This window comes from Chitinophaga caseinilytica (assembly GCF_038396765.1).
Taxonomy (GTDB): domain Bacteria; phylum Bacteroidota; class Bacteroidia; order Chitinophagales; family Chitinophagaceae; genus Chitinophaga; species Chitinophaga caseinilytica.
On sequence record NZ_CP150096.1, the window covers coordinates 4,144,091 to 4,374,776 of the forward strand.

A 230,686-nucleotide genomic window follows, 5' to 3' on the forward strand; every position below is an offset into this window, starting at 1 on the left:
CCCTTTCCGCAACTTGTATTGCATCATCACGAGCGTGTTGCGGATGCCGGTATGAATATCGATAAACTGTTTATCGGCGCCTCCGTCCATATGCGTGAAAATCTTCACCGACTTCACCAGCCCGGAAATGCGCTGCGAGGCCTCGCGGATGTCGGAGAGCATGCGTTCCGTAGTGAAATGGCTGCTCATCCAGGAAAGCACGGTGCCGAGGTATTCCGCCGGCAGTTTTTTCGCAAAAGCGTCCAGAGATGCGGGATGCAGGCCGTAATGCCGGAAATTCTCCGCCATGTCGGGCACATCGGGGATGTGGTGATCGTAGAGCCAGTCGCTGATGGCATCTTCCTGGCTGCTGCGTTCCAGCATACCGGGTACGGGCCGGTCGGCGACCGACAGCGATTCCCGGATCTGATCGCACACGAAATCCGCCTCTTCCGGCGAAAGCCGTGTCAGCATCATTTTCCGGAAGGTTTCCGGCGCGCCGCGCAAATGTTCGCCCAGGGTATCCGACCCGCGCACGATCGCCGCGGCAGGATTGTTCAGTTCGTGCGCCAGCCCGGCCGCCAGTTTCCCCAGCGCCATCATTTTTTCATTCTGCTGCGTGATGATGGTGAAATCCCGCACGCGGTTGGTCATGACGAATACCAAGGCCTGCGTCAGCTCGTATTGCTGCGCCATCATTTCCCGGAGCTTCGCTTTCGGGTAGGTCATCATTTCCACCGGCGTTTTACAGCAGGAATACCCGATGGAGCCGCGCGCGCGGGAATAGGGCAGGATGCCGGTCACCTGGTGCGCGGAAGTCTCGGTTATTGGCACTTTGTTGCCGGCCTGGATGCGGTAGAATTCGATGGTCCCGGAAAGGATGAAATGGACGCCGCGGATATCGTCGCCGGGCTTGTACAGGTAATCGCCTTCGGCGAAACGCTCGGTCTCGCTGTTGTCGATCAGCCATTGCAATTGCGCTACGGGCACGTCTTTGAGGGCATCGAACAGTTGTAGTTCCTGGATGGTCACGGTAAAATCGCTGTTTGTTTAAAGATACTTATTATCAGCGAATTGCGGACGTTCCTGCAATGAAGCCGGCATCGGAATGCGTTTTCTGCACATCATCGCGCGAACCGGATGGTAAACCGCGTGTCTCCCGGCAGGGGCGTTTCGAGGGAAAATTGCCAGCCATGCGCCATGAGGATGTCGCGGACGAGCATGAGCCCGATGCCCTGTCCGTCGGGTTTGGTGGAAAAGAACGGTGTGAACACGTCTGCCGGCGCCTCCACGCCATGGCCGGTATCGCTGATCCGGACGGCGTCCTGCAGTTGGGCGATCCGGATGTCGCCATCCGTTCCGATGGCTTCCATGGCGTTTTTGATGACGTTAATGAGGACTTGTTCCAGTTGCAGGCGGTCGCCGGAAACGGTGGTGTCGTTGGGGAGGAAATCGAGGTGGATGCGGATGTTTTTCTCCGCGGCGCGGGCTTCATGGAGTTGCGCGGCGTGGCGGAGAAGGGATTGGATGGACAGGGGTTTACGGTCCGGCGGCGGCAATTTGACGAGGTCGGCGAAATTGCGCATGAACCCGTTCAGGTGCTGGTTGCGCTCCACGGCCACTTCCAGGGCGCCCTGGTGCGCGGGGTCGAGCGTATGGGCCTTGAGCGTGGAACCGATGATGCTGTTGACGGGGCCGATCGTGTTGTTGACTTCATGCGCCATCATGCGGATCACTTTGCCGTAGACTTTCTTTTCCGCCGAGAGGATTTCCGTCGTCAGTTCTTCTATCATAACGAAATGCCGCGCAAATCCCCGGTCGATGAAATGCGATTTCTGCAGCTTGAAGGTATTAACACCGTTGATGGTCAATGTCCGCGCCTCGCCGCTCCCCAGTTCCTGCACATCTTCCAGCAGCCGGGGCAGCTGCCGGAGCAGGATTTCCGCCTTGGGATTGGTTTGCTGCACCTGTCCGTCGTAATCGAGGATGATGATGCCGGTGGGAGAGGTGAAAATGAGTTTTTCGAGGAAGAAATGCTGCTGCTCCTGCAAGGTGCGCTCATGCCGCAACTGGTCGAGCATCTGGTTATAAACTTCTATCAGCTCGTCCATTTCCGATTGCCCGGTTTTGATCAACCGCACGCTGAAATCCTTGTCCTTCAACGCTTCCGCACCCTGCGTCAACATTTTCAGCGGGCGCAGCAATTGCAGGTAGAGGCTCCGGGAAAACCATAGCGACAAAAATATGAACAGCTCGCTGGCGAGGAAAAGCCATTTGTTTTCCCTGAACACGAACCACGACAGCGTGAGCGCCACGCCATGCAGTACGATTACGAACAGGAGGAATTTAGTCCGCAGCTTCATCGTAAGGTATATTGTATTTTTCGAGCCTGCGGTAGAGCGCGCTCCGCGTGAGCCCCAGCGCTGCCGCCGCCCGCGCGATCTTGTTTTGATGGAAAGCCATCGCCTTGCGGATCATTTCCACTTCCAGATCTTCCAGCGTAATGGTGCCCACGCCGGGAAGCTGCAATTGCCCCTTCGCGGCCGGCGAAAGCTCCAGCTGCCCGCTGAAATGCCCGATTTCCAGCACATCGGCGTTATGCACGAGCATCGTACGTTCGGTGAGGTTCTTCAGTTGCCGGATATTCCCCGGCAAGGACAGCGATTGCAGCCATTTCAGCGCTTCTTTCGAAACGGTGAGCGCGGGCCGGTTATAGATTTCGCGGAGGTTGCGGATGAAGTGGTTGACCAGCAGGGGAATATCGCCCGGCCGCTCGCGGAGGGCGGGGAGGTGAATGGTGATGAGGTTGATGCGGTAGAGGAGGTCTTCCCGGAAAGAGCCGTCGGCCACCATCTGGTGAAGGTTCTTGTTGGTGGCGCATACCACACGCACGTCCACCGTTTTGGTGCGGCTGCTGCCGAGTACTTCATACGTCCGGTCTTGCAGCACGCGCAGCAGTTTCACCTGGCTGGAGGGCTCGAGGTCGCCGGTTTCGTCGAGGAAGATGGTGCCTTTGTTCGCCAGTTCGAAACGACCGGTGCGGTCGAACCGGGCGTCGGTGAAGGCGCCGCGGACGTGCCCGAACATCTCGCTTTCGAACAGGGAGGCGGAGATGCCGCCGAGGTTCACTTTCACGAAGGGGCGCTGTTTGCGGCGCGAGTTCTGGTGAATGGCTTCGGCAACGAGTTCCTTGCCTGTCCCGCTTTCGCCGGTGATGAGCACGGAAGCGTCGGTAGCGGCAACGCGCCCGATCGTTTCGAGGACCTGCAGCATGGCGGGGTCTTCTCCGATGATCTGGCGGAAGTCGTAGTCTTTGTCGAGCTGCTTGCGGGTGAGGCCGCGGACGGGCTTTTTGTCCTGCAGCGCCAGCACGGTGCGTACGGATTGCAGGAGGGCGTCGTTGCTCCAGGGCTTGGTGATGAAATCGGCCGCGCCGAGCTTCATGCCCTGAACGGCCAGTTCTATGCTGCCCCAGCCGGTGATGAGGATCACGGGGATGGTGTGGTCGAAGGTTTTGATGCGATCGAGCAGGGCCATGCCTTCTTCGCCGGTGGTGCGGTTGGAAAAATTCAGGTCGAGGAGGATGAGGCCTGGCCTCGTTTGGGAAATGGCTTCCATGGCCTGTTCCGGCGTGCCGGCGGCGGAAGCTTCAAATCCCTCCTGTCGTAAAAGCAGCAGGAGGGAGGTGCGGACTGCGATATCGTCGTCAATGATCAGGATCATACGCCTTCACTAAAAATTATCGGGTTGTGCCATTAAAAACAGCGCATGGTCAAAAAAACCTTCGGTTACGCTTCTGCGGTAACCCGGGCATATTTGTTCCTGTATTCCAAAGGCGTGAGCCCGGTAACTTTTTTGAAAGTATCCCGGAAAGCCTTGGTGTCGGTATATCCCACGTCGAACATCACTTCGCTGACATTTTTCCTGGAAGCTTCGAAATGGCGTTTGGCGGCTTCTATACGCACCCGTTGGATATATTCGAGGGGGGTATTGTTGGTAGCCTGGCGGAACCTCCGCTCGAAGGTCCGGCGCCCGGAATTGACGATAGCCGCCAGTTCGTCTATCGTCATTTTTTCGGTGTAATTCTTCTCAATGTAGTCCTGTACCTGGATGATCTCATCGTCGGCATGTCTTTTTTGTCCTTTAAATACCGTAAAAACCGCCTGGCTGCTACGCCCGATATCCAGCGCGAAGTTTTTAGAGATGAGAACGGCCGTTTCCCGGTCGGAAAACTTCTCGATCAGGTATAGCACCAGGTTCCAGAGGCTGCTGGCACCGCCGCTGCTGTAGATGTTCCCGACTTCGGTGATAATGGCGCCGTCTACCACCGCAATCCCGGGGTAGCGCACACGGAACTCGTCGAGGTAAGCCCAGTGCGTGGAGCATTTCTTGCCGTTCAGCAGCCCTGTTTCCGCCAGCAGGAAAGCCCCCAGGCAGAGGCTGGCCACGCTGCAGCCCTTTTCATACAATTGCCGGAAGTAGGGAATGGCTTCGGCATTGATCCTGATACCATCATCCAGATCGCCGTACACGGGCGGGATGATCAGCAGATCGGTTGCGCCCACATCCTGCAACAGCCGGTCGGCCTTAATGGTATATTCACCGTCGTTCGCAGATACGAAAGGGGTAAGACCGGCATATTCCACTTCGAATATGGGCTCCTTTCCCAAAGCCATCAGAAAGTCGTTCGCTGCCTTGAAGGCACGGTAGGGAGGCGTTACCGCTTCTATGACACCTTTTTCGGGTGCGAAAACTGTTACTCGCATAGACTTGAAAATGTTATAAGTAAAGATACGGCATGCCTGTCATTTTCACCCCCTTAATTTGACGCATTCATGCAGTATCGGTTTCGGGGATTTGGGCCACCTTTGTTTCAACGAACGAAAAACTAAAAACACACACAACATGGCAAAGAAAATCTTTATCAATTTACCCGTAGCCGATCTTGGAAAGTCGATGGACTTCTATACGAAAACCGGCTTTACCAATAACCCGGTGTTTACGGACGAAACGGCGGCCTGCATGGTGCTGAGCGACGAAATATATGTAATGCTGCTGACCCACGACAAGTTTACCCAGTTTACGGACAAAAAGATCATCGATGCCAAAACGGGCATTGGCGTGATCAACTCCGTATCGCTGGACAGCCGCGCAGAAATGGACATCATGGCGGATGCCGCGCTGAATGCCGGCGGTACCGAGCCCAGCACGCCGAAAGATTACGGGTTTATGCAACAACGTAGCTTCAGTGATCCGGATGGCAACCATTGGGAAGTATGTTACATGGATATGAGCCAGTTCCCCGGCTAATGATGAAGCATGCAGGATCTCCTTTCGCCGTGCACCTTTCCTTCAACGGCAATTGCAGCCAGGCTTTCCATTATTACAGGACATGCTTCGGCGGAGAATTGACGGTGCAAACCCTGGCAGACACGCCGATCGGCAAGGGGCTGGACAGTGACATGCAGAACGCCGTGGTCTGGGCCACCCTGGAAAACAAGTATTTCAAGCTGGTGGGGACAGACCTCACGGATGAAAACCGCATCGTTTCCGGCAATAACGTCAGCATCCTCATCGAATGCCCGTCTTTTACCGAGCGGACCCGGCTGATCAACAAGCTCATTAACCGGAATTTCTGCTCGATCGAAAACACCAATCCCCTGGTCAATATCATCGACATATACCGCATCTGTTGGATATTAAGTGTTCATTCATAAACTTTACTACAATGAAAACGACTAAAATTATTTTCTGGATAACCACCATCGCTATTTTCCTTTTCGAAGGTGTTATGCCCATCAGCTCCCTGATTTTCACGCCGGAGTATACTTACATCGGCACGCGGCCCCTCGGGTATCCCGACTACTTCGCCGTTGCGTTGATTTTCTTCAAGCTTGCAGGCGTGCTGGCTATATTGCTGCCCCAGGTACCGGCCAGGCTGAAGGAATGGGCTTATGCCGGGCTCACGTTCAACCTGGTGTTTGCCGTGATCAGCCACGTGGTGGTAGATGGCAACATCGCTTACATCCTGATGCCCATCGTCGTAATGGCGGTACTGGCGGGCTCGTATTTCAGCTGGCATAAGATCCATGCCGCCAGGAACCGGCAAAAGGAAGACGGGCTTTACGTACGGAGCATGGCCTGAAGTGCCCGTTGATCCATATTCAAACGTGTTGCGCCTTTGCAGGCACAACACGTTTTTTTATTAATCTTCATGCAAGGCCACCGCCGGGTAGATTTTCGCGGCCTGTCTGCCGGGGTACAGCGCACAGAGGGTGACGAGCGCGTACAGGAACAGGGTCGCCAGGAGGATGGCGGCGATGTAGGTAGCCGCGGGAAGGTCGAACAGGTGGAGCAGTGGGAACTGCACCGCGAGTATAATCCCCAGCAGGAGCGGGAGGCTCGTCAGCACAAGGGCTTCGCCCACGATCTGCCGGGTGATGCCGCCAGAGGTGGCGCCCACGGCCATGCGCAGGCCGATCTCACCCCGGCGTTTGTTCACGCTGTACCATACAACCCCGTAGATACCCAGGGCTACGTTCAATACCAGGAAACCGCTGATCACCAGCATAAGGATGACGGGAATGAGCGACATCCGGTTTTTTACCACGCGCTTGTCTTCCAGTTTTTCGATCTCTGTACTGGAAGCGGGGAACTGGTGCATGATGGTTTTGTAGATCCGGCTTTCGGTAGACAGGGCCGCGCTGTTGGTCAGTTTGATAAGGAATTTATCCTGGAAGCCGCTGTCGATCCGCTGATAGATGGCCGATCTGACTTCGGCGTAATCACCCCCGATCTTCATGTTCCGTACCACGCCCACGATGCGCCGCTCGCCGTCGTCGTTGATGATCTTGCCCACAGGGTCTTCCTTCCCGAAGAACCTTTCCGCCAGCGTTTCATTGATGACTACCGGGCGGCGGGTGCCGGTAACGTCTGCCCTGGAGAACCATTTCCCCCGTACCATATGCACCTGCAGGAGCCTGGCGTAATCATCGTCTGCCCAGTATTGGTCGGCTTGTTCATGAATATTGTTATAAGAGATATTGTTGCTGGAGGTGCTCATCGTGTAGGGACTATTGCTGCTCACAAATGATACGGCCGATATACCGGGTATCGCCTGCAGGGAGCGTTTCAGCTGCTCGGAAAGCTGGGTGAGCGAATCGCGGGGAGGCTCGTTGGGAAACCGTGTAAACGAGGCAACGGTGAGCACGCGCTCGTATTCGAAGCCGCGCGGCTGGCGGTAATTGCCGTAGTTGTAGACCAGCATGGTAAATACGGCGAACAGAACAAGGAAAGAGATGAACAGCTCAAGGAACAGCAGGAAATGCTGTCGTTTTTTATTCCAGATGAGGGTAAGCAGATGTTGTAGCATACTAATGATTTAAACGGTTTTCAATGCTTTGGCGATCTGCATACGGCTCATCCGCCAGGCAGGGTACGCTCCGGAAAGACAGCCGAAAAACACGCAGATGACGAGGCTCACGGCCAGTACGGTCAGGTTCAGGCTCAGGCGTACATGTGCGAAGAGTTCGGCCTGGTTGAGCAGGGCGATCACGATCAGCGACAATGCGATCCCGATCACACCGCCGATCAGCGTGAGAATAATGTTTTCCACGATGAACTGCACCACCAGCGTGCCGGAAGATGCTCCGAACGCCTTGCGCACGCCGATCTCGGACGCTCTTTCCAGGATCCGGCTGAGGTTGAGGTTCACCAGGTTCAGCGTGGGCAGCAGCAGGAAGAAAAGCAGGAAAATCCCCAGATAGGTAAAGAGTTTGGCGCTGCCATCCGTTCCATCCCGGCCGAGCAGCAGCCTTGTAAATGTGGTGAGATAGGGTTGCGCATATACTTTCAGTTCCGTGAAATCGCGGTAAGGCATCGGCACACGCTTCATAACGTTGTCGAATTCCGCTTTTACCGCAGGTATTTCGGCCTTGCTTTTGGCCATCATGATAGCCAGGTAGGTACCGTTATAGTTTTTGTTGGCCAGCTCCTGCTGGGAAAGCGTCCACGGCAGGTACATATTTCCATATGCGAAGAGCTGTGTGATGGGGACGCTTTTTACGACGCCGATCACCTTATATTGCTGGTTGTCGGTTTCCAGCATTTTTCCTACAGCGGAAACGCCTTCGCCGAAATACTTATCGCGCGTGCCTTCCGTGATCACGGCCACGCGCTCGCCGGCGTCGATCTGGGCTTGGTTGTAGGCTTTCCCTTCGAGGAAATTGAATTGCATCACCTGCCAGAACCCTGCGTTGGTATACTTGATGTCGATCACCAGTTTCCGGTTGTTGACGTAGGTATTAGTGGGGTTGAAGAAGGACGAGATGGCTACGGCTTCGGGCGTTTTCATGGGCGCCACGTAAGTCTGGAGAAAGTGATAGCTAAAGGGGCTCGTATTCATACCCTGTTTTTCGGGATTGCTCATTGCCATCTGCAGGGAATACAGGTTCCTGTCGCGGTGCACGTCGGGGTAGGAGCTGCTCACCAGGTGGTCAGACACGGCCGTGAGCACCATCAGGATGGTAAGGGAAAAGCTGATGCCGAAAAGCGAGATGAACGTGAAGAACTTCCTGCGCTTCAGTACGGCTATGGCGATTTTGAAATAGTTTATAAGCATGGGTAGCGGATTAAGGGATTTACTGTACCTGGGCGCCGTCGAACAGGCGAACGAGCCGGTGGGTTTTACGGGCCATTTGTTCGTCGTGCGTCACCATCACGATGGTGGTGCCGTCTTCCTTGTTGAGGCGCAGGAGGATGTCCATCACTTCGTTGCCCATGGCGCTGTCGAGGTTGCCGGTGGGCTCATCGGCCAGGATGATCGATGGACGGCCTACGATGGCCCGGGCGATGGCCACGCGTTGTTTTTGCCCGCCGGAAAGCTGTGTGGGGAAGTGTTTCATGCGGTTGCCGAGGCCCACTTTGCCGAGGGCTTCCGCCGCCAGCTCCCGCCTTTCTTTGGCCGTGGATTTGCGGTACAGCAACGGCAGCTCCACGTTATCGAGCACGCGCAGGTCGTTGATGAGATGGTAGCTCTGGAAAATGAACCCGATGCTCTGGTTCCGGAAATGCGCCAGCTGCTTGTCGCGCAGGTGAACGGTATCCGACCCGGCGATGGTGACCTGTCCGCCGCTCGGCGCGTCCAGCAGGCCCATGATATTGAGCAGGGTGCTTTTGCCGCAGCCGGAAGGGCCCATGATGCTGAGGAATTCCCCTTTGGCTATGTTGAGGTCGATGCCGTTGAGGGCTTGTGTTTCCACCGTATCGGTGCGGTACACTTTTTCAATCTTTTTCAATTGTATCATAACTGATCTTTTTATTTTTTTCGAAATCGTATAGGGATAAATAACGTAATTCATAATAGGCGCCCCAGAAATCCCGCAGCGCCAGGATGTAATCGCGCTTGGCCTGGTCTTTCTCCGAAAAGGCGATGCTCAGGTCGGTGATGCTCAGGTTGCCCAGCACGTACCGCTGCCGCGCGATCTCGTATTTCTCTGACGCGATGCTGTCTGCCGACGCGCTCAGTTGCACCTGTTCCTGCATCATGGTGTAGAGCGTAACCTGGGTGGTGACCGACTGCGCGAAATTCTGTTTGTCCTGTTCCACTGCGTATTGCGTAAATTCCAGGTTGGCTTCCGCCGTTTTGGTGCGGGAGCGCTGGCGACCCCAGTCCAGCACCGGGATGGTGAATTTCAGTTCCACCAGCTGCTGGTTGCGCGGGTCGCGGTACACTTTTCCCAGATCGGCCGCGCTGTTGGAATAGCCGAGGTTCGCGTTCAGGGCGGCGTTCAATCCGTTTTCACCTTTCGCTTTCGCCACGTCCCTTTTCGCTTCGCGGATGCGGCGCTCGTATGCGATGGATTGGGCGTTGTTGGCATACGCTTCTTCGAGCACGCGCTCCGCGTTCACCTGCATGGCTATTATGGCCGGCGGCAGCGTGAGCCTGATTTTCCCGGCGTGCTGCATGCCAGCGTAGGCGCGGAGGTTCATGGCTGCGATCTCCATGTCGCGGCGCGCCCTGCCGGCCGATTTCTCGGCTTTCAGGTATTCCAGCTGCAATTGTAAGATTTCGTTGCGGGAAATTTTGCCCAGCGCGAATTTTTCGTCGGCGATGCGCTGGATCTGGCGGGTATTTTCGAGGTTGGTAACGGCGATTTGGAAATTGACCTGCGCCAGCAGCAGGTCGAAAAAGTAATCGGTCGCCTGCACGCCGATGAATTCCATGTCGGCGATGAACTGCTGTTTGCTTTCGGCGAATTTAATGGGCGCGATACGGGTGTCCCACTTCATCTGGTTGAACTGGAACAGCGGCTGCGTATACCCGATGGTGTAAGGGATAGCGTTGTACAGCTTGGTGCCGGCATTGAAATCATCGAACCGTTGCAGTTGCGTGGCGCCGTAGATACGGCCGCCCGTTGCGGTAATCCCTTGGCTGAAGGAGAGGTTGAGCGCGGAGTTGTTATAATGCACCGGTTCGAATTTTATGGTGCCATTCGGCTGCGTAACGGGGTTGAACGTTTTCTGGAACCCTGGCAAATTGCCTTCCAGCGCCAGCTGTGGCTGATAATTGGAGCGATGGGTGCGCCATTCCCAATATTTCGTTTTGCGGACGGTGATGGCCTGCTTTGCGGCGATGGAGCCCTTGCGCGCCATGTCCACCACCTCGTCCAGCGAAAGCTGCAGGGTGTCCTGGGCGGGGAGGAGCCCCGGCAAACAGCATAATATGAGAATCGGGATCAATTTCATTGGATGTCGATTTCTTTGGCGTTCTTAAACCCGCTCATGTCGGAAATAATAATAGTTTCGCCGGCTTTCAGCCCGGATTTGATTTCCACGAAATCGAAATTCGCCATGCCCGTCTGCACCATTCTTCTTACCGCCTTATTCCCTTCCACCACGTACACCGCCATGGGCGATACGCCGTTGAAAGCCGCGCCGTTAGGCGCCCGCAGTACGCCGCGCCCCGAAGCGGTCACGGGGTACACGTCTACTTTCAGGTTCGGGCGGAGGGAAGGATGATGGCCCTGGTCCAGCCGGATGTCGAATGTGACCGTACTGTTCTGCACCGCAGGGTGAACGGTTTGTACCCGGCCACGGATGCTCTGGTCCTGGATGCGGATGATGACGGGCATTCCGGCCGAGAGCTTATCGGAATAGTTATCGGCGATCGTGCCCGTCACCTTGAAGCTTTGAAGGTCCGCGATGCGCACCAAAGGCTCTCCCTCTCGCACGGTAGTGCCGATGTTGCGGTTCACCCAGGTAACCACCCCGTTGCGGTGTGCCACGATGCCGGCGCCGTCGAGTTTACGTTTGAGTTCGGCGAGCGCCTGCGCCTGGATGGCGGATTCGATCTCGGATTCCCGCATTTCTACCTGCATGGCTTCCTGTTTGTTTTTTATCTCGTATTCCAGTTGTGCTTTTTCGTGCTGCGCCACGCGGAGATTGGTTTCTGCCTGCTCCACGCTTTCCCGGGTACCGCCACCGGCCTTGAAGAGCCTTTTGGCATTCTCCACGTCGGCCTGCAACGCCTGGATGCGCAGTTGCTTGATGTTGTTGCCGGTCTGGAGGTCGAAGTAACTTTTATCGAGCTGGAGGCGCAGTTTTTTGATATTGTTGCGGCTGGATTCGAGCTGGAATTTGCCTTTCTCATATTCCGTTTCCGCCGTGGCCTTGTCGAGTTTCAGCAACGGTTGGCCGGCTTTCACGGTGGCCCCCGCGGCGATGTTTACTTCCAGCAGAGCGGCGTTTACCGGGCTGGTGATCACTTCTTCGAATTCCGGCAATACTTCGCCAGATGCTGTCAGCGTATTCTCGATATCGCCGGTGCCTACCTGCGCGGTTTGGATGGATGCGCGCGGCACGGTGGCGTTGAAGAAAAACCGGATGCACAATACGGCCACCGCCACGATGACGATAATGCCGGCGGCTACTGCCCAGCGTTTGCGCCGGCGGTTTTGTGTGAATGTGGGTGGAAGCGATCTGTCCATAGGTGAATCTGAAAAATTTGTCTTTCCCTTTCCAATCCAAATGCCAAACGTAATTATCAGGCGTTCAATGAGATGCGAAATTTCGATTTCGAAAAAGCGTTCGATATCGGACAGAATTTCCGGAATCGGAACAAACGGACGGCGGCGTAAAAAAGGGAATGGAGGAAGGGGTGGACTGTTGCATCCCAGAAAACGTTTGCCTAATTTGACGGGATCAAACATTCCATGTTATTACTTATGAAAACGTTTGTCTTATCGTTAGGGCTATTGCTGGCGGGTATCTGCGCCCATGCACAAGGCTTCCTCAAAAGATCGGGAACGCAGATCGTGAACGGGAACGGCGAACCCATGGTCCTGCGGGGGATCGGCCTCGGCGGATGGATGCTCCAGGAAGGATACATGCTCAAAATCTACCGCGATGGCCAGCAATACCGCATCCGCGAGCGGATCGAAGCGCTGGTTGGGCCTGCCCGGGCTGCGGAGTTCTATGACCGCTGGCTGGCCAATCATACCACGGCGGAAGACATCATGGTGCTGAAGAAATGGGGCTTCAATTCCGTCCGCCTGCCCATGCATTTCAACCTCTATACCTTGCCGGCCGAAAAGGAGCCTGTGAAAGGACAGGACACCTGGCTCGACAAAGGCTTCGCGATGACCGACGCGCTCCTCGCCTGGTGTAAAGCCAACGAGATGTACCTTATCCTCGACCTGCACGCCGCGCCCGGCGGCCAGGGCAACGATCTCAACATTTCCGACCGCGATCCCGCCAAACCCTCGCTCTGGGAATCCCCCGAAAACCAGCGGAAAACCGTAGCACTGTGGCGCAAACTGGCCGAACGCTATAAAAACGAGCCCTGGATCGGCGCGTACGATATTATTAATGAGCCCAACTGGGGCTTTTCCGACCCGGCGGGCGACCGCAACGGCACAAAGGAAAAGGACAACGCCCCACTCCGCAAACTCATGATGGAGATCACAGCGGCCATCAGGGAAGTAGATAACAAACACATCGTCATCATCGAAGGGAACGGCTGGGGCAATAATTACAATGGCGTCTTTCCGCCGTGGGACAGCAACATGGTACTCAGCTACCACAAATACTGGAACTTCAACGACCCGTCCAGCATCAGACATATGCTCGAAGCGCGGGAGAAATACAACATCCCGGTGTGGGTGGGCGAAACGGGGGAGAACTCCAACGTTTGGTTCACGGAAGCGGTCCGATTGCTGGAAAATCACGGGATCGGGTGGGCCTGGTGGCCGCTGAAAAAAATCGGGATCAATAATCCGCTGGAGATCGTGGCGCCGGAGGGCTACGCGAAAATCCTGCAATACTGGGCAGACAGTTCCGCGCCGCGCCCTGATGCTGAACAGGCCTGGGCGGCGCTGAAAAACCTCGCCGAAGCCACGAACATCCGCCGGAACATTCCGCATCGGGATGTGGTGGACGCCTTGCTGCGACAGCCCGCTGATCCCTCGGCGAAACCGCTGAAAGCCATCAGACTGTTGCCGTCCATGGAGATCGCTGCTGATTTATACGACCTGGGCGCAAACGGATTTGCCTATTATGATACCGATACCGCCAATTACCGGGTTTCCGATCCGAAGCGTACCGGGGGAAACCGGGGCGGGGCGTCGAGGAATGACGGGGTAGACATTGCCCGGGATTCGGCCGGGGCCTACATCACCCAGGTGGAATCCGGGGAGTGGACGCAGTACACGATGGTTTTCCCGCAGAACAAGCCGGTACGCCTCTGGCTGACGGTCCGCAGTGGCACAAAGGGCGGGAAAGTGTCGCTGTGGGTGGATGGGAAGCCTTTGCTGGCAAGCGTTTCCGTTCCTGCAGGGCCTGGCTGGACGGACGTGCCACTGGGTACCGTCAAGCTGCCCGGAGGCCCGCATTCCCTCCGGGTACACGCAGACGAAGGCGGATTCGAATGGCGTTGGCTGAAAATGAAACAGCAGGGAGTAAAATAATAATTATCTTTCCGTTACGAAATAACAAAAATAATATATATATTCGGCCCGGAATCATATGCCTCAACAGTCCACCAAGAAGCGGTTCGAATCGTGCTGTGTAGCCTGCGACACCTGGATCGTTAGCTATCAGTCGGCTACGCTCCCTCATCCGGTATACCTCGTATGGTATACGGACAGGGCGAGTGGCGACCGGTTGCTCATGCACCGGAATGGCCCGGTTTTCACGGCGGGAACGCCGGAAAGCGTGGCGCCTGCTGCGGATGCGCAGTTGCCCGGGCTGGTGTACCACCCGCGGTTCCCGCAGTGGCTGGAAAGGGTAGTGGAGCTGACCCCGACGGTCTGTAATGCATATGATGCCGATTATATCGAACAGGCGCTTTGCAGCAAGCGGAAGCTCAGCCTCAAGGCGATGGACGCCCTGTCTAACTTCATCGATCTTTTCGGCGATTATGCCAATAGCCTGGAGAACGTTTCGCACCTGCAGGCGTTCCGTGAAAACCCCGTGATCGAATCGTACATATCCCATTATTACCGCTTCATTTTCTGGCCGCGCCTGCAGCATGGCGCGCAGTTCAGGGATGCGCAAAGGCCCGCGCTGGAAACCGACCACAGCGCATTGTTAACCGTGTTCAGGGAAATGAGGGCGCAATTCGAAGCCGGTCTCAAAAGCTTATCCGGAAACTGATCTATCTAAAACCTACAAAAAATGGAAAATCAAAACCTGTTCGACCTCCACATCGACGAAACAAGCGCCCGCTTTCTGAAAGAAACCGCCAAATGGGGCCGGTTCCTGTCCATCCTCGCTTTTATCGTGCTCGGCTTTTACGCGCTGTGCGTCCTGATCATGATACTGGTGGGCCAAAGGGCCAGCGGTCCGGTGATGGAAAGCGCATACGGCGCCAACCCCATGAGTATGATGATGGCTACCGGCACGGGCCTGTTCTTTATCCTGCTCGTCGTAGCACTGATGGTGATCCCTGTGATTTATATGTACCGCTTTTCCACCCGGCTGAAAGTGGCGCTGGAGAATAACGACCAGCACACGTTGACCGAATCTTTCAGCAACCTGAAATCGCTGTTCAAATTCTACGGTATTTATACGATCGTAGTCCTGGCGATCATGGTGCTCGCGTTCATCGGCGGAATTATCGCCGGTGCTTCCATGATGGGTTAAAAATTATACAGATGAATTTGAAAAGGAGCCCCCGCCCGGGGGCTCTTTCCTATTTAATAAAATCTTCCCGTACTTATGTTCATTTCCGTTCAATCCAGATTCAAATGGGGCGCTTACACGCCGCTTCTGGCCGGCGTTTTGCTTCCGGCGATCATTTCGGTTGTGATATGGTCCCAGTTTATTGCCAAGGGGCTTATGACGAACAATGGTAAAGTATCCTGGCCGCTGGTGCTGTTTGTTGTGGCGATGTCGTCCCAGGTAGGTATGACAGTTTTTCTGCTGCTGACGCGTTTGGTGCGCATGGAGATTTCCGACTATAGCATCAAGACGAAAAATTTTTATGGCTATGGACAGGAAAAGGAATGGTTGTTCGCCGATCTTGAGGGGTATTCGATTAAAGTGCGTGACCTGAAAAACAAGGGTGTCGTGGAATTTTTGATACTTTGGAAAGATGGGAAAAAAGTGTTGCGGATCAATGATTCCTATTTCGATAATTACTTCGAGATCAAGGAGGCGGTGACCGGTAAACTGAAAAATTTAGGTGAACGATAACGCAAAGGAGGCATGAGGACCATAACATCGAAAATCCGCCCGACTGTTTATATATCGGCGGTACTGGGATTGTTGATCCCTTTTATTTTCCTCTTATTTGGAGCTGCGTTGCTGTCGGATACCGGTGCATTCGACGGTATTTCGCTGTTGCTCTGCATGGGAACATTAGCGGCAGGCGCCGGGGCGCTGGTTTTCTGGGGTACCGTCACTTACCGGCAGTTCGTTTGGCTGGAGATAGATGAAGACAGCATTAAGCAGAAAAGACTAGGTGGATATGGCGCCGAATCCACATGGCGGCTCGATGAACTGGATGGTTATACGATCGGAACACGATGGATAAGGAGTAGCGGAACGGTGGAGGAAATCGTGATCTGGAGGAATGGTCAGAAAGTAATCACAGTTTTGCAGCCGGCCTTTACCAACTACCTCTTGCTGAAAGACGCTATCGAGCGTGGTTTGAAACCAATTCGCTGAATCATAAATCCATTACGAAAAAAGGCCGCCCCTCACAACAGGACGGCCTTTTTCTATTTTTCATTTTTCAATCATGCGGATGTTACGAAGATTGCGCCAGGCTCAGGTTGTAGGCGTGAATGCCGCTGAGCTCCTGCATGAATTCATCTGCCCAGAATTCGATATTGTAATGATTCACGTTCTCGAACAGGCGCTGCATGCGGATCTGGCGCTCCTGCCTGTTCATGGCGATGGCGCGGAGCAGGGAATCGGTCATGGATACATTGTCGTACGGGTTGGTCATGATCGCATCCCCCAGTTCTACCGATGCGCCGGCGAATTCTGAAAGCACCAGCACGCCGTCCGAATTCGGGAGTTGCCCCTGTGCGGCCACGTACTCCTTGGCAACGAGGTTCAGTCCATCGCGCAGCGGTGTTATCCATGCGATGTCGGCGATAGCGTAATACGCCACCACTTCCTCGAACGAGAACGAGCGGAAGAAGAAATGGATTGGCACCCAGTCGATCGTGGAATATTTCCCGTTGATCATACCGATGAGCTGTTCCAGTTCCTGCTGCACCTGTTCGTAGATCTTCATTCCTTTCGCCGGCGGCGTACAGATATTGATCAGTTCCACTTTTCCGTGCAGGTTCGGATGTTCTTCGAGGAACTGCGCAAAGGCCTTGATCTTCTCCAGCGGCCCTTTCACATAATCCAGCCTTTCGATGCTGAGGATGGTTTTCTTGCCGACGGTGTTTTTCTTTAATTGCGCGATCATTTCCTTCGTGCTGTCTTGCTGCAGCAATTCGCCGATGTAGTCTACATGTACGCCTACGGGATTGGCGCCGAGCCGTACTTTGCGGCGGCCGGTGTCGATCTCACGGGTCATGGTGCCGGTGCCCATGGCGGAGCTGTAGGTGAGGAAGCGTGGGGCGCAGCTTTCGGTTTCGGTGATCTTCACGGGCATGAGGCTTTTCACGACGTCCACGAAATTCTCCACGTAGCGGGGAATGTGGAAGCTCACGTAATCGCACTGCAGCAGGCTGTGGATGATCTCCGAGCGCCAGGGAATGATGTTGAAGGTATTGGCCGCCGGGAAGGCGGTGTGATGGAAGAAACCGATTTTAAGGTCGGGCCGCAGTTGGCGCAGGAATCCGGGCACCATCCACAGGTTGTAGTCGTGGATCCAGATCATGGCGTTGGGCGCGGCTTCCTTCGCGGCTTTTTCGGCGAACACGCGATTCACTTTCAGGTAATGTTCCCAATGTTCGTGGTTGAACTGGGCTTTTTCCACGAAAGAGAAGATCGCGGGCCAGAAGGCTTCTTTCGAAAATACTTTATAGAAGATGTTGATGTCGTCTTTTTGCAGGATCACCGGGCTTGCTTCCAGGTTGGGATATTCTTCGCGGTCGATGAAGAAGTTTTCTTCCGGAGCTGGATTTTCTTCGTCCACTTCCTGCCACGCGATCCACAGTCCGGGCCTGCCGGATTTGAAGAAATTGGTGAGGGTAGGGAGGATGCCGTTGGGTGATTTGGGTTTGCGGCGCACGAGCTCACCGTCTTCCACTGCCGTTTCGAACGGGAAGCGATGGTAGAGCATGACGAGCTGGGTGGATTCCGCGGATTCGGCGGCTTTTTCCGCTTTGGTATAAAAGGGCCGGAAATCTTTCCAGTGCCGGATGGCTTCGATGATGCCGCCGGCGCCGGGCGCGTTTGCGATGAAAGTGTCTTCGCGGCCGGATACGGCGCGCACGAGCGCGGGCTCTGCCGCGCCAACCACTACGCCCCGGAACCCGCGGGCGTAGAGCGAAAGATCGTTGAGGGTGTCTCCGGCTACGAGGATCTCACTGTCGGGGACCTGCAGGAGGTCTGCCAGTTGCCGCAATGTGGCGCCCTTGTTGACGGACGGGGGCAGCACGTCGAGGAATTTATTGGCCGACAGGATGATGTCGCAACCGAGGGATTCTTCCAGGCGGGAAATTTCCGACTGGATGGACGGGTCGTCAAAGAAGAAGGAACAACGACGTTGCTGTGGCACGGGCTGGAGGCGCAGGCCTTTTACTTCGTTCATCTGTTCCATAACGGCCTGTTTACCGGGCCATTTCAGTTCGATGTTGTTCTGAATGGGTTGAACGGGCAACAACGTATGGCCGTCGAGAATGGTGGCGCCCACATCGCAGATGATGTAGTCGGGCGTGGGGATGACGGGGTCAGCAAGCAGCGGGAGAACCGTTTCTACGCCGCGGCCTGTTACGAAAATGAGTCGGAAGTCAGCGTTTTGCCGGATCAGGGCATACAGTTGTTCTTTGTGGGCCTGACTTCCTCCCAGGAATGTTCCATCTAAATCGGTGGCAAGGATCATTATCAGTGTTTTTGGTGATAGAATATGTGTCAAAAGCCATAGAGGGCTTGAATATCAGTGGGGTTAAGGGTTGGATAGCGTTCACAAAGGTACGGAAAATGCCGGGAGGGGCGGGGTGACAACTTGGCGAAACCGGTGACGATTAGTCACCCCGCTGACTTGTTTCATCCAGTGAAATTTATTATATTGGCCATGATGATACAGCCAAAACGATTATTTGACGCGGTAGCTTACCAGCAGGAAAAATTCCCTAAACCGGATATGGTCGCCTCCAAGGTGGATGGCAACTGGAAGCCGTATTCCACGGCGGCCGTCCAGGAAAATGCACAACGCCTTGCCGCGGGGCTCCTGGCGCTGGGCGTGGGCGGGAACGACTTTACGGCCGAAGGGGCAGACAAGATCGCCATCATTGCCAACAACCGTCCGGAATGGATTTTTACCGACCTGGCGGTGCAACAGGTAGGCGCCGTTCTGGTACCGCTTTATCCCACTACCAATCCGCTCGAAGTAAAATTCATTTTAAACGATTCCGCGGTGAAATACATTTTCGTGAGCAACCAGGAGATGTATGAGAAGATCAGGGACCTGATGCCCGAAGTGCCCTCGCTCAAAGGCATCTTTTCGTTCGACCAGCTGCCCGGTGTTCCGCACTGGTCGGAAGTGACGGCCAAAGCCACGCCCGAACTGGAAGTCAAAGTGAAAGAGATCGCCGCAGGCATTCCTGAAGAACATCTCGCCACCATTATTTATACCAGCGGTACCACGGGCACGCCCAAAGGCGTGATGCTTACGCATAAGAACATCGTTTCCAACGTCATGTTCTCCAAAGCGAGCTTCCCCTTCCCGGACGCGCCGGAAACCCGCGTCCTGAGCTTCCTCCCGCTCAATCACATCTTCGAGAAAACCGTTACCTACATCTATCTTTTCAGCGGCATCAGCATTTATTACGCGGAAAGTATGGACAAGATCGCCGATAACCTCCGCGAAGTGAAGCCCGATGGATTTACCACCGTGCCCCGCCTCCTGGAAAAGGTTTACGAGAAGATCATGAGCAAAGGCAACGAGCTCACCGGCATCAAGCGCGGGCTCTTTTTCTGGGCCGTGGGCCTTGGTAAAAAATACGACAACGTGGTCAGCAACGGCATGTGGTACAACATCCAGCTGGCGATCGCCAATAAACTCATCTTCAATAAATGGCGCGATGCCCTCGGTGGCAAGATCTCGTTCATCGTTACCGGTGGCGCCGCCGCTTCCGAAGGCCTGTTGCGCATTTTCAACGCCGCCGGGATCCCGGTGTACGAAGGGTATGGGCCAACTGAGAACAGTCCCGTTATCAGCGTGAACCGCCGTTTCCCGGCAGGGCTTACGCGATTTGGTACCACAGGCCCCGTGCTCGAAGGCGTTGAGCTGAAGTTCACGGAAGAAGGTGAAATCTGCGTACGCGGCGCATCCGTCATGAAAGGCTACTACAAGCGCCCCGATCTTACCGCAGAAACGGTGATCGACGGCTGGCTTCATACCGGCGATATCGGTACTTTGGTGGAAGGGAAATTCCTCAAGATCACCGACCGCAAGAAAGAATTGTTCAAGACCAGCGGCGGCAAATACGTGGCGCCACAGCCCATCGAGAACAAAATGAAGGAAAGCCCCTTCATCGAACAGATCATGGTGGTGGGCAACGAGCGCAAATTCGTGAGCGCGCTCATCGTTCCCTCGTTCTCCCTCCTCAAACAATGGATGAACCAGAACAATGTGCCCTTCACCACCAACGAAGAAGCCGTGAAAAATCCGCAGGTGCTGGAGATGTTCCAGAAAACGGTGGACCGATACAATGCCAATTTCAACCACGTGGAGCAGGTGAAGAAATTTGCCCTGATGTCTGCCGAATGGGGCGTGGATACCGGGGAAATGACGCCGAAGCTCAGTCTCCGCCGCAAAGTGATCCTCGATAAATACAAAGACATGATAGAGAATATCTACAACGTCTGACCAGTATATTCCGGGGCCGGCAGCCCATGCCGGCCCTTTTTCCTGTTGCTTCCCTGCCTGTAAACCCGTTAACTTTGTGACATGATACGTCCTGCAACCCCCAACGACGCGCCCGCGGCCATCCAGCTGCTCTTCCTCGCCATGGAAGACATTGCCCGCAAGATTTCCGGTACCAACGATATGCAGGTGGTGACCCACATCTTCGAGCACCTGTTCCGCGAGCCGGGCAACCAGTACAGTTTCGAGAATACATTGCTGTATGACGCCGGCAACGGTGTTGCCGGCATGATCGTGGGGTACGATGGCGGCAAGTTGCACCAGCTCCGCAAGCCCGTGCTCGACTACATCCGCTGGCAAACGGGCGCCGGCGTTTGTCCGGAAGATGAAACGCAGGCGGGTGAATTTTATCTCGACAGCATCGCCGTGGCGCCGGGGAACCAGGGCAAAGGGATCGGCGGCCAGCTCATCGACGCGGCGGTGGCGCGCGCGGCGGGTGAAGGCATGCGGAAGGCGGGGCTGCTCGTGAGCACAGATAACCCCGCCGCACAGCGGCTCTATGAAAGAATGGGGTTCAAGGTAGAATACACGATGCCCTTTGCCGGCGGCCGCTACCACCATCTCATAAAAAAGATCGACAACGCATAGTACCGAAGCGGCAGTAACGCGTCTTCCTCACTCACCTGACTATTTTCCATGCTGAAACCCATCTTTACGCTCCTCGTCGCCGCTTTCGCCTTCCCGGCGTTTGCCGCTCATCAGGAATCGATTGCATCCGAAGATTCCCTCCGCATTAAAGCGCTTCCCCGCGCGCTTACTTTTGACGCCTCCAAAGGAAGCCTGAAAGCCACGGGGAACGATGCTTTCATCCTTCACGCCAACAAGAATACCGACCTGTATTCCTTCGTAGACAGCAGTTTTTACGTGCACCAGGTGCCCATGGCCACCTTCGCGGCGGATGAAAAATTCATCTTTTCCGCTAAAGTCCGGCCGGAACCCAAGGCATTGTTCGATGGGGGCGCCCTGCTGCTCTACACCGATTCCTCCAACTGGGCCAAACTGCTCGTGGAACGGATGGACGACGGCCGCATCATGCTGGGCTCCTCGCTCATTACCGACCGCGTTACCGACGACAGCTACCACCGCGCCGTACATGCGGCGGAAGTGTATGTGAAGGTGGTGCGCTCGGGCAATATCTACGGTTTTTACTTCTCCGAAGACGGTAAAAAGTGGCAAATCCTGCGCACTTTCCGCTACCGACGGCCACAGGGGCTGCGGATCGGGTTCTATGCCCAGTCGCCCAAAGGCGAGGGAATGGACTTCCACGTGTCCGAAGTGCGATACCGGCCGGAAGCTTTCAAGGATTTCTACGCCGGGGAATAACATCCCGTTGCCATTCATCCAAATAATCGATGTCTGACTGACAATTATCCTATTTTGTCACGATAACTTTGAAAATCGGGACTTAATAGTGATGAGGAAATTAGGCTTATTGATATGGAGCATGGGCATGCTCGCGGGAACGGCGGCATTTGCACAGCAGCAACAAGGCAACCAGCAGCAGCAGGCGGAAATACTCGGCAAACTGATCGACGACCAAACTGGCAAGCCGGTTGAATATGCATCGGTGGCGCTCCTGAAATCTACGGACTCGTCTGTGGTAACGGGCATGCTGTCGAAAGGCAACGGCGATTTCGACTTCCGGAATATTGCGCCGGGTAAATACATCCTGAAAATTTACTTTATCGGGTACGAGACTTTCTTCAAGCCCGTAACCGTCCGCCAGAGCAGCGACGTCGGCAATGTGCGCCTCAAAACCACGGCCACGGCGCTGAAAGGTGTGGAAGTAGTGGGCGAGAAGCCGGCTTTCACGATGGAGATCGATAAACGCGTGTTCAATGTCGAAAAGAACCTCGCCAGCGTGGGCGGCACTGCCACCGACGTGCTCCGGCAGGTACCTTCCGTGAACGTGGATATCGACGGGAATGTGAGCGTGCGGAACGGTAGCCCGACCATTTTCATCGACGGCCGCCCGAGTACGCTTACCCTCGACCAGATCCCTGCGGATGCGATCCAGAGCGTGGAAGTGGTAACCAACCCTTCAGCGAAATACGACGCCGAAGGGATGAGCGGCATCCTCAACATCGTCCTGAAAAAGAACCGGAAAGCCGGCATCAACGGCCTCATCCAGGGCGGATATTCCTCTACGAAAAGTTCCAATGCCGGCGTCGATCTCAACGCACGCCAGGGGAAAATTAACCTGTTCCTGAACTATAGCCTGCGCGACCGCCGCTCGCCCATGAAGCAGCACATGTTCCGCAAGAACATCGACGGCAACGACGTGAGCTATATGGACCAGTACCAGGACGGTGAGTTCGGCCGCCGCTTCCAGAACGGGCGGCTCGGGTTCGACTGGTTTATCGACAACCGCAATACGTTGACGGTTTCCCAGGGCATTACGGCCGGGGATTTCAATAACCTCAACACCCAGGAGATATTCGACCTGAACGGTAATAAAGAGCGCATCCAGCGAGGGTTGGGGCGGAACGACAGCAAGCATAATTTCCGGAACTACGCCACACAGGTGGGTTACAAGCGGACGTTCTCCAAAGAAGGCCGCGAACTGACGGCCGACGTGACGTACAACCGTGCCAATAACCGGAACAACAACGATTATAGTCTCCAGTATTTCGATATGGCCGGTGAGCCGAGCAATTCGCCGAACCGGCCCGAAACGCGGTATGGCACCGGGAGCGGGAATACCACGTACCTCACCGCACAGGTCGATTTCGTGACGCCGCTGACCGAGAAATCGAAGGTGGAAGCGGGCTTGCGGTCGAACAACCGCCGGTTCAACAATATGCTGAGCACTTTCGGGAAGGATTTTACGAGCGGGGAATTCGCGTATGATTCCAGTCTTTCCAATGACTACCGCTATACCGAGCAGATCAATGCGGCGTATGTAAGTTATACGGGAGGATACGGGAACTTCGGGTTCCAGACGGGTTTGCGCGCGGAGCAGTCGTTTTATACCGGCGAATTGCGGAACGTGAAGGGTGCATCCTACGAGATCGATTATCCCATCAGCCTGTTTCCCAGCGTTTTCCTGTCGCAGAAACTAAAGGGCGATCATGAATTACAGCTGAATTACAGCCGCCGCATCCAGCGGCCCTGGTTCCGCGACCTGCTGCCCAATATCGAGTACAACGCCAATTCGGCGCGAAGGGGCAATCCTTCGCTGGCGCCGGAGTTCACGAATTCCTTCGAGTTGTCTTATTTGAAGGATTTCAACCGGAAAGTCAATGTGCTGGCGTCTTTATACTTCCGCAACACCAATAACGCGATCACGAATTTTTACCTCGATACCACGCTGGTGCTGGACGGACAGGAGCGCAAGGTGCTGCTGAACTATCCCATCAATGCGGACCATCGCAATTCCTATGGCGCGGAGCTGACCGTTCGCACGCAGGTGACGAAGGGTTGGGACATTACGACCAATGTGAACATGGCACAAACGAGCGTGAGTGCGCAGAACCTGGACAACAGCGGATTTATCTGGTTTGGTAAAGTCAATAGTAATACGAAGCTGCCCTGGAACCTCACGTTGCAGGTGACCGGCGAGTACGAATCGAAGCAGATCCTGCCGCAGGGGGAAGAGGCGCCGGAGTATCAGATCGATTTGGGTCTGAAGAAGGATTTTTTAAAGAAGAAGAACCTTTCCGTGATGGTGGGGCTCAACGATATTTTCAATACCGACCGGGATTTGAGCTGGACGAAGACCTCGTTTTCCGAATCCGAGCGTTACCGCAAGCGGGTTTCCCGGGAGTTGCGCGTGAATGTGAGCTGGCGCTTCGGGAAGATGGACGCGAAGATTTTCAATAAAAAGAAACGTGGTGGTGAAGAAGGTGGTGGCGATATGGGAGGCGACGGCTTCTGATCTTCCGGATTTCGGAGAAATCCTCTTCTCACACTGAGATATTCCCGGTCATTTTTCGATGGCCGGGATTTTTTTGTCCGACATTCGGTTAGCCGCTTGATACGGCTGTTTTAGCACGATAAGGGCCCATTTTTACATTAAAGGGCTGGAATCCGCCGATTTATCAGAAAAAATGGTTATCTTTTTCATTCATCCACAACGATTTCTATGCTGTCTCTCCAGGCCATCACAGATCCGGTGTACACGAAGCCGGCCAAATCGAGTTTCTTCGAGCGTTTTATCCGCGACCCGAGAGACTTGCCATTCGTATACCTGTCTATCCGTATCACTTTGGTGCTGGGTATTACGGCATTGCTGTTGTATATGCCTTTTGTCGACGGCTGGCTGTGGGGTGTTATCGCCGCGGTGTACCTGGTGTTCAATAACGCGGTGTTCAAGGGGCCGTTCGGGTTGATGTTGCATTGCACGTCGCACCGTGCGTTTTTCAGAAAGGAGTACGGTTTCATGAACCATTATCTGCCCTGGGTGCTGGGCCCGTTGTTCGGGCAAACGCCGGAAACGTATTACAGCCATCATATCGGGATGCACCATGCGGAGAACAATATGCCGGAAGACGAGAGCAGTACCATGAAGTTCCAGCGCGATTCTTTCCGCGGGTTTTCGATGTACCTGGGTTCCTTTTTCTTTGCGGGGGTGTACCATTTGTGCACTTACTTTTACCGGAAGAACCGGAAACGGCTCCTGTACCGCTCTGTGCGCGGGGAGTTGTTGTTCATCGCTATGTGCGTGGGGCTGAGTTTCGTGAACTGGCCGGCTACTTTGGTGGTGTTCATCATCCCGTTCGTCATTTCCCGTATTATCATGATGATGGGCAATTGGGCGCAACATGCCTTTATCGACGCCAGCGATCCGGGGAACCATTACAAAAACTCCATCACCTGTATCAATACGAAATACAACCATAAATGCTGGAACGATGGCTATCATATCAGCCACCATGTGAAACCCAATATGCACTGGACGGAGCACCCGGTTTACTTCCGGCAGACGTTGCAGGAGTATATCGATAACGAAGGCATCGTGTTCGACGGTATCCATTTCCTGCATGTGTTCCTTTGGCTGGTGACGCGGCGGTACGACAAGCTCGCGCGGCATTACGTGAACATCGGCGACCGGTTCGCTACGGATGAAGAAGTGATCGCGTTCCTGAAGGTGCGTACGAAGAAGATCCCGGAAGCGGAACTGGAATTGGGCGTGATCAGGGCCTGAGCCAGGTGATTGTTTTTCAATTACATAAAAGCAAGAAATCGTATATTGGGGGAGGGTATGGATCATTCCCATCCCGTTAAAAATTTATTCCTAAACCGAAGTATTACCTATGAAAACGCAGTTGCTGCTGTTGTTAATGATTTGTTCTGTTTGCCCGCTTTTCGCCCAAAATGTTTACCAGATCCGCGCCGACAGTGTCCGGATTTACAATGTCTGCGACACGGCGGAGCTCATTCTTGAAAACCGTACGAGCCAGGTAAATGGTTACCTGTTCAACAAAGGGAACGGCCGTACGGAATTCCGTAAACTTAAGCTGCTGAATGTTGGAGGATCGCGGCTGGCCATCGCCGGTCAGGACACGATCGATCTCCGTACGTTGAATATCGTTGGGATGGATACCGCTTACCGTTCGGGCGATAGCCTCCGTTTTGAAAAAGGCGGCAGAATAACCAGCCTGTACGCGCCCTTGCCGGCGCCGGAAGGTTACATCCTGAACAGGATGAGCATTCCGCAGCAGGCTTCGTTCAATATCAGCGGCGAGGGGCGGACGTCTGTCCGTTTTTCGGTCATCCGCAACGGTTCCAACGGGTTCATGAACAGCTTTATTCTGCTGGACACTACCGGCACCCGGGGCGCGAACATTCAGTTGACCGGCGGAGATACTGCCGGGGTGGCGATGTACGTCAATAATGGCGCGACGTGGGTGAAGCGGATGGAGATCGGGCCTACGGGTAATTCCGGCTTTTACAGTAATCTGTCGGCAACTGGGAGCTTTACGATGGGCCACGGCGTGGAGTTTGCGACGCTGAACCTGTTGGGGAATACGGGCAGTTTTATGGTGTACCCGAACCGGGGCATCGCGCCGCCCACATACACCACCCGGAGCAACGGTACGAAAATCGTGTTTTACAGTGCTTTGAGCGCAACCAATACAGAATTTGCATATGGCCTGGAAACCCAGCATTTATGGCAAAGTGTGCCTACGCCTGCTGCCAATACGGGTTTCAAGTGGTACGGCGGTACCCGGGAAGCCATGAAACTTACAGGTGAAGGAGTGCTGACCGTTCAGGATAGAATCCGGACAGATCTCATTTGGGGCGATTCGTCGGGGCTGGTCATCAGCGGGAACAATTCCGAAGATACATTGATATTGATCGGCGGAGGAACAGGGCCCGTGTCTGCCAGGGGCGGCCAGATCAACCTGCATAGTGGTGGAGATACGGCCAGTACCGCCCGCGGCGGGATTACTTTCCATACCGGCATCGTCGTCAATGGTGCGCAGCAACCGGAAAGGATGCGCATCACGGGCACCGGGCGCGTAGGTATCGCCACCAATGTGCCGCATTCCACCTTGCAGCTGATGGGCTCCTTCGCGCCAAGGTCCACCACGGTTACCAGCAGCCTCAGTCTTACCGAGGAACATTGCAACGTGGCGGTAGACAATACTGCGGCGGCAACGATCACCCTGCCCCTGGCAATCAGTTGCGGCGGAAGGGAATATTCGATCGTGAAAACTTCAGCGTCTGCCGCAGCGGTAACGGTAATCGCCAGCGGAACCGATAAGATCAACGGCGGTACTTCCGTGTCGCTGGCCACTCAGTTCAAAACCGTGAGCCTCTGGAGTAACGGGGTATTTTGGCTGATCAAATACGCGAATTAGGGTTTTTTGAAATCGAGCCCTTTTTCCTGCAGCGCCGCCTTCATTTTGGGCAAAGAAGCCGGGCCCATACCATGCAGCGACATAATTTCCTTTTGCGTATATTTCGAAAGCTTTCCGGGCGTATCGATGCCAAGAGATTGCAAAGCCCGGCGTGCCGGGGCGGAAAAGGCCGCCAGGAACCCGTCGGGCGGGCGCGCTTCGGCCTCGCATTGCGGGCAGGTGGGGCAGTCGGACGATTTGTAGTATTGGTGCCCATTCGGGCAGGTGCGGAGTGATTTGGCTGGGGGCATGGGCTGGAGGTTTGCTGTAACGTAAATTACCATTTTAACTGGATATCATCATGTTGACAGGTGCTAAACTCGTTGGATTGATACTGTTGCTCGCCGGACTGGGCCTATGGTTCATTACGTTCCGGAAAGTGCGCAAAGACCCGAAAAACACGAAAGTCCGCTGGCTGTTCACCGCATCGTTCGCGCTGGAGATTGCCGGCATCGTTTTGCTGACTGAAGGCTGCGGCAGCCGCGTTTTTTCCGAATAGCATGTTGAAGGCCATTTTGACGATTTCATGCGGGCTCGCGATTATCGGGAGCAAGTTTAGTTGCTGGTGGTTCAGGTATGAGATCGGGAAGCTGTATCACCGGTACATAGAACGGGACATTCCGTTCAGCCCGTGGGATGCGTTTTCCACTTACGGGTTCCTATGGCTGTTCAAACGGATAGATTACCAGGGAATACTGACCGATTACCCCCGGGATACATGGCTGCCGAAGCAGATACAGCTCGTGAAGCGGTTGAAATGGTTGACTTTCCTGCTGTTTATGATAACCTTGTCTTTAATAATTCTTGTAAGTGTGATGCAATAACATGGCCCACTACTACATGGAGCACCACTCCGATGAAAGCTTCCTGGTGTACCGGGAAGATGTGCTGCTGCTGACGGTCCACCGCCGGCGCGGGTGGGACACTGTGCTGCGTTCTGAATATTTCCTGGGCGAAAAGCGCATCATGGCGGCGAGCCTGTCGGAGTTCCTGTGGTCGTGGCGGTTGAAGATCACTTTTCTCGACCCGGCCTATTCCATTGCCCGCGAAGGCAACGGGGTAGGGAAGTTCCGGGTGCCGGAGGGAGTGATCGAAGTGAAGCATGCGGTGCTCAGGAACCCGGTCCGGACTTTCTGGCTTAATGGCGAAAAGATGGGGTTCGCGGACATGAACATGCGAAAGTCTTTCGCGCCGTTTGAGTATCAGTTGGAGCTGAGCGGCTCGCCGGAACTGGAAATGTATTTCCTGCTGGCGATGATTTTGTCGGAGCCGGATATGACAACTTAAGATAATAATCCTATGGAACCATCAAACCTGGTTACGAGATATGCTAATATAGGTTTTGGCCAGCCCGTTATTGTTGGCCGGCGGTTAACCGTCCACACGGTGATCTCCATGGCGCAAAACATGCCCATCGAAGAATTGCTGGAAGATTTCGAATTGTCGCTGGAAGAAGTGAAGGCTGCCGTATGGTACTGCAAAACCAGGGCTTGCGGCATGATGACGCAAACTACCGATAAATATTGCGACGGCTGTATGCTGCGGAGTATCCATGATGGATGGAAGTTTTGCGCAGAAGATTATGACGAAATAGACGGTTTTGCCGTTGCAAAAGACGGGAAATCCGCGGCGCTGATGACGTTGGCCGAGCTCGAGGAATCCGAGTTTGGCAATATGGGCTGGGTGATCGCGGAAATGGTGGAAAGGAAGTTGAATGAAATGGGGGAATCGTAGGATTTAACAGGATTATTTCAGTTTCAAACTATATGAATATTCAAATTACAGCTATCGCCGACGGATACATCGCTTTCAATTCGCCCCTGGGGAATGGCGTAGCCAGGTGCCAGGACGTAGGGATCGAAGTAGGTGGTACATATAGCGTCGAGTTTGATGTTGATGTGGTATTGAGCCTTGCCGAACATTTTATCAGCAAAGGCCATCCTGATCCTTCCATCAACTGGAACGGGCAGCACAACATCATCTGCGGCAGGGTGGAGTCGATCGATCAGGATGAAGATGTATGCCTGCGGCTTTCGCCGGATTGTATCATTATTTTTTCGCAGCAGGTTGGGATGCTGGAAGTGGGGGATATCGTGACTTTGAAAATTCCGCGGGAATTGTTCAGGGTTTCGATTATCGGGAGGTAGGTCGGTCTGCAAAATTGACAATCAATAAATTGCTGCCTTGCTGATCAGGATTTAAAACAAGATTGCAACTTCATTTGCAGCGCTGAATTTTAACGGTTTTCTTTTGTATCAGAATGCATCAACCCATTCACCCTCAAATCACTTCTTGCGAAAAAAGTTAGCAAAAACAGTTTTTGTTATTTAAAATTTACTTTTATATTTGACCCGAATTGAACTGTTTCCACCTATGAAATGCGAAATGTTCGATCGACATGAGTAAAAGAGGAATCCCTGCCCAGTTGACCCGGTGAGAGTAGATTTTTAAATTGACAGTTATTCCCGCATCATTCAAGACTTTTTAAGGAGTCCATATGCCTGTGTACCGATTGTTTGCAGCCGTTTGCTGCCTCGGTCTGGTCACCTTTGCGCGCGCGCAACAGGTACCCGCCCGTTTACCCATTGCCGTAGATTCACTCAAGAATGGTCTAGGTAATAGCAGCCCCCTCATCCGGCAAGCCCTTGTGGAATCATTGAACCGCCTTCCTGCGAACGCAAGGCAACTGCCAGCTATTCCCGGCAGCCAACTGCCATCGCCCGCATTCAAGGATATCAAAGACCCACTCCGCGGGCAATTCCTGTCTTACATCCAGGCCTCTTCCGGCACCGCGAAGTTCAACCAGCTCCAACAGGGATTCGGCGTCCTGAAAGACTCCGCCCGGATGGAACAGTTCCTCGATAACAAACTCCGCGGCTTCTATGCCCTCTTCAAAGACCATCCCGCCGCCAGTCAACTCAAGCTCCCCGGCAAACCCGAAAACACCCTCCGAAAAGCCAGCGCGCAAACCGCCTTTGGCGACACCACCGGCAACGCCTCGGGATGGTGGTCCAACGTGGAGATCCAGGACCGTTTCGCACTCGGCTCCATTCCCGTCAATCTCCAATACGCCAATGTTTCAGGATACAGCCGGTTCGGGCACGATTTGTCGGGCGAAAACCTGGGCAACTTTAAATTCGACCGGGAGGCGTATCTGCAGAAAGTCTCGGCCCACGTCCGCAAAAACTACGACCTGAAGAAATATTTCCTCGACGATATCGATTTCAAATCCCAGCTCAAGCAATTCGCAGATACCCGCATGAAATCCCTCGCAGGAGCGGGCGACAGCCTCGCCAGGCTCGTCCGGCCGGAGGATCTCATCTACTTCGACAGCGCCCAGCTGCGCAACCAGCTCCTGGCAAACGCGGCGGCCGACAGCCTCCATCGTTTCGCTGAAAAAGACCTGGACGCACATCTTTCCAAATTATTACAGCTGCAAAAAGAGCTCGGCGGTAGCCTGGACGTGAATTCCATGCTGAACCGCCAGCACGCGGTGCGCGGCCAGATCGATCAGATTATCGACAATCCCGCTTCTGTAGCCAATATGGCCGGCGATCTCATCCCCATGAGCGGCCTGCAGCGCCTTTTTCTCAAAATTCGCGAGTTGAACGTGGGCAATATCGCCGCCAACGCCAGCAAAGGCTCCGTATCCGACCTGTTCATGACCGGTGCCGCTGGCTCGATGCTCAACAAGAATAAATTCCTCATGCTGGGCGCCGGCAAAACCCGGCAGGCGCTGCCATACGATATGGGGCTGGAAGGCGGATTGAACGCTCCGTCCAGCAGCCTGCAATTTCTCCGGATGGGCAGGGGAGAACTGGGTGCTGCGCACCAACACGTGTCGATGGTGAACGCGAACACCCGCCGAGATCCTCGTATGCCGGACGTGCGCGTCCTCAAGCAGAATATTTTCGCTGGCGCACTTTCGAACCAGTTTTCCTTCGGCGATTACGGCAAGCTCGATTTCGAAATTTCCAAATCGAACAGTTCCACCGGCGGCGCCGGGCCCACGGGCGACCATGCCGCCGTATCCAAAGCCGCGATCGCGCATTTCTTCGACGATTTCTTCGTGACGCTTTCCACGGGCCTACGCTATAGCGGCGAGGTGCAGGACTGGGGCACCACGCACAGCGTATATTTCAACTACTCCGGCCTCGGCTACAACAACCCCGGCAACCCGTATGCCCGCAGAGGCATGATCGCCTACGGCCTGCAACTGAAACGCTCCTGGCTGAAAAACAAAGCCAGCGTGCAGTTGCGTACCGATTTCCGGGACATGGCCCGTTCCGCCGTGTCGGGCAGCCAGTGGAAGAACCGGACATTGGCGCTGGACGGGCGTTACCGCCTGTCGAAGAAGCTCACGCTGGGCGCCCGCATCCATGAGAGCAGTATGCGGTCCACGGGCGAACATGGCCGCGACGAAGTATTCGTGAACCGGAAGGTGTCCTTCAATTCCCAATGGAACGCGAAAATGGGCGGGCTACGCTTTTTCAACCAATCCGCCCTCGGGATGCAGCAATTGCATTACCTCACCTCCGCCGGCCCCCTGAAGAGCCTGTTCCTCAATACGCAGGTCAGTCACACCATACCCATCGGCGAACGGATGATCTCCACCAATATATTTTACAACCGCGATGTGCGCAATGCGGCCATTTATGGCAATCTGCTCACGATAGACGCGGGGTATCATTACCGCCTGCTGAAAGTGCTGCAATGCGGCAGTAGCCTCACATTCCTCGATAACAGGAACGTCGTGAGCCAGGCAGGCATCCGGCAGCAGGTGGCCGCCACGCTGCTCCGCCGCTGCCAGGTAAACCTGAGCCTGGACGCGCGCAAAAGCTTCATGGATTCTCCGCAGAATTATCTCTACGGGAACTTCCGGAGCGAGGTGTCATTCTTTTACATGTTGAACTAAAGCCTTATGAAGAGATATTTTTCGTTGCTGTTGATGCTTGTGTTTCCCGCGTTGGTACATGCCCAGTTGACGGTCAATTTTATGCCGGAAGTGCAAGGCCGGACGCTGGAAGGCGTTATGTCGGCCAAACTGATGAACAGCCAGCAGCGCCGCAGTTGCTACATGGTGGTCCGCATCACCGTTGCCGGCGGCGGACTGATAGCTGAAGCCAAAACACCCGCGTTCGACGTACAGCCCGGCATGAACCTCATCCCGCAACACGCGGCCTATAACGCCGCGTGGAAATTCGGGAGCGGGAAAGTGGCAATAGTGGTGAAGCAAAGCCATCAGTTCCCCGAAGGTGAATATGAATACTGTTTCGAGCTGTACGAGAACGTGAAAGGCGCGCCGGGAGAACTGGTAGCCGATCAGTGCTTCAATTACGACCTGCAGCCGCTGAGCCCCCTCATGCTCACGGAGCCCTACGAAGGCGACCAGATCTGCGATAAACGGCCGCCGCTCTTCTGGCAACCGCTGCTGCCGGCCATTCCGGGAATGGAATACCGGTTGCTGCTCGTGGAAGTGAAAGAAGGCCAGGCGCGCGCCGAAGCCCTTCACTACAATATGCCTGTCATTCGCCAGGCGGGCATCCAGGCGCCTATGCTCCTGTATCCGCCGCTGAGCCGGGAGCTTACCGAAGGAAAGAAATACGCCTGGCAGGTGACGGCCGTTCGCAACGAAATGGTGCTGGCCAGGAGCGAGGTGTGGGATTTTACGGTGAAATGTGAAGACACCTTGGCCAAGCGCCCGGTAGACAGCTACCGCAGCATCGACGATCTCGCGAAAGGGAACTTCTACATCGCCGAAGGCAGGATATTATTCTCCGTAGACAACTATCACGCCGCGAAACCGCTGGACTATACCGTCACCAGTATCAGCAAGCCGAATGAAAAGCTGCGCAAGCTGCCGAAGGTGGACCTGCAGACCGGCCGCAACCAGATACTCATCGATCTGGACGGGGTGAAGGGCATGGTTGACGGGGATTATTACCTGCTGTCTGTCCGCCTTCCGAATGGCGAAACCAAACAACTCCGTTTCCTCTATAAATCTGAAAACGAATGACCATGCGTGTGCTATTGACGCTCCTGACAGGGGCCGTGTTAATGCTGGCCTGCCAATCGAAACGGCAGCGGGCGGAAAAAATGAGGGAGCTTTCCCTGCTCGACGAGAAGGAGGCTTCCGGCTGGAAGATGCGCCTGCGTTACCTTCCGGAGAACGGTAAAGATACCAGCGCATGGAACCTCGTGTTGCGGGTGGAGCATGCAAGCGGACTGCCGCAGAAAATGCTGAACGATCCTAAATTCAGCTTCGGTATCGATTCGCTTTTTGAAGTAATTACCCCTGCAGATACGGTGTCGCCTTTCATGGCGATCCGCGTGGCGAACGGACAAACGAACGGCGCGGAATATATGATCACGTTCGACCGGAGCGCGCTCCGGCATTCAACCGGCGTACAGCTCCGGTTCAGGGACTGGCTGTTTTCGCAGCGCGACCTGTACTTTCCCCTCAACGTAACATCCATTCATCAATTAGATTCAATCTATACCCGGATATGATAAGAAGTGCCTCAACGAAGAAGAAGATCGCCATTTTTTTCCTTGGGCTCATGACCCTGGAAACGCTTGTGCCGCTGAAGGGGCTGGCTTTGACCAGCGGGCCCATTCAGCCGGAAATGACCCAGTTCCAGCCGGCCGGCATGAGCGATATGGTGGATTTGTTCACGGGAGATTTTAAGTATAATATTCCGTTGATGGACGTGGATGGGTACCCGGTGAACCTGACGTATTCGCAGGGAGTGGGGATGGAGGATGAAGCCTCCTGGGTAGGCCTGGGGTGGAATCTGAATGTGGGCTCCATTACACGGCAATTGAAGGGGATACCGGACGATCATATGGCAGAACGGGTAAATTCCATTCAGCATATGAAACGGAAGGTGACCACAGGTGGCCAGTTCCGCGCGAGAATGGAAGTGACGGGCTTCAATGTGGCCAAACTGGGAGGCTCTGTTTCCATGGGTGTTTTTTATGATAACTATACCGGCTACGGCGCGGAAGTTGGCGTAGGCGCGAATGCAGGGCTCATGTTAACGGGGAGGAATGCCAGTGGGTTGACGCTGGGCCTGAATGGAGATATGACCTCTAATACTTCCAGCGGGGTTTCCTCCAAGCTGGGGGCTTCATTGGGGATATCAATGACAGACGATAATCAGATGACCTCGAGTATAAACGGGAACCTTAGCCTGGGCTACAATACGCGGGAAGGCCTTAAGAGCCTCACTATGGGCGGTTCCTTCAATCCGGGAGGGCTAAAGGTGATGGAGGGTTACTGGACAAGGGACCTCAATACGCCGGTGTTTTATCCTGCCCCTGAAATCGCTTTCCGCAGCTCGAGCCGCACCTATTCGCTGGACCTCGGCGTGGCCGCCACGGTTGTTAATGTCGGCTTTGGTGGTACAGGTTATAAAACAATCCGCGAAGTGAAAAGCGAATTCAACACACATTTTGCGTATGGTACGATGTATTCTGCGGAAGGGAAAGACAATGATAATGCGCTGATGGATTTCATGCGTGAGAAGGATAATATTGTCATCAAGGACATGAATCACATCGCGCTGCCGATTTCCATGCCGGACGTATTTAACTATACGAGCCAGGCCGGTAGCGGACAATTTGCTTTGTATAAAGGTGGTTCGGGGATGTATTTTAACAACAAGAAAATAGATGAAACCGAGAACTTTACGCTCGGGGGCGATTTTGGTTGGGGATGGAATTTCCATGGCGGTATTTCGCTTTTTGAACAGAATATCCAGGACATAACCGGCAAATGGACAAGCGGAAATAACATACAGAAAAGCATTGATTTTCCTGGAGACGGCAGCGATATCCGCGAAGAAAAAACTTATTTTAAAACAATAGGGGAGCAAACAATAGAAGATGCAAATTTCGTATCGGCCATCAGAGACGAAATGCCCGTGTCGATTTCAATAAAAGGCCCGGATGCCCAAAATAGCCTGCAGGCTCCTAACGTAGCCACCGCGAATGCTCCTTCGGCAGGCTATAAGAAAAACGGACGCCAGTTAAGAAATACCACGATACAATATCTGACTGCTGCAGAAGCAAACACCGCAGCGGTGGAACGAAAGATTTACAATTACCCGGCCAACAAATATGTCAACGGCCAATTTACCCCGCAAGCCTGCCACCAGGTGGCAGGAGTGGTGCCGATAGACAGGGTTAGTTATCGCCGGAAGAAACACCATTTGTCGGAAATGACGGTTGTGGGTGGCGATGGCAAACGGATGGTGTACGGTCTGCCAGTTTACAATCATTCGCAGAAAGAAATATCCTTCGCTACCGATACGATGAAAAGCCGTACGGGGCGGGCTACCAATCTGGTTAAATACAGGTTGGATGGATCGAGGATATTCCATAAACCTGCCGGTTCGAACGAATATTATTCCGAACAGGACCAGCCGGGGTATGCCTCTTCGTTTATGTTGACAGCCATCCTCTCACCCGATTATGTGGATGTAACCGGAAATGGGTTGACGGAAGACGATCGGGGGACTTACGTCAAATTTAACTACACCCGGCATTCCGAAGGTTACCGATGGCGTTCGCCTACCGGTGTTCAGGAGGCAACTGTCAATCATGGCATGCTGGCCGATCCGGACGATGATAAAGCCAGCTTCGTTTATGGTGAAAAGGAGCTTTGGTATCTCCATTCCATCGAAACCAAAACGAAAGTCGCGTATTTCATAACGGAGGCAGACAGGTTAGATGGAGCTGGTGTAAAAGGCTTGCACGGCGGGCTTTACACGGCTGCAACGGTCCCTGCCGATCAGCGGCAGTTAAGGCTTCGGGAAATTCGGCTTTATAGCAAAACGGACCATGTTACCCCCATCAAATCGGTAATACTGAAGCAGAGCTTCTCGTTGTGTAAAGGTTCTACGCTGGACCCGAACATCGGCAAGATGGCGCTCGATTCGTTATACTTTACCTATGGTAAATCCACGCGTGGAATGCACCACCCGTATGTTTTTTCCTATAAGAAAACGGCCGGTGCAAGCAACGAGTATGGCGGGTATGGCGTATTGCAAACCGACCGCTGGGGCACGTTCAAGCCAAAAAATGCTTCTCCCGGCGGGTTACTGAATGATGAATACCCGTATTCCGTTGGCACGGTCCCGGACCTTTGGTTGCTGAACAAGATCGAATTGCCGACCGGAGGAACGATCGATGTTAAATACGAGGCAGACACTTATAGCTATGTGCAGAACCGGCAGGCGATGAAAATGGTGAGTATGAATGACGTGAAGATGCTGAATGCAAGTGGTGCCCATACGGATGTATTTACGGACATGCGGAAGTTGAAATTGGCGAAGGTGCCCGGCGTTACGAATTTGCAGGAGTTCAGGGATAAATACCTCAGCGGCAGCAAATATCTCTATGGAAAGATGTATGTTAACCTGACCGATAAGCCGCGGGACCAGAACGGGAATAACTATGATTGGGTTCCCTGTTATGCGGAAGTTACCGGCGTAACACCAGAGTCCGATAGCATCATAGTAGACCTGGAAGCCACCGGCGTCGGAAATAGGTCTGTAAATGCCTTCCTGGCTGCGGCTTATCAGCGGATGCGGCTGGATTATCCACGTTATGCCTGGCCGGGTTACAAAAATAAAATCGCCGACGATATGCCGCTGGATGCGGCGATGAACGCCCTCAGCAATGCGTTGGGCAATTTCAGGGAAATCCGGGAAGACTTCAACGAGCGCGCATTGCGCAAGGGTTTTGCATCCGGCTTCAATAAAGCCAAAAGCTTCATAAGGCTCAGCGCATTCGATAAGGAAGGCGGCGGGGCCCGTGTAAAAAGCCTGGAAACGCGGGAGATTTGGGACGGTGGCCCGGAAGAAGTCTCGATCCAGCGATATAGCTATACGACCGAAGGGCCGAACGGTGCCGTTATCAGCTCTGGCGTAGCGGCGTACGAGCCATCGATCGGTGGTGATGAAAACCCTTTCCGGCAGCCGGACCCTTACACGCAGGTAAACAGAAAGGCGCTGGATAATGAATATTACCTGGAAGAGCCATTCGGGGAAGCCCTGTTCCCGGCACCAACAGTGGGATACCGGAAAGTGAGGGTCGAAAACCGGTCTGCAATAGATGAGTCGCGGAATACCCCTGTGAGCCAGACGGGATACCTTCAGTACGAGTTCTATACAGCAAAAGAGTTCCCTACGGAAGTGGAATGGACGAATTTACAGAAATACGAAAAACGACCGCCGGCCTTCAGCTCTTTCTTCGGTGGCAAAGCTATCCATGAGCTGGCACTGTCTCAGGGCTACCTCGTGCGGATGAATGATATGCACGGAAAACCCAGGGCCGAGCGCGTGTTTAACCAGTTGAAGGAAGAGATCTCCGCTACGGAATACTTTTATAATGCCGAGGAGCGGGGAGGTGCCATGCGGCTAGTAAACAAGGTAGATGTGGTAGGAAGCGACGGCGCCATAACGAAAGACCAGATTTTGGGCCGCGAAATGGATATGATCGCAGATATGCGCGAAGGAGAAACATCCAACTTCGGTACTACGATCCAGGTCGGGATGGATGTTTTCCAGCTAGGGTTGTTTACGATCCCCATCCCACACTGGCCGAAGGCATCCAATATCGACTACCGCCTGTTCAGATCGGCTTCTGTCGTGAAAACCGCGAGCTATTACGGGGTTGTGCAAAAGATCGTCAAAAAAGTAGACGGCTCTTCGGTTACCACCTATAATCTGTTATTCGATAAACTGACCGGCCAGCCGGTAGTGACGGCTGTAGAGAATGAATTCAATGATCCAGTGTATTCCCTGAATATCCCTGCATATTGGATTAATTCTAGAATGGGGCATGCCTATCAAACGGCTAATATGATCTACCGGCAGCTAAAGGTGGACGCCAATGGCGATGTATCGGCCTTGTATAGACAATATCTCTTGCCGGGAGATGAGCTAGTAGACATCGAACGGCCAGGGCAGCGCTTCTGGGCCATTCAAACCGCCAAAACGCCAGGGGGCCGCTGGAAATGAGATTGATAGACAGGATGGGCACATTGGCCAAAGACGTATTGGGCGATTTTAAAGTGGTCCGTTCCGGCAACCGCAACCAGATGGGCGCTTCGGCTTCTTCAATTGTTAGTCTGGAAAAACCATACGATAACCTCAGGTTAAAAATGGACGTTACGGCCAACCTGGCGTCTTTACAAACCATAGAGGCCAAAGCGGTATTGTTCTCGGAAGATTGGGGGCAACCGTTGCCATGCAAGCTGTTGTCGTGCCCGGAAGGGTACATTGCCAGTCCGGACGGGCTCAGATGCCTGCAGCCGGCAGCAACCCCTCCGGGAACAGATCCACTGAATTTGCAGGTATACACCAACCAGTTTACCATGGCCGATTTTTGTACCCAAACATGGATATACGCCGCCTCCAATAGCAATACTCCCTTACATACGATTTCGTCCACTAATTTCTGGAGCGGAGGCTCACAGGGCGGCAGATTGGGACGGAACACAATCTGGCCAAGAAATACCTCGCTTAACACCTGGTATCGCATCGTTTACCATATTCCCGTTACAGAAGCCAAGACTTATTACATCGGTTACGCAGCGGATGATTCGGTGAAAGTGAGATTGAATGACACTTTGGTGGGCGTATCCGATTTCACCAGTTGGAAAGTAAAACCGATCCATCTGAAGAACGGGTACAACCGTTTCGAATTCGATTTCCTGGATAGCATGGGGGCCGGGGCTACCTATAACAGGCAAGGCCTGGGCTGGGAAATCTATGACAACAGCTGGAACGAGGTACTGGCGGCAAAAGATAATAATGCGCAAGACCTTACGGTATTCAGATCGTCCCGCACAATGGTAGATCCCGCGCGCGGCGAAAAGTACCAGGTATATAAACTGGGACCGGACCGTAAAACACCCGTTCAGGCGCTATATACCTGCAGCGGAGGCACCGGGATGGCTTCGATAGACGAGCCGTTCCCATATTGTGATGCCGTGCCGATGGGGGAATGCCCGACCGGGTATGTAAAAACCGCAGACGGACTGGGTTGTGTGCCTGCAGGAGGCGCGATGGTATATAGGCCGAAGATGAGTTTGGTGCGGGGAGACAAGGATCTGTCATACAGCGCAGCTGGAGCATTGATAAAAGACAGTAACAATAATGTGATCGGCAATTTCAAAGACTGCGAATTTGGCGGGTCCGGCAACGTGGCGGAAGGACATATTGGTTGCGGGAAATTGAATTTTATGACTAAACTGGACACCACAATAAGCGGTGCCACCAAAATGGGAATAAGGGCTTGTGTCGAAATTAGTGACTCCGCAGCATATTGCATTGGATATGGTGGCGCGAATGGCGTGGAAATCTGGATTGATGGCAGGCAGGTGGTCAATCTTCCCGCAGGCGGGACCGGATATAACGACCCGGCCGGGTACTGGCATATCAAACGGGTTACGCTGAAGCCAGGCAAGCACGTGTTCGATGTTAGAGGCGGGCTCGGTACCAAGAACTCCCTGGGCTTCGAAATCTACCGGAATACGGAAACCCAGTTATATCAAACATCCGGCCAGGCAAGGAACTACATATTTCAAGCAGGCAATCTGCCATATGGCAGCACCTTTTACGATACATACCTCATGAACGGAACTGGTACTGTTTTGGCCAGGAGGTATTCCTGCTCGGGCGCTGCGATAGATATTTGCGAAGGCAGTTGCGGCATGATCAGAATGTCTCGCGTGATCAATCCGTATGTAACCGGCCACCTCGGCAACTGGTTGCCTGAAAAGGAATACGCCTACCTGACCGACAGGCGGAAGACCCCAGCCAATACTACCGATGTTGTACGAAAAGGGGGATACTACACGGCATTTACCCCCTTCTGGCAATATAACGCCACGTCCGGCAAATGGCAGCAATCGGCAGATATCAATTGGGTAAACGCACGATGGATTACCCTCTACGATAACTATTCGCAAGAGCTCGAGAACAAAAACGCGCTGGGCCAGTATTCCGGAACGCGATTCGGCTATAAAGGCGCACTGCCGCTTATTGTAGGCGCAAATGCGAAATCGCGGGAGTTACATTACGACGGGTTTGAAGACTACAAATTCACGCTGTTGTGTACACCATTCGTCAATTGCCCGGGCGACGAGTTCGATATCCGAATGATCGTAGGAACGGATACTACCGGCTGGATTTCGAGTACCGAATCCCACACGGGAATGTACAGCCTCAAGTTAAAGGGGAATGTCACCCTGAACATGCAGCCCTTCGATGAGGAACATCGCACACTGCCTTATATCCTTACAAACGGGAATGGAGAATTTGAAAGGTCCATGCACAAATGGATGGGCATCAGCGGATTCAGTCCGATGCGCAGTCGCAAGTACATTTTGTCGATGTGGGTGAAAGACGGCAATCCAACGTTGGATAACATCCTTGTCTCGGTTTCGATCAACGGCCAGAACGTTACGGATAAGAAAAGACTGGCAACGGTGGAAGGCTGGAAATTGCTGGAATACCAGTTCGATATGAGCAATTATCCCCCCGATATCGCTGGCAACGTGCCTTTACTCATCTCGGGACCGGCGACTTGCTTTGTCGACGATATCCGGATTTTCCCATACGATGGCCAGGCGGTGACCTATGCCTACGACGACAGAACGCTCCGGCTGATGGCGGAGCTCGATGCCAACAACTTCGCTACGTTCTACGAATACGACGAACAAGGTGGCCTGATCCGCATCAAGAAAGAAACGGAGAAAGGAATTATTACGATCAAGGAAAGCAGATCCACATACCTGAAAAAGCTTTGAGCATGCAGTTGAAAAGTAAAACTATCGTTTGGATGACAATTGCCGCACTGGTAACGGCGGCAGGTGTGCTGGCGATGCCAGCCGTGATGAAATCGGGTACCGCGCAGAAAGAAGAGGTGGCGGAGGATAATTTACAGGATGCCGGGGTCACGGTCACTGCCCAGGATATGGCCGTCCTGGAGGAATTGGGCGGGCTGGGGCACCGGATCGACAGCCTCGACGCTTTCGATGTAACAGGTAGTATTCAGACCACTGATCCTGCCGACCCCTCCGGACCGCAAAAAGTGGATTTCCGGTATTGCAGGCAGGGTACCCGCCTGTATTACAAACTCGGAAAACAAGAGACGATCGTTTCGGAAGACGGTATGCTGCTCGTAGATCACCATGCGGAGAAAATGTTCCTCATGCCGTCGAAAGACGCTGAAACGCCCGGGATTCTCCCGTCCGGAAAACAAATCGCCGGTTTCTTCGCGGAAGAAGGGTACAAAATAGCCCGTCGGAAACGTGCAGGCCTTCAGTGGATTGAGCTGGAAAGGCCGAACCACGCTACCATGAAAGTATACCGGGTCGGGTACGACAATGCCCGTTTCGTCAGGGAAGTGTATATGCGGCTAACAGACCTTTCGGACCCTTTCAATACGGAAAAGGACCAGGTCATCCACGCTACTGTTGACAAATGGAGCATTTCCGATCCTGCGGCGGAGCTCTTTGATGCACGCCGCTACATCTCCCGGAAAGGCACACGATTTGTGCCCGTGGAGCCCTACAAACATTTTGCTTTCATCCAGCCCTAATGAGAATGACTATGCCTCCGATATTCCGCATATTTAAATTTCTGATAGCCATTGTGCTGTTTGCCCAGCCGGTAAAGGCAAACTTTTTGTCGTCGGTGGAACCATACCAGCAGCAGCTCACCGGGCGGTTCCGCAGCGGGGATACGCTGCTTTTGCGGGACGAGAAGTTTCAAAACCCGTCGATAGACTGGTCGTTGATCCAGAACCGGAAAGTATCCAACGTGATCGTCTTCGCGCTGAATCAGGATTCCTTGTACCTGGCAGGAAAATCATTTACCTGCAAGATCGATCTGAAGATTGAATACTGGAGCCAGCCAGGCCAGGCCGATCCTTTTGTGGAAGACAACGTATCGCTGGAAGTTAACTACGACACTACACGGGGTGCCGTATTCAAATCGGAAGAAAATTACCGGTTTCTTAACGGGCATCGTGTGAAAATCACCGTCAAGCAAATTTCCAGCGCGGAGCTGGGAGACGAGCTGCCCGGTTTATTCCGGCTCACCAGCCAGGTTTTTGTAGACCGTTCCTATCTTCCGGACCCTGCTGCACCGCCGGGTGAAATTTTTATTGCGGAAACAGGGATACAGGCCCCTGAAGCGCCCTCGGGCATGATGTCGGCCTTCAATATGCCGATTACCCAAACGCCCAACCGGGTTACCCTGCAATGGAATAAAATCGGGAGTTCCACGGAATACGACCTGGAATGGTCTTTTGTGGATGAGGAATCTCCTGAAGGGGCAGCGCTGGCCAACACGGCGAACCATGTGGAGGCATATCTCTCGAAGCTGTTCCGGCATAATGCCACAAGGGTAACTTTGGAGGGACAGTCGTACAATATCAACCTCGTTCATTTTACCAAATACATGGTGGTGAGGCTGCGCGGTGTTACGGTAGACCAAAACACGTTGATCCGCACGGAGCTGCCATGGGTATATAATATCACCTTTACCCAGGCGGGTGGCGCAGTCATCACTACACCTGGTGTTGTTACGCTGACCAATACCTGGCACAATTCGAATATGAGCTGGCAGTACAATGCCACATATGCGGAAAATGGCAAAAGGAAGGAAGTGGTGAGTTATTTCGACAAGTCGTTGAAAAACCGGCAAACGGTCACTTTGGCGAATAATTCCAACCTGGTGGCAGATGAAGCGCAGTTGACGGCAGTTGCGCAAACTACGATATACGACAGCTACGGCCGGCCCACGATCAACGTTTTGCCTGCGCCGCTCGACAGCCCGAAGATTTTAACCTATACCTCCGGATTGAACATATTGGAAGGTACCAATACGCAATATTCTTTCAACCAGGTTACGCCGCCGGCCAACGAGTGTAATTTCACGTTCCCTGCAATGTCTACCGGAGCGGGTGCCGGCAAGTACTATTCCCCAGCCAGCAAATTTATCAACGATCGTTTCCATGGCTTCGTGCCTAATGCGAACGGGTATCCTTTCAGCGGGCAGTTCTACACGAACGACAATACCGGCCGGATCAGCGTGCAGGGAGGCGTAGGGAAGGTGTTTCAGCCCAATCCGGACGTTTCCAATACCGCCAGCCGGGCCACCCGGTATTTTTACGGAAAACCGACCCAGCGCGAAATAATGCGCCTGTTCGGGAACGATGTCGGAGACGCTTCCCATTACATGAAGAATACCGTTATCGATCCTAATGGGCAGCTCAGCGTCGCCTACCTGAACATGTCGGGGAAAACGATCGCGACGGCATTGGCCAGCAGTACGCCTTCCAACCTGGACGACGTGGGCAACAAACCCGCCGCCGCCCTAAAAACATTCAATCTGTTCACGGCGCCCAATTTCATGTTTGATCCTGTATCACTAAAACTGGTAGCCTATCAGACATATATTGCCCAGGATACGGGAACCGTAACTTTTAAAACGGATGTGGAGCGCCTGTACGCCATTGCCAGCGATGGCGGCGTTACGGCCTGCGCGGAATGCGCCTTCGATATCGTAGTTACGATCAATGGCGACTGCCTGCCGCAAGCATTCAGTCCCACGGTGCCGGCAATTAACGGCAGCGCGCCTTCCACGGGATGTACGACTTTGACGCCGGCTAACAGCCAATATCAGTTTCCCTTCAATATCCCGAAAAAAGGAGCTTATTATATCCGGATGGAGCTGCGCTTGCGCGAAAACACGATCAAGCAGGCGGCAGACCAGTATGTGGCGGTGAATAACAAGCTCCTGAAGCAGTTCTCATTCGTGATGGATGAGCTCAAGGCAACTGATTTCGGCGGGTGCTTCGATGATTGCAAAACTTGCTATGCCGCCCTTGGCGATCGGGATACCTTTATGCTGCGTATCTGCCAAAGGCTGATAGCGTTGGGTGTTAACGTTAACGATAGCCTCACCGTCATCAACAATTGGGCAGGCGCCAAATGGGATGCGTTGAGTGCAGCCTGCACGGCAGCGAGGGCTAATTGTGGCGACAACCCCTGCTATGATCTGGAAAAACAGTTGTTGCGAGACGTAAGTCCGGGCGGGCAATATGCCCGTTTCGATACGAGCGGGGCTGCCATTGATACGGCTACCAATATGATTTACCGCCACTGGCGCAAATTCTGGCCGATAAAAATGGCAGGGGCCGATGGGTATGATGATAATATCGTGAAGATAGAGGATGGACGGGTATTGTCGATGAACGATACCGCTTTTACCGTAACTCATCTGGCTTCGATCTGGAAAGCGGAATGGGCGAAGAAATTTTTGCCCTATCACCCCGAATATTGCGGCCTGGAGCAATGCCGGAAAGACTCTGCCAGCCTGAAGTGGGACGATAAGGTAAAAGGAATGGTGCTGCAGGTTTCAGATATCGCTCCTATCCTCGGGGGCACGCAAACGTTCAATAAATCGAACGTGGGCTGGCTGGCCGCCATCGACCCGTATTTTACATCCGGCCGGGGCGCCGCGAAACTGGCCGCATTTACGGCCGATCTTACGAATTACTCAAAGAACGTGAAGGGACTGGTTGGCTTTACCACCAAAAACCTTTACGCTTTCAATGATTACATGCTGTATTGCGTGGAGAAAGGCGCGAAATCCAATACCTCCGACGAAAGCTGGGATGTTTGCGCTCCGGATGCGGGTTGCCGGGCTTTAGACAGGGAATGGCAAATGTACCTCCAGGCGTACATGGAGCTGAAGCAGAAATATTATCAGCAAATGCGGCTGGAGACCGACTGTGCGGGCAAATGCCTGCCGGGGACCACGGTTACGATGAACGTAAATTGCGCCCGGCCGGGTGAGTTTACTTTCATTGACGGTGGCGTGTCCGGGAATAACCGCACGGTGGTTGTCCGCTATGAGGCTGGGAAAATGGGGCGTACAACCACTGTTGACCTTTATTATCCTGCAGAATTCGGCATTTTGAACCCGCCTTCGTCCGTAACGTTCGCCATCGGTGAGTCGCAAAAAGCGATAACGGTACACAAGGATATTCCGGTGGGCCTGATAAAGGTAAGTGAAGTTACCTGCAGCGGAGGCAATCCGGAGCCTCCCTGTAACGGAACGGCGCGCATCCTGGAATTCGGTACCGGCGGACGTAAAGTGAGCGATAAAGTTTGGGAAGCTGTTGTTGGTACATCAGTGCGTACCTATTACATCAAGGAAGGGTATTTGAACGCTCCGCCGCCGGCTGCGCAATATTGCAGCGGCGCTACTTTCGAGTATTATAATTGCCTTACCATCAAAAATGGCACCGGAAGAGGCGAAAGGTATACGAATGTTTGGCTGGTGACCTGTCCGCCCGTTGCCTGTACGGCTTCCGGCAGCTTTGCCGCTACCATCCGCACCAATAATACGGAATATGAAAACAGCGTACAAACCATCAAGATATTCCCCTATACGGCGCAGAACAATGCGTTGACCTGGAACGGCTGCCAGTACCCGGTTAAGAACTGGTACAGTTGCTTTACGGTGACGGTGGGAGGAATTACCTACAATTATCGGAATGCAACGGTGTTTACTTGCCCCGTCAATTGCACAGCAACGATCAATTATACGATGTTTGTGGACTCTACCCGTTTTACCAGGGAAGTGCCTTCGCCGAGGTATTATCACAACTACTCCGTCATTCGTTCGGCCACGCAGCCTTCCGCCAATTGCGGCCCTTACGGCGGTACTGTGGCGTGGTATGATTGCGTGAAATTTACCGGCGGGGATGCGGGTACGTTTTATTTCTACGATGTTTGGGTAAGGACATGTAACGTTTTGCCGCCGGAGGAGCCCGAGAATCTCGTTGGTGGTAACTTTGCAACAGAATCGCTGATGGCGGGCGCTGCAGATACCTGCGCCGCCTACAAATCGATGCAGCCCCGGATCCCGTCTATCGACTATGGGACGTTGATCGACACTTTGGGGCTCCAGGTGCAGGGGGCTGCCGCACTGCAATCGCAGCTGGCCAATGCCTGCGCGAGCCAGGCCGATCTTTGGATGAGCAAGCTGGACTCCTGCCTGCTTACCCTGACTGCCACGCAGCAAACTAATCTGCGCAACAAGCTCATCGAGCTGTGCAATAAAGGGGTTGATATTCATCATCCATATGGCGCCAGCACGACGCCGCCCGGTACGAGGCTCCCGAGCGGGGATTCCACATTCGCCCAGGTCATCCGTTCCATAACCGGTGGCATTACGATGAAATGCAACCCCTGGTTGCTGGATGGGCCGTATCCTTATCAGTCGCCGGCACAGTTGAATAAATTGACGATATCGGCTACCGATTCGCTTATTTGCAACCGGATCGACAGTCTGAAGGCCAGGCATCTGCGAGAACAGCCCGGTGTTACTTTTATTCAGTACCTCACCAATAAGTTCGGCGCGAGCAATACGCTTTCAGCCGCTGAGGTTACGTCGCTACTGAGCGGTTGCAGTACTTGTAAATTCGTACTCAACAAGGATATCGAGCTGCCGGTCTTTATTTCGCGGGCCGATACGCCCTGCATAACAGGAAGTCAGATGTACAGGGCCTGGAATGAGATGGTTGCGGCCCATACCGTTGCCATGGATGCATTCCATGTCAACTACGAGACCATCGTTATGAACTACTTCAATCAGAAGTGGGGATACACCTTGGGATTCGCGGATTATAAAGCATTGTATGATGCATACGTAGCCAATAACAATACGCAACAGGTGCTTTGCAACAATCCGCTTTTCACCCCAACGGCCGTTGATCCTTATTCCTGTTTGCTGGCACAGGTGTCGCACGCTGCGCGGAATGGTATCCAGTCGTATGACAGGTATATTACCGAAGTGAAGCGCCGTTTCCGGCAGCAGTATATCGCTAACTGTAGCGCGGCAAAGGCGGGGCTGATCATGACGCAAACGGAATGGGAATATCACTATACGCTGTATTATTACGATCAATCGGGCCAACTGGTGAAAACCATTCCGCCGGAGGGCGTAGTGCCGCTGACCGACCAGGAGGCGAGTGCCGCCGAGGAAGCTGAAAAGGGACCGGAAAGCTGTACGTATTCCGGCCCGGCAGCCGCCACGAATATTTCGTTGACCAATGCATACGTGGAAACGGCGATGCAGGCGGGTGCCCATGCCCTGGAAATGTGGTTGTACCGCGCCAGCCTGCCTCACGGGCAGTTGCTGCTGACCACCAGTATCAACGGGTACCTGGTGAGCGCTTGTATTGGAACGGATAATATGGACCTGGACCTGTATAAGCTGAAAGCCGTAGATGCAAGCAATACAGCTGTAGAAATTGAATATTCCAGGCATTTCAAAGTTTCGCTCAATGCCAATAATCTCCGGCCTTTTATGCACCTGGTGTTGCAGGGTACGGCGATCGGCAGTTTAACAGGAACGCCGGTTATTTACATCAACGGAGAGCTTTGCAGCGCCGTGACCAGCGGTACAACGCCCGGCAGCTGCGGTTGGGAGATCGGGTATGTGAACGGGGTATTGACGCTGCCGCAGAATACTTCGCTGGTCAAGCACCTGCGCGGCTATAACCGGGTGTTGACACCTGCGGAGATCAAGACTTTGTACGGCGATCCGTGCATGAACGTTGGTACGGGGCTTGCCGCCGTTCGTGAACATTGGGGCCGATTTAACGTTCCAGCGGCCGGCACTGCTACCACGGTAGGCAACTCTACGGTTGAGACGCGTTACGCGAAAGTGTACCCGCATCACACCATGAACAGTACTTACTCTTTCCATTCGCTGAACGGTGTAACCAATCAACAGTCGCCAGACGGTGGTGCCACCCAGTTCTGGTACGATTGGCTCGGGCGCCTGGTGGCGTCGCGCAATGCGATCCAGCCGGCGAAGACCAGCTACACGAAATATGACGGACAAAGCCGGATCGTGGAAGTCGGCGAGCGTGAGGGCGGGGGATGGGCCACTACCTTCCTTCGGAAAGATACGACCGATGCCTATCTTGGAAGGGAATTGGCTACCCGGCGTTCCTATACTGTTACGCAATACGATGTTGCTGACGCTGCGGCGGCAGGTAAGGATTTCAATAATAGCTTCGCGCAGCGGAACCTCCGCAAGCGGGTGTCGGCGAGCTATTTGTATGCATCCCCTTCCAATCTGACTTCCGCAGCTTATTATAGTTATGATATGATGGGGAACGTCAATTCCCTGCTGCATCAGCTGGCTGCCAACACCTACAAGCGCATCGATTACGATTTTGACCTGGCCAGCGGAAAGGTGAATAAGGTCCGCTACCAGTTGGGCGCTCCAGACCAGTTCCTGTACGTTTACGACTACGATGCAGAGAACCGCCTGGTGGAGGCGAAGTCGGCCATCAAAACGACCAGTGCGGATAAATGGGATCCGGAAAACGCGATCGTGAATGCGCATTATTATTACTACAAGCACGGTCCGCTGGCACGTATGGAACTGGGTGGAAAAGTGCAGGGGGTAGACTATGCCTATACCCTGCAGGGTTGGCTCAAAGCAGTGAACGGAGACCGGCTGGATCCGGCCAGCGACATGGGAGGCGATAGCCAGACAGGCAACAATATTACCTTCAACAAAGACGTGCTGGCCTATACCCTGAATTATTACAAGTATGGGCAGGGGAGCGCCGCAGTGGACGACTATAGCCCGATCAAGCCCGGGGCGGTGATCGGATATGACTGGAAGCCCGCTTCGGGCCGCGGGGCATCGCTTTTCAATGGCAATATCAGCCGGACGACCGTGGCGATGGATATGGCGTCTTTCGGCGGAAGCTCCAATCCTGTAGGCTACGCATACCGGTACGATCAGCTGAACCGCTTGAAGGAAATGACCCAACATCCTTCATTGCTTGGCGGCGATACTGCGTCGGTGCTGGCTTACAAGGAATTTGTTACCTATGACGGCAATGGCAATATCCTGGGCTACCACAGAAACGGCGACAAGACCGCAGCGGGCCAGGAAGCGATGGACAGGCTTGCCTATGCCTACAATTTTGCGCCGGACGTAGACGGGGTGAGCCGCCTGGCTAACAACCGGCTGCGCCATGTTACGGATGGCGTGGCCGCCGGCACCTATGATGGGGATCTGGACCCCGGTCAGGCCGTGGACAATTATGGTTATGATGCCATCGGTAACCTGGTCCGCGATACGAAAGAGGGGATCAGCCTTATCAAATGGACGGTATATGGAAAGATCAGCGAGATCATTAAAACGAATGGCGATACGATCCGTTACCTGTACGACCCCACCGGCAATCGTATCCGAAAAGAAGTGTATACGGCCGGAGCATGGACGAAAACCTGGTATGCGCGGGACGCGCAGGGCAACTTGCTGGGCTCTTATGTAGGGGAGCCTGCGGCGCTTCAGTGGAAGGAGCAGCACTTGTATGGCAGTAGCCGCCTGGGATATTGGGAGCCCAATCCCGCCAACCCGGCCACTACCTGGGGGGCAAATAACGGCGCTACGTTATATGAGCTGTCGAACCATCTGGGCAACGTAATGGCTGTGATTTCAGATAGTTACAATGCGTCTACGAAGGTAGCCACGGTAAAATCGATACAGGATTATTATCCGTTTGGGATGGTAATGCCGGGAAGAAGCTTTAAATTGGGGGGAGTTCTTATCGGTATGGGTTTAACGGGAAGGAGAATGATAATGAGGTGAAGGGGGAGGGGATGCAGGTAGACTTCGGCGCCCGTGTGCATGACCCGAGGGTTGGTAGATTCTTATCTCGTGATCCGCTTGCGAAAAAGTATCCAGGGCAAAGCGATTATGCATACGCAGCGAACAATCCAGTGCGCTTTATTGATGTATATGGGATGGGGCCAGATGATCCGCCACCTTTTTTGCAAAAGCTAGCTATATATTCCCAGTTTTATATTCGCTTGATGACTCCGCGTCCTAAGGAATGGGGTGAGAATCTGCGAGCGAATGGGCGTATACTTGGTGATGCTTCTGGTGCGGTGGCGGCATCGACCTTTGGGATTTTGCAAGGTATGTCACCCTTTCCAAGGAAATCAGCAGAGGAAGTTGGATTATATGGATATGAAGGATGGTACAATGGCGGTGTTACGGTTGGAGAGAGTGCAGGGCCTGCTACCAGCTTGTTAACGGGTGGTAATAGTGGGCTTTCTCCGAAATTGGCAACGGCCTCAGGTAGTGCGCAGATCGCGGTGACTAATTCTGCGGCAGTTGCTGCTACGACAACGGCTATTGCATATTCAACAGCGACTAGTAACAGCCAGCCTGAAGAGCAAGCTGGGTCTGGGGCTTCAGAAAGGAGTGGTACTAATGGAGGTAGTTCAAATGAAGGGGCTAATGGCGGCGGCGGTCCTTATGTGTGGAGAGGGCTTTCTCGAGAGGACGTAGTGTCAGTTGCGCAGGGAAGAGGGATATCTGCTCGAAGTCCAAACGCAACCAATTCTCCGATCAGCCACGTGGCTGGTAAAAAAGAAACACAATGGATTTCTACTTCGTTGGATGAAAGCACAGCTAAAGGTAAGTATGGTGAGAATGGATATGTTAAAATTGATCTTTCTAAGGTGGAGTCTGTGATAGAGTGGATTAATAACGGATTTAATCCTCCAAGAGGGCGTCCTCATAATTATGCAAAGAAAGACCAAGAGGTTTTAATACAGAAACACATTCCTCAGGAAGCAATAGTAAAATAAAATATATGGATCAAGCATTAATTGAAGAACTTGATAGATGTTGGGACTACGAAGAGGGGTTCTTTGGTAGGTTGCGACAAGGCTTCTTTGAAGAGGAGTTGTATCAAAATTTTATAGGGATTTTAAAAAGAATAACGATCAGGACGGAAGAGACAATGATCCCTTATGACTTAGTTCATTTGTTGTGGTATGTGCCATTATTTATGGAGTGGCAGCGGGAGAGGGTAGTGCGGGTGATGTCCAATGAGGAATACGAAATTAAGAAGACTAATGTTGAAAATGAATTAGAGCGCATTTTTGGAGTTCCGATATGATTTTTTGGCTTTCAACAATAAAAACGCCGCCTAATTGGGCGGCGTTTTTATTGTTGCGCTTTTCTGATTTTGGCGTCGCGGATGTAAGTGTCGATGAGGTCGAACAATACGGTCTTTTTAGGTTCCTCGATCAGTTCGATGTCCTGGAGTCTTTTCAATGTCTTTTTATCGAACTTGCTGTTAATCCCTTCTCCCACGAGGTAATCGAGTGAAACCCCGAGCGCATCTGCAATCCTCTTGGCAGCGTCGAGGGAGGGCACGGCTTCTGCGCGCTCGTACTTGCCGATCATGACGCGGGACACGCCGCTGGCGTCCGCGAGGTCTGTTTGTGACCATCCTTTTGCATCTCTAGCATCTGCGATAATCTTGCCTGTATTCATGTCTTAAAGGATACCGATTTGTTTGTCAGGAGCGGTATTTTACAAATTTATGTAACTAAAGGATAGAAAAAGTGCCGATAGGATTTGGTTGTTTTGAAGCTATTGGATAGATTTGTATCTGATAGTTACAGGAAAAATATTTTTCCACATCCAAAACCGCCAGCATGGATATATCGGAGATCAAGCAATCACTCACGCTCGCCCAGGTGCTTACGCACTACGGGCTTAAACCGGACAAGCATGCCCGGCTGCACTGCCCGTTCCATGATGACAAGACGCCGAGCCTGCAGGTGTACTACAAAACGCAGTCGTGCTATTGCTTCTCATCGAACTGCAAAACCCACGGCAAGGCGCTGGATGTGATCGACTTTGTGATGCACAAGGAAGGTTTTTCTAAAAGCGAAGCTATCCGTTACTGCCGGGAGCTGATCGGCGGCGCAGTGGCGGCCGCCCCGCTGACCGCCCAGCCGCGCGCGTCCATCCTGGAAAGAATGTTCACCTACTTTAAGAATGCGGTGCATAACAGTAAACCTGCGCAGGATTACATCCGCAGCCGCGGGCTGGACGTGACGCAGATAGAGGTGGGTTACAACAGCGGCCAGTTCCACCACGGCCGCCGTAAGGATGACGAGCTGCTGGCGGCTTGCGAGTCCGCCGGGCTGCTGATGGCGTGGGGGACGAACACGCGGGAAGGAGGGCAGGCCTATAAAGTGTTCGGCCGTGGCTGCGTGGTGTTCGCGCTGCGCGGCAAGGCCGGAGACATCAAAGGGCTGTACTTCCGATCGATCACCAACGACAGCGACCAGCGACATTTTTATTTAAAAGACCGCGCCGGCCTTTATCCATGCTACCCGCAGCCGGACACCCGTCGGCTGATCCTGACGGAATCCATCATCGACGCGGCCGTATTACTCCAACAGGAAACCATCCGCAAGGAATACACGGTGCTGGCTTGTTACGGTACCAACGGGTTTACGGCAGAGCACCGGGAGGCGGTAGTCAGCTTGAGCAACCTGTCTGAAATCATCTTTGCCTTCGACGGCGATGCGGCGGGCAAAGCGGCTACCGAAAAGTACGCGCTACAACTGCGCGACCAGTTGCCGGGTGTTGCGCTATCGGTGGTGGCGCTGCCCGACGGTGAAGACCTGGCGAGCCTTGCGGCCGGCCATGATCCGGCGGTGCTGGAGCACCTGGTTGCCGAGCGACAATCCTTTTTTCTTCAACTGGAAATCCTCCTGAGCCTGCTACTGTAAAAGAAGCCAACCCCGTATACGCTCCTCCCATCCCTTTACCTGTCCCGTCGCATCCGGCTGCCGGCGTACTGGACAGCCGCGATGATATGCGGCTGCGGTACACGGCGGCCACGGCGGTGTACACGGTGCAGGGCGGCATCCCCAAAACCGGAGATAGCTTAAAAGTGACGCTGGCCATCGAGCATAAGGGCAGCGGGCAAAAGCGGCGGCACAAGGTGGACCTGTACGAGGACAAGCAGGTAGAGCGGCTGGCGCGGGAAGTGAGCGCGCCGCTGGGGCTGGAAGCCGGCACCATCGCCGACGAGCTGCGCAGCCTGGCCGATGCGCTGGACGCTTACCGCGACGAGCAGGTAAAAGCAGCGGCGCCACAGGTGGCCAGCTACCCACTGACGGCCGCGGAACGCAGTGCAGCCTTATCGTTCCTGCAGGCGCCGGATCTACTGCCTCGGTTAAACAATCTTTTGGGCAACACCGGCATCATCGGTGAAGAAAACCCCCGTTTATTCCTGCTGCTGATTGCGCTGAGCCACAAGATGGCGCACCCCTTGCATGCGCTGATACAGGGCTCGAGCGGCAGCGGCAAGACGCGGCTGCTGCGGCAGATCAGCGACTGCATGCCGCCGGAATCCGTCACGCGCCTCACGCGGGTCAGTGATAAAGTTTTATACAACTACCCGGAAACCTACTTTGTCAACCGGCTGCTGTGCCTGGAAGATATCGACGGGCTCAGTGAAGAAGCGGAGTTCGCGCTGCGCGAGCTGCAAAGCAACGGGGAGTTGAACAGTGCGACGAGCATCAAGCTCGACGATGGCCGCATCACCAGCGGCCAGAAAACGGTGCGCGGCCCCATCGGTAGCCTTGCCTGCACGACGCGCGGGGAGATCTATGAAGACAACATGAGTCGGGTGTTTTTGGTAGCGGTGGATGAGAGCGCGGAGCAGACGGCAAAGATCCTGGCCTACCAGAACCGGGTAGCGGCGGGCATTGCGAGCCAGGGGGAGGAGGAGCGGGCGAAGGCACAGGTGCGCAACCTGGTGCGGGCGCTGGAGCCGCTGGGGGTGGTTAACCCCTTTGCCGGCAAACTGCGTCTACCCCAGCAGGCGCACAAGCTGCGGCGGCTCAACGACCTGTTTTTGAGCTTTGTGAAAATGGTGGCGCTGGTGCATCAGTACCAGCGGGAGCGCGACCGGGAAGGGCGCGTGGTGGCGGTGGTAAGCGACCTTGCAGCGGCGGTGGATATCATGTTCGATAGCATTGTGCTAAAGGTGGACGAGCTGGACGGGAGCCTGCGGCAGTTTTACGAGCAGCTGAAATCCTACCTGCAAAAGCAGCATGGCAAAGACAGTGAGCGTGCGGTCTTTACGTTACGTGAAATCCGCCATGCGCTGGGCGTGAGCAAAACACAACTGTTCCGGTACGTGAACGACCTTGTGCGGCTGGAATACGTTCGGATCACCGGCGGTCATGTGAACCGTGGTTTTACCTACCAGGTGTGCTGGTGGGATCATTACACGGGGATGCGCGAGCGGGTGCGCGCGGAGTTGCTTGCGCAGCTGGATGTACTTGGTGATGAGGGTGCTGGCGTTCCAGGGCTGGAACACCAATGGAACGCCAGTGGAACGCTGGAATCCGCCACAGTACTGTGAAATATGGCTGGCGTTCCAGCGTTCCGGGAAATGCTCAAGGCCCTGTTTTAAAACGCCATAGCTATAGAAAAACGCCATAGCGCTATCTAATAAGTTTGTTACCCGGAGGTAAAAAACCTCTTTTCTTCTTCAACTGATTTTAAACTAAAAAATTTATGGAACAGCTACAAACCGGAACCCTCGCGGGTTTTAGGGACTACCTGTGCGCGGTGGGCTATAGCGGCGGGAGTGTGCAAACGCTGTGGAGCTGTACGCGCGCATTTTTTGACTACCGGGGTAAAGCACCTGCAAGCACTACGCCGGCGGACATCCTGGCTTTTTACGAGCACCTGCAGGTATGCCCGCTGCGGCGTGGAGAAGGGGTGTTGAGCGGCAAGATGGTGGACCATTACCTGTACAGCCTGCGGGTGTTTTTTGACTGGCAGCAGGCGGTGGGCCTGGTGCTGGCGCATCCCATGAGTGGGTTGCAACTGCGGCGGCTGGGTGGTGGCCAGCGGCTCCCGCTATCGGTGGCGGAGATTACCGCGCTGTTCGATGTTGCCCACCATGAGCGGGAGCAGGCAGCGCTGCACCTGCTCTATAGCTGCGGCCTGCGGCGCAGCGAGGCGGTGCTACTGGGGCCCGGTGACGTGTGGCCGGAGCGTGGTGTGCTGTATGTGCGCCGTGGCAAGGGCGCCCGCCGGCGGGTGGTGCCGCTGGCGAGCCGCGCGGCGGCAAGCCTGGGAACTTACCTGCGCTGGCTGGCGGTGCTGTTGCCGGGTGGTTCACCGCGGCTGCTGGTCGGTAGCCGTGCCCAGGCAATGACGGGCGACCGCCTTTGCGAGCTGGTAAAGGAGTTGGGTGAGCGCGCGGAACTGGAAACGGTGGTAACGCCGCACCGGCTGCGCCACTCCATCGCCACGCACCTGCTGGCGCGGGGCATGTCGCTGGAACAGGTGCGGGATTTTTTAGGTCACCGCCATGCGGATACCACGCAGCTCTACGCACACCCGCAAAACCCTGGCTTATGACGCTGGACGCCTACCTGCAATCGCGTTACGCCGCCTCCACGGCCGAGGCCTACGGGCGTGAGATCGCCGCTTACCTGTTTGGGTATCGCGGTGCTGACGGTGCTGGTTATGGGGATGTGGTGCAATGGCTGGGCGTAGTGCGCAGCCGCTACGGCAACGCGTCTACGCTCAACGGGATGTTATGCGCGGTGAAGGCGTATTACGGCTGGCTGGTGGCCACTGGCGTGCGTGCGGACAATCCTGCCAAAAGGATCCGTTTGCGGGACGTGCGCAGCCGGGACATCCAGTTGCAGGACCTGCTGGCGCCTGCGGAGCTGGAAGCGTTGCTGCCGGCAAATGGTAAAAAGGGGCGTTATACGGCGCTGGCTTACCGCGACCGGGTGTTGGTGAGTCTTTTGATCTATCAGGCCTTAAAACCGGCAGAAATCGCCACACTCCGCATAACGGATATCGACCTGGAGAGCGGGACGGTGTTTACTGCCGGCACGGTATCAACTCACGCGCGGCGGCTTCCCTTGCAGGCGGCACAGGTGCTTTTGCTTTACGCCTACCTCCGGGAAATCCGCCCGCGGTTGGGCAAAGGCGCTGCCAGCGACCGGTTGCTGCTGGGGCTGCGGGGCAAGCCGATGGCGGCGGCAGATATCGTCAAGCACGTGTTGCGGCACTACCCGGTGAGCGCGCAGCGGATCCGCCAGAGCGTCATTGCCAACAAGCTGAAAGCCGGTGAGGGACTGGCTGCGGTGCAGGTGTTTGCGGGACACAAGTACCCGTCGAGCACGGAGCGTTACCGGCAGAGCTGTGATGGTGAGCTGGCCGCGGCTGTAGCAGCCTATCATCCGATGGGATAGAGAATGAACAGAATGAACGGGGGCGTTGCCCTATTGTATTGTTAACTTCAAATCGAACCCTAAAATGGAAATCAAGTTGAGTAAGCTGAAAAAGACAAAAATCGAGGCACGGCAGGACGTGCACGAGATTATGCAGCTGTTGCTGCGGCGGGAACAGAAGGTTGACCGCAACCGGGAGCACCTGTGGGTGCTGGGACTGTCGGCAGACAATACGATCCTTTTGATCGAGCTGGTGAGCATGGGCTCGGTGACGCGCACGATTGCCGAGCCGATGGAGATCTACAGCCTGGCGCTGCAAAAGCGCAGCGTGAAAATTATCCTGGTACACAATCATCCGAGCGGCTTGCTGAAGCCTTCCGCTGCTGATAAGGACATGACGGACCGGATGATCCAGTGCGGCCGGCTGCTGCATGTTCCGGTGGAGGACCATTACATTATCAGCGAAAAGGGATATTACAGCTTTGCGCAGGACGGCCTGCTGGCGGAGCTGGAACGGAGCGAAAAATACCTGCTGGATTATGAGCTGGAAGCCCGGGCGCGGGATCAGGGCAAGGAGATCGGCGTCAAGGCTGGTGCGCGAGAACAGGCAAAGCAGATAGCCCGGCAGATGAAGGCAAAAGGCTATACGGTTAATGAGATCATGGAACTTACGGGATTAGGCAAGGCAGCTGTCCAGCGGTTGAAAGTGAAGTAAAGGCCCCGTGGAGCTGGCGGGAATCGAACCCGCGTCCAAAAATTAGGATTCGAACCTGCGACCGCCTTAAAACCTGATTTTTTTATAGGAAAGCCAAGCCAGTGCAAGGCTTGCGGTCGCCCATATGGCGTCAGAGAGTAGGTTAATGAAGATGTCGTTGATCGCCTCCATGATCGTGAAATTACTGAAATCTCCTGTCCGGGCAAAATGCGGGCGTCACATCACCAGGCGGTAAACAGGCGCGCATGGTGCTCCCGGCAACGGAGTGGCCAGCCTGTTTACCGCCTGGTGGTGCGCCAAGACGATCCTGCTGCCGGGCTTTGTACTGCCGTCGCCGTTCGCGGCAGGTCATGCACTGCAGTTTGTCCAGGTTCCACCGCTATCCGCTTCCATCCACTCGCTCCCGCCACCTTCACCGCCATGCCTTGGCGGCCACGGGGGCGGGAGCGCGGCACGCGCGTAGCCACCGTAGGGCGGCAAGGCGGGCAGGTGGCGGACAAAGTGGGCGGCGTAGGGCTGCGACCGAAGGAAGCAGACCGGGAGCAGCCCGAGCGCAGGCAAAAGGGAAGGGCGGTTCGGGGATTACTGGCAGGGAGGGGCTGGCCCTTGCCTTTTGCCGGAGTGAGACAGCTTTACCTGCGTAAGTGCTGAGGGGCGTTATGCGTCAGCGGGGAATGTTGAACGTACTTCTGACAAGTTAGCACCCCAAGCATATGCTGCAATCCAATGCATGGAAAACGAGTTGTAACAGATGTGACAGGATTACAGTGCTTCCTGCATTGGCATGGAATATGCAAACATTGCGTGTTGCAAAAAAAGCAACACATGAAATATGTATAAAGATTATAAAGTCTACCAGGACTATAACTTGGAGATTCTGATAAGCAATGTCAATACCGCGCTGGATGAGGGTTGGGTTCCTGTAGGGGGCATATCGACAACACAAGCACTACTGAATGAGAATTACGAATCTGATGCGAAGGGAAAACCGATGATGTTGTATACTCAAGCCGTTGCAAGGCCTCTGTAGTAGAAGAGAGTAGTTTGGTATGATAATACTTTTTAGTTTTGAATAAGTGAAGTTGAAACTGTGAAAATACTGATATCCAGAGATTAGATTTAATTCAAACGATAGCGCCTTTAAGAGCACCCGCTTTTAAAGGCGCTTTTTATGTTCATCATCATTGGATGGATGCCAACTCCTCGTCTACTGATTAAGAGTCAGCTGCGCCTTTGCCCTGGGAAATCCCCCCCCCCCCCCACACCCCGTTTACTTACACTGTTCCCTACTTACTAAAAAGGAAACGCGGTCTCACTGCGGGTAAAAGGCAGGGCTTGCCCTTTAGCAGCGAGCCCTTGTGCAGCCCTTCCTTTTACCCTTCGTTCGGGCAGCTCCCGGTCTTTGCGCGAAGCGCGCAAATCCCTCCTCTGCCCATTTAGTCCGCCACCTGCCGGCGGCGGCGCCCGGCCGGTAGCTCCGTGCTCGCTAAAGCTCACACTCCCGCTCCCGTGTTCGCCGCCGCATGGCGGTGGGTGGCGGTAAGCGGTCAGGCATCAACTCACTCTTTTTTTACTACTTAAAATTTTACTGAAGATGGAACTGTTATGGTTTATGAATCCCTCCCTGGGAGCGGATTACGGTACGTTTTATTGTGTGGTGTGCGGGGATGCGTTCTATTACTCGCCGCGCCTGACGTGTCATTGCAACCGTTGTGCTATGCGGGAGCTGGCGGCGCTGGAGCGTTCGGAGGCGGATGCGGGGCAGCGGGCAACGTATAGGCGGGCATACGCGATGCTGGAGGAACTGTAGTCAGCGGTAGTGCATGGCCTGCCGCGAACGGCGGCATCAGTTCATCGCCCGGCGGTGGGATGGTCTTGGCGCATCATGGGTAAAGCAGGCGGCCGGCGCTGCCGGTGCCAGGCGCTCCGTAACCGGCCACCTGCTTTACCCATGATGATGTAGTTTTTTTTCAATTGACTAAAGAACAATATTGTGATTGCTGCAATAGTCTTCAATCGTAGAGAATGGAAGAACGCTATCGTCGTGCGTTGGGGTAACGACATATATCCTTAAAGGTGTGCCTGCAGGCAGTGCTTTTAAAGCAGCAAGAGTGGCTTGTTTATTAGATAATACATCGTGAATGGAGTGGTCGAAGGGGTTAGATGGTGCGATGTCGTTAGCTCTTCTCATAAATGTCTCGAAGAGGCGCTGGTCTTGAGGTCCGATAAAGCTGTAATCTCCTTTTTTGAGGTGGTGTTGCAAGTTGTCGGCTTGATCTTGTAATTGTTGTAGCATATGATTGTTTTAGTTCAACGAATTTACACACTTGAAAGGAAATCAAATATGACGATGAATCATTATCTTTAACGGTAGTTCTTTGAGGTAAATATATCTCCTTGGTGCCGCGGTGCTGATGGGAAAAAGTTGTGAGCCATTGAAGGTATGGGTTTAACGGGAAGGAGAATGATAATGAGGTGAAGGGGGAGGGGATGCAGGTAGACTTCGGCGCCCGTGTGCATGACCCGAGGGTTGGTAGATTCTTATCTCGTGATCCGCTTGCGAAAAAGTATCCAGGGCAAAGCGATTATGCATACGCAGCGAACAATCCAGTGCGCTTTATTGATGTATATGGGATGGGGCCAGATGATCCGCCACCTTTTTTGCAAAAGCTAGCTATATATTCCCAGTTTTATATTCGCTTGATGACTCCGCGTCCTAAGGAATGGGGTGAGAATCTGCGAGCGAATGGGCGTATACTTGGTGATGCTTCTGGTGCGGTGGCGGCATCGACCTTTGGGATTTTGCAAGGTATGTCACCCTTTCCAAGGAAATCAGCAGAGGAAGTTGGATTATATGGATATGAAGGATGGTACAATGGCGGTGTTACGGTTGGAGAGAGTGCAGGGCCTGCTACCAGCTTGTTAACGGGTGGTAATAGTGGGCTTTCTCCGAAATTGGCAACGGCCTCAGGTAGTGCGCAGATCGCGGTGACTAATTCTGCGGCAGTTGCTGCTACGACAACGGCTATTGCATATTCAACAGCGACTAGTAACAGCCAGCCTGAAGAGCAAGCTGGGTCTGGGGCTTCAGAAAGGAGTGGTACTAATGGAGGTAGTTCAAATGAAGGGGCTAATGGCGGCGGCGGTCCTTATGTGTGGAGAGGGCTTTCTCGAGAGGACGTAGTGTCAGTTGCGCAGGGAAGAGGGATATCTGCTCGAAGTCCAAACGCAACCAATTCTCCGATCAGCCACGTGGCTGGTAAAAAAGAAACACAATGGATTTCTACTTCGTTGGATGAAAGCACAGCTAAAGGTAAGTATGGTGAGAATGGATATGTTAAAATTGATCTTTCTAAGGTGGAGTCTGTGATAGAGTGGATTAATAACGGATTTAATCCTCCAAGAGGGCGTCCTCATAATTATGCAAAGAAAGACCAAGAGGTTTTAATACAGAAACACATTCCTCAGGAAGCAATAGTAAAATAAAATATATGGATCAAGCATTAATTGAAGAACTTGATAGATGTTGGGACTACGAAGAGGGGTTCTTTGGTAGGTTGCGACAAGGCTTCTTTGAAGAGGAGTTGTATCAAAATTTTATAGGGATTTTAAAAAGAATAACGATCAGGACGGAAGAGACAATGATCCCTTATGACTTAGTTCATTTGTTGTGGTATGTGCCATTATTTATGGAGTGGCAGCGGGAGAGGGTAGTGCGGGTGATGTCCAATGAGGAATACGAAATTAAGAAGACTAATGTTGAAAATGAATTAGAGCGCATTTTTGGAGTTCCGATATGATTTTTTGGCTTTCAACAATAAAAACGCCGCCTAATTGGGCGGCGTTTTTATTGTTGCGCTTTTCTGATTTTGGCGTCGCGGATGTAAGTGTCGATGAGGTCGAACAATACGGTCTTTTTAGGTTCCTCGATCAGTTCGATGTCCTGGAGTCTTTTCAATGTCTTTTTATCGAACTTGCTGTTAATCCCTTCTCCCACGAGGTAATCGAGTGAAACCCCGAGCGCATCTGCAATCCTCTTGGCAGCGTCGAGGGAGGGCACGGCTTCTGCGCGCTCGTACTTGCCGATCATGACGCGGGACACGCCGCTGGCGTCCGCGAGGTCTGTTTGTGACCATCCTTTTGCATCTCTAGCATCTGCGATAATCTTGCCTGTATTCATGTCTTAAAGGATACCGATTTGTTTGTCAGGAGCGGTATTTTACAAATTTATGTAACTAAAGGATAGAAAAAGTGCCGATAGGATTTGGTTGTTTTGAAGCTATTGGATAGATTTGTATCTGATAGTTACAGGAAAAATATTTTTCCACATCCAAAACCGCCAGCATGGATATATCGGAGATCAAGCAATCACTCACGCTCGCCCAGGTGCTTACGCACTACGGGCTTAAACCGGACAAGCATGCCCGGCTGCACTGCCCGTTCCATGATGACAAGACGCCGAGCCTGCAGGTGTACTACAAAACGCAGTCGTGCTATTGCTTCTCATCGAACTGCAAAACCCACGGCAAGGCGCTGGATGTGATCGACTTTGTGATGCACAAGGAAGGTTTTTCTAAAAGCGAAGCTATCCGTTACTGCCGGGAGCTGATCGGCGGCGCAGTGGCGGCCGCCCCGCTGACCGCCCAGCCGCGCGCGTCCATCCTGGAAAGAATGTTCACCTACTTTAAGAATGCGGTGCATAACAGTAAACCTGCGCAGGATTACATCCGCAGCCGCGGGCTGGACGTGACGCAGATAGAGGTGGGTTACAACAGCGGCCAGTTCCACCACGGCCGCCGTAAGGATGACGAGCTGCTGGCGGCTTGCGAGTCCGCCGGGCTGCTGATGGCGTGGGGGACGAACACGCGGGAAGGAGGGCAGGCCTATAAAGTGTTCGGCCGTGGCTGCGTGGTGTTCGCGCTGCGCGGCAAGGCCGGAGACATCAAAGGGCTGTACTTCCGATCGATCACCAACGACAGCGACCAGCGACATTTTTATTTAAAAGACCGCGCCGGCCTTTATCCATGCTACCCGCAGCCGGACACCCGTCGGCTGATCCTGACGGAATCCATCATCGACGCGGCCGTATTACTCCAACAGGAAACCATCCGCAAGGAATACACGGTGCTGGCTTGTTACGGTACCAACGGGTTTACGGCAGAGCACCGGGAGGCGGTAGTCAGCTTGAGCAACCTGTCTGAAATCATCTTTGCCTTCGACGGCGATGCGGCGGGCAAAGCGGCTACCGAAAAGTACGCGCTACAACTGCGCGACCAGTTGCCGGGTGTTGCGCTATCGGTGGTGGCGCTGCCCGACGGTGAAGACCTGGCGAGCCTTGCGGCCGGCCATGATCCGGCGGTGCTGGAGCACCTGGTTGCCGAGCGACAATCCTTTTTTCTTCAACTGGAAATCCTCCTGAGCCTGCTACTGTAAAAGAAGCCAACCCCGTATACGCTCCTCCCATCCCTTTACCTGTCCCGTCGCATCCGGCTGCCGGCGTACTGGACAGCCGCGATGATATGCGGCTGCGGTACACGGCGGCCACGGCGGTGTACACGGTGCAGGGCGGCATCCCCAAAACCGGAGATAGCTTAAAAGTGACGCTGGCCATCGAGCATAAGGGCAGCGGGCAAAAGCGGCGGCACAAGGTGGACCTGTACGAGGACAAGCAGGTAGAGCGGCTGGCGCGGGAAGTGAGCGCGCCGCTGGGGCTGGAAGCCGGCACCATCGCCGACGAGCTGCGCAGCCTGGCCGATGCGCTGGACGCTTACCGCGACGAGCAGGTAAAAGCAGCGGCGCCACAGGTGGCCAGCTACCCACTGACGGCCGCGGAACGCAGTGCAGCCTTATCGTTCCTGCAGGCGCCGGATCTACTGCCTCGGTTAAACAATCTTTTGGGCAACACCGGCATCATCGGTGAAGAAAACCCCCGTTTATTCCTGCTGCTGATTGCGCTGAGCCACAAGATGGCGCACCCCTTGCATGCGCTGATACAGGGCTCGAGCGGCAGCGGCAAGACGCGGCTGCTGCGGCAGATCAGCGACTGCATGCCGCCGGAATCCGTCACGCGCCTCACGCGGGTCAGTGATAAAGTTTTATACAACTACCCGGAAACCTACTTTGTCAACCGGCTGCTGTGCCTGGAAGATATCGACGGGCTCAGTGAAGAAGCGGAGTTCGCGCTGCGCGAGCTGCAAAGCAACGGGGAGTTGAACAGTGCGACGAGCATCAAGCTCGACGATGGCCGCATCACCAGCGGCCAGAAAACGGTGCGCGGCCCCATCGGTAGCCTTGCCTGCACGACGCGCGGGGAGATCTATGAAGACAACATGAGTCGGGTGTTTTTGGTAGCGGTGGATGAGAGCGCGGAGCAGACGGCAAAGATCCTGGCCTACCAGAACCGGGTAGCGGCGGGCATTGCGAGCCAGGGGGAGGAGGAGCGGGCGAAGGCACAGGTGCGCAACCTGGTGCGGGCGCTGGAGCCGCTGGGGGTGGTTAACCCCTTTGCCGGCAAACTGCGTCTACCCCAGCAGGCGCACAAGCTGCGGCGGCTCAACGACCTGTTTTTGAGCTTTGTGAAAATGGTGGCGCTGGTGCATCAGTACCAGCGGGAGCGCGACCGGGAAGGGCGCGTGGTGGCGGTGGTAAGCGACCTTGCAGCGGCGGTGGATATCATGTTCGATAGCATTGTGCTAAAGGTGGACGAGCTGGACGGGAGCCTGCGGCAGTTTTACGAGCAGCTGAAATCCTACCTGCAAAAGCAGCATGGCAAAGACAGTGAGCGTGCGGTCTTTACGTTACGTGAAATCCGCCATGCGCTGGGCGTGAGCAAAACACAACTGTTCCGGTACGTGAACGACCTTGTGCGGCTGGAATACGTTCGGATCACCGGCGGTCATGTGAACCGTGGTTTTACCTACCAGGTGTGCTGGTGGGATCATTACACGGGGATGCGCGAGCGGGTGCGCGCGGAGTTGCTTGCGCAGCTGGATGTACTTGGTGATGAGGGTGCTGGCGTTCCAGGGCTGGAACACCAATGGAACGCCAGTGGAACGCTGGAATCCGCCACAGTACTGTGAAATATGGCTGGCGTTCCAGCGTTCCGGGAAATGCTCAAGGCCCTGTTTTAAAACGCCATAGCTATAGAAAAACGCCATAGCGCTATCTAATAAGTTTGTTACCCGGAGGTAAAAAACCTCTTTTCTTCTTCAACTGATTTTAAACTAAAAAATTTATGGAACAGCTACAAACCGGAACCCTCGCGGGTTTTAGGGACTACCTGTGCGCGGTGGGCTATAGCGGCGGGAGTGTGCAAACGCTGTGGAGCTGTACGCGCGCATTTTTTGACTACCGGGGTAAAGCACCTGCAAGCACTACGCCGGCGGACATCCTGGCTTTTTACGAGCACCTGCAGGTATGCCCGCTGCGGCGTGGAGAAGGGGTGTTGAGCGGCAAGATGGTGGACCATTACCTGTACAGCCTGCGGGTGTTTTTTGACTGGCAGCAGGCGGTGGGCCTGGTGCTGGCGCATCCCATGAGTGGGTTGCAACTGCGGCGGCTGGGTGGTGGCCAGCGGCTCCCGCTATCGGTGGCGGAGATTACCGCGCTGTTCGATGTTGCCCACCATGAGCGGGAGCAGGCAGCGCTGCACCTGCTCTATAGCTGCGGCCTGCGGCGCAGCGAGGCGGTGCTACTGGGGCCCGGTGACGTGTGGCCGGAGCGTGGTGTGCTGTATGTGCGCCGTGGCAAGGGCGCCCGCCGGCGGGTGGTGCCGCTGGCGAGCCGCGCGGCGGCAAGCCTGGGAACTTACCTGCGCTGGCTGGCGGTGCTGTTGCCGGGTGGTTCACCGCGGCTGCTGGTCGGTAGCCGTGCCCAGGCAATGACGGGCGACCGCCTTTGCGAGCTGGTAAAGGAGTTGGGTGAGCGCGCGGAACTGGAAACGGTGGTAACGCCGCACCGGCTGCGCCACTCCATCGCCACGCACCTGCTGGCGCGGGGCATGTCGCTGGAACAGGTGCGGGATTTTTTAGGTCACCGCCATGCGGATACCACGCAGCTCTACGCACACCCGCAAAACCCTGGCTTATGACGCTGGACGCCTACCTGCAATCGCGTTACGCCGCCTCCACGGCCGAGGCCTACGGGCGTGAGATCGCCGCTTACCTGTTTGGGTATCGCGGTGCTGACGGTGCTGGTTATGGGGATGTGGTGCAATGGCTGGGCGTAGTGCGCAGCCGCTACGGCAACGCGTCTACGCTCAACGGGATGTTATGCGCGGTGAAGGCGTATTACGGCTGGCTGGTGGCCACTGGCGTGCGTGCGGACAATCCTGCCAAAAGGATCCGTTTGCGGGACGTGCGCAGCCGGGACATCCAGTTGCAGGACCTGCTGGCGCCTGCGGAGCTGGAAGCGTTGCTGCCGGCAAATGGTAAAAAGGGGCGTTATACGGCGCTGGCTTACCGCGACCGGGTGTTGGTGAGTCTTTTGATCTATCAGGCCTTAAAACCGGCAGAAATCGCCACACTCCGCATAACGGATATCGACCTGGAGAGCGGGACGGTGTTTACTGCCGGCACGGTATCAACTCACGCGCGGCGGCTTCCCTTGCAGGCGGCACAGGTGCTTTTGCTTTACGCCTACCTCCGGGAAATCCGCCCGCGGTTGGGCAAAGGCGCTGCCAGCGACCGGTTGCTGCTGGGGCTGCGGGGCAAGCCGATGGCGGCGGCAGATATCGTCAAGCACGTGTTGCGGCACTACCCGGTGAGCGCGCAGCGGATCCGCCAGAGCGTCATTGCCAACAAGCTGAAAGCCGGTGAGGGACTGGCTGCGGTGCAGGTGTTTGCGGGACACAAGTACCCGTCGAGCACGGAGCGTTACCGGCAGAGCTGTGATGGTGAGCTGGCCGCGGCTGTAGCAGCCTATCATCCGATGGGATAGAGAATGAACAGAATGAACGGGGGCGTTGCCCTATTGTATTGTTAACTTCAAATCGAACCCTAAAATGGAAATCAAGTTGAGTAAGCTGAAAAAGACAAAAATCGAGGCACGGCAGGACGTGCACGAGATTATGCAGCTGTTGCTGCGGCGGGAACAGAAGGTTGACCGCAACCGGGAGCACCTGTGGGTGCTGGGACTGTCGGCAGACAATACGATCCTTTTGATCGAGCTGGTGAGCATGGGCTCGGTGACGCGCACGATTGCCGAGCCGATGGAGATCTACAGCCTGGCGCTGCAAAAGCGCAGCGTGAAAATTATCCTGGTACACAATCATCCGAGCGGCTTGCTGAAGCCTTCCGCTGCTGATAAGGACATGACGGACCGGATGATCCAGTGCGGCCGGCTGCTGCATGTTCCGGTGGAGGACCATTACATTATCAGCGAAAAGGGATATTACAGCTTTGCGCAGGACGGCCTGCTGGCGGAGCTGGAACGGAGCGAAAAATACCTGCTGGATTATGAGCTGGAAGCCCGGGCGCGGGATCAGGGCAAGGAGATCGGCGTCAAGGCTGGTGCGCGAGAACAGGCAAAGCAGATAGCCCGGCAGATGAAGGCAAAAGGCTATACGGTTAATGAGATCATGGAACTTACGGGATTAGGCAAGGCAGCTGTCCAGCGGTTGAAAGTGAAGTAAAGGCCCCGTGGAGCTGGCGGGAATCGAACCCGCGTCCAAAAATTAGGATTCGAACCTGCGACCGCCTTAAAACCTGATTTTTTTATAGGAAAGCCAAGCCAGTGCAAGGCTTGCGGTCGCCCATATGGCGTCAGAGAGTAGGTTAATGAAGATGTCGTTGATCGCCTCCATGATCGTGAAATTACTGAAATCTCCTGTCCGGGCAAAATGCGGGCGTCACATCACCAGGCGGTAAACAGGCGCGCATGGTGCTCCCGGCAACGGAGTGGCCAGCCTGTTTACCGCCTGGTGGTGCGCCAAGACGATCCTGCTGCCGGGCTTTGTACTGCCGTCGCCGTTCGCGGCAGGTCATGCACTGCAGTTTGTCCAGGTTCCACCGCTATCCGCTTCCATCCACTCGCTCCCGCCACCTTCACCGCCATGCCTTGGCGGCCACGGGGGCGGGAGCGCGGCACGCGCGTAGCCACCGTAGGGCGGCAAGGCGGGCAGGTGGCGGACAAAGTGGGCGGCGTAGGGCTGCGACCGAAGGAAGCAGACCGGGAGCAGCCCGAGCGCAGGCAAAAGGGAAGGGCGGTTCGGGGATTACTGGCAGGGAGGGGCTGGCCCTTGCCTTTTGCCGGAGTGAGACAGCTTTACCTGCGTAAGTGCTGAGGGGCGTTATGCGTCAGCGGGGAATGTTGAACGTACTTCTGACAAGTTAGCACCCCAAGCATATGCTGCAATCCAATGCATGGAAAACGAGTTGTAACAGATGTGACAGGATTACAGTGCTTCCTGCATTGGCATGGAATATGCAAACATTGCGTGTTGCAAAAAAAGCAACACATGAAATATGTATAAAGATTATAAAGTCTACCAGGACTATAACTTGGAGATTCTGATAAGCAATGTCAATACCGCGCTGGATGAGGGTTGGGTTCCTGTAGGGGGCATATCGACAACACAAGCACTACTGAATGAGAATTACGAATCTGATGCGAAGGGAAAACCGATGATGTTGTATACTCAAGCCGTTGCAAGGCCTCTGTAGTAGAAGAGAGTAGTTTGGTATGATAATACTTTTTAGTTTTGAATAAGTGAAGTTGAAACTGTGAAAATACTGATATCCAGAGATTAGATTTAATTCAAACGATAGCGCCTTTAAGAGCACCCGCTTTTAAAGGCGCTTTTTATGTTCATCATCATTGGATGGATGCCAACTCCTCGTCTACTGATTAAGAGTCAGCTGCGCCTTTGCCCTGGGAAATCCCCCCCCCCCCACACCCCGTTTACTTACACTGTTCCCTACTTACTAAAAAGGAAACGCGGTCTCACTGCGGGTAAAAGGCAGGGCTTGCCCTTTAGCAGCGAGCCCTTGTGCAGCCCTTCCTTTTACCCTTCGTTCGGGCAGCTCCCGGTCTTTGCGCGAAGCGCGCAAATCCCTCCTCTGCCCATTTAGTCCGCCACCTGCCGGCGGCGGCGCCCGGCCGGTAGCTCCGTGCTCGCTAAAGCTCACACTCCCGCTCCCGTGTTCGCCGCCGCATGGCGGTGGGTGGCGGTAAGCGGTCAGGCATCAACTCACTCTTTTTTTACTACTTAAAATTTTACTGAAGATGGAACTGTTATGGTTTATGAATCCCTCCCTGGGAGCGGATTACGGTACGTTTTATTGTGTGGTGTGCGGGGATGCGTTCTATTACTCGCCGCGCCTGACGTGTCATTGCAACCGTTGTGCTATGCGGGAGCTGGCGGCGCTGGAGCGTTCGGAGGCGGATGCGGGGCAGCGGGCAACGTATAGGCGGGCATACGCGATGCTGGAGGAACTGTAGTCAGCGGTAGTGCATGGCCTGCCGCGAACGGCGGCATCAGTTCATCGCCCGGCGGTGGGATGGTCTTGGCGCATCATGGGTAAAGCAGGCGGCCGGCGCTGCCGGTGCCAGGCGCTCCGTAACCGGCCACCTGCTTTACCCATGATGATGTAGTTTTTTTTCAATTGACTAAAGAACAATATTGTGATTGCTGCAATAGTCTTCAATCGTAGAGAATGGAAGAACGCTATCGTCGTGCGTTGGGGTAACGACATATATCCTTAAAGGTGTGCCTGCAGGCAGTGCTTTTAAAGCAGCAAGAGTGGCTTGTTTATTAGATAATACATCGTGAATGGAGTGGTCGAAGGGGTTAGATGGTGCGATGTCGTTAGCTCTTCTCATAAATGTCTCGAAGAGGCGCTGGTCTTGAGGTCCGATAAAGCTGTAATCTCCTTTTTTGAGGTGGTGTTGCAAGTTGTCGGCTTGATCTTGTAATTGTTGTAGCATATGATTGTTTTAGTTCAACGAATTTACACACTTGAAAGGAAATCAAATATGACGATGAATCATTATCTTTAACGGTAGTTCTTTGAGGTAAATATATCTCCTTGGTGCCGCGGTGCTGATGGGAAAAAGTTGTGAGCCATTGAAGGTATGGGTTTAATGGGAAGGAGAATGATAATGAGGTAAAGGGTGTTGAAGGAAGCCAGCAGGATTATGGGATGAGGATTTATGATCCGAGGATTGCGAAGTTCTTGAGTGTGGATCCTTATACTAAAAGTTTTGCTTGGTTTTCGCCTTACCAATTTGCAGGAAATACCCCAGTTGCGGCAATAGACTTAGATGGAGGGGAGCAAAAAATTATGATTCATTGGACAAATGTGAACGGAGAGATCACTAAAACAAAAATTATAAAATCTGATTTTAGCAGAGTTAATGAATTGTATAATTCGTTAAAAAACGGATTGAATACAAGTACAACATATGATCTAGAGGGAACTAAATTTAATGCTAATAATGCTGCTTTTTCATTGGGGTTTGAGGCATATAAAAAAGGTTCTCCGCATCCTCGTGGCTGGTTTGGAGGAGTTACAAGGCCTAATGGTGGAGAATTAGTCTTCACAATAAAGACAGACCTTGCTAATAAACAGAGTGTGGATATAAAGTTTTATGATATTCCTCTTAATAAGACGGAAGTAATAGCGGATGCCTTACGTGGAGTATCCTCAATTGCAACTTTTACTGGAGATCGAATTGAAGAGTTTGGGTACGTAGTTTCATTATTTCCAGGTGCCCAAGAAATCGGGTTGCCTTTAATTGGAATAGGGAAAACAATATCAGCTGCAGGAGATGGTGTGGATATTGGGGCTGATTTATTGGAAGGGAAGACCAAAAATGCAATGATAAAGGCTGGCGCTGCCGGCCTTGGAGCGGCTGCAGGACCTTTAGCTAACAAAATACCTTTTAAGAATCAATTGTCGAATGAAGTTATAGATACTTATTTGGGAAGAGGTTTAGGAGCTATTAAAGATGGTGTAATTGATAATAATCACCCGGATGTAGAGGAGTCTAATACATTGAATATAAAAATAGAAACGAAGGAGAACAAAAAGGAGTAAAATTATGAATAATATTATTATTGGTATACTTATCGTAATAGTTGGAGGTTATTTTATTTATTGGGGGATAACCTATCAAGCCAAGGTGAATTCTATTAATAGTATAAAACCTCGACTGATTATTGCTGGATTAATTGGGCTCATGGTTGGTTTGTATTTAATATTTAAATAACATTTTATGAAAAAATGCGATAAAACTAAGTATTGTAAAACACCCAATTTAAGGTGCTTTTTATTTGTTGTGTCTTACTTATTTTGGCATCACGAATGTAGGTCTCGATAGGTCAAAGACGTTTGTATTTTGGGGATCCTCATTCAGTTCGGTGTCCTGGAATTTTCTGATGGTCTTTTTGTCGAACTTATCCTCGACGGGAGAATCTAGCGATATTCCTAAAACATTTGCAATCTTCTTGGCGGCATCGAGAAATTGCACGGCTTCAGATCACTTGTACTTACCGATCAGAACGCGGGATACGCCGCTAGCATTCGCGAAGTCAGTCTGTGACCATCCTTTTGCATCTCTAGCATCTGCGATAATCTTGCCTGTTATACCTGTCGCAATTGCGCCAGGAATTAATGGCTCATAAAAAGAAGAATCAATTTACGAGATCCTCTACCAAAGGAGGTGTAAACGCGACTAAACATTTTAAAGGATTGAATAATGTCAATTTAAATAGTGAAAAAAGGAGATAAGCCTAATCCAATCCAGCGAAAAGATGCTCAAAGTAGAAACGGTAGCGCCGAAAGGAAGAAAGGAGCTAGTATTTTACATCTGAAAGAATAAGAAAGCTCAGAAACATAAAAGCATAGTTTCTATTTGTATAAACAAAATAATTTGGGATAAAAGAATCGTGGATTATATAATTTCTTGTACAGAATTCGAATTTGAATTTATGGAGGTTGATGTCTACGGCTTTGGAATTAAGAACAAAACAATCAAGATTTCATCTCGTGTTGCGATAGAACTCGGTGATCAATATAATAAAAGCTTAGAATTGTTGTTTTCAGGATCAGAATAAATTAGAAAGGCAAAGGGAAGATACACACAAGATTCAACGGACCATTTGTACAAGAAGTAGAGTATTGAAATGATATAATGTATCGAATGAATACAATTAACTTAGATAACAGAAGATTGTTTTGAATCTTGAAACAATTCGGTTAAGGCATATTTAATCTTGTATATTAAATCCAAAAGTTTCACTTAAGTAGTTTTGAAGTGATTCTAGGTTGGAAATTCGCACTATTATTCCCTTGTTCCTGTCTATTAAAGCAAGTTTGTATCCTAAGTCAAGTAATTGTTTTGCATTCAAAAGGCCGCCGCATGTTTTGCTTGGCCGGAATAGCGGAGACATTTCAATCCATACGTTTGAAACAAAAGCATCACGCTGATCAATAAAGATTCCGAGTTGTTCAAACCCAAAAGCAACCGTATTTAATTTGGCGTAATGACTTGTGCCGTAGCCTAGTGATACATGGCTGTGGTAGTTAAATGCAATGGGATGTAATCTTTTAGTAACATTATTGTTTTCTATACGAGCTTCACGTAATGGTATAATGCTTTCCTGTCGGATAGTATTGACTTGAAACCCATAGGGAAAGTGATCTGTTTTGGGCGTTTTTTCTACGTCTGCCAGTACTTTAAAGTAGTTTTGCTCAGTAACTGGTTCAATCTGGCTGTAAAAATCTTCATGAACGCAAATAGATACTGGTATGGTCGAATTAATTTAATTTATCGCGTAGTTGTTTGGGCATCCATCTAGACTTTTAGTGTGATCACTCTGCAGTGGCCTGTTTATTTGATAAATTGAATGTCAGCTTCAAGAAAGTATAAATTCGGATTGTAAAATTGATTGTGGTAGCCACGATGAAGTTATGTGTAGACTGTTTTTTTAGAACACAAAAATAGCTATTATGCTTCAGATAATGTTGGTTTAATTCAATAATATGAAAAGCGCATGAATACGAAAAGGAATTTTTTGTTGCATTAGGTGAGTTGCGGGAGGATAAGTTAAGTGCTTCAAGTTTTGAGTGGCAGTAATGTGGTTAGGCGATGAAATAGATAGTATTCGATATTGCTACCATTCATTAAAAATGAATAAAATGAACTACTGCCGTTTATCCTTGTTGTTCTAACTTCAAGGGAAACGCTAAAATGGAAATCCGATTGAGTAAACTGAAGAAAGTAAAGATCGAAGCCCGGCAAGACGTTCACGAGATCATGCGGATGCTGCTTCGGCGCGAACAGAAGATTGACCGGAACCGGGAGCACCTGTGGGTGCTGGGCCTCGCGGCGGATAATGCGATCCTGCTGATCGAGTTGGTGAGCATGGGCTCCGTGACGAGCACCATCGCCGAGCCGATGGAAATCTACAGCCTGGCATTGCAGAAGCGTAGTGTGAAGATCATCATTGTTCACAATCATCCCAGCGGGCTGCTGAAGCCCTCCGCCGCCGACCGTGAAATGACGGACCGGATGATCCAGTGCGGCCGGTTATTGAAGGTGCCGGTGCTGGATCATTTCATCATCAGCGACAAAGGCTATTACAGCTTTGCGGAAGATGGGCTGTTGGCGGAGCTGGAAAAGAGTACCAAGTACATGCTGGAGTACGAGCTAAAGGCGCTTGGAGTTAAAGAAGGCAAGGAAGCCGGCCACAAAGCAGGCTTGAATGATAAAGCCCGAGAAATGGCGCGCATCATGAAAGCGAAAGGCTACGCAGTAAAGGAAATTATGGAATTGACCGGCCTCAGCAAACCAGTCATCCAGCGGCTTAAATCAAAAGACACTTAGCGTTATTTGCCTGGTGAATGAATCATGTCAGATTGAATTGAATTTGGTGATTTTGAGAGTCATTCATCCGCAAGGGCAGGCCAGGGTCTTCGAAGTTTGTTGCCGATGCCATATGCCTGTAAGACAGGGTTCAAACATGTAGTAAAAAAGCGTCTAGTAACCTCGCGCAGTCGCCATATCAGTTTCCTCACTTCTCCCGATTTATCATGCATTCTAAACAACTCCAACATCTTTGTATCCCGGGCGGAATATGTTGCCCCCAATTCTCCTGATTCATAAGGTTCAAAATACCTCATGTATTATGGCCCCCTCAGTTCCCCAAAATTCACCCAGCTTTCAAAACACCTCCAACACCTTCGCCCCACCCGCATATTTCCGTCCCTTCAGCTCGCCCGACCCATCCGGCATTCCCATCTCAATCCCCACCGCCACTATCAAGGAAGCATCGGCCAGAACAGGCACATCCAGCGATAGCTGCAAATCAAATCCCTCCGCCCGCGCATCCCGATGCTGCCATGCCGATACCTTCCGATCCCAGGCAGGCGCAACCGCCGGCTCAAACAGTTCTTTACGATATACAATATCTCCCATCATCGCCAGATAGACAACAAACCGGTAAAACGGCAACTTCCAGGGCAGGCTCAGATTGATGTCGGGCATAATAGCAGGGAAGGAGAGCGTAACCGTACCTGCTGCCCGGTTTGCCGACGCGGTAACCGGATGTTGTAACAAGTTGTCAAAAGGATGCTCCTTATTGAAATTGAACCCTCGCAGCAACGCCTTATTGGCCGACAAACAGACACCTCTTTCCCCACGAGGGCGCTCGGCATCCCGCAGCTGGATTTCCTTCGCCAGTTTCACGAGCCGCCCGGTATAGTTCGGGTCGGCGATTTGCCGGAAAGCTATCATCGGCCGGCGTACCGACGCCGCAAACAGGTTGCAGGCCTTGAATTCCGCATTGTTCTCCCGGGTCCGTGCAAATTTGCCATCTGTTTTGATGCGTTCTTTGGAAGGCCCGTTGCACCGGCGCATGATAATCTTGTCAGTTCCTTTCCTGCGGTAATAGACGAATTCGCCCAATCTTCCGGTGACTTCCATGGTCGATTCTACAATAGCCATAGATTATGCTTATTTGGGGTTACGGTTATGATATGCTGACTATAACAGGCTATTGCATAGAATGTTTAACGGGTTTAAGCCGGCTTTTTAAAGAGGCGACTTAAACCCGTCTTAAATTCGGGATATACCCGGCTTAAACCCGGCTCATATATGCCGGAGAACTTCTCCAGGCATACCCTGATCCGGCAATTGGAAACCTATTCCTCCTGGATCACCAACGCATTCAGGTACCCGAACGCGCCATTGGCCGTCAAAGAAGGTGCGTGCACCGAAAGATTGATCTTCCCGTTCGCGTCCGGCGAAATGCCTGTCCGCACTTCCTCGAGAGTAGTGTTGTTGAAGGCGTTCATCAAAATCTCGGCACCGCCGTTGATCCGCCATGCGCCATATCGCGGCGCCGCAGCGGAGTTGTTGCGCGATGCGTAGAACTTCAGCTTGTAGGTCTTGGCGGGGTTCAGTCCGGTAAGGATGAGGTTGTCCATCCCTGTCGCCCATTTCAGGCTGTAGTTGAACCAGTAACCCTTCAGCGCGATATCCGGGATCACGCCGGTATTGTTGCCGGTGGTGGTACCGTCTATGTCGGAGGCGCTGTTGCTGGCGAAGGGGGCCCAGAATTCAGGCGTGGGACTGAGGTTGTCGATCGTCCAGCTGGTAGCGGGGTCGGTGATCGTGATACGCTGGGAGTGCGGCGAGCCGTAGACGTTCAGCCATCCGGGAATGGGCTGCACCGCCGTTTTGCTGAAGTGGATGCGCAGCGTTTTCAGTCCACCGTTGTTTGGGAACACATTCACGGTGGAAGTGCCTTTGTAGGTTTTGCCGCCGCCCGTGCCGGTTACGCGGAATACATACGTGCCGTTCGTCAGCGCCGAAATGTTGGCGGTGGCCGACGTGGCGTTGGCGATAGTGGCGGTTCCCGGGCCAGACACCTGCTCCCAGCTATACGTGGTTACCACGGCACCATTGATGGGCGTACCCGTCAGCTGCAGGGTACTGAGCGTGGTGGTGGTATCGCGGAGGCGGATCTGCGGTACCGCAGGCAAGGGGCCTACCACACCGATATCGACGAGACTGACATGCGCGAACGTACCGGTGCCGCCTACACGCATGGTAATATCCACCGAATCCACACCGGTTACACCGTTGAATTTGATGGCCTGCTGATAGTTGGGCGTGCCTGCGGTGGGGTATTTCGTTTCCACCGACTGTGCCGTTTCCCAGCCTTCGTTGCCGATCCGGGCCTGCAGCGTACGTTGGGCCGTGTTATCGTCCAGCCGCGCGCCCCAGATCTTGATGTAATATTTATTGGTAGGCACCATTCCTTTGATGCGGAGTACGATGCCGTTGGGGTTCAGTGACGAGTGGATGAACACGTTGTCATACAGGGCCTGCTGCGGATAATCGCCAACGGGAACGGTAAAGCCGTTGTAGTTGATGGCCTTCGTCTGGGAAGTCCCGAACGAGCCGGTGGGTGAGCCGATGAACTGGAGGCTCATGTCGGTGATCTCGTTGGTGGTGGTGCGCATGTCCGGGAACGACGCGTTGGCCGCAAAGCCTTCCACGCCGCCTACGCCAAACCAGTTATTCCAGAACTTGCCCCATCCGTCGGGCGAAGGCGAAGGCCGGCCGTCGGGCTGGTTGGAGCCGTTGAGCGTGGTGGTGCCGTCGCCGCCGAGGTCGGTCAGCAGGCGGTAGGTGTAATCGTTCACACCCGGCAATGGATCGGGCTCGCTGAGCGTGGCAACGGGCGACCAGGGCGTGAACGTCCCGTTTTTCATCTCGGCCCTTACCCGGAAATAAACTTTAGCGGTGTTGTAGCGGTTGTACACGGATTTCACCACGTTGGCATCCGCCTGCTGCGCGAAGGGCGCCCAGGTGGTCTGGTTCACCGATGAATCGATGTGGTACTTCTTCACGCCGGTAATGGATTGGAAATAACCCAGCCAGCGGTCGAACAGGCGGTCGGCGATAAACTGGTTGCCGGCGGCGGTGAGGTGGATGCCATCTCCGTTATTGTAAGCAGGCAGGATGGAGGCGATAGTCGAAGGGTCTACGAGATCGCTGAACCCTTCCACATACCGGTCGGGCCATGCGCTGCGGATACTGTCGGCCAACTGCTTCAGCATTTGTTGCTGGGCGCTGTTGTAGTTGGTACGCGGTTGCGTGGTCTCGAAAAACGCGGTGATGCCGTTGCGCTGCGCAATGCTGTCTACCTTTCGGAGGTTTTGCATGCTTTGCGCTACCGTCATGCCAGACGATGGGTCGTTGGAGGGAAGGGAAACGAACAGCATGTCGGGCCGCAACTGTACGGCGGTCTCGATGTTCTGTCCGGATACGCCGCCGTCTTCCAGCGGCAGGATGTCTTTGGTGCTGTATCCCGGCACGGCGAGGTTGGTCCAGGCATGCGCGGAAGTATTGTTGGTGAGCCAGGTGGAGATCTTATCGCCCAGGCGGTTCGGGGCGGAAAGCCCGGTACCCGCGAGGGTGGAGGAGCCGAGCCCTACCACCTTCGGACTGAGGAACAGCGTTTTGGCATTCGTTGCCCAGCGCAGCGTAAAGGTATTGTTGCCGTTGTCGGTGGCGCCGGGCAGTAGCCGCAGGGTAGACGCGGAGGGTGTGCTGCCGCCGCCGTCTGTGGCGCCGTTTACGGACAGGTCGAGGCCGTAAATGGCTTCGATAAAAATAATATCGTTCGCCTGCAGGGCAGGGCGGAAGGTGATCCTCCCGGCCGATGCGTCCACGATTACGCCGTTGGTGCCGTCTCGATATTGGAGCAGGCCGTTGCGCATGACTTTGATAGTGTGGTTGACGAGGCTGGCGTTTTGGTAGACGGAGTCACCCGCGGCCGGGTAACCCGCCGCGCCTGTTTTGAACTGGATGCTTTTGCCCAGCTGCTGGAATACGGTGGCGCCGTTGCCGGTATTGTACAGGTAACCGTTTACGTCTTTCGACTTGTTGCGGAGCACGAGCTCGGCGTTCATGATCTTCACGGAGTCGGGGTCCAGCTTCAGCGGGGCGCCTTGCGCCAGGAGGGACGAACAGGGAAAGAGGAGCGGGATAAACAATAGAGGTTTCAATCGTCTCATGTCGGGGAATTATTGGCGGTGAAGTGTTTGGTGAATGAATTTTCTTTCGAGGGCGTATGCGTCTTGCTGGAAGAAAACAGGCAGGAAGCTGAAATCCCTGGCGTGGAAGGCTTCCAGGTAAATCTTCTCTGCAGGGGCGAGCGCCGGCCTGAAGAGGATCTTGCCCAGCGAAGTGTCTACCAAAGTGCTGTCCGGGCAAGTGGTGCAAACGAGCAGTCCGTTCCGCCAAATCTTGACGTACCGGCCTTTCCAGGCCGCGTTGGTGTACACGGAATCGCCGGCCTGGGGGAACCCGGCGGTGCCCACAGTGAATTGCAGGGCGTTGCCGATGGATTTAAAACTGGTTTTCCCGTTGCCGGTGTTGACGAGGTAGCCGTTTACGTTCCGCGTGGCGTTGCGGACAACGAGCTCCATGCCGGTCGCCTTCACGCTGTCGCGGTTAACGCCGAAGGATTGCTGGGCTTTGAGGGATGGGAGGGTTACACAGCAAGCGGCTGTGAAAACAATTTGCTTCAACATAGAATTGCATTTTCGAAAGTGTCTAATGTAGATCAGGGTGCATATCCGGAAGAGGTATTACAAAGTGCTAGGCACAGGTCCGGTTAACGCGGAGTTATTGGGTTCGGTTCATGGCTAAGGTTTGCGCAAGCGCGGTTTTTCGGAAGGGGATAACCGGGCCTGCAGGTACGGGATAATAATGTTATGAAGCCGAAAATAAGAAAAATTGATTGATTTTCAAGGGTTCTTTTTTGTAAAATTTAAGCAGGAATCTCCTTTCAGGGAGCCATGTTTTGACGGGGCGTAAATACTAATTATATTGAAGGATGGCAATTCGGTTGAAGCTGAACGGACGGGTGGATGTGAAAATCTATCAAAAGGAATTAATGGCCTGCGACTGGTTTCATATCCCTCCTGATGAAATAGTCATCAAGAATTTAATGTAGATATTGTTTGGTATCGCAGGCCCCTCCTCAAAAACTACTTAGCAAATGGACAAAGTTTCAATCGCGCTGAAGTATTCAAAATTTTCTGATTCTATAGAAGATATATCTAATGAATTGGTATTGGTACCGACTGATTCAAATGTAAAAGGGGAAAGATATTCGCTCAAATCCCATGATGGGAGGATTGAAAAACAGTATCAGTATAACTATTGGGAATATCGATTCGTGATTGAAACAGATGTATGGATACAAACAATTGCCAATTCATTCGTTGATGAAGTTGTTGAGCCCAGGAAGGAGCAGCTGAAGCGCATTGCTTCGAATGGGCAATTAGAGTTCTTTATTAGCGCGGAATTATATGGCATGGCCAACCCCGGTTTTCACTTTGAAAAGGAAACAATTGCATTGCTGGCTTATATTGGGGCGGAAATTGATATAGATCTTTACAATTTCACAGCGAAGGGTTAGCAAGCACGCCACCTTACACCCAAACTACCGTAATGAAAAAGAAGAGCCCCTGGATAGATGTTATCATCAAAGTACTAAACGGCGAAAAGAATATCGCGTCCCCGTTCGATGCACAGGGGACAATCGAAAGTTTCTTTGTGGTCGTTATAAAGGAAGAACGCCTCGGCTGGGGCCGAATATGGTGTTCAGCCACACGCAGAGGCATCCATTTATGCAGAATGGTGGTGCCGGACAACGTCCATTATTTTTATGATGAAGAAGCAAACGCAGCCTGCAATAATTTGCCGGAAATTACACTGGAGGATTTTACCTGACTACTATATTATTTTTGTTCGTCGAAACAACTGAAAGACGAAAACAATTGAATACGCTGATTATGAATGATGTAATCAATATGAATACGGGGCTGGATGTAGCCGGCCTGGAAGAGGAAGACGCCCTCGCTCTGGAGGGCTCCTTCAAAGCCATACTTAAATACGGCCCGGAGATTGTAACCGATACATCCATCTCCAGTACAATTTTAGCAAAGCTTATAGAAAACCGCCTGTTCAACAGCCGGGCTACGGTCCGCATCGTAAATTCTTTCCGGTTGCAAAAGGAGGCGTTCGATTATTTCATCCTCCAGGTGGAGATCGATCACGGTTTCAGGGATTCGAAGAAGAACGGAAATACAAACCGGGATAGGGAATACCAAATCTGGGGCTACGGGAAATCGCGGATCGCATTCGGGGATGTACTGCTGCGGAGACTGGCATTCGTGGATAAACTGCTCAACCGGTTTACCTCCGGGCGGATCAAATTCGATTACTCTCCAGCATTTAACGCGAAATATTACCTTATTTCTGCTGGAAAGGATTTGATTTTGAAGCATTTTGAACCACCATTCGTGGCGGCAGTCGCCCAATCAGATGAGCTCATCATGTTGGTGAATGGGGAGGATGTCATCATTGGTTTTCCCGTAATTATTAACGATCAGAATACAGTAACGCTTCAAAAGATTATGTCCTCGGCCAGTTTTCTGGCAAAATCAATGATGTAGATTTTGATCTTATCCTGCTAAGCCAAAAGGCGTCCGCGCGCTTGCAATTGCACGTAGGGTCATGGCTGAAAAAATCCCGGCGCTGCACCCACACCGCCACAAAAATCTTTTAAATTTTTTTCGGGAAGGAGAGCGGCAAACATTTTAATCCGTCTACCCTCAACCCATCGTTCCACACTGCATTTGACTCACTTAAACATATATATATAATTATATATTAAGCTTATAATCAATGCGTTCGTAGGTCATGACGTTTTGAAATATAAGAATTAACCATATATTTACACCGCGGTTTACCTATACCGACTACCTATGCAAACTGAACGTCCGACGAAGCCCTTGACGCCGCCTGAATTTTGGCGCCCATTGCCAGCGGATGGCCTTTTGCCCCGGCAGACAGCAACGAACACTTAACAGACAATCGTATGGATATTATTGCGTACCAGGACTTTCACGCCATTCGCCTGAGCGATTTTTACGATGGTCCTGATTACCAGGAAGTGGAAGATTATGATTTCATGGGGGAAATTTGGGTAGGAGAGCTGTGCGGCTTCAACACCTTCCTGCGACCGGTTTCCATCCCCGATGAAACCCGCGCCATTTCACTCGACTTTACAAAAGATCACGACGGCATGGCCATGCGCGTCCTCGAAGCACTGCAACTCCCGCTGCCGGCCAATTGCTCGCAGGCGCAAATGACCTCCATCCTCGGAGATCCCAAAAAAGTCGTGAAACTGGCGAAAGACACCGTCACCATGGACTTCATCATCGGCGACCGCTTCCGCTATTCACTGTCCTGCACGATCCACCAGCAAAACGGGCTCATGTACCTCGACGTGGTGAACGAAACCGGCGTTCTTCAAAAAACTCCCAAAAAGAAAAAAACCAAAGAAGAAAAGATATAACTTTCGTATAAATCTATTTTCGTGCGAAGCTATACCTTATTCCTTGTTTGTTTACTGTCCCTGCCTGCCAGCGTTGCAGCGCAGGACAGTCTGCTGGCCAAAGCACAGGCAATGCCCGAAAAATATCTGCAACAGGTCACCGGTAAATCGAAAAAATACGAACGTCAGGTAGAAAAACGTACCCGGCAAGCGCTCGACCGGATGATGCGGCAGGAGAAAAAGCTTCAGGCCAAACTGATGAAGGCGGACTCCCTGGCCGCTAAAAACCTCTTCACCGGTTCGCTGGACTCTATGCGTAACCTGCAAGCCCGGCTCAGCAGTAAAACGCAGGCAGCAACCCGTTTACTCAATGGGCAAACCGGCGGCTACCTGGACACGCTCACAAATACCCTCGGGTTCCTCAAAGACGCAAAAGGCCTGCTCGGCAAAGCCGGCGATGTGAAAGGAAAACTCGGTAAATCGATCGAACAGGTGAAGTCGCTGCAAGACAAGCTGAAACAGGCCGAACAAGTCCGCAACTACATCCGCGAGCGCCGGAACCTCCTCAAATCCCAACTGGGCCAGTATGCCAACATGACCAAAGACCTCCAGAAAATCAACAAGGAGGCTTACTATTACGCCCAGCAACTCAAGGAATATCAGTCCGTTTTCAGTGACCGTAAAAAAGCGGAAGCCAAAGCCATGGAACTACTCCAGAAACTACCGGCGTATAAAGATTTCATGGCCCGCAATACGCAGATCGCGCGGTTGTTCAACCTCGCTGCTGCAGGTGGCGGCAACGTGGAGCAGCAGCTCGAAGGGTTGCAGACCCGGTCGCAGGTGGAGCGCCTGATCCAGGAGCGCCTGGGCGGCGGCGGGCCCAATGCCTCGCAAGCCATCCGCCAGCAAATGAATGCCGCACGGTCGCAGATGGACGAACTGAAAAAGAACTTCCCCGATCTCGATAACGCCGCCGAAATGCCAGACTTCAAGCCCAATGAAATGAAAACCCAAAGCTTCATTTCCCGGCTGGAGTTCGGCGCCAACGTTCAGTTCCAACGCTCCAACCAGTTCTTCCCCTCCACGGGTGATTTTGCCGGGCAAGTCGGTTACCGCTTCAGTAAAAACGGGATCGTGGGGATGGGAGCGTCTTATAAACTGGGCATGGGAACGGGTTTCAATAATATCCGGTTTTCGCACCAGGGCATGGGCGTTCGCTCGTTCGCGGATTATAAACTAAAAGGGACATTTTTCGTCAACGGCGGTTTCGAATACAATTACAACGCCGCCTTTGTCAACCCCAACCAACTGGCCAACGCCAAAGTCTGGACACGCAGCGCCTTGCTGGGTATCGCCAAAAAATACAAGATCAATAATAAGCTGAAGGGAAATATGACCCTCCTGTACGATTTCCTCCACAATAGCCAGGTTCCCCGCACCGATCCGGTGAAATTCAGGGTGGGATATAATTTTTAGCCGGTTTACACAAAAGTATTTACCGCCAGTTGGAGCTTCCAATCGGCGGTATTTTCATTTTAATTCAATTAAATAATATAAATACATATATGAAGTATTTGAAGTGATATTATAGTAAAATTCAATCAATACTTAATAAAAATTGAAAAATGATGGATATGCAGTTAAAAATTAAGATTTAGACCAGGAAAAAGTTATTTTTATAGCGACAGACGTGAAAACGAGTAAGTGATGATTAAAAATCCCTTACCTGGATGGCCGGGGGCGGGGAGACCGGCGGCGACCCAACTTGCATGTATGTGAAAGCAGCCGGCGCTTCCTGCCTCAGGCCACTACAATCAAAGCCGTGCCATGATCAGTGTGACTGCCGCCATACAACAGATTGCCGCCTGCCGGACCACCTGGGGCAAAACTTCCGTCCCCATCACGGAAGCCTCCGGCAAAGTGATCACCGAATTTACACCGCCCGAAGGCCCATCTGCTACATTGCCCGCTCCGGGAACTATGCTGACCAGCCGCCACCTCGCCACCATGTCCCAATCGGGTATCACGCAGGTTTCGGTGTATATGCCGCCGTCGGTAGTCTTTATCGGAGTTGGGGAAAGTGAGGGCGGCATCAATAAGCTCACGGTGGAAGGGACATTGACGGATTACGGGATCGCCCTGCGCGAAAGCGCCACCATTCCCGCCGCATCGCCTGGCATGCAAAAACTGGTGGAAGCTTCGCTGGATGCGGATTTGCTGGTACTTTGCGGCGACATTTCCCCCAAAACGTTCTTCGAAGCCGGGGTGGAACAGGTGTTCAGTAAGGTAAAAGCACATCCCTGCCAGGCGTTCTGGTTCGGGTACAGTCCTACGAAAACACGCATCATGCTCATGCCTTCGAACCCCTTCGCCGTACAGGTATCGGCCAAACTTTTCCTGGAATCCTACATCCGCGCCTGCTGGAACATGAAGCCCATCCGGCCCCTGCTGCTCCCGTACGCCGAACATCGCTCGCCGGCCGTGGGGCAGGACGAATACGTTCCGGCGGCCATGGTACACCGGAATGGACTGAAGGTGCGCGCCATTTCGTTTTCCGGCAAAACCGATATCCGGGAGGCAGCGCAGGCGGAAGGCTTCCTGTGCCACAGCGCTGAGCATGGCAGCCTGGAACCCTCGTCGCTGGTGCCTTTCTATCCCTGGAACCACCTGGCCTGAATTCACTTTCCCATCACAAATCCCCTAAAAGCCGCAACCCGTCACACATCGCGGATCGCTGATGCATAACGGGTTGCGGGGTATTTCCTGTAATTGTTGCTTAACTGAAAAGGCGCACTTTGATACCCAATCCAAAGTTGCCGCCGTATGCGTCCAGTCCCGAGCGCTGGTTCGTGTAGCTCGCCTGCACCTGGATGGAATTCTTGAACTGGAAGCCCACACCGCCGGTCACGGCTTTGTTGGAATGGTACAACCCGAACACGTTTACCATATTCCGGGCAAAGCTCACACGGGCGCCGGCATCCACCACGCTGTTGGAATTCAGCATGGGCCGGAAGCTGATGAGCGGCTCGATGGAGGAAATCTTGTAGCTGCGGGTGCCGAATTTGTAAGACGCGGTCACCGCGAAAGTCGACTGGCCGCGGGGCTCCTTTTCGTCGATGTTCTTCAAGGTACGCGTCACATTCGGCATGGCGGCCTGCAGGGTGAGGGCGCCGTTCGTATAGGCGATGCCGAGATCGAGGCCCATGGCGTTTTTGTAGCCTTCATAGCCCTCGAGGGCTTTGGCTTCGGGCGTTCCGGGCTTCACGTGTTCCGCACGCTTGTTGTCGAGCGATACGCTGGCGCCGATATGGAGGAATTCGGTATTGTCTTCGTTGAGGGAAGTGTGGTACGCATAAGACATGGCCACACGGGTTTGCTTCAGCGGGCCGGCCTGGTCGTTGAACACGGTAAGACCAACGCCGAGGGTGCGACAAACCTGGTAATCGCCGGTCAAAGCGAACGAAACGGGCGCGCCATCGGTTTCTTTCCAGGCTTTGCGGTAGCCCATGCTCAGGCTGAGGCCGGTATCCGCACCCGCGAGGGCCGGGTTGCCGAGGTACCTGTTTTCAAAATATTGCTGGGGGAGCGGATCTTGCTGATCGAAAATGCGCTGCGCCTGCACGGCCACCGGCAGTACAAGGGTCAGCAATAAAAGGCAGAATTGGGTAGAGATGTGCTTCATCTGCGTTCGTTTGGGTACAGGAATAATGTTCTCAGTATCATCCGGGACAATTTACCCCGGACGACAAATATAGTATTAATGCTTAATTGAACAAAAACATGAATATGAAAAAGGGGTAATGAAACCCGCTATGGGGGCTATTTTGGGGCGGTTTGACAATCTACGTGAATTGAAAGCAAATTGGCATTACATATTGAAATTCAATACTATAACATTTTCTCAATAGGATACACAATTAAAAATAAAAAATATGTAAAAAAATTTCCGAGTGAAAGGGGAGAAACGGTCGTGGAACAGATAATCGATTGGAGTAAAATGTGAAGCTGGGGAAGGAAAGGGCGCATCAAGCCCTTCACGAAATCGAATCCCGGCAGGGCCGGCCATCATAAACCAGCCCTGTCGGGATCATATATTTTAGAAAGGATAACCGATCGCGATGTTGAGGATCAGGTTTTCTTTCCGCCATTTGCTGTCACCGATATCGATGGCATCCGGCAGCCAGAGGAACCCTTTCTGGAAAACGGGCTTCCGTAACGGGAACGCCACATCGAACCGGACAAGGAGGATAGACGCGTCGATGCGCAGGCCCAGCCCCGAGCCCACCGCAATTTCCTTGTAAAACCGGTTCATCGCAAACACCTGCTCCTGGTTTTCCGGCTTGGCCCTGCCCAGCCAGATGTTGCCCGCATCCACGAAAGCCGCCAGCTCTATCAACTGCTGCACCTTATACCGTAACTCGGAGTTGAATTCCAGCTTCACGTCGCCCGCGGCATTGGCCAACAGCAGGTTCGTGCTTTTGGGATCAGGTGGACTCTTGGCGCCGGGGCCCAGCGTCCTCGCCCTGAAAGCCCGGATACTGTTACTACCACCCGTGAAGAATTGCTTGATGAAGGGCAGCGTTGCCGGCTGGGTGGGATCAGACACGTATTTCCCATAAGCATAGCCATACCCCAGGAAAAGCCGGTTCACCCAGCGGAGGTTGTTCGCCAATCGCCAGTAATGCCGCCCGTCTGCGCTCAACCGGACGTACTGCGCAAAATCCTGCCTGAACACCTGCTTCGTGCCGTCTTCCTGTTTGGTAGCGATCAGTCCCGCAAGGTTACCTGCCACGTCTATATTGAACTGACCGAAAAAGGAATGATACCTGAACGGGTCCTGGTTATTGTAAGTCAGCGTGTAATTGCTGCCGAGAATGAACTGTTTGGCGATGGATTGCTTGAGCGCGGGGTCCAGTTCCTGCTGTACCTTGAACGTGTCAGACAGGTTGCTGGGCAATGTATACGTGATCGCAATAGGATAGAGGGTATGGTCGAGGAATTTGGTCTGTTTCCAGATATACCCGTATTGCGCCGTCATGGCGTTCAGCGTGTACATATTGGGCCGCCGCAGCAGTTCGTACCCCAGGCTCACCCGCGTGCGTGGCACATACGGCGTGCGGGGATTGAAGCGGATGAACGGTGTATAGAACCTCGGCATCGTGAGCGCCACTTCCGCGTTCAGGCTATATGCGTTGGTGGAATAGGTTTGCGTCTTGCCGCCTACCTGCGTTTCAAAACCGCCGCCCAGGTTGATTTCCAGGATATTCGCCTTCTTCTGCAGGTTCCTGTTGCGCGCGGAGATCTTCACCTGGCTGCCCACGAACCCGTTCGATTTGGACGTGCCGCTTACTTCGAACTGCAACGACCGCTTCGGATACGGCGTCAGGTAAAAACGCGCGGCCAGGAGGGAACTGTCGCGCAGCGGCCGGAAATTCCCGCGGACGAACTTGAACGCGCCCAGGTTCACGAGGCGCTGCAATGTAATATTATGCGAACTGATGCGGTACAAGCTGTCTTCCTGCAAAAACACGGAACGGTCGAATACGATGGGTTTGAACAATGAATCGGGGTCCACGACTTTATACCCGCCGTAATCCCGCGCCTGAACGGATTTCAGGGTGCTGTCGCGCGTGAGGTCGTAGTTCGGGAACACTTCCACCGACCGCATCCAGTATTGCCGCAACGCGGTAGAAGGCGTGCCGGGCTTCACTTTCACGTATAAATCCACCTGTCCCTTCAACGTACTGTCTACCTGCACGATCATATAATCCGGCGTGAAGTAATAAAACCCTTCTTCCTTCAGGTTATTATGTATCCGCTCGCGCTCGCCCTTGATCCGGTCAAGACTATAGAAATCATTGGGTTTCAGGAGCGTTTCCTTCGCCATTTGGATAATCAGTTTACTGATCACGCCCGTATCGGTATCGAACCGCACGCGGTGGATGGTATACCGGTGATTGGGCTCCACCGTCAACCGGAGACTGGCTTTTTTCCTGCCCTGGTTGCGAATGGAATCGTCGACCATCACCTGGAAATACCCGTTGTCTTCCAGATAACTTTCCACGATGTTCGTGATCCTTTTCGGCCGTACCTGGCTCAGCAGCACGGGCGCCTCGCCCCATTTGTTCCGCAGGAGGTGATTGAGCCCCTTGCCCTTGGGCTCGTTGCCAAGATTGTACAGCCACAGCTTGAAGGGCATGCCGAGGAATTTGCGGTTGGGGGACGGGCGCACCCGTTCGTTGATGCCCGACTGGATTGTAGAGATATCTTTCGGACGGTCTTTCTTCGGCTGCTTCCAGGTAACGTCATGCCCGGTATACAGCCGGTCGCCTTCCGGCACCGTTCGGGTAGTGGAGCAGGCCTGCAGCAAAACGAGCCCTATGGCGAGGATGCGGATCTGTCTGATGGTCATTGGTCTCTCAGTTTTTTCGTCTTGGTCTTTTTGGCCTGTTTACCGAGTATTTCGCGGAATTCGTTGTAATCCATGATCAGCATGAAAGTGAGCCCCGTTTCCACGACCTGCCCCTGGATAACGGTTTCCGTAAGGTTCCGCTGATAGGCGCGGACGCGGTACCGCCCGTCTTCGGTGAGCTTGTATTCGGCAGACATGTCGCCGATGATGGAACTGGCATTCTGTCCCTGCGTCTGCGCACCGGAAATGCCGATGTTGGAGCCCACGCTAACGGTCAGCCGGTCGTTGAACAGGCGTTTGGACACATCTACCTTCAGGTTCGTGGCTTCTTCCCTGGAACCTGCATCGTTGTAGGCCCTTTCGCTTTCGAGGTCGAAGTTGATGTCTACCCCTTTAATGAGGCTGCCCGCCAGGTTATTGAGCTGTTGGGAAAGGATCTTGCTCACGGAGCTCCGCGCGATGTCTTCCGCCGGGTTGCCGCCACTGCTGAGGCTTTCGAAAGGATTGTCGGAAATGAACCGGTTGAGGACGAGCAGGCCCATCACCTGTTTGTTCAGCTCCGATTGTACCTGGTTGATCTGTTTGATACGGGTGTACACGACGCCGTTCAGCACGCCCTGTTCCTTTTCGGGCATGTCCAGCTCAAACGCGATGTCGGGCTTGAGCAGCTCGCCGGTAATCTTGAGGTATACATACACGGGCACCTTCTGCCGGTAGCGATTGGTGTTGGTTTTATCGTTTTCCATGGCGTCTTGCACAAGGTCGCCGGCCACGGGGTTCGTTTCGTACCGCGCAGTGATATTGACGTCCGCGCTCATGGGGTCGCCGGTCCAGATGATGGTGCTTCCCTTCACGATCTGGAATTCGCGCTTGATGAGCTGGTTGAGCGACATGGCATATTTCCCTTCATTGATCTCGTACCGGCCGGTGAGGCTCATTTTGCTGGAGGGGTCCATCGTGAGGTTGAGCGAGGCGGTACCTTTTACTTCGAGGTAGTCGCCGTTAGACTGGTCGATGATGAGTTTCATGGTGGATTCCGGCGTCACTTCCACGTCGGCGCTCACCACGAAGCCCTTCAGGCCCGTTACGCGGGCGAGGGTGTCGGGTTTGGGCCGCAGCGTCGTGTCCAGCCACATGGCCGGGTCGATGAACTGGACTACGCCCGCCCGGTCGGCAATGCCCGGTTCTTCCTCGGGGATCATCACCGTTACCATGGATTTTTCGCGGAGCTTCAGTTTCATCTGTACCCTCGGCAGATCGAGCGTACCGCGGATCTGGGCCGTCACGTCCACGAAGGCCGGCCCATAATAGAACTGATCTTTATTTTTCGGGTCTTGCGGCCCCAGCGCCTGGAAGTTTTCGGCGGTAAGGTCGAGGTTGAGGTTGAAGGATTCGTAATCTTTCGTTCGGATATCCCCGGTAATGACGGCCTCGTTGCCGGAACTGTCGGCCACCACGAATTTGTTGAACTTGACGCCGGTCTCATCGAGCGTCAGGTCTTCAGACGGCAGCCGCATGATGCTGTTGATCATCGAAATGCGGCCAGACACCTTTTCGAAATGCATGGCGCCCCGGATCTCGGGCTTGTCCATCGTGCCGCGCAACGTTGCATTGCCGGTCAGGTAGCCGTTCATCTCCGTGACGTTGCCGAACGTCAACGGCTGTATGCTTTTCATATTGAGCTTGGTGATATCCAGCTTCAGGTCCATGGCATCGGCATAAGTGCCGCTCACGCGCAGGTCGTTGTCGTTCCCCTGGCCCTTCAGCGTAGCATCGAGCACCACGGCTTTCTCCGCGTTGGTATTGGCCGTCAGCGCCAGCCTGCCGAGGGAGGAGCCCATCACGGCAAGACTGTCGATCGTCAATTTACCGTCGATCAGCGGCGTTTTCTCGATGTCGCTGACGGTAATGCTGCCGTTGCTGATCCCTTCCGCCAGGGCGGTATCGGTTTCCACCAGCGAGGTCACCGTGCTCAGCCTGAAATCTTTCAGCAAAACGGTCAGATCGGGCAGCAGCGCGCCCTGCGCCAGGGGAGCGGAAGTGATCTTCAGTTCCTGCGCCCCCCGCTGCAGGCCGATGTCGGCAAAAGCCACGCCGCCATGGAGGACCAGCACTTTATTGTCGCCGCTCACGTTCCAGGCCTGCCGGTTCAGCAGCAGGTCTTTTTTGAGGGATATCAGCAAACTGTCTTTCAATCCATACTGTACCAGGCCGCCGAGTTTATACCTGGGCGTACTCCGCCGGCCCATGACGAGGTCCCAGTCCAGGAGGCCGTTGGCGGCAGACACGTCCAGCCGCGTGCGGCCCAATGGAATCTGCGGGTGCCGCAGTCGTCCGAGCAGCACATCGGCGGCCATTTTGCTGGTATCCACGCTCACATTGGCCAGGAGGGTATCCACGCGGAAGGAGTCGTACCGCATGCCGGGTATGGAAATATTGGCGAAAAGCAGGCTGCTGTCGGTATCCATCCGGCCGGTCAGCGTCACGGGCTTGCGCAGTTCGATATCGGGGAGGAGCTTCGCCAGGGATTTCGGGACCACGATGCTGCCGTTGAAGCTCAGCCACTGGCTTTCGGCTTTTTTCAAAGTTTTGGTGGCCGCTGCGGCTTCGAGGTGCCGCGTTACCATGTCGGTGGCGGCCGTGGCGAAGGTTTGGTAATTGAAGTCGCCCCGCGCGGTGAGGAACCCGAATGGCCCGGTGAGGTCTATTTTCTGTAAACCTTCTTCCACACTGGCTTTGAGCAGGATGGAGTCGAGCATGTACAGGTCGTTTCCGTCTGCGATCTGGATTTTGGAGATGGCCGCGTAGCCGTCCAGTTTCCGGGGGCTCAGGTTGGCGACTTCAGCTTCCAGGCAGGTTTTGATGGTCATGGGGCTGCTGGTCCAATTGGTGGCGAGGAGGTCGAGCTTGTCGAGGTCCGCGCGCAGCGCGATGTCCGGGTGCAGGGTATCGAGCCGTCCGCGCAGGTCGAAGCGGGCCTGGGCATTGGGGTCGCGGATGCTGCCCTTGGCGCCGTAGGCTCCGCCGATAAGGGTGGCGTCGAGCAGTATGTTTTGGTAGGTATAACGGTTATAGGTAAACGACGTGATGTTGACGCCCGCCTTGATATTGGCTTTGTTCGGGTCGGTCCCTTTACCGTTGGCGGTTACCTTGCCGGAGAGGTTCCCCATCGCCGTATCTCCCAAAATCCGTCCCGCCTGGAGGTTGCGCGTGTCGAGCGAAAGCTGGTAGCGGATCTTGTCCATATCCATGAAATCGGCCACTTCACCGCGAACGTTGGCGTTGCCCATGTCCGTTTTGATGGCGAGGTCGGGCTTCAGCAGCTGCATGCCGCCGCGGATGCTTCCGTCCACATCCAGCCGGGCCGGCAATTGCATCCCTGCGGGCAAAGTTCCCGGCGGCAGCCAGGAAAGCAGTCCTGCGCGGGAGGAACGGAGCGTAAGGGTCGTGATGTCTGCGCCCATTTTGTCGGGATCGGCAACCTGGTAGGCGTCTCCTTTAATATAGAGGTAATTTTTGTCGTTGTCCTTCACCTCGATGCCGGGAATCTCCAGCTTGGCGAGGCTCCCGCCCAGCTTGCCTTTCAGGTCGATCCGTTTTTTCCATAGCGGGGCCAGGGACGGGTTGCTGCGCATATCGGGCACAAAGAAAAGGGCTTCTTTCAGGGCCAGTTGCGAGGGCTTGACGTCGGCCGTTACCCGTATGAGCTCGGGGTGGGCCGACAGCGCGTCCCACGAAGGGGTAAAGAGCTGGAGGTCCGCGTTCACCTGGCTTTCGCCGGTTTGGAGGATGAAATCCTTCAGCTGTGCTTCCTGCGGTGTATAACGCACCTGGCCGCGGAGGCGCTTCAGTTCCAGGCCGCTCTGCTCTTTGAGGGATGCGTCGCGCACCGTGAGGAGGGTGCTGTCCGCACTATAATATATATTACCGGCATCGAGATGGAGGTCTTTGAGGGCGAGGTAGTTATAATCCACCGCCTGCTGGAAGCCCAGTCGCTTGGCGGTATGATTGTTCATCGAGAAATCGGTCTGGCGGACGGTCACCTGTCCGGCGATGACGCGCCAGGTATTGGGGGAGCTGCTGTCTGGCGGAGCCGTGGTCGTATCCATCGCCTGGCGCATGTCCAGGCTGGCCGTTGTTTTTTCCAGGGTCAGTTCTTCGGCGTTGATGAGCGTTTCGAGGAGGTTGAACCGCATCTTGCGGAGTTCCAGCTTGCCGAGGGTGCCGGTCGTCTCCAGTCCGCTGCTTTCATCCGAATACAGCCAGCGGGTATTTTTGATGAGCAATTGGCGGACGGCCATATTGAACGCGGTGGACGAGGTGTCTGCCACCGGCGGGCCGGGAACGTGGGCAACGGGCCGGAACAGCTGGCGGATGTCGGCGTCCAGACCGTCGACCTCGAAATTTTTCAGGGTGTACAAACCATTTTCGGGCTGGAGCGTGTCTGGCGAAGCGGCGAGCTTTCCCAGTTGAACGTTGGCGAGCATGCCGCCGAGGCTGTCGAGGAAGCGGACGTGTATCCGCTCCAGTTGCACCGAGCCGATGTTGTACCGCAGCGTGGTGCCGGTTTCTTCGATGAGGGTGTCTTCTTTCGCGCCGGGCGAGCTGAACGCATCGATGACGAACTGGTAGTTGAACGCAGAATCGTGCAGTGGACGGTACACGTTCACCACGGCGTCTTCCCAGCGCAGGGTATGTACGCTGAGGTTGTTGCGCAGGAGGGAGAGGAGGTTGTATTTGACGGACAATTCACCGCTGGAGAGCAATGTATCTTTCCGTTCGTCTTCGACATACACGTCGGTGAGCTTGATGGCATTCCACCAGGAGAAGCGAAGGCCGCCGATGCGGACGTTCGTTTTTAGCTGCTCCTGCAGGTACGATTCGGCTTTTCCGCGCATAAAATTCTGTACCGGCGGTAATTGCAACAGCAGCAGCAACACCACGGGCAACAAAATGATCGTCAGCACAATTCCTATAATCCAGCGAAATATCTTCTTCCGGCGGGGGGTAGTCACGTATTAATTACAGTTTTATATGGTGAAAGGTTAAACAATGCTGCTTCAAATTCCATACCTGCGGCAAAAATAAGGGAATAAACCCTTCGCCAAGGCGGGAAGGATTGTAAATCATATATATATAATTGTAATGAAAGAGAAAAAATGTATAATTTCGTGCCCGGTTGTGTATGAATCCGGATACTTTTTTGCCGGTTTGTGTCGTTGTTATAGATCAGTCACCCGTAAAAACCTTATCACATTGAAAAGAATCACCGGCATTGTATTATTGCTTGCTGCCCCTTTTGTTTCCAAATCACAGGACTGGCATATCGGAGGAACCGCCGGGATCAGCAACTACAACGGCGATCTCACGGAGAAGCGCGTTGATTTTACGACCACAGGGCCTATGATCGGGCTATTGGTGAAGCGGGACGTGAACCGTTGGCTCACTTTGCGCGGGGGCTTTACTTTCGGCCTGATCAAGGCGGATGATAAGAACAATTCGGAGGCGTCGCTCAAGGCGCGTAACCTCAGCTTCCGTTCGCCCATTTGGGAAGGTCATCTCGGGGCGGAACTGAATATCCTGGATATAGACGACAGAGGGTTTACGCCCTATGTTTTCGGCGGCGTGGCGTTGTTCAGTTTTTATCCGACGGCGAAAGATTCTTCCGGCGCCCGCGTGCCTTTGCGCCGCCTGAGCACGGAAGGGCAGGGCTTGCCGCAATATCCCGAGCGCGGTGGCCAATATGCTTTGCACCAGATTTCCATCCCATTCGGGGTGGGTTTCAAGTATTTACTGACCGACCGCTTTACCATCGGCTTCGAGCTGGGATTGCGGCCCACTTTCACCGATTACCTCGACGATGTGAGTACCACTTATGTCGATTATAATACCCTGCTGGCCGAAAGGGGGCAGACGGCGGTGGACTGGGCCTGGCGGGGCGATGAAGTGCATGGCGGCTCCTATCCGCTGGACGGCGCCAAGCGGGGCTCGGCGAAGTATAAGGACTGGTATACCTTTACCGGTATCACTTTCCTCTATCGCCTTGGCGGTAGTTCCGGCGGGCACCGCAGCACAAATTTTTCGAAATGTTTCCGCATGTAAGATATTTTGGCACGATGGTTGCATAATGTTACGCACATAACATAGCCCCCAATCAAGTCCAAATAGAATAAAGTAAAAGACCGTCTTTCGTGACGGTCTTTTTTTTGTGCTTTTTTTTGGGAAGGATGGAAGAAAGAAAAATGGATGTTGTTGTGAAACTTAGCTGTGTAGCGGGTTTGGGGAGAAAATTCTACATTGGCATGCTTTTGGTTTTACAGGTATCAAGTTCGGCAACCGCCCAGATCAAAAGGGGATGAACGGACCCATATCAATCTAAAACCAGCGAGCTATGAAAAAGCTAATCCTCTTGACGCTCCTCCTTGGAGCAGCTTATGCCACACAAGCACAGCATGGAAGGCACGACAGAGATTCCCGTTACGAAAGAGATTATCGCCGGCATGACGACGATTGTGACGATGACGATCGCCGCGGCAGAGGCCGTGGGCATTACAAGAAAAACAAACACGTTCATTACGACAGGCACCATCACCATGATTATTATCGATATGAGCGATACGAGCGCCGCCCGGAAAGGGTTGTAGTGGTACGGCCACGCTACCCGTTCCCTCCGCCGCCCCCGCCCATTCCGCTTCCTCCGAGGCCCAGGGTATCTGGCGTGATCGTGTTCGGACATTAATTTTGTAATCTTTTGTTGTCACAATAATGTACCGCAAAAAGGCTCCGGTTCTCCGGAGCTTTTTTTATGCCCCTTCCCGCGAAAATCATTATGTTGCCCTTTCATTCAATACCCGGAATTATGCGAAGAAGGGATTTTCTCAGAAGCTCGGTCATCACCGCCACAGGCCTCCTCGTCTGGCCATCGTTGAGCCGTGCGGGTGAAGGGAACGACGCGCCCGACGAGCGCGGGTTCCTGCATCCGCCAGCCGGCTTTCGGCCGCAGGTTTTCTGGATGTGGCTCAACGGGAATATTTCAGCAGAAGGCATCACCAAAGACCTCGAATCCATGGCCGCCATGGGCATCGGCGGCGCCATCCTGTTCAATGTGGAAGCGGCGGCGCCGCGCGGGCCGGTAGATATGGGGAGCCAGACATGGCGCAACATGGTGCTGCACACCCTGCGCGAAGCGGAGCGCCTCGGCCTGGAAATCACCCTGCATCATTCCGCGGGGTTTTCGGGAACGGGAGGGATGTTCGTGGAGCCGCACCAGGCCATGCAGCAAATCGTTTGGCGCTCCGTGCCGGCAACGCCCCGTCAGCAACAATATCAACTCCCGCAACCTTTCACCAAACTCGGTTATTATCGCGATATCGCCGTGCTCGCGTTTCCGGAAGCGCCCGCTCCGCCGGTAACTTCCTTTTCGCGTAACGGGCAACGGGAGAACGGGGAGATCCTGCAAAACCAAAACCCCGAATCTGCCATCCGCTTCGAAAGCACCGATGTGCTGGAATTCGGGTTCGCGGAAGAAAGCGAATTCCGGTCGGTCACCTGCTGGCGCCGGCCGGAACCTCCGGCAGACGTCTACAATGGCCCGCCCGACAACCCGCCCACCTTCCGGCTGGAAAGCTCTACAGACGGCGAGCACTTTTCCCCCGTATGTTCCATCACCATGCCGCAACTCCGGAAAATGAACGCGCCCGGCGCCGCGGTGTTTCCTTCGGTGAAAGCGAAATTTTTCAGGCTGCGCACCAATACAAGCACCTGGTTGTCGGGCCTTGAATGGCATACTCATGCCGGCGTACAGAACTGGCCCGGGAAAGCGAATTTCTATCAGCACGTACCTGCCAACACGAAAAATCCAGAAACGGCAGCCGGTATCGATCCCGATACGATCATCGACCTTTCGCAACACCTGCAACCCGATAGCTCCCTCCGCTGGTCGCCGCCTTCGGGTAACTGGACGGTCTTGCGGATAGGGTTCACGCCCACCGGGCAGTTAGGCGCTTCCCAACCCGATGCCGCAACGGGCCTCGTGCTTGATACTTTCAGCCGCGCGGCGCTCCGCGATTGGCTGACGAAAATGGACGATTATCTTTTTTCATCATTACAAAATATGCCTGCTTTCCGCGGCATCGAAATCGACAGCTGGGAAGTGGGCGTGCAAAACTGGACGGCGCGCATGCCGGACGATTTCCTTGCGCAGCGCCGTTACCCGCTCCTAAAATGGCTGCCGGCGCTGACGGGCCGCATTGTGAAGGATGCAGACGCCACGAACGCGTTCCTGTCAGATTTCCGCCGCACGCAGGCCACGCTGGTAGCCACGGAATATTACGGCGGTTTTAAGGATTTCTGTGTGTCGAAAGGATGGCATTTGTGGGGAGAACCTTATGGCGACGGAATGTTCGACAGCCTGCAGATCGCCGCGCCGCTCGATGTGCCGATGGGGGAATTCTGGACACGGTATGCGCCGGGCTCCATGAACACCATCGCCGTGGCACTTTCAGCGGGGCATGTGATGGGAAAGCGCGTCATCGGCGCGGAAGCCTTTACGGGTTTGCCCGAAACTTCGCGGTGGACTGACTATCCCTATTCCCTCAAAATCCAGGGCGATCATTTCATGGCGATGGGCATCAACCGGCTGGTATTCCATACGATGGTGCATCAGCCTTTCGCGCACGGGGCGCCCGGGTTTTCGATGGCGCATTTTGGTAGCCATTTCGACAGGACCAATACCTGGTCGCCCTTTGCCTATGGCTGGACGAAGTACCTGTCCCGCACCCAATACATGCTTCAGCAGGGACATTACGCCGCCGATTTCGTGTTTTTCAAAGGCGAAGAGCCTTCCGCCACCATTCCCGACATCGATCACGTTTCGCCCAACCGGCCAACGGGTTACGGTGCGGACGTCATGGGTCCGGACGCGCTTTTCTCCGATATCCGCATCGAAAACAACCGGATTATTTTCCCCGGCGGCATGACGTATAAAGTGATGGTGATGATACAGCTGAACAGGGTTTCGCTGCCGGTGCTGGAACGCCTGAAAATTTTAGTGGAAGCGGGGATGTGGCTGGCCGTCAATGAAAAACCCGAAGCGCCGCCGGGCCTCGGTGGTGATGTGGCTGCCCTGCGCACGGCGGCAGATGACCTTTGGGGCGATCTTGACGGGAAAACGGTGACCGAACGAAAGCTGGGCAAGGGGATGGTGTTCCGCGGAAAGCTGCTTGCCGACATCATCGGGTTGCCGGCGGATTTCAGTTACACGGCTGTCCGTAGCGATGCGGCCATCCGGTTTACGCACCGGCAAACGGACGAGATGGATATTTACTTCGTCAGCAACCGGTTGCGGCGTCACGAACGGATCAAGGCGGAATTCAGGGTGAAAGGAAGGCAACCGGAATTGTGGAACGCGGAAGACGGCAGCGTGGCAGATGCGGTGATGTTTGAAGAAACGGAGCACGGTATTCGGTTGCCGATGGGATTTACGCCCGGGGGATCGTGGCTGGTCGTTTTCAGGAAGCCGATTCGCGTGAAAGGCGCAACGGTGTTGAAGATGGACGGAATGGTGCTGACCAATACTTCGGCAGACACCGCACCTGGTCTTCGCCAGTTTGCATCGGTCAGGAATACATTTTCCATCGAGATCTGGATCAGGCCGGATACGATCGCCATGCCGGGGAAAGGGTATGTGGTGTTCCCGGCGGAAGGCGGGGATATCGGTGGAAGCAAATGCGCTTGTGTCGGCATCGCAGCAGGCCAGCAGATGGTACGCGTTTGCGAACGTATAAAAGGCGCGGCGTACTTCGCGAAAGACGTGCTGACCGTTCAGCAACCGATTTCCGGCTGGACGCATGTGGTAGTCGTCTATCAAAACGGCGCCCCTTCCATCTACCTCAACGGAAAGCTCGCCGGACAAGCGCCTGCGAGCGGAAACTCCGTGATCCCGGGTCTGGGAACGAAACCTACGGGTGAGCTCTATTCCAGTGTATTTGAAGGGAACGCAACTGATCCGAAATTGTACCGCGAAGCCCTTGGCGCAAAAAAAATAGCGGCGCTTTTTGCCGCGAAGCTCCCGCCCCCGGCGCTTCCGGAAATAATCCGTCTTAACCGGCAGCAAAACCGACTGACAGCATTGGTGTGGCGGAATGGCCTTTATGCGCTGGATGGAAGGGAAATCGTCGTAAAGGATAAATGTTCGGTGTTGCCTGTGAAGGGTGCCTGGCGGGTGCAGTTTGAACGGGGAAGGGGCGCGCCGGCGGAGATACAGCTTCCCGAATTAACATCGTTGCACCGGCATAAGGATTTTAACGTCCGTCATTTTTCAGGGGTGGCAACTTATGAAAAGCGTATCGGAATTCCGGCGTCGATTTTACAAAAAGGGAAGCGGGTTTTCCTCGATTTGGGACGGGTGGAAGTGGTGGCGCAGGTGGAGGTGAACGGGAAGGATGCGGGCCTGTGCTGGAAAGAGCCTTTCCGGCTCGATGTGACGCCGTTGCTGATAGTGGGAGAAAACCGGCTGCGCATCCGTGTGGCAACGCTTTGGCCGAACCGCCAGGTGGGCGATGCGCATCTGCCGAAAGAAAATACATTCAACTCCGCCAATTACATGACGGTGCTTCCTGCATGGTGGACGGGCAACGCGGAGAATCCCGGGCGCCGGGTTACCATTTCCACCTGGGATAATTACCTGCCCGGGGATCCGCTGCTGGAATCCGGTCTGGTAGGCCCGGTGCGGATGTTGGTGGCCTGGGAATGGGAGGGTTGATCGCGTGTTTGATAGCGGAAGACGGGCGGTTGTATATATCAGGTGCCGTTCAAAACACACAAACATGACAGCTATAAATATGTCAGCCCTTTCGTTTTTTGAATGTATTTTCTCACTACTTTTGATTCGTTGATGCTTCTATCACGGGCATCGGCAAAAGGGGGCCAGGCAAGTGGCTGCCGACAATTCCAGATCCAGAAAGATATTTTTTTTAACCCAATTGTTGTATAAACCCAAAGAAGTGATTTCGAGTTAATAGTTTAATAGTGTTTGCCTTTGTGCAACATATTTCTGAACTGCTTTCCACTTACATCGCACAAGAACTAAACCGCCGGCTGTTTATCCGGCAGGCGGTTTGGTTTCCCATAATCAAAGCATTTTTGTGGGCGGGGTAACATTTTTGCCGGGCGTATGCCGGGCATATGTTGGGCATCCAGTGTGCCGGAGTGCGGCGAACTGGGAAAAGTATTTTTGGAAAATCATGGACGGGGTAACATGATTGCCGGGCGAGTTCTGCGCTTGCAGTGTGCTGGAGTGCGACATAAGCAGGAGGTTGTGGGAAAAGAAAAGGCGCCGTTGTAGCGGCGCCTAGTTATGTAGTTTGTTGAAACTTCGCGTACGTGTTGGAGTGATGCTTTAGCTACCTTTTGCTTTGAAGCTTCTTCGGCAACCAGTTATTGATTTAGGTCAGCGAAGGTTTGTTTCGGCTTTGGTGCTTAGGCAGCTTTTTACTTTGCAGATGCTTCGATAGTTCGTTCGTGCAAAGTTGAAAGCGCAATTACTTTTTACGGAATTGCGGCTGCGATTACTTATGTATCTCCGAAGTGAAATGGAACTCGATATCGGGATTGTTGGCCCGTTCGGTATTGAGGTACCATTCTGATTGCGCAAGGTACACGAGGTGACCGTCTTTATCCTGCACTACGTTGGCGCCTTTGAAGCGGGTGAATTCTTCCAGCTTCTTTTTATCGCCGGTGATCCAGCAGGCTTTGTAGAAGGGCAGTGTATTGAACTGGCAGGAAGCGCCGTATTCCTGGAGCAGGCGGTATTGGATTACTTCGAACTGGAGGTCGCCCACGCAGCCAATGATCTTGCGGTTGCCGTTGTGTTGGGTGAAAAGCTGGGCCACGCCTTCGTCGGTCAGCTGGGAAATTCCTTTCTCCAGTTGCTTGGTTTTCATGGGGTCTTTGTTCACCAGTTCCTTAAACAGTTCAGGCGAGAAGCTGGGGATACCGGTGAAGAAGAAGTTTTCTCCTTCGGTGAGCGTATCGCCGATCTTGAAGTTGCCGGTATCGAAAAGGCCCACCACATCGCCGGGGAACGCGTCGTCCACGATGTTCTTTTCCCGCGCCAGGAAGCTGTAGGGGTTGGCGAAGCGCACGTCTTTGTCGAGCCGTACGTGGTGGAAATATTTATTCCGCTCGAACCGTCCGGAGCATACGCGCAAGAACGCGATACGGTCTCTGTGCCGGGGATCGAGGTTGGCGTGTATCTTGAAAATGAAGCCGGAGAACTTGTCTTCCGTGGCTTTCACTTCACGGGTGCTGGCTTCACGGTCGCGCGGGATAGGGGCGATGTCTACGAAAGTATCCAGGAGGTCTTTGACCCCGAAGTTGTTCACGGCAGAGCCGAAGAACACGGGGGCCAGTTTGCCTTCCAGGTAGGGTTGCGCGTCGAAGGTATCGTAAACGCCTTCGATCAGTTCCACGTCGTTGCGCAGCTGCGCGGCGTCCGTGGCGCTGAAAAGCTCGTCGATCCGCGGGCTGGTCAGATCGGCCAGCGGCACGATATCTTCGTCGGTAGCCTTGCGGTTGGCCGCGAAGGAAACGAAGCTTTTGTCGTACAGGTTGTATACGCCCTTGAAATCCTTGCCGCCGTTGATGGGCCAGCTGAGGGGGCGTACGCGGATGTTGAGCAGTTCTTCCAGCTCATCGAGCAGGTCGAAAGGGTTTTTACCGTCGCGGTCGAGCTTGTTGACGAAGATGATCACGGGCGTGTCGCGCATGCGGCAGACTTCCATGAGCTTCTTGGTCTGTTCTTCCACGCCTTTCACGCAGTCGATCACCAGTACAACGCTGTCGACCGCCGTGAGGGTACGGTAAGTATCTTCGGCGAAGTCTTTGTGACCGGGGGTATCGAGGAGGTTAATGAGAATGTCCCGGTATTCGAACGTCATTACGGAGGTGGCAACGGAGATACCGCGCTGCCGTTCGATCTCCATGAAGTCGGAAGTGGTGTGTTTTTTTATCTTGTTGGATTTCACCGCGCCTGCCGTCTGGATGGCCCCGCCGAAGAGCAGGAACTTCTCCGTGAGGGTGGTTTTACCGGCGTCAGGGTGGGCGATGATCGCGAATGTTTTCCTTTTATTGATCTCGTTGATGTACTTCATCGTTTAATAAATGGCTGCAAAGGTACATTTTTCCGGGAAAAAGGAGCGCCTTCGAGGCGGATGGCATTGGTTTATATGTTATTTTTGGTTTATGCTATCATCGCTCAAGATATTTTGGAACAGTCTGAAAATGGCCCTGCAGGAGCTGCGGGTCAATAAGCTGCGGACTTTCCTGTCGCTGCTGGGCATTACCATCGGCATTTTCTGCATCATCGCGGTACTGACGGTGACGGAGAGTATGGAGACTTCCATCCGGAAAGACCTTAACTCGCTGGGCACCAACGTGATCTATGTCGAAAAGTGGCCTTGGGACGGCGGGGGTGAATGGTGGCAGTATGTGAACCGCCCGCAGCCCAAATTCCAGGAAGTCCGCCAGGTCAAAGACAAAGTAGGCTCCGCAGATGCCGTCACTTTCACTTTTTCCACCAGCGGCCGGAAAGTGGAGTTCGGGTCGGACTATATGGACCAGGTAGCCCTCATCGCCACATCGGCCGATCTTGACAAGATGCAGACCATCGAACTGGCGGCCGGGCGGTATTTTAGTCCCTCCGAATTCAACAGCAGTTCCAACGCCGTAGTGCTGGGCTGGAACATCGCCGACGGGCTTTTCGGCAACGTGGACGCTGCCGTGGGCAAGGAGATCCGCGTATCCAGCCGGAAGTGCCGGGTGATCGGGGTACTGAAACGGAAAGGGGACAGCATGATCGGCGGGGTGCTGAACGACGATTGTGTGCTCATGAACTACCTCTACGCCCGTACGATCGTGGACGAGCGGAACTGGAATACGAATACGACCATATTGGTCCGTTCTGCTGACGGTATCCCCACCGCGCAGCTGAAAGACGACCTCACGGGGGCCATGCGGGCCATCCGGCGGTTGAAACCGGCAGACGGGAACGATTTTGCCCTGAACGAGATCACCACGGTGCAGGGGGAACTCACCACGCTCTTTACCTACATCAACGCCGGCGGCTGGATGATCGCAGCATTCGCGTTGCTGGTGGGCGGTTTCGGGATCGCGAACATCATGTTCGTGACAGTAAAGGAAAGAACGAATATCATCGGCCTGAAAAAGGCCATAGGCGCCCGCCCGGGCGTCATATTGACGGAATTCCTCATCGAGTCCATGATCCTTTGCATGGTAGGCGGTGGCCTGGGGCTGCTATTCGTCTACGGGGGCGCCCTGATCGCCAGGAACATGTTCAGCTCCTTCCAGATCGGGCTTTCGATCGGCAATATCATCCTCGGGTTTTCCATTTCCGGGATCGTGGGGATCATTGCCGGGTTCATTCCCGCTTACACCGCCAGCAAGCTCGACCCAGTTGTGGCGATCAGGAGCAATTGACGATTTCCGGAAATCTCCAATGTGCCGCGTTATTGAACCGACGGCAAAAATCAGCATTTCAGTCATGAATCAGTTGAATCCCATTGCGATGAAATTAGCGGAGTTAAAAAAACTTGAAAAGAAGGACTGCATCTTCCTGGAAGATGTTGATCCCATTTTCCGGGACGACCTGCAAACATTCATCATCGGAGAAACGATGACTTTGAAGGACGGGAAACTGATCATTCATCGTAGCCTGTTTCGAAGATGGCTTCAAAAAATCCAAACCGAAGGGTTAGATCACAAGAAAGACGCTACAACATGACTACTGAAAAATTCGAAAAGATCAATTCGCTGAAAAACCGCATTGATAGTCTTAACGATATGAAGGAATGGGATGATTCGTTTATCGAAATGGTAAAAACGGACTTCACCTATAACTCCAACAAGCTTGAAGGAAATGCGCTCACTTTCGGACAGACGATTGCGGCATTGAAGGATCTTGTTACACCAGGGAGCCACGCTTCGAGCGACATACTGGACGTGATAAATCATCAGGAAATTTTGGACGTCGTATTCGATAATCACCGCACGGAAAAGATATCCGTTGAAAACATCCTGCAACTCCATAAAGTCTTGATGAAATACATCGTTCAATGGGAAGACGACGGTCATTACAGTCCCGGACGTTTTAAAATGTTCGAGAACGCGACCATGCTGAGCGGTGGTAAAATTTATCGATATTTACCTCCTGCCGAAGTGCCGGATGCGATGGAAGCCCTCGTGACTGCCATCAATCACCAACTTACCGGGGTAGATTATGCTGATATCAACCGGCATCCGCTTACGATAGCCACCCGATTTCATCAACAGTTTCTCGATATTCATCCGTTTAGCGACGGCAATGGCAGGATAGCCCGGATTTTCGTAAACCTGATACTGCTGAAAACCGGTTTTCCGCCAATTTTCATTAAGGAAGTTGACCGGAAAACATATCTCCACCTGTTCGAGCTATCCCAAAAGGATATCCTTCCCATGCAGGAATTTTTTGCCGACAAACTCCTTGAAAGCCTGGACGTTAAGTTGGATTTCGTGCTCCAGGCGATCCAGTCCGGCGAAACGGCTGCATAGCCATCCCGGGTTGCAGCTTCCTTCTTTGGCACACCAATTGCCTTCCCCTCCATATCTTTGCACGCAATTCAAATCAACCGATGAAACACATATTCCTTGCCGGCGCCCTTTGCATGACGCTCTTTTCGGGATGCGAGACCACTCAACAGATCCTCAGTACGCTGCCCACTACCACAACCACCGGTCAGCCCAACAGTTTCCAGATCGCCGCAGGCCTCAAAGAAGCCCTCAGCATAGGTGCCCAGAATTCCGCCAGCCGCCTTTCCGCGCCCAACGGGTTCTTCGCCAACGCCATGCTCAAAATCCTCATGCCCCCCGAAGCGCAGAAAGTGGAATCCACCCTCCGCAACCTCGGCATGGGCAACGTTGTCGATAAAGCCATCCTCGCCATGAACCGCGGTGCCGAAGAAGCCGCCAAATCAGCTGCGCCCATCTTCGTGAACGCCATCAAACAAATGTCCATCACCGACGCTATCGGTATCCTCCGCGGGGGCGACTTCGCCGCTACCAACTATTTCAAGCAAAAAACCACTTCAGCCCTCACCACCGCCTTCAGCCCCGTGATCAACAACGCCCTGAAGAAAGTAGACGCCACCAAATATTGGGCAGACGTATTCACCGTCTATAACAAATTCTCCAAAACACCCGTCAATACCGACCTTACCGCCTACGTCACCGAACGCGCCATCAACGGCATCTTCCATGAAGTAGGAGCGGAGGAACAAAAAATCCGTAAAGACCCCGCCGCCCGCGTCACCGAGCTCCTCAAAACAGTCTTCGGCAGCTCGCTGGCCCAGAACAAATAATCACTTGCCCGTCGAAAATAGCCATGGCCCGCCCGAACGGCCGTTCCCGCAGGCCATGGCCTTTTTATATAATGGTTTAGGTGCATGTGTGCCGGCAGGGCATGCATTTCCGGTGGTTTTCGCGTAACTTTGCGGACTTATGCCGGTTAACATACTTGCCATAGAATCTTCCTGCGACGATACCAGCGCAGCCGTCATCTCCGACGGGACCATCCTGTCCAACGTCATCGCCGGACAGGCCGTTCACCAACAATACGGCGGGGTAGTGCCCGAACTGGCTTCCCGCGCCCACCAGGAAAACATCGTTCCGGTGGTAGACCTGGCACTGAAGAAAGCCGGCATGCAGCCGGAAGACCTCAGCGCCATCGCATTCACGCAAAGCCCCGGCCTCATCGGCTCGCTGCTGGTCGGCAGTTGCTTTGCCAAGTCGATGGCCCTGGCGCTCGATCTCCCGCTGATCGGCGTTCACCATATGCAGGCGCACGTGCTCGCCAATTTCATCGACGATCCCAAACCGGCCTTTCCCTGCCTTTGCCTCACCGTTTCAGGCGGCCATACGCAGATCGTGCTGGTAGACGGGCCGCTGCAAATGAAAGTCATCGGCGAAACGCTCGACGACGCCGCCGGCGAAGCGTTCGATAAATCCGCCAAACTCCTCGGCCTGCCGTACCCCGGCGGCCCGCTGGTCGACAGATACGCCAAAGAAGGCAATCCCAAAGCCTACCGGTTCCCCGAGCCGCAGATCCCCGGCCTGGATTTCAGCTTTTCCGGCCTTAAAACGTCGATCCTGTATTTCCTGCAGGAAAACACGGCGAAAGACCCGGCATTCGTGGAAACCCACCTGGCCGATATCTGCGCGTCCATCCAGCACCGCATCGTCACGATTCTCACGAACAAGCTCGCGAAAGCAGCGCAGGAAACGGGGATCACGGAGATTTGCATCGCCGGCGGCGTAAGCGCCAATTCCGGGCTGCGCAATGCCCTGGAGGCGCTCGGCAAGCAAAATGGCTGGAATGTCTACATCCCGCAGTTCCAGTATTGTACGGACAATGCCGCCATGATCGCCATGACGGCGCATTACAAATACCTCGCCGGGGCTTTCAGTCCTGCGGATACCGTTCCCACGGCCCGCGCGGCATTCGAATAAGCGAAACATGGGGAATTCCTGGTTCCAGTTCAAGCAGTTCAGGGTAGAGCAGGCCGGCAGCGCCATGAAAGTCTGTACCGACGCGTGCATTCAAGGCGCGTGGACGGCCGCCAGCCTCCAATCGCGCCCGCCCTCCCGCGTGCTGGACATCGGCACCGGAACAGGCCTCCTCAGCCTGATGCTCGCCCAGGTAACACCGGCAATCATCGACGCCGTGGAACTGGACACCGCCGCAGCCGCACAAGCCATCGCCAATTTCGCCGGATCGCCCTGGAACACCCGGCTCCACGGCCTGCAATCCGACATCCGGACATTTTCCAGCCCAGAAACCTACGATTTCATCATCACCAATCCGCCGTTTTTCCAGAACGACCTTCGCGGCCCCGATGCCCGGCGCACCGCTGCGATGCATACCGCTACGCTGGGATACGCTGACCTGCTCGATGCCATCGCAAGATTGCTGTCGCCCGGAGGCAGCTTTTCGATTTTGCTGCCGTACGCGGAGTTCCGGATTTTCCAGGAACTTGCCAAGGCGCAAGGCCATTCCCTCCGCGCACTCCTCGACATACAACAGTCGCCCGCACATGCGCCCTTTCGTTCGGTCGGCATCTTCGGAAAAGGCGACGCACAACCCGCCGAAACGCTTGTCATCCACGACGAACACCGGCAATATACCCCCGCGTTTTCCGCACTGCTGCAGCCTTTCTATCTCTATCTCTGACTGCTGCCGGCTTCCTGAAACAAATTGACGAGATTTAGAAACGGATCGACGAACGCCGCGCCGGCTTCATGCTGTATTTTGAATGATGAAATTCCACGTCATGAAACTAGCATTGTCTTTGATCGCCCTGCTGAACCTATATTTTGCCAAAGCGCAAACGGTTGACCCGACTATTAACAGTAAGATGAAAGTAACCTGGCCCGCCGGAAATTCCCGGACCGGCAAAGTCGTTTTCAACCTGGCGCCCGGCCATCCGCTTTTCCAGGAAATTTCCCTCGACGGCAAACGTATCGCTGCACAGGCTGACCCGGTTTTTGTCGTAAGCGTGGGAAGGAGAGACCTGCTATCCCAAAACCGCTGGAACATCTTTTTCGATAAAGTACCCGAAAGGCCCTTCCAGAGCCATGTTCTGACGATCAGGAAAACCAACGCGGCAGTAAGAACGGAAGGCAGCAGGACGATCGTCACCATCGGGCCCATATCCGCAGAAACCTTCGAAGGCAACCTGGAAATCACGTTCTATCACGGCAGCCCGCTCTTCAACGTGGCGGCCGTTGTTTCCACCCAAACAGACGCCAAGGCGATCGTGTTCGATGCCGGTTTTACAAGCGCATCGAAAGACTGGCAAACTTTTTCATGGATCAATACCGGTGATTCGCTCATACGCGCAAATGCTGCAAAAGCGGACACCGCCCGCAACGTTGCCGTGAAATATCGTGCCATCGCGGCTTCCGGGAAACAGGGCACGTTGGCCGTATTTCCTCCGCCGCACCAGTATTTCTATCCGCTGGACGAAGCCTTCAACCTCCGGTTCACCTGGTTTGGCAAAGGTTACCGCGGATTGGTGCCGGGAAACGGGATCGGCATCCGGCAGGAATTGCAGGGCGACAAGCGCTTCGTTCCCTGGTTCAACGCGCCGCCAGGCACGCAGCAACGCATGAACTTTTTCTGTCTGCTCGATACAGAAAGCGAAACGGCGGCCTTTGCCGCGGTAAAACGGTATACGCATAACGACCGGTACGTTCCGCTGCCGGGATTCAAAACGATGTCGAGCCATTTCCATAACGAATTCGTCATGAAAGTGATGCTGGCGGGGAAACCGGTGCCGGAACGGCCGGAGTTCGTGGACGTGTTCAAACGGCTGGGCGTAGACATTGTGCACCTGGCGGAATTCCATTATACCGCCGATCCCAAAGGGCCGGACGAAAAGCGGCTCCCGCAGCTGAAAGCGCTGTTCGAACTTTGTGAAAAGCAGTCGGATAAGGATTTCCTGCTGTTGCCGGGAGAAGAGCCCAACGAGTTTTTCGGAGGGCATTGGCTGAATATTTTTCCGCGGCCGGTATATTGGGTGATGTCGCGCCGGGAACAGACGCCCTATGTCGAAGACCGGCCAGGCTTCGGCAAAGTGTACCACATCGGCAATACATCCGAAATGCTGCAACTGCTCAAAGATGAAAGCGGTCTGGCCTGGACGGCGCATCCGCGTACGAAAGGCTCCGTCAACACACCGGACATCTACAACCATGAAGCTTTTTTTCAGTCAGACAGGTTCATGGGCGCAGCGTGGAAAGCCATGCCCGCCGACCTTTCCGAGCCGCGTCTCGGCAGGCGGGTGCTCGATCTGCTCGACGATATGAATAACTGGGGAACGCGGAAAACGGTCATCGCCGAAGCCGACCTTTTTACCATTACGCCCGACAATGAAATGTACGCCCACATGAACGTCAATTACCTCATGCTCGACAAACTGCCGGCGTACCAGGACAGCTGGTTGCCCATCCTGGACGCCATGCAATACGGGCGGTTTTTCAGTACCACGGGCGAGGTGCTCATGCCGTCTCTGCGGATCAACGGTCGCATTTCCGGCGACAGCCTGCAACTGCCCGCAAACGGGCTTGCGGAGATCGCGTTGCGCCTGCGCTGGACGTTCCCCATGCAGTTCATTGAAATTATTTCTGGCGACGGGAAAGCGGTGTTCCGGGAGCGGATCGAACTTTCTTATACGGAGGCTTTCGGCGACAGGGAATTCCGGCTGGAAGCGAAACTCGCCGGCCGCAAATGGGTGCGCGTAGAAGCCTGGGACGTGGCGGTGAACGGTGCTTTCAGCCAAACGTTTTACATCCGCTGACAGCAGTTCAGGACTGTTCTGCCTGCGCCCGGTGATAATTGGCGACTGCCCAGGCCTGGAGCGCCTGCATCACCGGTTTGAGCGCGAGCCCTTTTTCCGTGAGCGAGTATTCGACGGTGGGAGGCACGGTGGGATGGGGTTTCCGCGAAATGATCTTCCGCTCTTCCAGCTCCTTCACCGTTCTGGCCAGCATGCGCGTGTTGATGCCTGGCACCGCGCGCTCCAGTTCCCCGAATCGCAACACTCCGCTCATCAATGCGTTGATGACAGACATCGTCCATTTACCGGAAAGGAGGTCCATGGACTCCTGGAACGGACAAGGCTCCGGATTTTTTTCTGCGTGAGCGGTGCTGCCATGCTGAATGCTTTACTTGTTGTCAGTAGCTGACAAGTTTGCCAGTACTTTTCAAATGTACGGCATCGCATTAACTTAGCGGTCAAACGCCGTTATATGACCGTGGATCTTATCGAACAATTCATTATACAAAACCTGCCCGACACCACCCGCCTCGAGCATGGCGGTTATATTTTTTATTTCTATTCGACGGATCAGATGCTTCCCTTCGTAAGCATCGCCATTGCTGACAATGAATACGATCATGTGTCGGAATTGAGCAGGGAAGGGGTGTTCAGGGTGAATATCGGTGTGTTGAAGGAAACGTTCGCCGGGATGTTCCCCGAGCCTTCCGCCGAATGGGACTACGCCGTGCTCGACCGGTTCCTGCCGCATCCGCATTACGCCGCGCAGCATTATATCTGTATTCTCAACCCGGAAGGAGAAAACGCGGAGACAACCTGCAGGTTGATGGAAGAGGCCTGGATCATCGCGAAGCGGCGGTTTGAGAAGAAACACCCGCAGGGATAGGCGGGAAACGCGACCGTCCTGCCACGGGCAATGCGGGCAGGACGGCCGGAATATTGTTGTTATGCCGATCAAACGAAATGGATCGGGATGTCTTTCTTTTGCGGATTGTTGGGAAAGTCGAGCTGCGGAACGGGATAGGATTCGTCTTCATGAACGATATCCGACTCCTGGAGCACGGTTTTCCTGACCAGCGTGAGCTCCAGCACATCGGGGATGAGCACGTCGTTGGTGCCGCTACCGGAAAACTCGTAGGAATAGAACGTATCGCCATAGTTGTTGCCATGCACGTGGATGAGCGTGAACTCCCGTTCCAGGAGCCGCAGGATGCTTTCCACTTCGCGCAGCCTGTTTTTCAGGTCGTGAAACTCGAAGATCAGCTGGTTGACGCGGCCGAGGCAGGCCAGGAACTTCGGATGATCGAGCAGCCCGTATTCCCCGCCTTCGATATCGATTTTCAGCAGCACGTTTTCGTCGAAGAGGCGGTATTGTTTCATGTGCTGTTCCAGCGAATTGTATTTACCGTTCTTTTCCGGCGCTATGCCTTCGTCTACGAACACGATGTTCCTTTCATTGAGCTCCGTCAGTTTCTTTTTCCATTTTTTGGCGGTGGACAGGTATCTTTTAGCCTTCCGGAAGCGGAAGGAGATCATCAGTTTCGCGAAATGCCGCATGTTCACGTATTCGCCGTTGAACATGGTGGGGTCGAACATGAGGACGGGTTTGCCGGTGCGGGAGTTGAAATCTTCTTCGAACGAGGTTTCCCAACCAACGCCGTAAGTCAGGAGCCGGTCGGTGTGCTGGATCGCTTTCTCGTACACAACGTAACCTCCATCGTGATTTCTACCCAATCGGATCTTGTTTTTGACGTGGACGGGCGATAGGAATTTAATTTTGCTCATATGCGGCTGTTTCAGGTCTTTCACTTGTTTTGGTTGCCAGTTTGCGCCTCCGTTCCCCACGGCTGCTCTCGGTTCAAATCCAGGTCGGGCGTTAGATAAGCAGAGCCGGGATCGTGCCGGCGGATAACAATATCTGAAATAAATGCCGGATTACCCAGTAATTTGACGGGTTATTGTAGTCAGGCCGTATTCCTGATCAGCTAAGGCCATCGTTCTTGACCGAATTGCTTAACTTGAGTGGCAACAAACAAATGCCATCCCATGAGAAAACTCATTTTCGCCATCAATATGACCCTGGACGGTTGTTGTTCCCATACCAAAGGAACTCCGGGCGTGGAGGTACATGAATACTTTACGGCGCTTTTAGGGGAAGTCGATCTGATGGTATACGGTCGGATCACTTATGAATTGATGGTGCCTTTCTGGCCGGATATCGCAAAAAGCAATGTGGCGCCCACGAAGTTTATGCTCGATTTCGCAAAAGCGTTCGACGCAATCCCGAAAGTCGTTTTCTCCCGGACGCTGGAGCGTGTAGACGACCATAATTCCCGCCTCGCCAAAACCGACCTGGCCACGGAAATAACCCGGTTGAAGAACGAGCCCGGCAAAGGCATCCTGGCCGGCGGTGTTGCGTTGTCTGCTGAATTGCTGGAGCTGGGACTGGTGGATGAGTTTATCGTGGTGATACACCCGGTGGTGGCAGGAGCGGGGAGACGCCTGTTCGATACCGCGCAACTGCCGGATCAAATGGCTTTGAAGCTGGAGGAAACGAGGACCCTGGAATCGGGGCACGTGGTGTTGCGGTACAGCAAACTTTAGCAGGGAACAGATATTGTAAAAGGCCCCGGGGATAAACGCCCGGGGCTTTTTTAGTATCTGGAATGGCCGTTACTCGTTCCCCTCCGCATACGCCTTCATGTAGACATAACGGTCGGTGAGGTGGCCGTTGGCCACGATGGTCGCTTTTTGGATCATTTCGCTGCCGCCGTTCACCAGGTCGTCGAACACATATTTCATCAGGTGGTCGCCGAAGAACTGGGATGCATCGCGTGGGAGCTCGTTGGGAAGGTTGCCGACACACATCATGGTGACGCCTTCCTTATCGTAAGGTGCGATCCTGTCGCGGTTGGTGCGGTGAACGCCGTACACGGGGTCTTCTATGGTAGCGTCTCCCAGGTTGCAGGGTACGGAACCGCCCTGGTCGTCGGTAATATCGGCGATCACCTGGATGCGGAAATTCTCCTTCGCCAGGTCGTCCCAGGTAAACAGCGGCGCAATATCCTGGTCCCAGTAAATCCCGTTCATGAGCACGTCCGAACAGGTGACGTAGGGCAGGAATTTGCAGTCGTACTGTTCAGGATGGGCGTGGAAATCGTCCCGGCTGTACGTTTTGTCTGAGCGGCGGAGGTATAGTTCGCCCGCTTTCAGCTGGGTGTAGACCGGGTAGGCGTATTCGTTGATGAGGAATTCGTCGGGCGGGATGTATTTGATGCCCAGGAGCCCCATCACTTCCAGGATGCCCGCTGTCACGCGGCCGGAACCGGTGGTCACGATCTTGACGGGCGGGAGCTTCACGCCGAAATAATGGGTGATCAGCTCCTGGAAGTCGTGGCATTCGTATACCCGCTTGAAATCGAACAGGCCCGTCCGCCGTCCGTATTCCAGCAGGCCGTTATGCGCGCCTACGACGCCGGCGAAGAACCCGAACCCGAGGATGCGCTGCCCGTCGGGATGCACGAGGCATTCGTAATCGATGAGCGAGATGTTGCGTTCCAGGATGGTTTGCAGCATTTCGCGGTTCTGGGGCTGGAGTTTTTTGGTATGCGAAAAGAAAAGGTACGTTTTTCCGGGGATGAGCCTGTCTTTCGGTACTTCCTTGATGCCGAGCAGGATGTCGCAGTGCGACAGGTCTTCAGCAACATCGATACCGGCGGCGCGGTATTCATCGTCTTTGAAGGCACGGTGCGGCGAGGGCTGCACGGTGATCTGCACGGTGGGGTAACGGGAAAGGATCCACTGGCATTGCTGCGGGGTGAACGCGACGCGGTTATCTTGCGGAATTTTCTCTTCACGGATCAGTCCGATTTGAATGGAAGCCATGATTGTTTATTGGTGTTTGGATCGAATGCTGCAACATTACTGTAAATTTGCTTTTTTGCAAAATCAGATGGAGGTACTGAAACGATTCGAGGGGCTGATGGGCCCCGGAGAGAAATACCCGTTGCCGGAAATATTCATGTCGGAGATGCTGGAACTGAACAGCCAGTTGTTCGAACTGGAAAATTGCGGGGACGAAGCGGCGGTGCTGCAATTGGGCAGCAGGATTTCCGGGTGGATGCAGCACCTGGCGGAAGACGTGGAGCCCGCGCTGGCAGCCTTTGAGAACAGCCGCGCCAGCCAGGGGCAAATCACCCTGCTGAAAGAATGTTTCATCAAGCTAAAATATTTATTGCGGATTCAACAAAGAATTTCTACATTTGCAACCCGCGATAAGGCTTCATAACCCGGTCGCATGCCCAGATGGCGGAATTGGTAGACGCGCTAGACTCAAAATCTTGTTTCGGCAACGGAGTGCAGGTTCGATTCCTGTTCTGGGCACCAAAAAAAGCCTGATATCCTTCGAGATGTCAGGCTTTTTTCATGGCATGTGATCCAATCCATTTTCGCCACATCATCCCTTCTCATTTTACCCGACTATCATCGTTCGAAAGAAATTTTCAATTCGGATCACCGATCAGTTTGTATGCCTTAATTTTATACCATGCACAAGCGGGAAGACATTTCAGGCTTTTATGAACGGATCCACTACCTGGCTCCGGATAAGATCGCGGCAGACAAGCCGCATATCAATGTTTTTGAACGCGCCTCCTGCATCAACGCCACGCCGTTCCGCCGGCGGGATTATTATAAAGTGACGCTGATCCTGGGAACGGGAAGGCTCGATTACGCCCATCAATCCATCTACATCGACCGCCCCGCGCTCGTGTTCTCCAACCCCATGATCCCTTACAACTGGATACCCGACCCAACGGAACAGGGCGGCTGGTTTTGTATTTTCAACCAGGCCTTCATCCGGCAGCGGGAAAGCCTGCTGACCCACCTGCCCATGTTCCAGACCGAAACGGATAAGGTATTTTTCCCCGATGCAGGCAGCGTAGCCGAGATCGCGGCTTTCTTTACCGCCATGATGCGCGAAAATGCGGAGCATTATATCCACAAAGATGATATTCTGCGCAACTATCTCCACCTCATCGTGCACCACGCGCTAAAATTGAAACCCGCCGGGAATTACGACCGCGACCTGAACGCCGCCGCCAGGATAACCGGATTGTTCCTGGAGCTCCTGGACCGGCAATTCCCCATCGGATCACGCCGGCATGAACTGCAGCTCCGGTCCGCAAAAGACTTCGCCCGGCAACTGTCCCTGCATACCAACCACCTCAACAGGATGGTCAAGGATTTTACCGGGAAAACAACGACGGAACACATTGCCGCCAGGATTCTCCTGGAAGCCAACGACCTGCTACTCAACACGGATTGGCCGGTTTCCGAGATCGGCTACTGCCTTGGGTTCCAGTATCCCGGGTATTTCAATAGCTTTTATAAAAAGCACACCGGCGCCACGCCAAATGCCCTCCGGAAACATGCTGTTTGAATTGTAGAAGTATCCGATTGAAAAGTCGCATCGTATCATCGCCCGCCTGCCTAATTTCGCTGCATCAACGCAAAAGCCTGACATATGGAAACTACAGCAAACAAGTCTGCGATCGAAGCGGAAATACAGTCCATCCTCCTTCCCATAAACGATTACCTGGAAGGCCGCCCGGCCAAAGACACCGAACGGCTCCGGCGCGCCTTTCATCCGGATGCTTTCATTAGAATGGTGGTAGACGGAAAATTGGCCGCGTGGACCGTCCCCCAGTACCTCGATGCGGTCGCCAATGCCCCTGTTCAGGAATGCCTGCCGGAAATGCTCAGCTATTCATGGGATGGGGATACCGCATCCGCGCTGGTACAATTGATTTTCCCCACGTTCCGGTTTATAGACCGGTTCAACCTCGTGAAGTTAGACGGGAAATGGCTGCTGATGGACAAACTTTCCTATCGCCAGCCGATTTAGCAGCGATTCCGGATAATATTATATGATGGGTTTTGGCCCATCGGCAACGAAACGGGAACGGTTTACCTTCGGGCCTTAATTTGGCACAAAAAACGTTTCCAAAAACTGATGGAGCCGGGCAGTCCTGCCCGGCTTTTTTATGCCCCGACTCGAGCGCCGGAGGATGCCCCGGCGGGAGGGGCGCCCCATTCACCGGGTTAAAAATCACCCCCTTTTAAACAATCCCGCCACCTAATGCGTTGATTCCTATGATTTGAGATACGACCGGAACCTACGAATACACCCGTGTTACCCGAAAGATTGCCCCGTTTAGGCCGGTTCCGGTCAGGTTAAAGCAAACGAATCCAATCCTGTTAGTCGTATGGCGAGAATGTTACGTATCCTGAAACTTAGTGTTCCCTCCCGCGCCAAGTTGCCGGGTTTCTTGTCCGCCGCCCTCCGGACCTTGCTGCCTGCCGCGGTATTGCTGGCTTTGTCCGGCATGGTGCGGGGACAGTCGTGTACCGGCTCCCTGGGCGACCCGGTTTTCCTGGAAACCTTCGGTACGGCGCCTTCCACCGCCCGGCCTTCGCTGGGGCCCGCGCTTCCGGCGGGGATGACCACCTACATCCAGTATTATCCCGGTTTGGGGGGCAGGCCCATGGGGCCGTACCCCGGGCAGTACGTGATCAGTAACACCACAAGGGGGTACAACAACACCTATTTCGTTGACCGGCCAGACCATACCACGGGCGATTTTACCGGCCGCTGTATGGTGGTAGACGCGGAAGCTACGCCGGGCAGATTCTACGAGCGCACGATCACAGGGCTTTGCGCAGGTACCACTTTCGAGTTTTCTGCCTGGATCATGAACATCAACCCCAGCAGGGGCGTAGCTAACCCGAGCCTCCGCTTCGATATCATGGATGCGAACAACCCCAACGGCACCCCGCTCACGCAGGTGTCTACCGGGCAGGTAGCGTACCAGGCGCCCGGGACCTGGGTGCGGCTGGCGGGCCTTTTCCAGATGCCGTCTACCACCAGCTCCATCATCCTCCGTATTTACAGCAACACGCCGAACAGCAATGGGAACGATCTTGCGCTGGACGATATCGCCTTCGCCGCCTGCGGCCCCCCGATCACCTTCAGCCAGGGCGCGGGAACGGTTTGCGCCGGCGGAAATACCAGTGTGAACGTTTCGCTGCCCGCGGGCAGCTATTCGTCGTATTACTTCCAGCTGCAACGCAGACAGTTAGGCACCAGCAACTGGGAAAACATAGGCACCGTCATAAACAACGGCGCCAGCAATCAGCGTTCATTCCCCATTGCCAATGCGCAGGCAGGCTTTGAATACAGGGTGGAAGCCGCTGGCGGACAGGCGGAGATCAATAATGCCAATTGCCGCGTAGTGTCCGACCCGCTGGAAGTGAAAGTGATCGATTACACCGTCGCCATTTCGGGGAATTCCCCGGTTTGTTATAATACCGCCGCTACGCTTACGGCCACCGTTACGCCGAAAGCAGGAACGGGAACCCCAACCACCGGGTTCACCTATGTCTGGGAATCGAGCCCCGCAGGCGCCAATAACTGGTCTGTAATGACCGGCCAAACCGGGCCTACGCTCAATACCGGCGCACTTACCGAGCCCCGCGACTACCGCGTGACCGCTTCGGTTGCCGGGTGCCAGGGCGACGGGGTTTCCAATATTTATACCGTAAATGTGGAGCGGGAGCTCGCAATGACGGTAGGTACCCTCGCAGATATTTGCCAGGGCGTTACTTCCGTTAACCTTCCTTATACGATACTTTCCGGCAACCCGGACCGATATTCCATCACAACTACCAACCTGCCCGGGTTTCAGGCCGTAACGCTGGCCAATCTGCCGGCGTCGCCCATCCCCGTGGCCATTCCCGCCGGAACGGCACCAGGCACTTATAACTTTACGATCCTATTCAATAAATCGGGCGTCAATTGCAATTCGCCCGTTTATCCCTTCTCGCTCACCGTTTCCGCACCCCCTTCGCCGGCTTTGGCCGGGCCTGATCAGGAGCTATGCGCGGTAACGTCTACCCCGATGGCGGCCACTCCGCCCGCGGTAGGACAAGGCACCTGGACGATGGTGAGCGGCCCTACCAACGTTACTTTCAGCGATCCGAACAGCGCCACGGCAACGGTTTCCGGACTGGTGCCGGGGGCTTACGTTTTACGCTGGACGGTCGCCAATGGGGGATGCCCGCCGGTATCCGACGATGTCACGATCGGGATCGAAGCGCAGCCAACGCCTGCGAACGCAGGCCCCGACCAGACGCAGTACAATTCGGGAACATTCGTCAACCAGGCCAATAACCCCACGAACGGAGCAGGAACCTGGACCGTCATCAGCGGCAACGCCAGCCTGGGAGATATCCATGATCCCTTCACCACGGCCCTTCTTACGCCAAACACGAGCGCCACGCTGGTGTGGACGGTCGCCAACAACAATTGCCCGCCGTCTACAGACACGGTGGTCCTGCGGTTTGTGTCGCAGGCAGATATCCAGATCGAAAAAACGGTGGTGGAAAGCGGGCCGTATATCGCCGGGCAGGATTTCTCCTACAGGATCGTGGTGCGCAACGCCGGACCGAGCAACGACCCGGCGGTGTTCATCCGCGACGATCTTCCCGCGGCTTTCATTCCCGCAAACATACATGTGACGGCTACCGGATCGGCCGCGATACTCAATAACCAGTCTACGGGCCGGTCGATCGTCGTGAATGCGGATATTCCCGTAGGTGCGTCTACGATCGAGATTTTGGTGGAAGGGAAGATCGACCCCGGATTTGAAGGAGACCTTACCAATACGGCTACGGCTACTTCGCCCGACATTCCGGACCCGGACGGTGCTTCCAGCACGGTGACGGTGCCGGTGGTGCGGCGGCCATTCTTCGAGGTGCTGAAACGTGCGCCTTCATCGACGGTTGCGGGCGAGGAGATCTCGTTCGGGGTGCGGGTTGGCAATACCGGTTTGGGCAATGCGGAAAATACGGTCTTCACCGATGTGATCTCCACGAAAATGAGTAACGTGCGCTGGTCGGCGGTGGCCACCGGAAAGGTGAGCATCGTTTCGGGCGCCACGGGAACGGGGAGCACGGTGAGCGTTACAGCGAATTATCCTGCCGGCGATACCGGGCATTTATATGTGACGGTTACCGGTACGGTGAATTCGGATGCAACGGGAACGATCGAAAACACGGGAACGGCTACACCTTCCGAGCCAACGGTGGGGCCCTCGCAATCCAATACCACATCCACGCTTATTATCAGCAGCCCGGGATTGCTGATCGACAAGTCTGGCCCCGCAAGCCATACGGCCATAGCGGGCGGCCCCATCAGCTACACGATCGTGGTGGTGAATAATGGCCCGAGCGATGCGGTGAACACCGTCATTACGGATAACGTGCCTCCCGAGATTTCGCAGGTGCAGTGGACGGCCACCGCAGAAGGGGCCGCATCCATTACAGGCAGCAATTCAGGTACGGGCAATGCGGTTAGGTTGACGGGGAATTTCCCGGCCGGCAGCTCCAACCGTATCGTGATCCGTATAAACGGCACCGTGAGTCCCGATTTTGCGGAGACGCTCTCCAACACGGCTACGGCCACACCTTCGGAAGCGGGCGCAGACCCGGTTTCGGACGTCGAATCCACCGTGGTTTCCAAAGATGTGGACCTGACGATCGTGAAAGCCGGGCCGGCATTCGCGGTGGCGGGTGAACAGATCGCTTATACCATCACCGTATCCAATACCGGCATTTCCAATTCTTCCAACTCAGTCATCCACGACCTGCTGCCCGCCGGCCTATCCAATGGCAGCTGGACGGCCACCGTTACACAAGGCACGGCGGTGATCGTTAGCGGCGCCTCCGGATCGGGAAATACCATCGACGTGACGGCCAACATGAACGCAGGCTCCACGATCACGATCATTGTGCATGCCACCATCGTTCCCGGCGCCACCGGCGTTATCCGCAACACATCCACGGTAACGCCTTCCGAGCCGGGCACTTCGCCGGTTACGTCTAACGAAGTGGTGACGGAATTGACTTCCCGCGCAACGCTGACGATCGATAAATCCGGGCCAGACAATGCTTCTGCCGGCGATCAGATCACCTATGTCATTACGGTCGGCAATGCCGGACCGAGCAATGCACGGAATATTACGGTAACAGACGTGGTACCGGCTTCGATTACGCGCGCCACCTGGTTTGCCGTAACGTCGGGCAATGCGATCATCACCAGTTCGCCCACCGGAACGGGTAATAATATTTCATTGACGGCCAACATCGATGCAGGGCAGAGCAACCTGATCCGGATCACCGTCAACGGTACGATCAGTCCCGATTTCGACGGTACCATCATCAACACGGCCATCGTGACGCCGTCGGGCACCTCCAGCACAGGCGATACTTCCACCAAAGTCACGACCGTTCAGCGGACACCCGTGCTCGGGATTATCAAATCCGCGGTAGACACGGTTTTGGCGGGAGACAGCATCATTTACAATATCGAAGTCTTTAATACCAGCAACGCTTCGGCGCAGAATGTAGTGATTACGGACGTAGTGCCCGCATCGATCAGTGGTGTGAGCTGGACGGCCACCCGCAGCGGACTGGCAACGGTTACCAGCGGCGCCACAGGAACAGGGAATAATGTTTCGGTGACGGCCAACATCCCGGCGGGCCGGGTACACCGCATCCTCATCACGGTGAAAGGGAAAACGAATCCCGCAATATCCGGGCAGATCCAGAACATCGCCACGGCAACGCCTTCAGAGCCGGGCGCTTCCGCCGTTTCCGATACGGCAACGGTAGTGGTGCAGCGCATCCCGGAACTGATCATCCAGAAAACCGGGCCGGCTAAATTATCGGCCGGAGAGCAGATCGTTTATACCGTAAGCGTCCGCAACAATTCACCGTCTGACGCACAAAACGTTTCGATCACTGACCTCATTCCCGCACCGGTGACCAATGTTAGCTGGACGGCAGTGGGACAGGGTTCGGCCACGATACTCGGCGGTGCTTCCGGTACGGGGAATACTTTGGCTGTGCAGGCCAACATCCCGGGCGGCAATTCGGCCGGCAACGTGGTGCTGATCACGGTTACCGGCATCGTGGACCCGCTGTTCAGCGGCAGCTTCACCAACACCGCAACGGCAACACCAACAGAGCCGGATGCAAAGCCGGTCACCTCGCAGCAGGTAACCACCACCGTCACCCGCGAAACATCGGTAAGAGTACGGAAGAACGGCCCTGCGACTGCGGCGGCCGGGGAAACGATCAGTTACACATTGATCGTGACCAATGGCGGCCCATCGGCCGTGAAAGAGGTGCAGATCACCGACGCGCTGAATGCCGTTCTGACGAACACGGCCTGGTTCGCCACCGCAACGGGCGGCGCAACCATCACAGCTGGCGCTACGGGAACGGGGAACAGTCTGCTGGTGAAAGGCAGCATCCCCGCGGTACAGGGAATGATCACCATCAACATCACGGGCTCCATTCGCCCGGATGCAACGATCGATACGATCCGCAATTTCGCGGTAGCGGTTTCTGACGAAGCCCCCGGCAAACCGGTGAACTCGGATACCGTAGTGACCGTGCTGAACAAGGTACCGGGCGTGCTCATCAGCAAAACCGGACCTGCCAATATTTTCGCCGGCGGTACCATCGTGTACAGGGTGCGCATCGCCAATACCGGGCCTTCCAATGCACGGGGCACCGTTATCCGGGATACGATCCCGGCAAATATCATCAACCCGACGTGGACCAGCTCCGCCACCGGCAACGCGGCCGTACTGACCGGCGCCACCGGTTCGGGCAATATCCTGGCGGCTACGGGCGACATTGCGGCCGGCTCCGGGAACGAAATCACTTTCACCATCACCGGCCAGGTGGCCGACAATTTCGCGGGCTCCTTTACCAATAGGGCCGTGGCAGACCCGGCTGAGCCCAATACGCCGCCGGTTACATCTTCCGTAACTACCAACGCTACAAAACAGGCGAGGATAAGAATTGAAAAATCGGGCCCGGCGGTGACGGAAGCCGGTACGCCGGGAGAATATATCATCCGCGTTACTAACGACGGCCCCAGCCGCGCAGAAAATGTGACGATCAAAGATGTGCTGCCGCCTCAAATCCTGCAAGCAGTATGGGCTGCAACCGGCAGTGGCGGCGCAACGCTTACCGGGCCGGCATCCGGCAGCGGCGATGTATTGACAACGGCCAACATCCCGCACGATCCTGCCGCCATCATCACCATTGTGGTGAGCGGAGTGCTCGATCCCGCGTTTACCGGGACAACATTTACCAATACCGCCATCGCGCTGAACGATCCGTCTACCACGCCCGTGGGCGGCGATACGGCAACGGTCACAACGCTCGTGAACAGGGTCGCCAATCTCAGGGTGGTGAAGGCCGGACCGGCGAATGCAGCTGCAGGCGAGCCGATAGAATACATCATCCGTGCGTATAACGACGGGCCTACCGAGATTTTCGGCGCCGTGTTCCAGGACATTATCCCGGCCAGCATCCTGAACGTTACCTGGACCGCCACGGCACAGGGCAGCGTAGCCAACCTGACACCAACTTCCGGAAACGCCAATAATATCTCGCTGACGGCCGATATGCCTTCGGACGGGGCCAGCTTTATTGAAGTGATCGTTCGGGGCGTAGTATCTCCGGCCATGGTGAATGGCAGCACGATCTCCAATACCGCTAGCATCAACCTGCCGGCCGGCAGCAATGCCACAGACCCGAATCCGGCAGACAATTCGTCGACCGTGATCACCGTGATCGACAACGATCCCGTGGTGCGCATCGGTAAAACGGGCCCGGCGATCACGAACGTGGGGGATACGATCCGTTACCGCGTGGTGATCTCCAACGGCGGTTCGGGCAATATCACCGGCGCCGTTATCACTGATAATGTTCCCGCTTCCATCCGCGTGTACGATTGGACGGCCGCCGCTACCGGCACCGCAACAGTGACGGGCGCCACATCGGGCGCCACCAATGCAGTTTCCACAACAGGGGATATACCCGTGGGCACGGGCAACACGATCGTGCTGAACATCGCGGGCGTTGTACTGGAAAGCGCGGGGAGCACCATCGTGAACACGGCCAGCGTAACCGCAGGCTCGCACAAGGAAAGCTCCGTAACCACGTCCGTCAACCGTTCCACCGATATTTCCATCCAGAAATCCGGGCCGCAGGCTGTGAACGCAGGTGAGGTGATCAACTATGTGATGGTGATCCGCAATCATGGTAAAGTGGGCAGCAACGATATGCTCATCGAAGACCAGATCCCCGCTGCCATCACTAATGTAACCTGGACGGCCGAAGCCTTCGGCGATGCATCCATCCTGGATTCCGCCAGGATAGACAGCAGCGGCAACCTGATCCGGCTGCCGGCGAAAATCGGCCCGGGCAAGGCGAACAATTTTATCGCCATCGCAGTGCGGGGTATCGTAAACCCCACGGCAGGCGGTACCGCCATCACCAATGTGGCTTCCGTGACACCGAACGACGTTACCGATTACAACCTGCCCAATAACCAGAGCATCGTCCTTACCGGTGTCGGCAAGCTGACGGGCCTGATCGTCCGCAAGACCGGCGCGGCCACCGCGCAGGCAGGCAGTGACATTTCGTACGACATCGTGGTGATCAATAATGGCCCGTCAGACGCTACGGATGTAGACATCAACGACGTCGTTCCGCCGGAAATCACCAATGTGAAATGGGATGTAACCGTTGCAGGAGCCGCCATCATCACCGGGCCGTTCTCCGGCACGGGCAATAACGTGGCAACCTCCGCCAATATACCCGGCGGCACGGGCAACCTCGTGATCATCGGCATCAAAGGCACCATCGATCCCGACTTCGCCGGTACCATCAAGAATGTTGCGGTAGTGTCTGCACCGGGCATTCCGTCCATTTCCGATTCGGCCGTCACTGTTGTCGATAAGCAGGTAGCGCTGAAGGTGCGGAAAGACGGGCCGGCAAGGGTAACCGCCGGAGATGTCATGCAATACGTTATCACCGCCAGCAATGCCGGGCCGGCGAATGCCCGCGGCGCGGTGATCACCGATACGATAGACAGCAGGCTGAACAATGTGGTATGGGTGGCCATGGCGGTGAATGGCGCAACAGTGACTACGGGCGCTACCGGCAGCGGTCCGCAGGTGCGTGTAACGGGCGATATTCCGCCCACGCCCGGCGCAGCCATTACCATCATCGTGAGTGGCGAAGTGGCCGAAGACGCGACGGGTACGCTGGTGAATACCGCAACGCTCGCGGGCAGTGAGCCGGGCGATATTCCGGTGGTTTCCCCGCCGGTGAACACCATCATCGACCGGAAAGCGAATTTATCCATCGTGAAATCCGGGCCGGCTACGCTGCATGCAGGCCAGCTCATCAGTTATACGCTCAACGTTTCGAACGCAGGGCCGAGCAGCAATAAGGGCATCAGCATTACAGACGTAGTGCCGGCCAACATACACGGGACACAGTGGATCGTGGCGCGAGCGGATGCAGGCGTAGTGGTAAATTCCGGACAATCGGGAACAGGCAACAACGTGAATATTTCGGTGGACATGCCGCCGAGAACGTCTTTGCTGGTGTTTGTGGAAGGGAGGGTAGACTCCTCGTTCGCAGGCACGCTCCTGAACACGGCGTACGTCATCCCGTCTGAGCCAGGCAGCAACCCCGACACCTCATCGGCACAAACCCTCATCACGCTGCAGCCCGAAGTGCAAATCACCAAATCCGGGCCTGCCAGCATTGTGGCGGGATCCGATATCACATGGGTGGTGACAGCCACCAATGACGGCCCGAGCCTCGCTAAAGACGCGCATATCATAGACGCCGTACCTGCCGCCGTGACCAATGTAACGTATACGGCCACGGTTACGGGTAATGCGCAGATTACGGGCCCGTCGTCCGGCACCGGCAACCCGATCGATATGACGGTTACCATCCCGCCGGGCGCCGGCCATAGCGTAACGCTTACCATCAACGGCACGCTGCTGCCCGATTACCGCGATTCGCTGTTCAATACGGCCATCATCCGGCCGGTAGAGCCTGGGGCTGTTGCAGACACGGCAACGGTAGGCACCAGGGTGGAAGTGCAGCCGAGGATCGTTGTCGAAAAGAGCGGTCCGGCGAGCATCGTGGCGGGCCAGCCCATCCGGTACATCATCCGCGTCAGCAACCAGGGCCTGAGCAATGCGCTCGGTACTGTAATTACGGACGTGGTGCCGGCGGTTATCACCAATACTTTCTGGACGGCCGTGCCTTATGGCCAGGCCACCGTAGTGAGCGGAAACGGCGCGATTTCGAACAACGTAGCCGTGACCGCCAATATTCCTGCAGGTGTAGCAAACGGCATCATCATCACCGTAGACGGCATCGTTGCACCGAATGCGGTCGCCACGATCGTTAACACCGCTACGGTAACACCGGCAGAACCGGGCGTACCGCCAGCCAATGCAACGGCGTCAACACTGGTAACGTCCGAATCGCATTTGTCGATCACGAAAACCGGCCCGGCGGAAATGAGCCGCGGCGCGCAGGCGACTTATACCATCAGCTTCTCCAACGCCGGCCCCAGCGATGCGAACGGCGTAACGATGATAGACACGATCCCCGATGTGCTCGAAAACGTGCAATGGACGGTGCTTACGAGAAAAGGCGGTGTTGTGACCAGCGGCCAAAGCGGCACCGGGAACGTTGTTTCGGTGACGGCAAATCTCCCGGCCGCGGATACCGCTTCGCTGACCGTGCTCGTAACGGGCACCGTGCGGACCAATGCGCCAGACGGCACCGTACTGAATACGGCGCATCTCACAACACCCGGACAAGGGGAGATTTCTTCGAACACGGTATCGAGCATTATCAAAGCACTCGCCGATGTATCGATCCGCAAAACAAGCCAGCACGAAGCGTATGAAGGCTCAACGATGTGGTTCGACCTCGAAATCGAAAACCACGGCCCATCGCCGGCCAACGGCGCCATCGTTCGCGATACCATCCCGAACAGCCTGGTGAACCCCGTGGTAACGGTGGTTTCCAGCAACGGCGGCGTAGCAGGGATTTCGACGAGCGTGAACGGCAATGCGGTGATGGCAACCATCGGCACGCTGCCGCCTGGCGGCAAAGCCACGCTGCGGATCGTGGCCACGGCCGTAACGCCGGGGACCGTCGTGAATGCCGGGCTCATATTTACACCTGCCGGTGTTCCGGACAGCGACAGTTCCAACAACATCAGTACGGCTACTTCCAACATCGTGGCAAAGAGCAAGCTCGACATCGATAAAACGATCAGTCCGGCTACCGGGCCTTATTACCCGGGAGAAACGCTGACATATACGCTTACGGCGCGAAACGAAAGCAGCCGCGGCGTGAATCCCGTACAGATAACGGATACCCTGCCTGCCGCATCGCTCGTAACCGATCCTGTTTACAGCGCGCCGCCGCAGGGAACTGTTACGTTCAACCCCGCAACCCGCGTGCTGACGTGGGATGCAGGACTGGTGAACCCGTTCTCGGCCGTCAGCTGGAGCTACCAGGTGACGCTGAAAGATACCGGCATGGTACGGAACGCGGCTTCGGTGACGGGCCCGCCTGACGTTTCCACCCCGGATACATCCACCGTTATCATCGATGTGGACCCGCTGGCCGATCTCAGGATCGTGAAAACGGGCCCGGCACAGGTGTACGTGGGCGGCGCGGTCACTTATCAGCTGGAAATCTTCAACGACGGCCCCGCGGCAGCCAACGGCGCCACGGTGAAAGACACGCTGCCGGCGAACCTGAGCCAATTGGCGGTGCGCGTGGTGTCTAGCGCGGGAGGAGCGGGGAATGTGCAGACATCCCTCAATGGACAAATAGCCGGAGCGGTGATCGGGACATTCCCGAATGGAGGTTCCGTTGTCCTGGAAATCACGGCCATCGGGCCGGATCAGCCTGGCACCGCGGTGAACACGGGCTGGGTGGATACGCCGGCCGGCTTGAAGGACAGCGATAGTTCCAACAACCGGAGCACTTCGGTGAACACCTCCATCGTTGAGAAAAACAGACTGGAAATCGCTAAATCGGTGGCGCCACCCAACGGCCCGTATAACCCCGGTCAAACACTGACGTACACCCTGCGCGCCACGAACCACGGTGCGGCAGCGGTGAGCCCGGTGACGGTGGTGGATACGATCCCCGTGACCAGGCTCGTTACCGATCCCGCGTTTGGAACACCGCCACAAGGTACCGCGTCCTTCGACCCGGCCACCCGCTTGCTGACCTGGAATATCGGCACGCTGAACGCCGGACAGACGCTGGACTGGACATATCAACTCACCCTGAAAGATACCGGCACGGTGCGCAATGCTGCGTCCATCACCGGCCCGCCGGATATTTCAACGCCTGATACATCGGTCGTTATCATCGATACTGATCCGATCGCCGATCTGCGGATCGTGAAAACCGGGCTGGCACAGGTATACGTGGGCGGAACGATCACCTATCAACTGGAAATCTTCAACGACGGGCCGTCCGCCGCTGATGGTGCAACCGTGAAAGATACGCTGGCAGCGAACCTCGGCCAATTGGCGATGCGCGTGGTTTCTGCATCCGGTGGCGCGGCGAACGTGCAGACTTCCCTGAATGGACAAATAGCCGGAGCGGTGATCGGGACATTCCCGAACGGAGGTTCCGTTGTCCTGGAAATCACGGCCATCGCGCCGGATCAGCCGGCTACCGCTGCGAACGTGGCCTGGATCAATACGCCGACGGGCATGGAAGACAGCGATAGTTCCAATAACCGGAGCGCAACGGTGAGCACCTCCATCGTTGAAAAGAACAGGCTCGAAGTCGCCAAGTCCGTGAACCCGCCAAGAGGGCCGTATTCCCCCGGTCAAACGCTGACGTACACCCTGCGCGTCACGAACCACGGCGCGGCTGCGGTGAGCCCGGTAATTGTGGTAGACACGATCCCGGCAGCGCGACTGGTTTCCGATCCTGTATTCAGCGCACCGCCGCAAGGCACCGCGTCCTTCGACCCGGTTACCCGCTTGCTGACCTGGAATGCAGGGCAGCTGAACGGCGGACAAACCGTAACATGGACTTATCAACTGACGCTCAAAGACACGGGCACCGTGCGGAATGCGGTATCGATAACCGGCCCGCCGGATATCTCCACACCCGACACGTCCGTAGTGATCGTGGAAACGAAGCAGTATGCGAACCTGAAAGTGCTGAAGAGCGCCGTGGCGCCGCAACCATTGAGCGTGGGAGGCATCATCCAGTTTACCATCACCGCTTCTAACCAGGGCCCGGATGGCGGCACGCAGATCGAGGTGAGGGATACGCTGGCGTCGATGCTCAGCAATCCCATTACACTGACCGCCAGCAAGGGCCAGATCACGTTCCGCGAAAACGGGCGCATCATCGTCTGGACGATCCCCGCCATGGCGAACGGTTCCACCGAAACGGCGACCTTCACCGCGAAGCTCCTGAACGGCGAAGCAGTGGTCAACAGTGTGAGCATCAAAGGGAAGGAAATCGATATCGATCTGAGCGACAACCGCTTTACCATTGCGCCGATCCCTGTTACGGGAGACGATATCTTCATCCCCAACACCATCACGCCGAATGGCGACGGGCGGAACGATCAGTTCAAGATACCGGGCATCCAGCGGTACCCGGGTTCTGTGCTGACGATCTACAACCGTTGGGGCAACCTCATCTATCAGAACAAGAACTACGACAACACCTGGGACGGCGGCGGCCTCAGCCAAGGGGTGTACTATTACATCCTGGAACTGAAGACCCCAACGGGCACACGCCTCCTGAAAGGGTGGATCGAACTGCTGAGATAGTGCTATACTTTTCAACTTCCGGAAAACCCGCGCTTTGCCGCGGGTTTTCCTTATTTTACGGAAAATCCCCTTTTTCAGATGAAACGCCTGTACCTCGTTAGCTGCATGTTCCTGCTCCGCGCGTAATCCTATGCGCAAAAAATGGAGTTCCTCCGCAAATCGGAGACGTTCCAGAAAAGCGGAAAATCCAATGAATTTCATTATTGGTCAGTTGCGGAAGATACGCTGGGCCTCACTTACGTAGGCACGCTGCAAGCGCGCGGCACCGCCATGAACGGCGGGAAAAATCTGTACGAGCTCTGGAGCCGTATTGCGGTGATGGATAACGTCGCTGCCGGTTCCCGGTAGTGGTTTCACGATATGAAGAATTGGGCTCCTTGTGCCAGGGGGCCTTTTTTTACGCCCGTACTTTCCAATGATGGGCGGATGCCCAGCGGATTTCAGGAGGAGCGGGGATAGCTTTGCGGGACGATGGGATTATTTACCGTCGTCGTGCCGGAGCATGATGTCTGCAGGGATTTTGGCGTGGGGGTGATAATGTTGCACCACATACATTTTATCGCCGGCAGGGATCACCTGGCGGGAATGATCGGGTTGGAAAAGATGTACAGGGCCACTTATGCTGATAGACGCATGTGTGATGCCATCTTCTGCAAGACTGTCGATAAATTCTTCAAGGATGATTTTCAATTGCGTGGCCGGGTTATTTTCCATGTGCATGATTTAGGTGAAAGGGGAACGCCAAAAAAATGGCGTGGCATTCAACTGCCGACAAAGCCTGATGGCTTCCTATTTATAGCAATATAAGTGAAAAAATGCACGCAGCCTCACATACGAGGTCAATATATTTTCTGCTTTTCTTCAATTTGGCCGGATGGATGAAATCCGGGACGATAAATTGCTGAAAGCCCTCGGCGCGCGCTTTAAACGGCTGCGCGAAGAAACGGGCATGAGCAACCGCGAGTTCGCGGATCGCGCCGGCATTGGCCATGCACAAATCAACCGGATAGATACAGGGCAAGTCAATGTGTCTATCAGCACCCTCAGCGCCATCGTCAAACAACTTGGCATTTCACTCAGCGAATTGTTCCAGGGCTTGTAGGGTTATCCCCCAACTGTTCTCTCCACTCATTTCTTCCATGCATTAAACCAACAAGTTTGAATTGTTCCCGGAACGGAAATCGTTCTGCTTAAGCAAGTTGATTGTTGGTACAAAAACAAAACCAGTCGCATCTCAAGATGCGGCCGGCTATAGAATTTGACATATTTACCAACAAGTTTGAATTTTTCCGGGAACGGAAATCGTTCTGCATAACCACGTTCATTGTTGGTGCCAAAACAAAACCGGCCGCATCTCAAGACACGGCCGGATATTGAACTTGACAGAACATCAGTTTTACGAAGCACCCAGCGATCGCAGCGCCAGCCAGGCCATCAGCCCGGCGCCGATCTCCAGCGATCGTTCGTCGGCATCGAAAGTAGCGGTGTGCAGCCCGGAAGTAATACGGCGTTCCTCATTGCCCACGCCCAACCGGTAAAAGCAGGCGTCAGCGACCTGGGAATAAGACGCGAAATCTTCCGCGGCCATCCAGATGGGAAGGTCCACCACATTGTCGGCACCCATATATTCTTCCGTAAGCGCCCGCACTTCGGCCGTCAATGCTTCATGGTTGATCAGAACGGGATAGCCTACACGAATATCCACCTCGCAGCTTCCGCCCATTCCCTCCGCAATGGCATGCGCCAGTTTACGGATCCGGTCGTGCGCATCGAAGCGCCAGGTTTCGTCCAGCGTGCGGAAGGTACCGTCGATGATCACTTTGTCGGGTATGACATTGTGCGCGCCATCGGCGATAACTTTACCGATCGATAAAACCGACGGCATGGTTGGATTGGCATTGCGGCTCACGATTTGCTGAAACGCGATGATCATGTGGCTGGCGATGATCACGGGGTCTACGGTAGTGTGGGGCATGGCGCCATGGCCGCCCTTTCCGTACACTTCGATATAGATCTCATCGGCACTGGCCATATATCGCCCCGCCCGCATCCCGATCTTGCCCACCGGCAGTTCGGGCATAACGTGCTGCCCCAAAATGCGTGCAGGCGCGGGGTTCTGCAACACGCCTTCCTTAATCATCAGGCTCGCCCCGCCGGGAATGCATTCCTCGCCAGGTTGGAAAATGAACTTCACCCGGCCGGAAAATTCATGCCGCAATTGCAGCAGGATTTCCGCAACGCCCAGGAGCGAAGTAGTATGCACATCGTGCCCGCAGGCATGCATGACACCGGGGGATTGCGATTTATAAGGCACGTCGTTCAACTCCGTGATCGGTAACGCATCGATGTCGGCGCGCAGCGCGATCACTGCGTCTGACGGGCCTTTCGTTCCCTCCATGATCGCCACGAGCCCCGTGCCCGCCATCCTTTCGTAGGGGATGCCCAGTGCATCGAGCTTTGCGGCCAGGAATGCGGCGGTTTTCTCTTCCATGAACGATAGTTCCGGGTTGGCATGCAGATGCCGGCGCGTGGCTACGGCGTTGTCCTGCAAACTGCGGGCGATGTCCCGGATCTTTTCCTTCAGCATATATGCATTAAATTTTGTCCTTTTCGAGGAAAGCGCGCACGAATTCGTCGTCGGTATGTTCCGGGTATTCGCGCATCACCCTTTCGATTTCTTCGGCCTGGCCGGGCGACAGCACTTCATGATCGCTCAGGCACCAGGTCCCTTCCATCAGCCCCTGTTTCCGCAACACTTCATGCAGCCCGGCGATGGAGCCTTTGAAGGAATGGGAAGGGTCGAACAGCGCCGCGTTCATGTCCGTCACCGCGATATTGGTGCTCATGAGGCCCATATCTGCAGGGTTCTGCCGGATCTGGTTGAACAACTCCACCACTTTGCTGGTCCAAACCGACCAGTGGCCCAGCAATCCGCCGGCGAAGCGCTTTTCCACGATCTTCCCGTTTACGGGAATGCGGTAGGTGGTCAGCAGGTCGGCCACGATGTTATCGTCGTTCCCCGTATACATCGCGATTTCGTCGCAACGTTCGGAGTGGCACACGGCGCGGAATACGTCGAGCGTCTGGTAGCGGTTGAACGGCGCCGTCTTGATGGCGAGCAGGTTGGGAATGTCGGCCATCCTGCGCCAGCAATCGTAACTCAATATACGACCTCCTACAGAAGGTTGGAGATAAAATCCGAAAACGGGGATCACTTCCGCCACGGCCGCCACATGTTCAACGAGCTGGGCTTCGGAATAGTCTTTCAGTCCACCCAGGCTTACAAGCCCGATATGATACCCAAGCTCCCTGGCGATGCCGGCTTCCTTCACGGCCTGCTCGGTAGGCCCGGCGATCCCGGCTACGCGGATGAACGGACGGTTGAGCTGTGCTTTGTCGATCTCTTCCGCGGCGAGCCGGAGCACGCGTTCGTAGAGGTTGTATTGTGGCCAGCGGATCTCGAATTGGGTGGTGTGCACGCCCACGGCCACGCCACCTGCGCCGGAGGCGATGTAGTAGCGGGTGAGCCGGCGCTGGCGGGCTTCGTCGAGCTGCCGGTCTTCCGTGAGTGCCAGCGGATGGGCAGGGATGACCGTGCCGCTGTAAAGCAGTGATTTGATGGATGCGTCCATATGTATGCGAATCGTAGTTGTGTTTTTTAGAATTTGCCCGTCCGGGTCTGGAAATGGGTGGGTTTTTTGATGGTGGCGCCACCGCTCTGGTACCATTCGAGCGTCATGCGGACCATATCGCGCAGGGTCACTTTCGGGTAGCCGAACAGGCGGAAGCTTTCGGCGGCGTTGTTGAGCAGTGCCGTATCCTGTTCCGCGTTCACGAACTGCGGCGTTTTGCCGGCCAGTTTGCCGAATTCCTCTGCGATCCAGCGAACGGAAGCCGTTTCAGGGCCTGTGATGTTGAGGTATTTGGCGGGAGCGGAAGTATGCAGGAAGGAGCGGAGCGCATATTCGTTGGCATCGCCCTGCCAGATTACGTTTACATGGCCCATGCGCAGATCGATGGGGGTTTCGTTTACGACGGATTTGCAGATTTCCAGGAGCACGCCGTACCGGAGATCGTTAGCGTAATTGAGGCGGTAAATCAGCAGTTCCGTGCCGTATTGCTGGGAGAAATGTTCGAAGATGCGCTCGCGGCCGAGGCAGGATTGCGCGTATTCGCCGACCGGGCCAACGGGCGTGCTTTCGTCTGCTCCGCCGGAGTACACGGGCACGAGGGGATATACATTCCCGGTGGAATATACCACGATCCGTGAGTTGCGGTATTTTTCCGCCACGCGGCCGGGGAGATAGGCGTTCATGGCCCACGTAAAGGCTTCCTTGCCGGTGGTGCCGAATTTGGTGCCGGCGAGGTAGAGCACGTTTTTAACGTCGGGCAGCGCGGCGAGGTCGGCTTCGTTCAGCAGGTCGGCGGAGATGGCTTCCACACCGGCGGCTTCCAGTTCTTCGCGGAGGCCGGGCTCGGAAAGCCGGCTCACGCCGATCACGCGGCGGGGAACGCCGGATGCGTCTACGGCCTGTTTGGCCAGTTTGGCGAGGCTGGGGCCGATCTTGCCGCCAACGCCGAGAATGAGGATGTCGCCTTCGAGGCGCGCGATGTCTGCTACCAATGCTTCGGAAGGCTTCAGCAGCTCTTCAACGGTCGAGAATATTGCGTCCATGTCGTATAGTTTGCGAGTTGATTATGAAAAGAATAATGTTTTGACGTTGCTGGCGGCGAGGATGAACATGAAAATGAGGCCCAGTGCGCCGAAGAATTTCACGTACGGCGGGTTTTTCATGGGGCCCATGATCTTTTCGTCGTTGGCGACGAGGTACAGCGCCACACCGATGAAGGGAACGATGAAAATGGTGACCGCCTGCGCCAGCACGATGAGCTCCAGCGGCAGTTTCCCGAAGGAAAGGGCGACCGTGGCCCCGAGCGCCATGATGACGCCGATGAGTATCCTTACCTTACCCGATTGCAGTGAGCCGCCAAACCCGAGCGCGTCGCCCAGCAAAGTGCCGCCCAGTGCGGCGTTGCCGATCATCGCGGAGAAGGAGGCGCCAAAAAGGCCGGAAAGGAACAGCGCCGAAGCGAAGTTGCCGAAGATCGGCTCGAGGGCGATGGCCATGTCCGTCGCTTTGGTGACGTTGATGTTGCGGCTATGCAACACCGCCGCGCTGCACGACATCACGATGGCCGCGAGGATGCCGAGGATCACCATGCCCGGGATGGCTTCCCGGCCCGTTTGTTTTGCCTGCGGATTGATCCGTTTGCGCTCCTGGACGAGGTAGGCCTGGTACAATGCGCCCACGATGGAGAAGCACGAGGCGATGAAAGCGATGGTGAGTGGCAGGGAACCTTCCGGCAGGGAAGGCACTGCAAAACCTTTGGCCACATCCGGCAGTGAAGGTTGGGTAAAGAAGAAAGTAGTGCAGAAGGCGAGGAGCATGAGCCCGATGAGCGCGATCATGACCTTTTCCAGCGATTTGTAAAAACTGCGGAAGAAAAGCATGACCATCGCGGCGAGGTTGAACACGATCACCCAAATGCCCGGCGCCGTATGCGTGGCTTCGCCCACAGCGATCCCGATGCCGATGGAGTTGCCCGCCTGGAACGAAGCGCACACGAGGAAAACGCCCACGCCGATGGCGATGCGCGCGCCTTTGCCCCATTTTTTCCCGATGGTGGTGAGGGCGGATTCACTGGTGGCGATGCCGACCCGGGCCGCCATCACGGCGAAAATGATCATAAAGAAAATAGCGACCACCACCAGCCAGAGCAGGGCATAGCCATATTTGGCGCCCATCATGGAGGCAACGGTGATCTTGCTGGGGCCGAACACGAGCGCGGCCGTGATGAGGCCGGGCCCGATGGCTTGCAGCCAGGCTTTACCGCGACTGGCGGCGGGTGCGGGAGCGGTGGAACGAACGGTGGCTGTCGAATCTTCCATAAACGTTTTTTTATGCGATGACCTGGTTGTCTTTTTACGGGTGCGTACACGGCGTCTGCTTTACTTTGTAGGAGCAGATTTCAGAAATACGTGGATGAAATCCGGGTACGTACCCGAAAGTACAAGTCAATTCCGGAATTTGCAAATAAATTTCGCCGTTACCGGATATTCCGGCAGGAGGGAGGCATTAATATAAGGGAACGGACAAAATATTTTTTTCCTTCCCGTTTTCCTTGCAATTATCCGATTTAAATTACTAACTTCCGGGTGCGTACCCGATGTTGCAGGGTATTTCACAGACAACGGTTGCCGGACAGCCGTTTTTAAGGAATGAGTTACGGGTACGTACCCGGAATTACCGAAATCCTTGCCAGACCAGATCTACAGACAGCGTAAATACAATACCAGAAGATAAAGTTCCACCATGCATCAACGCTACGACCGCCGACAGTTCCTCCAGTCCATAACCGCCGCAGGCATCGCCACCGGCCTTTCCGCCAGTCCGACCCTCCGCGCCATGGCCCTGGCCGCCGATCCCGTCCGCATCGGCATCATCGGTTGCGATACCTCGCATGCCGTCGCCTTCGCGAAAAGTTTCAATAAAGATATAGTGACGCCCGGCCTCGAGGGGTTCCGCATCGTGGCCGCGCTCCCCGAAGCAAGCCCAGATATCGAGAACAACCAGAAACGCATGCCGGGCTTCGTGGAAGAACTGAAGAAACTCGGCGTGGAAATCGTTTCCGACATGGACGCGCTCCTCGCCAAATCCGACGTGGTGATGGTGGAATCCAACGACGGGCGGCCCCATCTCCGGCAAGCCCTTCCCGCCATCCGCGCCGGGAAGAAAGTGTTCATAGACAAGCCCCTGGCCGCTTCCCTGGCCGAGGGCATCGAAATATTCAACCTCTCCGAAAAGCATAACGCGCCCGTGTTCTCCGCTTCTTCGCTGCGGTATGTAGATAATGTGCAGGCCGTGGCCGGCGGCTCTATCGGCAAAGTATTCGGTGCGGAAACCTTCAGTCCCTGCGCGCTGGAAAAAACGCATCCCGACCTTTACTGGTACGGCATCCATGGCGTGGAAATGCTCTGTACCGTGATGGGGACCGGCTGCCAGACGGTTTCCCGGACTTCCACGGCCGACGCCGACGTTGTAGTAGGCGTTTGGGAAGGAGGGCGGATCGGTACGTACCGGGGCATCCGCGGCGGAAAGCAGGATTACGGCGGCAACGCCTTCGGCGAGAGCAGCATCGTACCGCTGGGGCCATACAAAGGCTACGAACCGCTCCTGTTGCGGATTGCGGAGTTCTTCCGGACGGGTAAGCCACCCGTTTCCCGCGAAGCGACCCTCGAAATCCTCGCTTTCATGGATGCGGCAGACGAAAGCAAACGCAGGAAAGGCGCGCCGGTTTCCGTAGCGGCGATGTTCGACCGCGCCAGGAAACGCAAGCACTGAACATCCATCCACCCATAAAATCCACCTTATGAAAAATACACGCAGATCGTTTTTGAAGAAAACCGCGCAAGGCACGGCCCTCATGGCCGCCGGCGGCATCCTCCCCGGCTTCAGCGCCAAAAGTTACGCCTCCATTCTCGGTGCCAACGAGCGCATCCGGGTAGGCATGATGGGCGTGAACGCCCGCGGACTGGCCCTCGCGCAGAATTATGCCAAACAGCCCGATTGCGAAGTGGTATCCGTTTCGGACGTAGATACCCGCGCCAGCGAAAAGTGCATCGCCAAAGTCAACGACATACAAAAAAAGCAGCCGGCCAACATCCCTGATTTCCGGAAAGCACTCGAGCAAAAAGATATGGACGCGCTCATCATCGCCGCGCCCGACCATTGGCACGCACCTGCCGCCATCCTCGCCGCCAAAGCCGGTAAGCACGTTTATCTCGAAAAGCCCTGCAGCCACAATCCACACGAAGGCGAATTGCTCGTTGCCGCGCAGAAAAAATACAAATCCGTTATCCAGATGGGCAACCAGCGCCGGTCCTGGCCCAATGTCATCAAAGGCATCCGGGAGCTGAAAGACGGTGCGATCGGCCGCGTTTATTTCGGGAAGGGATGGTATACCAACAACCGCCAGTCGATCGGCCGCGGAAAGGAAACCGCCGTTCCCGAATGGCTGAACTACGAACTCTGGCAGGGGCCCGCGCCCCGCAAGGCTTTCCGCGATAACCTCATCCACTATAACTGGCACTGGTTCTGGAATTGGGGGACGGGCGAAGCCCTCAACAACGGCACCCACATGATCGACCTGCTGCGCTGGGGCATGGGCGTGGATTATCCCATCCGCGTGTCTTCCGCCGGCGGAAGATACCGTTACGAAGACGATTGGGAAACGCCGGACACGCAGGTCATCAACCTCGAATTCGACAACAACAGCAGCATGGCCTGGGAAGGCCGGAGCTGCAACGGCAAACCGCTGGAAGGAAATACCGTTGGCGTCGTGTTTTATGGCGAAAAAGGTTCGCTCATGATCGACGGCAACGCCTACACCATTTACGACCTCGACAACAAAGTGGTCAAAGACGTGAAGAACGACATGAAGATCGACGCGCGCAACCTTACCAATCCCGCCGAAGCGCTGGATGCGCTGCATTTCCAGAACTTCTTCTCCGCCATCCGCAGCGGCGCGCCGCTCAACAGCGACATCCTCAGCGGCCATCAGAGCACATTGCTCTGCCAGCTGGGCAACATCGCGCTGCGCACGCAAAGCACGCTGCATACCGACCCTTCCAACGGACGGATCAAAAACAACGCCGCCGCGCAAAAATTATGGAAACGGACTTACCAGCCGGGCTGGGAACCGACAGTATAAACCCGTAAATCAGACCGATGCGGACACAAACCGGCATGGTAGACCCCGGCTCGCTGAGCCGGCGGGATACGCGCATATCCATCCTTATTATCGGGATGCTGTTTTTCATCTTCGGCTTCGTGTCGTGGGTGAACGCCATCCTCATTCCTTATTTCAGGATCGCCTGCGAACTGACGAGCCTGCAATCGTACCTCGTTACGTTCGCGTTTTATATTTCTTACCTGGTGATGTCTGTTCCGTCGTCGTACCTGTTGCGGTCGATCGGGTTCAAGCGGGGGATGATGATCGGATTCTGGGCGATGTCGCTCGGAGCTTTCCTCTTCGTACCGGCGGCCCTCATGCGGGCGTACCCCTTGTTCCTGCTGGGGCTTTTCACCCTGGGAATAGGGCTGGCCGTGCTGCAAACCGCCGCCAATCCCTACATCACGATCCTCGGGCCGAAGGAGTCTGCCGCGCAGCGCATCAGCGTAATGGGGATCTGCAACAAGTTTGCCGGCATCATTGCCCCGCTGATCTTCGCCGCGGTGATCCTGCGGGTGTCGGATACTGACCTGGAGCGAACTTTGCCGGGCATGGGCGCAGCGGAAAGGGCAGCCGTACTGGATGCGTTCATCCGCCGGGTAATCATTCCGTACACCGTGCTGGGAAGCGTATTGTTCGTGCTGGGGCTCGTGGTGCGGTTTTCGCCGCTGCCGGAGATCGATACGGAAAACGAAAGCACGGAAACTGCGGCCATCAACAGCGGGAAGAAAAGCATTTTCGATTTTCCGCACCTGATCCTGGGCGCCATTGCGATCTTTCTGCACGTCGGAACGCAGGTCATAGCGATCGATACGATCATTTCCTACGCCGGTTCCATGGGCATCCCGCTCCTCGAAGCCAAAACGTTCCCGTCGTATACGCTGGGCGCCACGATCGTGGGGTATTTCATCGGCATCCTCCTCATCCCGAAATTCGTGAAACAGGTGAACGCCCTCCGTTTCTGTACGGTACTTGGCGCGGTGCTTACGGTTTGCATCGTGAACATGCGCGGCATGGTGAACGTTTTCGGGCATGAAACGGATGTGTCCATTTGGTTCGTGGTGTTGCTGGGCCTGGCCAACTCGCTCGTTTGGGCGGGCATCTGGCCGCTGGCGCTCGACGGACTGGGCCGTTTTACCAAGCTGGGCGCGTCTGTCCTGATCATGGGGCTTTGCGGTAACGCGGTGCTGCCGCTGGTGTACGGTTTTTTCGCGGACATAGCGGGGGAACGAAGCGCTTACTGGGTGCTATTGCCCTGTTACGCTTACCTCATGTATTATGCATTTTACGGGCACCTGGTGCGCAGCTGGTCGCTGTTGCGCCGGCCCGTTATTTCAACACCCGAATATGAATTCCAGGAAGATAAAAATCGTTAACGGCCGGATCATCACACCATACCGCATCATCAACGGCGGCACGGTGTTGACGGAGGGCAACCGCATCCTGGCGGTGGCGGAAGACGATATTCCCGTTTCCGGCGCCGTGGAGATCGATGCGAAAGGGCAATATATTTCGCCCGGTTTCATCGATATACATGTGCATGGCGGCGGCGATGCGGATTTTATGGACGGGGACGCGGCATCTTTCCTGAAAGTCGCCGAAACGCATATCCAATACGGCACCACGGCCATGACGCCTACATCGCTCAGCAGCGATACCGACAGCCTGCGGCGCACGATTTCCACCTACGAAGCCGCGCATCCGCTCAACCGGAAAGGGTCGGAATTCCTGGGCATTCATCTGGAAGGGCCATACTTCGCCATGGAGCAACGCGGCGCGCAAGACCCGCGCTACATCCGCAACCCGGACCCCGCGGAATACGCGTCCGTGCTCGCGGATACGACATCAGTCGTGCGCTGGAGCGCCGCCCCCGAGCTCCCGGGCGCCCTCGCTTTCGGCGATTATCTCCGGCACCGGGGGATTTTGCCCGCCGTTGCACATACAGACGCTATTTACGAAGAAATGCTCGACGCCTGGGAGCACGGCTATTCCCACGCCACGCACCTCTATTCGGCGATGTCGGGCGTTACGCGGCGGAACGCCTTCCGCTACGCCGGCGTCATCGAAAGCGCGTTCCTGCTCGACGATATGACCGTGGAAATCATCGCAGACGGTGTGCACCTGCCGCCCGCGCTGCTCAAGCTCGTCTACAAGTTCAAAGGCCCGGAAAAAACCGCCCTCATCACCGACGCCATGCGCGCCGCCGGCATGCCCCCGGGCGAAAGCATCCTCGGCAGCCGGGAAAACGGACTGAAAGTGATCATAGAAGATGAAGTGGCGAAACTGCCCGACCGTACACAGTTTGCGGGAAGCGTGGCTACGGCCGACCGGCTCGTACGCAACATGGTAAAACTGGCGGACGTGCCCATGGCCGACGCCGTACGCATGATGACCGCCACGCCTGCTGCCATCATGAAGGTTTCCGGGAGTAAAGGGTCGCTCGCCACGGGGAAAGATGCCGACATCGTGTTGTTCGACGAAGACGTGCGCATCGATACGGTGATCCGCGGCGGAGAGGTCCTCCATCGCGCAGCAAACGCCCGGTCGGTACTGCACTTACCATCACAAGCATAAAAAACCACCATACCACCGCTGCGGCAGCCACAGAGCGCCGTCCGGCATCAAAAACCTGTCAACATATGCATACATACCAACGAATCAATGTACACCAGTTTGAGGACAGGCGCCGGATGGGCGCTGCCGCGGCGGCTGCGGTGGCGGAAAGGATCCATTCGCTGTTACATTCGAAGCCACACATCAGCATGATCTTCGCCGCCGCGCCTTCGCAGCAGGAATTCCTGGAATCGCTGCGGACGGATACTTCCATTCCCTGGCACCGTATTAACGCGTTCCATATGGACGAATACATCGGTCTGCGCGAAGATGCGCCGCAAGGCTTCGGGAACTTCCTCCGGGAGCGCCTTTTCGGCCTCGTGCCGTTCAGAACGGTACATTACCTCGACGGACAAACGAAAGACACGCAGGCGGAATGCGAGCGCTATGCCGGGTTGCTGAACGGCGGAACGGATATCGTTTGCATGGGAGTGGGGGAGAACACGCACATCGCGTTCAACGACCCGCACGCGGCGGATTTCAACGATCCCAAACTGGTGAAGGTGGTAGATTTGGACGATGCCTGCCGGCAACAACAAGTGAACGACGGATGTTTTGCATCGTTGCAGGACGTGCCGACGCATGCCCTGACGCTTACGGTACCCGCCCTGTATCGCGGTACCTGGATTTATTGCATGGTGCCCGGCGCTGCGAAAGCGGAGGCGGTGCGGCACACGCTGCGATCGCCCGTAAGCCCGCAACATCCCAGTACCATTTTGCGGGAACATCCGCGGGCGGCGCTTTTCATCGACAATGACAGTGCGGCGCTGCTTTAGTTTTTGTAATACATGTGGTTTTCGCGGGTGATGATGTCGATCGGCATGAAGTGTTCCTTTTCGACGGGTGCGCCCAGCACGAGGTGCTGATATAGCGTCATGATGCCGCGATAGGCCTGTTCCTGGGGTTTCTGGCAGATCAGGAAATCGATCATGCCTTTCTGGAGCCACGAAACGTTTTCGGGAAGGAAGTCGTACCCCATCACCAGAATATCCTTTTTTCCGGCAGATTCCAGGAACTGCGCGATGAGATGCACGCGGGAACTGGTGACGAAAATGGCTTTGATGGACGCGTCTGCCGCGAGGGCTTCCGCTACTTTCCTTTCGATGGATTTCTCGTTGCTTTCGGGGACGTCGGTTTTGACGATCCTGTCCGGTTTCTCACCGAAATACGCCCTGAAACCTTCTTCCTTCCGCAACAGGGGATGCAATCCTTCGATTTCCTTCGTCATGTTCACCATGAGGATTTTATCGTCGGGCTGGAGGCAATAAGCCATAAGGTGCGCGGCGAGGTACCCGCTGCGGAAGAGCTCCGGGCCCACATAGCAAAGACTGCCCAGGCTGGGAATGTCGGAGTTGATAAATACGTAGGGAACGTTCTTTTCCTGCAGCTGTCCGCAGAATGCGGTGGCTTCATCTACGAAGAGCGGAGCCAGCAAAACCCCGTCCAGCGGCCCTTTCAGCAATTGCTTGGCGGCTTTGGGGAAGGAAGTGCGGTCGTTGAAATCGTAGTAATACCGTTCGATGCGGACCCCCATCTGCCGGATTTCGTCTTCGGCCTGGGAAACGCCCGCCAGGAGGATTTCCCAGTATTCCGTTTCCGTAGAAACCGCCGGGAGCAATATGGCGAGGTTCAATACTTTGCGCGATGCCAGCCGGCTCGCAATGATATTGGGCTGATAGTTCAATTCCTGGATGATCTTCTCGATCTTGGCGCGTGTTTTGGCCGATACGCCCGTCCGGTTATGGATGACCCGGTCTACCGTGGCGATCGACACCTTCGCCCGCCGCGCTATTTCCTTGACGCCGCCGGGCTGATCTGGTTGTTTCCCTTTCATGGAGTTATAGTGTACGTGTACGTACCCGAAAGTAGTGAAAAAGAATTGATTGGGATATTTTATTTTAGGGGACATGAAAACCATGTTTATTTCCCTGCTGCTGCTTGCCACCGTTGCCGGCACGCAGGCCCAGGATTCCACGTTCACCAATCCACTCCTGACTTCCGGCGCCGATCCGTATTCGTATTTCAAAGACGGATGGTATTATTACACGCACACTACGGCTAATTCCATCGTACTGTGGAAGACCCGCAGCCTGGCAGACCTCAAGTCCGCCCAACACGTCACCATTTACAAACCCACCGAAAACAACGCTTGGTCAAAAGACATCTGGGCGCCCCAGGTGCAGTTCCTCCGCGGGAAATGGTATGCTTACTTCGCAGCCACCGGCGGAAAGAATGTCCAACATCGCATGTACGTCCTCGAAAACCCTTCGCCCGATCCCATGACCGGCAGCTGGACCTTCAAGGGCCAGGTTACCGACGCTACCAACAAATGGGCAATCGACGGCGATATCTTCGAATACAAAAAGGAACTGTACATGATCTGGTCGGGCTGGGAGGGAGATGCCGACAAGCAGCAGGATATTTACATCGCACAAATGAAAAATCCCTGGACGATTTCGTCGAAACGGGTTCGCCTGTCTGTCCCGGAACACGAATGGGAGAAAAGCGGCCAGAAAGTGACGGTGAACGAGGGCCCGCAGGCACTCATGCATGGCAAAAAACTCATGATCGTGTATTCCGCCAGCGGCTGCTGGACGGACCATTACGCCCTGGGCCTGCTTCGTTTCTCCGGAAAAGGCAGCCTCCTGGATTCCGCCCGGTGGACGAAACATCCCGAACCGATCTTCCAGACTTCGGTGGCGAATAGAGTATGGTCGCCGGGGCATAATTCGTTCTTCAAAAGTCCCAACGGCAAGGAAGACTGGATCCTCTACCACGCCAATTCCCAGCCAGGCTGGGGCTGTGGCGGCAAACGATCTCCCCGTATGCAAAAGTTCAGCTGGACGGCAGACGGGATGCCGGTGTTCGGGGAACCTGTTGCGGAGGGCGTCGAATTGCAAAAACCGGCCAATTAGTTAAATTCGCATTTTAATATCCTTTATCTATGAATTGGAAATTTTTGTCCATTGGACTTTTGTTGACTGCAGGCGCGGGTAGCGCAACTGCACAATCTTATATCCTGAACGATGCATCTGCCACACAAACCCCGGGAACTTTCAATATCTCCGGAACTGGTATCGCCAGGAGGCTGGTTGCGGTAGATACCATGCAAAATAACCTGACCGGCAACGTTCTTCTGGGCCTTCATAAGCACAACGCCGCATGGGCCGGGCTTCGATTTGGCATGGGGCTGATAAATAATGAAACAGGCACGAATGGCGTAGGCTCCAATTTTGCTATGTGGAGCTACAACGACAATGCCACCGTCCGCAGCAACTTCTTATTTGTCAATCGGGAAACAGGAGCGGTGGGTATCGGAACAACAACTCCGGTATCAAGATTTCATGTACAAGGATTCGGAAATTTCTTTAACGTAGACACGGTACAGGCAGGGATCAATATCGGTGCCGCTTCTAACAAAAGATGGGCACTGCTGCGAAGGGCTTCCGTAGAAGGCGCTACCAGCTATGGCTTTTCCATTTATGAAGATAACACGGGGGTTTCCGGAGGCAGTGGCGCCCGCTTACATATTGCGCCAGGCGGCCGTGTGGGCATCGGCACCACATCGCCCGAATCCGTGTTGCAGCTTGTATCTTCCGGACAAACGATCAAATTTGGCAGCGGCACCAACAGTTCCAGCTATGCGTTCGACCTGGGCGTAAACGACGATGGCATCAACTTTAATAATAACTCGACCGCCCGCGGCTTTAATTTCACCAACGGCAACGGCCAATTGGTATCCATTGCGCCCAACGGCAATGTGGGAATAGCGGCATCGCCGGCCACCGGATATAAGCTGTCGGTAAACGGCAGTGCGCTTTTCACCAAAGCGGTGGTGAAAGCCTACGCCAACTGGCCCGATTTCGTGTTTGAAGAAGATTACCGCTTGCAGCCGATCGAAGAGGTTATGTTGTTTGTAAAGGAACATAAACACCTGCCTGGGATCCCCTCGGCCAAAGAAGTCGCCGAAAAGGGGCAGGACTTGGGCGAGATGAACGCAAAGCTCCTCCAGAAAGTCGAAGAACTGACGCTTTACATCGCCGAATTGAAAGCGGAAATGAAAAAGGAGATCGACACATTGAAAGCGGAGAAAAAGCAATAATATCCAGCTCATAAAGCGACATAAAAAAGCCGGGCTCGTTGGCTCGGCTTTTTCATGCATTTGACACGTCCTGAAATAGGGTGACACATAATTTTTCAAAATGAGTAAACAATCAACATATTCAGGTGCTCGTCGCAGTTAACATGATTATTAAGGTAGTCGGGAATTCGAAAAGGGCAATCTGAGATACAAGCAAGCCCCAACGGCAAGGAAGACTGGATCCTCTACCACGCCAATTCCCAGCCAGGCTGGGGCTGTGGCGGCAAACGCTCTCCCCGTATGCAAAAGTTCAGCTGGACGGCAGACGGGATGCCGGTGTTCGGGGAACCTGTTGCGGAGGGGACGGTGCTTCGAAGACCCGCGGAATAATTCTCTAAATAATAGGTAGGATTGGTCAGGATCGCTAAGCGTTGCGATCCTAAATAATAAATAATTTAATTAAATACCCTTAATTAATTAAAATAAGTAATTATATTGTGTTTGTTATCCCATGCATGGATTCCACGAAATGACAATTTGTTAAATTAACTCAAGACCCGCAATCACTATGAACATTAAGATCCCTTTATGGGCGCTCGGCTTGGCCGGCATGTGCGCTTGTTCGAAAGACGCTCAGAACGAATAAATCTTCAATCTATGGGAAATAACTGCAGACGGCTCAGCCAGAATATCCAACTGGCCGAATCACTATTTGGATACCGTTTCTTTCTTTCAATTTGATGCTATCCTGGCCCAAGGCGCAAGAATAGAAGGTGGTACTTTTGGCATCGGTTGGTCAACTTCATATGAAGGCGCTGGTATATCTCGTCACTAAAAATGTTCAGAATGTTCAATATTTAAAAGTGCCCTTTAAAAACTCGTGATGAGAATGCTATTACTCGCTTTTTGCGTATTTTGCTGTAGCTGCAGTTCGGGTAAAAAAATGCCAGTACCCAACTCCGACGTTCCTTCCGGGCGCATTATCGTTAAAGGCAAAACGAGTGATCCAAGATTCCAGTTTTTAGTAGACATACCGGAAATGATGTATTATGGCTCATTTTGTGTGGAACCAGTGGTTACGCAGAAGAACGTTTTTTCCATCGAGGTAAGCACCGACAATAATTCCGTAGTCACAACCTACGATACTGCTTTTATGTTGATCGACATGCAACGGGATAGCTGTTACCTGTTTAACCGTTTTTACGGGGACGTAAAACTGCTCGAACGGATGTCGATGCCAGAGAAGAACCAGGGACTTACGGGAAACAGGCATCCAATTCCGGATTGGCGATATGAAGTAGGGGGATGGTTAAGCGATACGGTCATTGGCAAAGATACCTTTATGCAGCGTAAGGTTGCGAGAACCGTGATTCACAATCAACAACGGCTTGAAATTACCGGTACTCTTTTTTTCAAAAGGTCGATGAACAATTTCCCGGACTTCATGGAGAATTTCTGGCTGGGGAGTAATTCAGAAAATGGTTTGTTGGGATTGGAAGTAGACGCACCTTATGCAAACGAAAACGGCAATTTGACAGCATACAGGGCTTCTATTTGGTGGGAGATACAGCCTGATAGATTAAGCGAAACTGAGAAGGCAGGCATTCAGCAAATGATTGTAAAAGCGCGATAAGATACGTTCGACTAACTTCAAATACGAAAGGCAGCTCCATAAGGAACTGCCTTTCGTATTTGAAGTAACTTTTCATCAAAGCCCCGTAATCGCTTTCGCCATTTGATCCGCCACGAACGCGTTGCCTTCCTTGTTGAGGTGCACGCGGTCGGAGGTGAGCAGGCCTTTCTCGCTGTTGTCTTTATTGTTGGCGGCTTCGTAGTCGAGGAACGCCTTGCGGAGGTCTACCAGCGGCAGGCTTTGTTCCTTGCTGATGGAGCGGATCAGGTCGCTGTATTTGTTGAGGTCGGCGTCCTGTTCATTATCTCCGTCTTTCTTTTCACCGATCACGGAAGGCGTGCAAACGATCACTTTCGCGCCGTTGTCCTGTATCTTTTTAATGAGCGCGCGATAGAAACCGCCGAATTTGTCGAAATCCGTACCGGTGCGGCTGGAAGCTTTATGCCAAACGTCGTTGATGCCGACATAGATCACGACCACATCCGGTTTCTTTTCCAGCACGTCTTTTTCCATGCGGAGATAGAGATCGTAGACTTTATTTCCCCCGATCCCTGCGCCGATGAGCTCATATTGACCGGCATGCGATTGCTGCAACATGGCGCCCAGCTGTGTGATGTACCCTTCCGGGCCAACACCGGCCTGTGTGATGGAATCCCCGAAGAAGATGACTTTTTTCTTCTTCTTCGCAACCCCGGCAGACAGGAGTGTCACGGCGCCCAGGGCAAAAAGAAGCATGGATAGTTTTTTCATAATCGCTGAAATGTTTATGGACGAACAAAATAGTAAAAAGTCCTTATCCATGCCAGCGTTAATATATGGTCGGCACCAGGCCGCCTTCCACCCGGATGGCCGCGCCGTTGGTGGCAGACGAAAGCGGGCTGGCGATATAGGCGATCATACTGGCGATCTCCGAAACGTCGGCGAACCGCTGCAGGAGCGAGCTGGGGCGCATATCGCGGAAGAAATTCTTTTCAGCGATTTCCGGGGTTACGCCCTGTTCCGTAGCCAGTTTGGCGAGGAAATCCACTACGCCTTCCGACTTGGTGGGGCCGGGGAGGATGGTATTGACCGTTACGCCCGTGTTTTTGGTGCGTTCCGCCAGGCCGCGGCTCACCGCGAGCTGGGCGGTTTTTGTCATGCCGTAATGGATCATTTCACTGGGGATCATGATGGACGATTCGCTGGAAATGAAAATGATACGGCCCCAGTTGTTGGCGATCATTTTCGGGAAGAAGTGGCGCGACAGCCGCACGCCGCTCATGACGTTCACTTCGAAGAAGCGATACCAGTCTTCGTCGGGGATGTCTTCGAATGCTTTTGGCTCGAAGATGCCGGCGTTGTTGACGAGTATATCTATCGAAGGGAGTTTTTCCATCAGTTGCTCCACGTCGTCCAGTTTGGTGAAATCGGCGGCGATGCCGGAAACGGGGCAATTGGGGACGAGGTCTTTCAGTTTCTGCACGGCCTCTTTCACGCGGGCTTCCGTTCTGCCGTTGATGATGACGGTGGCGCCTTCCTGGAGCAGGAGCCTGGCGGCGGCGAACCCGATCCCCTGGGTGCTGCCGCTGATGAACGCGGTTTTTCCTTTCAATTGTAAATCCATATGCACAGTTTTGTTAAAGTTCTAAAATTCGCTGCTGGCGCCACCGCCGCCGCCAGACCCACCGCCGAATTGGAAAGATTCGTCGGCCTGGGGGGCATGCTGCATCGTTTCCGCGATGATAAGCCCTTCCAGCTGTTGCGCGCCGAAGCCGCGCGTATGCATGGCTGCCGTGGTGAACCCGTGTTTCGGGGTTTTGAGGTAGCGATGCACGAAATAAGATACTCCGACCAAAAATATCCCGCCGAGCACCATGGCCGTTTCGATGGGCATGACGGCGTGGTACGCCCTTATCGTGAAAACGGCCACTGCGATGAGGATGAGTCCCATGGCAAGGGGAATCCTGTCTTTCCGCCGAAGCCCCAACCAGATATAAACGGGCGGAATGGCGATCGATAGTGTCCAGAAGAGCCATGGGAGTGGAGGTTCGCCTTCCATCCCCAGCAATTCCATGCCGGCGTTATGCACCACGTAATAGTTGCCGGCGAGGTACAGCGTAGCCAAAGTGGCCAGGCGCAACACATCCAGGCAAAGATCGTAATGCCGGAAGCGGAAGTTCCGCTGCATCCGGCTGAACAGCATATATGCCCCTGCAGAAATGCCCATCACAAGAAAAGGCAGCAAATACCGCGCCCCGGGTATATACAGGATGGCGGCATACACCACAATCATGATGCCACAAACCCAGCCGCAAAGGGCAATACCGGGGTCGGAAGTGCGGACCGTATACCAGGCGGCGAGCGCCGTCAGCATTATATAAAGTAATAGCGGACTTTCCGACTCCATCAGTGCGACCAGCGCCCCGGCAATATACACCACCGAAACCCAGGTGAGCCCGTCGTCTACGCCCGACCGGTAATGCCGGTGGCCCGACATCCACAGTTCCAGCGCACCATAAGCCAGCACGCCCCACACGAGGAAAAATACTTCTATCGAACGGATCGCGCCGTCCATCATCATCAGGAAAAACAGACCGGTGGCCAGCAGCACGCACAACACGGTGGCAAGCCCCAGCCCGATGCGCACGAAAATATTCGGCGAATACAGGGTGTAGGGATGCGCCGCTTTGATCCGGTCTGCCGTTTCCGGGGCAATCACACCCGCGTCTTTCGCGTCGTCGGCCTCCTGGCGGATGAGGGCATTGTCGAGCTCAGCGGTATTATAGATCAGCATGTGATTTCAGTTTTCGGTTGAGGTGGATAAGGATGCGCGCCATGGCGATGGACGAAACGATCAGGTACAGGATGGAAAGGTACAGCACGCCCATTTCCAGGGTATCCAGCGCCTGGACGAGCGTGAAAATAACAAGGTACCCCAGGCCGATGTACGCATAAATCACCGTCATGAGCAAAAAATAGAACGACCGCAACCTCACGCCAAGGAAATAATAGAAAGCCAATGCCGCAACCAGCGCAGGCACGTACAGCAACAGCATCCCGTCTTCGAAGAACATGCCGCATAACGCGCCGATGCAAAAAACATGGACGGCGAAATTGTAGTACGTAAACGAAAAATGCGCTTTCCTGTTGAAGCGGCTGCTGGCATATCCCGCCGCCGTGAGCACCAGGCCGATGAGCAGCGCCGTATCGATGAGCCTGCGCTCCGTGCCGAACGCGTTGCTGGAAAGCAGATGCATGGGCGTGATGGCGATCCCGAGCCAGGCTGCGAAGTTCGTGATGGCGAGGCTCAAAACGCCCAGGTGATCGAAATAGTAAGCACTAATGAACAAAACCACCATCGGGATGAAAGTGGCGCTGCCCAGCCTCGTCCCGAAAACTTCGTATTGCCCTTGCAGATAGGTGATGAACGAAATGAACAGCAGGCAGCCCAATAACACCACATAATCCCACCAGGCGTTGGGCGATTCGGTTTTCTCCCAGGTGAACGGGGCTTTATGTTTGTTCGCATACCAGAAGCACACGGCGCAAAGCAGCCCGATGCCGGCCAGGATGGCCTGGTGGCCGATGGTGTCGATGTTTTTATAGATCAATGTGCCCAGGCCGCCGCTCAGCAGGAGCACGCCCAGGTACAGCAACGTCTTCAGTTCCCAGTGCAGGGAAAACATCCGGCTGCCCTGTTGCGCCTCCAGCCGGAGGCGTTCCGTTTCGCTCAGCAGCCCTTCGTCTGCCAGCTGATGGATGAAATTTTTTCGCATAGGTGGGGTTTAGTGAGGGATCAATATTCGAGTTTGCCGAAAACACCGTTCCGGTAATCTTCCAGCGCCTGTTCCACTTCTTCGGCCGTATTCATGACGAAATTGTCTTTCGCGGCGATAGGCTCGTTGATCGGCTCGCCCGTGAGGAAAAGGATGCCTGCGTCGGTTCCGGCCGTAACTTCGATCTCATCACCGGCCGTATCGAACACATATAATTGATGCATCGCGGCAGGCGTTCCGTTGGCGGTCACTTCACCGCGGAAAACATATAACAGCGCCGGATCGCCGGGCCTGGCAGACAATCGCACGGTTTTGCCTGCGGCGATAGTACCGATAATCGCGGTAACAGGGGTGAAGCTTTTCATGGGACTGCGTTTCCCGTCCACCTCGCCGCTGGCCAGCCGGAGCGCCACGCCTTCCTGCTCCAGCACGAAAGGCAGTTGTTCTGCCGTGGCGGCCTGGTAATAGGGCTCGTCCCACTTATTGGCTTTTGGCACGTTCAGCCATATCTGGATCATTTCCCAGTTACCGCCGCGGGCGAGCATTTCTTTCGTGGGGCCTTCGCTGTGGAGGAGGCCTTTCCCCGCAAACATCCACTGGATGCCGCCGTCGCGGATCGTGCCGGAATGGCCGGCATTGTCCATATGGTACCCTTCCCCGGAAATCATGAACGTAACCGGCGAAAAACCACGGTGCGGATGCGGATGAATGCGCATTTCGGAACCCGCCGCAATGGTTTCGGGCCCGATATGATGTATCACGATAAACGGATTGGCGAATCTGAAATCTTTATGCGGAAGCGGCTGTATCACCGTTTCCTCCGGGGTAATCTGCTTGGCCCTGCCCGTCAGCACATGGGCGATGTTCTTCTTCATGGGTTTCAGTTTTATGGAGGTAACAAATGTAGGGGTTTGCGGCACGCAAAAAAATTGTTGGCCGATGCGGATGTCGGGAAAGGGATTATCTTTAAAGCCGAGTTACCCGCCATGAAAATCGATCTGTTTTCGTTAGTCGTCCTGCTCGGTGCGCTGCAGGCCCTTTTTTTCGGGACATTCCTTCTGCTGGCCCGAACGGAAAACCGCTTCCAGAACCGGATGCTGGCCTTTTTCATGTTCATCTTCAGCTATAACGGGTTCGAAACGCTGCACTGGTCGTCTGGCCTGTACCCGGATATCCTTTTTTTGATGTGCTTGCTTTCGTGCTCATTTTCGGTGTAGGGCCGTGTTTGTATTTGTATGTGCGGTCGTTCGGGAAGGAGGGAAGGCCGCCGTTCGCGGGCCGCCATTTCATCGTGGTGTGGATGGCCCTGGCCATCAGGGCAGGGTTCCTCGTGTGTTGGGGACTGTACGTTATCGGCTGGCAATACCCGAAATGGATCGTAGGGCTGAATACTGCGTTCGATCGCATCGCGGAGCCATTGTCGGTTTCGTGGTTTGCGGCGTATTATATATTGTCGGTGCGGGCGTGGCTGCGCATGCGGAATGGGTTGATGGACGAGGAAGCGCGCTGGCTGAAAACGTTGGTCGGCGTGATGGGGGTACTTCTTTTCTTCTGGGTGGCGACGGTGGTGATGCCTATGATATGGCCGGTCACGGGTTTGGAGAAATATACGGCGATCGAGGTGCTGCTCGTAGTATTCGTTTACTGGATGGGCTTCGCCGGATATCATAGGACGCGTGTCATTTATGCCGCGCAGCAGCAACAGGCGCGTTCCTATTTCGACCAGTTGGGGGATGATGAAGTGGCCCGCTGCGCGGATGCGCTGCACCAGGCTATGGCGTCTGGCCAACTGTACCTCGACCCGGAAATGACCGCCGCCACACTGGCCGCGCGGATCGGGGTGCCGGTGAAAACGCTGTCGGCCGTGTTGAACCGGCGGATCGGGAAGGGCTTTAATGAATACCTGAACGGTTGGCGGGTGGAAGCGGTCAAAGACCGGATGATGGACCCCTCGAGCCGGCATCTCACGCTGACGGGCATCGCCTATGAGTGCGGGTTCAATTCCCAGCCTACTTTCCAGCGCGCCTTCCGGGCGAGCGAGGGTTGCTCGCCCAGGGAGTTCCAACGGCGGCAGCAAGCCCCATGAACATGGAAAAAGGCCCGGAAAACCAGGCCTTGCCAATCAATCTCAAATAATGCTACTAATGATTACGGGTCACGTATTAATAGTTGAGTGCTCCACAAAGTAAACCCTTCCTCCCCGCAAGCCGCCGGTAGCAAATACGCGAATCTTCCCGTAGAAATACGCAATCCTTCCATGCGAAATTTGATTATGTCAACCAATATGTTTGACAGAAGCAACGAAAATAATATCTTGCCATAAATTTACAATCGATGTCAGACCTCGAAATCATATCAGACATCCGGCAATTCAACCGTTACTACACCGCCCAGCTCGGGCTTTTGCAGCAGCATATTTTCGACAGCGAATATTCCCTAACGGAAATCCGGGTGCTGTACGAAATCAACTTCAACCGCCAAACCACCGCCACCGGCATCCGCGAAGCGCTGCAGATCGATGCCGGCTATCTCAGCCGCATCCTCCGCAAATTGGAAAAAGCCGGCCTGGTCTGGAAACATCCCCTGCCGGAAGACGGCCGCTCCAGCTACCTCACACTGTCTGACCGCGGCCGGCGCCTCATGGCGAAAATGGGCACCTTGTCCGACGACCAGATCCGCCAGATGCTGGCCCACCTTCCTGCAGCCGATCAGCAAACCATCGCCGTGTCTATGCGCGACCTGCGGCGCTTACTGGGTGCCCCTGGCAGCGAAATCACCATGGAACAGGTGGAGATCCGCACGGAGCTGGTTCCCGGCGATCTGGGGGATATCATTTCCCTGCACGGACAACTATACTGGAAGGAATACGGGTACGATGTCCGTTTCGAGCAATACGTCCTGGAAACGTTGCACGATTACGTCCGGGCGTTCGATCCCCGCCGCGACCGTATCTTCGTGGCATCGTCTATGGGCAGGATGGCGGGCGTGGTGGCGATCCAGCACCGGGAAGGGAAGGAGGCGCAGTTGCGGTGGTTCCTCATCCGGCCGGAGTTCAGGGGCATCGGTTTGGGGAAAGCCCTCATGCAGCGGGCCATGGACTTCTGCCGGGAGCAGCGGTTCAGGAAAGTTTACCTGCTCACCACCAACCAACAAACCACCGCGGCCGCGCTGTACAAAAAGTGGGGCTTCGAAAAGAAGGGTTCCGTCCCCGAAAAGCTGTGGGGCCACGATCTTTTCGAGGAACGCTATGAATGCGATCTCTGATCCCTACACATAGCTCAGCCACCATTTGCGATGGCTGCGCTTGTACTCCGCGAACCGCTTGCAGGGCAGGTACAAAACGGCCACCACGAAGATCCAGATGGCGTAGACTACCGGTAACGGATATCCGAATGCGATAGGGCGGAACAGGAACGGCGAATTCGGGTCGGCGATCTGGTCTGTACCATATCCGCTGATGAAAAACGCCACTACCGTCAGCCCGTGGATCAGGTAGAAATGCAGCACGTAATAGAAGAAAGGCACGCTGCCGTATACTTTGCAAACGGCCGTAAACCGGTTGCGCGCGTGCTCCAGCGCCGCCAGCGCCAGGAGCCCCGGACCGATGGTGATACAGGTATACAGCAGCGACGGCGGGTATTTCTGTACGTTGAAGAAGGAGAAAATCGTTTGCGATAAATGAGGCCAGGCATCCCAGCGCAAGGGATCGCCATACACGTTCAGCGCCCGCAGGAAAAAGAACAGGCCCACCATCCCCAGGCCCGCCGTTAGCAGCACGGAGCGCCGCATCGCCGGGGAAACATCGGACGCGAACACCCGTCCGCAGCCATACCCCAAAAACATGACGCCCACCCAGGGCAGGAAAGGATACAGCACCAATGCGATGTGCCCCGGGAACAACGGCAACGCAACGCCCGGCCGGTGCAGCAACGCCCACAGTGGCGAAGGCTGGAAGCCCGGCTGCGCTTCGTAAGAATCCAGGATATTGTGCGACAGGGTGATGGCCGCGCCGATGGCGAGAATGGCGCCCCAGGGCAGGTACACGAACGCGGAAAGTATGACGAAACTGATACCGATGGCCCAGATCACCTGCAAAAAGAAAATATTGTAGAGCGGGTTGAACGACAATCCCAGCGACACGATCGCCAGTTCCACGAAAATCAGCCACAAACCCCTCGTTAACAGGAATTTGCTGATCTCACCTTTTGTTTTTCTGCCATTCATGAGGTAAACGGACATGCCGGAAAGGAAAACGAAGATCGGCGCGCAGAAATGCGTCACCCAGCGGGTGAGGTACAATGCGGTATGGGTGGTTTCGGGATTCAGGGGGTCAGACGATAATGCGCCTGTGTGGAAGAAATCGCGGACATGGTCTAACGCCATCACGATCATCACGATGCCGCGCAACACGTCGATGGAATAGACCCGTTCACGGGCGGGGTTTTGGAGTTCCATGGCATAGTATTATACCCGAATATAACCAATTTCCACCGCGTGAAATAATCCTATGTATTTTAAAATAATTATATATTTTCGTGTACGATACCGGTAACGGTACTTTTAACCATTTCCTAGGAGAAACGCCGCTTTTCAGCGGCGTTTTTTATTCGTTTTCAGCGTACTTCCGGATAAGGACGATCTGGCCGAGGTGATAGGCCGCGTGTTGCAGCACGCCCTGGATATAATAATAGGCGTTATGCTGGGTATTGGCGACGTTGGAGTAGAGTTTTTCTTCCGGGAAATTGCGGATGGTTTCGGCCATATGCGTGATGGAATGGTCGAGCCGCTGCAGCGTAGCCTGCCAGTTGTTTTCGCCGTGGTTTTCGGGGAAATAGAAGTCCGGAAGGTCGCCTTCCTGCTCCGGTTTTTCACCTTTCAGTTTGCGGTCTACGTTCTGGTGCCAGAAAATAATGTGGTTGACCAGTTCCCAGATATTATGCGAAGTGTCGAAGCGGCGGGAGGCCTGCGCGGCGTCGAGCTCGCGGAGGTGCTCCATGAAGGTGACATCGAGCCAGGGCTGGCCCTGGTAAATGTGTTGCAAGGCTTCGGACAGCACTACGGGTAAAGACATATGGTTAGATTTTAGGGTAATCGTACAATTTATGTTCCATTCCTGTCATGGACTGTCCAAATTTAACACTACTTTACATATCATCCTCGTTCCCAATGATTTTCGCCTGTAGCCATGAAATTGACTTTATTTGAATACTTTATTTTCGGATTATTCTTTCTTTTCTGGATCGTTTATTTCTGGCTGTTCGGAAATGCGTTTTACGTGTATCGGAACGGTACGGTAGTTGACGGTACGGTAACGCGGGTGGACAGGAGCTGCAATAAATATTCGGACATAGATCTGCTGATCCACGAAAAGGTATACAGCATCCATATTTCATCAAAAGAATGCAGGGAAGGAAAATACCGGATCGGCCAGGCAGTGCCTGTTCGCTGGCACCCCGACCACAGTGATATCCTGTATCCTGACGAGGATCCGCGGCACGGTTTATACATTGTAATGGGCGCAATGGTTTTAGTTTTGGCTATTAACTTCATTGGAAAACGCGGAAAGAGGAAAAGTAATAACGAAGAAGATAACGAAAAAGCAGTGGAGCGCGATCGTACCCGCCGCCGCTCGAAACGCGGTAAAACCGGGAAGTTTCCGCTGCCATGAGGAATTTTGATAAATATTCGATCAATGAGATCCGGTAGATGGGTATATGTCGTCTGTGTAATTTACCTTTTCCTGATAGTCAGATATATCTGGAAAGAGGTGAACGTTTATTGGTTCGGGACGATAAGACAGGCAAAGGTCGTTACCGTAAACCGAAATTGTTCCAACCGGAATAACAGGGCAGATATCGAGCTGAATGGCCAGGTATTCTCGATGAAAATTAGCCGGGAAGAATGTGTAAACCAGGTTTTCCGGCCCGGAGATGCCGTCGAAGTTAAATATGATCCGGATTTTGATATCGTGCTGCGGCTCCATGAACGGCCCGACGTCTTCATGTATGCCATGCTTGGTGTCTTTATTACGGTTGTTACATTTGTATCCGCACACTACTATTGGAAATGGCGGGAAGCCGCTGCAAAAAAGGCCCTGGGCCTTCAACCCGCCAAACGGATTTCGCCTCGCCAACGGCGAAAAATGCGGCGAAAGAATTTGTAAGTTTTATTTTATCGAGAAGATGGAGAAAATGCATTCGAAAGGCAGTATGGCAGGCGAATTGACGGTCTTTCTATTCCTTATATTGATGATTTGGAATACATATGACAGCTTTCAGGAATTATATGTAGGCTGGAACGGTACGGTGGAAAAGGCTGTAATAACACGCGTGCCCAAAGGCTATTCCCGCGGCTCAACCATTGACGTCGCCTATAATACGAAAGAATATTTACTTCCGATTATGCGGAGTGAATTTAAAAGCGGTAAATATGCTGTTGGCGACACGATCAACGTTTGCGCGCTTCCCGGTTATGATTTTGTGTTGCGGGAAGATAACAGGAACGGAAGGAAATTCTGGATGGGGTTGGGAGGTACTCTCTTTCTTTTGGGAATAATTGTATGGAGCCAGCTGAAATCACGGAAGCGGAAGCCCCCCAGGAGAAGGACCAAAGCCGAAAAACGAAAAACCCGGAGAAAAAAAGGATTACGGCCATCACCCGGCGCCCATTCCCCCAAATTCCCTTAAATTGAATCTCTAAACAAAGCCACATTATGGATATTCAGCAGATGGAATTCAACCGGAACGAAGATCATTTGAAATTGCTGGTCAGCACCATGAAACAAAGACTGGCGGTCATCGAACAGGGCGGAGGGAAAAAGGCATTGGAGAAAGTCCGTCAGCGCGGCAAGCTCACACCCCGCGAGCGGATCGCCAAATTGATCGATCCAAACAGCACATTCACCGAGCTCGGCGCTTTCACCGCCTACGAAATGTATGCCGAACACGGCGGATGCCCGGCCGGTGGCACCGTGGCCGGACTTGGATATGTGAGCGGCCGTCTCTGCATGATCGTGGCCAACGATATGACCGTGAAAGCCGGGGCCTGGTTCCCGCTCACGGGCAAAAAGAACCTGCGCATGCAGGAAATCGCCATGGAAAATAAATTGCCCGTCATCTACCTGGTAGACTCCGCGGGCGTATATCTCCCCATGCAAGACGAGATCTTCCCCGACAAGGAACATTTCGGCCGCATCTTCCGCAACAACGCGAAAATGAGCGCCATGGGCATCACGCAGATCGCGGCGGTAATGGGGAGTTGCGTGGCCGGAGGGGCTTACCTGCCTATTATGAGCGATGAAGTGCTCATGGTCGAAGGTAACGGCTCCATTTTCCTGGCAGGGCCGTATCTCGTGAAAGCCGCCATCGGCGAAGACATCGACGCTGAAACCCTCGGCGGCGCCGTCACCCATACCGAAATTTCGGGCATCGCGGATTATAAATTCCAATCCGACGAAGAATGCATCGAGCGCATCCGCCATATTGTGTCGCGCATCGGTAAACCCGCCTCCGCCGGGTTCGACCGCATCGCGCCCGAGGCGCCCGCGAAAAGTGACGATGAAATATATGGCCTCATTCCGGCCGACAGCTCCAAATCCTACGACGTCCGCGAAGTGATCCACCGGATCGTGGACGGATCTGTGTTCGAAGAATACAAGGAAGACTACGGAAAAACCATCCTCTGCGGATACGCCCGTATCGAAGGCTGGGCCGTGGGCATCGTGGCCAATCAGCGGAAAATGGTCAAAACCAAAAAAGGTGAAATGCAGATGGGCGGGGTGATTTATAACGACTCCGCCGACAAGGCCGCCCGCTTCATCATGAACTGCAACCAGAAAAAAATCCCCCTCGTTTTCCTGCAAGACGTGACGGGCTTCATGGTGGGAAGCAGGTCGGAGCACGCCGGCATCATCAAAGACGGCGCCAAGCTCGTGAATGCCGTAAGCAACAGCGTGGTCCCCAAAATCACCGTGATCATCGGGAATTCTTACGGCGCGGGCAATTACGCCATGTGCGGCAAAGCCTACGATCCCCGTTTCATCTTCGCCTGGCCCAACGCCAAAATCGCAGTGATGGGCGGGGAACAGGCGGCGAAAACGCTGCTCCAGATCCAGGTGGCCTCGCTGAAAGCCAAAGGCCAGGAAATTACGCCGGAAGCCGAAGCGAAGCTCCTGAAAGAAATTACAGACCGGTACAACAGTCAGACCACGCCCTATTACGCCGCGGCGCGCCTGTGGGTAGACGAGATCATCGATCCCCGGAAAACCCGTGAAACCATCGCCAGGTGCCTCGAAGCAACAGACTTCGCACCGGTGGAAGAGGCTTTCAGGACCGGGGTCATACAAGTCTGACGAACAAACGGTAAGGCATGCATGCTAGAAATTTAATCTGATCCCGGCGTTTGACTTACCGGCCAGGTTTAAATAAGCGGGTTTGGAGCGCTTCAATATCACTTTTCCCATGTTGTGCCGTGGGTTGGACAGGTTCACTATTTTGGTGGATACGAACATATCGTCTTTAAAATCGAACTCGATCCATTCCGCATGCACCCGGGCTGTGGCCGATTGATACGGCTTCAGTTTGAGGATTGCGGTTTTTCCTTTATGGTCATATAAAATATCATCGAAACCGAAGATTTCTGTGATCGAATCATTCATGGAAGAAAAAGCCATTTTCATATCAGTCCTGATTTCGATCTGGATGACCCGATCGATGCCAAAGGCATTTTCGATGGTCATTTCCCATTTACCGTCCATATTCATTTCGCTATGCTGCTTATTGAAGGAATTGAGGTATCCGAAAAGATCGAAGGGTTCCTTCGGTAAGCGCTGGGCAGCCGGCTTTGTCGCAAATATAGCCCGCTCTCTTCCTCTCCGTCTTTGCAATTCGTCCCTTTCATTACTGGTTTCCGTCAAGGCCTTTTGCAGGCGTTCCCGCTCAGTATTAGCTTCCTGCAGCAACATTTGCTGGCGTTCCCGCTCGGCATTGGCTTCCAGCAGCATCGTTTGCAGTTTTTCCGCTTTCTCCATAGCCTCGGTCATCTGTTCCTGCAGTCGGTCTTTCTTTTCCTGCGCTTCATACATCCGTTTTTTTATCGCCTCTTTTTGGTCCGTCGCCTCTTTGGCCTGCTGTACGTAAATACCGTTGGCAATGATCAATTCTTTCATTTGCTGGATGTACGAATGGTATTCCGCTTCGAGCTCCTGGTAATGTTTGACGGAAATCCAGGCACCTTTGGAGATCTTTGCAGACGTTTGGGAAGTGATCGTCCGGAAATACTCGTTCAGCCAGGTATGCAGCATTTTTACCAAGGGGGTGATGAGCTGATAGGAAACCGCCATGATCAGCGGCAGCCAGATCAGTTGGAAATAAGGCGTCGCCTCTACATATTTGATAAAGTTTTTGACATTCGCTTCCGCCAGGTAAGTTTCCGTATCACTCCCCCAAACGATCAGCACCCGCCAGTTCACCAGCAGCCACGATACCAGGAACGACCCGAATAACGGGTTCCGGGCCCTGTCGGTAATCGGGAAAACGAGGTTCTTCAGATCTTTAAACATGGGATGTCGATTTGAACGCTATTTTACCGGTTTGTGAGAATGAACTATGTTGCTGGTTTGTTAATGGTTGCAGGGAAGAAGGCTTGATTTTTGTTAATGAAATTTATGGCCGCGCGATGGGAAGCCGCTGGAATTTCCGTTATTTTGCTCCCTTAAAAACCAGGCTTTGACGAATCAGCATTTGATCATATATACAGACGGCGCGGCAAGGGGAAATCCCGGAAGGGGAGGATACGGCATCGTGTTGATATGGGGGAACACTCGCCGGGAAATGTCGGGCGGCTACCGGATGACCACCAACAACCGCATGGAGCTCCTCGCGGTGATCGTGGCACTGGAGGCGCTTACCCGCGACGGACTTTCCATCCAGATCTATACAGACAGCCAGTACCTCGTGAACGCCGTCGAAAAAGGATGGCTGTGGAATTGGGTCAAGATCGGGTTTAAAGACAAAAAGAACCGCGACCTCTGGGAACGCTTCATCCCGCTGTACCGCAAACATAAAGTCAAATTCAACTGGGTCAAGGGCCACGCTTCCAACCCCGAAAACAACCGCTGCGACCAGCTGGCCACCGCTGCCGCAGACGGCGGCAACCTCCTCGTTGATACCGGTTACGAACAGGGAGAATAATTCCGGAAAATATAGTAAATTAGTCTCGTCTTACAGCAATTAACTATTTGAACCGTCGGGCATTCAACTTGAACCTTGAATCCTGACCATGCCTCAGATTTTTCCCGTCGCGGTCATCGAGCATTCTGCCATGTCGTGGTTACCCCGCGTGCAGGTGCGATCCCAGATGATCTACACTTCCGTTTTGCTGGCTGTGCTCATTTGCATGCTGGCACTTCCGTTTATTTATGTGGACGTTTCCGTGAAATCCGCCGGCATCGTGCGGCCCGTTGCGGAAAAGAACGAACTGCGCAGCCTCGTTTCCGGAACCATCGCCGATGTGCTGGTCCGCGAAGGTTCGCATGTCGAAAAAGGACAGCTCATCCTGCGCCTGCAGGAAGATATCTCCAACAGTAAAATCTCCCAGGCTTCTTTCGAGCTCCAACAGCGCGAAGCCTACATCGCCGACCTGGCGCGCCTTTCCACCGGCGGCGGCGCCCCGAGGACAGCTCTGTACCAGCAGCAATACAGCCGGTTCACGGCAGCCATCAGCGAGCAACAGGCTACGATGGACAAGCTCGGCCGCGATCTGGAGATGTATAAAAAATTGTTCGCGGACAAAGTGGTGGCCGAAAAAGAGCTGCGCGATAAACAATACGAATACGACCGCTCCGTTACCCTCTACCGTTCGGCCGTCCAGCAGCAGCGAAGCGCCTGGGCAGAGGAGCTCAGCCGTTTCCGCATGGAAAGCAACCGGCTGCAGGCAGACGCCGAGCAGCTGGAAAAACAGAAGGAGTGGAACCTCATCAAAGCCCCCGTCAGCGGCACCATCCAGCAATTCAACGGTAAATATCCCGGCGGCTACCTGCAAACCGGGGAAATGATCGGTATTATCAGTCCAGACAGCAACCTCGTGGCCGAATGCCTCGTGAGCCCCAAAGACATCGGCTATCTCAAAGCCGGCATGCCCGTCCGTTTCCAGGTAGACGCATTTAATTATAATGAATGGGGCTCGGTGGAAGGAACGGTGCAGAGCGTCGATAACGACTTCACATTGGTCGACAACCAGCCCGTGTTCAAGGTGCGCTGCCAATTCGCCGCCACGGAAGTGGCTACCGCCAAAGGCGTGAAAGGCCAGCTGAAAAAGGGGATGACCCTCCAGGCCAGGTTCCTCCTTACCCGCCGCAGCCTGTTCCAGCTCCTGTACGATAAAACGGACGACTGGATGAACCCGAACGTTATCGCGAAGCACTAACATATCTCAACCAGACAGGAAAAGCCCGTCCAGACCGGAAAATACAGCACCATGTCCACCAACACCCGACTCAAAAAAAGCGCCCGCGTCCGCCAGCGGGACCTCAGCGATTGCGGCGCCACCTGCCTGGCCTCCGTCGCGGCATTCTACAACCTCGAAATCCCCGTTGCCCGCATCCGCCAGCTGGCCGCTACCGACAGCAAAGGCACCAATGTGCTCGGTATGGTGGAAGCCGCTACCCGCCTGGGTTTCCAGGCCAAGGGCGTGAAAGGCCCGTTCGAAGCACTGTATAATATTCCCAAACCCGCTATCGCACACGTAGTCGTGAAAGGCGTGCTGCATCATTATGTGGTGATTTACCGCGTCACCAAAACGGACGTGACGGTGATGGACCCGGCAGACGGGCAATACCATCACATCCCACATGATACTTTCAAACAAATGTGGACCGGCGTGCTCGTGATCCTCATGCCTGGCGACGATTTCCGGGCCGGCAACGAGCGCACCTCGCACCTGGCGCGGTTCTGGTTCCTGCTCCGGCCGCATCGCTCCGTGGTAGCGCAAGCTTTGTTCGGCGCCATTATTTATACGGTACTGGGTTTGTCTACCTCCATATATGTCCAGAAAATAGTCGATAATGTACTGGTGGAAGGGAATCGCAATCTCCTGAACCTCCTCGGCATCATCATGATCCTCATTTTACTGCTGCAACTGTTCATCGGGCACGTCAAAAGCGTTTTTGCGCTGAAAACCGGCCAGCAGATAGACGCACAGCTGATCCTCGGTTACTACAAGCATCTGCTCCGCCTGCCGCAGCAGTTTTTCGATACGATGCGGGTGGGCGAGATCACGTCCAGGATCAACGACGCGGTGAAAATCCGCGTATTTATCAACGACGTGGCGATCGGGCTGGTGGTGAACGTTTTCATCGTGTTCTTTTCCTTCGCGCTCATGTTTACCTATTATTGGAAACTGGCGCTCCTGGTGCTGGCGATCCTTCCCGTTTACGGCCTCATTTACTGGATCAGCAACCAGGTCAACAAAAAAATGCAGCGCAAGCTGATGGAAGACAATGCGGAACTGGGCAGCCAGCTGGTGGAATCACTGAATTCCGTGGCCACCATCAAACGTTTCGGGCTGGAGGAATTCGCCAATATCAAAACGGAAGCGCGTTTCGTGCGATTGCTCAAAACGATCTTTTCGTCTTCCGTTACCAATTTATATCTCGGCAACGCCAGTAGTTTCGCGACCAATGCGTTTGTGGTGATCCTCCTGTGGGCGGGCTCGTATTTCGTGATGGACAGGCAGCTCAGTCCGGGCGAACTGTTGTCTTTCTACGCGATAATCGGGTACTTTACCGGCCCGGCGATGAGCCTCATCGGCGCCAACCGCAGCATGCAGGACGCGCTGATCGCGGCCGACCGCCTTTTCGAGATCATGGACCTCGAGCAGGAGGAAACCGCCAACAAGGTTGCGCTTGCGCCTGAAATGGTCGGCGACATCCATTTTCAAAAGGTGAGTTTCCGGTATGGCACGCGCGTAGAGGTTTTCAAGCATTTCGATTTGCATATACCTCAAAGCCGGATCACGGCGGTGGTGGGTGAGAGCGGCAGCGGGAAATCGACGCTGATGGCGCTTTTACAGAATATTTATCCGTTGATGGAAGGAAGCATTCTCATCGGCCAGCTGGATATCCGGTATATCGACAACGATAGCCTCCGCAGGCAGGTGTCTGCCGTTCCGCAGCAGATCGATCTTTTCGCAGGATCTGTGCTGGAAAATATCGCCGTTGGCGAGTTTGAGCCGGACGTGCAGCGTGTGCTCCACGTCTGCAAGCTGTTGGGCATCCTCCAGTTCATCGAAAAACTGCCCGAAGGCTTCAATACGCCGCTTGGTGAACACGGGGTCAACCTCAGCGGTGGACAAAGGCAGCGGATCGCCATTGCCCGGGCGCTTTACCGCGACCCGCAGGTGCTTATCCTCGACGAAGCCACATCGTCCCTCGACTCCGTTTCCGACCAATATGTGCAGGAAGCGATGCAGCAATTGAGAGACCAGGGCAAAACGATCGTCGTGATCGCGCACCGGCTCAGCACGGTCGTGAGCGCAGATAAAATCGTAGTGCTGCAGGAAGGGAAGTTGGTGGAAGAAGGGACGCACTCCGAGTTGCTCGCCAACAATTCCGTATATGCGAAACTGTGGCATCATCACCAGGCGGTACTGGCCTGATCATCCCGTATTTCATCCTTATTCAATAAAAAAAGGCCCGCATAACGCGGGCCTTCCGATGTCCAAATCAGTCAGGCTTTTACTTAGCCATCAGCCTGACAAGTGTCTTGCCGTCCGTGTCTCCCAGGGTCAACACCCCGTCAACAACGGTCCAGGTTTTTATTTTGTCGGTAACACCGATGAATTTGTCTTCATATTGCATTTTGCCCATGCACATCATTTTCGTGGCGGCCATGGGCGTGAATGAAATCTTGTTGGGCGCTTCCAGCTTGAAGCCTCCCGTGATCATGTTGCAACCCGCCGATCCATGCACGCGGCTGTCTGCCTGTTGGAACGTAAGCTCCGCGGGGCGTATGAGGCCGGCGGTATCTACCGGCAGGCCGTCCACTTCCACCATCCGCCAGGTCTTATAGAGGTCGGCTTCGTTGTTGGTGCCGCCTGCGGCTTTGTTAGCGTTCGAACATCCCGCCATGAAAGCCGTTGCGGCAATTGCGGTGCAAAAAGTCAGTATTCTATTCATATCTTATCTTTTTCTCCTTCTATAACAATACCGGCCTCAAAAAGTTACATTTTTAATACTGGCTGTAAAAACTTTGCAGGTCCCGCGCCAACCGGTCGTAAATCGGACGGGTCAGTTCGAGGAAAAGGTCTTGCGGGGGCGGCGGGGGAATGTCGCGGCCGCGGATGAGGCCTTTGTCGGCATCGCTGAGAGCGCGCTCGTCGCCACGGAAAGTACCGAACTGGTTCTGCCAGGTGAACGAACCGGGAAGGCGGTCTTGGCGGAGGATGCGGTCGTTGGTGACGTCGATGATCCGGTAGTCGAGCAAACCGCTGGACTCCACGGTTTTCCTCGTAACGAAGATGGTCGCTTTCACGGTGATGTCTACCATGGGATATTTGCCGGTGCTGTCGGGCTTGTTGCCCTTCACCTGGATCACTTTCGATACTTCGCGCTGGGAACGGTCTACATAAGTTTGTCCGACCATAAAGTCCATAAACCGCATTTCCATGTATTGATCGGGGTGGAAATCCTTTTCGCCACGAACCCTTCTTTCATCGTAAAACCGCACGAAAGTGTTGATGCGACGGTCTTCCAGGTTGCGCACGAGCGCATCGCGGAACTGGTCTGCGGAAAACTGAAAGTAAGACGAGCGGACATCGATTTCGCTTACCACCACATGTACGAGCCCGAGTTGGTAGGCTTGTTCTTTCAGGCTGGCGGCGTCGCGGAAATTGGGGCTGAGGCGGAGGGCGGCGTCGAACTCGTCGTAGGCTTGCCTGGCCGCGGCCTTGTTCCGTTCATCGAGGAGCTGGATGCCTCTGTCATAGCGAACTTCAGCGGCATTTTCGCCCGAAGCGGCGATGGCGGCGCTGTAATCTTTGGGCTTCACGACCGAACTGGCGGCGGGGGAGCTGCGGATCACATTATAGAGCGCCTGCATGGATCGGTATTCATTTTTGACGTCTTCCCATTTCAGGGGATTGTTAGAAGCGAGCGCCTGTTTGGCCCGGCCTTCATAAAAATCTTTGGCCGCGTCGTAGGCGGCGGGGAGGAGCCGGAGGGAGGTTTCGTCTTGCGGGCGGCGTTGCAGCTTTTTCACGAAAGCTTCGACGGCGGCGGAATAGCGGCCCTGGTTATACAGTTTTTCGCCGGATTTGCAGGCAAAGAGGATAACAGCCGGCAGGCATACGGATAGGTAGCGGAGATACTTCAACATATAGCTGTGTTTACGAACTTATATATTCAAACGGCACGCCAAATCATTCCCATCGGATAACAAAAGGAAAATTAAGATGGTTTTAACATTGCGGGGTCAGATTTTGAAGTTGCGGCGGAGCTCACGGTCTACCTCGCGGGCCTTGATGCTGTCGCGCTTGTCGTGCAGTTTTTTACCTTTCCCGATGCCGATTTCCATTTTGGCCAGTCCTTTATCGGTAATGAACATCCGGAGGGGAATGATGGTGTATCCACGTTCCTGGATTTTCTTTTCCATCTTCTTCAATTCTTTCCGCTGGAGCAGGAGTTTACGTTCACGAAGGGGATCGTGGTTGGCGTAGGTACCGAATTTGTATTCGGCGATGTGCAGGCTTTTGACGAATAATTCGCCTTTGGAGAAATAGCAGAAGCTGTCATTAAAGCTCACCTTTCCACCGCGGATGGATTTGATCTCGGTTCCGGTCAATACCAATCCGGCGATGTATTTATCTTCTATCGCGTATTCAAAATAAGCCGATCTGTTTCTTAATTCTGCCATGTTGAGGGTTACAAATGGGCCGGCTGCGTGGGCAGCCGGCCGGGGGAATATCGTTTTAGTGTTTGAACAGCTGGAGCAAAGTTCCGAGCTTGTTCTTCAGCTCTTTACGATCGGTGATGAAATCGAGGAACCCGTGGTCCAGGAGGAATTCCGCACTCTGGAACCCTTCCGGGAGGTCCTTTTTAATGGTTTCCTTGATTACGCGCGGGCCGGCGAAGCCGATGAGGGCGCCGGGCTCGGCGGTATTGATGTCTCCCAGCATGGCGTACGACGCGGTAACGCCACCGGTGGTGGGGTCTGTCATCAAGGAAATGTAGGGAAGGCGGGCAGCGGCCAGTTGGGTCAGCTTGGCCGAGGTTTTGGCCATCTGCATCAGTGAAAACGCGCTTTCCATCATACGGGCACCGCCCGATTTGCTGATGATCAGCAGCGGAAGCTTGTGCTGGATGCAATAATCGATGCTTCGTGCGATTTTTTCACCCACCACGGAGCCCATGGAGCCGCCGATAAAGTTGAAGTCCATACAGGCCACTACGAGCCCGTTGCCGTTTACCATACCTACGCCGGCGCGCATGGCGTCGGAGAGACCGGATTTCTTCTGGGCGTCTTTCAGCCTGTCGCCATAAGGTTTCAGATCGTTGAAGCCAAGGAAGTCTTTCGGATAGATATTGGTGAAGAGCTCTTCAAAATTATTATCGTCGAAAATGATCTCGAAATATTCGGGCGAATTGATACGGTTGTGATAGTTACACTTATCGCAAACGTAAAGATTCGCTTTCAGATCCTTCATGGTGGTCGTCTTCTTGCATTTCGGGCATTTGTGCCATAAACCGTCCGGCGCCTCCTTCTTCTCACTGGTACTGGTGGAAATACCCTGTTTAATTCGCTTAAACCAGCTCATACAGAATGTGTACTAAGTAATTAGATTAAAGATTAGTGGTGCAAGATACGATAAAATTAAATTTTTCCGTAAATCAAAAGGCCCCTGAATATATCAGGGGCCTTTAACATATCATAACAACCTGTAAATTATGCGTTACGGTTGATGCAGTTGAGGTCTGTGAAAGCTTCTTCGAGGCGTTTCACGAAAGATTCCTCGCCTTTACGCAGCCATACGCGCGGGTCGTAGTATTTTTTGTTGGGCTTGTCCGCACCGTCGGGGTTGCCGAGCTGGGCCTGGAGGTAGCCTTCCTTATCTTTATAATATTTAAGGATGCCTTCCCAGAACGCCCATTGCATGTCGGTATCGAGGTTCATTTTGATAACGCCGTAGCCGAGGGTTTCGGCGATCTGGTGTTTGGGAGAGCCGGAACCGCCGTGGAACACGTAATAAACGGGCTTGGCGGCCGTGCCGAATTTTTTCTCAATATATTCCTGGCTGTTTTTCAGGATTTCAGGACGGAGCTCCACGTTTCCGGGGCTATATACGCCGTGAACGTTGCCGAAAGCGGCTGCCACGGTGAAGCGGGAACCTACCTGGCTGAGCTGCTCGTAGGAATAGGCCACGTCTTCGGGCTGGGTGTAAAGGAGGGAGTTTTCAACGCCGGAGTTGTCTACGCCGTCTTCTTCACCGCCGGTAACGCCCAGTTCGATTTCGATGGACATGCCCAGTTTATTCATTCTTTCGAAGTATTTCTTCGAAATTTCGATGTTTTCGTGGATGGGCTCTTCCGACAGGTCGAGCATGTGGGAGCTGTAAAGGGGCTGGCCGTTCTCTTTCATGAACTTCTCGCCAGCGTCCAGCAGGCCGTCGATCCAGGGCAGCCATTTTTTGGCGGCGTGGTCGGTATGGAGCACTACGGGAACGCCGTAGTATTTGGCTACTTCATGTACGTGTTTTGCACCGGAGATACCGCCGGAGATATTGGCCTGCAGCTTGTCGTTCGGCATCCCTTTCCCCGCGAAGAATTGCGCCCCGCCGTTAGAAAACTGGACGATCACCGGAGAATTCACTTTTGCGGCGGTTTCGAGAACGGCGTTCACGGAATCCGTGCCTACCACGTTTACCGCGGGCATGGCATATCCGCTATCCTTGGCATCCTTGTAGAGCGCTTCCAGCTCTTCGCCGAATAATACGCCGGCTTTGTACTTTCCCATAGACGATGTAACTTTTAATTTTTAAAGGAAAGCAAATATAGGCATTTCAATTTTTAGATTTCTCTAAACTTATGGCCTGAAACAGGCGTTCGGCGTTGTTTTCATTCATTCGGGCACGCAAATTCGTTTGGATTGCCGACGGAAAAAGGGCCGGAATATCCGGCCCCCAAGCTCATCAGGTAACAGTCAGGGTAGTTCCGTTGATGTTCACGGTGTATTTCGGCAGCGGGTTGGTGGCGGGCCCGTTGGCCACGGAGCCATCGGTGTTGAACTGGCTCCCGTGCCCGCAGGTACTGCCGCAAACGATCTTGCCGGCGTTGTAGGTAGACAGCGTGCAGCCCATGTGCGTACAGGTACTGGTAAACGCTGCGAAAGACGCGGGCACGTTGCCCGCAGCCAGGCGTATCAGCACTACGCCGCTTCCGATCATGAAACTGCCTACAGCCGTTAGGTCGTTGGCCAGGTTTACGGTCAGCTTAACATTGTTGCCGCCCCCGCCACCACCGCCGGGAGGGTTCACCGGTGCAGGATCGTCGCCCTTCCCGCCGCAAGCCGCCAAACCGCCTGCGCAGAGCACCGCCAGCGTGGCGCTCATGCCGGACAGAAAATCTCTTCTTTCCATATTGATTAGGTTGTTCGAAAAAGGTTACGGCGGGTTTTGCCATGCGGTTGCCTGTCCCTGAAAAATCATTTCACGAATAAGGCGGACGGGCGCGCCCTGCAACGCGAAACCCTTGCTGGCAGCACGTCGTAATTAACGGAATTATTTTTGGGAACCGGAAAGGGATTAACGGAAAATATCCAGCAGCTCGTTGAAATACGCGGGCGCGTGCATCAACCGGCTTCCGTACCAGGAAAACATTTCTCCGTCCACCAGCGCGATCTCCGCGTCTGGCAGGTATTCCCGGATTTCATCGATGTGTTTCGACTTGAAAGGATAGGGCTCGCTGCTGAGCAGCACGCGTTTGACGCCGCTCGCCGCCAATTGCGGAAGCGTAACGGAAGGATATCGGCGCAGGTCTTCGAAAACATTGCGCAGCCCGCATCTGCGGAGCATGTCATTGATGAAAGTATCGCCGCCGGCCACCATCCATGGGTCGCGCCAGATGAAATAGGCCGTGGGAACGGAAGGGTAGAGGGGACGGATGGAAGAAAATCCCCCACTGATCCGGCCCGCAATTTCGCCGGCCGCTGTTCTTTTATCGAGGATTTCGCCGAGGGAATATATCATTTCGAGCGATTCTTCCAGCGTATGAATGTCGCTCGTCCAAACGGGGAACCGCTGCGCCAGGGCTTCGATCTGTTCCCGCTCGTTTTCTTCTTTATTGGCTATGATGAGGTCTGGCCGCAGCTCCGTGATTTTATCGATATGCAATTGCTTCGTGCCGCCCACACGTGTTTTTTCGCGGAACCACGACTCCGGATGCACGCAGAATTTGGTGATGCCCGTCACATCGGCCCCCAGGTCGTACAGCAACTCCGTCTGCGAAGGCACTACCGACACGATGCGCACCGGTGGCGCGTCCAGCGAGATCGTATGCCCGATTTGATCTGTATATCGCATGCTAATTCCCCAGCGCCTGGATGATATCGTATTTGGTGACGATGTGATAATTGCCGGAATCGTCCTGCGTGAGCACGGCGCCGTTTTCCTTATTGATATATACAGTGAGCTTTTCGATGGGCGTATCCATCGCCACTACGGGATAGGCTTTCTGCATGACATTGCGCACGGGCTGCTCCTTCAGGTCGGGCTGATCGATCAGTTTGCTGAACAATCCGCCTTCAGACAGGGCGCCGATCAATTCGCGGTCTTGCAGCACAGGCAAATGCTCGATGTCGAACTTCTTCATTTTGCCGATGGCGTCGCTCACGCGGTCGTCCGGCGAAATTGTCACCAGCGGCAGGTTCCGGCGGCCGTTCACCACGTCGCGCACGGTTTTGACGTCGAGGAACCCGCGTTCCATCATCCACTGGTCGTTATATACTTTCCCCACGTACCGCGATCCGTGATCGTGGAAAACCACCACCACCACGTCGTCTGCCTTCAGTCGAGTTTTGAGTTGCAAAAGCCCTGCCACGGCCGATCCGGCGGAATATCCCACAAAAATCCCTTCTTCCTTCGAAATCCTTCTCGCCATTACCGCCCCGTCTTTATCGGTCACTTTTTCGAAATGGTCGATCACGCTCATGTCGTAATTCTTCGGCACGAAATCTTCGCCGATGCCTTCGGTAATATAAGGATACACTTCGCTCATATCGATTTCGCCGGTATCGAAGAATTTCTTCAGCAGCGAGCCGTAGCTGTCTACCGCCCAGATCTGCACGTCGGGGTTCTGTTCCTTGAGGTATTTTCCCGTTCCGGTAATGGTACCACCGGTGCCAGTGGCCACAACGAGATGCGTGATCTTGCCCGCCGTCTGTTCCCAGATTTCGGGGCCGGTCTGTTCGTAATGCGCATCGCGGTTGGCGAGGTTATCGTATTGGTTGACGTAAAAACTGTTGGGGATTTCGCGCGCCAGGCGGGCAGATACCGAATAATACGACCGCGGGTCTTCGGGCAGCACGTTGGTGGGGCATACGATCACTTCGGCGCCCACGGCTTTGAGGATGTCGACTTTTTCCTTGGATTGCTTGTCGGTAGTCGTGAAAATACATTTATATCCTTTGATAACGGCCGCCAGCGCCAGGCCCATACCGGTATTGCCCGAAGTGCCTTCGATGATGGTGCCGCCGGGCTTGAGCAGACCCTTCTGCTCGGCTTCTTCCACCATTTTCAGGGCCATACGGTCTTTGATGGAATTGCCGGGGTTAAAGAATTCTACTTTGGCGAACACGGGGCAGGGCAGTTCGGCCGTTACGCGGTGGAGTTTGACCAATGGGGTATGGCCGATCGTTTCGAGGATATTTTCACAGTACTTCATAATCTTTGTGCTTGGGAAACGAATTTAAGGTAATTGGCCGAATGATGATTTATATTTGCTTCCATGAACAATATCTTCATAACCGGTATCGGCACCGGTGTGGGAAAGACGGTAGCGGCCGCCTGTGTGGCGGAAGCACTGAGCGCGCAGTACTGGAAGCCGGTGCAGGCGGGCTTTGAAGACGGAACGGACACCGAAACGGTACGGGCCCTCACTTCGCCGCAGGTTACCGTTCACGAAGAGCTGTACCGCCTGGCTATGCCCGCGTCTCCCCACCTGGCGGCCCGGGCGGAAGGGACCGTGGTGCAGGAAGACCGGATTTTGCAGCGTGCGCGGGAGTTGCAGCAGGAAGGGAGACCTTTGGTGATCGAAGGCGCCGGCGGCCTAATGGTGCCCCTCAACGGCAATTACTTTTTCCTCGACCTCGCCCGCGCGCTCGACGCCCGCGTGATCGTGGTGGCGCAGAATTATCTCGGCAGCATCAACCACAGCCTCCTCACGGCCATGGCGCTACGAAGCGCCGGCCTCAACGTTACCGGATGGATTTTCAGCGGCGATCATCATTCCAATGAAGATGACGTGGTAGCCTGGAGCCGGTATCCGCTCATCACCCGGATCCCCAAAGCGCCGCGGCTCGACAAAGCCTTCGTTGCCCTCGAAGCCGAAGCGATGCGCCCCAAATTGCAAGAACTCCTGGCCCGATGAATACTGCCGCCGCCAAACAGGCCATCCGAAAGGAATACCTGGCCAAAAGAAAAGCCCTTTCGCCGGAAACGATGCAGCAACTGAACGCCTCGCTTATGGCGCAATGTAGCGGCCTGGCGCTCGGAGACCCTTCCTACATCCACCTCTTCCTGCCCATTGCGGCCAAAAACGAAGTGGACACATGGCCCCTGGCCGATTGGCTCCGCGCACAATTCCCCCGCGCCAAACTCGTGCTCTCCCGCTCGTTCCTCGCCACCGGCGATATGCAGCATTTCGTGTGGGACGCCGGCACGCAGCTCATCGAAAACGCGGTCGGCATTCCCGAACCGGAAGGCGGGGAACCCGTTCAACCCGGCCTGCTCGACGTGGTTTTCGTTCCCCTGCTGGCTTTCGACGAAGCCGGGCACCGGGTAGGCTATGGCAAAGGCATGTACGACGGGTTTCTCCGGCAATGCAGGCCAGACGTGCTTTCCGTGGGGCTCAGCCTCTTCGGGCCGCTCCCGGAGCTGATCACAGACGCCTGGGATGGCGATGTTCCGCTGCGAGCGGCCGTCACCCCAGAAAAGGTATATTACTTTAAAGACGAAAAACGATGAATAGTCCCCTGTGGCAATATCTTAGCTTCCTCCTTTATCCCTTCGCATTGCTCTATGGCCTGGTGCTCTGGGTCCGCAACCGCCTGTACGACGCCGGCATGCTCACTTCCGTGGAATTCAGCGTGCCGACCATCGCCGTGGGCAACCTTTCGGTAGGCGGCACCGGCAAAACGCCCCATGTGGAATACCTCATCCGCCTGTTGAAAGACCGCCACCGCGTGGCCACCCTCAGCCGGGGATACAACCGTAAAACGAAAGGTTTCCAGCTCGCCGCGGCCAAAACCACCGCTGCAGACATCGGCGACGAGCCCATGCAATTCCACCTGAAGTACCCGGATATTACCGTTTGCGTAGGCGAAGAGCGCATGCTGGCGGTGCCGCAGCTCATGAGCGACCGTCCGGATACGGAGGTTATCCTGCTGGACGATGCCTTCCAGCACCGTTCCATCAAACCCGGCCTCAACCTGATGGTGACCGATTACAGCCGCCTTTTCACCCGCGACCATGTAGTGCCCGTGGGCAGGTTACGGGAGGGAAGGAAGGGATATCACCGGGCAGACGGGATCATTGTGTCGAAATGTCCGGCCGATCTTTCGGTGGTCGAAAAAGAAAATATCCGGAAAGAAATCAACCCGCTGCCGCACCAGGAATTATACTTCACCACGCTCCGGTACGGCGTTCCAGCCGATATGCTCACCGGCGAGCCCGTCCTTATTCCGGAGAACGCGAAGCTGCTGGTGGCCTGCGGGATCGCCCGACCGGAACCACTGGTACAACATTTGCGGCAAAGGCACGGGAACGTGAACCTCCTGTCGTTCCCCGACCATTATTATTACAACCGGAACGACCTGGAAAAGATCCAGCTGGAACTGGGGCACATGGATGGTGATGGCCCCGCTTATATCGTAACTACGGAAAAAGATGCGGTAAGGCTGAACTTGCTGCGCGACATCATCGCGAACATGCAGCTGCCTTTTACCGTTATACCGGTGGAAGTGGCTTTTCTCTTCGGAGAAGCCCCGGCTTTCGACCGGTTCGTTACCCGGTACACGGAAAATGCATTGTTGGCGGCGAACGAAGACCCTGCGGGAACGTAGGCGCGCCGCAACCCCTAAAAATCATGTAAATGACCAAGAAGAAAGAAAAGAAACAGAAAAGCAGTAGCCAGAAGAAGACCTATAAAGGCATCGTGGACGTCACCCGCTCGGGTATGGCGTTCGTTGTCGTGGAAGGGTTGGAAAGTGACATCATGGTGAAACAGAAAAACCTCAATTCCGCCCTGGACGGCGATGAAGTACTCGTAGACGTCATCCGCCAGGGCAAAAGCATGGGCAGGATGGAAGGGCATGTCACAGACGTGCTCGTCCGCAAAAAGACCGAATTTACCGGCACCATCCAGCTGAGCAAGACATTCGCGTTCCTGCTGCCCGAAAAAGGCAGCTGGCTCCCCGATATCTATATTCCCGAAAATTCCCTCAAAGGCGCCAAAGACGGCGATCGTGCGGTAGTGAAGGTAGTGGCATGGGGCGAAAAGAGCCGCAAGCCGGTTGGTGAGATCGTCGAAATCCTCGACGCCACCAACGCCAACGACCTGGCCATGAAGGAAATCCTCGTGGAAAGCGGATTCCCGCTGAACTGGCCCAAGGATGTGCTCGACGAGCTGGCCGCCATGCCGGGCGCGGGCGACCTGAGCGCCAAAGACCGCGAAGGCCGCAAGGATTTCAGCAAAATACTCACTTTTACCATTGACCCCGTAGACGCCCGTGATTTCGATGACGCCATTTCCATCCGCCGGTTGAAAAACGGCTTGCTGGAAATCGGTGTGCACATCGCGGACGTGAGCCATTACGTGCAGCCCGGCACCGCACTGGACAAGGAAGCGGAGCACCGCGCCACTTCGGTGTACCTGCCAGACCGGGTGCTGCCCATGCTGCCGGAAAAAATCTCCAACGAGCTTTGCTCGTTGCGGCCGCATGAAGACCACCTGTGCTTTTCCTGCGTGTTCCAGATAGACGACAAGGCGAAAGTGAAGCAGTACTGGATGGGGAGGACCATCATCCATTCCCGCCACCGGTTCACTTACGAAGAGGTGCAGGAGATCATCCAGACCGGCGAAGGGCCGTATTTCGAGGAGGTGTTGCTATTGAACAAACTTTCCCAGACGCTGCGTGCCGCGCGGTTCAAGGACGGCGCTATTAATTTCTCGAGCCAGGAAGTCCGCTTCCAGCTGGATGAGAACGCCAAGCCCGTGGGCGTGAAGATCAACGAAAGCGACGAATCGCACCAGCTGATCGAGGAACTGATGCTGCTGGCGAACCGTACGGTGGCGGAATACGTGTCCAAACAAAAGGTGAATACCCATCCCGTTCCGTTCCCATACCGGGTCCACGATACGCCGGATGAAGAAAAAATGCACGTTTTTGCCGTATTTGCAGGTAAATTCGGCTATAAATTCGACGCCACGAGCCCCGATACCATCGCTGCATCCTTCAACAAGATGCTGACTCTGGTGAAAGGGAAACCGGAACAGCATGTGCTGGAAACCCTCGGCATCCGTACCATGGCCAAGGCCATTTACACGTCCGACAACATCGGGCACTACGGCCTGGGGTTCCCGTACTACTGCCATTTCACCTCGCCCATCCGCCGCTACCCGGACGTGCTCGTGCACCGCATCCTGGCACAAGTGCTGGCGGGAGACATCAAGCCCGACAAGCAGCTCGAAAAACGCTGCAAACACTCCTCTGACATGGAACGTAAGGCCATGGAAGCGGAAAGGGCCGGCAACAAGTACAAGCAGGTGGAATACATGCAGGATTTCATCGGTGAAACGTTCGAAGGCATCGTGTCGGGCGTGGCGCATTTCGGATTCTGGGTGGAAACCGTTTTTGCGAAGTGCGAAGGCCTGGTCAGCGTGCATGGGCTGCGGGAGGATTACAAGCATTCCGAGACCGATTATGCCCTCATCGGCATGAGAACGGGCAAGCGCATCCGGATCGGCGACAAAGTGACCATCCGCGTGGTATCCGCCAGTTTGGCCAAACGCCAGCTCGATTATGAACTGGTCGAAGAAGGCAGCGATCTGCCGCCGCTCAAGAAAAGTGGGCGGAGCGAACGGCCGGAGCGGAACGACCGGAGCGATAACAGGAAGAAGACAGGCAAGGCGCCGCAACATAAATCAAGGAAGAAAAAGAAGTAAGATGCATTCATTCAAAGAATTATCAGCGAAATTCGAACAGCAGTTCAGTCAAAGACAATTTCCCGAACACCCGGCCAACCTGTACGATCCTGCCCAGTACATCCTGGGGATCGGTGGCAAGCGCATCCGGCCCGTGCTTTGCCTGCTGGGCAACGAGCTCTTTGCCGACCTGGAGCCGGACGCCTTCCATGCCGCCAACGCGGTGGAACTGTTCCACAATTTCACGCTCATTCATGACGATATCATGGACAAGGCGCCCCTGCGCAGGGGGATGCCCACCGTCCACACGAAATACAGCGATTCGGCAGCGATCCTCGCGGGCGACGTGATGCTCATCCACAGCTACGAACATCTCAACAAGATCGCCGGAAAGTACCGCCAGAAGATCGTTTCCGTGTTCAACCGCGCTGCCCGCGAAGTATGCGAAGGGCAGCAGCTGGATATGGATATGGAGCAAACGGCGCCCGAACAGGTGAAATATGAAGACTATGTGAACATGATCGCCCTGAAAACCTCCGTGCTACTGGCCGCCAGTCTCCAGATGGGCGCCATTTGCGGCGGCGGGAGCGAAGGGAACCAGCAGCACCTGTACGAATTCGGCAAAAACGTGGGCATCGCCTTCCAGATCCAGGACGATTACCTCGACGCATTCGGCGACCCGGATAAATTCGGCAAGCAGCAGGGTGGAGACATCCTCGTCAACAAAAAAACCTTCCTGCTCCTCAAAGCCCTCGAGCTATGTAACGGCACCCAACGCCAGAAACTGCACGAGTTGCTGCAAACCAGCCCGGCAGATAAGGTAGCTTCCGTGCTCCAGATCTTCCGCGATTGCCGGGTAGACGCCTGGGCCGAGAAGGAAAAAGAACGTTTCTCCCAGATCGCTTATGAGCACCTCGATGCCATCGCGGTGATCTCCGGCCGGAAGCAGCCCCTGCGCGAACTGGCGGATTTTCTCCTCGTCCGGCAACATTGAGTAAGGATTATTTTTATATTTGGCCGTTATTGACAGTTTTTGGCCGTCAGTAACGGCTTTTTTAATATCAACCCTTAAACGCAACAAATGTCTAACTCGCTTTTCAGGAAAAAATCCCTGACCAGCATTCTCCATGAAGCAAAAGCCGGAGACGGCGACGCGCACATGTCGGGCCTGAAGAAGGTGCTCACCGTACGCGACCTCACGCTGATGGGCGTGGCGGCCGTGATCGGAGCGGGGATCTTCTCCACGATCGGGCAGGCGGCTTTTAATGGAGGACCTGCGGTTATTTTCCTGTTCCTCCTCACCGCCGTTACCTGTGGCTTTACCGCGCTTTGCTACGCCGAGTTTGCTTCCAGGGTGCCCGTGGCCGGGAGCGCCTATACCTATTCGTACGTTACCTTCGGCGAAATGGCCGCCTGGATCATCGGCTGGGCGCTCATCCTCGAATACTCCATCGGCAACATCGTGGTAGCCATTTCCTGGAGCAGTTATTTCAACAACGTTCTTGAAGGGATGGGCATCCATCTCCCCGCGTACCTCACTACCGATTACAATACCGCCAAAGCCGCCGCCGGAGACGCGTGGAACACCGCGCCCTTCATCGGCAACTTGCGCGTCATCCTCAACATTCCCGCTTTCATAATCGTGGTGCTCGTCACCATTCTGGCGTATGTAGGCATCCATGAGAGTAAGAAAAGCGCCAATTTCATGGTGGGCCTCAAGATCGTGATCCTCCTCATAGTGATCGCCATCGGGATGTTCCATATCAATTCCGACAACTGGCAACCCTTCATGCCCAACGGCTTCAACGGCGTGCTGATGGGCGTTTCGGCCGTGTTCTTCGCCTATATCGGGTTCGATGCCATTTCCACCACGGCGGAAGAAAGCGCCAATCCGCAGCGCGACATGCCCCGTGCCATGATCTATTCCCTCATCATCTGCACGATCATTTACGTGGTGGTGACGCTCGTGATCACCGGCATGGTGCATTATTCCGAGTTCCAGCACGTGAGCGACCCGCTGGCGTACGTGTTCGACAAGCTGAATATGAAGACCATCGGCTACGTTATTTCCATCAGTGCCGTAATAGCCGCCACCAGCGTGATCCTCGTGTTCCAGATCGGCCAGCCCCGCATCTGGATGAGCATGAGCCGCGACGGGCTGCTCCCGAAGAAATTCGCCAAAGTGCATCCCAAATACCACACACCTGGTTTTTCGACCATCGTGACCGGCGTGATCGTGGCGATCCCTTCGCTGTTCGTGGAAAGCGGCATCGTGACGGACCTCACCAGCATCGGCACCCTGTTCGCCTTCGTGCTCGTTTGCGGCGGCGTGCTCATGCTGCCGAAAGTGCCGAAAGGAGAGAAGAAGTTCAATCTGCCTTACATCAACGGCCTGTTTATAGTGCCCGTAATCTTCGGGGTGTTCACCTGGTTCTTCCGCGACCGCATCGCCGAGAGTTTCAGTGGCATTGCCGCGATGGACCACGACCATGTGCTGTACGTCATTTTCTACATCCTGGCCACCGTCATCACCTTGCTTACGATCGTCAAGCGGTTGTCGCTCATTCCCGTATTGGGCATGCTTTGCTGCCTGTACCTCATGATCGAGATCCCCGTCCGCAGCTGGGTGGTGTTCTTCGGCTGGATGGCAGTTGGTTTGGCGATTTATTTCCTGTATGGTTATTGGAAAAGTAAATTGGCGGGTAAGAAAGCGTAATCATTTGATAATCAAATAAAAGAAGCGGCGGATGTGATTGATCCGCCGCTTTTGTTTAAAGAAATACCTATGAGATTCCATGTACATGACTTTCAATTTCAGCACATGATTGACCGGAAGGGCGCGCCGGAAGACCCGTTTTTCGTTTCTGTCAATATCTATGTAAGTTTTTCGGAGCATGAACTGGCAGGAGGCGAATTGCAGTGTTTCCAGATTTATGCCTGCAATTTGAGCGGAAAGCAGGCGTTTAACGCAAAAATGCTGTCGTCCGGAGATGCGCCTCATCCTTCGGAGTTGGACCCCATTGCATGTTTCGGTACGTACGACGAAGCTGTCATCATGCAATTTTTGAAGGAAAATATTGAGGGTCTAATCGGCAGGAACGAGCGGGAATTGATCATGAACGCATTCCAGCATTTTAACTGGAAAGGGCTTAACAATCCTGAACAAAAGAGACGATTTTTCAAGTGAAATTTGGCAAAAGCAAACAGCCATAGCAAAGGATTTACATCCAATGGCATGGAAATTTCGTAACTTCAGGGAGAGTTCTTTTCACTGCTAAAACTTTCGTTATGAACCTCCTGCAACGTATAGAACGCTGGGGTGACAACCATCATCCCAAATGGGTGGACGGTTTGCGGATCTTGCTGGGATTGTTCCTCATGTGGAAGGGTATTCAGTTCGTCGATAATATCGATCTGCTGAAATCCCGCATCGCGGAACAGCCATTTTTGACCGCGGTATCGTTCTGGCTGGCTCACTACATCGTTTTTGCCCACACCGTAGGCGGACTGTTCATCGCACTGGGCCTGCTTACCCGCGTAGGCGTCATCGCCAACCTCCCGGTCCTCATCGGCGCAGTATTTTTCATCAATTCTTCCACCAATCTTTTCAGCGTGTATCCCGAAATGAGCCTCTCTATCGTAGTGCTGCTCGGCCTGTTGTTCTTCCTCGTTGAAGGCAGCGGCAGGGTTTCGGTGGACGAATATATGCGTACGCACCCGGAGAAAAGCGCCGCCTGATTGCAGTAACCGCGCCTTTGCTTAATTTTGCCTGCTATGAAATATACAGTAGGCGACAAGATACTATTGCTCCATTCCAAAGAAGAAGGGACTGTGCTGGATATCATCAACGATAAAATGGTGCTCGTTGAGGTAGGCGGCACCAAATTCCCCGTGTACCTCGACCAGATCGATTTCCCCTATTTCCACCGCTTTACCCAGAAACAGGCCCCGCTGCCGCCCAAACGGACGCCGGGGGAGGAAATCAAGCGGGAAAAACCCCAGCCGAAGGTCAACAAGCCGGAAAGAGGCGTTTTCCTCACCATGCTGCCCGTCTGGAGCCACGACGGGTGGGACGATGTCGTGGATACCCTTAAATTCCACCTCCTCAACGAAACCAACCGCGCCTACACCTACCGTTTCGAGATTTGGCTGAACAACACACTGTTCCTCGAACTGAAACAGGAGGTCCCCGCGCAGCAGCATATCTACCTGGCCGACCTCAATTTCGACCAGCTCAACGATAAAGCCCGTTTCGAGTTCAAATTCCAGCCGAAGGAAGCCGACCTGACACTGGCCCCCGAATTGGCGAAAACCTGGAAAATCAAAGCGAAACAGCTCTTCCAGCAGCTGGAGAAAGTGCGGGAAGAAGGCAAGGCGACCATCGAGTACGAATTGTTCATCAAATACCCCCCGCGCCAGGAAACCGACTCGTTCGGGTTCACGCCGCAGGAAAAGAAGAAACTCAATACCCTGACCGATGTTCGCCAGCTCAAGTCGCCCGAAAGGCTGGATGCCCGCTATGAGATCGATCTCCACATCGACCGCCTGGCAGATAACTGGCGCGATCTCAAGCCCCTGGAAATCCTGGCCATCCAGCTCAACGAGTTCCAGCATTACCTCGACCTGGCCATTTCCCAGCGGCTGCACAGCATGATCATCATCCACGGCGTGGGTACCGGCAAGCTCCGCGACGAGCTGCACGACATCCTGAAAACCATTCCGGAAGTAAAATTCTTCGTGAATCAGTACCATCCTTTCTACGGTTACGGGGCAACAGAGATATTTTTTAAGTAATTTCGCAGCTCGTTTTTACGTCACCCGGCGCAGTGGTGCTGCCGTTCCTGCTTTATGCAGGGAAGGAAAGTCCGGACAGCGCAGGGCAACGCACCACCTAACGGGTGGGGCGCCCGGAAACGGGCGTACAGAAAGTGCCACAGAGAATAACTGCCACGGAGCGATCCGGGGCGAGGGTGAAAACGTGGGGTAAGAGCCCACGCTGGTGGCGGGCAACCGTTATCAGGGGTAAACCTTGCGTGCTGAAATGCCATGTATACGGTCGATTGAAGGCGGCCCGCCTGATGACCGAGGGTAGGCAGATACAGGCGCACCGTGATGTGCGTCGCAGATAAATGGCAGCAACGTTTGCTTCGGCAGGCGTACAGAATCCGGCTTACAAGCTCGCCGGGTGACGTAAACACGAAAAAAAACCGGGCGCATCCGATTGGGTGCGCCCGGTTTCCGTTTATACGTTTCCGTGAATCAGTCCTTTTTCAGGTTCACTTTGGCTTTGTTCTTTTTCACGTTCTCGCCTTTGGTTTTGGCCGCCAGCTTGATGGCTTCGTAAGCGTTCACCATGCCGCCGGATTTGGAAAGCTCGGAGAATTCGACTTCCTCGTCTTTAGCACCTGGTTTGTTCACTTTTTCGCCGCCGGGCAGGGGAGTCGCCGATTTCTCGATGATCTGCTTCAACTGGCGCGCACTCAGGTCGGGATAATACGACAGGATCATGGCTGCCAGGCCGGCCACAACGGGCGAAGCCATGCTCGTACCGCTGGCGCTGCCGTATTTGTCGCCGCCGGGAACAGTGGAATAGATCTGCACGCCGGGGGCGAACACATCCACTTCCTTCTTGCCGTAGTTGCTGAAACCCGCGATCTTGCTACCTACACGGCCGTTGGAAGAAGCGCCCACGGTAATCATGTTGTCTGCTTCCTTGCCGTCTTCGAAAGTATCTTTGGGATAGTTTTCCGTTTGGTCGTTGTTGGCGCCGTCGTTACCTGCGGCATGTACCAGCAGCACGCCTTTTTCCTGCGCATAGCGGATGGCGTCGTCTACCCACTGTTTCTGGGGAGAGAAGCCTTTGCCGAAGCTCATGTTGATTACTTGCGCGCCATTGTCTACCGCATAACGGATGCCGAGCGCCACGTCTTTATCGCGCTCATCGCCCTCAGGCACTACTTTCACGGTCATGATGCGCACGTTATCGGCCACACCGTCCATTCCCACGCCATTGCCGCGCGCCGCACCGATGATGCCGGACACGTGCGTGCCATGGAAGGCGAACTGGCCCATTACATCGGCGTTGCCGTAGTAGCGGTCGTTGATGTCGTTGATATTGTCGCCCACGATGGTGGTGCGTTTATCTACGGGTTCGGCCCCGGTCACTTCTGCTTTCTTTTTCAGTTCCTTGATGTATTCTCCCAGGTCGGTTTTGAGCGCCTGGTAGGTCATACCTTCTTCGCCGGTGCTGCCGAGCAGGCGCAGGGCGAACCCGCGGGCGAACATGACATCGGAGTCCGAAGATTTGAGGGTATCGAGCTGTTCTTTAGTGAAGTCGCTGGTTTTGAGGAATTCCGTGAGGACGCTCTCGCATTTCAGGAGGTTTTCCTGCACTTTGAGCATCATTTTGTAATCGGTTTTCGCTTGCGTGGAAGGCTTCTGGCTACGGTCTTTCAGGCGCGTCCAGTAAGCATATTCCTTTGAATCGGGCTTCAGGGCGGAGTCCGGGTTGCCGTAGAGGCGGCGGTAGCGGTAAAACTCGCGGGTGGCCTCGTCGGAGTCTTCTTTTACGGAAGATCCGTCTTTGGCGCCGAGGAAGTTCCATCCGTAGATATCGTCTACATAACCGTTTCCGTCGTCGTCGATATTGTTACCGGGGATTTCGTTTGGGTTTTTCCAGAGAATGGGGCGAAGGTCTTCGTGGGTGGTATCCACGCCGGAATCGATCACGGCTACGATCACCGTTTTCCCGGTTTTGCCTTGCAACAGTTCGCGGTATGCCTTTTCGACACCGATCCCGTACACACTGTCTGTCCCGTAACTCAGCAACTGCCAGTTTTGGGGAACGGACGGTTTAGACTGTCCGTAACCTTCGGATGTGATCAACATGGCTACACTTGCTCCAACGGCCAGGGCTCTGCAGATGCTTTTCATTGTTTTGTTCAAATTTTCCAGATTGTTTTGCAATTCAGGTACCGCAATTCGTTAAAGATATGGTAAATGCGTTACAACAGCTACCGGGATGTGGTGAGTGGCTTGGCGGGCGGACTATTGGTCTGCATTGCAACTAGGCAACTATATCCCTCCGCCTTATCCAGCCTTCCCGATTCGCCCCTTCAAATGCCCCATTGATCACATACCGCTCGTATCCGCCAGACAGATTGTGTAATTTCACCATATCCGCATAAAAGCCGCAAAGATTCTCTTTTTCGCTGGATAACCGGAGCGGTTTAACATTTCCTTCACGAAATCACAAACTTCTATGTAAAGTTTTTTCATAAACCCAATCTTCCGCCATGATTAAAACCATTCTGATGACGCTGGTCCTTGGGGCCAGCCCGCCCGATCCGGGCCCAGGCCGTGCGCCTACCACGGTCATTTTCGTGAACTGCGCCGAACAGGAACAGGGGCAGCTTACCGCCACGGGCCGCGACCAGGCCGGCCTGCTGGTCAATTTCCTTGAAAGTGAGAAGATCAGCGCGGTGTACGCGCCTTTCAATCCCTGCCTTGTCGAAACCGTCAAACCGCTGGCGGCATCGAAAGGGCAGGAGGTGACCTATTTCCGGGACGCCTGCGACGACGATGAGCCCGTCATGGAGCACATTCTGGACGTAATGCTGGAGAAAAATGCCGGCAAAACGATCGTGGTATGTGCCAAAGCGGGCAGTATCGAAAAAATGTCGAAAATGCTCGGAATAAAGAAAAATTCGCTGAAACCCAATACAGGCGCGTTTGGAGAGGTATTGATCGTCAATATTTTATATAAAGGGGAAGCGGTAGCACAAAAGTTGAATATGAATTTTCAAAAAAAAGTGTAATATTTGGCTCAGAGAGTGCGAAGTCTGCACCCTGCAACTCGCACTTTCTCATAAGCATGGTTTCCGTTTAACGAAAAAGCGGGGTTCTCCAACCCCGCTATTCTCTTGCCCGTCACACCTTTTTTTCGTGTTTCCCTCACACCTTTTTCGCCTGGATGCCGGGCCGATGGTTTTTTAGTCCGGTTGGGGCTGGTTTTCGATCCAATTTTCTTTTTGAAACATCTCTGCAACGAAATGCATAAAAAAATCCCTCCAGGCCAGGGCCCGGAGGGATGCGTATGTTTACCTGGTACCGGAAATCAGAAATCGAATTTGATCCCCTGTGCCAGCGGCAGTTTCGTGCTGTAATTGATGGTATTGGTCTGCCGGCGCATATAAGCCTTCCAGGCGTCGGAGCCGCTTTCCCGGCCGCCGCCCGTCTCTTTTTCGCCACCGAAAGCACCGCCGATCTCCGCACCGCTCGTACCGATGTTGACGTTAGCGATCCCGCAGTCGGAGCCCGCCTGCGAAAGGAATTGCTCCGCTTCCCGGAGGTTCAGCGTCATGATGGCCGACGAAAGCCCCTGGGGCACGCCGTTCTGCAATGCAATGGCTTCCTCCAGTTCGGAGAATTTGATGAGGTAAAGGATGGGCGCGAACGTTTCGTGCTGCACGATCTGGTATTCGTTCTTCACCTCGGCGATGGCGGGTTTCACGTAACAGCCCGATTCGTAACCGGCCCCTTCGAGCACACCGCCTTCCACTACGAATTTGCCGCCTTCTTTTTTGCAGGCTTCGATCGCTTTTTCATAGGCGTGAACGGCGTCTTTGTCGATCAACGGCCCAACGTGGTTATGCTCGTCGAGCGGATTGCCGATGCGCAGTTGCTTATAAGCGTTCACCAGCTTGGTTTTGAAGGCTTCATACACGCTTTCGTGGATGATGAGCCGGCGGGTAGAGGTGCAGCGTTGCCCTGCGGTGCCTACGGCGCCGAATACGCAGCCTACGAGCGACATGTCCAGGTCTGCGTCTTTGGAAATGATGATGGCGTTGTTGCCGCCCAGTTCCAGCAGCGCGCGTCCCAATCTCGCGCCCACAGCCGCGCCTACGGCCTTACCCATGCGGGTGGAACCTGTTGCGGAAACGAGGGGCACGCGCCCGTCGGCCGACATCCATTCGCCCACCTCGCGGTCGCCCACCACCAGGCAGGAAACGCCTTCAGGCACGCCGTTGGCAGCAAACACCTTTGCGGCGATATGTTGGCAGGCAATGGCCGTGAGGGGCGTTTTTTCGGAGGGCTTCCAGATGCAGACGTCGCCGCAAACCCACGCGAGCATGGAGTTCCAGCTCCATACCGCCACGGGGAAGTTGAAGGCGGAAATAATACCTACGATGCCCAAGGGGTGCCATTGTTCGTACATCCGGTGGCCGGGGCGCTCGGAATGCATGGTCAGCCCATGTAGCTGGCGGCTGAGGCCTACGGCGAAATCGCAGATATCGATCATTTCCTGTACCTCGCCGTAACCTTCCTGGAGGCTTTTGCCCATTTCATAGGAAACGAGGCGGCCCAGGGCTTCCTTGTTGGCGCGCAGGGCTTCACCTACCTGCCGTACCACCTCGCCGCGGCGGGGCGCCGGCCACATGCGCCAGGCTTCGTAGGCCGACTGGGCGGTTTTGATCACTTCGTCATAATTCTCCCGCGAAGCGCAAGTCACGCTTGCGATCGTTTTACCGTCTACCGGCGAATGGGAGGTTATAACCGTACCATTGGCTTTCAATATGTTGCTGCCGGTGGATACGCCGCTGTTACTGCCGGCGATACCGAATTGTTGCAGTATCTGCTCCATCTTGCTTGTGTTTTTTGTAAATTTCGTTCATGAACTTTTTAAAGTCTCCCTGGCCGTGGTACGTCGCCGGACCGCTCATCGGCCTGTCTGTTCCGCTGCTGATGCTGATCGGCAACAAGGCGCTGGGCATCTCGTCATCGCTCCGGCACATCTGCGCGGCCTGTCTTCCCGGCAAAATTCCGTTTTTTCAGTATGACTGGAAAAAAGAAAGCTGGAATCTTTGGTTCGTCGGCGGTATTGCCCTGGGCGCCCTGCTGGTGCTGCTGTTTCTCGGCAACGGCGAGCCGGTGGCCCTGAACCCCTCCACCATAGCGGCCCTGAGGGCCAACGGGGTGCAGGAGTTCGATGAAATACTGCCTGGCGATATCTTCAACTGGGGCAATGCCTTTAACGGCGTCGGCCTGTTGTTTTTCGTTGCCGGTGGCTTCCTCGTAGGTTTCGGCACCCGGTACGCCGGCGGTTGCACGTCCGGCCATTCCATTTACGGCATTTCCACCCTGCAATGGCCGTCGCTCGTAGCTACCATCTGTTTTATGGCTGGCGGCTTCGCGATGACGCACCTCATTCTTCCACCTCTCATGCGCTGGTTGCTCTTATGAAAAACCTGAAATTCGGCATCGCCGGCATCCTGTTCGGCATTATCCTCGTCAAAGCGGAAGTTATTTCCTGGTTTCGCATCCAGGAGATGTTCCGGCTGGAATCCTTCCACATGTACGGTGTGATCGGCTCGGCGATCTTCACGGCTATGCTGGGCGTATTGCTCATCCGTAAAATGGGCTGGCGCAGCATGAGCGGGGAGGAGATCGTTGTCCGGAAAAAGCCGTTCACCAAAGGCAATGTTATCGGCGGATTGATCTTCGGATTGGGCTGGGCCATCACCGGCGCCTGTCCCGGGCCGATTTTCGCCCAGATCGGCAGTGGTTTCACCGTGGTATTCATCACGCTGTTGAGCGCAATTGCCGGCACCTGGGCGTACGGCAAATGGAAAGACCGCCTGCCGCACTAACCGCCCGTCAATCCTTCTTGCCTGTTTGCGCCGAATAGGTGCTTTCGAATATTTTGTCCGCGTTGTTGGCTTCGAACCCTTCGCGCCGGTGTTCCCTGCGGATATCCGCGTGTGCGAGGCCTGCAAACTGCGGCAGTACCCTTCTTTCCGCGAACTCCACGTACGATCCTGCGATTTCTTGTTTCTCACCGCCGTCGAATTCCGCTTCGATCATCCGCGCAACGGTGCTGCTTTGCAGCAAACCCTTGTCTGGACTGGTTTTGATCTTTCCTCCGGAATCATTGAGCCGGAAACCTTCCCTTTCCAGGAAAGCATTGAAATCCGCGATGGTATTGTATCCGGCAGGCAGGTTGTGGACGCTGACGGTGAAGTGGTTGAGGTAATAGCGATTATAGATCACCCAGGCCGCGTATTCACTTTCCGCGCCGAGCAGGCGGTAGTCGGAAAGGGTAGGCGTGCGCCAGAGGCCGGAATGGAGGAAATGGTCCACGGCTGCAGCATCGTCGAGGTTCAGGGCGTCTACCGGGTCGGAAGTCACTTCGTCGGTATAGCTGTGGATGGTTTGCTGGGCCTTTTCCGAGAGCTCTTTCACACGGAGCTCGGAGATGAAGATCCGGGGCAATTTATCGGAGGGCGGCGCATACCAATATGCGTCGAGTTTCTTTTCCGGGAAGTTGTAGAAATCCATTTTCCGGTAGCCGTAATGGAGGAAAATCTTTTCCAGGGAGCGGATTCCGAGGTGCGGCACGCCGAGGGTGCGGAAAGCGATGTGATCGTTTTCGATATCGGTGGCTTTTTCGATAATCCCTTCACGGACCATTGCCTTGATAATAGCGCCCACGTCGGGAACGCGTTCCTGGTAACGGCTCATGAGTCCGTTCAATACTGTTTCCAGCGTTGTCATCAGCTTAGATTTTGTAAAAAGTTTTGGTGAATGCGAATGGCGGGGTCGTTCGCCGGGATCATGGCACGTGCGAGCAGGTGCTGCGCAGGTACGAAAGCAGGGAAAGTTGTATGTTGATCATGGCGTTCACGGAAGCGAATATAACGAAAGCGGTGGAATTTGGGGCTTGCGCATAAAAAAAGCCCCTCCTGCGGAGGGGCCACTTTTTGTTCGAAGAAAGCGCACGGCCTTAGTATTGTTCGTTGTCGTTGGGGAAATCCTTCCCTTTAACGTCGGTGATGTATTTTTTGGTAGCGCCCAGGATCTGATCGTACAGATCGAGGTAGCGGCGGAGGAAGCGGGGCTTGAATTCCTTGTTGATGCCGAGCATGTCGTGCATCACGAGTACCTGTCCGTCTACATATTTGCCCGCGCCGATGCCGATCGTGGGAATGGTGAGCGCTTCGGCTACGCGTTTGCCCAGTTGGGCGGGGATTTTTTCCAGTACGATGGCGAATGCGCCGGCTTCCTGGAGCAGTTGCGCGTCGCGGATGAGCTTTTCGGCTTCGGCATCGTCTGTGGCCCTTACGGCGTAGGTGCCGAATTTATAGATGCTCTGCGGCGTGAGGCCCAGGTGGCCCATAACGGGGACCCCGGCGCTGATGATCCTTTTCACGGATTCGATGATCTCTTCACCGCCTTCGATCTTCACGCCATGCGCACCGGTCTCTTTCATGATCCGGATGGTGGACACGAGCGCCTCTTTGGAGTTGCCCTGGTAAGAACCGAAGGGAAGGTCTACCACCACGAAACTACGCTTGATGGCGCGCACTACCGAAGCGGCATGGTAAATCATCTGGTCGAGGGTAATGGGGAGCGTGGTTTCATGACCGGCCATCACGTTGGAAGCGGAATCGCCTACCAGCAGGATGTCGATGCCCGCGTCGTCAAAGATGCGGGCCATGGAAAAGTCATAAGCGGTCAGCATGGAAATCTTCTCTCCGTCCGTCTTCATCTTTTGCAGCACATGCGTCGTGATGCGTTTGATTTCTTTGTTTACAGCAGACATTGCATTACGTATTTACGCCGGGCCCAATGCCCGAAGCGGCACAAAGTTTGGAATATTTACCGGATTTGCCTACATTTTTTTGATCTACGGTTGGGCCAGTGCGGAAATCTCCTTGTAGAGGGCGCGTACGAGCCCGTCGGCCAGGCCGATCTTGGGCACGTAGATCTCCTGGATATCCGTCCACCGCATCACGTTCACGTATATCTGCAACGCCGGCACGATCACGTCTGCACGATCTTCGCGGAGATTATAAAGATGGATGCGCTCTTCCACCGAAAAACTGCTGAATTCCTTGTAATAATCCTTCAGTTGGTCCAGCGTGAGCGGCTTGCCTTCTTTCTTTTTGGAGAGGGAAAATACTTTGTTGATGTTGCCGCCCGAGCCGATGGCCACGAGCTGCCCGTAATTTTTGAGGTTTTGCCGGAGGAAGTCTTTCATCTGCTGCCAGTGCTTTTCTTCCACTTTCCCCTGCAGCAGGCGGATGGTGCCGATGTTGAACGATTCCTTGAAAACGAGGCTGTTCCCTTTGAAAAACGTCATTTCGGTGCTGCCGCCGCCCACGTCGATATAGAGATAGCCCCGTGTTTTGTCGAGGTTTTCGGCGATGTGGTTCTCGTAAATGTAATTGGCTTCTTCCTGCCCGGTGATCACCTTGATCTCCATGCCGGTTTCCTGCTTCACGCGCTCGAGGATCTGCGTGCCGTTGGCCGCGTCGCGCATGGCGGAAGTAGCGGCCGTTTTGAGGTATTTGACTTCGTAGACGTCGAGCAGCAGTTTATAGGCTTTGATGGTGTTGACGAAGCTTTCGGCCCTCTTTTCAGAGATGGCCCCCGTGGCAAAAACGTCCATGCCCAGCCGGAGGGGCACGCGCACGAGGTTGACTTTCGTGAAATCCATTTCTCCGTTCGCCTTGGGCGACGCTTCCGTGATGAGGAGGCGCGCCGCGTTCGATCCGATGTCTATAGCTGCAAGCTTCATTCCGTCATATCCCGGTTTTGGTGTACCGATGCGTCAAAGATATTAAAACACATGGATTTCCACGATTCCGGCATCAATTATAGGTCTTGTCGTGGAGGTATTTGAAAATTTCCAGCTGGGCGCGGACCTTCCGGCCCGGCGAGTGCTTATAGGCATTCCGCTGCTCGTTGTCCAGGATCCTGACTTTCACGTTGCTCAACAGCTGTATGTTCAAAATCTCGATCAGTTCCTGCCGGATCACGGGGTCCACGATCTCCGCCGCGGCCTCCACGCGGTGGTCGAGGTTGCGGACCATCCAGTCCGACGAAGCGATGAATACCTTTTCCTGCCCGCCGTTATGGAAAATGAAGACCCTTGCGTGCTCGAGGTACTCGTCCACAATGCTGATCGCCTCGATGTCTTTCTTCCATTTCTTGTTCGACGTATAGGCGCAACAGATGCCGCGGATGATCAGTTTCACGTCCACGCCCGCCCTGGCGGCTTCGTAGAGCTTGTCGATCATGATCTCGTCCGACAAAGAATTCATCTTCAGCGTGATGCCGGCCGCCTTTTTATTGCCCGCGTTGCGGATTTCCCTATCGATCATGCGGATGAACGATTTGCGCATGTTGTGCGGGCTTACCAGGAGGGTTTTGCATTGCTGGAGGATCTTTTCATCGTGCCGGGGGCTTTCGAGGTACCGGAAAATGCGGTTGATATCGGCCAGGATGCCCCTGTCGCTCGTCAGCAGGCAATGATCGCCATACACTTTGGCCGTGCGCTCGTTGAGGTTGCCGGTGCTCACGAAACCGTATTGCACGGTGGAGTTGCCGGTGCGCTTCTTGATAACGCAGATTTTGGCGTGCACTTTCATCCCCGGCACGCCGTACAGCACTTTCACGCCTTCTTCTTCCAGCCTTTCCTTCCATTTCAGGTTGGCCTCTTCATCGAACCGGGCGCGCAGTTCCAGCACTACCACTACCTGTTTGCCGTTGCGCACGGCGTTGATGAGGGCGTTGATGATGCGGCTGTTCCTGGCCAGGCGGTAAGCGGTGATCTTGATGGTGGTCACCTGCGGGTCCATGGCAGATTCGCGGAGGAGGTCGATGATGGTGTCGAAGGAATGGTAAGGCGTATGGAGCATCACGTCCTGCTCGCGGATAACGCTCATCACGCTGGGCACGTTCTGGAACAGGGGATGGATGAGGGTTTTGCGGCGCATGCGCTCGCGGGTAAAGACTTCTTCGGGGAAATCCATGAAGTCCTTGAAATTATGGATACGCCCGCCGGGCAGGAGGTTGTCTTTCCGGGAAAGGCCCAGCCGGCGGATGAGGAATTCGAGGAGGTAGGGGTCGATCTGGTTGTCGTAAATGAAGCGGACGGGCTTGCCTTTCCGGCGCGCCTTAATGCCTTTTTCGAGCTGGTGGATGAGGGAAGTGGCGATGTCGTTATCGATATCGAGCTCCGCGTCGCGCGTTACCTTAATGATCGACGAGCTGAATTTATCGTATCCGAAATACGAAAATACATGCGGAAGGTTGAACCGGATGACGTCTTCCATCAGCATGATATCGTGCTCGCCTTCCTTGCTGGGCAGGATGAGGAAGCGGGGCAACACGGTGGTGGGGATTTCGATGAGCGCATACGTCTGCCGCACGGAATTATCCTCTTTGGCCAGTACCACGGCGAGATAGATGGATTTATCGCGCAGGTAGGGCAGGTTGGGGATGGATTCGATCATGAGGGGGATGATGTTGGTCCGCACATGATCGTTGAAGTAATTCTGGACGAATTTCTGTTGTTCCCGGTTGAGGTGTTTTTCCGTCCGGATGAAAATATGTTCGTTTTTCAGTTCTTCTTCGATCTCTTTCCAGATGCGGTCGAATTCCTGTTGCTGGGAAATCACCGTGGCCTGTATTTCTTCGAGGATGAGCTCGGGATTTTCTTCCAGGTGCATGCGGGCGCTGCGGCCGAAGGCCACCATACGCTTGAGCGTGGCTACGCGCACGCGGAAAAACTCGTCGAGGTTGTTGGAGAATATACCGAGGAAGCGGATCCTTTCATAGAGGGGCACCGTGGTGTCTGCCGCTTCCTGTAATACCCTGGCGTTGAAGGAAAGCCAGCTGATGTCCCTTATGATGGTCTTCTTCTTCGAAAGGACCGATTTCAATTTCGTCGTCTTCTTCACCGGTTTATGTTTAAGGGGCGCCGGTAATACCGCGGCGGCTGTCGAGTCCGTTCTCATAGATGCACATGATTTTTGGAGCGTTGGCGAGGCCAGGAAAATAATGATCGCAAAAATGAGGAAAACCCCGTCGCCGGGTGTCCGTGCCGTGTTAACTTACCATTAAATTACGCATTTCCACCCTCATTTGTTGCGCAAATGAAAGCATTCCAGCGCAAAGCGCGTGCCGGGCATCAGGGTTGCGGCATCAAAAACCATGTATGGTGTGAAAGCCGGGAGGTGGTTTCCGGGTGTTGCAGATCAGGGCTGCTGCGGTTCCGCCGGTTTTTTGTTGAGGAGCGGGATGGCGGCGAGGCTTCCGAAGCCGAGCACGAGCATGAGGGCCGTTTGTGCGAGCCAGATGATCCATCCGAAGGCGAAGCCGATGGTGGCGGAAATGCCGTACAGCACAAGGATCTGCTGCACGATGTATTGATATGCGCCGATACCGCCCTGTGTGGCGATCATGCCGATGCTGCCGAAAGCGAGGATAGACATGGCGGCTTTGGCGCCCAGGCCCACCGTTTCATCCATGCACCAGAAAGCGATGTAGACCTGTGAGAAATACAGCGCCCACATGAGCAGGGTATAAAAGAGGAACCAGCCTTTGTCGCGCAGTTTACCGACGGAAAGGATGCCTTCCACAATGCCGCGGAGGAGGTTGCGGAAAGAAATGCCGGCTTTGGTGGATTTGAATCGGCGCAGGAGCCAGGCTACGAGCATGACGAAGAGCAGGCCCCCGGCCACAACGATCCCCCAGGTCATCAGCGGCACCCCGGTGAATTTGGCGGACAGCGGCGTCCAGATGTACTGGCTCACGAAAGCGCCTACCACATCCACCTGGATGAGCACCGTTACGGTCAGCAGCAGGATGAGGCAAAGCAGGTCAATGGCGCGCTCGGCGATCATGGTGCCCACGAGCCGGTCTACGGGGATTTTCTCATAGCGGGAAAGCACCCCGCAACGTGCTACTTCGCCCAGCCGGGGAACGGCCAGGTTCAGGAGGTAGCCGATCATGACGGCGAAAAAGGTATTGAGTTTTTTGGGTTCGTAGCCGAGCGGGGAGAAGAGGAGCCGCCAGCGGATGGCGCGCACCCAGTGGCTGCCGATGCCCAGGATCATGGTCGGGATGAGGAGCCAGTAATTGCCATGGCGCATGGCGCTTTTGATCTCAGAGATCTGCTGGGGCGTGAAGCCCCGCACCGTCCACCAGATAATTAATATGCCAAGCCCGAGAAAAACAGCGAACTGTATGATGGTTTTGAGCGTTTTCGGCATAATAAAAATGAGGATGTGCGGGTTACGGACTATAATTTATTGCCTTCTTTCGGGAAAACGGCGATGGGCACGAATTTTTTGGCTTCCTCGAAATCGAGGGTGGCGTATGAAATGATGATGACGATATCGCCCACGGCTACGAGGCGCGCGGCCGGACCGTTCATGCAAACCACGCCGGAGCCGCGTTTGCCCTTGATAATATACGTTTCGAGGCGCTCGCCGTTGTTGACGTTCACGACCTGAACTTTCTCGTTGGCGATCAGGTTGGCGGCATCCATCAGATCTTCATCGATGGTGATGCTGCCCACGTAGTTCAAATTGGCTTCCGTGATAACCGCGCGGTGAATCTTCGATTTTAATACTTCGATCAGCATATTTCTGGTGTAGTCCGCAAAGGTAGAGGAATTTCCGGGAAATAACCTAGCGCCCGGCCGTCATATTGTCTATCAACCTGATATCTCCCAGCCTGGCTGCCACAAGGATAGCCATGGGCCCGTTTTCCGGGGCCTCCAGCAAACGGAGGTCAGAACCGGAGGCCAGCTGGAGGTAGTCCGGCACGAAACCGGCCTTTTCGAGCCGCGCCAGGCCTTCGGCACGCAGTTCGGGGAAAGGGCGGTCGGCAAGGTTGTCTTTCACCCATTGCAGCGTCCGGCTGATTTCCACGGCGGTAACCCGCTGTTCCGGCGTGAGGCGCATATTGCGGCTGCTCATGGCGAGGCCGTCGGGCTCGCGGAGGGTGGGGCATATAAATAATGTAGCCTTACTTCCGGTGATCTCCAATAAACGTTTGATAATCATGCATTGCTGAAAATCTTTTTGTCCCATGAACAGGTCGTCCGGTTCCACGGCGTCCAGTAATTTATGGACGATGATGCCTACTCCCTGGAAGTGCCCGGGGCGGGAGGCGCCTTCGAGCACGGATTCGATATACCCGAAATCGTAATGGGGATGGGAGCCGTTCACGCCTTCGGGGTACATTTCCGCCACGGAAGGGAGGAAAAGGTAATCGGCCCCGGCGGCGGTGAGGAGGAGAATGTCTTGCTGAATGGTGGAGGGATATTTTTCGAAGTCTTTCGGATCGTTGAACTGTGTCGGATTGACGAAAATGCTCGCTACCACGATGTCTGACTGCGCTTTTGCGGCCTGGATGAGTGAGATGTGCCCTTGATGGAGGGCGCCCATGGTGGGGGCGAATCCGATGCGTCTTCCTGCCTTTTTTTCCTGTCCCAGCGCCTCCCGGAGATCCGCTGCCCGCTTGAATAAATACATAAACCTTTGCTTAAAAGGATGTTAAAAGTGACAATTTGGCCAGTATTACCTAAAAATTTCGTAGTTTTGCAAGCCAAATTAAAAATAACTGCATTAATAATCAGCAATAAATGTCCACAAAGAAAAGAATTCTTTTTATTGCCCAGGAAATGTCGCCTTATCTGGATTTGACAGAGTATGCGAACATGGTCAATAAGATGGCGATCAAGTCGAATGAGGCGGGCCTGGAAGTGAGGGTTATCATGCCGAGGTTTGGGAATATCAACGAACGGAGGCACAGATTACATGAAGTGGTAAGATTGTCAGGCATCAACATCGTAATCGATGGGGATGATTACCCGCTGATCATCAAGGTGGCCTCGCTTCCGAACGCACGCCTGCAGGTTTACTTCCTGGACAATGAAGATTATTTCAAGCGGAAAGGCGTTTTCGCGGATGACGACGGTACATTTTACGATGACAACGCGGCGCGGATGGTGTTTTTCTGTAAAGGCGCCCTGGAAACCGTGAAGAAATTCGGATGGCCGCCGGATATTATCCATTGCAGTGGATGGATGACTTCGCTCATCCCCGTTTACCTGAAAACGGCCTATAAGAAGGAGCCGGTCTTCGCACAGACCAAAACGGTATTTTCTATGGAGCCCAACAGCTTCAAGGATAAACTGGGCGCTACCTTCATCAAGAAAGCGATCATCAGCAACCAGATCAAGGAAAAAGACCTGGAATTGTATAAAGACGGAACCAATTCGGCCCTGAACCGGGGTGCCGCCAAATTCGCCGACGCTGTAGTGCTGGCAGGGGAGAAGGTCGATAAAAAGACGTTGGACGAGGTGAAGGCGGAAAAAGGCAAGATCATCCTGCCTTATAAGAAGGAAAACGAAGACCTGGTGGACTATCTCCAGTTATATCATCAGCTGTTAGGCGTAAAATAAGTCCGGGAAAAATTAAAAATGAAAAGTTAAAACTGCTGACGGCATGCCCGTTATACAGGCAAACTTTTTATTTTTAGTTTTTCTATCTAGTTAGTCAACAAACCGAACAAACCAATTACGTGAAGATTCAATTCAGGACCCTGGGCTTCGCCGCCACCTGCCTCGCCGCCCTTTATGCTTTTACAGGCTGTAACGAGGCAACCGTCCTCGGCAAGGAACTCATCCCCGGCTCAGACAAGGTTGTCGTAAAAGACACCACTATCAATAACCTGAAGACGCACAACATTTTCCGGACAGATTCCAGCATCAGGACCGGCGGTGGCTATTACACCGGCGCGCTGGGGACCATCGGGGGAGACCCCATCTTCGGTAAATCGCACGGCTTCCTCTATACACAGCTCGGCCTCCCCAAATCGGAATTCACGTTCCAGGGCACCGGTTGGGTACTCGATTCGGTTGTGCTCTATATCGGTTGCGACACCGCCTGGTACGGCGCCAATGCCGGCTTCAAAGTGGATGTGTACCGGATGAACGAGACTAACTTCAAGATCGACACCAATTACCTCTACAACAAACCCCGTTCCTACGACCCGTCCAAGAAAGTGGGGACAGCCACGATCTATCCGGTTTATCCGAAAGATTCGCTGTCTATTTACGGCGTAAAATATGCTCCGCAGCTCCGCATCCCCCTGAACGCCGCTTTCGGCCAGGAACTGTTCCAGCAACGGGCAGACGGCGCTTTCAAGAACGACAGCGCATTCCGCATCTGGCTCAACGGCCTGGCCATCGTGCCGGACACCACCATGGGCGGCAATACCATGCTCTACACCAACCTGAACAGCGGCGATACCCGCCTCACGGTGTATTATAAGAACTCTGAAAAAGATTCCCTCATGGAGAATTTCAAGTTCGACGCATATGGCAGCGCACACGCCAATTATTTCGTGCGCAACTACACCGGCAAAGAAGTGGCGAACCTGCTGAACACGGGTAACCCCGCGGGCGACAATATCGTGTACATCCAGGAAGCGCCCGGTATCTATACCAATATTACCCTTCCCGACATCGCCGAAGTACCCAATGCGGTGATCAACAAAGCCGAACTGGTGATCACGGAGATCAACAGCGGCTCCGCCGGACAGGACGATCTGTTCACCGAGCCTTCGCGCCTGATGCTGCGCAGATACATTACGCATGACAGCCTTTCCTTCCTCTTCGATTACGGGAATCCGCAATCGCCGGAGCTTGCGTATTTCGGAGGTAATAAAACTGTCATTAGTGATCTTGGCCCCTATAAAGTTGTTCAATATAAATTTAATATTGCACGGCATTTGCAGCTTGCCCAGCAGAAGAAGATCGAAAATTCAGTGCTCAGATTGGAAGGCTGGTCCAGCAGGATGATCGACCTCCCGCGCCTTAAAGCGGGCGGCGGCAGCGCAACGCCCCCGGCCAACGTCAAACTCAGGATCATTTATACAGAATTATAATCTAGCACTCATGCCTTACTTATTTACATCGGAATCCGTATCGGAAGGGCATCCTGACAAGGTCGCCGACCAGATCTCGGACGCGCTCATCGATAACTTTCTCGCATATGACCTCAACTCCAAAGTAGCTTGTGAAACCCTGGTTACTACCGGGCAGGTAGTGCTGGCGGGAGAAGTTAAATCCGAAGCTTACCTCGACGTACAGGACATCGCCCGCGAAGTGATCCGCAAGATCGGATACACCAAGAGCGAGTACATGTTCGAAGCCAACTCCTGCGGTATCTTTTCCGCCATTCACGAACAATCTCCCGACATCAACCAGGGTGTAGACCGCTCCAAACCTGAAGAACAGGGCGCGGGCGACCAGGGCATGATGTTTGGCTATGCCACCCGTGAAACCGAAAACTACATGCCCCTGGCGCTGGACCTGGCCCATAAGCTCCTCATCGAGCTGGCCGCGCTCCGCCGCGAAGGTAAAGACGTTGCCTATCTGCGTCCCGACGCGAAAAGCCAGGTAACGATCGAGTATTCGGACGACAACCAGCCCATCCGTATCGACACCATCGTGATCTCTACCCAGCACGATGATTTCGGGAAAGACCAGGAAATGCTGGCCAAAATCAAAGCAGACATGATCAACATCCTCATTCCGCGCGTTAAAGCCAAGCTGAAGCCGGAACTGCAGGCATTGTTCAACGATAAGATCACTTACCACATCAACCCCACCGGTAAATTCGTGATCGGCGGGCCGCACGGCGATACCGGTCTCACCGGCCGCAAAATCATCGTAGACACCTACGGTGGCAAAGGCGCTCACGGTGGTGGTGCATTCTCCGGTAAAGATCCTTCCAAGGTAGACCGTTCCGCGGCCTACGCTACCCGTCACATCGCCAAGAACCTCGTGGCGGCCGGTGTGTGCGACGAAGTGCTGGTACAGGTTTCCTACGCCATCGGCGTGGCCAAACCCTGCGGCGTATTCGTTGATACCTACGGCACCGCGAAAGTGGGCCTGAACGACGGTGAGATCGCCCGGAAAGTAGAAGAAATCTTCGACCTCCGTCCGTACGCCATCGAGCAACGCCTCAAACTGCGCAGCCCGATCTACGGCGAAACCGCTGCTTATGGCCACATGGGGCGCGACAATAAAGTCGTGACCAAAGTGTTCAACCGCGGCAAGAAAAACGAAAAGCAAGTAGAAGTGGAGCTGTTCACCTGGGAAAAACTCGACTATGTTGAGAAGGTGAAAGCCGCTTTCGGTATCTGATTTTCCGGTACCATATATCTTTAAAAGAGGAGGCCTGTACGGTCTCCTTTTTTTATCTTTATCCCGTCCAATTCCCCATTCATGTCTATCGCCAAGCAATTATTCTACAGAGCGGCCAGCCTTACGCCCGTTTCATTCCTGCAAAAGGCCGCTGCACGCCCGCTGCTCCTCCCATACCAACACCTCGTTTCCGACAGGGAAGTACCTTACATTTCGCCCATTTATCCTTTTAAGGACAGGAAGGCGTTTGCGCAGGACCTGGATTACCTGCTGCGGCATTTCAGGCCCGTAACGCTCGGGGAAGTGGTGCGCGCCATGAAGGGCGGGGATCCCTTGCCGAAGGGCGCTTTTCTGCTGACGTTCGACGATGGGTTGCGGGAGATCGCGGAGATCGTGGCGCCGATGCTGCAGGCCAAGGGCGTACCGGCCGTATTTTTCCTCAATCCGGCTTACCTGGGCAACAAAACGCATTTCTACCGGTTTAAATTGGGATTGATGCTGGATGCCCTGCGATCGGGTACCGTTGCGGCCAGCGCGCGCAAAGCGGCTGCGGAGCTGCTGGGTGCGGGGGAAGAGGGACTTGAATCGGCGATCCAGGGGATCGGCTGGCGGCGGCGCGCGTTGGCGGATGAACTGGGCGGGCTGTTCGGGCTTGATTTTGAGGGGATTTTCGCGAAGGAGCGGCCTTATATGGACCATGGGGAGGTGGAAGGGCTCGTGCGCGCGGGGTTTTCGCTCGGCGGCCACAGTATGGAACACCCTTATTACCAGGAACTTACGCTGGATGAACAGGTGGCCCAGACGCTGGCGTCGGTAGACGCGGTTTGCGGGCAATTCGGGGAGAAGGAACGGGTGTTCGCTTTCCCGCATTCGGACGAAGGCGTGTCACGCGCATTTTTCAGCCGGGTTTTGGAGGGAGAGGGGGCGGTAGACCTCATTTTCGGAACGGCGAACCACCAGGCCGACATCGACCCGCGGATATTACAGCGGTTCAACAGCGAACGGCCCGATATTCCGATCGGGGATTGCGTGAAAGGGATACTACTTTTGGAGGCATTGCGGAAGGCTTCCGGCCGAAATCTTGTCACGCGTAGCTGACAATGCCATTTTTTGTTAATGATGACAATTCAAAAATGATTCAACAGAATGATATTTAATTCTATACATGTATAAAATATTCATGGATTATATAATAATTAATATATGTATTTTTTAACCCCCTCATTGAATTCTAGCTATTTTTGCAAAGCCTATTTTTATATTTATTAAGAACTGTCTTGTGTGGTGCCCTACTTGTATTCATGAATTTTTAAAATTTTGACCACCTTGAGGAACCTGAAAACTGGAATTGCGCGGTTAAGTGCCTGTATCTGTATCTGTGCCATAATGCTAGTAATGCCCCGGCGGGCTTTCAGTCAGGGCGATCAATCAAAGATCGCCGTTACGATGAACAGTTCGTCTACGCTCAACGCGTGGCTGCACTTGCCGGATGATTACGGACAGACCACCCAGCAATATCCTTTGCTGATTTTTATTCATGGCGTCGGGGAAGGCGGCAACATCAATGATGTATTGCGGCACGGCGTTCCAAAAATGATCGCTAACGGTGCGAAAATGCAATACACCGTAGGCGGCAAACTTTTCAAATTTATTACGGTTTCACCCCAGATCGCGGGTGGCTGGGCCAACCAGCAAACGATACAGAAGCTCATCGAGGAGATGAAACGGCTGTACCGGGTGGATGCGTCCAGGATTTACCTCACGGGCCTCAGTGCGGGAGGTTACGGCGTGCTGAACTATGTGGCATCAGGGAAGGAATTCTCCGACAACCTCGCCGCCATCGTGCCCGTTTCTTCCGCCCCGATCGACGATCCCAAGCTTTCCGGGCTTTGTAACGTAGCCGCCAGCAACCTGGCGGTTTGGATGCTTTGCGGAACGGACGACGGATTCCTGAAGTACCAGGTCGATTACACCGCCCGCATGACCGCCTGCAACCCGGCCGTAAAGCCGAAAGCCACGACGTTCGCCGGCGGGCACGACAGCGGTTTCTGGGACAAGGCCTACAATACCGAGCACACCTATCAATCGCAGAACATCTATGAATGGATGCTGCAATATCAAAGGGGAGGCTCTACAGAAGAACCCCCTCCGGCTACGCCGCCCGTAGCCGACGTGAAAAACAGCAACGTAACGCTGACCCTTCCTGCTGCATCCGTGCAGCTCGACGGTTCCGGCTCCACCGCGCCGGGAAGCACCATCGCCAATTACACCTGGAAACAGGTGTCCGGGCCGGGGACCGCCACCATCGCAGGCGGCACCAGCTCCAAAGCGACCGTCAGCCAACTGCTGGCCGGCAAATACGTGTTTTCCCTGACCGTTACGAATGCTACCGGACAAACCAACATAGCCTATGCCAACGTAACCGTAAATGCCGCATCTTCCGGTACCGACTGTGCAAACTGTAAAGTCGTGATCACCCCGGGAACGGATGGCGGTGCTTATATCAACGGCGATAATTACAATGTCCAGCCCGGCGACACGGTTTGTGTCAAAGCCGGGAATTATGCCTATATCCAGTTTTATAACTTTACCGGATCGGCCACCAAGCCCATCGTGTTCATCAACTGCGGTGGCCAGGTGCGTGTTGGCGACGGCGGCAACTACGGCCTCATCTTCAACAACGTCAAGTATTTCAAGATCACGGGCTCCGGAAGCGCCGACAAATACGGTTTCCGGATCGATGGCGTCAGCAAGCGCCTCAGCACCGGGCTTGCCATGGGGAAAGGCTGTACGGATTATGAAGCCGAACGCGTAGAGATCACCGGTTCCGAAGCGGGGCTCATGGCGAAAATCAATCCCGATTGCGATCCCATGAACCAATACCCGAACTTCGCGATCCGCAACGTGATCATCCACGATATCTACATCCACGACGTGCTGGGCGAAGGGATGTACATCGGGAACACGGCGCCCAACGGCACCGAGACCCTTTGCGACGGCGTGATGAAAAACCTCCTGCCTCCCCGCATCTACAACCTGAAAGTATATAACAACATCACCGAAAACACCGGCTGGGACGGCATCCAGGTGGCATCCGCCCCGGAGAACGTCGAGATCTACAACAACAGCGTGTACAATTTCGGTACGGTGAACAAGGGAAGCCAGCAGGCCGGCATCATCCTCGGCGGCGAAAGCAACGGGAAGGTGTATAACAACAAGATCATCAAGGGAACGGGCAACGCGCTGGAAGTATTCGGCGTCGGCCGCTGTTTTGTGTACAACAATATCATCGCAGATGCGGGTTATGACGGCACTGTAGCAGGGCAGGACGCGCTGTTCGTGGACGACCGCCCCACCGATCATAACTTCAAACCCCTGCAGGTTTACATCCTCAACAACACGGTCGTTAATTCGGCCCGCGACGGGATCCGCGTGTTGAATTCTTTCGGTACGATCAGCACCGGGAACATCATCCAGGGCAACCTCGTGATCAATACCGGTTCTGCCGCCCACGTAGCTGTGCAGAAAGGGATCGATGCGCTGACCACCGGCAACGTGACCGGCCAGGACATCAATGCCGCCGGTTTTGTAAATGCTGCAGGAAAGGATTTTCACATTACGTCCAGCTCCATCGCTATCGACAAGGGGCTTGATTTCAGGACATATTTCAATTACGATTTCGATGGACAGGCGCGCCCCCAGGGTGCGGCGTTCGACGCCGGCGCAGACGAATACTCGACCGCCGCGGCGAACAAGCCTCCGGTAGCCAATGCCGGAAGCGCCATTACGATCACCCTGCCCACCAGCACCGCCAATCTTGACGGCTCCGGTTCTACAGACGCGGATGGTAAAATTGCCGCTTACGCCTGGACGTTCGTGTCTGGCCCGGCAACGGCCGCCATTTCTTCCGCATCCGCCGCAAAGACGGCAGTTACCGGCCTCACCAAAGCCGGGAGCTACGTTTTTCAGCTCGCTGTGACCGACGATAAAGGCGCACGCGCCACCGCGCAGGTGACGGTTACCGTAGAAGACGCCGCAGCACCTCCGACGGTAAATGCAGGCACCGATAAATCCATCCGGCTGCCGGCAACCGCCTCCAGCCTGACTGGCACGGCTACCGCATCCGCCGGCGCCACGATTTCCACTTACACCTGGACGCAAACCGCCGGGCCGGTGACCGCTACCATCGCTACGCCCGCTACTGCGAATACTTCCATCAGCGGCCTTACCGCCGCCGGCGCATACGACTTCCGGCTAACGGCTACAGATAGCCGGGGTACTTCCGCTTCGGACGTTATCCGGGTTACAGTGCTTCCCGCATACGTTGCCCCAACGGCCAATGCAGGTACCGCTATCAGCGTACGGTTACCTGAAACTACCGCCACGCTTACCGGCAGCGGTACCGCAGCCAGCGGCAGCACTATCGAGAGTTACGCCTGGGAGCAGACCGCAGGGCCGGCCACTGCCGGCATTTCCGCCGCGGCTTCCGCCAGCACGGGGCTTACAGGGCTTTCTGCGACCGGGACTTATACTTTCCGGCTGACGGTAACAGACGATAAAGGACTTACCGCAACTGCCACCGTGAACGTGGTGGTAGTGGCCGCATATGTTGCGCCTACGGCGGATGCTGGTGGCGATAAAAGCATTACCCTTCCTACATCTTCCGTGACGTTGAACGGAACCGGCACTCCGGCAGCCGGCAGCACCATTTCGACTTACGCATGGACGCAGACCGCAGGGCCGGTAACAGCCACCATTTCGAGCCCTTCCGCAGCTTCCACCGGCATTACCGGATTAAGCACCGCGGGCACTTATACGTTTCGACTTACCGTAACGGATGATAAAGGGCTTACCGCTACCGCCACAGCCAACGTTATAGTGGATGCCGCAAACATTCCGCCCACTGCGGATGCAGGCAGCGACAAAAGCATCACCCTTCCCGCGTCTTCCGTGACGCTGAACGGAACGGGCACTCCGGCATCCGGGAGCACCATTGAAAAGTACGCCTGGACGCAGTCTGCAGGCCCGGTTACCGCAACCATCGCGAGCCCTTCCGCAGCAACTACCGGCATTACCGGTTTGAGCACAGCAGGCACTTATACGTTTCGACTGACCGTAACCGACGATAAAGGGCTTACCGCGACTTCCACGGTGAATGTAGTGGTTAACGCCGCGAACGTTCCGCCCACCGCGGATGCAGGCAGCAACAAAAGCATCACCCTGCCCGCGTCTTCCGTGACGCTGAACGGAACGGGCACGCCGGCATCCGGGAGCACCATTGAAAAGTACGCCTGGACGCAGTCTGCAGGCCCGGTTACCGCAACCATCGCGAGCCCTTCCGCAGCATCTACCGGCATTACCGGTTTGAGCACAGCTGGCACTTATACTTTTCGCCTGACCGTAACTGACGACAAAGGACTTAGCGGAACTTCCACGGTGAATGTAGTGGTTAACGCCGCGAACGTTCCGCCCACTGCGGATGCAGGCGGCAATAAAAGCATCGCCCTGCCCGCGTCTTCCGTGACACTGAACGGTTCAGGCACCGCAGCTTCCGGGAGTACTATCGCAAAGTACGCCTGGACGCAGACCGCCGGGCCTGTAACAGCTACCATTTCGAGCCCATCCGCAGCTTCCACCGGCATCACCGGTTTGAACACTGCGGGCACCTATACTTTCCGGCTAACCGTAACCGACGATAAAAATCTGTCTGCTTCTGCCACCGCGAACGTGCAGGTACTTCCTGCCAATGTTCCCCCGGTAGCCGACGCCGGCAGATCCCAGCGACTCACGCTTCCTGTTAGCACCACTACCTTAACCGGCTCCGGAACAGCGGCATCTGGCAGCAGCATCGCTTCCTATGCCTGGGAGCAGGTATCCGGGCCGCGCACCGCAACGCTGGCTTCGGCGGGCGCTGCGAATACGGGCGTTTCCGGTCTCACCCAGGCTGGCACCTATGTGTTCCGCTTAACGGTGAAAGACAACAAGGGATTGACCGCCACGGCCACGGTTGACGTGGAAGTGCTCGCTGCGAACGAGCCGCCTGTCGTGAATGCAGGCAATGCGCAAACGATCGTTTTACCGGCGACAAGCGCAACGCTCACAGGCAGCGCCACCCCGGCGAACGGCAGCAACATCACAAAGTATGCATGGACGCAGGTTTCGGGGCCTTCTACGGCCGTGATCGCTTCGCAGGGATCAGCAGTAACAGCCGTGAATCAGTTGACGCAGACAGGTACGTACACCTTCCGGCTGACGGCCACCGACGACAAGGGGCTTTCCGCTTCAGCTACGGTTACCGTACAGGTGAACCCGGCCGCCAACATTCCTCCCGTAGCGAATGCAGGCGCCGATCAGCAGATTACGCTGCCGGAAAACGCTGCAGCGCTCAACGGACAAGCTTCCCGCGACGACGACGGTACCATCGCAACCTGGCATTGGGCGCAGGTTTCAGGTCCGGCGCTGGCAACGATCACACTGCCGAACCAATCCAACTCTTCCGTTCAGCAATTAACCATTGCAGGCACATACATTTTCGAACTAACGGTAACGGATAACCGTGGCGCATCTTCCAAAGACCGTGTCACCATCACCGTTACTCCTGAGCCGGCCAAACCGCCGGTAGCCGATGCCGGGCGCGACGAGGAGATCAAGCTCCCCGAAACCGTGGCCACGCTCAGCGGCGGCGGATCGCGCCCTGCTCCGGGCAGCTCCATCAGCAAATACCAATGGACGCTCGTGAGCGGAGGAGCTGAAGGCGTGCATATCAGCGTACCCACGGCCGCACAGTCGTTCGTTGCCTTCCGGTACGCCGGTGTTTACGTTTTCAGGCTGACCGTTACCGACGCTAATGGCCGTACAGATTCGGATGAGATGACAGTGACCGTTCTCGAAGGGAATAACAGCCACAACGGGGTGAAAGTGGAACTGACGCCGAACCCGGTGCAGGATCAGTTGCGCGTGTCGATCAACCTTCCCGATGAACAGGCCGTAACCCTCAGGATTTTCAATCTTTCCGGCGCTTTGCAGGGCACTTACCAGTTCGGGAACATTATCAGCGCGGTGAAATTCGTAGATATGGGATCATTCCCCGGCGGCATGTACATTGTGCAGGTGCAGGCGGGGCCGTATCACCAGGAAACTTTCAAGATCATGAAAGCCAAATACTAAGCGGGAAATCATTCCGCTGTAAAAAAATGCCCGGCCGTAATAGCCGGGCATTTTCGTTATATGCGCGTCTGGACCACCGCGTAGCGCGATTTGATCCGGAGGAAATATTTTTCGAAGCATTCATATGACAGGTAAGCGATCCCGCAGGTGAGCGCCACGCAGGTGAGCGGATAGAGCAGCTCCCAGGTAACGATGCCCGGCGTATGGCCGAATACCTTAAGAAATACGATCATAACGAGTTGGCACACGGGTGTATGGAACAGGTAAATGCCGTAGCTTACTTTTCCCATCGACTTCATGATGGGTTGCTCCAGGTGCAGGACACTGTTTGGGGCAACGGCCAGCAGCATGAGATAGCCGAAAAGGAAGGCATGAATAAAATGGTCGAAATAATATTTGCTGAGCACAGGGATTTGCGCCACGCTGAACACGACCAGCGCCGTGATCAGCAGCATCATCCATTGTACGGCAGGGGAGAACGCAGCCTGGAAGAACCGGGGGAAGCGGTCTTTGTTGAAAAGCAGCCAGGCGGCGAACATGCCGGTCCCGAAAAGCTCCAGCTTATCGAACAGCAACACGTAATTGATGCCGAACAACTGCAAACTGGTTACCGGGAAAAAATAGGGCAGCACCAGGCACAACAGTTTGCTGAGAAAGCCGATCGACAGTAAAATCACGAACAGCGTTTTCAGTTTGTTGCGGAACGCGGCAACCAGCAATGGCCATACCAGGTAAAACTGTTCCTCGATGCAGACAGACCATGTGATTTCCACGATCCCTTTGTTGTAGGGAAAAAAGGCCAGCTGGATGTTGACGGCGAACAGGAGCAGGAACACGAGGTTGACAATCGTGGTTTCGAGCCCGATACCGGTTTCGATCCCCAATTTCGAGAAAACCCAGGGCGCCAGCACGATCATGCCGATGCCGTACGCCAGGTACAGCGGCCAGATACGGAGCATCCGGCGGATGTAGAAGTTCTTGAAATTGATGCGTCCCTTTTCCTTGTTCTCTTTGAAAAGGAGGTAACTGATGAGGAAGCCGCTGAGGACGAAAAACAGGTTCACGCCCATACGGCCCGTATCTTTCAGCATATAGTCCATCCAGGACCAGGAGGATACCCCCTGTTCCGTCTTGAAATACTGCCCGTGATGGAGAATGACCAGCAGGGCGGCAATGAAGCGGATGGCGTCGAGGTTTTTAAAATATACTTTCATTACTGGTTAACGTCGGTTATTTGCGGTACTGGAGCATCCATTCGTAGATGTTCATACCGGTACCATGTTTATTAGCCGGATCGTAGAGCGAAATCCAGGAATGATGCCGGAAACCGGGCACAACCGTCATCTTCGCCAAGCCTGGGCCGTACTTGTTGGTACTGTCTACGTATTTCTGGCTGTCTTCCTTGAAATGCAATTCCTGGTCGCCTGCAAAGTACCAGCTATGCACCTTCGCATCTGCGACCATTTTGAAGTTCTTCCGGTTTTTATCGTCGATGGTAGACACAGACATCGGCACCACGGCCGCGAACCTCGCGGAAAGCGCGGGCTTTTCCGTCAAAGCCATTACCGTAGCCCATCCGCCGGCGCTATAACCGGTCATGTAGATGCGGCTGGGATCGATGCGGTATTTGGCGGAAACGTCGTTCAGCAACCTTTCGATCTCGTCCGGCTTCAATCCCCAGCTGGGCGCCTGCGGTGAAACGACGATGAAGTCATAGAACTTTTTGTCTACCGGGTTTTTAGCCCGTATTTTCTTTCCACGGTTGAGCCAGTAGGGGATCCCTTCCAGCAGCAGTTTCCCGAGATCGTTCCCGGACTTGCTTTTACCGTGCAGATAGATGATGACCGGATAGGCCATTTTGTTGGAATGATAGCCTTCCGGCAGGAATACGAGCGAGCTCACCGTGCTGAATGCAGTCGCTTTCAGCTGAACGGTGTCCCTGGTTTGTTGTGCCTTAGCGGTTGAAACCGTCCACAGCAACATACTGATGAGCGCAACGGGAATATGCTTTTTTGTGAACCGTAACATACAATTGAAATTTATTTTCCTACTACAGTCTCGAGCTTCTGGCCGATAATTTCTTCCAGCTCGAGCCCCACAACGATCAGGTCTCTTTCAAGGTTGAGTTTTCTCACGCGCCCGTCGTTATATTTCTTGGAAATGGCGCTGTATTGTTCGTAAGTGACGCCGCCGGTAGCGAATTTGGCTTCAGCCTGGTCGAAAGCTGCCTGGTCTTCGTCATTAAGTTCCTGCTGAATGGAGAGTTGCTCTTTCGTGGTCACGTAATCCTGGTACTTGGTGAGCACGAGCGCGGTGATCTGGCGTTTGGCAACTTCCTGCTGCTCGGTGGCGATGTCGATGTTGCGACGGGCGATCTTCACGTCGTTGGCTTTACCGATGAAGGAACCGAGGGGTACGTTGATACCTACGTTCCACAGGGGATAATAGAGCTGGGTGCCGTTTTGATTGCCGCCGAGATCACGCATTCTCAGGGTGATTTCGTTCAGGTTCATGCTGGCGGTCACATAGTTCAGCCAGTTGCCGTTGGCTTTGCTCAGCTCTGCCACGGATTTGTCGCGCTCCGCGGTACGGATGCGGATGGCGGGGTTGTTCAGCGCCAGTTCCACCAGTTTGTCTTTGATGGCCTGCTGGCTTTTGGGGGCCTGCTGCGGGTTAGTCTGCGCGATCGAAGACAGCGCGGAGATCAGCAGAAAAGAGAGAATAAATGCTTGCTTTTTCATATTGCATTTGTTTTAGAAATTTTTGAATTCTGATTTTGAGTTGACGCCTCCTCGATCCCGCGGAGGTTCACGATCATGGCTACGGCGCTGTAAAAGAACAGCGCGCCCGGTATCTGCCCGATGGCCACCTGCGCATAATTCGCGATGATATATGCATAGATGCTGGCTACGATGCCGAGATATATAATTTTGAATTCCCTCGACCGGCTCCGGTAATAGTTCCGGATACCGGTAAAAAGGATCGTGAAGTAAATGGTACAGGTCAGGATCAGCCCCACCCATCCGGTTTCGATCGCTACGCGGAGGTAGCCGCTGTCCGGCGGGAACCCCGCGAGCGGGTGCTCCGGGTTGTATTCCAGGCCCAACACACCGCTGGTGGCCACACCGCCGCCCAGGGGGTGTTTGAAAATGTACGGCTGTATCTTGGCGCGGTTCTCGTCGCGCACGTTCAACGATTCATCGTCAGACATCTCGAACGTGGAACGGATGCGATTGATGGTACCGTTGCTGTAGAACGGCCCGAATATCAGCACACAGAACAGCATCATGAACCCGATGGCGAAAAACATCGTCCTCCGGTTGGTGATGGTCATCAGCACGTACAGCGATAATCCCGCCGGGATCATGAAGTAAGCCGTGCGTGTCCCGGAATAGGCCATCCCCAGCGCCATGCACAACGTGGAAAAGAAGAGCCATTTCCGGTCGCGCTTTCTTTCCGCGTTCAGCAACAGGATGATGGAGAACACGACGCCGTGTGCCATGAGGATCCCGAATGAAGTGGGGTCGGAAAGGAAGGAGAACTTCCGGATTTCACCACCCTGGAAATAAAGTTTGTAGCGGATAGGGTCAGACATCACCCAGTTCGTTTCGAACCCGAGCAATCCGAACCATTGCTGGTAACAGCCATACAGCCCTGCAATGGCAGACAATATTACCCATAATTTCACATAATCGATGATCGCCTGGCGGGTATGAAAGATGTGCAGGCCGATAAAATAGATCATGATGAAGTTCAGCGCCTTGCGGACCGTAAACACCCATCCGGCAACGGAGTACATCGACGGGTTGAAAAGCTCTACCATGAGGAAGCCGAAGTTAATGCCGTAGAGCAGGGTAATGATGTTGCTGGAATATTTCCACAGGCGCTCTTTGAGCACGGTTTTCCGGTAATAGATCCCCAGGAACGTAACCGCCAGCAACACATCGCAAACCGCACCCATGGGGATGGCATCGTCGGCGAACCGCTTGATGTAGAACATGAAAAAACCCAGCACCGTCACGATGTAAAAACCGTTGCGGGTGTTGAAAAGACAAATGAGCGCCACGGTGATGCCGATAAGCCCTGCGGCGATAACCAGCCCCAGGCGCTCGTCGATATAGCTCACGACATATCCGATCACGCCCGCCACCAGCGCCATCGCCACCCAGAAGTAGGGCGTGTCTACCAGCGAAGAAACCGTCCGGTTCCGAAGTATAAATGCGGTCAGCGCTTTCATCAGAAGAACAATATTTTAAGACAGAGGAATATCATGGTGAACGCGAGGAACGCGGTCACCATGATCTCGAGGATCCTGTCGTTTGAAAATCTGTTATCAGGCATTTTCAGTTGTTTTATGCGTTACGGAATCGAGTGCGCGCTCCAGTGCCGCCAGGGAATTTTCCCAGGTGTGCGACAGTGCGAAGGAGCGGCGCCGCGCCGGCATTTCGGTATCGTTTTCCGCCAGGCCTTTGCCGATCGCCGCGGCGTATTCGTCTGCGTTGCGGGAGAGATAAACATATGGCGCAAACATGTTCATCGCCTCGGTGGCCGTGGCTACAACGGGTTTGCCGAACGCCAGGTACTCGTCGATCTTGCGCGGGTAATTCCCGATGGTCATGGGGTTTACGAGCTGCGGGTTGATGCAGACGTCGAACGACTGTATCCACGACGGAAGTTCCGCTGCCGGCCGGTTGCCGGTGAAAAGCACATTGGCCATGGCATGGAGGGAGCTTTGGCGGAAGGCTTCGTCTTCCGGGCCTACGAGCACGAATTGCCATTCGGAGTGTTTGGCGGCGAGGGTTTCCATCAACCGGATGTCCAGCCGCGAAGCGATCAGCGCGCCCACGTATCCGACTATGGGTTTGCCGCTGTCCTGCAAAAGCGGGTTCGGGGAACCGTTTCCATTTTCCATCCAGCTGAAATCGCAGCCCTGGCCGATGTCGAACGACGAAGGGTTGTGGCGGCGGGCATACGAAGCGAGCCAGGAGGAATTAGCGGCAACGAGGGTCGCTTTCGCCATCAGCGCATGTTCCAGCCGCACGCCATGACGCCGGAAATAAGGCTGGCTGGTGAGATTGTCGCGGATATAATAGATCGTGCCGCTGATGCCGTCCAGCATTTCGGGGAGGTAAAAGGCACGGAAAAAATCGTTGTCGATGAAAAGGAGCGGGTCCCTGAACCCGAGGCGCGCCGCAGCATCGTTGATGGCATCGGCGAGCCGGCGGTTATTGATACGGTTGAAACGGTCGAACAGCCCGGCGAAAGGGATCCAGTTGATGGATTCGAGCAGGGCGCGGGGATCGAGCGTCCAGAGATTGGGCGTAATATTGCGCAGGTCGGGCGCCTGGCCGGCGATGCTTTGCTTGCGCACGATCGTTTTCGGGTCATTTTTCTCGCGGAACGCGGAAATACGGTCGAGCGCGCGGTTAACATACAACACGCGGTTGCTGCGGGCCATTACGGCGGCAATATTTTTGCAATTGCTGCCGATCTCAATGTCCCAGGGCTGCAGCCCCACGATGATGATATCTTTGTTCTTGATCATTCGGAGCCGGGTTTTAGGATGAAACGCTGACGGAGCACCTGGTACATTTCCGGGTAAAAGCGGAAGGAATAACCGATCGTCCGCAGGAAATTCGTGCCCAGCGTCTTCCGCAGATACACTTGCGTGATAAGGAAACAGATGAAATAGGAAGTCATCATCCCGTACGCCGCGCCATGCAGCCCGAAGGCTTTCGTAAACCCGTAACAGATGGGAACGTTCAACAGCGCGGTAGTGGTGATGACGTAAAAGTTCATTTTCGGTTTGCCGATAGAATCCATGATGGTGCCGAACTGCTTGATGAAAGGGAGGAACAGCCCATAGAGGATCGTCAGTTGCAGCAGGGTAGCGGCTTCCATATACGCGGCACCGGCGATGATGCCGATCACCAGGCGCGGCAACAGCAGGATAACGATGCTGGCCGGAACGGCGATGGCGAGAATGGAGCCTACCGCCTTTTCATAATAATACCGCACACCGGCCAGGTTGCCGCCTTCCATCATTTTGGCGCTGCGGGGGAAAAGGATGTCGCCCAGCACCTGCGAAGGCATGTCTACCAGGTTGGAAACCCGCAGGCAAACGCCGTACATGGCCACGGCAGGCGCGGAGATGAGGGAGGAAACGATGAACTGGTCGGTATTGCGGAAAATGCTGGAACTGATGTTGGTGGCGAATACGAACCGCCCGAACTGCCAGAGCCTGCCCATCCATTCCGCATGGAATTTCACCGCGCCGGAAATGAACTTCCGGGCGAAGAACCATCCCGCCACCGTTCCCGCCACTATACCGGCGTTGAAATACAGCACCAGGTCCAGCAGCCCGATCGGCCCCTGGAACACCAGGTGCGCTACGATCAGGCCGAAGGCCGTGCCCTGGCGGCAGGTATACGCCCAGAAAATCCCCTTGAAATCCGCATTCGCGTTCTGCATCCATTCAAAATGAGAAAAGGGGATGAGCAACAGCAACCCCGGCAGGAAGAACCATACCACCAGGTCGAGGTCCGGCGCCTGTAACACGCCAGCCAGCGGAACGATGGCCACTGCCAGCACGATCCCGGTCAACAGCGTGATCACCACGTTCAGCCCCAGCGCCGCACCTTCGATATGCCGGTGCGATTCCGCGGGATGGCCGTTGATGTATTTGATCACCGCATTTTTGACGAGCGATTGCCGGCATATTTCGATGATGCCGGTGATCATGAGGAAGAGGTTCCACACACCCATCTGTTCTTTGGTCAGGAAGCGGGTGAGCAAGAGTACGCTCCCGATTCCGAACAAAAGGACGGCGGCCTTCTGCAATCCGCTGTAGATGCCGGATTTCAGCCAGTATGAGTATGTAGGTGCAGGCATATCGGTTTTACTTCAATTTTTTATAGTTGCTACTTTCTGCGGTACGGGCCTTTCCAGGCTATACAGCCACCAGGCCCCGCAGCGCATCGCCAGGCGGTACAGCAGGATCGGGACTACCACCGCCAGCGGAAGGCAGATCGCCAGGAGCACGGGCACGCTGGTGATGCCGAAAATCTTGACGAGCGCCATCCTCGCCGCAGAAGCCACGAGCACATGCGAAACATAGATGTAGAGCGAATGGAAACCCGCCACCTTCAAGGGCTTCAGCACGTCGTAGCGTTGCAGCAGGAACGACAGGCTGAGCATGGAAGCGCACCCCGTCAGCGCGATCACCGCAAAAAGCACGGGCTGGTATTCTTCCACGTACAGCGTACTGCCGTGCTGGAGATTGGCGTGCAGGAAGTACCATTGTCCCCCCACAAATACCGGCAGCAGCACGAAAAACAGTTTCCAGGAGCTGTAAATGGTATACTTCGTTTGGTCCAGCATCCAGTTGGATACCAGCTCGCCGATGGCGAAAAACACGTAGTAATGGCAAATGTCGTACAGGAAACCCAGGTCGATGTGCTGTACCGAAACATAACTGCTCAGCAGGTACAGCGCCGCTCCGAGCACCAGTTGCGCGCCTACTTTCATTTTCAGTCTTTCCCGCGCGATGATGTACAGCACCGTCACGTTGAACAGGGCGTAGAGGTACCAGAACTGGTCGATCCGGCGGGGATACAGGAATACATACCCGTAATCGGCCCAGCTCCGGTCCGCATTCACATATCCGCTCAGGGCGAACTGGATCGTTATCTGGATGAACGACCACAAGATATAGGGATAAAGCAGGATGCTGAATTTGTTGCGGATGAGACCCGACAAATCGCGCTTGGCCAGGCTTTTGGCGATGAAAATGCCCGACAGGATGAAAAACAGCGGCATGCGGAAGCTGTAGAAAATGATGTTGGCATTCTCCAGCCACTGGTACTCGGCTGCATCCACACCGGAACGGGTGATCCCTTCGAAGATGTGGCGGTATAATACCAGGATGATAGCGATGCCCCTGGCGTAATCTATCCACGCCAGCCTGTTGCCCTTTGCCATGCCGTTCTGCGTCTGACTCATCAGAGATCGATATTTTGTTGCTCTACCAGGTTCAGCACCGCGCCGGTAAAGTGGCCGTTCAGCGATGCCAGGTAGTCGATGGATTCCTTGTCGGTCTGCTTGATGCTCGATCTGGCCGATACAACGGCGATGATGGTATCGGCATATTTCAGCAGTTCTTTACTGTCTGACCGTTCGTTCAGCTGCGCACCTTCCAGGAAGATAAAGTCGTACCGCGATTTCAGCGCGCTCATCTGTTCCAGCAGGTTACCGGGGCGCAGCACTTCGGCAGGCGTGAATTGTCCGCCCTTGCAGCCGATCACGTCTACGTGTTCGATACCGGAAGGGGAAACAAGGGTGGCCAGTTGTTTTTCGAAGCTGTCGGTTTCTGCGAGGGTGAAATCCTCCAGCACGGGTTTCGCTTCGAAATCCTGCGTGAGCGTGTTATGCGGGAAATTGGTGTCGATGATCAGCACTTTCTTGTGGCTGAGGCTGAGGCTGTGGGCCAGGGCCTTAATGATGGTGGATTTGCCTTCGCCGGCGCGCGGACTGGTAAACAGGAAAACTTTTTTACCGCTATGTCCAACTTCATAGCGCAGCTTCCGGAGCAGTTCGCGGAAAGCGCCGCTTTGTGCGGGGAGCGCATCGTCGGTGAAGATATTGCTGAAAGTGACGCGTTTCATGTTCACCCGGTTCACCACGCCCATGAGGCGCAGGTCTGTCACCTTCTGGAATTGGGAAGGAGTTTTGATGGACAGATCGATGTATTCCATGAAGATGATGGAGATGCAGCAGAATACGAACATCGCCATGGCGGCCATTGCCAGGATGATAATGCGTTTGCTGGGCTCGGGCTCTACGGCGGGTTGGCCATACAGGATCTGGCGGAAGTTCTCCATCGGCGCGATGCGGTTGTTGAGGGCCGCATCGTAACGGGTTTTTACGCCTTCGTATTCCTGCTGTGCCAGTTCCACTTCCTTCTGGAGGGCGAGGTTGTTGGCGCTGCGGGATGCAGCCGCACCGATGCTGGAGTTCAGCTGGCGGACCTTGATCTCGTAATCGGTAATGTTCTGTTGGGAACTTTTGATCTGGAGCTCCAGATCGCTTTTCTTCTGAAGGAGATCGGCTTTGGTTGCGCCGCCGGTTGCACCGGGCGTAACGGCGGCCATGGCTACCAGTTTATTGCGGTAATCCGCTTTCCTGGCGAGGTATTTATTATACAGCTCGGTGTTGTTGCTGCCTTTGGCCTGGTAGTCGTTCAGGGCGTCATTCATGAGCTTGCGGAGGTTCGCCAGTTCGTTGTTGGCGGTGTTCCCGCTTGCGGCGGCCGCACTGTTGCTCTGGTCGATTTCCGCCAGGCGGGCGTTTACCTGTTGCAGCGACAGGGTAGCGGTATTCAATAAGGTACGCTCGTCGGCCAGTCTGTTCTCGAAATTGCTGATCTGTTCCAGCTTGCTGGAGCTTTCTACAGAGGCGTCCATCGTGCCCATGGTCTTGATATTGCCGATCTTGCCGTCCAGCTCGCCTTTCTTCTGGTCTACGAGCTTTTGCAACGTTTCGATGTTCTGCGCCGATTGCATATTGCGGGACGATTCGTAGTTCCGGAAAAACTCGGTCACGATCTGGTTCACGAAATAGGCAGACAGCTCGGGGTTCGCCGAACGGTACTGAATGTCGATATAATCGGTACGCGCCACGCGGCTGGCGTAGAGCACATACCGGAATGTTTCGAGATCGTATTTGTAGAGTTTGAGGATCTCCAGCACCTGCCGCTCTTCGGGGTTGTAGGAGCTGAGGAGCTTTTCCTCGTTGTATTTCTGGCTGAGTATTTTGATGGCCTTGTCTTTGTCCATGGCCTTATATACATCGCTGTTTTTGTCTTCCGGGGTCAACTGGCGGAACTCCTTACCGGGGTTCTGAAGGTCGTGGAGCAACATGTTGTAACCGGTCATACCCAGTACACGAGGCGATTTCAGGGCTTCGATGACGTTGCTGAACTTGGCGTCGATCTCGTAGATGTTAAAGCTTTCGTCTTTCAGTTTCACCTGTTCGTTACTGGTAAAACCGGTAGCGATCTGGGAAACGGATTTGTAAAGCTTTTCCTGGTTCATGGTTAACAAGAAGGCACCGACAACCGCCATCAGAGTGCAAATGATAATCAGCCATTTCCTTCTCAACAACGCTTTCAGCAGATAAATCAGGTCCATATGGATGCTTTTGTTAAAGTGTGAAATTTTCTAATCCGACAAGCCCGAAAAAATCCGGTTTGACCCGGATTTTTTCGGTAATCATTTTAAAGGTTAGAATCGTTAATAATTGCTTTTAATCAATTTAGCCGAGTTGACGATTTTGCTTCCATCTACCAGTTGCAGGAGGTACAGGCCACCGGGGATGCGGCTGGAGCCCATATCGAGGAGTACGCGGTGCGTGCCTGCGGGCAGTTTGCCGAGCATCTTCGTGTGTACCGATCTGCCGGAAACGTCTGTCACATTCAGGATGAAGTTGTTTTGAGACTTGCCGTCGCTGATGATCTCTACGTTTACGTTGGAAATGAACGGATTCGGGTACGTCTTATCGATCCTTACACTGGTTTCCAGGATTTGCTCGCCTTTGTTGTTGGCAGCTTTCTGGAGAATGAGGTCCGGATCGATCTGGCTGGCTTCCGGTGTGTACGACTGGATCACCAGGGCGCCGATGTAACCGTAGATCGACTGTCCGCCGGCGGTTACCGAGATCAGGACTTCACCGTTTTGGTCGGGCGATACGTCGTTGATCTGCGTGGTCTGGTTGATGTTGTATCCAGCGTTCAGGGAAACCATTTGTCCGTTGATGGTATAGATGGAAGTACGGTCGCCCGCGCCATCGCGGCTTGCGAAGAATACGAAGTTGTATTTCTTGGCAAGGTTCAGGCCTTTGATCTTGAGCTGTCCGCTTTCGTTGATATCCACCCAGTACGTGCTGCTGATAACGTTGTCGGGATAAATACCGCTGTTGTTGCCGGTGTTCATGCCGTACGGGTTATCGCCCGTAAAGGCTTTGTGGATCACCATGGTCATACCGGTATTTTCGTTGTTATCATCCTTCAGGTTCGGGAATTCCAGGCCCTGTGCAGGAGCGGAGTTGGTGTTATTCCACGGTGCACCTGCGGGGTTGAACACGTTGAAGTTGATGTACACCGCATTGCGGAAGGTTGCCGCAGTGGCGATATTGCTGAAATCGGACTGGATGGCGGCTTTCAGCGCGCGCACCTTGTAGTAGTAACGGGTATCGATACCGAGGCCGTTATCTGTATAGGTGTTCACGTTGTTGCCTACCGTTGCGCGAAGGGTGTAGTTCACCTTGTCGGTAGAACGCCATACTTCAAACCCGGTTTCGTTGTTCGAATTGTCGAGCCAGTTCAGCTGGATGCTGGTCTTGGACTTGGCAAGTGCGGTGGCATTGCCCGGCGCGAGCGGCGTACCGTTGTCGAGGTAGTACTGGATCACTACGGAGTTGATGTAACCGTAAGCTGCACCGGTAGCCTGTTTAACGGTAAAGTCGATGTTGCCGGAAGCATCAGGGCTGATACCGTTGATCTGAACCGTGTTGCGGGTATTGTTGGCCGCGTTCAGAGTTACGGTGCTGCTGCCAACGGTGTATTCCGTGTTCTTGTTATCGTTACCCTGGCGGCTTCCGAGGAAGATCAGGTTGTAACGGTAAGTGGCATTCAGGTTGGAGATGCGGATCCTCCGGGCGGTAGCTTCACTCGTGTAATAATTGCTCGCCAGCACATTGTCGGGGTATACACCGGAGTTGTTGCCCGTTGTGGAGCCCACGGTATTGGTACCGGTGAAACCATCGAGCAGTTGGATCCGGATGCCGGACAGGGTACCGGTTTCATCGGCCAGGTTAGCGATCGCCGCATTGGCGCCGGGATACGAGTTGAAGTTGTTCCACGGAGCGTCTGCAGGCAGCGTCTGGTTGAAGTTCACATATACGGTAGTGATGTTCTTATCACGCACCTGGATGGTGAACGTCCGCGTAGAAGCACCACCATGGTTGTCGGAAGCGGTCACGTTGATGTTCGCGAAGCGGCCAACGTCTCCGGAAGACGGTACGATGCTGATGCTGCCGGTACCATCGCCATTGTCGGTCAGGGTAGCGAACGGCGGCAGGTTGGTAGAACGCAGGGTCATCACATCACCGGCATCGTCGGTCGCATGCAGCGGGATGGTGAAGGTTTCGTTGTTCTTGATGCTTACGTTGCCAATGCTGTCGAATTTCGGGTTGTTGTTGCCGGTCAGGATACCGATGGTGTCGGTGTAGCCGGAAGGACCGTGTTCATTCACAGCGCGGAGCGTATAGTAGTATTGCGTGCTGGCCACCGAAGTTGCGTCGGTGAAGCTGGTAGCGTTGGCATTGCCACCGGCGGGGTTCAGCAGGGTGAACGGACCGGCGGGTGCGGATGCACGGTATACTTCGTAGGCAGCTTCATTGAAGGCTACGTCTTTCCAGCTCAGTACCACGCCACCGGAAGACGGTGTTGCGGCGAACTGGGTCGGCTTGGCCGGAGCGTTGCCGTCGTCGTAGTTCACCTGGATCACCAGGGCGTTGATGTAGCTCCAAACGGAACCGGCGCCATTCTTCATCGTGATGAGAATTTCGTTATTCGCATCCGGTGAAATGTTATTGATGGAAACGGTGTTCTGGGTATTCTTCGCAGCCTGCAGGGAAACCGTGGTGCCGCCAACGGTGTAGTCGGTCATGCGGTTATCGGTCACATCTGCACGCGCGCCGAAGAAGGTCAGGTTGTACTTGCTGGTGGCGCTGAGACCAACCAGTTTGAACGTTTGCGCCGTAGTATTGCTCCAGTAGGCGGTCTTCATCACGTTATCTGGATACACACCGGAGTTGTTGCCGGTAGAAGTACCGAAGTAGTTCGAACCGTTGCCCAGTGCGCCCCAGTTGCTCGTTACGCGGATACCTACAGCGGTGGTGGCGCCTGAATTGTCTTTCAGGTTAGCGAACAGATCGTTCAGCACCGGTTGTTTGTTGGTATTGTTCCACGGTGCGGGGGCGGGGTAAGAACCATCGGTGAAGTTCACGAAGATCGTTCTGCTCGGGTTCACATCGTTTACGGTGATGGTGAACGATTTGGTATCGATGCCGCCTCTGCCGTCGTCCGCTTTCACGGTTACCGCATAAGTACCTGCGTCGATGAAGCCCGGTGCGAGCGCGATGCTGGCGCTGTTGCCCGAAGGCGTGAGCGTTGCGAATGCCGGCAGGCCGGTTGCGCTCCAGGTCACGGTTTCACCTGCGTTGTTATCGGTAGCGGAAAGGGCAACGTTAGCCGTAGCGTTTTCGTTCAGCGAAACGTTGGTAACAGCCCCGATCACCGGTGAGTAGTTATCGTTAACGGTCAGGTTGAAGGAGGAGTTGGTAACGCCGCCATGCTGGTCTGTTGCCGTTACGGTGATGTTGTTGTACACGCCTTCGTTGGCCTGCGTGGGGTTGAACGTCAGGGTGGCAGTGCCGCCGCTGGTGTTGAACTGGCCGAATGCAGGTACGTTGGCGGATGTGATAGTCACGGTTTCGCCGTCAGGATCGGTAGCGGTCAGCGCCAGTACCAGCTGCGTACCATAACGTACAGAGCGGTTTTCGAGCGGAGTGAGCGCCGGTGCCGTGTTCAGCGTGGCTTTGTTGGCCGTGTTGCTGAATGCGGAGCTGCCGCCTTCGTTTTTCGCCAACACCTTATAATAATAGGTCACATTGGCGAACAGGCCGGTATCGGTGTAGTTCGCCTCAGATCCTGCATTAGCAGGGATGGAGGTGAACAGGCGGAAGTTGGACGCGTCGTTGGCCGAACGGTAGAGGTCGAAAGCCGTTTCGGTAGTGGAGTTGTCGTTCCATTTCAGCTGGATGCTGCTGCCGCTGAGCGCGGTCAGTGCCAGGGCGGTCGGCGCAGCCGGGATAGCCGGCATGGCGAGCGTTTTGGCCGTCGCGTTCTTGTTCACGTACATCGAGTCGGGGATGAGGCGTTTGCTAACGCCAGGCCCTGCGTAGCTGGTCGTGAGCGACTGGCTGCCGCTTCTTTCGTAGAAAGTAACGTGGATCTGGTACTTTCCGGCGGTCAGCGATTTGCTGCCGCTCTTCTCGGTCGGGCCGTTCTGGTGGTCGTTGCTTACCACGAGGTTAGATTCGGTGAAGTTGCCGATGTACAGCTTGCTGCCGTCGTTGGAATTCGTATAGAAAGTATAGGTTCCAGTGGTCGGGATATTGATCCATCCGGAGAACTTCAGGGCAAACGCATCTTCTCTCGGCCGTACGTCCAGCGTAACGTTAGAAGTCAGACCGGTTGCAACAGGTGTCAGCGTGCTGAAGTTCGGGAGGGCAGTAATGCTGGTGGAGGTATTGTATGCGCTGTACGAGAACCCACCGGTTTCATTGGGGTGGAATCCGGACGCACCGTACTTGTTGATCGCCTGGATGCGGTAGTAGTAAGCAGTGGAAGCGTTGAGGCCGCTGTCCAGGTACGCTACTTTATTCGCAGCGGCGGTATTCACGATGCTGAACGGACCGGCAGCGCTTTCTGCACGGTAGATTTCAAAGCCGGTTTCGTTGTTGCTGCTGTCTGACCAGGTGAGCTGGATCTTGTTGTAAGACAGAGTAGTGGCTTTGATATTGCCCGGTGCTTTCGGAAGGGTGCCGCCCGGAGCGGTATTGAGGTCTTTGAAGTATTCGGCCGGGATGGTTTGCTTGGTGCTGCCAACGCCGTGTGCCGTGTTCTTCCAGGAAACGGTCATGGCTTCGCCACCGCCCTGTTCGAAGAACGCCATCGCGATCTTGTGCATACCTGCCGTGAGGAACTTGGTGCCTTCGCGGTCTTGCGTGCCGTGGAGACCGTCGTTGTTCACGAGTGCCGTGGCGGCATTGTCGTAGTCGGTATCGATCCACAGCTTGCTGCCGTCGTCGGAGTTGGTCACGAAGGTATAGTTACCGGTAACGGGAATGCGGATCTGGCCTTCCCAAACGAAACCGAACTGATCGTTGCGGTTGCGGACGCTGAGGTCGGGAATTTCGGAAATACCTGTCTTGATCGGCGTAAGGGTGTTGAAGTCGGGCAATACAGACCAGTTGCCTTCATAATAACGGTAGTTAAGGCCGTTAGCTACGGGGCGGGTGCTCACCTGGTTGCTCCTTGTAGAAGTGTTGCCGGCAAGGTCGCGGGCTTTCACCACAAAGGTGTACAGGCTGTCCGATTTCAGGTTGAACACGGTAAACTCGTCTTCCGTGGCATCTACGGTGTAAGATTTGAGGCTGTTTACGTAGATGTCGTATTTGAATACGCCTACATCGTCGTAAGACGGGCCCCAGGTCAGTTTCACCGATGTGGTGGAAGTACCCGAGATCGCGAGGTTAGACGGAGCGGACGGCGGATTGCTGTCTACCTGGGTAGTGGCCGTTGCTTCATTGCTTACTGCAGAAGCGGCGGTAGCGTTCACCGCACGCAATACGTAGTAGTATTTCGTGTTGGGGGAGAGGTTGTTGTCGGTATAAGTAACCGCGTTCTGAGCCGTGATGCCGATCAGCTGGTAATTGACGCCGGCCGAATTGGAACGGTACACTTCGTAGCCGGTTTCATTGTAAACGGCATTCGGATTGTCTGTCCAGTCGATCAGTGATCGCTGTTTTGCTGATAGCGGTGGCGGTGAGGCCGGATGCGGGTGCCGGCGGGTTGGGACCGTTGGCGGGGATGATCGTGAAAGGAGCGGACCATTCGCTGGAGCAACCGAATTTCTCGGTCACGTTCGCCTGGTATTGACCGGGCGCGTTCACCGTCTGCGTTTGTGCGGTACCGATGATAGCGGGGTCGCCTACTTTGCGCCATTGGTAAGAAGTATAGCCTTCGGGCAGGGTCAGCACCACATAGTTTTTGCCGTCTACAGCGGGGATGACTTTACTCATCAGGCCTGCGATGGAGAGCGGCGGTGTTTGGGTCGCTTCTTTCTGTTTAACAACTACGGGTGTGGGCGACCAGGGAGACCATTCGGTGCCTCTTTTGATCCTCGCATCGTAGGTGCCGAATTCAGTGGCCGTGTATTCGAAGGTGGTGGCACCTGGGATCAGGGTACCGTTTTTCCGCCACTCATAACCGTCGAAGCCCGGGGTAAGACCGAGCACAACGCTTACGGTTTCTCCGGGGCAGAATTCGTTGTGGCCGAATGCGGGCCAGGGGTTCGCTTTGTGCTGGCGGTTGATGAACGGCCAGAAGTCGGCTTCGTCCCACGCAGTGTTCCAGATACCGTGGCCACCGTTGGGATACAGGGTCATCTTGGCATTACCACCTGCATTCTGATCGGCCGTGATAACGGCTGTGGTGGTGGAAGGGTGGGGGTTGTTGTCCAGCCCGCCCTGGAAAATCCATAACGGGATGTTCTTGAAAACGTTTACCTGGTCGCGGTAGGCGATGGAGCAGCCGCTGATAGGCAGGAAACCGGCAACTTCCTTGGGATAGCGGAACATGAATTCCCATGTTTCGGTACCGCCGGCGGAAAGGCCGTTCGCGAAAATTCTGTCGGGGTCGAGCTTGTTGTTCAATTTCAGCTCGTCGAGGATCTGTTTAACAAAATCGTACTGGGGTTGACCGAAAAAGCCGGTAGTGCTTTGCGGAACAAGGATGAATCCATCGAACTTACCATTGTCGACAGCAGCACAGAATTTGCCGCCACCATGGTACAGGGAATACTCGTTGTCATAAATGCCACCACCTTCACCACGGCCATGCCAGAAGATGAAAATGGGGTATTTCTTACCATCACTGACACCGTGTTGGTAAGATTTGGGGAATTTCAGGCGGAAGGGCATCCCACTCAGGTAGTAGCATTTGTAGGAATCCTTGTTCGAGAAATTCACGGAAGAGCGGACGGTGCGCACCCATTTGGAAATGGTGCCCCAGGTCGGCGTTTCCGGAGGATCGTTGGGGTTGTAGGTAATCACCGGGTCAGCGGGATTAAATACCTGTGCCGAACCGGGAAATGCAAATCCCAGCAGGCAAGCTAATAGTAACAGGTAAAATTGTCGCATATGGTAAGTGTTTCAGTATGTTCAATTTGAAACTTACCCAGCAAATGAATGGACAGTCATTAATTTTTCAGCCTACTCAATCACTGAGCGGCTTTTCGAAGGAAAACGGTTAAAAAAAGTGGAGGTTTTTTGAGAGGATAAGGTTGGGGCTTTAATTCAGGATGTAAAACTAGGAAATATTTCCATTATTACAAATATTTTAAGCGCATTAACAAATGATTTAAGTTGCAGGCTGGCGGCCGTGTACGTCGCTTTTCGGCAAAGACCCCACTGCGGGCCGTTTGCGGGGGCCATGCAGGTAAAAGCCGATTTTCGTGTACCGCACCCACCACTGATAGGTAGCCAGGCTTACCGCGATGGTTACCCCAAGCGCGATGGCATATTTGGCCGGGCCCCAGAAATCGAAGCGGCCGATATACATCTGCACCGCGCCCAAGAGCCCCACATGCACCAGGTACACCCAGTAAGAGGCGTCTGAAAGGTACCGCACGGCCGGCCGTTCGGCGTTTACCCAGCGCAGAAAGACTCCGGCCACGCCCGTTACCAGGCATATCGTAGCCGTAGTAACCCCGGCCTGCAGCAACGCCCTGTTCACCTCCGGCGCTTCCGGCGCGATCTTCACCCATCCCACGACCGATCCTACCACCACGCCCGCCAGCGTAAACGGCAGCGCGTAGCGTTTCAGCAATGGGAAAATCCGACGCATATGGTGGTGCAGCACCCATCCCGCCAAAAAGAAAATCCCGTAATACGTCAGGAAAGAAACTTTAGGCATCAGCCCCGGCGCATACTCTACGAACGGCGACGAAAACATCCACAGGCTCACGTAACTGCCACATGCCATCAACACGAGGATCCCGCCGGGCGAAAAATCGCCATGGAAGAACTTCAACGGCAGCAACCGCTTCGCAGCATCGCTGCCTATCACTTTGTAGGCCACGAGCCCCACGGCATACAGGATCGACAGATAATACAGGAACCACAGGTGCAGCGGCCCCCTCCAGGTAAAAATATCCTTCAGCACGGCCGAAACCGTTGCCCCATTCCAGGGCAACCCCGCTTCCGACACGCGCGCCACCGCCGCAGGCAGGTAGGTGAGCGGCAGTATCGTGAAAAGGCCCACCACGAACGGAATGAGTATCCGCTGCGCGCGATGGCGGATAAACGGCCGGGGACCGATCTTCAGGAACAACAGCCGGAAAAAGAACCCCGCTATGACGTAGAACAGCTGCATCCGGAAAATATGGATGAAGAAGAAAATATAGTCGTACGAAATGTCGGTATAATACGGATCATGGTACAACCCTTCGAAATGATCGTACGTGTAGGGCATGGCCGCATGCAGCCCCACGCCGAGGAACATCGCCAATGCACGGAGCGCGTCCATGCTGGAAATACGGCCTTGGCCGGAAGGTGCTGTATGGGGTGCCTGACTCATGAATTTTGCAGTGTTGGGGCGCGTACCGCTTTGTCCCACGCGGCTTGCTGTTTTTTACGGATAAATCGGAAAAATCCTTCGTAAATGGACACATTCATGAACACAAAATAAAACGGCACGTAGGCCGGTTTGAATTTGATATCGCGCATAGCCAGCGCCCAGCCCGTTAAAGCCGCCGCGTAAAAAACGCACTGCGCCGCCAATAGTATCGAGTATATGCCTCCATAACCCGCCAGCACGAGCCAGATGTTGGTGATGAGCGCCACCGGAAGGCTCAGGGGCGCCAGCGTCCACCGCAGCACGCGGTGGCCCAGGTACTGGAACGTCAGCACCGGGTGCCGGAAGAAATTCAGCAATCCGGCGAGCCGGCTGATCGCCTGGAACCCGCCCGCACTGATCCGCACCTTCCGCTTATGCTCTTCGCCGATGCCGGCCGAAGGGCTTTCCATCGCGTAGGCATCCGGCGCATAGGCGATCCGGTAACCTTCGGCGCAGATCCGGAGGGAAATGATAAAATCGTCGAGCACCACGTCTTTCTCAACGGGCCGGTACAATTCCGTTCGCACGGAAAACAGTTCGCCCGCAGCGCCCACCACACTGAAAAGTTCCGCATCCAGCCGCTTGAGCAGCGATTCGTATTTCCAGTAAATGCCCTCCGCGTTCTCCGCTCCGCCTTCCCCCGCGATCACTTTCTTTTCGCCTGCCACGCCGCCGCACCGGGGATCCTGGTAATGGCGGACGATACATTTCACCGCCTGATCGTTCAATAACGTGTTGGCGTCGCAGAAAATAACGATGGGCGTCTGCACCTGCTGCATCGCACGGTTCAGTGCGGCCGTTTTGCCCAGGCGCGCCGGTTCGTGCATCAACCGAACGGAAGGGTAGGAGCCCACGATCGCATCGGTACCATCCGTGCTGCCGTCGGTGATAAATAATATATGCAGTTTCCCTTCGGGATAATCGAGGGCAAGCGTATTGGCGATTTTTTCGCGGATGAAACCGGCCTCATTATAGGCGGCCACGACAAGCGTAGTTTCCGGGAAATAGCCGTCGGGCAAGGGTTTGGGACGGCGGAAGAGGCGCTTCAGCCGCACCGCTGCGGCCACGACTATCCCGTAACCCAAATAACTGAAGAACAGGATAAAAAGACTGAGAAACAATATGACTTTAATGGTGATCATCTGGTTTGGGGGTCATTTCAGCTGCCAAATTATATAACAATCCTGATATTCAATTCAGGATTACGGTCGTCCACTTACTTAAATTCATCGTTTACTATCGATAATCTGTATTTCACGAGAAAAAAGCATGCATTCGCAAATTTCAGATATTATTTTTTTTGGGGTGACGTACTTTTGCACCAGTACAGAGAACGAAAGTAATGTTCCTTGTTTGCCGACCTCTTTTCAAATCTAATGTGAAAAATTTTATTTGCGCGATTTGAAAATAAACTTATAATTTTACTTCAGCTTTTGTACGACCCTATAATTCTAACCATTCCTCTGAGTAATTCCTGCAATAATTTAACCTCCGGTACCGCAGTGCCAGCGCATCGCGTTGCATTATAACTGCAATAGTTCCGGAATCCTGACCAAATCCTCCCTGGAAAATCAAAGATGACCACGCGGGGCTACATGCCTTTTGCCTGTTCGCCGCAGTGGAAGAAAACTAAATCTTTATTTTCTAAACGTAGGAAACAATGAAGAAGACTATACTCGTAGTAGACGATAGCGTGCATATCAGAATGTTGCTGGAAGCCATGTTGCAGCATAAATATAAAGTGTATACGGCGGAAGACGGACTGAGCGCCCTCATGTGGCTCGCAGCCGGCAACACACCGGACATTATCATCACCGACATCCAGATGCCGCGGCTGGACGGCTGGGAGCTGATCAGCAACCTGAACAGCAACCTGCTTTTCAACGACATCCCCGTGATGGTGCTCACCGGCATTTCATTGCACGATGTCAATTTTGTTCACCCGAACGTGGTTCACGTCATCAACAAACCTTTCGACCCGCGTGATCTTATAGAGAAGATCGGGCATCAGCTCAGCCGACAGCTGCCCATGGCCGCGAACGGATGAAACGCATCCGCGCTCATACCGCTATTAGCTATTGAATAACACCTATAATCCGAACATGATGATTCACCATTTGTCATTACCCCTAAAAAAAGAAGTTACGACCAAGGTAGTACCCCTGGCTGCGAGCGCGGCAAGGTCCTGGGCGCTTTGTATAGGCGATCCGGGATTCATGCAGCGCATGCAGCCAGACAGGCCCGACCGGCTCCTGGTTGTCAGCAGCATTCATTCCGCCGCGAAAATACTGCGGGACCAGCTGCCGATGGATGTGAAGCCGTCATATATCATTTGCAACATCAGCTCCACGGGCAGGCCCGCGGAACTGGTAAAGCAGATCCGCTCCCTCGATGCGCTGGCAGACGTGCCCATGTTCGGATATGTGCAACAGCTTACGCCGGAACTCCGCCAGCAGATCCGTTCCGCCGGCGGCATCGATAACCTGGTAACGGCCGAAACTTCGGTCGATGAATTCATTTCCATCCGCGACCAGGCCATCCGTCTCCGCTCGCTCGCTACAAAGCCCGCGCAGACCACCGGCGATATCAAGCCCCGCAGGGCCCCTTCCGCCTACGTTAACCATTATGTAAAAAGAGGGATCGACATCCTCGCCGCAGGGACCGGGCTGCTTATTCTCAGCCCACTGCTGCTGCTCATCGCCGCGCTTATCAAACTGGAATCGAAAGGGCCCGTTTTCTATATCTCCCGACGCGCCGGCCAGCGTTACCGCATCTTCAACTTCTACAAGTTCAGGACAATGGTCAACGACGCCGACCAACAGGTGAAGAACATGGCCCATCTCAACCAGTACGATACCGGCGATAAAGGCCCCGTGTTCTTCAAGATCAGCAACGATCCCCGCGTAACCCGCCTCGGCAGCTTCCTGCGCAATTCCAGCCTCGACGAAATCCCCCAATTGCTGAACGTACTGCTGGGACATATGTCGCTGGTCGGCAACAGGCCCTTGCCGCTCTACGAAGCCGCATCGCTCACTACCGACAGCTATTGCGGAAGGTTCATGGCGCCAGCGGGGCTCACCGGGCTCTGGCAGGTGAAGAAACGGGGGAAGAAAGATATGAGCGTGGAAGAAAGGATCAAACTGGATATCGAGTACGCCCAGAAGCATACCGTGCTGTTCGACATGTGGATCCTGGCCAGCACGCCCAATGCGCTCCTTCAGAAAGACAACGTATAATTAATATATAGTACAACCGGGCCTGCCCGGATATCAAATACCCCACCGGAAAAGGATTCCGGGTACCGAATCACCGAACAACACCGAATGAAACAGAATTTACCAGATATGGAACAGCTGAAAACAGCGCCCCTGGTTTCGATCATCGCATTGAACTTTAACCAGACGGCCGTTACATGTGAGTTCCTGGAATCGACGAAGCAACTGACGTACCCAAATTTCGAGACCATCGTCATCGATAACGGTTCCAAAGTAGATCCCACAGCCCAGATCGAAGCCGGGAACTATCCCAATTTAAAGCTTATCATCAGTCCCGAAAACCTCGGTTTCACCGGCGGTAACAACCTCGGCATCGAGCACGCCAAAGGTGAGTTCGTGTTTATTGTGAACAACGACACCGAAGTAACGCCCGACCTGTTGCAACACCTCCTCGCACCGTTCGAAGCCGATCCGAACATCGGCGTCGTATGCCCGAAAATCCGTTTCTGGCATCATCCCAACGTGATCCAGTACGCCGGTTTCCATAAGATGAACCTGCTGACCGGGCGCACCTGGGCCGTAGGCAGCAAGGAGGAAGACAACGGCCAGCACAACACTTCCGGCCCCACCTGGTGCGCGCACGGTGCCGCCATGATGGTAAAGCGCGAAGTGATCGAGAAAGTAGGGCGCTTCGCGGAGAAATTCTTCATCTACTACGAAGAATCCGACTGGTCGGCCCGCATCCTCCGCGCCGGGTATAAAATCTATTACAATGCCGACGGACTGATCTTCCACAAGGAATCCATCACCATGGGAAAGGAAAGCCCGATCAAGGTATACTACATGACGCGCAACCGCATCCTGTACATGCGCCGCAACACGTCGAAACGGCAGCTCGCCGCTTTCTACCTGTTCTTCGGTTGCCTGACCTTCCCGAAATCGGTGCTGAAATACACGCTGAAAGGCAAATTCGATCATCTCGGATCATTCCTGCGCGGCACTTTCTGGAACCTGACGCAATCCAAATATTCCCCCGTTTAATACACACATCACCCGTTTAATCAATAAAAAAAGTTCAAAACATGTCTAAAATTACTTCACTGGTTACCGGCGGCGCCGGATTTATCGGATCACACGTAGTACGCCATTGCCTCGAATTAGGGCATGAAGTGGTAGTGCTCGACGATCTCAGCGGCGGCTTCGAAGACCACATTCCCGCAGGCGCCCGCTTCGTGCAGGGCTCCATCACCGACGATCAGCTCGTGACGAGCCTTTTCGAAGAATACAAATTCACTTACGTATACCACCTGGCCGCTTATGCCGCAGAAGGCCTGTCGCATTTCATCCGCCGTTTCAACTACAACAACAACCTCGTTGGCAGTATCAACCTCATCAACGAATCGATCAAGCATAAAGTGAAATGCTTCGTCTTTACCTCGTCTATCGCCGTTTATGGCGCCGGACAGCTGCCCATGCGAGAAGATATGACCCCCATGCCCGAGGACCCCTACGGCGTTTCCAAATACGCTGTGGAGCTGGACCTGAAAGCCGCCCACGAAATGTTCGGCCTCAATTACGTAGTATTCCGCCCGCATAACGTATATGGCGAAAACCAGAACATCGGCGACAAATACCGTAATGTGATCGGCATCTTCATGAACCAGATCATGCAGGGCCAGCAGCTCACCATCTTCGGCGATGGCGAACAAACGCGCGCTTTCAGCTATATCGACGACGTGGCCATCCCCATCGCGCATAGCGTGAACACGCCCGCATCCTACAACCAGGTGTTCAACATCGGTGCAGACAAGCCCTACACCGTGAACGAACTGGCGAAAGTAGTAGGCGCCTGCTTCGGCGTGGAGCCCAGCATCAATTACCTGGCCGCACGCAACGAAGTGATGCATGCCTATTCCGACCACACGAAAGCACACGCCGTTTTCGGCGCCGGTTCGGGCGTATCGCTCGATGAAGGCATCCGCCGGATGGCAGAATGGGCGAAAGTGGTAGGCGCGCGCAAAAGCAAGGAATTCGAGAACATCGAGATATACGAGAAACTTCCGCAGGGTTGGGAAAAAGCTGCCCGTCCCGCGACTATTCCCGCGTGATGGACCAGCACCGCAAAATACGCGTTCTGCAGGCCATCCGCCAGGGCTTGATCGGTGGGGGAGAGTCGCACGTGCTGAGCCTCGTCTCCGCGCTCGACCGCGACCGTTTCGACCCCGTGGTGCTTTCCTTCACGGAAGGCCCCATGATCGACCGGCTCCGCGAAATGGGCGTCAGCCACCACGTCATCCCGTCTACCCGCGCCTTCGATCCTTCCACCTGGAAAACGGTGAAGAAGCTGATCGAAGACGAAGGGATCGACATCGTGCATGCCCATGGTTCCCGCGCAGCCAGCAACCTGCTGCTGCCGGTGAAGTGGAGTAAACGGCCCATGATCTATACGATCCACGGCTGGTCTTTCCACGACGATCAACCCCGGGTGCAAAAGCAACTGCGGATCTGGTCGGAACGGTTGCTCACATCCGCCTCCGCCGCCAACATCGCCGTATCTGCCTCCAACCGCGATACCGGTACGAAACATTTCTCCGGATTCAAAGCCGATGTGGTGAACAACGGCATCGACCGGCGGATTTTCGACCCCTCGCGCCAGTTCCCCGACGTACGGAAGGAACTGGGCATTTCGCCCGATAAAACCGTGGTGGGCTTCATCGCCAGGATGACTTTGCAGAAAGATCCGCAAACGCTCGTCCTCGCATTCGCCGAGCTCCTCCGCACGCAGCGCGACATCGTGCTGCTCATGGTGGGCGACGGCGAGCTGAAAGAGGAAGTGGTGGAACTGGCACGGTCGCTGGGCATCGAACATTCCATCGTGTTCCAGCCGTTCCGTACGGATGTTCCGGCGCTCCTCCAGGCAATGGACATCTACTGCCTGCCTTCGCTCTGGGAAGGGCTGCCGATCGGCCTGCTCGAAGCCATGGCCATGGGTAAAGCGGTGGTGGCAACGGCCACGGACGGCACGAAGGAAATCGTCCGCCACGGCGGCAACGGCGTCATCGTTCCGGAAAAGAACCCGGCTGCATTGGCGGCCGCGCTGGCGACCCTGCACCTCAACCCGGAAAACAGGAATTTCCTGCAGCGGGCGGCCAGGGCCACCATCGAAGACCGGTTCAGCCAGGAAAGCATGGCGCGGCAGATCGAAGACATCTATCTCCGTATCGTTTCAAGACAACCAAGCAAACAACATGAGCGAAATAACGCAAGAATATAACAGGGCTGCCGACCAGAAAAGGTTACAGTTCATCACAGACGCGGTCTCGTCGAGGTTTGCGCCGGGCGCAAGTATCCTCGACGTAGGCTGCGGCAACGGGGTCATCAGCCGCCATCTCGGCGGAAAGGGATTCCAGGTGCTGGGGATCGACGTCAGCCCGCAAAGCATTGCGCGGGCCAATGAGCTCAATCAAAATGCCAACACCCGTTTCGAAGTGAAAAGCGCGGAAGAGCTCGTAGCCTCTGGCGCATTATTCGATGTAGTCATCTGCAGCGAAGTGCTGGAACACCTCCAGGACCCGGACGCCCTGCTCCGCGTGCTGTACCAGTCGCTCAAAGACGACGGTATCCTCGTCGTGACCGTTCCCAACGGCAACGGGCCGCGGGAGCTCCTCGTGACCCGCCCGGTGCTGGCCATGCGCGAAAGCAACGGCTGGGCATGGAAGCTCATCGTCAAATTGAAAAAATCGATGGGGTATTCCGGCACCACCGTCCAATCTGCCGCTGACAATCTCGACCACGTGCAGTTCTTTTCACGGAACGATCTGCAGCGCATGTCTGCCGGCAACCGGTTCCGCATCGTACGTTTCGGCAAGGCTAATTTCCTGGAGGACGTGTTTCCGTTCTCTTTCATCACCAAAAAACTGCCAGCGCTCCAGCGGCTCGACTGCAAGATCGCGGACCTGCTGCCGGCGGGCATGACCGGTGGATTTTTTACCGTTTGGGAAAAGCATAAATAATCGGGTATGGCGAATGTTCTTTACTATGCATGGCTGGCCGTGCAGGCGGTGCTGGCGCTGTACGTGCTGCAACCCCTCATCCTGCTGCTGATATTCGGCCACAAACGGGCCTTCAGGGCTGTTGGGGGAGAACGGAAGGAGGTTGCGCCCGTGGAAGATAAGCCCCGTTCTTTCGGCATCGTGGTAACGGCGCACAAGAACCTGGAGCTCATTCCGCCACTGGTGGATTCTGCGCTGAAACAGACGTACCCCCATTTCGTGGTGTACGTGGTGGCAGACGCCTGCGAGAAAACCGATATCGGGATTGCACACCCGCAGGTGAAAGTGCTGGTGCCGGCCACGCATCTCAACGCAAAGATCCGTTCCATCGATTTCGCCATCCAGCAGTTCGAAACGGAACACGATGTGATCGTGATCCTCGATGCAGACAACCTCCTGCATCCTTCGTACCTGGAAGTATTGAACGGTCATTTCGCGAAAGGGCACCGGGCCGTGCAAACCAATATGCTGGCGAAGAATACCGACAGCGCCTATGCCTGTCTTGATGCGGCGGGGAACTATTTCTACAACTTCATCGACCGCAGGATGCGCATGGAACTGGGCTGCTCCGCCAACATCTGGGGGCTGGGCATCGCCATGGAACTATCGCTGTATAAAAGCATCATTTACCGGAACTTCCTGGGCGGGTTCGATAAAAAGATTCAGGCCGACATCGTGAAGCAAATCCCACTACTGGCTTACGCCGAAGACGCGAAGGTGTACGATGAGAAGATCGATTCCGGGGAAGCGATGGAGCGCCAGCGCACCCGCTGGATCAACGCTTACTTCAAATATTTCGCATATGGATGGGACGTGTTCAGTACCGGCCTCCGGCGCATGAGCCCCAATCTCATCTATTTCGGCATCAACCTGCTCCGGCCGCCGTTGTTCATGCAGATCGGCGCAGCTTTGCTTATGGTGGTGGTGAATTTCTGGATCGATCCCGTGTTCTCCATCGTGTGGCTCGCCATCCTGGCGCAGTTCCCCATTACGTTCTTCGCCATCGTGGCGGTCATGAGCCGCGATAAACGGATCATTGCGTCGCTGGTTTGGCTGCCCGCGGTTTTCCTCCGCCAGGTGAAAGCGATGTTCCAGATACGGAAAGCGAATAAGAGCTTTCTGCAAACCTCCAACAGCAAGCGCATCTATATCGAAGACGTGCTCCGGCAATAAGTTTTTTTAATTCACGGGTGTATTACAGGCCTTGCTTGCCTGTGGGTCCGTCTGCGGGTTTGAACTTCCCGTGACGGGCCCAATCTTTTTTAGTGCCAAAAACGTTAATTTGTGTAAATAACCCAAAATAGCGGAAAATGGCAGAAGAAACGATCGATATCAGGCAACTGACGGCGGATGATTACCGCGACCTTAAAGAATCCATGATGAGCGCGTATGCAGACATGCCCGGCAGCTATTGGCGCGAAGGCACCATCCAGCGGCTCATACAGCTCTTTCCCGACGGACAGATCGCCGTGACCGTAAACGGGAAAGTGGTGGGATGCGCGCTTTCCATCATCGTGGATTACGAGAAATTCGGGGACGACCACACCTACGAACAGATCACGGGCTATTATACTTTCAGCACCCATAACCCGAAGGGCGACACGCTGTACGGCATCGAAGTGTTCGTGCACCCCGATTATCGCGGGAAACGCCTCGCCCGGAGGCTCTACGATGCGCGGAAAGCCCTTTGCGAAAACCTCAACCTCGAAGGCATCGTGGCCGGCGGGCGCATTCCCAACTACGAAAAGTACGCCGACCGCCTGAATCCGCGCCAGTACCTCGAAAAGGTGCAGGACAAGGAAATCTACGATCCCACGCTCACCTTCCAGTTCAGCAACGATTTCATCGTCAAGAAAATATTACGGAACTACCTCCCGAACGACACCTCCTCCAAAGGCTTCGCCACGCTGCTGCAGTGGTTCAATATCTATTATGAAAAAGACCGCGACACCATCCGCTACAACAAATCCACCGTGCGGATCGGACTCGTGCAATGGCAGATGCGGACTTACGGGAACATGGACGGCCTCCTGCAGCAAGTGGAGTTTTTCGTGGACGCCGTGAGCGATTACGAAGCGGATTTCGTCGTGTTCCCGGAATTTTTCAATGCGCCCCTCATGATCGAGTTCAACCAGCTCGATCCCGCAGCGGCCATCCGTGGACTGGCAAAATATACCGAGCCCCTGCGCGAGAAATTCTCCGAATTCGCCGTGAGCTACAACGTCAATATCATCACCGGCAGCATGCCCATCGTGATCGACGACCTGCTGTACAATATCAGCTACCTCTGCCGCCGCGACGGTACCTGGGAATCTTTCCGAAAAATCCATCCCACGCCCAGCGAAGTATATAGCTGGGGCATGAAGGGCGGGAACGAAGTAAAGGTGTTCGATACGGATTGCGGGAAGATCGGGATCCTCATCTGCTATGACGTCGAATTCCCGGAACTGGGGCGGATCCTGGCGGGACAGGGGATGCAAATCCTCTTCGTTCCCTTCCTCACCGATACGCAAAACGGCTACAACCGCGTGCGCTTCTGCGCGCAGGCCCGTGCTATCGAAAACGAATGCTACGTGGCCATCGCCGGGTGCGTGGGCAACCTTCCCCGCGTCAACAATATGGACCTGCAATACGCACAGTCTGCGGTGCTTACGCCTTCAGACTTCGCATTTCCCGTTACCGGCGTTAAGGCCGATGCCACGCCCAATACGGAAATGATCGTGGTGGCGGATGTAGACCTCGTACTGCTGAAAGAACTGCATGCATTTGGAAGCGTCCAGAATCTGAAGGATATTCGCAAAGATTTATACGAAGTGATCACCCGGAAAAAATAAACCATGCATCAGCATCATGTGAACCTGGCCCTGCAAATCGTACCGCAGGTAGCCTCGGAGAAAGTATACGCGGTAGTGGACGAAGCCATCTCCATCATCCAGCAGAGCGGCCTGAAATACCGCGTTTGTCCGTTCGAAACCGTTATGGAAGGCCCTTACGACCAGGTGATGGAAGTGGTGCGCCTGGCCCAGGAAGCCTGTTTCAAAGCCGGGGCGGGCCAATTGCTGGTCTACGTTAAAATCCAGAATAACCAGGAACGGTCGGTCACGATCGAAGACAAAACCGGGAAATACGATTAAATCACTTTTTCCCTTTCGACCTGCCCGTGCGGATGATCTCATACGCATACAGCGGAACGGCCCATCCCATCCAGAACATCGGGACAGACACCTCCTCGAAACTGCCCAG

Annotated in this window: 179 protein-coding genes, 1 tRNA gene, 1 other RNA gene and 1 pseudogene (2 of these 182 cut by a window edge); 112 read left to right on the forward strand and 70 right to left on the reverse strand. The window is 54.5% G+C overall.

Annotated elements, in window-relative coordinates:
* From WJU22_RS17045 to WJU22_RS17060, 4 genes are all read right to left on the reverse strand, one after another.
* Window positions 1-1,011 carry the 5' portion of an ATP-binding protein gene (locus WJU22_RS17045; protein ID WP_341839383.1) on the reverse strand. Its footprint begins 402 nt before the window's first position, so 1,011 of the gene's 1,413 nt are visible here — the first part of the coding sequence; the start codon lies at window positions 1,009-1,011; its stop codon lies off the left edge, out of view.
* Window positions 1,012-1,103: 92 nt separating this feature from the next.
* Window positions 1,104-2,342: a sensor histidine kinase gene (locus tag WJU22_RS17050; protein WP_341839384.1), complete on the reverse strand. Its 1,239-nt coding sequence runs from the start codon at window positions 2,340-2,342 to the stop codon at window positions 1,104-1,106.
* Entirely contained in the window at window positions 2,326-3,702 is a 1,377-nt protein-coding gene (locus WJU22_RS17055; protein ID WP_341839385.1) for a sigma-54 dependent transcriptional regulator, read from the reverse strand. The genes WJU22_RS17050 and WJU22_RS17055 overlap by 17 nt, the downstream gene beginning before the upstream one ends.
* A 65-nt stretch (window positions 3,703-3,767) precedes the next feature.
* Window positions 3,768-4,745 carry a GlxA family transcriptional regulator gene (locus WJU22_RS17060; protein ID WP_341839386.1) on the reverse strand — a complete coding sequence of 326 codons (978 nt, stop codon included), beginning with the start codon at window positions 4,743-4,745 and terminating at the stop codon, window positions 3,768-3,770.
* Window positions 4,746-4,884: 139 nt separating this feature from the next.
* Between WJU22_RS17060 and WJU22_RS17065 the strand changes: the two genes are divergently transcribed.
* From WJU22_RS17065 to WJU22_RS17075, 3 genes are read left to right on the forward strand one after another with little or no spacing between them, the layout of a single operon-like run.
* Window positions 4,885-5,289, forward strand: a complete 405-nt coding sequence (locus WJU22_RS17065) for a VOC family protein (protein ID WP_341839387.1) — start codon at window positions 4,885-4,887, stop codon at window positions 5,287-5,289.
* A complete protein-coding gene (locus tag WJU22_RS17070; RefSeq protein ID WP_341839388.1) occupies window positions 5,289-5,696 on the forward strand; it encodes a hypothetical protein in 408 nt (135 codons plus the stop codon). The genes WJU22_RS17065 and WJU22_RS17070 overlap by 1 nt, the downstream gene beginning before the upstream one ends.
* An 11-nt stretch (window positions 5,697-5,707) precedes the next feature.
* Window positions 5,708-6,124 carry a DoxX family protein gene (locus WJU22_RS17075; protein ID WP_341839389.1) on the forward strand — a complete coding sequence of 139 codons (417 nt, stop codon included), beginning with the start codon at window positions 5,708-5,710 and terminating at the stop codon, window positions 6,122-6,124.
* 60 nt (window positions 6,125-6,184) lie between these two features.
* On the opposite strand, the gene WJU22_RS17080 is transcribed toward WJU22_RS17075, so the two are convergent.
* The 5 genes from WJU22_RS17080 to WJU22_RS17100 are packed head-to-tail and all read right to left on the reverse strand — an operon-like array spanning window position 6,185 to window position 11,966.
* On the reverse strand, window positions 6,185-7,351 hold the full coding sequence (locus WJU22_RS17080; protein ID WP_341839390.1) for an ABC transporter permease: 1,167 nt from the start codon (window positions 7,349-7,351) through the stop codon (window positions 6,185-6,187).
* Window positions 7,352-7,360: 9 nt separating this feature from the next.
* On the reverse strand, window positions 7,361-8,599 hold the full coding sequence (locus WJU22_RS17085) for an ABC transporter permease (protein WP_341839391.1): 1,239 nt from the start codon (window positions 8,597-8,599) through the stop codon (window positions 7,361-7,363).
* 19 nt (window positions 8,600-8,618) lie between these two features.
* Complete coding sequence (locus tag WJU22_RS17090) at window positions 8,619-9,284, reverse strand: ABC transporter ATP-binding protein (RefSeq protein WP_341839392.1); 666 nt, start codon at window positions 9,282-9,284, stop codon at window positions 8,619-8,621.
* The gene (locus tag WJU22_RS17095; RefSeq protein WP_341839393.1) at window positions 9,262-10,725 is read right to left on the reverse strand and encodes a TolC family protein; all 1,464 of its coding nucleotides are present in this window, start codon (window positions 10,723-10,725) and stop codon (window positions 9,262-9,264) included. The genes WJU22_RS17090 and WJU22_RS17095 overlap by 23 nt, the downstream gene beginning before the upstream one ends.
* On the reverse strand, window positions 10,722-11,966 hold the full coding sequence (locus WJU22_RS17100) for an efflux RND transporter periplasmic adaptor subunit (RefSeq protein ID WP_341839394.1): 1,245 nt from the start codon (window positions 11,964-11,966) through the stop codon (window positions 10,722-10,724). The genes WJU22_RS17095 and WJU22_RS17100 overlap by 4 nt, the downstream gene beginning before the upstream one ends.
* Window positions 11,967-12,203: 237 nt before the next feature.
* On the opposite strand from WJU22_RS17100, the gene WJU22_RS17105 reads away from it, so the two are divergent.
* The 5 genes from WJU22_RS17105 to WJU22_RS17125 all read left to right on the forward strand — a co-directional run bounded on the left by WJU22_RS17105 (window position 12,204) and on the right by WJU22_RS17125 (window position 16,146).
* Entirely contained in the window at window positions 12,204-13,943 is a 1,740-nt protein-coding gene (locus tag WJU22_RS17105) for a cellulase family glycosylhydrolase (protein ID WP_341839395.1), read from the forward strand.
* Window positions 13,944-14,001: 58 nt separating this feature from the next.
* On the forward strand, window positions 14,002-14,631 hold the full coding sequence (locus WJU22_RS17110) for a hypothetical protein (protein ID WP_341839396.1): 630 nt from the start codon (window positions 14,002-14,004) through the stop codon (window positions 14,629-14,631).
* A 21-nt stretch (window positions 14,632-14,652) separates the two neighbouring features.
* Complete coding sequence (locus tag WJU22_RS17115) at window positions 14,653-15,120, forward strand: DUF5362 family protein (protein ID WP_341839397.1); 468 nt, start codon at window positions 14,653-14,655, stop codon at window positions 15,118-15,120.
* 75 nt (window positions 15,121-15,195) lie between these two features.
* A complete protein-coding gene (locus WJU22_RS17120; protein ID WP_341839398.1) occupies window positions 15,196-15,672 on the forward strand; it encodes a hypothetical protein in 477 nt (158 codons plus the stop codon).
* A 12-nt stretch (window positions 15,673-15,684) separates the two neighbouring features.
* Window positions 15,685-16,146 (forward strand): hypothetical protein, encoded by a 462-nt coding sequence (locus WJU22_RS17125; RefSeq protein WP_341839399.1) that lies wholly within the window; start codon window positions 15,685-15,687, stop codon window positions 16,144-16,146.
* Between the two features lie 82 nt (window positions 16,147-16,228).
* Here the strand turns inward: WJU22_RS17125 and ggpS are convergent, their stop codons facing one another.
* Complete coding sequence (gene ggpS, locus WJU22_RS17130) at window positions 16,229-18,487, reverse strand: glucosylglycerol-phosphate synthase (protein ID WP_341839400.1); 2,259 nt, start codon at window positions 18,485-18,487, stop codon at window positions 16,229-16,231.
* A gap of 261 nt (window positions 18,488-18,748) precedes the next feature.
* On the opposite strand from ggpS, the gene WJU22_RS17135 reads away from it, so the two are divergent.
* From WJU22_RS17135 to WJU22_RS17160, 6 genes are all read left to right on the forward strand, one after another.
* Window positions 18,749-20,476, forward strand: a complete 1,728-nt coding sequence (locus WJU22_RS17135; RefSeq protein ID WP_341839401.1) for a long-chain fatty acid--CoA ligase — start codon at window positions 18,749-18,751, stop codon at window positions 20,474-20,476.
* Window positions 20,477-20,557: 81 nt separating this feature from the next.
* Window positions 20,558-21,121, forward strand: a complete 564-nt coding sequence (locus WJU22_RS17140; RefSeq protein WP_341839402.1) for an N-acetyltransferase — start codon at window positions 20,558-20,560, stop codon at window positions 21,119-21,121.
* A gap of 48 nt (window positions 21,122-21,169) precedes the next feature.
* Complete coding sequence (locus tag WJU22_RS17145) at window positions 21,170-21,856, forward strand: DUF1349 domain-containing protein (protein WP_341839403.1); 687 nt, start codon at window positions 21,170-21,172, stop codon at window positions 21,854-21,856.
* Between the two features lie 91 nt (window positions 21,857-21,947).
* Window positions 21,948-24,410: a TonB-dependent receptor domain-containing protein gene (locus WJU22_RS17150; protein ID WP_341839404.1), complete on the forward strand. Its 2,463-nt coding sequence runs from the start codon at window positions 21,948-21,950 to the stop codon at window positions 24,408-24,410.
* Window positions 24,411-24,617: 207 nt separating this feature from the next.
* A complete protein-coding gene (locus WJU22_RS17155; protein ID WP_341839405.1) occupies window positions 24,618-25,679 on the forward strand; it encodes a fatty acid desaturase in 1,062 nt (353 codons plus the stop codon).
* 109 nt (window positions 25,680-25,788) lie between these two features.
* Window positions 25,789-27,339 (forward strand): hypothetical protein, encoded by a 1,551-nt coding sequence (locus WJU22_RS17160; RefSeq protein ID WP_341839406.1) that lies wholly within the window; start codon window positions 25,789-25,791, stop codon window positions 27,337-27,339.
* Here WJU22_RS17160 and WJU22_RS17165 read toward each other — a convergent pair.
* The gene (locus tag WJU22_RS17165; protein WP_341839407.1) at window positions 27,336-27,629 is read right to left on the reverse strand and encodes an RNA polymerase alpha subunit C-terminal domain-containing protein; all 294 of its coding nucleotides are present in this window, start codon (window positions 27,627-27,629) and stop codon (window positions 27,336-27,338) included. The genes WJU22_RS17160 and WJU22_RS17165 overlap by 4 nt on opposite strands.
* A 50-nt stretch (window positions 27,630-27,679) precedes the next feature.
* Between WJU22_RS17165 and WJU22_RS17170 the strand changes: the two genes are divergently transcribed.
* The 13 genes from WJU22_RS17170 to WJU22_RS17230 all read left to right on the forward strand — a co-directional run bounded on the left by WJU22_RS17170 (window position 27,680) and on the right by WJU22_RS17230 (window position 51,414).
* Entirely contained in the window at window positions 27,680-27,877 is a 198-nt protein-coding gene (locus WJU22_RS17170; RefSeq protein WP_341839408.1) for a hypothetical protein, read from the forward strand.
* Between the two features lie 326 nt (window positions 27,878-28,203).
* Window positions 28,204-28,665, forward strand: a complete 462-nt coding sequence (locus tag WJU22_RS17175; RefSeq protein WP_341839409.1) for a hypothetical protein — start codon at window positions 28,204-28,206, stop codon at window positions 28,663-28,665.
* Between the two features lie 12 nt (window positions 28,666-28,677).
* The gene (locus WJU22_RS17180) at window positions 28,678-29,112 is read left to right on the forward strand and encodes a DUF433 domain-containing protein (protein ID WP_341839410.1); all 435 of its coding nucleotides are present in this window, start codon (window positions 28,678-28,680) and stop codon (window positions 29,110-29,112) included.
* Between the two features lie 32 nt (window positions 29,113-29,144).
* Entirely contained in the window at window positions 29,145-29,525 is a 381-nt protein-coding gene (locus WJU22_RS17185; RefSeq protein ID WP_341839411.1) for a hypothetical protein, read from the forward strand.
* Between the two features lie 500 nt (window positions 29,526-30,025).
* Window positions 30,026-32,293, forward strand: coding sequence for a hypothetical protein (locus tag WJU22_RS17190; RefSeq protein ID WP_341839412.1), 2,268 nt, complete (start codon window positions 30,026-30,028; stop codon window positions 32,291-32,293).
* A 6-nt stretch (window positions 32,294-32,299) separates the two neighbouring features.
* Window positions 32,300-33,394 carry a hypothetical protein gene (locus WJU22_RS17195; protein ID WP_341839413.1) on the forward strand — a complete coding sequence of 365 codons (1,095 nt, stop codon included), beginning with the start codon at window positions 32,300-32,302 and terminating at the stop codon, window positions 33,392-33,394.
* 2 nt (window positions 33,395-33,396) lie between these two features.
* Entirely contained in the window at window positions 33,397-33,888 is a 492-nt protein-coding gene (locus WJU22_RS17200; RefSeq protein WP_341839414.1) for a hypothetical protein, read from the forward strand.
* Complete coding sequence (locus WJU22_RS17205; protein ID WP_341839415.1) at window positions 33,885-38,405, forward strand: hypothetical protein; 4,521 nt, start codon at window positions 33,885-33,887, stop codon at window positions 38,403-38,405. Before WJU22_RS17200 ends, WJU22_RS17205 begins: the two co-directional genes overlap by 4 nt.
* A complete protein-coding gene (locus WJU22_RS17210) occupies window positions 38,402-41,200 on the forward strand; it encodes a hypothetical protein (RefSeq protein ID WP_341839416.1) in 2,799 nt (932 codons plus the stop codon). The genes WJU22_RS17205 and WJU22_RS17210 overlap by 4 nt, the downstream gene beginning before the upstream one ends.
* 32 nt (window positions 41,201-41,232) lie before the next feature.
* A complete protein-coding gene (locus tag WJU22_RS17215) occupies window positions 41,233-41,994 on the forward strand; it encodes a hypothetical protein (protein ID WP_341839417.1) in 762 nt (253 codons plus the stop codon).
* Between the two features lie 95 nt (window positions 41,995-42,089).
* Window positions 42,090-50,093: a hypothetical protein gene (locus WJU22_RS17220; RefSeq protein WP_341839418.1), complete on the forward strand. Its 8,004-nt coding sequence runs from the start codon at window positions 42,090-42,092 to the stop codon at window positions 50,091-50,093.
* 11 nt (window positions 50,094-50,104) lie between these two features.
* The gene (locus WJU22_RS17225; protein WP_341839419.1) at window positions 50,105-51,100 is read left to right on the forward strand and encodes an RHS repeat-associated core domain-containing protein; all 996 of its coding nucleotides are present in this window, start codon (window positions 50,105-50,107) and stop codon (window positions 51,098-51,100) included.
* A gap of 5 nt (window positions 51,101-51,105) precedes the next feature.
* Window positions 51,106-51,414, forward strand: a complete 309-nt coding sequence (locus WJU22_RS17230; protein ID WP_341839420.1) for a hypothetical protein — start codon at window positions 51,106-51,108, stop codon at window positions 51,412-51,414.
* A 47-nt stretch (window positions 51,415-51,461) separates the two neighbouring features.
* Here the strand turns inward: WJU22_RS17230 and WJU22_RS17235 are convergent, their stop codons facing one another.
* Window positions 51,462-51,794 carry a helix-turn-helix transcriptional regulator gene (locus WJU22_RS17235; protein ID WP_341839421.1) on the reverse strand — a complete coding sequence of 111 codons (333 nt, stop codon included), beginning with the start codon at window positions 51,792-51,794 and terminating at the stop codon, window positions 51,462-51,464.
* 164 nt (window positions 51,795-51,958) lie between these two features.
* On the opposite strand from WJU22_RS17235, the gene WJU22_RS17240 reads away from it, so the two are divergent.
* From WJU22_RS17240 to WJU22_RS17265, 6 genes are all read left to right on the forward strand, one after another.
* The gene (locus tag WJU22_RS17240) at window positions 51,959-53,047 is read left to right on the forward strand and encodes a CHC2 zinc finger domain-containing protein (RefSeq protein ID WP_341839422.1); all 1,089 of its coding nucleotides are present in this window, start codon (window positions 51,959-51,961) and stop codon (window positions 53,045-53,047) included.
* Window positions 53,048-53,133: 86 nt separating this feature from the next.
* Complete coding sequence (locus tag WJU22_RS17245) at window positions 53,134-54,693, forward strand: hypothetical protein (protein WP_341839423.1); 1,560 nt, start codon at window positions 53,134-53,136, stop codon at window positions 54,691-54,693.
* A 155-nt stretch (window positions 54,694-54,848) separates the two neighbouring features.
* Window positions 54,849-55,703, forward strand: a complete 855-nt coding sequence (locus WJU22_RS17250) for a tyrosine-type recombinase/integrase (protein ID WP_341839424.1) — start codon at window positions 54,849-54,851, stop codon at window positions 55,701-55,703.
* Between the two features lie 116 nt (window positions 55,704-55,819).
* On the forward strand, window positions 55,820-56,551 hold the full coding sequence (locus WJU22_RS17255) for a tyrosine-type recombinase/integrase (RefSeq protein WP_341839425.1): 732 nt from the start codon (window positions 55,820-55,822) through the stop codon (window positions 56,549-56,551).
* Between the two features lie 64 nt (window positions 56,552-56,615).
* Complete coding sequence (locus WJU22_RS17260; RefSeq protein ID WP_341839426.1) at window positions 56,616-57,245, forward strand: JAB domain-containing protein; 630 nt, start codon at window positions 56,616-56,618, stop codon at window positions 57,243-57,245.
* A gap of 1,594 nt (window positions 57,246-58,839) precedes the next feature.
* Window positions 58,840-59,055 (forward strand): hypothetical protein, encoded by a 216-nt coding sequence (locus WJU22_RS17265; protein ID WP_341839427.1) that lies wholly within the window; start codon window positions 58,840-58,842, stop codon window positions 59,053-59,055.
* Between the two features lie 168 nt (window positions 59,056-59,223).
* On the opposite strand, the gene WJU22_RS17270 is transcribed toward WJU22_RS17265, so the two are convergent.
* Entirely contained in the window at window positions 59,224-59,541 is a 318-nt protein-coding gene (locus tag WJU22_RS17270; protein WP_341839428.1) for a hypothetical protein, read from the reverse strand.
* A 194-nt stretch (window positions 59,542-59,735) separates the two neighbouring features.
* Between WJU22_RS17270 and WJU22_RS17275 the strand changes: the two genes are divergently transcribed.
* Complete coding sequence (locus tag WJU22_RS17275) at window positions 59,736-60,731, forward strand: RHS repeat-associated core domain-containing protein (protein ID WP_341839419.1); 996 nt, start codon at window positions 59,736-59,738, stop codon at window positions 60,729-60,731.
* 5 nt (window positions 60,732-60,736) lie between these two features.
* Complete coding sequence (locus tag WJU22_RS17280) at window positions 60,737-61,045, forward strand: hypothetical protein (protein ID WP_341839420.1); 309 nt, start codon at window positions 60,737-60,739, stop codon at window positions 61,043-61,045.
* Window positions 61,046-61,092: 47 nt separating this feature from the next.
* Here the strand turns inward: WJU22_RS17280 and WJU22_RS17285 are convergent, their stop codons facing one another.
* Complete coding sequence (locus WJU22_RS17285) at window positions 61,093-61,425, reverse strand: helix-turn-helix transcriptional regulator (RefSeq protein ID WP_341839421.1); 333 nt, start codon at window positions 61,423-61,425, stop codon at window positions 61,093-61,095.
* Between the two features lie 164 nt (window positions 61,426-61,589).
* Between WJU22_RS17285 and WJU22_RS17290 the strand changes: the two genes are divergently transcribed.
* The 6 genes from WJU22_RS17290 to WJU22_RS17315 all read left to right on the forward strand — a co-directional run bounded on the left by WJU22_RS17290 (window position 61,590) and on the right by WJU22_RS17315 (window position 68,684).
* Window positions 61,590-62,678, forward strand: coding sequence for a CHC2 zinc finger domain-containing protein (locus WJU22_RS17290; RefSeq protein WP_341839422.1), 1,089 nt, complete (start codon window positions 61,590-61,592; stop codon window positions 62,676-62,678).
* A gap of 86 nt (window positions 62,679-62,764) precedes the next feature.
* Window positions 62,765-64,324 carry a hypothetical protein gene (locus tag WJU22_RS17295; RefSeq protein WP_341839423.1) on the forward strand — a complete coding sequence of 520 codons (1,560 nt, stop codon included), beginning with the start codon at window positions 62,765-62,767 and terminating at the stop codon, window positions 64,322-64,324.
* Window positions 64,325-64,479: 155 nt separating this feature from the next.
* A complete protein-coding gene (locus tag WJU22_RS17300; RefSeq protein ID WP_341839424.1) occupies window positions 64,480-65,334 on the forward strand; it encodes a tyrosine-type recombinase/integrase in 855 nt (284 codons plus the stop codon).
* 116 nt (window positions 65,335-65,450) lie between these two features.
* Window positions 65,451-66,182 (forward strand): tyrosine-type recombinase/integrase, encoded by a 732-nt coding sequence (locus WJU22_RS17305; RefSeq protein WP_341839425.1) that lies wholly within the window; start codon window positions 65,451-65,453, stop codon window positions 66,180-66,182.
* 64 nt (window positions 66,183-66,246) lie between these two features.
* Window positions 66,247-66,876, forward strand: coding sequence for a JAB domain-containing protein (locus WJU22_RS17310; protein ID WP_341839426.1), 630 nt, complete (start codon window positions 66,247-66,249; stop codon window positions 66,874-66,876).
* A 1,592-nt stretch (window positions 66,877-68,468) separates the two neighbouring features.
* Window positions 68,469-68,684, forward strand: coding sequence for a hypothetical protein (locus tag WJU22_RS17315; RefSeq protein WP_341839427.1), 216 nt, complete (start codon window positions 68,469-68,471; stop codon window positions 68,682-68,684).
* Between the two features lie 168 nt (window positions 68,685-68,852).
* On the opposite strand, the gene WJU22_RS17320 is transcribed toward WJU22_RS17315, so the two are convergent.
* Window positions 68,853-69,170 (reverse strand): hypothetical protein, encoded by a 318-nt coding sequence (locus tag WJU22_RS17320; protein ID WP_341839428.1) that lies wholly within the window; start codon window positions 69,168-69,170, stop codon window positions 68,853-68,855.
* Between the two features lie 206 nt (window positions 69,171-69,376).
* Here WJU22_RS17320 and WJU22_RS17325 point away from each other — a divergent pair.
* Window positions 69,377-70,282: pseudogene (locus tag WJU22_RS17325) on the forward strand (RHS repeat-associated core domain-containing protein); the annotation flags it as partial.
* 442 nt (window positions 70,283-70,724) lie between these two features.
* Here WJU22_RS17325 and WJU22_RS27290 read toward each other — a convergent pair.
* Window positions 70,725-70,883, reverse strand: coding sequence for a helix-turn-helix domain-containing protein (locus tag WJU22_RS27290; protein WP_425165457.1), 159 nt, complete (start codon window positions 70,881-70,883; stop codon window positions 70,725-70,727).
* Window positions 70,884-72,437: 1,554 nt separating this feature from the next.
* Between WJU22_RS27290 and WJU22_RS17330 the strand changes: the two genes are divergently transcribed.
* A complete protein-coding gene (locus tag WJU22_RS17330; RefSeq protein ID WP_341839429.1) occupies window positions 72,438-73,073 on the forward strand; it encodes a JAB domain-containing protein in 636 nt (211 codons plus the stop codon).
* Window positions 73,074-73,409: 336 nt separating this feature from the next.
* Here WJU22_RS17330 and WJU22_RS17335 read toward each other — a convergent pair whose 3' ends face one another.
* The 3 genes from WJU22_RS17335 to WJU22_RS17345 form a co-directional block, all read right to left on the reverse strand.
* The gene (locus tag WJU22_RS17335) at window positions 73,410-74,192 is read right to left on the reverse strand and encodes a hypothetical protein (protein WP_341839430.1); all 783 of its coding nucleotides are present in this window, start codon (window positions 74,190-74,192) and stop codon (window positions 73,410-73,412) included.
* A 197-nt stretch (window positions 74,193-74,389) separates the two neighbouring features.
* Window positions 74,390-77,275, reverse strand: a complete 2,886-nt coding sequence (locus WJU22_RS17340) for an SGNH/GDSL hydrolase family protein (protein ID WP_341839431.1) — start codon at window positions 77,273-77,275, stop codon at window positions 74,390-74,392.
* Window positions 77,276-77,284: 9 nt separating this feature from the next.
* Window positions 77,285-77,794: a hypothetical protein gene (locus WJU22_RS17345; RefSeq protein ID WP_341839432.1), complete on the reverse strand. Its 510-nt coding sequence runs from the start codon at window positions 77,792-77,794 to the stop codon at window positions 77,285-77,287.
* Between the two features lie 470 nt (window positions 77,795-78,264).
* Between WJU22_RS17345 and WJU22_RS17350 the strand changes: the two genes are divergently transcribed.
* The 6 genes from WJU22_RS17350 to WJU22_RS17375 all read left to right on the forward strand — a co-directional run bounded on the left by WJU22_RS17350 (window position 78,265) and on the right by WJU22_RS17375 (window position 83,286).
* A complete protein-coding gene (locus WJU22_RS17350; protein ID WP_341839433.1) occupies window positions 78,265-78,687 on the forward strand; it encodes a DUF4279 domain-containing protein in 423 nt (140 codons plus the stop codon).
* Window positions 78,688-78,719: 32 nt separating this feature from the next.
* Window positions 78,720-79,001: a hypothetical protein gene (locus WJU22_RS17355; protein ID WP_341839434.1), complete on the forward strand. Its 282-nt coding sequence runs from the start codon at window positions 78,720-78,722 to the stop codon at window positions 78,999-79,001.
* Window positions 79,002-79,063: 62 nt separating this feature from the next.
* Window positions 79,064-79,726 carry a hypothetical protein gene (locus tag WJU22_RS17360; protein ID WP_341839435.1) on the forward strand — a complete coding sequence of 221 codons (663 nt, stop codon included), beginning with the start codon at window positions 79,064-79,066 and terminating at the stop codon, window positions 79,724-79,726.
* Between the two features lie 425 nt (window positions 79,727-80,151).
* A complete protein-coding gene (locus WJU22_RS17365; protein WP_341839436.1) occupies window positions 80,152-80,631 on the forward strand; it encodes a hypothetical protein in 480 nt (159 codons plus the stop codon).
* A 21-nt stretch (window positions 80,632-80,652) separates the two neighbouring features.
* Window positions 80,653-82,086 (forward strand): hypothetical protein, encoded by a 1,434-nt coding sequence (locus WJU22_RS17370; protein WP_341839437.1) that lies wholly within the window; start codon window positions 80,653-80,655, stop codon window positions 82,084-82,086.
* Between the two features lie 351 nt (window positions 82,087-82,437).
* Window positions 82,438-83,286: a hypothetical protein gene (locus WJU22_RS17375; RefSeq protein WP_341839438.1), complete on the forward strand. Its 849-nt coding sequence runs from the start codon at window positions 82,438-82,440 to the stop codon at window positions 83,284-83,286.
* Between the two features lie 100 nt (window positions 83,287-83,386).
* Here the strand turns inward: WJU22_RS17375 and WJU22_RS17380 are convergent, their stop codons facing one another.
* The 3 genes from WJU22_RS17380 to WJU22_RS17390 form a co-directional block, all read right to left on the reverse strand.
* On the reverse strand, window positions 83,387-84,292 hold the full coding sequence (locus tag WJU22_RS17380) for a PorP/SprF family type IX secretion system membrane protein (protein WP_341839439.1): 906 nt from the start codon (window positions 84,290-84,292) through the stop codon (window positions 83,387-83,389).
* Between the two features lie 414 nt (window positions 84,293-84,706).
* Window positions 84,707-87,022: a BamA/TamA family outer membrane protein gene (locus tag WJU22_RS17385; protein WP_341839440.1), complete on the reverse strand. Its 2,316-nt coding sequence runs from the start codon at window positions 87,020-87,022 to the stop codon at window positions 84,707-84,709.
* A complete protein-coding gene (locus WJU22_RS17390; RefSeq protein ID WP_341839441.1) occupies window positions 87,019-91,989 on the reverse strand; it encodes a translocation/assembly module TamB domain-containing protein in 4,971 nt (1,656 codons plus the stop codon). The genes WJU22_RS17385 and WJU22_RS17390 overlap by 4 nt, the downstream gene beginning before the upstream one ends.
* 289 nt (window positions 91,990-92,278) lie before the next feature.
* Between WJU22_RS17390 and WJU22_RS17395 the strand changes: the two genes are divergently transcribed.
* From WJU22_RS17395 to WJU22_RS17405, 3 genes are all read left to right on the forward strand, one after another.
* A complete protein-coding gene (locus WJU22_RS17395) occupies window positions 92,279-93,124 on the forward strand; it encodes a DUF6089 family protein (protein WP_341839442.1) in 846 nt (281 codons plus the stop codon).
* A gap of 350 nt (window positions 93,125-93,474) precedes the next feature.
* Window positions 93,475-93,666 (forward strand): hypothetical protein, encoded by a 192-nt coding sequence (locus tag WJU22_RS17400; RefSeq protein ID WP_341839443.1) that lies wholly within the window; start codon window positions 93,475-93,477, stop codon window positions 93,664-93,666.
* A 215-nt stretch (window positions 93,667-93,881) separates the two neighbouring features.
* Window positions 93,882-97,784 (forward strand): glycosyl hydrolase, encoded by a 3,903-nt coding sequence (locus WJU22_RS17405; RefSeq protein WP_341839444.1) that lies wholly within the window; start codon window positions 93,882-93,884, stop codon window positions 97,782-97,784.
* An 805-nt stretch (window positions 97,785-98,589) separates the two neighbouring features.
* Here WJU22_RS17405 and WJU22_RS17410 read toward each other — a convergent pair.
* On the reverse strand, window positions 98,590-100,173 hold the full coding sequence (locus tag WJU22_RS17410; protein WP_341839445.1) for a peptide chain release factor 3: 1,584 nt from the start codon (window positions 100,171-100,173) through the stop codon (window positions 98,590-98,592).
* Window positions 100,174-100,264: 91 nt separating this feature from the next.
* On the opposite strand from WJU22_RS17410, the gene WJU22_RS17415 reads away from it, so the two are divergent.
* The 7 genes from WJU22_RS17415 (at window position 100,265) to WJU22_RS17445 (ending at window position 107,430) form a co-directional block, all read left to right on the forward strand.
* Window positions 100,265-101,518, forward strand: coding sequence for an ABC transporter permease (locus WJU22_RS17415; RefSeq protein WP_341839446.1), 1,254 nt, complete (start codon window positions 100,265-100,267; stop codon window positions 101,516-101,518).
* A 64-nt stretch (window positions 101,519-101,582) separates the two neighbouring features.
* The gene (locus WJU22_RS17420; RefSeq protein WP_341839447.1) at window positions 101,583-101,822 is read left to right on the forward strand and encodes a hypothetical protein; all 240 of its coding nucleotides are present in this window, start codon (window positions 101,583-101,585) and stop codon (window positions 101,820-101,822) included.
* Window positions 101,819-102,628 (forward strand): Fic family protein, encoded by an 810-nt coding sequence (locus WJU22_RS17425; RefSeq protein WP_341839448.1) that lies wholly within the window; start codon window positions 101,819-101,821, stop codon window positions 102,626-102,628. The genes WJU22_RS17420 and WJU22_RS17425 overlap by 4 nt, the downstream gene beginning before the upstream one ends.
* An 80-nt stretch (window positions 102,629-102,708) precedes the next feature.
* Window positions 102,709-103,434 (forward strand): DUF4197 domain-containing protein, encoded by a 726-nt coding sequence (locus WJU22_RS17430; protein ID WP_126243494.1) that lies wholly within the window; start codon window positions 102,709-102,711, stop codon window positions 103,432-103,434.
* A gap of 139 nt (window positions 103,435-103,573) precedes the next feature.
* Window positions 103,574-104,581 (forward strand): tRNA (adenosine(37)-N6)-threonylcarbamoyltransferase complex transferase subunit TsaD, encoded by a 1,008-nt coding sequence (gene tsaD, locus WJU22_RS17435; RefSeq protein ID WP_341839449.1) that lies wholly within the window; start codon window positions 103,574-103,576, stop codon window positions 104,579-104,581.
* Window positions 104,582-104,588: 7 nt separating this feature from the next.
* On the forward strand, window positions 104,589-105,302 hold the full coding sequence (locus tag WJU22_RS17440; protein ID WP_341839450.1) for a tRNA1(Val) (adenine(37)-N6)-methyltransferase: 714 nt from the start codon (window positions 104,589-104,591) through the stop codon (window positions 105,300-105,302).
* 100 nt (window positions 105,303-105,402) lie between these two features.
* Complete coding sequence (locus WJU22_RS17445; RefSeq protein ID WP_341839451.1) at window positions 105,403-107,430, forward strand: hypothetical protein; 2,028 nt, start codon at window positions 105,403-105,405, stop codon at window positions 107,428-107,430.
* Between the two features lie 7 nt (window positions 107,431-107,437).
* On the opposite strand, the gene WJU22_RS17450 is transcribed toward WJU22_RS17445, so the two are convergent.
* Window positions 107,438-107,731 carry a helix-turn-helix domain-containing protein gene (locus tag WJU22_RS17450; protein WP_341839452.1) on the reverse strand — a complete coding sequence of 98 codons (294 nt, stop codon included), beginning with the start codon at window positions 107,729-107,731 and terminating at the stop codon, window positions 107,438-107,440.
* Window positions 107,732-107,881: 150 nt separating this feature from the next.
* Between WJU22_RS17450 and WJU22_RS17455 the strand changes: the two genes are divergently transcribed.
* Window positions 107,882-108,295 carry a DUF6194 family protein gene (locus WJU22_RS17455; protein ID WP_341839453.1) on the forward strand — a complete coding sequence of 138 codons (414 nt, stop codon included), beginning with the start codon at window positions 107,882-107,884 and terminating at the stop codon, window positions 108,293-108,295.
* Between the two features lie 68 nt (window positions 108,296-108,363).
* Here the strand turns inward: WJU22_RS17455 and WJU22_RS17460 are convergent, their stop codons facing one another.
* Window positions 108,364-109,194, reverse strand: coding sequence for a hypothetical protein (locus WJU22_RS17460; protein ID WP_341839454.1), 831 nt, complete (start codon window positions 109,192-109,194; stop codon window positions 108,364-108,366).
* A 261-nt stretch (window positions 109,195-109,455) separates the two neighbouring features.
* Between WJU22_RS17460 and WJU22_RS17465 the strand changes: the two genes are divergently transcribed.
* Complete coding sequence (locus tag WJU22_RS17465) at window positions 109,456-110,013, forward strand: dihydrofolate reductase family protein (RefSeq protein ID WP_341839455.1); 558 nt, start codon at window positions 109,456-109,458, stop codon at window positions 110,011-110,013.
* A gap of 69 nt (window positions 110,014-110,082) precedes the next feature.
* Here the strand turns inward: WJU22_RS17465 and WJU22_RS17470 are convergent, their stop codons facing one another.
* Window positions 110,083-111,294 carry an NAD(P)-dependent oxidoreductase gene (locus WJU22_RS17470; protein WP_341839456.1) on the reverse strand — a complete coding sequence of 404 codons (1,212 nt, stop codon included), beginning with the start codon at window positions 111,292-111,294 and terminating at the stop codon, window positions 110,083-110,085.
* Here WJU22_RS17470 and WJU22_RS17475 point away from each other — a divergent pair.
* From WJU22_RS17475 to WJU22_RS17500, 6 genes are all read left to right on the forward strand, one after another.
* Window positions 111,284-111,697, forward strand: a complete 414-nt coding sequence (locus WJU22_RS17475) for an iron-sulfur cluster co-chaperone HscB C-terminal domain-containing protein (RefSeq protein WP_341839457.1) — start codon at window positions 111,284-111,286, stop codon at window positions 111,695-111,697. The genes WJU22_RS17470 and WJU22_RS17475 overlap by 11 nt on opposite strands.
* Window positions 111,698-111,708: 11 nt before the next feature.
* Window positions 111,709-111,795 (forward strand) — tRNA-Leu (locus WJU22_RS17480).
* Window positions 111,796-111,955: 160 nt separating this feature from the next.
* Window positions 111,956-112,849 carry a helix-turn-helix domain-containing protein gene (locus WJU22_RS17485; RefSeq protein ID WP_341839458.1) on the forward strand — a complete coding sequence of 298 codons (894 nt, stop codon included), beginning with the start codon at window positions 111,956-111,958 and terminating at the stop codon, window positions 112,847-112,849.
* A gap of 84 nt (window positions 112,850-112,933) precedes the next feature.
* Window positions 112,934-113,314 carry a nuclear transport factor 2 family protein gene (locus tag WJU22_RS17490; protein WP_341839459.1) on the forward strand — a complete coding sequence of 127 codons (381 nt, stop codon included), beginning with the start codon at window positions 112,934-112,936 and terminating at the stop codon, window positions 113,312-113,314.
* Window positions 113,315-113,675: 361 nt separating this feature from the next.
* On the forward strand, window positions 113,676-126,194 hold the full coding sequence (locus WJU22_RS17495; RefSeq protein ID WP_341839460.1) for a gliding motility-associated C-terminal domain-containing protein: 12,519 nt from the start codon (window positions 113,676-113,678) through the stop codon (window positions 126,192-126,194).
* Window positions 126,195-126,335: 141 nt separating this feature from the next.
* Window positions 126,336-126,542: a hypothetical protein gene (locus WJU22_RS17500; protein WP_341839461.1), complete on the forward strand. Its 207-nt coding sequence runs from the start codon at window positions 126,336-126,338 to the stop codon at window positions 126,540-126,542.
* Between the two features lie 129 nt (window positions 126,543-126,671).
* On the opposite strand, the gene WJU22_RS17505 is transcribed toward WJU22_RS17500, so the two are convergent.
* Entirely contained in the window at window positions 126,672-126,908 is a 237-nt protein-coding gene (locus tag WJU22_RS17505) for a hypothetical protein (RefSeq protein ID WP_341839462.1), read from the reverse strand.
* 160 nt (window positions 126,909-127,068) lie between these two features.
* Here WJU22_RS17505 and WJU22_RS17510 point away from each other — a divergent pair, with 160 nt between their 5' ends.
* Window positions 127,069-127,296 (forward strand): helix-turn-helix domain-containing protein, encoded by a 228-nt coding sequence (locus WJU22_RS17510; protein ID WP_341839463.1) that lies wholly within the window; start codon window positions 127,069-127,071, stop codon window positions 127,294-127,296.
* 294 nt (window positions 127,297-127,590) lie between these two features.
* Here WJU22_RS17510 and WJU22_RS17515 read toward each other — a convergent pair whose 3' ends face one another.
* The 4 genes from WJU22_RS17515 to WJU22_RS17530 are packed head-to-tail and all read right to left on the reverse strand — an operon-like array spanning window position 127,591 to window position 132,144.
* The gene (locus tag WJU22_RS17515) at window positions 127,591-128,781 is read right to left on the reverse strand and encodes a M20 family metallopeptidase (RefSeq protein WP_341839464.1); all 1,191 of its coding nucleotides are present in this window, start codon (window positions 128,779-128,781) and stop codon (window positions 127,591-127,593) included.
* Between the two features lie 7 nt (window positions 128,782-128,788).
* Window positions 128,789-129,826: a dihydrodipicolinate synthase family protein gene (locus tag WJU22_RS17520; protein ID WP_341839465.1), complete on the reverse strand. Its 1,038-nt coding sequence runs from the start codon at window positions 129,824-129,826 to the stop codon at window positions 128,789-128,791.
* A gap of 26 nt (window positions 129,827-129,852) precedes the next feature.
* Window positions 129,853-130,869, reverse strand: a complete 1,017-nt coding sequence (locus tag WJU22_RS17525; protein WP_341839466.1) for an NAD(P)-dependent oxidoreductase — start codon at window positions 130,867-130,869, stop codon at window positions 129,853-129,855.
* A gap of 21 nt (window positions 130,870-130,890) precedes the next feature.
* Window positions 130,891-132,144, reverse strand: coding sequence for an Nramp family divalent metal transporter (locus tag WJU22_RS17530; RefSeq protein ID WP_341839467.1), 1,254 nt, complete (start codon window positions 132,142-132,144; stop codon window positions 130,891-130,893).
* A gap of 424 nt (window positions 132,145-132,568) precedes the next feature.
* On the opposite strand from WJU22_RS17530, the gene WJU22_RS17535 reads away from it, so the two are divergent.
* From WJU22_RS17535 to WJU22_RS17555, 5 genes are all read left to right on the forward strand, one after another.
* A complete protein-coding gene (locus tag WJU22_RS17535) occupies window positions 132,569-133,597 on the forward strand; it encodes a Gfo/Idh/MocA family protein (RefSeq protein WP_341839468.1) in 1,029 nt (342 codons plus the stop codon).
* A gap of 28 nt (window positions 133,598-133,625) precedes the next feature.
* Window positions 133,626-134,966: a Gfo/Idh/MocA family oxidoreductase gene (locus tag WJU22_RS17540; protein ID WP_341839469.1), complete on the forward strand. Its 1,341-nt coding sequence runs from the start codon at window positions 133,626-133,628 to the stop codon at window positions 134,964-134,966.
* A gap of 17 nt (window positions 134,967-134,983) precedes the next feature.
* On the forward strand, window positions 134,984-136,363 hold the full coding sequence (locus WJU22_RS17545) for a sugar MFS transporter (RefSeq protein WP_341839470.1): 1,380 nt from the start codon (window positions 134,984-134,986) through the stop codon (window positions 136,361-136,363).
* Window positions 136,335-137,561 (forward strand): N-acetylglucosamine-6-phosphate deacetylase, encoded by a 1,227-nt coding sequence (gene nagA / locus WJU22_RS17550; RefSeq protein ID WP_341839471.1) that lies wholly within the window; start codon window positions 136,335-136,337, stop codon window positions 137,559-137,561. The genes WJU22_RS17545 and nagA overlap by 29 nt, the downstream gene beginning before the upstream one ends.
* Before the next feature lie 65 nt (window positions 137,562-137,626).
* Entirely contained in the window at window positions 137,627-138,376 is a 750-nt protein-coding gene (locus WJU22_RS17555; protein ID WP_341839472.1) for a 6-phosphogluconolactonase, read from the forward strand.
* Here the strand turns inward: WJU22_RS17555 and WJU22_RS17560 are convergent.
* Window positions 138,373-139,509, reverse strand: coding sequence for a substrate-binding domain-containing protein (locus WJU22_RS17560; protein WP_341839473.1), 1,137 nt, complete (start codon window positions 139,507-139,509; stop codon window positions 138,373-138,375). The two genes, WJU22_RS17555 and WJU22_RS17560, sit on opposite strands and share 4 nt — an antisense overlap.
* Here WJU22_RS17560 and WJU22_RS17565 point away from each other — a divergent pair.
* From WJU22_RS17565 to WJU22_RS17575, 3 genes are all read left to right on the forward strand, one after another.
* Entirely contained in the window at window positions 139,508-140,515 is a 1,008-nt protein-coding gene (locus WJU22_RS17565) for a glycoside hydrolase family 43 protein (protein ID WP_341839474.1), read from the forward strand. The two genes, WJU22_RS17560 and WJU22_RS17565, sit on opposite strands and share 2 nt — an antisense overlap.
* A 29-nt stretch (window positions 140,516-140,544) precedes the next feature.
* The gene (locus tag WJU22_RS17570; protein ID WP_341839475.1) at window positions 140,545-141,702 is read left to right on the forward strand and encodes a hypothetical protein; all 1,158 of its coding nucleotides are present in this window, start codon (window positions 140,545-140,547) and stop codon (window positions 141,700-141,702) included.
* 868 nt (window positions 141,703-142,570) lie between these two features.
* Entirely contained in the window at window positions 142,571-143,314 is a 744-nt protein-coding gene (locus tag WJU22_RS17575; RefSeq protein ID WP_341839476.1) for a hypothetical protein, read from the forward strand.
* Window positions 143,315-143,389: 75 nt separating this feature from the next.
* Here the strand turns inward: WJU22_RS17575 and WJU22_RS17580 are convergent, their stop codons facing one another.
* Genes WJU22_RS17580 through WJU22_RS17600 form a run of 5 tightly spaced genes read right to left on the reverse strand, consistent with a single transcriptional unit; the run spans window position 143,390 to window position 147,944 of the window.
* Window positions 143,390-144,064, reverse strand: coding sequence for an SGNH/GDSL hydrolase family protein (locus tag WJU22_RS17580; RefSeq protein WP_341839477.1), 675 nt, complete (start codon window positions 144,062-144,064; stop codon window positions 143,390-143,392).
* Between the two features lie 58 nt (window positions 144,065-144,122).
* The gene (locus tag WJU22_RS17585; protein ID WP_341839478.1) at window positions 144,123-144,917 is read right to left on the reverse strand and encodes an SDR family oxidoreductase; all 795 of its coding nucleotides are present in this window, start codon (window positions 144,915-144,917) and stop codon (window positions 144,123-144,125) included.
* Between the two features lie 21 nt (window positions 144,918-144,938).
* Window positions 144,939-146,087: a hypothetical protein gene (locus WJU22_RS17590; protein ID WP_341839479.1), complete on the reverse strand. Its 1,149-nt coding sequence runs from the start codon at window positions 146,085-146,087 to the stop codon at window positions 144,939-144,941.
* The gene (locus tag WJU22_RS17595) at window positions 146,074-147,069 is read right to left on the reverse strand and encodes a DUF2157 domain-containing protein (protein ID WP_341839480.1); all 996 of its coding nucleotides are present in this window, start codon (window positions 147,067-147,069) and stop codon (window positions 146,074-146,076) included. The genes WJU22_RS17590 and WJU22_RS17595 overlap by 14 nt, the downstream gene beginning before the upstream one ends.
* Before the next feature lie 20 nt (window positions 147,070-147,089).
* On the reverse strand, window positions 147,090-147,944 hold the full coding sequence (locus WJU22_RS17600) for a pirin family protein (protein WP_341839481.1): 855 nt from the start codon (window positions 147,942-147,944) through the stop codon (window positions 147,090-147,092).
* A gap of 111 nt (window positions 147,945-148,055) precedes the next feature.
* Here WJU22_RS17600 and WJU22_RS17605 point away from each other — a divergent pair, with 111 nt between their 5' ends.
* The 3 genes from WJU22_RS17605 to WJU22_RS17615 all read left to right on the forward strand — a co-directional run bounded on the left by WJU22_RS17605 (window position 148,056) and on the right by WJU22_RS17615 (window position 150,333).
* Complete coding sequence (locus WJU22_RS17605; RefSeq protein ID WP_341839482.1) at window positions 148,056-148,286, forward strand: hypothetical protein; 231 nt, start codon at window positions 148,056-148,058, stop codon at window positions 148,284-148,286.
* Window positions 148,256-149,155: a helix-turn-helix domain-containing protein gene (locus tag WJU22_RS17610; RefSeq protein ID WP_341839483.1), complete on the forward strand. Its 900-nt coding sequence runs from the start codon at window positions 148,256-148,258 to the stop codon at window positions 149,153-149,155. The genes WJU22_RS17605 and WJU22_RS17610 overlap by 31 nt, the downstream gene beginning before the upstream one ends.
* 248 nt (window positions 149,156-149,403) lie before the next feature.
* Complete coding sequence (locus WJU22_RS17615; RefSeq protein WP_341839484.1) at window positions 149,404-150,333, forward strand: helix-turn-helix domain-containing GNAT family N-acetyltransferase; 930 nt, start codon at window positions 149,404-149,406, stop codon at window positions 150,331-150,333.
* Window positions 150,334-150,336: 3 nt separating this feature from the next.
* Here WJU22_RS17615 and WJU22_RS17620 read toward each other — a convergent pair whose 3' ends face one another.
* Both WJU22_RS17620 and WJU22_RS17625 read right to left on the reverse strand, forming a co-directional pair.
* On the reverse strand, window positions 150,337-151,524 hold the full coding sequence (locus tag WJU22_RS17620; protein WP_341839485.1) for a DUF1624 domain-containing protein: 1,188 nt from the start codon (window positions 151,522-151,524) through the stop codon (window positions 150,337-150,339).
* Between the two features lie 148 nt (window positions 151,525-151,672).
* Window positions 151,673-152,140 (reverse strand): DinB family protein, encoded by a 468-nt coding sequence (locus WJU22_RS17625; RefSeq protein ID WP_341839486.1) that lies wholly within the window; start codon window positions 152,138-152,140, stop codon window positions 151,673-151,675.
* 114 nt (window positions 152,141-152,254) lie between these two features.
* Between WJU22_RS17625 and WJU22_RS17630 the strand changes: the two genes are divergently transcribed.
* The 3 genes from WJU22_RS17630 (at window position 152,255) to WJU22_RS17640 (ending at window position 155,419) form a co-directional block, all read left to right on the forward strand.
* Window positions 152,255-152,737 (forward strand): hypothetical protein, encoded by a 483-nt coding sequence (locus tag WJU22_RS17630; protein ID WP_341839487.1) that lies wholly within the window; start codon window positions 152,255-152,257, stop codon window positions 152,735-152,737.
* Between the two features lie 349 nt (window positions 152,738-153,086).
* Complete coding sequence (locus WJU22_RS17635) at window positions 153,087-153,755, forward strand: hypothetical protein (protein WP_341839488.1); 669 nt, start codon at window positions 153,087-153,089, stop codon at window positions 153,753-153,755.
* A gap of 26 nt (window positions 153,756-153,781) precedes the next feature.
* On the forward strand, window positions 153,782-155,419 hold the full coding sequence (locus tag WJU22_RS17640) for an acyl-CoA carboxylase subunit beta (protein ID WP_341839489.1): 1,638 nt from the start codon (window positions 153,782-153,784) through the stop codon (window positions 155,417-155,419).
* A 24-nt stretch (window positions 155,420-155,443) separates the two neighbouring features.
* Here WJU22_RS17640 and WJU22_RS17645 read toward each other — a convergent pair whose 3' ends face one another.
* On the reverse strand, window positions 155,444-156,628 hold the full coding sequence (locus WJU22_RS17645) for a hypothetical protein (protein ID WP_341839490.1): 1,185 nt from the start codon (window positions 156,626-156,628) through the stop codon (window positions 155,444-155,446).
* Window positions 156,629-156,794: 166 nt separating this feature from the next.
* Between WJU22_RS17645 and rnhA the strand changes: the two genes are divergently transcribed.
* From rnhA to WJU22_RS17660, 3 genes are all read left to right on the forward strand, one after another.
* Entirely contained in the window at window positions 156,795-157,259 is a 465-nt protein-coding gene (gene rnhA, locus WJU22_RS17650) for a ribonuclease HI (RefSeq protein ID WP_341839491.1), read from the forward strand.
* Between the two features lie 88 nt (window positions 157,260-157,347).
* Window positions 157,348-158,493, forward strand: coding sequence for an HlyD family secretion protein (locus tag WJU22_RS17655; RefSeq protein WP_341839492.1), 1,146 nt, complete (start codon window positions 157,348-157,350; stop codon window positions 158,491-158,493).
* 51 nt (window positions 158,494-158,544) lie between these two features.
* Window positions 158,545-160,722 carry a peptidase domain-containing ABC transporter gene (locus WJU22_RS17660; protein ID WP_341839493.1) on the forward strand — a complete coding sequence of 726 codons (2,178 nt, stop codon included), beginning with the start codon at window positions 158,545-158,547 and terminating at the stop codon, window positions 160,720-160,722.
* Window positions 160,723-160,801: 79 nt separating this feature from the next.
* Here WJU22_RS17660 and WJU22_RS17665 read toward each other — a convergent pair whose 3' ends face one another.
* The 8 genes from WJU22_RS17665 to WJU22_RS17700 all read right to left on the reverse strand — a co-directional run bounded on the left by WJU22_RS17665 (window position 160,802) and on the right by WJU22_RS17700 (window position 167,998).
* On the reverse strand, window positions 160,802-161,242 hold the full coding sequence (locus WJU22_RS17665; protein WP_341839494.1) for an META domain-containing protein: 441 nt from the start codon (window positions 161,240-161,242) through the stop codon (window positions 160,802-160,804).
* Between the two features lie 52 nt (window positions 161,243-161,294).
* The gene (locus WJU22_RS17670; protein WP_341839495.1) at window positions 161,295-162,440 is read right to left on the reverse strand and encodes a hypothetical protein; all 1,146 of its coding nucleotides are present in this window, start codon (window positions 162,438-162,440) and stop codon (window positions 161,295-161,297) included.
* A gap of 96 nt (window positions 162,441-162,536) precedes the next feature.
* Window positions 162,537-162,977, reverse strand: a complete 441-nt coding sequence (gene smpB, locus WJU22_RS17675; protein WP_341839496.1) for an SsrA-binding protein SmpB — start codon at window positions 162,975-162,977, stop codon at window positions 162,537-162,539.
* Window positions 162,978-163,032: 55 nt separating this feature from the next.
* Window positions 163,033-163,878 (reverse strand): acetyl-CoA carboxylase, carboxyltransferase subunit beta, encoded by an 846-nt coding sequence (gene accD, locus WJU22_RS17680; RefSeq protein WP_341839497.1) that lies wholly within the window; start codon window positions 163,876-163,878, stop codon window positions 163,033-163,035.
* 128 nt (window positions 163,879-164,006) lie between these two features.
* Entirely contained in the window at window positions 164,007-165,074 is a 1,068-nt protein-coding gene (gene fbaA / locus WJU22_RS17685) for a class II fructose-bisphosphate aldolase (RefSeq protein WP_341839498.1), read from the reverse strand.
* Between the two features lie 175 nt (window positions 165,075-165,249).
* Window positions 165,250-165,696, reverse strand: coding sequence for a Rieske (2Fe-2S) protein (locus WJU22_RS17690; protein WP_341839499.1), 447 nt, complete (start codon window positions 165,694-165,696; stop codon window positions 165,250-165,252).
* A gap of 165 nt (window positions 165,697-165,861) precedes the next feature.
* Window positions 165,862-166,638: a helical backbone metal receptor gene (locus WJU22_RS17695; protein WP_341839500.1), complete on the reverse strand. Its 777-nt coding sequence runs from the start codon at window positions 166,636-166,638 to the stop codon at window positions 165,862-165,864.
* Between the two features lies 1 nt (window position 166,639).
* Complete coding sequence (locus WJU22_RS17700) at window positions 166,640-167,998, reverse strand: pyridoxal-phosphate dependent enzyme (protein ID WP_341839501.1); 1,359 nt, start codon at window positions 167,996-167,998, stop codon at window positions 166,640-166,642.
* Between the two features lie 63 nt (window positions 167,999-168,061).
* Here WJU22_RS17700 and bioD point away from each other — a divergent pair, with 63 nt between their 5' ends.
* The 10 genes from bioD (at window position 168,062) to rnpB (ending at window position 177,666) form a co-directional block, all read left to right on the forward strand.
* Window positions 168,062-168,703, forward strand: coding sequence for a dethiobiotin synthase (bioD, locus tag WJU22_RS17705; RefSeq protein ID WP_341839502.1), 642 nt, complete (start codon window positions 168,062-168,064; stop codon window positions 168,701-168,703).
* Window positions 168,700-169,299: a 5-formyltetrahydrofolate cyclo-ligase gene (locus WJU22_RS17710; RefSeq protein WP_341839503.1), complete on the forward strand. Its 600-nt coding sequence runs from the start codon at window positions 168,700-168,702 to the stop codon at window positions 169,297-169,299. Before bioD ends, WJU22_RS17710 begins: the two co-directional genes overlap by 4 nt.
* The gene (gene lpxK / locus WJU22_RS17715) at window positions 169,296-170,396 is read left to right on the forward strand and encodes a tetraacyldisaccharide 4'-kinase (RefSeq protein ID WP_341839504.1); all 1,101 of its coding nucleotides are present in this window, start codon (window positions 169,296-169,298) and stop codon (window positions 170,394-170,396) included. Before WJU22_RS17710 ends, lpxK begins: the two co-directional genes overlap by 4 nt.
* 29 nt (window positions 170,397-170,425) lie before the next feature.
* Window positions 170,426-172,498, forward strand: coding sequence for a ribonuclease R (gene rnr, locus WJU22_RS17720; protein ID WP_341839505.1), 2,073 nt, complete (start codon window positions 170,426-170,428; stop codon window positions 172,496-172,498).
* Window position 172,499: 1 nt separating this feature from the next.
* Entirely contained in the window at window positions 172,500-173,471 is a 972-nt protein-coding gene (locus WJU22_RS17725) for a polyprenyl synthetase family protein (protein ID WP_341839506.1), read from the forward strand.
* Window positions 173,472-173,558: 87 nt separating this feature from the next.
* On the forward strand, window positions 173,559-175,193 hold the full coding sequence (locus WJU22_RS17730) for an amino acid permease (protein WP_341839507.1): 1,635 nt from the start codon (window positions 173,559-173,561) through the stop codon (window positions 175,191-175,193).
* Window positions 175,194-175,262: 69 nt separating this feature from the next.
* The gene (locus tag WJU22_RS17735) at window positions 175,263-175,664 is read left to right on the forward strand and encodes a hypothetical protein (protein ID WP_341839508.1); all 402 of its coding nucleotides are present in this window, start codon (window positions 175,263-175,265) and stop codon (window positions 175,662-175,664) included.
* A gap of 101 nt (window positions 175,665-175,765) precedes the next feature.
* The gene (locus WJU22_RS17740; protein ID WP_341839509.1) at window positions 175,766-176,215 is read left to right on the forward strand and encodes a DoxX family protein; all 450 of its coding nucleotides are present in this window, start codon (window positions 175,766-175,768) and stop codon (window positions 176,213-176,215) included.
* Between the two features lie 36 nt (window positions 176,216-176,251).
* Window positions 176,252-177,271: a Smr/MutS family protein gene (locus WJU22_RS17745; RefSeq protein WP_126243545.1), complete on the forward strand. Its 1,020-nt coding sequence runs from the start codon at window positions 176,252-176,254 to the stop codon at window positions 177,269-177,271.
* Window positions 177,272-177,295: 24 nt separating this feature from the next.
* Window positions 177,296-177,666: RNase P RNA component class A (gene rnpB / locus WJU22_RS17750), an RNA gene on the forward strand.
* A gap of 70 nt (window positions 177,667-177,736) precedes the next feature.
* On the opposite strand, the gene WJU22_RS17755 is transcribed toward rnpB, so the two are convergent.
* Entirely contained in the window at window positions 177,737-179,410 is a 1,674-nt protein-coding gene (locus tag WJU22_RS17755) for a S8 family peptidase (protein WP_341839510.1), read from the reverse strand.
* 362 nt (window positions 179,411-179,772) lie between these two features.
* Here WJU22_RS17755 and WJU22_RS17760 point away from each other — a divergent pair, with 362 nt between their 5' ends.
* Complete coding sequence (locus WJU22_RS17760) at window positions 179,773-180,294, forward strand: hypothetical protein (RefSeq protein ID WP_341839511.1); 522 nt, start codon at window positions 179,773-179,775, stop codon at window positions 180,292-180,294.
* Window positions 180,295-180,593: 299 nt separating this feature from the next.
* On the opposite strand, the gene WJU22_RS17765 is transcribed toward WJU22_RS17760, so the two are convergent.
* Entirely contained in the window at window positions 180,594-182,120 is a 1,527-nt protein-coding gene (locus WJU22_RS17765) for an aldehyde dehydrogenase family protein (protein ID WP_341839512.1), read from the reverse strand.
* Between the two features lie 29 nt (window positions 182,121-182,149).
* Here WJU22_RS17765 and WJU22_RS17770 point away from each other — a divergent pair, with 29 nt between their 5' ends.
* Complete coding sequence (locus tag WJU22_RS17770; protein WP_341839513.1) at window positions 182,150-182,719, forward strand: YeeE/YedE family protein; 570 nt, start codon at window positions 182,150-182,152, stop codon at window positions 182,717-182,719.
* Window positions 182,716-183,126, forward strand: a complete 411-nt coding sequence (locus WJU22_RS17775; RefSeq protein ID WP_341839514.1) for a DUF6691 family protein — start codon at window positions 182,716-182,718, stop codon at window positions 183,124-183,126. Before WJU22_RS17770 ends, WJU22_RS17775 begins: the two co-directional genes overlap by 4 nt.
* A 7-nt stretch (window positions 183,127-183,133) precedes the next feature.
* Here WJU22_RS17775 and WJU22_RS17780 read toward each other — a convergent pair whose 3' ends face one another.
* The 7 genes from WJU22_RS17780 to panC all read right to left on the reverse strand — a co-directional run bounded on the left by WJU22_RS17780 (window position 183,134) and on the right by panC (window position 190,806).
* Window positions 183,134-184,030, reverse strand: coding sequence for a DUF1338 domain-containing protein (locus WJU22_RS17780; protein WP_341839515.1), 897 nt, complete (start codon window positions 184,028-184,030; stop codon window positions 183,134-183,136).
* A gap of 229 nt (window positions 184,031-184,259) precedes the next feature.
* A complete protein-coding gene (gene panB / locus WJU22_RS17785; RefSeq protein ID WP_341839516.1) occupies window positions 184,260-185,078 on the reverse strand; it encodes a 3-methyl-2-oxobutanoate hydroxymethyltransferase in 819 nt (272 codons plus the stop codon).
* 84 nt (window positions 185,079-185,162) lie between these two features.
* Window positions 185,163-186,056 carry an exopolyphosphatase gene (locus WJU22_RS17790; protein WP_341839517.1) on the reverse strand — a complete coding sequence of 298 codons (894 nt, stop codon included), beginning with the start codon at window positions 186,054-186,056 and terminating at the stop codon, window positions 185,163-185,165.
* A gap of 73 nt (window positions 186,057-186,129) precedes the next feature.
* The gene (gene ppk1, locus WJU22_RS17795; RefSeq protein WP_341839518.1) at window positions 186,130-188,223 is read right to left on the reverse strand and encodes a polyphosphate kinase 1; all 2,094 of its coding nucleotides are present in this window, start codon (window positions 188,221-188,223) and stop codon (window positions 186,130-186,132) included.
* A gap of 297 nt (window positions 188,224-188,520) precedes the next feature.
* Entirely contained in the window at window positions 188,521-189,537 is a 1,017-nt protein-coding gene (locus WJU22_RS17800) for a lysylphosphatidylglycerol synthase transmembrane domain-containing protein (protein WP_341839519.1), read from the reverse strand.
* Window positions 189,538-189,566: 29 nt separating this feature from the next.
* Entirely contained in the window at window positions 189,567-189,911 is a 345-nt protein-coding gene (panD, locus tag WJU22_RS17805) for an aspartate 1-decarboxylase (protein WP_341839520.1), read from the reverse strand.
* Between the two features lie 46 nt (window positions 189,912-189,957).
* A complete protein-coding gene (panC, locus tag WJU22_RS17810; protein WP_341839521.1) occupies window positions 189,958-190,806 on the reverse strand; it encodes a pantoate--beta-alanine ligase in 849 nt (282 codons plus the stop codon).
* Window positions 190,807-190,916: 110 nt separating this feature from the next.
* Between panC and WJU22_RS17815 the strand changes: the two genes are divergently transcribed.
* The 5 genes from WJU22_RS17815 to WJU22_RS17835 all read left to right on the forward strand — a co-directional run bounded on the left by WJU22_RS17815 (window position 190,917) and on the right by WJU22_RS17835 (window position 201,656).
* Window positions 190,917-191,738, forward strand: coding sequence for a glycogen/starch synthase (locus tag WJU22_RS17815; RefSeq protein ID WP_126243558.1), 822 nt, complete (start codon window positions 190,917-190,919; stop codon window positions 191,736-191,738).
* Window positions 191,739-191,857: 119 nt separating this feature from the next.
* Window positions 191,858-193,225 carry a DUF4270 family protein gene (locus WJU22_RS17820; RefSeq protein WP_341839522.1) on the forward strand — a complete coding sequence of 456 codons (1,368 nt, stop codon included), beginning with the start codon at window positions 191,858-191,860 and terminating at the stop codon, window positions 193,223-193,225.
* A gap of 10 nt (window positions 193,226-193,235) precedes the next feature.
* On the forward strand, window positions 193,236-194,489 hold the full coding sequence (metK, locus tag WJU22_RS17825) for a methionine adenosyltransferase (protein ID WP_341839523.1): 1,254 nt from the start codon (window positions 193,236-193,238) through the stop codon (window positions 194,487-194,489).
* Between the two features lie 81 nt (window positions 194,490-194,570).
* Window positions 194,571-195,587, forward strand: coding sequence for a polysaccharide deacetylase family protein (locus WJU22_RS17830; protein WP_341839524.1), 1,017 nt, complete (start codon window positions 194,571-194,573; stop codon window positions 195,585-195,587).
* A 288-nt stretch (window positions 195,588-195,875) separates the two neighbouring features.
* Entirely contained in the window at window positions 195,876-201,656 is a 5,781-nt protein-coding gene (locus WJU22_RS17835) for a PKD domain-containing protein (protein WP_341839525.1), read from the forward strand.
* A 56-nt stretch (window positions 201,657-201,712) separates the two neighbouring features.
* Here WJU22_RS17835 and WJU22_RS17840 read toward each other — a convergent pair whose 3' ends face one another.
* The 12 genes from WJU22_RS17840 to WJU22_RS17895 all read right to left on the reverse strand — a co-directional run bounded on the left by WJU22_RS17840 (window position 201,713) and on the right by WJU22_RS17895 (window position 221,318).
* A complete protein-coding gene (locus WJU22_RS17840; RefSeq protein ID WP_341839526.1) occupies window positions 201,713-202,870 on the reverse strand; it encodes an acyltransferase in 1,158 nt (385 codons plus the stop codon).
* A gap of 16 nt (window positions 202,871-202,886) precedes the next feature.
* Window positions 202,887-203,684: a prolyl oligopeptidase family serine peptidase gene (locus WJU22_RS17845; protein WP_341839527.1), complete on the reverse strand. Its 798-nt coding sequence runs from the start codon at window positions 203,682-203,684 to the stop codon at window positions 202,887-202,889.
* Between the two features lie 11 nt (window positions 203,685-203,695).
* Complete coding sequence (locus WJU22_RS17850; protein WP_341839528.1) at window positions 203,696-204,397, reverse strand: TolC family protein; 702 nt, start codon at window positions 204,395-204,397, stop codon at window positions 203,696-203,698.
* On the reverse strand, window positions 204,394-205,893 hold the full coding sequence (locus WJU22_RS17855) for an O-antigen ligase family protein (protein WP_341839529.1): 1,500 nt from the start codon (window positions 205,891-205,893) through the stop codon (window positions 204,394-204,396). The genes WJU22_RS17850 and WJU22_RS17855 overlap by 4 nt, the downstream gene beginning before the upstream one ends.
* Window positions 205,894-205,989: 96 nt before the next feature.
* Window positions 205,990-207,201: a glycosyltransferase gene (locus WJU22_RS17860; RefSeq protein ID WP_341839530.1), complete on the reverse strand. Its 1,212-nt coding sequence runs from the start codon at window positions 207,199-207,201 to the stop codon at window positions 205,990-205,992.
* The gene (locus WJU22_RS17865) at window positions 207,198-208,547 is read right to left on the reverse strand and encodes an oligosaccharide flippase family protein (RefSeq protein ID WP_341839531.1); all 1,350 of its coding nucleotides are present in this window, start codon (window positions 208,545-208,547) and stop codon (window positions 207,198-207,200) included. The genes WJU22_RS17860 and WJU22_RS17865 overlap by 4 nt, the downstream gene beginning before the upstream one ends.
* 12 nt (window positions 208,548-208,559) lie before the next feature.
* Window positions 208,560-209,657, reverse strand: coding sequence for an acyltransferase (locus tag WJU22_RS17870; protein WP_341839532.1), 1,098 nt, complete (start codon window positions 209,655-209,657; stop codon window positions 208,560-208,562).
* Complete coding sequence (locus WJU22_RS17875; RefSeq protein ID WP_341839533.1) at window positions 209,657-211,843, reverse strand: GumC family protein; 2,187 nt, start codon at window positions 211,841-211,843, stop codon at window positions 209,657-209,659. Before WJU22_RS17875 ends, WJU22_RS17870 begins: the two co-directional genes overlap by 1 nt.
* Before the next feature lie 102 nt (window positions 211,844-211,945).
* A complete protein-coding gene (locus WJU22_RS17880; protein ID WP_341839534.1) occupies window positions 211,946-217,240 on the reverse strand; it encodes a fibronectin type III domain-containing protein in 5,295 nt (1,764 codons plus the stop codon).
* A gap of 13 nt (window positions 217,241-217,253) precedes the next feature.
* The gene (locus tag WJU22_RS17885; protein ID WP_341839535.1) at window positions 217,254-218,699 is read right to left on the reverse strand and encodes a hypothetical protein; all 1,446 of its coding nucleotides are present in this window, start codon (window positions 218,697-218,699) and stop codon (window positions 217,254-217,256) included.
* A gap of 220 nt (window positions 218,700-218,919) precedes the next feature.
* Window positions 218,920-220,137, reverse strand: a complete 1,218-nt coding sequence (locus WJU22_RS17890) for an acyltransferase family protein (protein ID WP_341839536.1) — start codon at window positions 220,135-220,137, stop codon at window positions 218,920-218,922.
* Complete coding sequence (locus tag WJU22_RS17895) at window positions 220,134-221,318, reverse strand: glycosyltransferase family 2 protein (protein WP_341839537.1); 1,185 nt, start codon at window positions 221,316-221,318, stop codon at window positions 220,134-220,136. Before WJU22_RS17895 ends, WJU22_RS17890 begins: the two co-directional genes overlap by 4 nt.
* 518 nt (window positions 221,319-221,836) lie before the next feature.
* On the opposite strand from WJU22_RS17895, the gene WJU22_RS17900 reads away from it, so the two are divergent.
* From WJU22_RS17900 to WJU22_RS17940, 9 genes are all read left to right on the forward strand, one after another.
* A complete protein-coding gene (locus tag WJU22_RS17900; RefSeq protein WP_126243573.1) occupies window positions 221,837-222,223 on the forward strand; it encodes a response regulator in 387 nt (128 codons plus the stop codon).
* A 169-nt stretch (window positions 222,224-222,392) separates the two neighbouring features.
* Window positions 222,393-223,412, forward strand: a complete 1,020-nt coding sequence (locus WJU22_RS17905; RefSeq protein ID WP_341839538.1) for a sugar transferase — start codon at window positions 222,393-222,395, stop codon at window positions 223,410-223,412.
* A gap of 108 nt (window positions 223,413-223,520) precedes the next feature.
* Complete coding sequence (locus WJU22_RS17910; protein WP_341839539.1) at window positions 223,521-224,432, forward strand: glycosyltransferase family 2 protein; 912 nt, start codon at window positions 223,521-223,523, stop codon at window positions 224,430-224,432.
* A 41-nt stretch (window positions 224,433-224,473) separates the two neighbouring features.
* The gene (locus tag WJU22_RS17915) at window positions 224,474-225,499 is read left to right on the forward strand and encodes an NAD-dependent epimerase/dehydratase family protein (RefSeq protein ID WP_341839540.1); all 1,026 of its coding nucleotides are present in this window, start codon (window positions 224,474-224,476) and stop codon (window positions 225,497-225,499) included.
* Window positions 225,460-226,665 carry a glycosyltransferase gene (locus tag WJU22_RS17920; protein WP_341839541.1) on the forward strand — a complete coding sequence of 402 codons (1,206 nt, stop codon included), beginning with the start codon at window positions 225,460-225,462 and terminating at the stop codon, window positions 226,663-226,665. The genes WJU22_RS17915 and WJU22_RS17920 overlap by 40 nt, the downstream gene beginning before the upstream one ends.
* A complete protein-coding gene (locus tag WJU22_RS17925; RefSeq protein ID WP_341839542.1) occupies window positions 226,640-227,404 on the forward strand; it encodes a class I SAM-dependent methyltransferase in 765 nt (254 codons plus the stop codon). The genes WJU22_RS17920 and WJU22_RS17925 overlap by 26 nt, the downstream gene beginning before the upstream one ends.
* Window positions 227,405-227,410: 6 nt before the next feature.
* On the forward strand, window positions 227,411-228,616 hold the full coding sequence (locus WJU22_RS17930; protein ID WP_341839543.1) for a glycosyltransferase family 2 protein: 1,206 nt from the start codon (window positions 227,411-227,413) through the stop codon (window positions 228,614-228,616).
* Between the two features lie 137 nt (window positions 228,617-228,753).
* Window positions 228,754-230,277 carry a bifunctional GNAT family N-acetyltransferase/carbon-nitrogen hydrolase family protein gene (locus WJU22_RS17935; RefSeq protein ID WP_341839544.1) on the forward strand — a complete coding sequence of 508 codons (1,524 nt, stop codon included), beginning with the start codon at window positions 228,754-228,756 and terminating at the stop codon, window positions 230,275-230,277.
* A 3-nt stretch (window positions 230,278-230,280) separates the two neighbouring features.
* Window positions 230,281-230,577 (forward strand): thiamine-binding protein, encoded by a 297-nt coding sequence (locus WJU22_RS17940; protein WP_341839545.1) that lies wholly within the window; start codon window positions 230,281-230,283, stop codon window positions 230,575-230,577.
* Window position 230,578: 1 nt separating this feature from the next.
* On the opposite strand, the gene WJU22_RS17945 is transcribed toward WJU22_RS17940, so the two are convergent.
* Window positions 230,579-230,686: the final stretch of a DUF2306 domain-containing protein gene (locus tag WJU22_RS17945; protein WP_341839546.1), read on the reverse strand. 540 nt of this gene lie beyond the right edge of the window; 108 of the gene's 648 nt are visible here — the last part of the coding sequence; its start codon lies beyond the right edge, outside the window — the gene reads right to left on this strand; it ends in the stop codon at window positions 230,579-230,581.

Excerpts from the sequence above, each read along its gene's own strand:
- WJU22_RS17050 (WP_341839384.1), bottom strand. The coding sequence starts at position 2,342 with ATGAAGCTGCGGACTAAATTCCTCCTGTTCGTAATCGTACTGCATGGC.
- WJU22_RS17055 (WP_341839385.1), bottom strand. The coding sequence starts at position 3,702 with ATGATCCTGATCATTGACGACGATATCGCAGTCCGCACCTCCCTCCTG.
- WJU22_RS17060 (WP_341839386.1), bottom strand. The coding sequence starts at position 4,745 with ATGCGAGTAACAGTTTTCGCACCCGAAAAAGGTGTCATAGAAGCGGTA.
- WJU22_RS17065 (WP_341839387.1), top strand. The coding sequence starts at position 4,885 with ATGGCAAAGAAAATCTTTATCAATTTACCCGTAGCCGATCTTGGAAAG.
- WJU22_RS17070 (WP_341839388.1), top strand. The coding sequence starts at position 5,289 with ATGATGAAGCATGCAGGATCTCCTTTCGCCGTGCACCTTTCCTTCAAC.
- WJU22_RS17075 (WP_341839389.1), top strand. The coding sequence starts at position 5,708 with ATGAAAACGACTAAAATTATTTTCTGGATAACCACCATCGCTATTTTC.
- WJU22_RS17080 (WP_341839390.1), bottom strand. The coding sequence starts at position 7,351 with ATGCTACAACATCTGCTTACCCTCATCTGGAATAAAAAACGACAGCAT.
- WJU22_RS17085 (WP_341839391.1), bottom strand. The coding sequence starts at position 8,599 with ATGCTTATAAACTATTTCAAAATCGCCATAGCCGTACTGAAGCGCAGG.
- WJU22_RS17090 (WP_341839392.1), bottom strand. The coding sequence starts at position 9,284 with ATGATACAATTGAAAAAGATTGAAAAAGTGTACCGCACCGATACGGTG.
- WJU22_RS17095 (WP_341839393.1), bottom strand. The coding sequence starts at position 10,725 with ATGAAATTGATCCCGATTCTCATATTATGCTGTTTGCCGGGGCTCCTC.
- WJU22_RS17100 (WP_341839394.1), bottom strand. The coding sequence starts at position 11,966 with ATGGACAGATCGCTTCCACCCACATTCACACAAAACCGCCGGCGCAAA.
- WJU22_RS17105 (WP_341839395.1), top strand. The coding sequence starts at position 12,204 with ATGAAAACGTTTGTCTTATCGTTAGGGCTATTGCTGGCGGGTATCTGC.
- WJU22_RS17110 (WP_341839396.1), top strand. The coding sequence starts at position 14,002 with ATGCCTCAACAGTCCACCAAGAAGCGGTTCGAATCGTGCTGTGTAGCC.
- WJU22_RS17115 (WP_341839397.1), top strand. The coding sequence starts at position 14,653 with ATGGAAAATCAAAACCTGTTCGACCTCCACATCGACGAAACAAGCGCC.
- WJU22_RS17120 (WP_341839398.1), top strand. The coding sequence starts at position 15,196 with ATGTTCATTTCCGTTCAATCCAGATTCAAATGGGGCGCTTACACGCCG.
- WJU22_RS17125 (WP_341839399.1), top strand. The coding sequence starts at position 15,685 with ATGAGGACCATAACATCGAAAATCCGCCCGACTGTTTATATATCGGCG.
- ggpS (WP_341839400.1), bottom strand. The coding sequence starts at position 18,487 with ATGATCCTTGCCACCGATTTAGATGGAACATTCCTGGGAGGAAGTCAG.
- WJU22_RS17135 (WP_341839401.1), top strand. The coding sequence starts at position 18,749 with ATGGTCGCCTCCAAGGTGGATGGCAACTGGAAGCCGTATTCCACGGCG.
- WJU22_RS17140 (WP_341839402.1), top strand. The coding sequence starts at position 20,558 with ATGATACGTCCTGCAACCCCCAACGACGCGCCCGCGGCCATCCAGCTG.
- WJU22_RS17145 (WP_341839403.1), top strand. The coding sequence starts at position 21,170 with ATGCTGAAACCCATCTTTACGCTCCTCGTCGCCGCTTTCGCCTTCCCG.
- WJU22_RS17150 (WP_341839404.1), top strand. The coding sequence starts at position 21,948 with ATGAGGAAATTAGGCTTATTGATATGGAGCATGGGCATGCTCGCGGGA.
- WJU22_RS17155 (WP_341839405.1), top strand. The coding sequence starts at position 24,618 with ATGCTGTCTCTCCAGGCCATCACAGATCCGGTGTACACGAAGCCGGCC.
- WJU22_RS17160 (WP_341839406.1), top strand. The coding sequence starts at position 25,789 with ATGAAAACGCAGTTGCTGCTGTTGTTAATGATTTGTTCTGTTTGCCCG.
- WJU22_RS17165 (WP_341839407.1), bottom strand. The coding sequence starts at position 27,629 with ATGCCCCCAGCCAAATCACTCCGCACCTGCCCGAATGGGCACCAATAC.
- WJU22_RS17170 (WP_341839408.1), top strand. The coding sequence starts at position 27,680 with ATGTTGACAGGTGCTAAACTCGTTGGATTGATACTGTTGCTCGCCGGA.
- WJU22_RS17175 (WP_341839409.1), top strand. The coding sequence starts at position 28,204 with ATGGCCCACTACTACATGGAGCACCACTCCGATGAAAGCTTCCTGGTG.
- WJU22_RS17180 (WP_341839410.1), top strand. The coding sequence starts at position 28,678 with ATGGAACCATCAAACCTGGTTACGAGATATGCTAATATAGGTTTTGGC.
- WJU22_RS17185 (WP_341839411.1), top strand. The coding sequence starts at position 29,145 with ATGAATATTCAAATTACAGCTATCGCCGACGGATACATCGCTTTCAAT.
- WJU22_RS17195 (WP_341839413.1), top strand. The coding sequence starts at position 32,300 with ATGAAGAGATATTTTTCGTTGCTGTTGATGCTTGTGTTTCCCGCGTTG.
- WJU22_RS17200 (WP_341839414.1), top strand. The coding sequence starts at position 33,397 with ATGCGTGTGCTATTGACGCTCCTGACAGGGGCCGTGTTAATGCTGGCC.
- WJU22_RS17205 (WP_341839415.1), top strand. The coding sequence starts at position 33,885 with ATGATAAGAAGTGCCTCAACGAAGAAGAAGATCGCCATTTTTTTCCTT.
- WJU22_RS17210 (WP_341839416.1), top strand. The coding sequence starts at position 38,402 with ATGAGATTGATAGACAGGATGGGCACATTGGCCAAAGACGTATTGGGC.
- WJU22_RS17215 (WP_341839417.1), top strand. The coding sequence starts at position 41,233 with ATGACAATTGCCGCACTGGTAACGGCGGCAGGTGTGCTGGCGATGCCA.
- WJU22_RS17225 (WP_341839419.1), top strand. The coding sequence starts at position 50,105 with ATGCAGGTAGACTTCGGCGCCCGTGTGCATGACCCGAGGGTTGGTAGA.
- WJU22_RS17230 (WP_341839420.1), top strand. The coding sequence starts at position 51,106 with ATGGATCAAGCATTAATTGAAGAACTTGATAGATGTTGGGACTACGAA.
- WJU22_RS17235 (WP_341839421.1), bottom strand. The coding sequence starts at position 51,794 with ATGAATACAGGCAAGATTATCGCAGATGCTAGAGATGCAAAAGGATGG.
- WJU22_RS17240 (WP_341839422.1), top strand. The coding sequence starts at position 51,959 with ATGGATATATCGGAGATCAAGCAATCACTCACGCTCGCCCAGGTGCTT.
- WJU22_RS17245 (WP_341839423.1), top strand. The coding sequence starts at position 53,134 with ATGCGGCTGCGGTACACGGCGGCCACGGCGGTGTACACGGTGCAGGGC.
- WJU22_RS17250 (WP_341839424.1), top strand. The coding sequence starts at position 54,849 with ATGGAACAGCTACAAACCGGAACCCTCGCGGGTTTTAGGGACTACCTG.
- WJU22_RS17260 (WP_341839426.1), top strand. The coding sequence starts at position 56,616 with ATGGAAATCAAGTTGAGTAAGCTGAAAAAGACAAAAATCGAGGCACGG.
- WJU22_RS17265 (WP_341839427.1), top strand. The coding sequence starts at position 58,840 with ATGGAACTGTTATGGTTTATGAATCCCTCCCTGGGAGCGGATTACGGT.
- WJU22_RS17270 (WP_341839428.1), bottom strand. The coding sequence starts at position 59,541 with ATGCTACAACAATTACAAGATCAAGCCGACAACTTGCAACACCACCTC.
- WJU22_RS17275 (WP_341839419.1), top strand. The coding sequence starts at position 59,736 with ATGCAGGTAGACTTCGGCGCCCGTGTGCATGACCCGAGGGTTGGTAGA.
- WJU22_RS17280 (WP_341839420.1), top strand. The coding sequence starts at position 60,737 with ATGGATCAAGCATTAATTGAAGAACTTGATAGATGTTGGGACTACGAA.
- WJU22_RS17285 (WP_341839421.1), bottom strand. The coding sequence starts at position 61,425 with ATGAATACAGGCAAGATTATCGCAGATGCTAGAGATGCAAAAGGATGG.
- WJU22_RS17290 (WP_341839422.1), top strand. The coding sequence starts at position 61,590 with ATGGATATATCGGAGATCAAGCAATCACTCACGCTCGCCCAGGTGCTT.
- WJU22_RS17295 (WP_341839423.1), top strand. The coding sequence starts at position 62,765 with ATGCGGCTGCGGTACACGGCGGCCACGGCGGTGTACACGGTGCAGGGC.
- WJU22_RS17300 (WP_341839424.1), top strand. The coding sequence starts at position 64,480 with ATGGAACAGCTACAAACCGGAACCCTCGCGGGTTTTAGGGACTACCTG.
- WJU22_RS17310 (WP_341839426.1), top strand. The coding sequence starts at position 66,247 with ATGGAAATCAAGTTGAGTAAGCTGAAAAAGACAAAAATCGAGGCACGG.
- WJU22_RS17315 (WP_341839427.1), top strand. The coding sequence starts at position 68,469 with ATGGAACTGTTATGGTTTATGAATCCCTCCCTGGGAGCGGATTACGGT.
- WJU22_RS17320 (WP_341839428.1), bottom strand. The coding sequence starts at position 69,170 with ATGCTACAACAATTACAAGATCAAGCCGACAACTTGCAACACCACCTC.
- WJU22_RS17330 (WP_341839429.1), top strand. The coding sequence starts at position 72,438 with ATGGAAATCCGATTGAGTAAACTGAAGAAAGTAAAGATCGAAGCCCGG.
- WJU22_RS17335 (WP_341839430.1), bottom strand. The coding sequence starts at position 74,192 with ATGGCTATTGTAGAATCGACCATGGAAGTCACCGGAAGATTGGGCGAA.
- WJU22_RS17340 (WP_341839431.1), bottom strand. The coding sequence starts at position 77,275 with ATGAGACGATTGAAACCTCTATTGTTTATCCCGCTCCTCTTTCCCTGT.
- WJU22_RS17345 (WP_341839432.1), bottom strand. The coding sequence starts at position 77,794 with ATGTTGAAGCAAATTGTTTTCACAGCCGCTTGCTGTGTAACCCTCCCA.
- WJU22_RS17350 (WP_341839433.1), top strand. The coding sequence starts at position 78,265 with ATGGACAAAGTTTCAATCGCGCTGAAGTATTCAAAATTTTCTGATTCT.
- WJU22_RS17355 (WP_341839434.1), top strand. The coding sequence starts at position 78,720 with ATGAAAAAGAAGAGCCCCTGGATAGATGTTATCATCAAAGTACTAAAC.
- WJU22_RS17360 (WP_341839435.1), top strand. The coding sequence starts at position 79,064 with ATGAATGATGTAATCAATATGAATACGGGGCTGGATGTAGCCGGCCTG.
- WJU22_RS17365 (WP_341839436.1), top strand. The coding sequence starts at position 80,152 with ATGGATATTATTGCGTACCAGGACTTTCACGCCATTCGCCTGAGCGAT.
- WJU22_RS17375 (WP_341839438.1), top strand. The coding sequence starts at position 82,438 with ATGATCAGTGTGACTGCCGCCATACAACAGATTGCCGCCTGCCGGACC.
- WJU22_RS17380 (WP_341839439.1), bottom strand. The coding sequence starts at position 84,292 with ATGAAGCACATCTCTACCCAATTCTGCCTTTTATTGCTGACCCTTGTA.
- WJU22_RS17385 (WP_341839440.1), bottom strand. The coding sequence starts at position 87,022 with ATGACCATCAGACAGATCCGCATCCTCGCCATAGGGCTCGTTTTGCTG.
- WJU22_RS17400 (WP_341839443.1), top strand. The coding sequence starts at position 93,475 with ATGGAAGGCACGACAGAGATTCCCGTTACGAAAGAGATTATCGCCGGC.
- WJU22_RS17405 (WP_341839444.1), top strand. The coding sequence starts at position 93,882 with ATGCGAAGAAGGGATTTTCTCAGAAGCTCGGTCATCACCGCCACAGGC.
- WJU22_RS17410 (WP_341839445.1), bottom strand. The coding sequence starts at position 100,173 with ATGAAGTACATCAACGAGATCAATAAAAGGAAAACATTCGCGATCATC.
- WJU22_RS17415 (WP_341839446.1), top strand. The coding sequence starts at position 100,265 with ATGCTATCATCGCTCAAGATATTTTGGAACAGTCTGAAAATGGCCCTG.
- WJU22_RS17420 (WP_341839447.1), top strand. The coding sequence starts at position 101,583 with ATGAATCAGTTGAATCCCATTGCGATGAAATTAGCGGAGTTAAAAAAA.
- WJU22_RS17425 (WP_341839448.1), top strand. The coding sequence starts at position 101,819 with ATGACTACTGAAAAATTCGAAAAGATCAATTCGCTGAAAAACCGCATT.
- WJU22_RS17430 (WP_126243494.1), top strand. The coding sequence starts at position 102,709 with ATGAAACACATATTCCTTGCCGGCGCCCTTTGCATGACGCTCTTTTCG.
- tsaD (WP_341839449.1), top strand. The coding sequence starts at position 103,574 with ATGCCGGTTAACATACTTGCCATAGAATCTTCCTGCGACGATACCAGC.
- WJU22_RS17440 (WP_341839450.1), top strand. The coding sequence starts at position 104,589 with ATGGGGAATTCCTGGTTCCAGTTCAAGCAGTTCAGGGTAGAGCAGGCC.
- WJU22_RS17445 (WP_341839451.1), top strand. The coding sequence starts at position 105,403 with ATGAAACTAGCATTGTCTTTGATCGCCCTGCTGAACCTATATTTTGCC.
- WJU22_RS17450 (WP_341839452.1), bottom strand. The coding sequence starts at position 107,731 with ATGGACCTCCTTTCCGGTAAATGGACGATGTCTGTCATCAACGCATTG.
- WJU22_RS17455 (WP_341839453.1), top strand. The coding sequence starts at position 107,882 with ATGACCGTGGATCTTATCGAACAATTCATTATACAAAACCTGCCCGAC.
- WJU22_RS17460 (WP_341839454.1), bottom strand. The coding sequence starts at position 109,194 with ATGAGCAAAATTAAATTCCTATCGCCCGTCCACGTCAAAAACAAGATC.
- WJU22_RS17465 (WP_341839455.1), top strand. The coding sequence starts at position 109,456 with ATGAGAAAACTCATTTTCGCCATCAATATGACCCTGGACGGTTGTTGT.
- WJU22_RS17475 (WP_341839457.1), top strand. The coding sequence starts at position 111,284 with ATGGAAGCCATGATTGTTTATTGGTGTTTGGATCGAATGCTGCAACAT.
- WJU22_RS17470 (WP_341839456.1), bottom strand. The coding sequence starts at position 111,294 with ATGGCTTCCATTCAAATCGGACTGATCCGTGAAGAGAAAATTCCGCAA.
- WJU22_RS17485 (WP_341839458.1), top strand. The coding sequence starts at position 111,956 with ATGCACAAGCGGGAAGACATTTCAGGCTTTTATGAACGGATCCACTAC.
- WJU22_RS17490 (WP_341839459.1), top strand. The coding sequence starts at position 112,934 with ATGGAAACTACAGCAAACAAGTCTGCGATCGAAGCGGAAATACAGTCC.
- WJU22_RS17495 (WP_341839460.1), top strand. The coding sequence starts at position 113,676 with ATGGCGAGAATGTTACGTATCCTGAAACTTAGTGTTCCCTCCCGCGCC.
- WJU22_RS17500 (WP_341839461.1), top strand. The coding sequence starts at position 126,336 with ATGGAGTTCCTCCGCAAATCGGAGACGTTCCAGAAAAGCGGAAAATCC.
- WJU22_RS17505 (WP_341839462.1), bottom strand. The coding sequence starts at position 126,908 with ATGGAAAATAACCCGGCCACGCAATTGAAAATCATCCTTGAAGAATTT.
- WJU22_RS17510 (WP_341839463.1), top strand. The coding sequence starts at position 127,069 with ATGGATGAAATCCGGGACGATAAATTGCTGAAAGCCCTCGGCGCGCGC.
- WJU22_RS17515 (WP_341839464.1), bottom strand. The coding sequence starts at position 128,781 with ATGCTGAAGGAAAAGATCCGGGACATCGCCCGCAGTTTGCAGGACAAC.
- WJU22_RS17520 (WP_341839465.1), bottom strand. The coding sequence starts at position 129,826 with ATGGACGCATCCATCAAATCACTGCTTTACAGCGGCACGGTCATCCCT.
- WJU22_RS17525 (WP_341839466.1), bottom strand. The coding sequence starts at position 130,869 with ATGGACGCAATATTCTCGACCGTTGAAGAGCTGCTGAAGCCTTCCGAA.
- WJU22_RS17530 (WP_341839467.1), bottom strand. The coding sequence starts at position 132,144 with ATGGAAGATTCGACAGCCACCGTTCGTTCCACCGCTCCCGCACCCGCC.
- WJU22_RS17535 (WP_341839468.1), top strand. The coding sequence starts at position 132,569 with ATGCATCAACGCTACGACCGCCGACAGTTCCTCCAGTCCATAACCGCC.
- WJU22_RS17540 (WP_341839469.1), top strand. The coding sequence starts at position 133,626 with ATGAAAAATACACGCAGATCGTTTTTGAAGAAAACCGCGCAAGGCACG.
- WJU22_RS17545 (WP_341839470.1), top strand. The coding sequence starts at position 134,984 with ATGCGGACACAAACCGGCATGGTAGACCCCGGCTCGCTGAGCCGGCGG.
- nagA (WP_341839471.1), top strand. The coding sequence starts at position 136,335 with ATGAATTCCAGGAAGATAAAAATCGTTAACGGCCGGATCATCACACCA.
- WJU22_RS17555 (WP_341839472.1), top strand. The coding sequence starts at position 137,627 with ATGCATACATACCAACGAATCAATGTACACCAGTTTGAGGACAGGCGC.
- WJU22_RS17565 (WP_341839474.1), top strand. The coding sequence starts at position 139,508 with ATGAAAACCATGTTTATTTCCCTGCTGCTGCTTGCCACCGTTGCCGGC.
- WJU22_RS17560 (WP_341839473.1), bottom strand. The coding sequence starts at position 139,509 with ATGTCCCCTAAAATAAAATATCCCAATCAATTCTTTTTCACTACTTTC.
- WJU22_RS17570 (WP_341839475.1), top strand. The coding sequence starts at position 140,545 with ATGAATTGGAAATTTTTGTCCATTGGACTTTTGTTGACTGCAGGCGCG.
- WJU22_RS17575 (WP_341839476.1), top strand. The coding sequence starts at position 142,571 with ATGCTATTACTCGCTTTTTGCGTATTTTGCTGTAGCTGCAGTTCGGGT.
- WJU22_RS17580 (WP_341839477.1), bottom strand. The coding sequence starts at position 144,064 with ATGAAAAAACTATCCATGCTTCTTTTTGCCCTGGGCGCCGTGACACTC.
- WJU22_RS17585 (WP_341839478.1), bottom strand. The coding sequence starts at position 144,917 with ATGGATTTACAATTGAAAGGAAAAACCGCGTTCATCAGCGGCAGCACC.
- WJU22_RS17590 (WP_341839479.1), bottom strand. The coding sequence starts at position 146,087 with ATGCTGATCTATAATACCGCTGAGCTCGACAATGCCCTCATCCGCCAG.
- WJU22_RS17595 (WP_341839480.1), bottom strand. The coding sequence starts at position 147,069 with ATGCGAAAAAATTTCATCCATCAGCTGGCAGACGAAGGGCTGCTGAGC.
- WJU22_RS17600 (WP_341839481.1), bottom strand. The coding sequence starts at position 147,944 with ATGAAGAAGAACATCGCCCATGTGCTGACGGGCAGGGCCAAGCAGATT.
- WJU22_RS17605 (WP_341839482.1), top strand. The coding sequence starts at position 148,056 with ATGAAAATCGATCTGTTTTCGTTAGTCGTCCTGCTCGGTGCGCTGCAG.
- WJU22_RS17615 (WP_341839484.1), top strand. The coding sequence starts at position 149,404 with ATGTCAGACCTCGAAATCATATCAGACATCCGGCAATTCAACCGTTAC.
- WJU22_RS17620 (WP_341839485.1), bottom strand. The coding sequence starts at position 151,524 with ATGGAACTCCAAAACCCCGCCCGTGAACGGGTCTATTCCATCGACGTG.
- WJU22_RS17625 (WP_341839486.1), bottom strand. The coding sequence starts at position 152,140 with ATGTCTTTACCCGTAGTGCTGTCCGAAGCCTTGCAACACATTTACCAG.
- WJU22_RS17630 (WP_341839487.1), top strand. The coding sequence starts at position 152,255 with ATGAAATTGACTTTATTTGAATACTTTATTTTCGGATTATTCTTTCTT.
- WJU22_RS17640 (WP_341839489.1), top strand. The coding sequence starts at position 153,782 with ATGGATATTCAGCAGATGGAATTCAACCGGAACGAAGATCATTTGAAA.
- WJU22_RS17645 (WP_341839490.1), bottom strand. The coding sequence starts at position 156,628 with ATGTTTAAAGATCTGAAGAACCTCGTTTTCCCGATTACCGACAGGGCC.
- WJU22_RS17655 (WP_341839492.1), top strand. The coding sequence starts at position 157,348 with ATGCCTCAGATTTTTCCCGTCGCGGTCATCGAGCATTCTGCCATGTCG.
- WJU22_RS17660 (WP_341839493.1), top strand. The coding sequence starts at position 158,545 with ATGTCCACCAACACCCGACTCAAAAAAAGCGCCCGCGTCCGCCAGCGG.
- WJU22_RS17665 (WP_341839494.1), bottom strand. The coding sequence starts at position 161,242 with ATGAATAGAATACTGACTTTTTGCACCGCAATTGCCGCAACGGCTTTC.
- WJU22_RS17670 (WP_341839495.1), bottom strand. The coding sequence starts at position 162,440 with ATGTTGAAGTATCTCCGCTACCTATCCGTATGCCTGCCGGCTGTTATC.
- smpB (WP_341839496.1), bottom strand. The coding sequence starts at position 162,977 with ATGGCAGAATTAAGAAACAGATCGGCTTATTTTGAATACGCGATAGAA.
- accD (WP_341839497.1), bottom strand. The coding sequence starts at position 163,878 with ATGAGCTGGTTTAAGCGAATTAAACAGGGTATTTCCACCAGTACCAGT.
- fbaA (WP_341839498.1), bottom strand. The coding sequence starts at position 165,074 with ATGGGAAAGTACAAAGCCGGCGTATTATTCGGCGAAGAGCTGGAAGCG.
- WJU22_RS17690 (WP_341839499.1), bottom strand. The coding sequence starts at position 165,696 with ATGGAAAGAAGAGATTTTCTGTCCGGCATGAGCGCCACGCTGGCGGTG.
- WJU22_RS17695 (WP_341839500.1), bottom strand. The coding sequence starts at position 166,638 with ATGCGATATACAGATCAAATCGGGCATACGATCTCGCTGGACGCGCCA.
- WJU22_RS17700 (WP_341839501.1), bottom strand. The coding sequence starts at position 167,998 with ATGAAGTACTGTGAAAATATCCTCGAAACGATCGGCCATACCCCATTG.
- bioD (WP_341839502.1), top strand. The coding sequence starts at position 168,062 with ATGAACAATATCTTCATAACCGGTATCGGCACCGGTGTGGGAAAGACG.
- WJU22_RS17710 (WP_341839503.1), top strand. The coding sequence starts at position 168,700 with ATGAATACTGCCGCCGCCAAACAGGCCATCCGAAAGGAATACCTGGCC.
- lpxK (WP_341839504.1), top strand. The coding sequence starts at position 169,296 with ATGAATAGTCCCCTGTGGCAATATCTTAGCTTCCTCCTTTATCCCTTC.
- rnr (WP_341839505.1), top strand. The coding sequence starts at position 170,426 with ATGACCAAGAAGAAAGAAAAGAAACAGAAAAGCAGTAGCCAGAAGAAG.
- WJU22_RS17725 (WP_341839506.1), top strand. The coding sequence starts at position 172,500 with ATGCATTCATTCAAAGAATTATCAGCGAAATTCGAACAGCAGTTCAGT.
- WJU22_RS17730 (WP_341839507.1), top strand. The coding sequence starts at position 173,559 with ATGTCTAACTCGCTTTTCAGGAAAAAATCCCTGACCAGCATTCTCCAT.
- WJU22_RS17735 (WP_341839508.1), top strand. The coding sequence starts at position 175,263 with ATGAGATTCCATGTACATGACTTTCAATTTCAGCACATGATTGACCGG.
- WJU22_RS17740 (WP_341839509.1), top strand. The coding sequence starts at position 175,766 with ATGAACCTCCTGCAACGTATAGAACGCTGGGGTGACAACCATCATCCC.
- WJU22_RS17745 (WP_126243545.1), top strand. The coding sequence starts at position 176,252 with ATGAAATATACAGTAGGCGACAAGATACTATTGCTCCATTCCAAAGAA.
- WJU22_RS17755 (WP_341839510.1), bottom strand. The coding sequence starts at position 179,410 with ATGAAAAGCATCTGCAGAGCCCTGGCCGTTGGAGCAAGTGTAGCCATG.
- WJU22_RS17760 (WP_341839511.1), top strand. The coding sequence starts at position 179,773 with ATGATTAAAACCATTCTGATGACGCTGGTCCTTGGGGCCAGCCCGCCC.
- WJU22_RS17765 (WP_341839512.1), bottom strand. The coding sequence starts at position 182,120 with ATGGAGCAGATACTGCAACAATTCGGTATCGCCGGCAGTAACAGCGGC.
- WJU22_RS17770 (WP_341839513.1), top strand. The coding sequence starts at position 182,150 with ATGAACTTTTTAAAGTCTCCCTGGCCGTGGTACGTCGCCGGACCGCTC.
- WJU22_RS17775 (WP_341839514.1), top strand. The coding sequence starts at position 182,716 with ATGAAAAACCTGAAATTCGGCATCGCCGGCATCCTGTTCGGCATTATC.
- WJU22_RS17780 (WP_341839515.1), bottom strand. The coding sequence starts at position 184,030 with ATGACAACGCTGGAAACAGTATTGAACGGACTCATGAGCCGTTACCAG.
- panB (WP_341839516.1), bottom strand. The coding sequence starts at position 185,078 with ATGTCTGCTGTAAACAAAGAAATCAAACGCATCACGACGCATGTGCTG.
- WJU22_RS17790 (WP_341839517.1), bottom strand. The coding sequence starts at position 186,056 with ATGAAGCTTGCAGCTATAGACATCGGATCGAACGCGGCGCGCCTCCTC.
- WJU22_RS17800 (WP_341839519.1), bottom strand. The coding sequence starts at position 189,537 with ATGCCGAAAACGCTCAAAACCATCATACAGTTCGCTGTTTTTCTCGGG.
- panD (WP_341839520.1), bottom strand. The coding sequence starts at position 189,911 with ATGCTGATCGAAGTATTAAAATCGAAGATTCACCGCGCGGTTATCACG.
- panC (WP_341839521.1), bottom strand. The coding sequence starts at position 190,806 with ATGTATTTATTCAAGCGGGCAGCGGATCTCCGGGAGGCGCTGGGACAG.
- WJU22_RS17815 (WP_126243558.1), top strand. The coding sequence starts at position 190,917 with ATGTCCACAAAGAAAAGAATTCTTTTTATTGCCCAGGAAATGTCGCCT.
- metK (WP_341839523.1), top strand. The coding sequence starts at position 193,236 with ATGCCTTACTTATTTACATCGGAATCCGTATCGGAAGGGCATCCTGAC.
- WJU22_RS17830 (WP_341839524.1), top strand. The coding sequence starts at position 194,571 with ATGTCTATCGCCAAGCAATTATTCTACAGAGCGGCCAGCCTTACGCCC.
- WJU22_RS17835 (WP_341839525.1), top strand. The coding sequence starts at position 195,876 with ATGCTAGTAATGCCCCGGCGGGCTTTCAGTCAGGGCGATCAATCAAAG.
- WJU22_RS17840 (WP_341839526.1), bottom strand. The coding sequence starts at position 202,870 with ATGAAAGTATATTTTAAAAACCTCGACGCCATCCGCTTCATTGCCGCC.
- WJU22_RS17845 (WP_341839527.1), bottom strand. The coding sequence starts at position 203,684 with ATGTTACGGTTCACAAAAAAGCATATTCCCGTTGCGCTCATCAGTATG.
- WJU22_RS17850 (WP_341839528.1), bottom strand. The coding sequence starts at position 204,397 with ATGAAAAAGCAAGCATTTATTCTCTCTTTTCTGCTGATCTCCGCGCTG.
- WJU22_RS17855 (WP_341839529.1), bottom strand. The coding sequence starts at position 205,893 with ATGAAAGCGCTGACCGCATTTATACTTCGGAACCGGACGGTTTCTTCG.
- WJU22_RS17860 (WP_341839530.1), bottom strand. The coding sequence starts at position 207,201 with ATGATCAAGAACAAAGATATCATCATCGTGGGGCTGCAGCCCTGGGAC.
- WJU22_RS17865 (WP_341839531.1), bottom strand. The coding sequence starts at position 208,547 with ATGCCTGCACCTACATACTCATACTGGCTGAAATCCGGCATCTACAGC.
- WJU22_RS17870 (WP_341839532.1), bottom strand. The coding sequence starts at position 209,657 with ATGAGTCAGACGCAGAACGGCATGGCAAAGGGCAACAGGCTGGCGTGG.
- WJU22_RS17875 (WP_341839533.1), bottom strand. The coding sequence starts at position 211,843 with ATGGACCTGATTTATCTGCTGAAAGCGTTGTTGAGAAGGAAATGGCTG.
- WJU22_RS17885 (WP_341839535.1), bottom strand. The coding sequence starts at position 218,699 with ATGCGACAATTTTACCTGTTACTATTAGCTTGCCTGCTGGGATTTGCA.
- WJU22_RS17890 (WP_341839536.1), bottom strand. The coding sequence starts at position 220,137 with ATGAGTCAGGCACCCCATACAGCACCTTCCGGCCAAGGCCGTATTTCC.
- WJU22_RS17895 (WP_341839537.1), bottom strand. The coding sequence starts at position 221,318 with ATGATCACCATTAAAGTCATATTGTTTCTCAGTCTTTTTATCCTGTTC.
- WJU22_RS17900 (WP_126243573.1), top strand. The coding sequence starts at position 221,837 with ATGAAGAAGACTATACTCGTAGTAGACGATAGCGTGCATATCAGAATG.
- WJU22_RS17905 (WP_341839538.1), top strand. The coding sequence starts at position 222,393 with ATGCAGCGCATGCAGCCAGACAGGCCCGACCGGCTCCTGGTTGTCAGC.
- WJU22_RS17910 (WP_341839539.1), top strand. The coding sequence starts at position 223,521 with ATGGAACAGCTGAAAACAGCGCCCCTGGTTTCGATCATCGCATTGAAC.
- WJU22_RS17915 (WP_341839540.1), top strand. The coding sequence starts at position 224,474 with ATGTCTAAAATTACTTCACTGGTTACCGGCGGCGCCGGATTTATCGGA.
- WJU22_RS17925 (WP_341839542.1), top strand. The coding sequence starts at position 226,640 with ATGAGCGAAATAACGCAAGAATATAACAGGGCTGCCGACCAGAAAAGG.
- WJU22_RS17930 (WP_341839543.1), top strand. The coding sequence starts at position 227,411 with ATGGCGAATGTTCTTTACTATGCATGGCTGGCCGTGCAGGCGGTGCTG.
- WJU22_RS17935 (WP_341839544.1), top strand. The coding sequence starts at position 228,754 with ATGGCAGAAGAAACGATCGATATCAGGCAACTGACGGCGGATGATTAC.
- WJU22_RS17940 (WP_341839545.1), top strand. The coding sequence starts at position 230,281 with ATGCATCAGCATCATGTGAACCTGGCCCTGCAAATCGTACCGCAGGTA.